213 protein-coding genes and 3 tRNA genes (1 of these 216 cut by a window edge) are annotated in these 226,318 nt (G+C 71.5%); 120 read left to right on the top strand and 96 right to left on the bottom strand.

What is annotated here, in order from left to right; genetic code table 11:
- The 4 genes in view from ACYU8V_RS01085 to ACYU8V_RS01070 are tightly spaced (each overlapping or abutting the next) and all read left to right on the top strand, a layout consistent with a single transcriptional unit that may run on beyond the window.
- Window positions 1-924, top strand: the end of a protein-coding gene (locus tag ACYU8V_RS01085) for an FAD-dependent oxidoreductase (protein WP_460844580.1). Its footprint begins 1,062 nt before the window's first position; the window shows 924 of its 1,986 coding nt (coding positions 1,063-1,986); its start codon lies beyond the left edge, outside the window; the stop codon is at window positions 922-924.
- Complete coding sequence (locus ACYU8V_RS01080; RefSeq protein ID WP_460844579.1) at window positions 921-2,159, top strand: class I SAM-dependent methyltransferase; 1,239 nt, start codon at window positions 921-923, stop codon at window positions 2,157-2,159. The genes ACYU8V_RS01085 and ACYU8V_RS01080 overlap by 4 nt, the downstream gene beginning before the upstream one ends.
- Entirely contained in the window at window positions 2,156-3,409 is a 1,254-nt protein-coding gene (locus tag ACYU8V_RS01075) for a class I SAM-dependent methyltransferase (RefSeq protein ID WP_460844578.1), read from the top strand. Before ACYU8V_RS01080 ends, ACYU8V_RS01075 begins: the two co-directional genes overlap by 4 nt.
- A complete protein-coding gene (locus ACYU8V_RS01070; protein ID WP_460844577.1) occupies window positions 3,403-4,179 on the top strand; it encodes a DUF1295 domain-containing protein in 777 nt (258 codons plus the stop codon). The genes ACYU8V_RS01075 and ACYU8V_RS01070 overlap by 7 nt, the downstream gene beginning before the upstream one ends.
- A 63-nt stretch (window positions 4,180-4,242) precedes the next feature.
- On the opposite strand, the gene ACYU8V_RS01065 is transcribed toward ACYU8V_RS01070, so the two are convergent.
- The 3 genes from ACYU8V_RS01065 to ACYU8V_RS01055 are packed head-to-tail and all read right to left on the bottom strand — an operon-like array spanning window position 4,243 to window position 7,301.
- Window positions 4,243-4,566 (bottom strand): hypothetical protein, encoded by a 324-nt coding sequence (locus ACYU8V_RS01065; RefSeq protein ID WP_460844576.1) that lies wholly within the window; start codon window positions 4,564-4,566, stop codon window positions 4,243-4,245.
- 43 nt (window positions 4,567-4,609) lie between these two features.
- Window positions 4,610-5,938 (bottom strand): TIGR01777 family oxidoreductase, encoded by a 1,329-nt coding sequence (locus ACYU8V_RS01060; RefSeq protein WP_460844575.1) that lies wholly within the window; start codon window positions 5,936-5,938, stop codon window positions 4,610-4,612.
- Between the two features lie 13 nt (window positions 5,939-5,951).
- On the bottom strand, window positions 5,952-7,301 hold the full coding sequence (locus ACYU8V_RS01055) for a cryptochrome/photolyase family protein (RefSeq protein WP_460844574.1): 1,350 nt from the start codon (window positions 7,299-7,301) through the stop codon (window positions 5,952-5,954).
- Between the two features lie 99 nt (window positions 7,302-7,400).
- Here ACYU8V_RS01055 and ACYU8V_RS01050 point away from each other — a divergent pair, with 99 nt between their 5' ends.
- Window positions 7,401-8,663 carry an MFS transporter gene (locus ACYU8V_RS01050; protein ID WP_460844573.1) on the top strand — a complete coding sequence of 421 codons (1,263 nt, stop codon included), beginning with the start codon at window positions 7,401-7,403 and terminating at the stop codon, window positions 8,661-8,663.
- Here ACYU8V_RS01050 and ACYU8V_RS01045 read toward each other — a convergent pair.
- Window positions 8,642-9,115: a DUF2505 domain-containing protein gene (locus ACYU8V_RS01045; RefSeq protein ID WP_460844572.1), complete on the bottom strand. Its 474-nt coding sequence runs from the start codon at window positions 9,113-9,115 to the stop codon at window positions 8,642-8,644. The genes ACYU8V_RS01050 and ACYU8V_RS01045 overlap by 22 nt on opposite strands.
- Window positions 9,116-9,193: 78 nt before the next feature.
- Here ACYU8V_RS01045 and ACYU8V_RS01040 point away from each other — a divergent pair, with 78 nt between their 5' ends.
- Complete coding sequence (locus ACYU8V_RS01040) at window positions 9,194-9,751, top strand: NADPH-dependent FMN reductase (RefSeq protein WP_460844571.1); 558 nt, start codon at window positions 9,194-9,196, stop codon at window positions 9,749-9,751.
- A 19-nt stretch (window positions 9,752-9,770) separates the two neighbouring features.
- Here ACYU8V_RS01040 and ACYU8V_RS01035 read toward each other — a convergent pair whose 3' ends face one another.
- Complete coding sequence (locus ACYU8V_RS01035) at window positions 9,771-10,673, bottom strand: LysR family transcriptional regulator (RefSeq protein ID WP_460844570.1); 903 nt, start codon at window positions 10,671-10,673, stop codon at window positions 9,771-9,773.
- A 76-nt stretch (window positions 10,674-10,749) separates the two neighbouring features.
- Here ACYU8V_RS01035 and ACYU8V_RS01030 point away from each other — a divergent pair, with 76 nt between their 5' ends.
- Window positions 10,750-11,832, top strand: coding sequence for a TDT family transporter (locus tag ACYU8V_RS01030; RefSeq protein ID WP_460844569.1), 1,083 nt, complete (start codon window positions 10,750-10,752; stop codon window positions 11,830-11,832).
- Here ACYU8V_RS01030 and ACYU8V_RS01025 read toward each other — a convergent pair.
- Complete coding sequence (locus ACYU8V_RS01025; RefSeq protein ID WP_460844568.1) at window positions 11,799-12,437, bottom strand: TetR/AcrR family transcriptional regulator; 639 nt, start codon at window positions 12,435-12,437, stop codon at window positions 11,799-11,801. The two genes, ACYU8V_RS01030 and ACYU8V_RS01025, sit on opposite strands and share 34 nt — an antisense overlap.
- Before the next feature lie 61 nt (window positions 12,438-12,498).
- Between ACYU8V_RS01025 and ACYU8V_RS01020 the strand changes: the two genes are divergently transcribed.
- Complete coding sequence (locus tag ACYU8V_RS01020) at window positions 12,499-12,984, top strand: VOC family protein (RefSeq protein WP_460844567.1); 486 nt, start codon at window positions 12,499-12,501, stop codon at window positions 12,982-12,984.
- Between the two features lie 7 nt (window positions 12,985-12,991).
- Here ACYU8V_RS01020 and ACYU8V_RS01015 read toward each other — a convergent pair whose 3' ends face one another.
- The gene (locus ACYU8V_RS01015) at window positions 12,992-14,752 is read right to left on the bottom strand and encodes an urease subunit alpha (RefSeq protein ID WP_460844566.1); all 1,761 of its coding nucleotides are present in this window, start codon (window positions 14,750-14,752) and stop codon (window positions 12,992-12,994) included.
- A complete protein-coding gene (ureA, locus tag ACYU8V_RS01010) occupies window positions 14,749-15,462 on the bottom strand; it encodes an urease subunit gamma (protein ID WP_460844565.1) in 714 nt (237 codons plus the stop codon). The genes ACYU8V_RS01015 and ureA overlap by 4 nt, the downstream gene beginning before the upstream one ends.
- A 57-nt stretch (window positions 15,463-15,519) precedes the next feature.
- On the opposite strand from ureA, the gene ACYU8V_RS01005 reads away from it, so the two are divergent.
- The gene (locus tag ACYU8V_RS01005; protein WP_460844564.1) at window positions 15,520-16,518 is read left to right on the top strand and encodes a LacI family DNA-binding transcriptional regulator; all 999 of its coding nucleotides are present in this window, start codon (window positions 15,520-15,522) and stop codon (window positions 16,516-16,518) included.
- 12 nt (window positions 16,519-16,530) lie between these two features.
- Here the strand turns inward: ACYU8V_RS01005 and ACYU8V_RS01000 are convergent, their stop codons facing one another.
- The gene (locus ACYU8V_RS01000; protein ID WP_460844563.1) at window positions 16,531-17,154 is read right to left on the bottom strand and encodes a TetR/AcrR family transcriptional regulator; all 624 of its coding nucleotides are present in this window, start codon (window positions 17,152-17,154) and stop codon (window positions 16,531-16,533) included.
- Window positions 17,155-17,293: 139 nt separating this feature from the next.
- Here ACYU8V_RS01000 and ACYU8V_RS00995 point away from each other — a divergent pair, with 139 nt between their 5' ends.
- Window positions 17,294-18,169, top strand: coding sequence for a lipase family alpha/beta hydrolase (locus ACYU8V_RS00995; RefSeq protein ID WP_460844562.1), 876 nt, complete (start codon window positions 17,294-17,296; stop codon window positions 18,167-18,169).
- Window positions 18,170-18,190: 21 nt separating this feature from the next.
- On the opposite strand, the gene ACYU8V_RS00990 is transcribed toward ACYU8V_RS00995, so the two are convergent.
- From ACYU8V_RS00990 to ACYU8V_RS00980, 3 genes are read right to left on the bottom strand one after another with little or no spacing between them, the layout of a single operon-like run.
- Window positions 18,191-18,958 carry a MerR family transcriptional regulator gene (locus ACYU8V_RS00990; protein WP_460844561.1) on the bottom strand — a complete coding sequence of 256 codons (768 nt, stop codon included), beginning with the start codon at window positions 18,956-18,958 and terminating at the stop codon, window positions 18,191-18,193.
- A gap of 4 nt (window positions 18,959-18,962) precedes the next feature.
- Entirely contained in the window at window positions 18,963-19,751 is a 789-nt protein-coding gene (locus tag ACYU8V_RS00985; RefSeq protein ID WP_460844560.1) for an ABC transporter permease, read from the bottom strand.
- On the bottom strand, window positions 19,751-20,506 hold the full coding sequence (locus tag ACYU8V_RS00980; RefSeq protein WP_460844559.1) for an ABC transporter ATP-binding protein: 756 nt from the start codon (window positions 20,504-20,506) through the stop codon (window positions 19,751-19,753). Before ACYU8V_RS00980 ends, ACYU8V_RS00985 begins: the two co-directional genes overlap by 1 nt.
- 79 nt (window positions 20,507-20,585) lie before the next feature.
- Here ACYU8V_RS00980 and ACYU8V_RS00975 point away from each other — a divergent pair, with 79 nt between their 5' ends.
- Window positions 20,586-20,909, top strand: a complete 324-nt coding sequence (locus ACYU8V_RS00975; RefSeq protein WP_460844558.1) for a PadR family transcriptional regulator — start codon at window positions 20,586-20,588, stop codon at window positions 20,907-20,909.
- Window positions 20,906-21,688: an HAAS signaling domain-containing protein gene (locus ACYU8V_RS00970; RefSeq protein ID WP_460844557.1), complete on the top strand. Its 783-nt coding sequence runs from the start codon at window positions 20,906-20,908 to the stop codon at window positions 21,686-21,688. Before ACYU8V_RS00975 ends, ACYU8V_RS00970 begins: the two co-directional genes overlap by 4 nt.
- Here ACYU8V_RS00970 and ACYU8V_RS00965 read toward each other — a convergent pair.
- Window positions 21,685-22,092 carry a hypothetical protein gene (locus tag ACYU8V_RS00965; RefSeq protein ID WP_460844556.1) on the bottom strand — a complete coding sequence of 136 codons (408 nt, stop codon included), beginning with the start codon at window positions 22,090-22,092 and terminating at the stop codon, window positions 21,685-21,687. The two genes, ACYU8V_RS00970 and ACYU8V_RS00965, sit on opposite strands and share 4 nt — an antisense overlap.
- Before the next feature lie 130 nt (window positions 22,093-22,222).
- The gene (locus ACYU8V_RS00960) at window positions 22,223-23,557 is read right to left on the bottom strand and encodes a cation:dicarboxylate symporter family transporter (RefSeq protein WP_460844555.1); all 1,335 of its coding nucleotides are present in this window, start codon (window positions 23,555-23,557) and stop codon (window positions 22,223-22,225) included.
- A gap of 133 nt (window positions 23,558-23,690) precedes the next feature.
- Between ACYU8V_RS00960 and ACYU8V_RS00955 the strand changes: the two genes are divergently transcribed.
- The 5 genes from ACYU8V_RS00955 to ACYU8V_RS00935 all read left to right on the top strand — a co-directional run bounded on the left by ACYU8V_RS00955 (window position 23,691) and on the right by ACYU8V_RS00935 (window position 28,979).
- Complete coding sequence (locus ACYU8V_RS00955) at window positions 23,691-25,286, top strand: sensor histidine kinase (protein WP_460844554.1); 1,596 nt, start codon at window positions 23,691-23,693, stop codon at window positions 25,284-25,286.
- Window positions 25,283-25,975 carry a response regulator gene (locus ACYU8V_RS00950; protein WP_460844553.1) on the top strand — a complete coding sequence of 231 codons (693 nt, stop codon included), beginning with the start codon at window positions 25,283-25,285 and terminating at the stop codon, window positions 25,973-25,975. Before ACYU8V_RS00955 ends, ACYU8V_RS00950 begins: the two co-directional genes overlap by 4 nt.
- An 87-nt stretch (window positions 25,976-26,062) precedes the next feature.
- On the top strand, window positions 26,063-27,283 hold the full coding sequence (locus ACYU8V_RS00945; protein ID WP_460844552.1) for an arylsulfotransferase family protein: 1,221 nt from the start codon (window positions 26,063-26,065) through the stop codon (window positions 27,281-27,283).
- Between the two features lie 48 nt (window positions 27,284-27,331).
- Complete coding sequence (mmuM, locus tag ACYU8V_RS00940; protein ID WP_460844551.1) at window positions 27,332-28,237, top strand: homocysteine S-methyltransferase; 906 nt, start codon at window positions 27,332-27,334, stop codon at window positions 28,235-28,237.
- On the top strand, window positions 28,215-28,979 hold the full coding sequence (locus ACYU8V_RS00935) for a class I SAM-dependent methyltransferase (RefSeq protein WP_460844550.1): 765 nt from the start codon (window positions 28,215-28,217) through the stop codon (window positions 28,977-28,979). The genes mmuM and ACYU8V_RS00935 overlap by 23 nt, the downstream gene beginning before the upstream one ends.
- On the opposite strand, the gene ACYU8V_RS00930 is transcribed toward ACYU8V_RS00935, so the two are convergent.
- From ACYU8V_RS00930 to ACYU8V_RS00920, 3 genes are all read right to left on the bottom strand, one after another.
- Complete coding sequence (locus ACYU8V_RS00930) at window positions 28,952-29,785, bottom strand: universal stress protein (RefSeq protein WP_460844549.1); 834 nt, start codon at window positions 29,783-29,785, stop codon at window positions 28,952-28,954. The genes ACYU8V_RS00935 and ACYU8V_RS00930 overlap by 28 nt on opposite strands.
- A gap of 215 nt (window positions 29,786-30,000) precedes the next feature.
- Window positions 30,001-30,894, bottom strand: a complete 894-nt coding sequence (locus ACYU8V_RS00925; protein ID WP_460844548.1) for a Kiwa anti-phage protein KwaB-like domain-containing protein — start codon at window positions 30,892-30,894, stop codon at window positions 30,001-30,003.
- Between the two features lie 19 nt (window positions 30,895-30,913).
- Window positions 30,914-31,417, bottom strand: coding sequence for a hypothetical protein (locus ACYU8V_RS00920; protein WP_460844547.1), 504 nt, complete (start codon window positions 31,415-31,417; stop codon window positions 30,914-30,916).
- 143 nt (window positions 31,418-31,560) lie between these two features.
- On the opposite strand from ACYU8V_RS00920, the gene ACYU8V_RS00915 reads away from it, so the two are divergent.
- Window positions 31,561-32,277 carry a DUF488 family protein, N3 subclade gene (locus ACYU8V_RS00915; RefSeq protein ID WP_460844546.1) on the top strand — a complete coding sequence of 239 codons (717 nt, stop codon included), beginning with the start codon at window positions 31,561-31,563 and terminating at the stop codon, window positions 32,275-32,277.
- Here ACYU8V_RS00915 and ACYU8V_RS00910 read toward each other — a convergent pair.
- From ACYU8V_RS00910 to ACYU8V_RS00875, 8 genes are all read right to left on the bottom strand, one after another.
- Entirely contained in the window at window positions 32,274-33,092 is an 819-nt protein-coding gene (locus ACYU8V_RS00910; protein ID WP_460844545.1) for a hypothetical protein, read from the bottom strand. The two genes, ACYU8V_RS00915 and ACYU8V_RS00910, sit on opposite strands and share 4 nt — an antisense overlap.
- A 150-nt stretch (window positions 33,093-33,242) precedes the next feature.
- Window positions 33,243-33,854, bottom strand: coding sequence for an HAD domain-containing protein (locus ACYU8V_RS00905; protein ID WP_460844544.1), 612 nt, complete (start codon window positions 33,852-33,854; stop codon window positions 33,243-33,245).
- Window positions 33,835-34,221 carry a hypothetical protein gene (locus ACYU8V_RS00900; RefSeq protein ID WP_460844543.1) on the bottom strand — a complete coding sequence of 129 codons (387 nt, stop codon included), beginning with the start codon at window positions 34,219-34,221 and terminating at the stop codon, window positions 33,835-33,837. The genes ACYU8V_RS00905 and ACYU8V_RS00900 overlap by 20 nt, the downstream gene beginning before the upstream one ends.
- Before the next feature lie 83 nt (window positions 34,222-34,304).
- Window positions 34,305-35,963 (bottom strand): TniQ family protein, encoded by a 1,659-nt coding sequence (locus ACYU8V_RS00895; RefSeq protein ID WP_460844542.1) that lies wholly within the window; start codon window positions 35,961-35,963, stop codon window positions 34,305-34,307.
- A 1-nt stretch (window position 35,964) separates the two neighbouring features.
- Window positions 35,965-37,347, bottom strand: coding sequence for a hypothetical protein (locus ACYU8V_RS00890; RefSeq protein ID WP_460844541.1), 1,383 nt, complete (start codon window positions 37,345-37,347; stop codon window positions 35,965-35,967).
- Entirely contained in the window at window positions 37,344-38,405 is a 1,062-nt protein-coding gene (locus ACYU8V_RS00885) for a TniB family NTP-binding protein (protein WP_460844540.1), read from the bottom strand. The genes ACYU8V_RS00890 and ACYU8V_RS00885 overlap by 4 nt, the downstream gene beginning before the upstream one ends.
- The gene (locus ACYU8V_RS00880; RefSeq protein ID WP_460844539.1) at window positions 38,405-40,600 is read right to left on the bottom strand and encodes a hypothetical protein; all 2,196 of its coding nucleotides are present in this window, start codon (window positions 40,598-40,600) and stop codon (window positions 38,405-38,407) included. The genes ACYU8V_RS00885 and ACYU8V_RS00880 overlap by 1 nt, the downstream gene beginning before the upstream one ends.
- Window positions 40,597-41,334 carry a TnsA-like heteromeric transposase endonuclease subunit gene (locus ACYU8V_RS00875; RefSeq protein WP_460844538.1) on the bottom strand — a complete coding sequence of 246 codons (738 nt, stop codon included), beginning with the start codon at window positions 41,332-41,334 and terminating at the stop codon, window positions 40,597-40,599. The genes ACYU8V_RS00880 and ACYU8V_RS00875 overlap by 4 nt, the downstream gene beginning before the upstream one ends.
- 680 nt (window positions 41,335-42,014) lie before the next feature.
- On the opposite strand from ACYU8V_RS00875, the gene ACYU8V_RS00870 reads away from it, so the two are divergent.
- The 5 genes from ACYU8V_RS00870 (at window position 42,015) to ACYU8V_RS00850 (ending at window position 49,516) form a co-directional block, all read left to right on the top strand.
- Window positions 42,015-42,221, top strand: a complete 207-nt coding sequence (locus ACYU8V_RS00870; protein WP_460844537.1) for a hypothetical protein — start codon at window positions 42,015-42,017, stop codon at window positions 42,219-42,221.
- An 81-nt stretch (window positions 42,222-42,302) separates the two neighbouring features.
- The gene (locus ACYU8V_RS00865) at window positions 42,303-44,060 is read left to right on the top strand and encodes a type I restriction-modification system subunit M (RefSeq protein ID WP_460844536.1); all 1,758 of its coding nucleotides are present in this window, start codon (window positions 42,303-42,305) and stop codon (window positions 44,058-44,060) included.
- The gene (locus tag ACYU8V_RS00860; RefSeq protein ID WP_460844535.1) at window positions 44,057-45,271 is read left to right on the top strand and encodes a restriction endonuclease subunit S; all 1,215 of its coding nucleotides are present in this window, start codon (window positions 44,057-44,059) and stop codon (window positions 45,269-45,271) included. Before ACYU8V_RS00865 ends, ACYU8V_RS00860 begins: the two co-directional genes overlap by 4 nt.
- A gap of 101 nt (window positions 45,272-45,372) precedes the next feature.
- Entirely contained in the window at window positions 45,373-46,407 is a 1,035-nt protein-coding gene (locus ACYU8V_RS00855; protein WP_460844534.1) for a hypothetical protein, read from the top strand.
- A gap of 10 nt (window positions 46,408-46,417) precedes the next feature.
- Window positions 46,418-49,516 (top strand): type I restriction endonuclease subunit R, encoded by a 3,099-nt coding sequence (locus tag ACYU8V_RS00850; RefSeq protein ID WP_460844533.1) that lies wholly within the window; start codon window positions 46,418-46,420, stop codon window positions 49,514-49,516.
- Between the two features lie 17 nt (window positions 49,517-49,533).
- Here the strand turns inward: ACYU8V_RS00850 and ACYU8V_RS00845 are convergent, their stop codons facing one another.
- Both ACYU8V_RS00845 and dnaB read right to left on the bottom strand, forming a co-directional pair.
- The gene (locus tag ACYU8V_RS00845; protein WP_460844532.1) at window positions 49,534-49,746 is read right to left on the bottom strand and encodes a hypothetical protein; all 213 of its coding nucleotides are present in this window, start codon (window positions 49,744-49,746) and stop codon (window positions 49,534-49,536) included.
- 294 nt (window positions 49,747-50,040) lie between these two features.
- Window positions 50,041-51,432 carry a replicative DNA helicase gene (gene dnaB, locus ACYU8V_RS00840; protein WP_460844531.1) on the bottom strand — a complete coding sequence of 464 codons (1,392 nt, stop codon included), beginning with the start codon at window positions 51,430-51,432 and terminating at the stop codon, window positions 50,041-50,043.
- Between the two features lie 390 nt (window positions 51,433-51,822).
- On the opposite strand from dnaB, the gene ACYU8V_RS00835 reads away from it, so the two are divergent.
- The 3 genes from ACYU8V_RS00835 to ACYU8V_RS00825 are packed head-to-tail and all read left to right on the top strand — an operon-like array spanning window position 51,823 to window position 53,963.
- A complete protein-coding gene (locus ACYU8V_RS00835) occupies window positions 51,823-53,151 on the top strand; it encodes an MATE family efflux transporter (protein WP_460844530.1) in 1,329 nt (442 codons plus the stop codon).
- Entirely contained in the window at window positions 53,148-53,705 is a 558-nt protein-coding gene (locus ACYU8V_RS00830) for a hypothetical protein (RefSeq protein ID WP_460844529.1), read from the top strand. The genes ACYU8V_RS00835 and ACYU8V_RS00830 overlap by 4 nt, the downstream gene beginning before the upstream one ends.
- A gap of 30 nt (window positions 53,706-53,735) precedes the next feature.
- Window positions 53,736-53,963, top strand: coding sequence for a hypothetical protein (locus ACYU8V_RS00825; protein ID WP_460844528.1), 228 nt, complete (start codon window positions 53,736-53,738; stop codon window positions 53,961-53,963).
- 79 nt (window positions 53,964-54,042) lie between these two features.
- On the opposite strand, the gene rplI is transcribed toward ACYU8V_RS00825, so the two are convergent.
- The 5 genes from rplI to ACYU8V_RS00800 all read right to left on the bottom strand — a co-directional run bounded on the left by rplI (window position 54,043) and on the right by ACYU8V_RS00800 (window position 57,973).
- Window positions 54,043-54,489, bottom strand: coding sequence for a 50S ribosomal protein L9 (gene rplI, locus ACYU8V_RS00820; RefSeq protein WP_460844527.1), 447 nt, complete (start codon window positions 54,487-54,489; stop codon window positions 54,043-54,045).
- Between the two features lie 29 nt (window positions 54,490-54,518).
- A complete protein-coding gene (gene rpsR, locus ACYU8V_RS00815) occupies window positions 54,519-54,755 on the bottom strand; it encodes a 30S ribosomal protein S18 (RefSeq protein WP_460844526.1) in 237 nt (78 codons plus the stop codon).
- A 68-nt stretch (window positions 54,756-54,823) separates the two neighbouring features.
- Window positions 54,824-55,378, bottom strand: a complete 555-nt coding sequence (locus tag ACYU8V_RS00810) for a single-stranded DNA-binding protein (RefSeq protein WP_460844525.1) — start codon at window positions 55,376-55,378, stop codon at window positions 54,824-54,826.
- Between the two features lie 101 nt (window positions 55,379-55,479).
- The gene (rpsF, locus tag ACYU8V_RS00805; RefSeq protein WP_460786944.1) at window positions 55,480-55,764 is read right to left on the bottom strand and encodes a 30S ribosomal protein S6; all 285 of its coding nucleotides are present in this window, start codon (window positions 55,762-55,764) and stop codon (window positions 55,480-55,482) included.
- Between the two features lie 157 nt (window positions 55,765-55,921).
- The gene (locus ACYU8V_RS00800) at window positions 55,922-57,973 is read right to left on the bottom strand and encodes an FHA domain-containing protein (protein WP_460844524.1); all 2,052 of its coding nucleotides are present in this window, start codon (window positions 57,971-57,973) and stop codon (window positions 55,922-55,924) included.
- A gap of 76 nt (window positions 57,974-58,049) precedes the next feature.
- Between ACYU8V_RS00800 and ACYU8V_RS00795 the strand changes: the two genes are divergently transcribed.
- Window positions 58,050-58,850, top strand: a complete 801-nt coding sequence (locus ACYU8V_RS00795) for a deoxyribonuclease IV (RefSeq protein ID WP_460844523.1) — start codon at window positions 58,050-58,052, stop codon at window positions 58,848-58,850.
- Window positions 58,851-58,856: 6 nt separating this feature from the next.
- On the opposite strand, the gene ACYU8V_RS00790 is transcribed toward ACYU8V_RS00795, so the two are convergent.
- The 8 genes from ACYU8V_RS00790 to ACYU8V_RS00755 all read right to left on the bottom strand — a co-directional run bounded on the left by ACYU8V_RS00790 (window position 58,857) and on the right by ACYU8V_RS00755 (window position 71,553).
- Complete coding sequence (locus tag ACYU8V_RS00790; RefSeq protein ID WP_460844522.1) at window positions 58,857-59,468, bottom strand: class F sortase; 612 nt, start codon at window positions 59,466-59,468, stop codon at window positions 58,857-58,859.
- Window positions 59,465-60,121, bottom strand: a complete 657-nt coding sequence (locus ACYU8V_RS00785; protein ID WP_460844521.1) for a class F sortase — start codon at window positions 60,119-60,121, stop codon at window positions 59,465-59,467. Before ACYU8V_RS00785 ends, ACYU8V_RS00790 begins: the two co-directional genes overlap by 4 nt.
- Window positions 60,122-60,123: 2 nt before the next feature.
- Window positions 60,124-61,227, bottom strand: coding sequence for a sortase domain-containing protein (locus tag ACYU8V_RS00780; protein ID WP_460844520.1), 1,104 nt, complete (start codon window positions 61,225-61,227; stop codon window positions 60,124-60,126).
- Entirely contained in the window at window positions 61,224-62,723 is a 1,500-nt protein-coding gene (locus ACYU8V_RS00775; protein ID WP_460844519.1) for a hypothetical protein, read from the bottom strand. The genes ACYU8V_RS00780 and ACYU8V_RS00775 overlap by 4 nt, the downstream gene beginning before the upstream one ends.
- Window positions 62,724-62,799: 76 nt before the next feature.
- Window positions 62,800-66,210, bottom strand: a complete 3,411-nt coding sequence (locus ACYU8V_RS00770; RefSeq protein WP_460844518.1) for a beta strand repeat-containing protein — start codon at window positions 66,208-66,210, stop codon at window positions 62,800-62,802.
- Between the two features lie 91 nt (window positions 66,211-66,301).
- A complete protein-coding gene (locus ACYU8V_RS00765) occupies window positions 66,302-69,247 on the bottom strand; it encodes a hypothetical protein (RefSeq protein ID WP_460844517.1) in 2,946 nt (981 codons plus the stop codon).
- 162 nt (window positions 69,248-69,409) lie between these two features.
- Window positions 69,410-70,510, bottom strand: coding sequence for a hypothetical protein (locus ACYU8V_RS00760; RefSeq protein ID WP_460844516.1), 1,101 nt, complete (start codon window positions 70,508-70,510; stop codon window positions 69,410-69,412).
- Between the two features lie 329 nt (window positions 70,511-70,839).
- Window positions 70,840-71,553 carry a TetR/AcrR family transcriptional regulator gene (locus ACYU8V_RS00755; RefSeq protein ID WP_460844515.1) on the bottom strand — a complete coding sequence of 238 codons (714 nt, stop codon included), beginning with the start codon at window positions 71,551-71,553 and terminating at the stop codon, window positions 70,840-70,842.
- Between the two features lie 204 nt (window positions 71,554-71,757).
- On the opposite strand from ACYU8V_RS00755, the gene ACYU8V_RS00750 reads away from it, so the two are divergent.
- Together ACYU8V_RS00750 and ACYU8V_RS00745 are read left to right on the top strand one after the other, a co-directional pair.
- On the top strand, window positions 71,758-72,870 hold the full coding sequence (locus ACYU8V_RS00750) for a lipid II:glycine glycyltransferase FemX (RefSeq protein WP_460844514.1): 1,113 nt from the start codon (window positions 71,758-71,760) through the stop codon (window positions 72,868-72,870).
- Between the two features lie 4 nt (window positions 72,871-72,874).
- A complete protein-coding gene (locus ACYU8V_RS00745) occupies window positions 72,875-73,936 on the top strand; it encodes an alanine racemase (protein ID WP_460844513.1) in 1,062 nt (353 codons plus the stop codon).
- Here the strand turns inward: ACYU8V_RS00745 and ACYU8V_RS00740 are convergent.
- Together ACYU8V_RS00740 and ACYU8V_RS00735 are read right to left on the bottom strand one after the other, a co-directional pair.
- Window positions 73,897-75,309 (bottom strand): glycosyltransferase family 87 protein, encoded by a 1,413-nt coding sequence (locus tag ACYU8V_RS00740; protein WP_460844512.1) that lies wholly within the window; start codon window positions 75,307-75,309, stop codon window positions 73,897-73,899. The genes ACYU8V_RS00745 and ACYU8V_RS00740 overlap by 40 nt on opposite strands.
- Window position 75,310: 1 nt before the next feature.
- Window positions 75,311-77,539 (bottom strand): transglycosylase domain-containing protein, encoded by a 2,229-nt coding sequence (locus tag ACYU8V_RS00735; protein WP_460844511.1) that lies wholly within the window; start codon window positions 77,537-77,539, stop codon window positions 75,311-75,313.
- A gap of 135 nt (window positions 77,540-77,674) precedes the next feature.
- On the opposite strand from ACYU8V_RS00735, the gene ACYU8V_RS00730 reads away from it, so the two are divergent.
- The 4 genes from ACYU8V_RS00730 to ACYU8V_RS00715 all read left to right on the top strand — a co-directional run bounded on the left by ACYU8V_RS00730 (window position 77,675) and on the right by ACYU8V_RS00715 (window position 82,412).
- Entirely contained in the window at window positions 77,675-78,241 is a 567-nt protein-coding gene (locus ACYU8V_RS00730; RefSeq protein WP_460844510.1) for a PadR family transcriptional regulator, read from the top strand.
- Between the two features lie 13 nt (window positions 78,242-78,254).
- Window positions 78,255-79,334, top strand: coding sequence for an inositol-3-phosphate synthase (locus ACYU8V_RS00725; RefSeq protein WP_460844509.1), 1,080 nt, complete (start codon window positions 78,255-78,257; stop codon window positions 79,332-79,334).
- Between the two features lie 141 nt (window positions 79,335-79,475).
- Window positions 79,476-79,952, top strand: a complete 477-nt coding sequence (locus tag ACYU8V_RS00720; protein ID WP_460844508.1) for a hypothetical protein — start codon at window positions 79,476-79,478, stop codon at window positions 79,950-79,952.
- Window positions 79,953-80,219: 267 nt separating this feature from the next.
- Window positions 80,220-82,412 carry a hypothetical protein gene (locus tag ACYU8V_RS00715; RefSeq protein ID WP_460844507.1) on the top strand — a complete coding sequence of 731 codons (2,193 nt, stop codon included), beginning with the start codon at window positions 80,220-80,222 and terminating at the stop codon, window positions 82,410-82,412.
- A 63-nt stretch (window positions 82,413-82,475) separates the two neighbouring features.
- On the opposite strand, the gene ACYU8V_RS00710 is transcribed toward ACYU8V_RS00715, so the two are convergent.
- The gene (locus ACYU8V_RS00710) at window positions 82,476-83,900 is read right to left on the bottom strand and encodes a CCA tRNA nucleotidyltransferase (RefSeq protein WP_460844591.1); all 1,425 of its coding nucleotides are present in this window, start codon (window positions 83,898-83,900) and stop codon (window positions 82,476-82,478) included.
- Window positions 83,901-84,004: 104 nt separating this feature from the next.
- Here ACYU8V_RS00710 and ACYU8V_RS00705 point away from each other — a divergent pair, with 104 nt between their 5' ends.
- The 8 genes from ACYU8V_RS00705 to ACYU8V_RS00670 all read left to right on the top strand — a co-directional run bounded on the left by ACYU8V_RS00705 (window position 84,005) and on the right by ACYU8V_RS00670 (window position 93,977).
- Complete coding sequence (locus ACYU8V_RS00705; RefSeq protein ID WP_460844506.1) at window positions 84,005-86,191, top strand: DUF6049 family protein; 2,187 nt, start codon at window positions 84,005-84,007, stop codon at window positions 86,189-86,191.
- Window positions 86,188-87,873 (top strand): murein biosynthesis integral membrane protein MurJ, encoded by a 1,686-nt coding sequence (murJ, locus tag ACYU8V_RS00700; protein WP_460844505.1) that lies wholly within the window; start codon window positions 86,188-86,190, stop codon window positions 87,871-87,873. Before ACYU8V_RS00705 ends, murJ begins: the two co-directional genes overlap by 4 nt.
- A gap of 136 nt (window positions 87,874-88,009) precedes the next feature.
- On the top strand, window positions 88,010-89,944 hold the full coding sequence (locus ACYU8V_RS00695) for a hypothetical protein (RefSeq protein ID WP_460844504.1): 1,935 nt from the start codon (window positions 88,010-88,012) through the stop codon (window positions 89,942-89,944).
- On the top strand, window positions 89,937-90,626 hold the full coding sequence (sigM, locus tag ACYU8V_RS00690; protein ID WP_460844503.1) for an RNA polymerase sigma factor SigM: 690 nt from the start codon (window positions 89,937-89,939) through the stop codon (window positions 90,624-90,626). The genes ACYU8V_RS00695 and sigM overlap by 8 nt, the downstream gene beginning before the upstream one ends.
- Window positions 90,627-90,653: 27 nt before the next feature.
- The gene (locus ACYU8V_RS00685) at window positions 90,654-91,388 is read left to right on the top strand and encodes a hypothetical protein (RefSeq protein WP_460844502.1); all 735 of its coding nucleotides are present in this window, start codon (window positions 90,654-90,656) and stop codon (window positions 91,386-91,388) included.
- Between the two features lie 133 nt (window positions 91,389-91,521).
- A complete protein-coding gene (gene trxB, locus ACYU8V_RS00680; protein ID WP_460844501.1) occupies window positions 91,522-92,493 on the top strand; it encodes a thioredoxin-disulfide reductase in 972 nt (323 codons plus the stop codon).
- Between the two features lie 49 nt (window positions 92,494-92,542).
- The gene (trxA, locus tag ACYU8V_RS00675; protein ID WP_460844499.1) at window positions 92,543-92,872 is read left to right on the top strand and encodes a thioredoxin; all 330 of its coding nucleotides are present in this window, start codon (window positions 92,543-92,545) and stop codon (window positions 92,870-92,872) included.
- 73 nt (window positions 92,873-92,945) lie between these two features.
- The gene (locus tag ACYU8V_RS00670; RefSeq protein WP_460844497.1) at window positions 92,946-93,977 is read left to right on the top strand and encodes a hypothetical protein; all 1,032 of its coding nucleotides are present in this window, start codon (window positions 92,946-92,948) and stop codon (window positions 93,975-93,977) included.
- A 2-nt stretch (window positions 93,978-93,979) separates the two neighbouring features.
- On the opposite strand, the gene ACYU8V_RS00665 is transcribed toward ACYU8V_RS00670, so the two are convergent.
- On the bottom strand, window positions 93,980-94,633 hold the full coding sequence (locus ACYU8V_RS00665; RefSeq protein ID WP_460844495.1) for a GNAT family N-acetyltransferase: 654 nt from the start codon (window positions 94,631-94,633) through the stop codon (window positions 93,980-93,982).
- A 41-nt stretch (window positions 94,634-94,674) separates the two neighbouring features.
- On the opposite strand from ACYU8V_RS00665, the gene ACYU8V_RS00660 reads away from it, so the two are divergent.
- The 5 genes from ACYU8V_RS00660 to ACYU8V_RS00640 all read left to right on the top strand — a co-directional run bounded on the left by ACYU8V_RS00660 (window position 94,675) and on the right by ACYU8V_RS00640 (window position 102,013).
- On the top strand, window positions 94,675-95,889 hold the full coding sequence (locus ACYU8V_RS00660) for a pyridoxal phosphate-dependent aminotransferase (protein WP_460844493.1): 1,215 nt from the start codon (window positions 94,675-94,677) through the stop codon (window positions 95,887-95,889).
- Window positions 95,890-96,028: 139 nt separating this feature from the next.
- Window positions 96,029-96,922 (top strand): ABC transporter ATP-binding protein, encoded by an 894-nt coding sequence (locus ACYU8V_RS00655; protein ID WP_460844491.1) that lies wholly within the window; start codon window positions 96,029-96,031, stop codon window positions 96,920-96,922.
- Window positions 96,919-98,214, top strand: a complete 1,296-nt coding sequence (locus ACYU8V_RS00650; RefSeq protein ID WP_460844490.1) for an ABC transporter permease — start codon at window positions 96,919-96,921, stop codon at window positions 98,212-98,214. The genes ACYU8V_RS00655 and ACYU8V_RS00650 overlap by 4 nt, the downstream gene beginning before the upstream one ends.
- 66 nt (window positions 98,215-98,280) lie before the next feature.
- A complete protein-coding gene (locus ACYU8V_RS00645; protein ID WP_460844488.1) occupies window positions 98,281-101,118 on the top strand; it encodes a bifunctional YncE family protein/alkaline phosphatase family protein in 2,838 nt (945 codons plus the stop codon).
- Between the two features lie 127 nt (window positions 101,119-101,245).
- A complete protein-coding gene (locus ACYU8V_RS00640; protein ID WP_460844485.1) occupies window positions 101,246-102,013 on the top strand; it encodes a lysophospholipid acyltransferase family protein in 768 nt (255 codons plus the stop codon).
- Between the two features lie 231 nt (window positions 102,014-102,244).
- Here the strand turns inward: ACYU8V_RS00640 and ACYU8V_RS00635 are convergent, their stop codons facing one another.
- The 8 genes from ACYU8V_RS00635 to rpmH all read right to left on the bottom strand — a co-directional run bounded on the left by ACYU8V_RS00635 (window position 102,245) and on the right by rpmH (window position 107,601).
- Complete coding sequence (locus ACYU8V_RS00635) at window positions 102,245-103,270, bottom strand: ParB/RepB/Spo0J family partition protein (protein WP_460844483.1); 1,026 nt, start codon at window positions 103,268-103,270, stop codon at window positions 102,245-102,247.
- Entirely contained in the window at window positions 103,267-104,220 is a 954-nt protein-coding gene (locus ACYU8V_RS00630; protein ID WP_460844482.1) for a ParA family protein, read from the bottom strand. The genes ACYU8V_RS00635 and ACYU8V_RS00630 overlap by 4 nt, the downstream gene beginning before the upstream one ends.
- Window positions 104,221-104,375: 155 nt before the next feature.
- A complete protein-coding gene (rsmG, locus tag ACYU8V_RS00625; RefSeq protein ID WP_460844479.1) occupies window positions 104,376-105,143 on the bottom strand; it encodes a 16S rRNA (guanine(527)-N(7))-methyltransferase RsmG in 768 nt (255 codons plus the stop codon).
- Window positions 105,144-105,166: 23 nt separating this feature from the next.
- Complete coding sequence (locus ACYU8V_RS00620) at window positions 105,167-105,718, bottom strand: Jag family protein (RefSeq protein ID WP_460844477.1); 552 nt, start codon at window positions 105,716-105,718, stop codon at window positions 105,167-105,169.
- Window positions 105,715-106,707, bottom strand: coding sequence for a membrane protein insertase YidC (gene yidC / locus ACYU8V_RS00615; RefSeq protein WP_460844590.1), 993 nt, complete (start codon window positions 106,705-106,707; stop codon window positions 105,715-105,717). Before yidC ends, ACYU8V_RS00620 begins: the two co-directional genes overlap by 4 nt.
- Window positions 106,708-106,739: 32 nt before the next feature.
- Window positions 106,740-107,027, bottom strand: coding sequence for a membrane protein insertion efficiency factor YidD (gene yidD / locus ACYU8V_RS00610; protein WP_460844474.1), 288 nt, complete (start codon window positions 107,025-107,027; stop codon window positions 106,740-106,742).
- On the bottom strand, window positions 107,024-107,401 hold the full coding sequence (gene rnpA / locus ACYU8V_RS00605; RefSeq protein ID WP_460844472.1) for a ribonuclease P protein component: 378 nt from the start codon (window positions 107,399-107,401) through the stop codon (window positions 107,024-107,026). The genes yidD and rnpA overlap by 4 nt, the downstream gene beginning before the upstream one ends.
- A 62-nt stretch (window positions 107,402-107,463) precedes the next feature.
- Entirely contained in the window at window positions 107,464-107,601 is a 138-nt protein-coding gene (gene rpmH, locus ACYU8V_RS00600) for a 50S ribosomal protein L34 (RefSeq protein WP_460844470.1), read from the bottom strand.
- 501 nt (window positions 107,602-108,102) lie between these two features.
- Between rpmH and dnaA the strand changes: the two genes are divergently transcribed.
- From dnaA to ACYU8V_RS00540, 12 genes are all read left to right on the top strand, one after another.
- The gene (dnaA, locus tag ACYU8V_RS00595) at window positions 108,103-109,620 is read left to right on the top strand and encodes a chromosomal replication initiator protein DnaA (RefSeq protein ID WP_460844468.1); all 1,518 of its coding nucleotides are present in this window, start codon (window positions 108,103-108,105) and stop codon (window positions 109,618-109,620) included.
- A gap of 387 nt (window positions 109,621-110,007) precedes the next feature.
- Window positions 110,008-111,144, top strand: coding sequence for a DNA polymerase III subunit beta (dnaN, locus tag ACYU8V_RS00590; RefSeq protein ID WP_460844465.1), 1,137 nt, complete (start codon window positions 110,008-110,010; stop codon window positions 111,142-111,144).
- 53 nt (window positions 111,145-111,197) lie between these two features.
- On the top strand, window positions 111,198-112,085 hold the full coding sequence (gene gnd, locus ACYU8V_RS00585; RefSeq protein WP_460844463.1) for a phosphogluconate dehydrogenase (NAD(+)-dependent, decarboxylating): 888 nt from the start codon (window positions 111,198-111,200) through the stop codon (window positions 112,083-112,085).
- A 7-nt stretch (window positions 112,086-112,092) separates the two neighbouring features.
- Complete coding sequence (gene recF, locus ACYU8V_RS00580; RefSeq protein ID WP_460844461.1) at window positions 112,093-113,238, top strand: DNA replication/repair protein RecF; 1,146 nt, start codon at window positions 112,093-112,095, stop codon at window positions 113,236-113,238.
- The gene (locus tag ACYU8V_RS00575) at window positions 113,231-113,788 is read left to right on the top strand and encodes a DciA family protein (protein WP_460844459.1); all 558 of its coding nucleotides are present in this window, start codon (window positions 113,231-113,233) and stop codon (window positions 113,786-113,788) included. Before recF ends, ACYU8V_RS00575 begins: the two co-directional genes overlap by 8 nt.
- A gap of 319 nt (window positions 113,789-114,107) precedes the next feature.
- Window positions 114,108-116,120, top strand: coding sequence for a DNA topoisomerase (ATP-hydrolyzing) subunit B (gene gyrB / locus ACYU8V_RS00570; protein WP_460844589.1), 2,013 nt, complete (start codon window positions 114,108-114,110; stop codon window positions 116,118-116,120).
- Window positions 116,121-116,252: 132 nt separating this feature from the next.
- Complete coding sequence (gyrA, locus tag ACYU8V_RS00565) at window positions 116,253-118,862, top strand: DNA gyrase subunit A (protein WP_460844588.1); 2,610 nt, start codon at window positions 116,253-116,255, stop codon at window positions 118,860-118,862.
- Window positions 118,862-119,338, top strand: a complete 477-nt coding sequence (locus ACYU8V_RS00560) for a DUF3566 domain-containing protein (protein WP_460844458.1) — start codon at window positions 118,862-118,864, stop codon at window positions 119,336-119,338. Before gyrA ends, ACYU8V_RS00560 begins: the two co-directional genes overlap by 1 nt.
- A gap of 99 nt (window positions 119,339-119,437) precedes the next feature.
- A tRNA-Ile gene (locus tag ACYU8V_RS00555) sits at window positions 119,438-119,511 on the top strand.
- Between the two features lie 60 nt (window positions 119,512-119,571).
- Window positions 119,572-119,694 carry a DLW-39 family protein gene (locus tag ACYU8V_RS00550; protein ID WP_460844456.1) on the top strand — a complete coding sequence of 41 codons (123 nt, stop codon included), beginning with the start codon at window positions 119,572-119,574 and terminating at the stop codon, window positions 119,692-119,694.
- Window positions 119,695-119,706: 12 nt separating this feature from the next.
- Window positions 119,707-119,779 (top strand) — tRNA-Ala (locus tag ACYU8V_RS00545).
- 45 nt (window positions 119,780-119,824) lie between these two features.
- Complete coding sequence (locus ACYU8V_RS00540; RefSeq protein WP_460844454.1) at window positions 119,825-120,340, top strand: hypothetical protein; 516 nt, start codon at window positions 119,825-119,827, stop codon at window positions 120,338-120,340.
- A 13-nt stretch (window positions 120,341-120,353) separates the two neighbouring features.
- Here ACYU8V_RS00540 and ACYU8V_RS00535 read toward each other — a convergent pair whose 3' ends face one another.
- From ACYU8V_RS00535 to ACYU8V_RS00525, 3 genes are all read right to left on the bottom strand, one after another.
- Window positions 120,354-120,830, bottom strand: a complete 477-nt coding sequence (locus ACYU8V_RS00535; RefSeq protein WP_460844452.1) for a hypothetical protein — start codon at window positions 120,828-120,830, stop codon at window positions 120,354-120,356.
- Window positions 120,831-120,946: 116 nt separating this feature from the next.
- Window positions 120,947-123,496 (bottom strand): hypothetical protein, encoded by a 2,550-nt coding sequence (locus tag ACYU8V_RS00530; RefSeq protein WP_460844450.1) that lies wholly within the window; start codon window positions 123,494-123,496, stop codon window positions 120,947-120,949.
- Between the two features lie 36 nt (window positions 123,497-123,532).
- Window positions 123,533-123,898 carry a hypothetical protein gene (locus ACYU8V_RS00525; protein WP_460844447.1) on the bottom strand — a complete coding sequence of 122 codons (366 nt, stop codon included), beginning with the start codon at window positions 123,896-123,898 and terminating at the stop codon, window positions 123,533-123,535.
- 110 nt (window positions 123,899-124,008) lie between these two features.
- On the opposite strand from ACYU8V_RS00525, the gene ACYU8V_RS00520 reads away from it, so the two are divergent.
- A complete protein-coding gene (locus tag ACYU8V_RS00520) occupies window positions 124,009-124,965 on the top strand; it encodes a hypothetical protein (protein WP_460844446.1) in 957 nt (318 codons plus the stop codon).
- Window positions 124,966-124,979: 14 nt separating this feature from the next.
- Here the strand turns inward: ACYU8V_RS00520 and ACYU8V_RS00515 are convergent, their stop codons facing one another.
- A complete protein-coding gene (locus ACYU8V_RS00515) occupies window positions 124,980-125,750 on the bottom strand; it encodes an MBL fold metallo-hydrolase (protein ID WP_460844444.1) in 771 nt (256 codons plus the stop codon).
- Between the two features lie 33 nt (window positions 125,751-125,783).
- On the opposite strand from ACYU8V_RS00515, the gene ACYU8V_RS00510 reads away from it, so the two are divergent.
- From ACYU8V_RS00510 to ACYU8V_RS00500, 3 genes are read left to right on the top strand one after another with little or no spacing between them, the layout of a single operon-like run.
- Complete coding sequence (locus ACYU8V_RS00510) at window positions 125,784-126,422, top strand: HAD hydrolase-like protein (RefSeq protein WP_460844442.1); 639 nt, start codon at window positions 125,784-125,786, stop codon at window positions 126,420-126,422.
- Between the two features lie 24 nt (window positions 126,423-126,446).
- A complete protein-coding gene (locus ACYU8V_RS00505) occupies window positions 126,447-127,226 on the top strand; it encodes an SURF1 family protein (protein ID WP_460844440.1) in 780 nt (259 codons plus the stop codon).
- Window positions 127,223-127,546 (top strand): DUF3817 domain-containing protein, encoded by a 324-nt coding sequence (locus ACYU8V_RS00500; RefSeq protein ID WP_460844439.1) that lies wholly within the window; start codon window positions 127,223-127,225, stop codon window positions 127,544-127,546. Before ACYU8V_RS00505 ends, ACYU8V_RS00500 begins: the two co-directional genes overlap by 4 nt.
- Window positions 127,547-127,622: 76 nt before the next feature.
- Here the strand turns inward: ACYU8V_RS00500 and ACYU8V_RS00495 are convergent, their stop codons facing one another.
- Entirely contained in the window at window positions 127,623-127,901 is a 279-nt protein-coding gene (locus ACYU8V_RS00495) for a hypothetical protein (RefSeq protein WP_460844437.1), read from the bottom strand.
- A 158-nt stretch (window positions 127,902-128,059) separates the two neighbouring features.
- On the opposite strand from ACYU8V_RS00495, the gene ACYU8V_RS00490 reads away from it, so the two are divergent.
- Both ACYU8V_RS00490 and ACYU8V_RS00485 read left to right on the top strand, forming a co-directional pair.
- Complete coding sequence (locus ACYU8V_RS00490; protein ID WP_460844434.1) at window positions 128,060-128,566, top strand: peptidylprolyl isomerase; 507 nt, start codon at window positions 128,060-128,062, stop codon at window positions 128,564-128,566.
- A 21-nt stretch (window positions 128,567-128,587) separates the two neighbouring features.
- Entirely contained in the window at window positions 128,588-129,490 is a 903-nt protein-coding gene (locus ACYU8V_RS00485) for a rhomboid family intramembrane serine protease (protein ID WP_460844432.1), read from the top strand.
- Window positions 129,491-129,668: 178 nt separating this feature from the next.
- Here ACYU8V_RS00485 and ACYU8V_RS00480 read toward each other — a convergent pair whose 3' ends face one another.
- Entirely contained in the window at window positions 129,669-130,181 is a 513-nt protein-coding gene (locus ACYU8V_RS00480; RefSeq protein WP_460844430.1) for a cell division protein CrgA, read from the bottom strand.
- Between the two features lie 65 nt (window positions 130,182-130,246).
- On the opposite strand from ACYU8V_RS00480, the gene ACYU8V_RS00475 reads away from it, so the two are divergent.
- On the top strand, window positions 130,247-131,014 hold the full coding sequence (locus tag ACYU8V_RS00475; protein WP_460844428.1) for a DUF881 domain-containing protein: 768 nt from the start codon (window positions 130,247-130,249) through the stop codon (window positions 131,012-131,014).
- 17 nt (window positions 131,015-131,031) lie between these two features.
- Here ACYU8V_RS00475 and pknB read toward each other — a convergent pair whose 3' ends face one another.
- From pknB to ACYU8V_RS00440, 7 genes are read right to left on the bottom strand one after another with little or no spacing between them, the layout of a single operon-like run.
- Window positions 131,032-133,032, bottom strand: a complete 2,001-nt coding sequence (pknB, locus tag ACYU8V_RS00470; RefSeq protein ID WP_460844426.1) for a Stk1 family PASTA domain-containing Ser/Thr kinase — start codon at window positions 133,030-133,032, stop codon at window positions 131,032-131,034.
- Window positions 133,029-134,528: a serine/threonine-protein kinase gene (locus ACYU8V_RS00465; RefSeq protein WP_460844424.1), complete on the bottom strand. Its 1,500-nt coding sequence runs from the start codon at window positions 134,526-134,528 to the stop codon at window positions 133,029-133,031. The genes pknB and ACYU8V_RS00465 overlap by 4 nt, the downstream gene beginning before the upstream one ends.
- Window positions 134,525-136,033 (bottom strand): peptidoglycan D,D-transpeptidase FtsI family protein, encoded by a 1,509-nt coding sequence (locus tag ACYU8V_RS00460; RefSeq protein WP_460844422.1) that lies wholly within the window; start codon window positions 136,031-136,033, stop codon window positions 134,525-134,527. Before ACYU8V_RS00460 ends, ACYU8V_RS00465 begins: the two co-directional genes overlap by 4 nt.
- Entirely contained in the window at window positions 136,030-137,439 is a 1,410-nt protein-coding gene (locus ACYU8V_RS00455; protein ID WP_460844419.1) for an FtsW/RodA/SpoVE family cell cycle protein, read from the bottom strand. Before ACYU8V_RS00455 ends, ACYU8V_RS00460 begins: the two co-directional genes overlap by 4 nt.
- Entirely contained in the window at window positions 137,439-138,749 is a 1,311-nt protein-coding gene (locus ACYU8V_RS00450) for a PP2C family protein-serine/threonine phosphatase (protein ID WP_460844417.1), read from the bottom strand. The genes ACYU8V_RS00455 and ACYU8V_RS00450 overlap by 1 nt, the downstream gene beginning before the upstream one ends.
- 15 nt (window positions 138,750-138,764) lie before the next feature.
- Window positions 138,765-139,244: an FHA domain-containing protein FhaB/FipA gene (locus ACYU8V_RS00445; protein ID WP_460844415.1), complete on the bottom strand. Its 480-nt coding sequence runs from the start codon at window positions 139,242-139,244 to the stop codon at window positions 138,765-138,767.
- Window positions 139,237-139,950, bottom strand: coding sequence for an FhaA domain-containing protein (locus ACYU8V_RS00440; RefSeq protein WP_460844412.1), 714 nt, complete (start codon window positions 139,948-139,950; stop codon window positions 139,237-139,239). The genes ACYU8V_RS00445 and ACYU8V_RS00440 overlap by 8 nt, the downstream gene beginning before the upstream one ends.
- 200 nt (window positions 139,951-140,150) lie before the next feature.
- On the opposite strand from ACYU8V_RS00440, the gene ACYU8V_RS00435 reads away from it, so the two are divergent.
- Both ACYU8V_RS00435 and ACYU8V_RS00430 read left to right on the top strand, forming a co-directional pair.
- Window positions 140,151-140,234: transfer RNA gene (locus ACYU8V_RS00435), tRNA-Leu, on the top strand.
- A gap of 105 nt (window positions 140,235-140,339) precedes the next feature.
- The gene (locus ACYU8V_RS00430) at window positions 140,340-141,401 is read left to right on the top strand and encodes a DNA adenine methylase (RefSeq protein WP_460844409.1); all 1,062 of its coding nucleotides are present in this window, start codon (window positions 140,340-140,342) and stop codon (window positions 141,399-141,401) included.
- On the opposite strand, the gene ACYU8V_RS00425 is transcribed toward ACYU8V_RS00430, so the two are convergent.
- The 3 genes from ACYU8V_RS00425 to ACYU8V_RS00415 all read right to left on the bottom strand — a co-directional run bounded on the left by ACYU8V_RS00425 (window position 141,381) and on the right by ACYU8V_RS00415 (window position 143,476).
- On the bottom strand, window positions 141,381-141,803 hold the full coding sequence (locus ACYU8V_RS00425) for a CBS domain-containing protein (protein ID WP_460844406.1): 423 nt from the start codon (window positions 141,801-141,803) through the stop codon (window positions 141,381-141,383). The genes ACYU8V_RS00430 and ACYU8V_RS00425 overlap by 21 nt on opposite strands.
- 22 nt (window positions 141,804-141,825) lie before the next feature.
- Complete coding sequence (locus tag ACYU8V_RS00420) at window positions 141,826-142,776, bottom strand: alpha/beta hydrolase (protein WP_460844404.1); 951 nt, start codon at window positions 142,774-142,776, stop codon at window positions 141,826-141,828.
- A gap of 109 nt (window positions 142,777-142,885) precedes the next feature.
- Window positions 142,886-143,476, bottom strand: a complete 591-nt coding sequence (locus ACYU8V_RS00415) for a TetR/AcrR family transcriptional regulator (protein WP_460844401.1) — start codon at window positions 143,474-143,476, stop codon at window positions 142,886-142,888.
- A gap of 61 nt (window positions 143,477-143,537) precedes the next feature.
- Here ACYU8V_RS00415 and ACYU8V_RS00410 point away from each other — a divergent pair, with 61 nt between their 5' ends.
- The 3 genes from ACYU8V_RS00410 to ACYU8V_RS00400 are packed head-to-tail and all read left to right on the top strand — an operon-like array spanning window position 143,538 to window position 146,826.
- Window positions 143,538-144,497: a patatin-like phospholipase family protein gene (locus ACYU8V_RS00410; RefSeq protein WP_460844398.1), complete on the top strand. Its 960-nt coding sequence runs from the start codon at window positions 143,538-143,540 to the stop codon at window positions 144,495-144,497.
- Window positions 144,494-145,984: a flavin-containing monooxygenase gene (locus ACYU8V_RS00405; protein ID WP_460844396.1), complete on the top strand. Its 1,491-nt coding sequence runs from the start codon at window positions 144,494-144,496 to the stop codon at window positions 145,982-145,984. Before ACYU8V_RS00410 ends, ACYU8V_RS00405 begins: the two co-directional genes overlap by 4 nt.
- Entirely contained in the window at window positions 145,981-146,826 is an 846-nt protein-coding gene (locus ACYU8V_RS00400; RefSeq protein ID WP_460844394.1) for an SDR family oxidoreductase, read from the top strand. Before ACYU8V_RS00405 ends, ACYU8V_RS00400 begins: the two co-directional genes overlap by 4 nt.
- An 11-nt stretch (window positions 146,827-146,837) precedes the next feature.
- Here ACYU8V_RS00400 and ACYU8V_RS00395 read toward each other — a convergent pair whose 3' ends face one another.
- Window positions 146,838-147,377 carry a hypothetical protein gene (locus tag ACYU8V_RS00395; RefSeq protein ID WP_460844391.1) on the bottom strand — a complete coding sequence of 180 codons (540 nt, stop codon included), beginning with the start codon at window positions 147,375-147,377 and terminating at the stop codon, window positions 146,838-146,840.
- Between the two features lie 96 nt (window positions 147,378-147,473).
- Here ACYU8V_RS00395 and ACYU8V_RS00390 point away from each other — a divergent pair, with 96 nt between their 5' ends.
- Window positions 147,474-148,130 carry a lysoplasmalogenase gene (locus tag ACYU8V_RS00390; RefSeq protein WP_460844388.1) on the top strand — a complete coding sequence of 219 codons (657 nt, stop codon included), beginning with the start codon at window positions 147,474-147,476 and terminating at the stop codon, window positions 148,128-148,130.
- Window positions 148,131-148,146: 16 nt separating this feature from the next.
- On the opposite strand, the gene ACYU8V_RS00385 is transcribed toward ACYU8V_RS00390, so the two are convergent.
- Together ACYU8V_RS00385 and ACYU8V_RS00380 are read right to left on the bottom strand one after the other, a co-directional pair.
- Complete coding sequence (locus tag ACYU8V_RS00385; protein WP_460844385.1) at window positions 148,147-148,914, bottom strand: hypothetical protein; 768 nt, start codon at window positions 148,912-148,914, stop codon at window positions 148,147-148,149.
- A complete protein-coding gene (locus ACYU8V_RS00380) occupies window positions 148,911-149,402 on the bottom strand; it encodes a SigE family RNA polymerase sigma factor (protein ID WP_460844382.1) in 492 nt (163 codons plus the stop codon). The genes ACYU8V_RS00385 and ACYU8V_RS00380 overlap by 4 nt, the downstream gene beginning before the upstream one ends.
- Window positions 149,403-149,496: 94 nt before the next feature.
- Between ACYU8V_RS00380 and ACYU8V_RS00375 the strand changes: the two genes are divergently transcribed.
- Window positions 149,497-149,760 (top strand): hypothetical protein, encoded by a 264-nt coding sequence (locus tag ACYU8V_RS00375; RefSeq protein WP_460844379.1) that lies wholly within the window; start codon window positions 149,497-149,499, stop codon window positions 149,758-149,760.
- Here the strand turns inward: ACYU8V_RS00375 and ACYU8V_RS00370 are convergent.
- Window positions 149,723-150,229, bottom strand: coding sequence for an SRPBCC family protein (locus ACYU8V_RS00370; RefSeq protein WP_460844378.1), 507 nt, complete (start codon window positions 150,227-150,229; stop codon window positions 149,723-149,725). The two genes, ACYU8V_RS00375 and ACYU8V_RS00370, sit on opposite strands and share 38 nt — an antisense overlap.
- Window positions 150,230-150,256: 27 nt before the next feature.
- On the opposite strand from ACYU8V_RS00370, the gene ACYU8V_RS00365 reads away from it, so the two are divergent.
- From ACYU8V_RS00365 to ACYU8V_RS00325, 9 genes are all read left to right on the top strand, one after another.
- A complete protein-coding gene (locus tag ACYU8V_RS00365; RefSeq protein ID WP_460844376.1) occupies window positions 150,257-150,736 on the top strand; it encodes a glutathione peroxidase in 480 nt (159 codons plus the stop codon).
- A gap of 2 nt (window positions 150,737-150,738) precedes the next feature.
- Complete coding sequence (locus ACYU8V_RS00360; protein WP_460844374.1) at window positions 150,739-151,257, top strand: hypothetical protein; 519 nt, start codon at window positions 150,739-150,741, stop codon at window positions 151,255-151,257.
- A gap of 33 nt (window positions 151,258-151,290) precedes the next feature.
- The gene (locus ACYU8V_RS00355; protein ID WP_460844371.1) at window positions 151,291-152,805 is read left to right on the top strand and encodes a flotillin family protein; all 1,515 of its coding nucleotides are present in this window, start codon (window positions 151,291-151,293) and stop codon (window positions 152,803-152,805) included.
- A gap of 84 nt (window positions 152,806-152,889) precedes the next feature.
- Window positions 152,890-154,428 carry a fatty acid desaturase gene (locus tag ACYU8V_RS00350; RefSeq protein WP_460844368.1) on the top strand — a complete coding sequence of 513 codons (1,539 nt, stop codon included), beginning with the start codon at window positions 152,890-152,892 and terminating at the stop codon, window positions 154,426-154,428.
- The gene (locus tag ACYU8V_RS00345; RefSeq protein WP_460844364.1) at window positions 154,428-154,622 is read left to right on the top strand and encodes a ferredoxin; all 195 of its coding nucleotides are present in this window, start codon (window positions 154,428-154,430) and stop codon (window positions 154,620-154,622) included. Before ACYU8V_RS00350 ends, ACYU8V_RS00345 begins: the two co-directional genes overlap by 1 nt.
- Before the next feature lie 4 nt (window positions 154,623-154,626).
- A complete protein-coding gene (locus ACYU8V_RS00340; protein ID WP_460844362.1) occupies window positions 154,627-155,223 on the top strand; it encodes a TetR family transcriptional regulator in 597 nt (198 codons plus the stop codon).
- A gap of 59 nt (window positions 155,224-155,282) precedes the next feature.
- Window positions 155,283-156,503 carry a M15 family metallopeptidase gene (locus ACYU8V_RS00335; protein ID WP_460844360.1) on the top strand — a complete coding sequence of 407 codons (1,221 nt, stop codon included), beginning with the start codon at window positions 155,283-155,285 and terminating at the stop codon, window positions 156,501-156,503.
- A 45-nt stretch (window positions 156,504-156,548) separates the two neighbouring features.
- Window positions 156,549-157,709 (top strand): CaiB/BaiF CoA transferase family protein, encoded by a 1,161-nt coding sequence (locus ACYU8V_RS00330; protein ID WP_460844358.1) that lies wholly within the window; start codon window positions 156,549-156,551, stop codon window positions 157,707-157,709.
- A gap of 191 nt (window positions 157,710-157,900) precedes the next feature.
- Window positions 157,901-159,379: a DEAD/DEAH box helicase gene (locus tag ACYU8V_RS00325; RefSeq protein ID WP_460844356.1), complete on the top strand. Its 1,479-nt coding sequence runs from the start codon at window positions 157,901-157,903 to the stop codon at window positions 159,377-159,379.
- A gap of 8 nt (window positions 159,380-159,387) precedes the next feature.
- Here the strand turns inward: ACYU8V_RS00325 and ACYU8V_RS00320 are convergent, their stop codons facing one another.
- Complete coding sequence (locus tag ACYU8V_RS00320) at window positions 159,388-160,074, bottom strand: MerR family transcriptional regulator (protein WP_460844354.1); 687 nt, start codon at window positions 160,072-160,074, stop codon at window positions 159,388-159,390.
- Between the two features lie 153 nt (window positions 160,075-160,227).
- Here ACYU8V_RS00320 and ACYU8V_RS00315 point away from each other — a divergent pair, with 153 nt between their 5' ends.
- The 3 genes from ACYU8V_RS00315 to ACYU8V_RS00305 all read left to right on the top strand — a co-directional run bounded on the left by ACYU8V_RS00315 (window position 160,228) and on the right by ACYU8V_RS00305 (window position 164,252).
- Window positions 160,228-161,439: an acetyl-CoA C-acetyltransferase gene (locus tag ACYU8V_RS00315; RefSeq protein ID WP_460844352.1), complete on the top strand. Its 1,212-nt coding sequence runs from the start codon at window positions 160,228-160,230 to the stop codon at window positions 161,437-161,439.
- 28 nt (window positions 161,440-161,467) lie between these two features.
- Window positions 161,468-163,636 carry a 3-hydroxyacyl-CoA dehydrogenase NAD-binding domain-containing protein gene (locus ACYU8V_RS00310; protein ID WP_460844350.1) on the top strand — a complete coding sequence of 723 codons (2,169 nt, stop codon included), beginning with the start codon at window positions 161,468-161,470 and terminating at the stop codon, window positions 163,634-163,636.
- A 76-nt stretch (window positions 163,637-163,712) separates the two neighbouring features.
- Entirely contained in the window at window positions 163,713-164,252 is a 540-nt protein-coding gene (locus ACYU8V_RS00305; protein ID WP_460844348.1) for a GNAT family N-acetyltransferase, read from the top strand.
- A gap of 4 nt (window positions 164,253-164,256) precedes the next feature.
- Here ACYU8V_RS00305 and ACYU8V_RS00300 read toward each other — a convergent pair whose 3' ends face one another.
- On the bottom strand, window positions 164,257-165,585 hold the full coding sequence (locus ACYU8V_RS00300) for an aminotransferase-like domain-containing protein (RefSeq protein ID WP_460844346.1): 1,329 nt from the start codon (window positions 165,583-165,585) through the stop codon (window positions 164,257-164,259).
- Between the two features lie 71 nt (window positions 165,586-165,656).
- Here ACYU8V_RS00300 and ACYU8V_RS00295 point away from each other — a divergent pair, with 71 nt between their 5' ends.
- Genes ACYU8V_RS00295 through ACYU8V_RS00265 form a run of 7 tightly spaced genes read left to right on the top strand, consistent with a single transcriptional unit; the run spans window position 165,657 to window position 173,039 of the window.
- Complete coding sequence (locus tag ACYU8V_RS00295; protein ID WP_460844345.1) at window positions 165,657-166,976, top strand: aminotransferase class III-fold pyridoxal phosphate-dependent enzyme; 1,320 nt, start codon at window positions 165,657-165,659, stop codon at window positions 166,974-166,976.
- Window positions 166,977-166,990: 14 nt separating this feature from the next.
- Window positions 166,991-168,481 carry a CoA-acylating methylmalonate-semialdehyde dehydrogenase gene (locus ACYU8V_RS00290; protein WP_460844343.1) on the top strand — a complete coding sequence of 497 codons (1,491 nt, stop codon included), beginning with the start codon at window positions 166,991-166,993 and terminating at the stop codon, window positions 168,479-168,481.
- 24 nt (window positions 168,482-168,505) lie between these two features.
- Window positions 168,506-169,273, top strand: coding sequence for an SDR family NAD(P)-dependent oxidoreductase (locus tag ACYU8V_RS00285; RefSeq protein ID WP_460844341.1), 768 nt, complete (start codon window positions 168,506-168,508; stop codon window positions 169,271-169,273).
- Complete coding sequence (locus tag ACYU8V_RS00280; RefSeq protein WP_460844339.1) at window positions 169,270-170,313, top strand: phosphotransferase family protein; 1,044 nt, start codon at window positions 169,270-169,272, stop codon at window positions 170,311-170,313. Before ACYU8V_RS00285 ends, ACYU8V_RS00280 begins: the two co-directional genes overlap by 4 nt.
- Window positions 170,313-170,969 (top strand): histidine phosphatase family protein, encoded by a 657-nt coding sequence (locus tag ACYU8V_RS00275; RefSeq protein ID WP_460844337.1) that lies wholly within the window; start codon window positions 170,313-170,315, stop codon window positions 170,967-170,969. Before ACYU8V_RS00280 ends, ACYU8V_RS00275 begins: the two co-directional genes overlap by 1 nt.
- A gap of 13 nt (window positions 170,970-170,982) precedes the next feature.
- Window positions 170,983-171,987 carry a Rossmann-fold NAD(P)-binding domain-containing protein gene (locus ACYU8V_RS00270; protein WP_460844335.1) on the top strand — a complete coding sequence of 335 codons (1,005 nt, stop codon included), beginning with the start codon at window positions 170,983-170,985 and terminating at the stop codon, window positions 171,985-171,987.
- Window positions 171,987-173,039, top strand: a complete 1,053-nt coding sequence (locus ACYU8V_RS00265; RefSeq protein WP_460844332.1) for a VanZ family protein — start codon at window positions 171,987-171,989, stop codon at window positions 173,037-173,039. Before ACYU8V_RS00270 ends, ACYU8V_RS00265 begins: the two co-directional genes overlap by 1 nt.
- On the opposite strand, the gene ACYU8V_RS00260 is transcribed toward ACYU8V_RS00265, so the two are convergent.
- Both ACYU8V_RS00260 and ACYU8V_RS00255 read right to left on the bottom strand, forming a co-directional pair.
- On the bottom strand, window positions 173,020-174,063 hold the full coding sequence (locus ACYU8V_RS00260; protein ID WP_460844330.1) for an LPXTG cell wall anchor domain-containing protein: 1,044 nt from the start codon (window positions 174,061-174,063) through the stop codon (window positions 173,020-173,022). The genes ACYU8V_RS00265 and ACYU8V_RS00260 overlap by 20 nt on opposite strands.
- A gap of 106 nt (window positions 174,064-174,169) precedes the next feature.
- Window positions 174,170-174,931 carry an SDR family oxidoreductase gene (locus ACYU8V_RS00255; protein WP_460844327.1) on the bottom strand — a complete coding sequence of 254 codons (762 nt, stop codon included), beginning with the start codon at window positions 174,929-174,931 and terminating at the stop codon, window positions 174,170-174,172.
- 93 nt (window positions 174,932-175,024) lie between these two features.
- On the opposite strand from ACYU8V_RS00255, the gene ACYU8V_RS00250 reads away from it, so the two are divergent.
- From ACYU8V_RS00250 to ACYU8V_RS00240, 3 genes are read left to right on the top strand one after another with little or no spacing between them, the layout of a single operon-like run.
- Window positions 175,025-175,600: a PadR family transcriptional regulator gene (locus ACYU8V_RS00250; RefSeq protein WP_460844324.1), complete on the top strand. Its 576-nt coding sequence runs from the start codon at window positions 175,025-175,027 to the stop codon at window positions 175,598-175,600.
- Complete coding sequence (locus ACYU8V_RS00245; protein WP_460844322.1) at window positions 175,597-176,322, top strand: ABC transporter ATP-binding protein; 726 nt, start codon at window positions 175,597-175,599, stop codon at window positions 176,320-176,322. Before ACYU8V_RS00250 ends, ACYU8V_RS00245 begins: the two co-directional genes overlap by 4 nt.
- Window positions 176,319-178,931, top strand: coding sequence for an FtsX-like permease family protein (locus ACYU8V_RS00240; protein ID WP_460844320.1), 2,613 nt, complete (start codon window positions 176,319-176,321; stop codon window positions 178,929-178,931). Before ACYU8V_RS00245 ends, ACYU8V_RS00240 begins: the two co-directional genes overlap by 4 nt.
- Here ACYU8V_RS00240 and ACYU8V_RS00235 read toward each other — a convergent pair.
- Window positions 178,928-179,497, bottom strand: a complete 570-nt coding sequence (locus ACYU8V_RS00235) for a TetR/AcrR family transcriptional regulator (RefSeq protein WP_460844317.1) — start codon at window positions 179,495-179,497, stop codon at window positions 178,928-178,930. The two genes, ACYU8V_RS00240 and ACYU8V_RS00235, sit on opposite strands and share 4 nt — an antisense overlap.
- 72 nt (window positions 179,498-179,569) lie before the next feature.
- On the opposite strand from ACYU8V_RS00235, the gene ACYU8V_RS00230 reads away from it, so the two are divergent.
- The 10 genes from ACYU8V_RS00230 (at window position 179,570) to ACYU8V_RS00185 (ending at window position 191,572) form a co-directional block, all read left to right on the top strand.
- Window positions 179,570-180,835, top strand: coding sequence for an NADH:flavin oxidoreductase/NADH oxidase family protein (locus ACYU8V_RS00230; RefSeq protein WP_460844314.1), 1,266 nt, complete (start codon window positions 179,570-179,572; stop codon window positions 180,833-180,835).
- A gap of 116 nt (window positions 180,836-180,951) precedes the next feature.
- On the top strand, window positions 180,952-181,566 hold the full coding sequence (locus ACYU8V_RS00225; RefSeq protein WP_460844311.1) for a TetR/AcrR family transcriptional regulator: 615 nt from the start codon (window positions 180,952-180,954) through the stop codon (window positions 181,564-181,566).
- Complete coding sequence (locus ACYU8V_RS00220; RefSeq protein WP_460844309.1) at window positions 181,563-182,360, top strand: TIGR03084 family metal-binding protein; 798 nt, start codon at window positions 181,563-181,565, stop codon at window positions 182,358-182,360. Before ACYU8V_RS00225 ends, ACYU8V_RS00220 begins: the two co-directional genes overlap by 4 nt.
- Complete coding sequence (locus tag ACYU8V_RS00215) at window positions 182,357-184,072, top strand: acyclic terpene utilization AtuA family protein (protein WP_460844306.1); 1,716 nt, start codon at window positions 182,357-182,359, stop codon at window positions 184,070-184,072. Before ACYU8V_RS00220 ends, ACYU8V_RS00215 begins: the two co-directional genes overlap by 4 nt.
- Window positions 184,069-185,226, top strand: coding sequence for an acyl-CoA dehydrogenase family protein (locus ACYU8V_RS00210; protein ID WP_460844303.1), 1,158 nt, complete (start codon window positions 184,069-184,071; stop codon window positions 185,224-185,226). The genes ACYU8V_RS00215 and ACYU8V_RS00210 overlap by 4 nt, the downstream gene beginning before the upstream one ends.
- Complete coding sequence (locus ACYU8V_RS00205; protein ID WP_460844299.1) at window positions 185,226-185,699, top strand: SRPBCC family protein; 474 nt, start codon at window positions 185,226-185,228, stop codon at window positions 185,697-185,699. The genes ACYU8V_RS00210 and ACYU8V_RS00205 overlap by 1 nt, the downstream gene beginning before the upstream one ends.
- Window positions 185,696-187,306 (top strand): acyl-CoA carboxylase subunit beta, encoded by a 1,611-nt coding sequence (locus ACYU8V_RS00200; RefSeq protein ID WP_460844296.1) that lies wholly within the window; start codon window positions 185,696-185,698, stop codon window positions 187,304-187,306. The genes ACYU8V_RS00205 and ACYU8V_RS00200 overlap by 4 nt, the downstream gene beginning before the upstream one ends.
- Window positions 187,303-189,213 (top strand): acetyl/propionyl/methylcrotonyl-CoA carboxylase subunit alpha, encoded by a 1,911-nt coding sequence (locus ACYU8V_RS00195; protein WP_460844294.1) that lies wholly within the window; start codon window positions 187,303-187,305, stop codon window positions 189,211-189,213. The genes ACYU8V_RS00200 and ACYU8V_RS00195 overlap by 4 nt, the downstream gene beginning before the upstream one ends.
- A complete protein-coding gene (locus tag ACYU8V_RS00190) occupies window positions 189,210-190,373 on the top strand; it encodes an acyl-CoA dehydrogenase family protein (protein ID WP_460844293.1) in 1,164 nt (387 codons plus the stop codon). The genes ACYU8V_RS00195 and ACYU8V_RS00190 overlap by 4 nt, the downstream gene beginning before the upstream one ends.
- A gap of 71 nt (window positions 190,374-190,444) precedes the next feature.
- On the top strand, window positions 190,445-191,572 hold the full coding sequence (locus tag ACYU8V_RS00185) for a YihY/virulence factor BrkB family protein (protein ID WP_460844291.1): 1,128 nt from the start codon (window positions 190,445-190,447) through the stop codon (window positions 191,570-191,572).
- Here the strand turns inward: ACYU8V_RS00185 and ACYU8V_RS00180 are convergent.
- Entirely contained in the window at window positions 191,569-192,351 is a 783-nt protein-coding gene (locus ACYU8V_RS00180) for a tyrosine-protein phosphatase (protein WP_460844289.1), read from the bottom strand. The two genes, ACYU8V_RS00185 and ACYU8V_RS00180, sit on opposite strands and share 4 nt — an antisense overlap.
- A gap of 128 nt (window positions 192,352-192,479) precedes the next feature.
- Here ACYU8V_RS00180 and ACYU8V_RS00175 point away from each other — a divergent pair, with 128 nt between their 5' ends.
- Together ACYU8V_RS00175 and ACYU8V_RS00170 are read left to right on the top strand one after the other, a co-directional pair.
- Window positions 192,480-192,986 (top strand): SigE family RNA polymerase sigma factor, encoded by a 507-nt coding sequence (locus tag ACYU8V_RS00175; protein ID WP_460844286.1) that lies wholly within the window; start codon window positions 192,480-192,482, stop codon window positions 192,984-192,986.
- Window positions 192,983-194,266: a hypothetical protein gene (locus tag ACYU8V_RS00170; protein WP_460844284.1), complete on the top strand. Its 1,284-nt coding sequence runs from the start codon at window positions 192,983-192,985 to the stop codon at window positions 194,264-194,266. Before ACYU8V_RS00175 ends, ACYU8V_RS00170 begins: the two co-directional genes overlap by 4 nt.
- On the opposite strand, the gene ACYU8V_RS00165 is transcribed toward ACYU8V_RS00170, so the two are convergent.
- Together ACYU8V_RS00165 and ACYU8V_RS00160 are read right to left on the bottom strand one after the other, a co-directional pair.
- Complete coding sequence (locus tag ACYU8V_RS00165) at window positions 194,248-195,240, bottom strand: succinylglutamate desuccinylase/aspartoacylase family protein (protein WP_460844282.1); 993 nt, start codon at window positions 195,238-195,240, stop codon at window positions 194,248-194,250. The genes ACYU8V_RS00170 and ACYU8V_RS00165 overlap by 19 nt on opposite strands.
- A complete protein-coding gene (locus ACYU8V_RS00160; protein WP_460844280.1) occupies window positions 195,230-195,751 on the bottom strand; it encodes an ATP-dependent zinc protease family protein in 522 nt (173 codons plus the stop codon). Before ACYU8V_RS00160 ends, ACYU8V_RS00165 begins: the two co-directional genes overlap by 11 nt.
- Before the next feature lie 33 nt (window positions 195,752-195,784).
- Here ACYU8V_RS00160 and ACYU8V_RS00155 point away from each other — a divergent pair, with 33 nt between their 5' ends.
- Window positions 195,785-196,975 (top strand): RimK family alpha-L-glutamate ligase, encoded by a 1,191-nt coding sequence (locus tag ACYU8V_RS00155; RefSeq protein WP_460844278.1) that lies wholly within the window; start codon window positions 195,785-195,787, stop codon window positions 196,973-196,975.
- Window positions 196,976-197,007: 32 nt separating this feature from the next.
- Window positions 197,008-197,778 (top strand): enoyl-CoA hydratase-related protein, encoded by a 771-nt coding sequence (locus ACYU8V_RS00150; RefSeq protein WP_460844276.1) that lies wholly within the window; start codon window positions 197,008-197,010, stop codon window positions 197,776-197,778.
- Here the strand turns inward: ACYU8V_RS00150 and ACYU8V_RS00145 are convergent.
- Window positions 197,759-199,282, bottom strand: coding sequence for a DHA2 family efflux MFS transporter permease subunit (locus ACYU8V_RS00145; protein WP_460844274.1), 1,524 nt, complete (start codon window positions 199,280-199,282; stop codon window positions 197,759-197,761). The two genes, ACYU8V_RS00150 and ACYU8V_RS00145, sit on opposite strands and share 20 nt — an antisense overlap.
- A 101-nt stretch (window positions 199,283-199,383) precedes the next feature.
- On the opposite strand from ACYU8V_RS00145, the gene ACYU8V_RS00140 reads away from it, so the two are divergent.
- From ACYU8V_RS00140 to ACYU8V_RS00125, 4 genes are all read left to right on the top strand, one after another.
- Window positions 199,384-199,965 carry a TetR/AcrR family transcriptional regulator gene (locus tag ACYU8V_RS00140; protein WP_460844272.1) on the top strand — a complete coding sequence of 194 codons (582 nt, stop codon included), beginning with the start codon at window positions 199,384-199,386 and terminating at the stop codon, window positions 199,963-199,965.
- Window positions 199,966-200,060: 95 nt separating this feature from the next.
- Window positions 200,061-202,283, top strand: a complete 2,223-nt coding sequence (locus ACYU8V_RS00135) for a HelD family protein (protein WP_460844270.1) — start codon at window positions 200,061-200,063, stop codon at window positions 202,281-202,283.
- A gap of 103 nt (window positions 202,284-202,386) precedes the next feature.
- Window positions 202,387-202,911, top strand: coding sequence for a SigE family RNA polymerase sigma factor (locus tag ACYU8V_RS00130; protein ID WP_460844268.1), 525 nt, complete (start codon window positions 202,387-202,389; stop codon window positions 202,909-202,911).
- Window positions 202,904-204,211, top strand: a complete 1,308-nt coding sequence (locus ACYU8V_RS00125; protein ID WP_460844266.1) for a hypothetical protein — start codon at window positions 202,904-202,906, stop codon at window positions 204,209-204,211. Before ACYU8V_RS00130 ends, ACYU8V_RS00125 begins: the two co-directional genes overlap by 8 nt.
- 3 nt (window positions 204,212-204,214) lie before the next feature.
- Here the strand turns inward: ACYU8V_RS00125 and ACYU8V_RS00120 are convergent, their stop codons facing one another.
- On the bottom strand, window positions 204,215-204,841 hold the full coding sequence (locus ACYU8V_RS00120; RefSeq protein WP_460844264.1) for a TetR/AcrR family transcriptional regulator: 627 nt from the start codon (window positions 204,839-204,841) through the stop codon (window positions 204,215-204,217).
- Between the two features lie 107 nt (window positions 204,842-204,948).
- Between ACYU8V_RS00120 and ACYU8V_RS00115 the strand changes: the two genes are divergently transcribed.
- Window positions 204,949-206,112, top strand: coding sequence for an acyl-CoA dehydrogenase family protein (locus tag ACYU8V_RS00115; protein WP_460844263.1), 1,164 nt, complete (start codon window positions 204,949-204,951; stop codon window positions 206,110-206,112).
- Window positions 206,113-206,188: 76 nt separating this feature from the next.
- Here ACYU8V_RS00115 and ACYU8V_RS00110 read toward each other — a convergent pair whose 3' ends face one another.
- Window positions 206,189-206,587, bottom strand: coding sequence for a hypothetical protein (locus tag ACYU8V_RS00110; protein WP_460844261.1), 399 nt, complete (start codon window positions 206,585-206,587; stop codon window positions 206,189-206,191).
- Between the two features lie 156 nt (window positions 206,588-206,743).
- Between ACYU8V_RS00110 and ACYU8V_RS00105 the strand changes: the two genes are divergently transcribed.
- Both ACYU8V_RS00105 and ACYU8V_RS00100 read left to right on the top strand, forming a co-directional pair.
- Window positions 206,744-207,316, top strand: coding sequence for an RNA polymerase sigma factor (locus ACYU8V_RS00105; RefSeq protein WP_460844259.1), 573 nt, complete (start codon window positions 206,744-206,746; stop codon window positions 207,314-207,316).
- Entirely contained in the window at window positions 207,313-207,771 is a 459-nt protein-coding gene (locus tag ACYU8V_RS00100; RefSeq protein ID WP_460844257.1) for a hypothetical protein, read from the top strand. Before ACYU8V_RS00105 ends, ACYU8V_RS00100 begins: the two co-directional genes overlap by 4 nt.
- A gap of 52 nt (window positions 207,772-207,823) precedes the next feature.
- Here ACYU8V_RS00100 and ACYU8V_RS00095 read toward each other — a convergent pair whose 3' ends face one another.
- Complete coding sequence (locus ACYU8V_RS00095) at window positions 207,824-209,278, bottom strand: S8 family peptidase (protein WP_460844254.1); 1,455 nt, start codon at window positions 209,276-209,278, stop codon at window positions 207,824-207,826.
- Window positions 209,279-209,388: 110 nt separating this feature from the next.
- Between ACYU8V_RS00095 and ACYU8V_RS00090 the strand changes: the two genes are divergently transcribed.
- Window positions 209,389-211,917 (top strand): CHAT domain-containing protein, encoded by a 2,529-nt coding sequence (locus ACYU8V_RS00090; protein ID WP_460844251.1) that lies wholly within the window; start codon window positions 209,389-209,391, stop codon window positions 211,915-211,917.
- A 103-nt stretch (window positions 211,918-212,020) separates the two neighbouring features.
- Here ACYU8V_RS00090 and ACYU8V_RS00085 read toward each other — a convergent pair whose 3' ends face one another.
- On the bottom strand, window positions 212,021-212,407 hold the full coding sequence (locus ACYU8V_RS00085) for a hypothetical protein (RefSeq protein WP_460844249.1): 387 nt from the start codon (window positions 212,405-212,407) through the stop codon (window positions 212,021-212,023).
- Window positions 212,408-212,584: 177 nt separating this feature from the next.
- On the opposite strand from ACYU8V_RS00085, the gene ACYU8V_RS00080 reads away from it, so the two are divergent.
- Window positions 212,585-213,154 (top strand): RNA polymerase sigma factor, encoded by a 570-nt coding sequence (locus tag ACYU8V_RS00080; RefSeq protein ID WP_460844247.1) that lies wholly within the window; start codon window positions 212,585-212,587, stop codon window positions 213,152-213,154.
- Here the strand turns inward: ACYU8V_RS00080 and ACYU8V_RS00075 are convergent.
- Window positions 213,122-213,796: a GNAT family N-acetyltransferase gene (locus ACYU8V_RS00075; RefSeq protein ID WP_460844244.1), complete on the bottom strand. Its 675-nt coding sequence runs from the start codon at window positions 213,794-213,796 to the stop codon at window positions 213,122-213,124. The two genes, ACYU8V_RS00080 and ACYU8V_RS00075, sit on opposite strands and share 33 nt — an antisense overlap.
- 49 nt (window positions 213,797-213,845) lie before the next feature.
- Here ACYU8V_RS00075 and ACYU8V_RS00070 point away from each other — a divergent pair, with 49 nt between their 5' ends.
- Genes ACYU8V_RS00070 through ACYU8V_RS00060 form a run of 3 tightly spaced genes read left to right on the top strand, consistent with a single transcriptional unit; the run spans window position 213,846 to window position 217,541 of the window.
- Window positions 213,846-215,777: an anthranilate synthase family protein gene (locus ACYU8V_RS00070; protein ID WP_460844241.1), complete on the top strand. Its 1,932-nt coding sequence runs from the start codon at window positions 213,846-213,848 to the stop codon at window positions 215,775-215,777.
- Window positions 215,778-215,787: 10 nt separating this feature from the next.
- A complete protein-coding gene (locus ACYU8V_RS00065) occupies window positions 215,788-216,339 on the top strand; it encodes an anthranilate synthase component II (protein ID WP_460844239.1) in 552 nt (183 codons plus the stop codon).
- A gap of 11 nt (window positions 216,340-216,350) precedes the next feature.
- Window positions 216,351-217,541 carry an anthranilate synthase component I family protein gene (locus ACYU8V_RS00060; protein WP_460844237.1) on the top strand — a complete coding sequence of 397 codons (1,191 nt, stop codon included), beginning with the start codon at window positions 216,351-216,353 and terminating at the stop codon, window positions 217,539-217,541.
- On the opposite strand, the gene ACYU8V_RS00055 is transcribed toward ACYU8V_RS00060, so the two are convergent.
- From ACYU8V_RS00055 to ACYU8V_RS00010, 10 genes are all read right to left on the bottom strand, one after another.
- On the bottom strand, window positions 217,528-218,106 hold the full coding sequence (locus ACYU8V_RS00055; protein ID WP_460844235.1) for a hypothetical protein: 579 nt from the start codon (window positions 218,104-218,106) through the stop codon (window positions 217,528-217,530). The two genes, ACYU8V_RS00060 and ACYU8V_RS00055, sit on opposite strands and share 14 nt — an antisense overlap.
- A complete protein-coding gene (locus ACYU8V_RS00050) occupies window positions 218,099-219,493 on the bottom strand; it encodes a sensor histidine kinase (protein WP_460844232.1) in 1,395 nt (464 codons plus the stop codon). Before ACYU8V_RS00050 ends, ACYU8V_RS00055 begins: the two co-directional genes overlap by 8 nt.
- Entirely contained in the window at window positions 219,490-220,194 is a 705-nt protein-coding gene (locus ACYU8V_RS00045) for a response regulator transcription factor (protein ID WP_460844230.1), read from the bottom strand. The genes ACYU8V_RS00050 and ACYU8V_RS00045 overlap by 4 nt, the downstream gene beginning before the upstream one ends.
- 52 nt (window positions 220,195-220,246) lie before the next feature.
- Window positions 220,247-221,104 (bottom strand): fructosamine kinase family protein, encoded by an 858-nt coding sequence (locus tag ACYU8V_RS00040; protein ID WP_460844227.1) that lies wholly within the window; start codon window positions 221,102-221,104, stop codon window positions 220,247-220,249.
- Between the two features lie 40 nt (window positions 221,105-221,144).
- A complete protein-coding gene (locus tag ACYU8V_RS00035) occupies window positions 221,145-221,549 on the bottom strand; it encodes a phage holin family protein (RefSeq protein WP_460844224.1) in 405 nt (134 codons plus the stop codon).
- A gap of 39 nt (window positions 221,550-221,588) precedes the next feature.
- Window positions 221,589-223,061: a cation:proton antiporter domain-containing protein gene (locus ACYU8V_RS00030; RefSeq protein ID WP_460844222.1), complete on the bottom strand. Its 1,473-nt coding sequence runs from the start codon at window positions 223,059-223,061 to the stop codon at window positions 221,589-221,591.
- Between the two features lie 85 nt (window positions 223,062-223,146).
- The gene (locus tag ACYU8V_RS00025; protein WP_460844219.1) at window positions 223,147-223,278 is read right to left on the bottom strand and encodes a hypothetical protein; all 132 of its coding nucleotides are present in this window, start codon (window positions 223,276-223,278) and stop codon (window positions 223,147-223,149) included.
- A gap of 100 nt (window positions 223,279-223,378) precedes the next feature.
- Window positions 223,379-224,296 (bottom strand): GNAT family N-acetyltransferase, encoded by a 918-nt coding sequence (locus ACYU8V_RS00020; RefSeq protein WP_460844217.1) that lies wholly within the window; start codon window positions 224,294-224,296, stop codon window positions 223,379-223,381.
- A gap of 42 nt (window positions 224,297-224,338) precedes the next feature.
- Window positions 224,339-225,256: an SDR family NAD(P)-dependent oxidoreductase gene (locus tag ACYU8V_RS00015; protein ID WP_460844215.1), complete on the bottom strand. Its 918-nt coding sequence runs from the start codon at window positions 225,254-225,256 to the stop codon at window positions 224,339-224,341.
- Window positions 225,249-226,318: class I SAM-dependent methyltransferase (locus ACYU8V_RS00010; protein ID WP_460844213.1), on the bottom strand; the 1,070-nt coding region annotated here is incomplete at its 5' end. The genes ACYU8V_RS00015 and ACYU8V_RS00010, both read right to left, overlap by 8 nt.

Raw genomic sequence — 226,318 nt, 5'->3', positions numbered from 1 at the left:
GACGGGCTCGTCGACCCCGCGCACGTCATCGACGTGATGGCCTACGAGCACCCGCTCTACACGCCCGCGAGCGTCGCGGCCCAGCGCCGGCTGCCCGAGCTCGACACCGACCGGATCGCCCTCGCCGGCGCCTACCACGGGTGGGGGTTCCACGAGGACGGCGCGCGCTCGGGCCTGGCGGCCGCGGAGCGGCTCGGGCACACCTGGGCTCCGGCCCCAGCCCGTGAGACCGCCCCGCGGGTCTACCGCACCACCGTCGAGCACGTACGCCGCCGGCCCTGGCCGCGGGCGTTCCGCCTGCGGTCGTGGATGTGGGTGGTCGATCTCGACGACCTGCCCGGCCGATCGGGCGGGCTCGCCCGCTTCGAGGCCCGCGACCACCTGGGCGACCCGGCGCTCGGCGTACGGGAGAACCTGGCGGCGTTCCTCGCCCTCAACGACGTCGAGCTGGGCGACGCGCGGGTCCGGCTGGCCGCGCAGCCGCGGGCGCTCGGGCACTGCTTCAACCCGATCAGCGTGTTCTGGTGCACCCGTCGTGACGGGACTCCCCTGGCCACCGTGGTCGAGGTGCACAACACCTACGGCGACCGGCACGCCTACCTGCTGGACCGCCCGACGCACGGCACGGTCACCAAGCAGCTCTACGTCTCGCCCTTCCACGGCGTCGACGGCAGCTACCGGGTCTCCGCGCCCGAGCCGGGCGACCAGCTCAGCATCTCGGTCGTCCTGCGTACCGACGACGGCGCCAGGTTCACCGCCACCCTGCGCGGCGACCGGGTCCCCGCGCGCCCGACCGTCCGGCTCCGCTCGGCGCTCGCCGGCGTCCGCGACAGCCTCCTCATCCGTGCCCACGGGGTCGCCCTGTGGCTGCGCGGACTCCCCGTGCAACCCCGCCCCACCCACCACCAGGAAGGTGTCCGATGACCCTCACCCCGACCCGCCCGAGCGCGCTGTGGGCGGACGTCCCGCTCCCGCCGGCCGGCCCCCGCACCCACGTCAGCGCCGCCATCGCCCGTGCCCTGTTCGTCGGGGCCGTCGACCGGCTGCCCGTGACCGTGCGGCTGCACGAGGCCGCGGGGGTGAGGACGCTCGGCCGCGGCGGTCCCGAGATGGACGTACGCCGCCCCGAGGAGCTGTTCGCACGGCTCGGCCGGGACGCCAACGTCGGGTTCGGCGAGGCCTACCTGACCGGGGCCTGGGACGCCGAGGACCTCGCCGGCTTCCTGGCCGTGCTCGCCGCGCGCCTGGAGCACCTGGTGCCGAAGCGGCTGCAGGCCGCCCGCGCGCTGGTGATGCCGCGGATCGGCCGCCACGACCACGGTCGTGAGGAGGACACCCAGCGCAACATCGCGCACCACTACGACCTGTCGAACGAGCTCTTCGCGACCTTCCTCGACCCGACGATGACCTACTCGTCGGCCTGGTTCGACGAGGGCGACGACCTGGAGCGGGCCCAGCTGCGCAAGATCGACGCGCTGCTCGACCTGGCCGGCGTGGGCGCGGGCACCCGGGTGCTGGAGATCGGCACCGGCTGGGGCGCGCTCGCGATCCGGGCGGCCGGGCGCGGAGCCACCGTCCGCACGATCACGCTGTCCGAGGAGCAGGCCGAGCTGGCCCGCGAGCGGATCGCCGAGGCGGGCCTGACCCACCTCGTGGACGTCGACCTGTGCGACTACCGCGCCGTCGAGGGCGAGTACGACGCCGTCCTCTCCGTGGAGATGATCGAGGCCGTGGGCTGGCGGTACTGGCCGACGTACTTCTCGACGATCGACCGGGTCCTGGCGCCGGGCGGACGGGTCGCGATCCAGGCGATCACGATGGCCGACCACCGGATGCGGGTGACCCGCGACAACCAGACCTGGATCACCAAGTACATCTTCCCCGGCGGGTTCCTGCCGTCCGTCGAGGCGCTGGACCGGGCGACCCGCGAGGCCACGACCCTGCGGCTGGCCGGGTCGACGGCGTTCGGGCAGCACTACGCGGAGACGCTGAGGCAGTGGGACCGCGCCTTCACCGCACGCGCGGACCAGGTCGAGGCGCTCGGCTTCGACGCCGGGTTCCGGCGGATGTGGCACTACTACCTGGAGTACTGCCGGGCCGGGTTCGCCGCCTCCTACATCGACGTCCACCAGCTGCTGTTCACCCGGGAGACGGCATGAGCGCGGGCACCGCCGACCTGGCTCCCCGGCTCGCGCGCGTCGTCGGTCCGCTCGTCGAGGACCTCCCGGTCCGGCTGCGGGCGTGGGACGGCTCCGAGGCGGGTCCGGTGGACGCGCCGCTGGTGGAGCTGCGCAGTCCGCAGGCCCTGCGCCGGCTGCTGTGGAGCCCCGGCGAGCTCGGCGCCGCGCAGGCCTATGTCACCGGCGACGCGGACCTCCCGGGCGACCTGGACACCACCCTGGACCTGCTGATGAGCGCGGGACGGGACGCCGCCCCCGGCGTACGTCCTCGGGTGCGGGCGCTGCTGCGAGCGGCCCGGCTGGCGCGCTCCGCGCAGCTGCTCGGCGCCCGGCCGCCGGCACCCGCGACCCAGGCGAGGATCCGCGGCCGGCTGCACTCACGGGCGCGCGACCGCGCCTCGATCAGCCACCACTACGACCTCTCCAACGAGTTCTACTCGCTGATCCTGGACGAGTCGATGGCCTACTCCTCGGGGTACCACACCTCGCCGGACGTCACCCTCGCCGAGGCGCAGGTGGCCAAGCTCGACCTGATCCTCGCCAAGCTCGGGCTGCGGCCCGGGGACACGCTGCTCGACGTCGGCTGCGGCTGGGGCTCGCTCACCGTGCACGCGGCGACGAAGGGGATCCGAGTCACCGGCGTCACCATCGCCGCCGAGCAGCGCAAGCACGTCCAGGGACGGATCGACGCACTCGGCCTCGGCGACCTCGCCCAGGTCGAGGTCTGCGACTACCGCGACGCCACCGGCCAGTACGACGCCGTCGCGTCGGTCGAGATGGGCGAGCACGTCGGCCAGGGCAACTACCCGACCTACGCCCGCGTCCTGCACGACCGCGTCCGCCCCGGCGGGCACGTGCTGGTCCAGCAGATGTCGCGCACCGGACGCCACCCCGGCGGAGGGCCGTTCATCGAGTCCTTCATCGCGCCGGACATGCACATGCGGCCGGTCGGGCAGACCGTCGGCTTCCTCGAGAACGCCGGCCTGGAGCTGCGCGACGTGCACGCGATGCGCGAGCACTACGTGCTCACGGTGGCCGGTTGGCTCGAGCGCTTCGAGGCGAACGTCGACCGGCTGACCGAGCTCGTCGGCGAGGAGATGGTCCGCGTCTGGCGGCTCTACCTCGTCGGCGGCGGCGCCGCCTTCCGCGACGGCCGGATGGGCGTCGACCAGATCCTGCTGGTGCGGCCGGGGGCCGGTCACCGCCTGCCGCCTGAGCGGCAATGGTGACGTACCTGGCGGCCGCGCTCGCCGTGGCGGCGGTGATGGTGGGGGCAGCCCTCTGGGCGCGTCGCATCCGGCGGTACGCCGTCGTCGACGCCGCCTGGGGAGCAGCGTTCGTGGCAGCGGCCGTCGTGGGGGCGGCCGCTGGCACGGGCTGGCGCCGCTGGCTGCTCGTCGTGCTGGTGGCGGCCTGGGGCGGTCGGCTCACCTGGCACCTGTGGCGTCGGGTGACGACGGCCGGGCACGACGACCCCCGCTACGAGGAGATGATGGGCGGCCCGTTCCGGGAGGTGCCCTTCCCTCGGGTGGCCGTGAAGGTGTTCGGCCTGCAGGCCGCCGCCGTGGCGGTTGTCTCAGCGCCGGTGGTCGCGGGCGAGTCGCGCGCCCCCGACGGCGCCTGGGCGTGGTTCGTCGTACCGGGCGTGATGCTGTGGGCCGCGGGGCTGATCTTCGAGGCGGTCGGCGACGCGCAGCTGGCGGCGTACAAGGCCGACCCGGATCGCGGGCCCGTCCTGGACACCGGCCTGTGGGCCTGGACCCGGCACCCGAACTACTTCGGCGATGCCTCGGTGTGGTGGGGCCTCTGGCTCGTCGGCGGCGTCGCCTCCGGCCCGTGGGTCGCGCTCGCCACCCTGCCCGGGCCGCTCGTGATGACGTGGTTCCTCACCGTCGTCTCCGGCGCCCGCCTCACCGACAAGCGGATGGAGGGCCGGCCGGGGTGGGACGAGTACGCCGCCCGGACGCCGATGTTCTTCCCCCGCCCGCCCGGCCAGTGATCCCGTCGTTGGTTGAGTAGCGCGAGCGAGGAACGAGCGAGCGCGTATCGAAACCACCGACGCTTAGACCGGCGTGGATGGCAGATCCTCGACGGAGAACCCTGCGCAGATGCAGGTCAATGTGCAGTCCTCGTCCCACAAGATCAGCTCGACCTCCCAGCTACCGTCGGCTCGTCCCTCGGCGTGCGCCTCGGTCAGCTCCGCGTAGACCCACGGGAGCCGGATGCCGTTGGTCAGCCGAAGCTCGGAGAATCCACGGAGGAGCATCACGAAGAGCGACTCTTCGCCGCAATCGATGGCTCTCAGGTGGAGGACGAGAGTCATCGTCTCCAGCTGGATCTCGAACCGGGTGACCGTTGTCGCCCAGACACTGTTGATGTCCGCCATGGCTCACCTCGGATCTCGTAGGTGATCCCGACGATCTCACGGCTCAGCTTCCCGCCGACCCCAGCACGTGCCGCAGCGCCGGCTCCAGCGTCGGGAAGCGGAACGGGTGGTCGAGGCTCTCCAGGACGGCCGGCTGCACCCGCTGGCTGGCCAGCGCGACTTCCCGCGCGCCTTCCCCGCCGAGCAGCAGCCGCGGCCCGAAGGACGGCACCGGCAGCACGGCGGGGCGGTGGACCGCGCGTCCCAGCGCCTTCGCGTACGCCGATCCGGTGACCGGCGCGGGAGCCACCGCGTTGACCGGCCCGACGAGGCGTGCGTCGACGAGCGCGCGCAGGTAGACGTCGAGCAGGTCGTCGATGCCGATCCACGACAGCCACTGGGTGCCGCCGGCGATCGGGCCGCCGAGGCCCGCGGTGTACAGCGGGCGCAGCAGGGCGAGCGCGCCACCGGCGGGGCTCTGCACGATGCCGGTGCGGACCGTCACCACGCGGCAGTCGGCCGCGGCGACGGCGGCCGCGTCCTCCCAGTCCGCCACCACGTCGGCGAGGAAGCCGTCGCCGCGCTCGCTCGACTCGGTGAGCAGCTCGTCGCCACGGTCGGCGCCGTACAGGCCGATCGCCGAAGCGCTCACGAAGGTCCCGATCCCCGAGCGCGCGGCCAGCGCGGCGAGCCGCCGGGTCGGCTCGATCCGGCTGTCCCGGATGGCCGCGCGGTGCTCGTCGGTGAACCGCCCCGCGATGCTCGCGCCGGCCAGGTGCACGACCGCGTCGACACCCTCCAGCAGGTCCGACGCGGGCGAGGCGGGGTCCCAGCGCCGCTCGTCGGGGCCGCTGACGGCGTGCCGCACCAGCCGCACCACGCGATGCCCGCCGGTCGTCAGGAAGGCGGTGAGCGCGCTGCCCACCAGTCCACTCGCGCCCGTGACCGCCACGGTCAACGGCTCCGGGCGCAGCGAGCGCGCCCACGTGTGCGCGGCCAGGTCACCGGCCAGCTGGCGGTGCCGGTAGCCGAACATGGGCTCCACGAACCGCCGCGGCGCCGTCGTCGCGACCCGGTCGGTCAGCGAGGACCCGTCCGCGGCCGGCACGACCCGGTGCTCGTGGCGCCAGCGCACCGGCGCCACGAACGGCCGCGACACGAGCTCGTCGACGAACTGCTCGCCCTCGACGTACCCGCTCGGGTCGTGCCGTGCCACCCAGCGCCGGCCCGCGGGCAGCGCGAACTCCGCCTCGCCGTCCCGCAGCGACGACGCCTCCCGCACGACCCGGATCGGCTGCCACGGCGGGCTCAGCCGGTGCACCGCGCCGGGGCGCGCGTGCCACGCGAACACCTCCTCGGCCGGGTACGGCAGGTCCTGGATCCACTCGAGCATGGCTCTCCTCTTCTCACGTCCCGGTGCTGCGCCGCAGCTCCTCGTACGCCGCCAGTGCCGACGCACGCTCCTTCGCGTGGTCGACGATGGGCGACGGGTACCCCTCCGGTGGCCCGGCACGCCACGGCTCGTGGATCTCCCGTACGCCGAGCGAGCGCAGCTCGGGCACCCAGCGCCGGATGTAGTCGCCGTCGGGGTCGAACCGCCTCGACTGGGTCACCGGGTTGAAGACCCGGAAGTACGGCGACGCGTCGGTGCCGCAGCCCGCCGTCCACTGCCAGCCGTGCTGGTTGCTGGCCAGGTCTCCGTCGACGAGGTGCCGCAGGAAGTGCCGGGCGCCGAGCTGCCACTCGATCTTGAGGTCCTTGACCAGGAACGAGGCGACCAGCATCCGCACCCGGTTGTGCATCCAGCCCTCGGCGAGCAGCTGCCGCATCCCGGCGTCGACGAGCGGGTAGCCGGTGCGGCCCTCCGCCCACGCGGACAGCCGCTGCTCCCGCAGGTCGCCGCCCACCCACGGCAGCGCGTCGAGCTGCGGGTGCAGGGACGCCCGCGCCGACTCCGGGTGGTGGTGCAGCACGTCGGCGTAGAACTCCCGCCAGGCCAGCTCCGCGCGGAAGGTGGTGTCGTCGGGGCCGAGGTCGGCGAGCAGGGTGAGGGGGTGGACCGCGCCCACCTTGAGGTACGCCGAGAGCCGCGACGTCGAGTCGAGGTCCGGGCGGTCCCGCTCCTCGGCGTACCGCCGCAGCGTGGGGAGGAACTCCTCCCACGCGCGATGGGCCGCGGCCTCGCCCGCCTCGGGCAGCGCCGTCGCGCCCAGGTCAGGGTCGTCGGGGATCGCCTCGGAGGTCAGCCCGCGCCAGGTGGTCGCCGCCGGGTCCGACCCCGCCGGCGCCCGCCATCCGTGGGCGAGCCAGGCCTTGAGGAACGGCGTGAAGACCCGGTACGGCGTCCCGCCGCCGGTCAGCACCCGCCCCGGTGTCACGGCGTACGCCGATCCGGTGCGCACCAGCGGCACCCGGTCCTCGACGCTGCGGTCGCGTTCGGCGCCGTACGGACCGGTGTCGGCCGACACGTGCACGGCGGCCGCACCGGCCTCCGCGACGACCGCGGGCACCACGTCCTCGGGGCGACCCGCGCGCACGACGAGGCCCGGTCCGTGCCGGCGCAGGTCGGCGTCGAGTGCGCGCAGCGAGCGCAGCAGGAACGCGGTGCGGGGAGCGCCGGACGGCCGCAGCAGGGCGGGATCCAGCACGAACAGCGGCACGACGCCGTCGCGCCCGGCCGCCTCCGCGGCCGCGAGCAGCGCGGGGTGGTCACCCAGCCGCAGGTCGCGCCGGAACCACAGCACCTGCGTCGCCACGCGCGCTCCTCCCGTCGCCCGATCCGTCGGTCCCGTGTGGTTCGGAGCCGCGCCGATATCGGATGGCCGCCCCTGTTCCCTCGACCGTAGCCTCTGCACGTGCCCGCCCCCGACGTCACCGCGATCCAGCGCCGGACCCTGATCGTGGTGGTGATCGGGCAGGTCCTCGGCGGTGCGGGCCTCGCCGCCGGCGTCACGGTCGGCGCCCTGCTCGCGCAGGACATGCTCGGCACCGATGGGCTCGCCGGAGTGCCGACGGCCCTGTTCACGCTCGGCTCGGCGCTGACCGCCTACCTCGTCGGGCGGGTGAGCCAGCGCGCCGGCCGCCGGATCGGACTCGGCCTGGGCTTCGCGACCGGTGGCGTCGGCGCGCTCGGCGTGGTCCTCGCGGCCGCGCTCGACAGCGTGCCGCTGCTCTTCCTCTTCCTGTTCGTGTACGGCGCCGGCACCGCCACCAACCTGCAGGCCCGGTACGCCGGCACCGACCTGGCCACGCCCGCGACCCGCGGCCGCGCGATCAGCACCGCCCTGGTCGCGACGACCATCGGAGCCGTCGCCGGGCCCAACCTGACCGAGCCGCTCGGCCACGTCGCCGAGCACCTCGGGCTGCCGCCGCTGGCCGGTCCGTTCCTGCTGGCCGGCATCGCCTACCTGGCCGCGGGCGCGGCCCTCGTCGTGCTGCTGCGTCCGGACCCGCTGCTGCTCGCCCGCGAGCTCGCCGGCACCGCCGGTGCCGCCGGCACCGCCGGTGCCGCGCAGCCGGACCGCCCCGACGGCGTACCGGCCCGACGCATCCCGGCCGGCGCCGCCGTCGGCGCGACGATCATGGTGCTCACCCAGATCGCGATGGTCGCGATCATGACGATGACGCCCGTGCACATGCGGCACTTCCACCACTCGGTGGGCGAGGTCGGCCTGGTGATCGGCCTGCACATCGCCGCGATGTACCTGCCCTCCCCACTCACCGGCGTGCTCGTCGACCGGGTCGGCCGGCAGCCCACGGCGCTGGCCGCCGGTGTCGTGCTGCTCGCGGCCGGCGTGGTCGCGGCGACCGCTCCGGGCGACTCGACGCCGCTGACGATCATCGCCCTGGTGCTGCTCGGCCTGGGCTGGAACCTCGGCCTGATCTCCGGCACCGCGATCGTGGTCGACGCGACGACGCCCGCCGAGCGACCCCGTACCCAGGGCACCATCGACGTGCTCGTCGCCCTGGCCGGCGCGGGCGGCGGACTGCTCTCCGGCGTGGTCGTCGCGGTCAGCAGCTACGCGACCCTGTCGCTGGCGTGCGGCCTGCTGGCCCTCGCCCTGGTCCCGGCCCTGGCCCTCGCCCGAGGGGCGGCTCAGCCGGCGAGCCAGGCCTGACCGACCGTGTGCTCCTTCGCGAAGCCGTCGCCGGTGAGGTCGCACACGAGCTTCTCGAGCTTGCCGCCGATCAGCGGCACGCTCGCCCTGACGTCGAGGTCGTAGGTCACGACCGCGCCCTGCCCGCGCGCCGCCACCGTGACCGTCCCGGACATCGAGGTCGGCTTGCCCGGGGTCTCCACGGCGTACGCCGCCTGCGGGCCCTTCCACGTGGCGGTGATGATCGCGCGGGTGCTGTCGCCCACGAACTTCTTCGCGAACGACGGCACGCCCACGACCGCCTGCTGCTGGTCGGTCACGACCTCCACGTCCTCGCCGGAGCCCGTCACCGTCGTCGCGCTGGACAGCGCGCCGGTCGCGTCCGCGACCCGGTCCCAGTACGCCGCGTCCTGCAGCATGGCGAGCACGTCGACGACGGGAGCGGCGTAGGCGAGGTCACGGGTCAGGCGCATGCGCCCATCATGACTGAAACACGTTCCATCCGCAGTGTGCCTACCCTCGGAGGAGAAGGACCTAGCGAAGGAGACACCATGAAGCTCGGGATCATCATCGGCTCCATCCGCGACGGGCGTAAGGGCACGGCCGTCGCCCAGTGGGTCGCGGACCGCGCCGCCCACGTCGAGGGCGTGGACTTCGAGGTCATCGACCTCAAGTCCTACGACGTCCCGCTGCTCACCTCGGCCACGGTGCCGGCGGCCGCGGACAGGGATTACGAGTCGCCCCAGGTGACCGCGTGGAGCCGGGCCATCGACGCCTGCGACGGCTTCGTGTTCGTGACCCCGGAGTACAACCACGGCGTCCCCGGCGCGTTCAAGAACGCCGTCGACGTGCTCGGCCCGGAGTGGACCGGCAAGACGGTCGGCTTCGTCTCCTACGGCGCCGACGGCGGCGTACGCGCCGTGGAGCAGTGGCGCCAGATCCTCGTCAACTTCCAGATGCTCGACGTGCGGGCGGCCGTGGCGCTGTCGGTGTTCACCGAGTTCGGCGAGGACGGCCTGCAGCTGCAGGACCGGCGCGACGACGAGCTGAAGGGGCTGCTCGAGCAGCTCGTCGAGCTCACCCGGCGGGTGTCGCGGGTCGGCGTCTGACCGGGGCGGCTCAGCGTCCTCAGCCGCGGCGGGCGATGGCGAGCAGGTCGCGCACCGGCCCCTCGGGCGGCCTCGGTCCACCGATCCAGGCGGCCCGGAACTCGCGAGTCAGGTCCAGCGCGACCGGGACCGCGACCAGGGTGCCGAGGTCCAGGTCGGCCCGCGCGGCCTCGGCCGACACGAACGCCGGCGGGCTCCCAGCGCGTACGGCGGCCAGGATCGCCGCGTTCGTCGCCAGCTCGACCTCGGGGTCGGCCAGCCGCGCGCCGGCCGCCTCCAGCGCCTCCTCGACGACGGCGCGGGTGCCGGATCCGCGCTCGCGGCAGGTCAGCGGGCGGGCCGCGATCTCGGCCGCGCGGAGCGGGCTGCGGCGCCGCGCCCAGCGGTCGTCGACGGCGCCCACCAGGACCAGCTCGTCGACGCCGACGACCACCGTGGACAGGCCGGCCACGTCGACGGGGCCCTCGACGAAGCCGAGGTCGGCCTCGCCCCGGCGTACCGCCGCGATGACGTCACCGGAGTTGGCCGCGCGCAGGCTCACCGCGACCTGACGGAGCTGGCGCAGCCGGACCAGCCAGCGCGGCAGGAGGTACTCCGCCGTGGTCATCGAGGCGTGCACGTGCAGCTCCTCGGACCGACCGCGCTGCAGGGTCGCGAGCGCCACCTCGACCTCGGCGGCGCGGGAGAGCAGGTCGTTGCTCCACTCGACCAGCAGCCGGCCCGCCGGCGTCAGCACCGACCCGCGCGGGGCGCGCTGCACCAGCACCAGCCCGGTCTGGGCCTCCATGGCCCGGATCCGCTCGGAGGCGGACTGCTGCGAGATCCCGCTCTCCCGACCCGCCGCGCCGATGCTGCCGAGCCTGGCGACGTCGACGAGCAGCCGCAGCGAGGGCAGGTCGGGCAGGGTCGGGTGGGCGGGCATGGTCACAGGCTATCCCTGTGAGGTCACAGCGCAGCGGTCCCTACCGCGCCCGGCGCGCTGCCACGACGCTGGAGGAATGAGGATCAGCTACGGACCGAACTGGTACGCCGCCGTCATGGGCACCGGCATCGTCGCCGTGGCCCTGGCCGGCCTGCCGGTGGCCGTGCCCGGCATCGCGGCGGTGGCTCTGGGGTTCTGGCTCGCCGCGGTCGCCCTGCTGGTCGCCGTCACCGCGGTCCTGGTGCGGGAGTGCCGTCGGGCGCCCGGCCTGATGCGTCGCCAGTACGACGACCTGCAGCTCTCCCACTTCTACGGCGCTCCCGCGATGGGCGTGATGACGGTGGGCGCCGGGGCGCTCGCCGTCGGGCACCGGATCATCGGGGCCGACGCGGCCCTCGCGGTCGACGCCACGCTCTGGACGATCGGCACCCTGCTGGGCCTGTGGACCGCGGTCGCGGTGCCCTTCCGCGCGATCACCGCCCACGAGGTCGCCGACGACAGCGCGACCGGCGGCTGGCTGATGCCGGTCGTGCCGCCGATGGTCTCGGCCACCGTGGGCGCCGGTCTCGTGCCGCACCTACCGCCGGGCCAGCCGCAGCAGACCCTGCTGTTGCTCTGCTACGCGATGTTCGGGCTCACCGTGCTGGCCGGGCTGCTGGTGCTCACCCAGCTGTGGCAGCGGCTGGTCCGGCACGGCGCGCTCGCGCCCGCCGCGGTCCCGACGGTCTGGATCGTGCTCGGCTTCCTCGGCCAGTCGACGACGGCGGCCCACCACCTCGGCGCGATCGCCCCCTCCGTCGTGCCCGGCTACGGGCACGCGCTGGCCATGCTCGCCGTGGTCTACGGCGTTCCGGTCTGGGGCTTCACGCTGCTCTGGACCGCGCTGGCCCTCGCCCTCACCGTGCGCCAGGTCCGGCTCGGGCTGCCGTTCGCGCCGACCTGGTGGTCCTTCACCTTCCCGGTGGGCACCGTCGTCACCGGCACCAGCGCGCTGGCCGCGGCGACCGGCCTCGACCTGTTCCGGTACGCCGCCTGCCTCGCCCTGCTCGGCCTGCTCATCGGGTGGGCGACGGCCGCGGCCGGCACCGTCCGCGCCCTCGCCCCGAGGGGGTCGCGGGAGCCGCGTCAGCGCTCGGCCAGGACCGCCGTCACGGTCTGACGCAGCCAGGCGGCGTAGCGCCGCGACGACCACCCGGTGGTGCGGCGCAGCAGCAGGTAGGTCTCGGCCTGGAACGCCATAGCGATCGTCTCCTCCTGCCACACCCGGGTGTCGCGATCGTCCGGACGGACCACCAGGCCGTCACGCCGCACGCGACCGACGAACTGCCGCAGGAGACGCCGGGTCTCGGTCCGGCCGGCGGCGAACGCCTCGGCGATCTCGGGCTCGGCCGACTGCACCCCGAGGGCGACCTCGAAGAGGTCGGCCGCCCGGCGGTGCAGCGCCGTGCTGCCGGCGACCAGGGCGTCGACCCGCTCGGTCAGCGTGGCGGCGGTGAGGGCGCGGTCGACCCAGGCGCGCTCGGCCACCGATCGGTGCTCGGTGTCGCCGGCCACCGCCACGTCGACGGTACGACGCAGCAGCGCGACCTTCGTCCCGAAGCGCACATAGACCGTGCGGTGGGCCACCCCGGCCGCATCGGCGACGGCGGTCAGGGTCGTGGCCTGGTAGCCCTCCCGCACGAACAGCTCGGCCGCGGCATCGAGGATGCGCTGCTCGGTCTCGGCCACCCGGGCGGCGCGACGATCGTTGACAGGAGTGCTCACGACGATGCAGTCTAACTGTATCGATGCAGTGTCACTGCAATCAGATCAGGAGATGGTTCGGATGGCGGATGTCCCGCTCCTCGACGGTGTGCACCACGTCAAGCTGCCCGTGGCCGATCTCGAGCGCAGTCGCGACTGGTACGTCAGCCGCCTGGGCTACGAGACGATGATCGAGTTCACCAAGGACGGTCGCCTGACCGGCATCACCCTGAGCCACCCACGGGGCGGCCCGATGCTCGGCCTGGTCCACCACCCCGAGCTCGCGGCCCGCGCCGCCGGCTTCGACTACTTCTCGATCGCGGTGCCGGACAAGGAGTCGATCGACGCGCTCGCCGCGCGCCTGGCCGACCTCGGCGAGCAGAACGCCGGCGTCCAGTTCGCCACGCTCGGCTGGATCCTGCCGATGACCCACGACCCCGACGGCCACGAGGTCCGCTTCTACACGACCTCCCAGCACACCGAGCTGCCCGCCGACGGCCCCCTCGTGGCCGAGGACCCCGCCGGGACCTCGAAGGAGCGGGAGCGGGCCTACCTCGCGGGCTCCTAGCCGGAACTCAGAGGAAGTAGAGCCGGTTCAGTGACACCGACTCGGCGGGCGGCGAGTCGACGACCTCGCCCTCGAAGCTGACCCGCCCCGTCGTCGACACGTCCACCGCGCCCAGCCGCGCGTTGCGGATCAGGTCGGCCGGGCCGATGCCGCGGGTGTGCCGCACCCCGACCCGGCGCCGCCGGGTCGGCAGCCCGTCGGCGGGCGCACCGAGCGAGGCGGCCGCGGCGGCGGCCTGGGACACGAAGGCGACCGACAGCTCGGCGGGTGCGGCGCCGTACGCACCGAACTGCCTGTCGATCACCAGCGGCTGGCTGGTGTCGGTGGAGGCGTTGGGGTCGCCGACGACGCCGTACGCCGGGAAGCCGGCCTTGAGGACCAGCTGCGGCTTCGCGCCGAAGTGGTCGGGGCGCCAGAGCACGATGTCGGCGAGCTTGCCGACCTCGATCGAGCCGACCTCGTGGGACAGCCCGTGCGCGATGGCCGGGTTGATCGTGAGCTTCGCGATGTAGCGCAGCACCCGGATGTTGTCATCGTCCCCATCGCCGTCGAGCGGGCCGCGGTCGAGCTTGTTCTTGCCGGCCATCGCGAAGGTACGCCGGACCGTCTCCCCCGCCCGCCCCATGCCCTGGGCGTCGGAGGAGGTGATGCCGATGACCCCGAGGTCGTGCAGCACGCCCTCGGCGCCCATCGTCCCGGCCCGGATCCGGTCGCGCGCCATCTCGGCGTCGCCGGGCAGGTCGACCTTCAGCGCGTGGGCGGACACGATCATCCCGAAGTGCTCGTCGAGCGCGTCCCGCCCGAACGGCAGCGTGGGGTTGGTCGAGGAGCCGATCACGTTGGGGACGCCGGCCATCTTGAGCACGTTCGGCACGTGCCCGCCGCCGCAGCCCTCGATGTGGAAGGCGTGGATGGTGCGGCCCTCGAGCACGGCCAGGGTGTCCTCGACCGAGAGGCACTCGTTGAGCCCGTCGGTGTGCAGGGCCACCTGGACGTCGTACTCCTCGGCGACGCGGAGGGCGGTGTCCAGCGCACGGGTGTGCGCGCCCATGTCCTCGTGCACCTTGAACCCGCAGGCGCCGCCCTCGACCAGCGCCTCCACCAGCGGCGCCTCGTGCGAGGACGACCCGCGCGCCAGGAAGCCGATGTTCACCGGCCAGGCGTCGAAGGCTCCGAACGCGTGCCCCAGCGCCCACGGCGAGTTCACGCCGACGCCCCACACCGGCCCGAACTCCTGGCCGATGATCGTGGTGACGCCGGACGCCAGCGAGGCCTCCATGATCCGTGGCGAGAGCAGGTGCACGTGGGTGTCGATGGCTCCGGCGGTCGCGATCATGCCCTCGCCGGACACGATCGTGGTGCCGGTCGAGGTCACGACCTCGACGCCGGGCGTGGTGTCCGGGTTTCCGGCCCGCCCGATGGAGACGATGCGGCCGTCCTTGATGCCGATCGACGTCTTGCGGATCCCCTGGACGGCGTCGATCACGACCACGTTGCTGATCACGACGTCGCAGGTCTCGCGCAGCGACGTCGCCTGCAGGTGCATGCCGTCGCGCGCGGTCTTGCCGAATCCGGCGAGGAACTCGTCGCCGGGGTGCTGCGAGTCCGACTCCACCCGGATCACCAGCCCGCTGTCGCCGAGCCGCAGCCGGTCGCCGGCGCGGGGGCCGTGTGTGGCGATGTAGTCGGCCGGGTCCTGGTCGGCCCAGGACCCCACCGGGCCGCCCTGGCCGTGGCATCCGTGGATCGACTCGCCGCTCCTGCTCATCGCTCGCCCTCCTCGGAGCCGTCGAACGTCGTCAGGTACCCGCACGCCCGCGCCTTCTCCAGCGCGGCCTCGGCCGCACCCGGCGCGTCCAGGGCGCCGTCGACCAGCCCCGCGAACCCGATCGCGACCCGGTCGCCCCCGATCGGCACCAGCTCGACGCCGACCACCGCGCCCGGATCGAAGCGGACCGAGGATCCCGCCGGCACGTGCAGCCGCATCCCGTAGGCGCGCTCGCGGTCGAACGCCAGCCGCGGGTTGGTCTCGAAGAAGTGGAAGTGGGAGGTGACCGTGATCGGGACCGCGGCCGTGTTGCGGACCGGGAGCGAGACGGCGGGCGGGGACACGGCGTACCCCTCCCCCTCGCCGGCGATCGCGGCGCCCGGCGCCTCCGTCCCGAGCGAGCCGGCACCCCGGAACGGGTCCTCGATCACGCACAGCCGGGTGCCGTCGTCGAAGACGGCCTCGACCTGCAGGCTCGGCAGGAGGTCCGGTACGCCGGGCAGCACGTCGTCCGCGGACAGCACGCTGCGCGCGGCCTCGATGGCCTCGGCCAGCCGCGCCCCGTCGCGCGCCCTCTCGCAGGCGGTGTCGGCGATGAGGGCCGTCGCCTCGGGCAGGTTGAGCCGCAGGCCGCGGGCTCGGCGGGCACGGGCGAGCTCCGCGGCGGTGAAGATCAGCAGCCGGTCGCGCTCGGTGGGGGTGAGCCGCATCGTCGTACCTCCGCGTGGGTGCCGGAACGTTCCGGCAGATCACTCTACACTCGCGCCGTGACCCGTCCGACGATCCACGACGTCGCCGGTCGCGCGGGGGTCTCCACGACCACCGCGTCCGACGCGCTGTCCGGGCGCGGCCGGGTCTCCGAGCGCACCAAGGACAAGGTCCGGAACGCCGCGGAGGAGCTCGGCTACGTGCCGAGCAGCACCGCCCAGCACCTGCGGCGCGCACGCGTCGGAGCGATCGGGCTGTACCTCCCCGAGCTCCCCACCAGCGTGAACTACTACACCCAGTTCACCTCCGGGTGCCTGCGCCGCGTGCACGCGGCGGGCTACGACCTGACGCTCCTCGCGCCGGCCACGCCCGAGCGCGCCCAGTCCCGGCCGCGGGTCGACGGCATCGTGATGATCGACCCGATCGCCGACGACCCGACCATCGCCCAGCTCGCGCGCACGGGCATCCCGATCGTCACCGGCGAGCGCAGCCGGCGCCTGGACCTGCACCCGGCCGGCGTCGTACGGGTCGACCACGAGCAGGTCATCACCGCCGTCCTGGACCACCTGCGACAGCAGGGCGCGCGCCGGCCGGTGCTGCTCGCCCCCGCCGACGGCTCGGACTGGGCCGCGTCGCTGCGCCGCGGGCACGCCCGTTGGTGCGACGCCGCCGGGGTCGAGCCCGCCATCGCGACCGTCGGCTTCTCGGCGAGCCCGGCCGAGATCACCGAGCTGGTGCGGGAGATCCTGCGCAGCGACCCCGGCGTGGACGCGATCGTGTCGGCGCCGGACGCCGCCGCGCTGGGCGTCGCGGGGGCCGCCGCCGACTGCGGCCGTACCGTCGGCACCGACCTGCTGCTCGCCTCCTGCGTCGACAGCCCCGCCATGGAGCTGGCCAGCCCCCCGATCACCGCGGTCGACCTGCACCCGCTGGAGTTCGGACGCGCCTGCGCTGACCTCGTCGTCGACCTCCTCGAGGGACGGATCGACCCGGGCGAGGAGCGCCTGCACGGGTTCGACCTGCTGCTCCGCGCCTCGACAGGCACGCAGCGCTCCTGACGCGACGGCCGATCAGGTCCGGGCGAGCGCCTCCATCCCGCCCCACACGGTGGCCATCAGGTGCTCGACGACGGTCTCGAGTGCCATCTCCGGGTGCCGGCGCCACCACTTCGCGAGCTGCTCGCAGGCCCCGGATACCGCGTGCGCCGTCGCCGATGCCGTCTCGGCGGGCAGCTCGGGCATCGCCGCCGAGATGAGGACGGCGATCCGCTCGGCGGTGTCGTAGCGCAGCTGCGCGGCCTCTGCGGCCACGCCGCCCGCGACGGCCGATCCGCCGCCGTAGAGCAGGTCCCACAGGGTGCTGCGGTCCTGGACGAACTCGTAGTAGGCCGTCACTCCGGCCCGCAGCTGGTCTCCCGGATCCTCCTGGGCCAGCGCGGCCGTCGCGAAGCGGTCCTCGAGCTCGGCACGTGCGGCGCGGACGCACGCCAGGTAGAGCTCGTCGGTGTCCCTGAAGTACTTGTAGACGAGGGTGCGCGTGACCCCGGCCGCCGCGGCCACGTCGTTGACCGAGGTGCCCTGGTAGCCCTGCTCCGCGAAGACGCGCTCGGCGACCCGCAGCAGCTGCTCACGCCGCTTCTCGGGCTCCCAGCGCGTCCGCACCCGCGGCGAGGTGACGGCGGATCGTGCAGGCATGCGCCGAGCATACGGGACCGTAAGAACTGATGACACACCTGTCACCTGTTGACAGGTGACAGGTGTGTCACTAACTTTCGTGTGGTCGCCATCACAGCCCGACCCCGACACCCGGCGGCCCATCCGAGGAGTGGATCCCATGTCCCGCACGCGTCCGTCCCGATCGATCAGGGTGGCCCTCGCCACCGCCGCCACGCTGCTCGGCGTCACCGTCGCGGGCGCCGTCGGCGTCCCTGCTCAGGCCGCCACGAGCAGCGGGATCAACGACTGGAGCTGTCAGCCGAGCGCAGCGCACCCACAGCCGGTCGTCCTCTGGCACGGCCTGGGGTCCAACGGCGACGCCGACATGGGCGCGATGGCGAACAACCTCGCGCAGAAGGGCTACTGCACCTACTACGCGACCTACGGCACGACGTACTACGGCCCGTCCACCGGCGGCCTCGCCTCGATGCGGACCAGCGCCGCCCAGCTGCAGGCGTTCGTCGCCCAGGTGCGGGCCGCGACCGGTGCGGCCAAGGTCGACATCGTCGGTCACTCCGAGGGCACCACCGTCCCGGCGTACTACCTGAAGTTCGACGGTGGAGCCGCGGTGGTCGACCAGTTCGTGGGCTACGGCTCGAACTTCAAGGGCACCAGCCTCGGCGGTCTGCAGACGCTCGCCGACCTGACCGGCTTCCGCCCGATCCTCGACGCCGGCGGTTGCACGGCGTGCAACGAGTTCGCACCCGCCTCCCCCTACATGGCCGACCTCAACAGCGGTGGCGTCACCGTCTCCGGCCCGCACTACACCAGCATCGTGACCCGGTACGACGAGGCGGTGACGCCGTACACGAGCGGGATCCTGCCAGCGGCCCCCAACGTCACGAACTACACGCTCCAGGACGTGTGCGGGCTCGACTTCAGCGGTCACATCGCCCTGACGGTCGACCCCAACGTGATGGCGCTGGTGGCGAACGCCCTGGACCCGGCGCACGCCACCCCGGTCCCGTGCGTGCCGATGCCCTGGGTCTCCTGACCGCGGCCGGCGGGCCCGGGCTCAGCCCCTGATCCGCTCCAGCCGGGTCCACCCCGTCCAGCCCCGCTCCTCCAGCAGCTGCAGCAGGCGCGGGGCCATCGGGACCAGGTCGAGGAAGAGGGAGTCGAGCAGCGCGACCAGCTCGTCGGGGATCGCCGCGCCCTGCCAGGCCTCCTCGTCGGCCGGGTCCGCCGCCTCGATGGAGGCGACGAGGGCGTCGACCAGCCCGACGATCCGCGGATCGTCGGGTGCCCACGTGATGGCATCGGCCAGCTCGGCGTACAGGGCGGCCGTCGCGGGGTCGTCGAGCTGGGTGTTCTTCAGCTCCATGAACAGCCCCATGTGCTCGGGGGTCTGGGCCGCGACCATGATCCAGGCGTCCCGCTCGCCCGCGATCAGGGTCTCGTCGATGCCCATCGCCCGGAGCCGTGCGAGGTACGCCGCCGCCTCGGGCGGCAGCGCCAGGTTGTCGCCGGCCGCCAGCTGCGCGATCCGCTCCCGGTGCCGCTGCCGTTCGCGGATCTCCGCGCGGAGCCGCCGGTCGATCTCCGCGACGGCGGCGGCGAACTCCTCCTCGCCGGCCTCGAGCAGCTCCGCGACCCTCGCCAGCGGTACGCCGGCGTCGGCCAGCGTGCGGATCTTGATCAGCTCGGCGACCGCGCGGGCGTCGTACCGCCGATAGCCGGAGTGGTCCCGCTCGGGCTCGGGAAGCAGGCCCTTGGCGTGGTAGTGCCGGACCGCGCGGATCGTGACGCCGGCGTACGACGCGAGCTCTCCGATCGTCAGCATGGGATCAGCGTGCCGCAGGGCGGGTGAAGAGCCGCAGCGCCCACGCGGAGCTCAGCGCCGTGACCAGCACACACCACCCGATCGTCCACGCGAGGTCGCTGCCCGGGTCGCGCCCGGCCAGGTAGGCCCGCAGCGTCTCGATCACCGGCGTGAACGGCTGGTGCCGCGCGACCCAGGCCAGGCCGGGCGCCATCGAGTCGGTCGGCACGAACGCACTGGACAGGAACGGGAGCAGCATGAGGAACATCGGGGTGTTGCTGGCCGTCTCCACGCTGCCTGCCGCGAGGCCGAGGGCCACGCAGAGCCAGGTGAGCGCGATGGCCAGCAGGGTCAGGACGCCGAGGGCACCGACCCAGCCGGTCACTCCGGCGTGCGGCCGGAAGCCGAGCGCCAGCGCGAGCGCGAGCACGGCACCGACGGCGATCGCGGTCTGCACGAGGGCGGCGAGCACCAACCCGGTGAGGACCGACGACCGCGCGATCGGCAGGGTCTTGAACCGGTCGATGATGCCCTCGGTGGCGTCCTTGGCCGCGTAGATGGCGATGCTCAACGCGACCGACGAGACGGTGATGATGAGGATGGCCGGCGACACGTAGGCCAGGTAGGCGCTGCGGCCACCGCCACCCGGCAGCCCGGCTCCCATGGTGCCGCCGAAGACGTAGACGAAGAGCAGCAGGAACAGCACCGGCTGGGCGATGAGCATGATCGTCAGCGACGGATAGCGGAGCATGTGCAGCAGGTTGCGGTGGAGCATGGTGCGCGAGTCGCGCACGGCGTAGGTGACGGTGGACATCACACGGCCTCCTTCTCGGCGGTCGCGTCGAGCTCGGTCAGCGCGAGGAAGACCTCGTCGAGGGTGTCGCGTCCCGCCTGTGCCTTGAGCTCGGCGGGCGTGCCCTCGGCGACGAGCCGGCCGCCGTGCAGTACCCCCACGGTGTGCGCGAGCTGGTCGGCCTCCTCGAGGTACTGGGTGGTCAGGAAGATGGTCACGCCGTCGGCCAGCAGCTCGCGGACGACCTCCCACAGGTCGCGCCGGCTGCGCGGGTCCAACCCGGTGGTCGGCTCGTCGAGGAAGATCAGCCGCGGCCGGCTCACCAGCGTCATGGCCAGGTCGAGGCGCCGCTTCATCCCGCCGGAGTACGTCGCCGCGCGCCGGTCGCCCGCGTCGACCAGCCCGAACCGCGCGAGCAGCTCCTCGGCACGGGCGCGCGCCTCCGTGCGCGGCAGGTGGGCGAGGTCGGCCATCAGCCGCAGGTTCTCCCGGCCGGTGAGCAGCTCGTCGATGGCCGAGAACTGCCCGGTGACGCCGATCCGGCGGCGTACCTGGTCGGCCTGGCGGCGTACGTCGGCGCCGGCGACCTGCACCTCCCCCGCGTCGGCGGCGAGCAGCGTGGAGCAGATGTTGACGGTGGTGGTCTTGCCGGAGCCGTTCGGCCCGAGCAGGGCGTAGACGGTGCCGGCGGGGACGGTCAGGTCGAGACCGTCGAGGACGGTCGTCGGGCCGTAGGCCTTGTGGAGTCCGGTGATCCGGAGGGCTGGAGTGGTCATGTCCGCAAGCGTCGGGGGTTGACGCTGCGTCAAGGTCAAGCCTGTTCCTATACCTAGATCGTCGATGTATCGTGGCGGGATGACGACGGACTTCATCCGCGGCCACCTCGAGGGCCTGCTGCTGGCGGTGCTCGTCGAGGGGCCGGCGCACGGCTACGCGCTCGGGCAGCGCCTCGTCGCGCGGAGCGGGGGCGACCTCTCCGTGCCGGAGGGCTCGCTCTACCCGGCGCTGCAGCGCCTCGAGCGCGGCGGCCTCGTGACCAGCTCGTGGGCGGTGGCCGAGGGCCGGCGACGCCGCGTCTACGACCTGACCGCCGCGGGCCGGCGACGGGTGGGCTCGGCGTCGCGCGACTGGCGGCGGTTCGCGACCGCCGTCGACCGGGTGATGGGAGGCCTGGCATGAGCGTGGACGCCTACCTCAGGGAGCTGTCCGCGGCGCTGCGCGTCCGTGGTCGCGCGCGACGCCGGGTCCTCGCCGAGTGCCGCGACCACCTGGAGGAGTCGGCTCTCGTGCATGGCGAGGAGGGCGCGGCGGCGCGGTTCGGCCCCGCCGCGGAGCTCGCGGCCGCGTTCGACGCGGAGGTCGCCGTACGCCGCGCACGGGTCGCGACCCCGGCCACGCTCCTCGGCGTGACCGCCATCGGTGCGTCCACGCTGGTGCTCATCCACAGCGCCGACCCGGGGGTCTCCGGCGTCCCGGTGTGGGCGGCCGTCTTCTTCCTCGCCGCGCAGGGCTCCGCCGCCACGGCAGGCCTTGCCCTGCTGACGACGATCGCGGGGCGGCGGGCGCCGGCCACGTCGTCGTACGCCGCCCGGCTGCGCCGGTGCCACCTCGCCGCCCTCGCCCTGGCGCTGCTCACGATGCTCGCGGCCGGTGCCGCCGTTCCGGGCCGGGCCCCGGCCGCGGAACTGCTGGCCGGCCCGGTGGTCGCACTGGTCGCGGTGGCGCTCGCGCTGCGCACCCGCCGGCTCACCCGGGGTGCGGCTCCGGCACCGGCGATCCGCGTGCCGGCCCCGTTGCTGGTCGCGACGGCCCTCCTGGCCGGGGCCGCCGCGACGACCTGGGACCACCTGGACCACGGCAGCATCGCGTCCTCGGCGACGGCCGGCGCGGTCGAGATGGCGGCCGCCCTCGCCGGGCTCCTCGTCCTCGGACCGGCGCTCGGGGTCCGGCGCCGCTAGAGCCGGTCGGCCAGGTAGAACCAGGTGAAGTAGGAGACCCCCGCCAGCATCCCCAGGTGCCCGAGGATCGACAGTCCCGGCCCGTGCGCCCAGTCGTCGTCGTGGGCCGGCGACGAGTGCCGGCCGCGCGCCGGGAGCCAGCGGGCCAGGATCAGCAGGCCGACGACGGTGAGGATCCACCACAGCACCATCACCAGACCGCCGACCTCTCGGCTGCCGCCCTGCAGGTAGAGCCCCCACCCCGCGATCGCGAGGACCCCCACGACCGTGTGCAGGTGCAGCAGCACCCGCGGCGTCTCCACGACACCGGCCTGCGGCCCGCTCGACGCGAGCCGCAGGTGGGTCAGCAGCACGACGACGGCCGCCACCGCGGTGATCATCCACGTCAGGGTGCCGAGAGTCATCCCGACACCCTGACGGGTGGCCCGCCGCTCGGCAACCCTCGCGGCCACGCCGCTGCCGCTTGTGCTCAGAGGGCTACAGACCTGCGGTGACGACCTGTGACGGTCGTTACTGGAAGGGCCCCGGCGCCGCTCAGGCCGGCACGGGGACCGGCGCCGCCACCGGCTCCGGCGCGGCCGGGAGGTCCTCGGCGACCTCGGCGTACGGCTCGGCGCCCGCGAGCACCCGGTCCAGCCGGGCCCGGTCCAGGCTGCCGGTCCACTGCCCGACCAGCACCGTCGCGATCGCGTTGCCCGCGAAGTTCGTGAGCGCCCGGGCCTCGGACATGAACCGGTCGATGCCGACGATCAGGCCGACCCCGTCCACGAGCTCGGGGCGGTGCGAGCTGAGGCCGCCCGCCAGCGTCGCCATGCCAGCTCCGGTCACGCCCGCCGCACCCTTGGAGGCGATCATCATGAACAGCAGCAGCGAGACCTGGGCGCCCAGCGAGAGCGGCTCGCCCATCGCCTCGGCGATGAACAGCGAGGCCATGGTCAGGTAGATCGCGGTGCCGTCGAGGTTGAAGGAGTACCCGGTCGGTACGACGACCCCGACCGTCGCGCGGTCCACCCCGGCGTGCTCCATCTTGGCCATCAGCCGCGGCAGTGCCGACTCCGAGGAGGAGGTCGACAGGATGAGCAGGAACTCCTTGCCCAGGTAGGCCAGCAGCCGCAGCACGTTGATCCGCGTGGTCAGCCACAGCAGCGCTCCGAGGACGCCGAACACGAACAGCGCGCAGGTCAGGTAGAAGCCGACCATCAGCACCGCGAGGCTCTTCAGCGCATCGACGCCGGTGCTGCCGACGACCGAGGCCATCGCGCCGAACGCACCGATGGGCGCGGCCCACATGATCATCGCCAGGATCCGGAAGACCAGCTTCTGCACGTGGCCGACCGCAGTCACCACCGGCGTACCGGCGGAGCCGAGACCCTGGACGGCGAAGCCGACGAGCAGCGCGATGAGCAGGGTCTGCAGCACCTCGCCCGAGGTGAGCGCGGAGAGCACCGAGGTGGGGATGATGCCGAGCAGGAAGTCGGCCGTGCCGCCCTCCCCGGGCGTCACCTGGGCCTGACCCGCGCCGGCGATCGCGCCGGTGATGCGCAGCCCGTCGCCGGGGTGCAGCAGGTTGCCGACCACGAGGCCGATGCCGAGGGCCACGGTGGACATGGCGGTGAAGTAGGCGAGCGCGAGGCCGCCGACCTTGCCGACCTTCGCGGCGCTCGAGACCGACCCGACGCCGAGCACGATCGTGCAGAAGATGACCGGCTGGATCATCATCTTGATCAGCGCCACGAAGCCCTTGCCCAGCGGGGCGAGCTGGACGGCGAAGTCCGGTGCCACCAGGCCGACGAGGATGCCGAGCGCGACGGCGGCCAGCACGGCCGGGTAGAGATACCTGGTGCGGTTCCTGGGAGCTGCGGTGCTCACGGGTCCTCCTTCACAGCGGGCCGGCACCGTGCCGGCGCCCTCGGAGCACCACCCTCGGTCCCGATGTGAGCGCCGTCACTCTTGTGTTCGTTGTGTTCGCGGCGCCGGACGCGGGCGGTGGAACAATCCGGACATGGCCCGCGGCTCCTCGACCCGTCGCCTGCAGCGCAGGGGCGAACCGTCCCTGGCCCGCCAGATGCTGGTGCTGCAGGTCGTGGTCGTGCTGCTGCTGGGTGCGGCGGCGATCGCCCTGGCGGCGTACGACGCACGCCACGACGCCCGCGCGGACGCGACCCACGAGGTGACCGGCGTGGCGACCACCTTCGCGTCCTCGCCGGACCTGGTCGCGGCCGTGGGGACGCGCGATCCCAGCCGCGAGGTGCAGCCGCTGGCCGAGGCCGTGCGGCACGCGAGCGGCGTCGACTTCGTGACCGTGATGTCGATGCGCCGGATCCGCTACAGCCACCCCGACCCCGCGCAGATCGGCAAGCCGTTCATCGGCGACGTCGGCGACGCCCCGCAGGGCCACGTCTTCACCGAGGAGTACGCCGGCACCCTCGGCCCGTCGGTCCGCGCGGTCGCGCCCATCCGCGACCGGCAGGGCCGGGTCGTCGCGATGGTGGCGGTCGGGATCACGGTCTCGGCCATCGACCGACGGGTGGCCCACACCCTCGCCGCGATCGTGGCCGCCGCGGCCGCCGTGCTGCTGCTCGGGCTGCTCGGCACCTGGCTGGTGTCGCGACGGGTACGCCGCCAGACCCACGGCCTCGGCGCCCACGAGCTGGGCCGGATGTACGAGTTCTACTCCGCCGTCCTCGGCGCGATGCGCGAGGGACTGGTGCTGCTCGACGACGCCGGCCGGGTGCAGCTGACCAACGACGAGGCCCGCCGGCTGCTGGACCTGCCCGAGGACGTCGTCGGGCGGCCGTTCGACGACCTGGGCCTCGCGCCCGGGCTGGTGTCCACGGTGCTCGGCACCACCGCCAGCAGCGACCATCTGTACGCCGCCGGAGAGCGACTCGTCCTGGTCAGCTCCTCGCCGGCGACCTGGGAGGGCCACGAGGTCGGCGCCGTCGTGACGCTGCGCGACCAGACCGAGCTGCGGGCCGCGACCGGCGAGCTGGAGCTGGTCCGCGGGCTGACCGACTCGCTGCACGCGCTCAACCACGAGGCGGCCAACCGGCTGCACACCGTCGTGTCGCTGATCGAGCTGGGCCGTCCTGCCGACGCCCTCGACTTCGCCACGGCCGAGCTCGCGCTCAGCCAGTCGCTCACCGAGCGGCTGGTCGCCGCGGCCGGCGATCCCGCGCTCACCGCCCTGCTGGTCGGCAAGAGCGCGGAGGCGGCCGAGCGCGGGATCGAGCTGACCATCGAGGGCGAGCTGCCCGAGCTCGACGGCATCGCCGGCCGTGACCTCGTCACCGTCGTCGGCAACCTGGTCGACAACGCCTTCGAGGCGGTGGCCTCCTCCTTGCAGCGGCAGGTGCGGGTGCGCTTCGCCGCCGAGCGCGGCGCGGTCATCGAGGTCGACGACAGCGGCCCGGGCCTCACCCCCGAGCAGGCCGAGCACGCCCTGACCCGCGGCTGGTCGACGAAGGCGGAGGCCGGCCACGGGCTGGGGCTGGCCCTGGTCGCCGGGGTCGCGCGCAGCCACGGCGGCACCGTCACGATCGAGCGCGGCGACCTCGGCGGCGCGCGCTTCCGGGTCACGCTGGCGGAGTCGCGATGAGCGCGCCGCTGCCACCGATCCGGGTCCTCGTGGTCGAGGACGAGGTGATCGCGGCCGAGGCGCATGCGGCGTACGTCCAGCGGCTGGAGCGCTTCGAGCTGGTCGGTGTCGCGCACAGCGCGGCGGACGCCGTACGACTCCTCCGGCGCGAGCCCGTCGACCTGCTGCTGCTCGACCTGCACCTGCCCGACGGCCACGGCCTGGCCCTGCTGCAGCGGCTGCGGGCCGAGGGCGTGCTCGCCGACGTCATCGCGGTCACCTCCGCGCGCGACAAGGACGTCGTACGCCGCGCGGCCACCCAGGGCGTCGCCAACTACCTCCTCAAGCCGTTCACCTACGCCGGCTTCAAGGCCAAGCTCGAGCAGTACGCCGCCTACCGTGCCCAGCTCGCCGAGTCGGCGCAGTCGGTCGTCCAGGACGAGATCGACGCGATGTTCGACGCCCTGCACCGCCCGGGCGTCACGCTCCCGAAGGGCATGAGCGCCGAGACCCTCAGCGCCGTGCTGGCGGCCCTGCGCGAGGCGGGCGGGAGTGGCCTGTCGGCCTCGGAGATCGCGGCCCGCACCGGCACCTCACGGGTCACCGCGCGCCGCTACCTCGAGCACCTCGCGGACAGCGGCGAGCTCACCCGCGGCCACCGCTACGGGTCCGGGCGCCCGGAGGTGGAGTACCGCCTGCAGCAACGCTGAGCGCAACGGCGACGGCCTCAGCCCTTCTGCTAGCGTCCTTCTAGTCTAGTAAGTCACTAGACATTGATGCTTCTCGAGGAGACCTCCATGCCCACCACCCCGCGGATCGGCCGACTGGCCACCCTCGCCACCGCTGCCGTCGCGGCGCTCGCCGTCGCCGTCCCCGCCTCCGCCACCCCGACCGCGCCGCCGGTGACCGTCACCACCGACCGCCTGGGCGCCCACGCGGGCGGCGACATCTTCGTGGCGCCGTACTCCTTCGGCGGCTCGGGCTACGCCAACGCCGCCGAGATCCTCAGCCCCGACGGCAGCAGCGTCGTCTGGTCCCACCCCGCCGACCCCGGTACGACGATCGCCGACTTCCGCACCCAGACCTACCGCGGCCGCCCGGTCCTCACCTTCTGGCAGGGCACGGGCCTCGGCGGCCTGGCCACCGGCACCGACTATATCTACGACGACCACTACCGGAAGATCGCCGAGGTCCACGCGGGCAACGGGCTGAGCGCCGACGGCCACGAGTTCCTCATCACCCGTCGCAACACCGCGCTGGTCCTGGCGTACACGCGGTCGACGGCGGACCTCACCTCGATCGGTGGCCCCGCCGACCAGGCCGTGATCAACGGCGTCGTCCAGGAGATCGACATCCGCACCGGCAAGGTCCTCCTCGAGTGGAACAGCGCCGACCACGTCCCGTTCTCCGAGAGCCACCAGCCACTGCCGGCGAGCGCGAGCACCCCGTGGGACTGGTTCCACGTGAACGCGGTCAAGGTCGACAGCACCGGCAACCTGCTCATCGACGCCCGCAACACCTGGACGGCGTACGACGTCGACCGGCGTACCGGTGCGATCGACTGGAGGCTCGGTGGCAAGAACAGCTCCTTCACGCTCCGCGCCGCCGACGGCACCCGGCTCAACGACGCGGGCGAAATCTTCGCGTGGCAGCACGACGCCGAGGACCACGGCAACGGCGTGGTCACCGTCTTCGACAACGAGTCGGCGGGCACCGCGAACACCGGTCAGAACGCCTCGAGCGAGTACCCCAGCAGCCGCGTCACCACGGTCCGGCTCGACACGCGCCGCCACACCGCGACCCTGGTGAGGGAGTACGACGAGCCCACCACCTCGCTCGCGTCCTCGCAGGGCAATGCCCAGGTGCTCGACAACGGCGACGTCTTCACCGGTTGGGGCTCGCTGAACCACCTCTCCGAGTTCAGCCCCTCCGGCGACGTGGTCTTCGACGCGTCGTACCCGACCGGCTACGTCAGCTACCGCGCGTACCGGCTGCCCTGGCACCCGACCGCGGACTGAGCGCACGGATCGACCAGCGCCGATCCACCGGGCTGACAGGATGGGCGCGTGGTCGATTCCTCAACGGTGGTGGTGCTCGACGGCGGCCTCTCGACCGCCCTCGAGCAACGGGGTGCGGATCTCAGCGGCGGCCTGTGGACCGCCCGGCTGCTGGGCGAGGAGCCGGCCCGGATCGTCGAGGCGCACCGGGCGTTCTACGCCGCCGGCGCGCAGGTCGCGACCACCTCGACGTACCAGGCGAGCATCGAGGGCCTCGTCGCCGCCGGGTACGACGAGGCGACGGCCCGGCAGCTGATCCTCAGGAGCGTGGCTCTCGCGCGGGAGGCCCGCGACGAGGTCGCCGACACCCGGCCCGGGCTGCTGGTCGCGGCCTCGGTCGGGCCGTACGGCGCGTTCCTGGCCGACGGGTCGGAGTACCGCGGCAACTACGGGGTGCCGCGGTCGCGGCTGCGGGAGTTCCACGCCTCCCGGCTCGAGCTGCTCGCCGGGACCGAGCCCGACCTGCTCGCGGTCGAGACGATCCCGGACGCCGTCGAGGCCGAGGTCCTGGTCGAGCTGCTGGACGACCTCGGCGTACCCGCCTGGTTCTGCTACTCGGTCAGCGGGACCCGGACCTGTGCCGGGCAGGGGCTGGACGAGGCGTACGGCGTCCTCGCCGGAAGCTCCTCGATCATCGCGGCCGGGGTCAACTGCTCGGCGCAGGAGGACGTCCTGGCGGCCGTCCAGAGCGCCACGCGGACCACCGGACTCCCGGCGATCACCTACCCGAACCGCGGGGGCAGCTGGGACAGCGTCACCAAGACCTGGGCGTACGGCGCCCCCCTCGATCCCGACCTCGTGGCGCCCTGGATCGCCGCCGGCGCCCGCTACGTCGGCGGCTGCTGCGGCACCGGGCCGGAGGACATCGCCCTGCTCGCCGAGCGGTTCGGGGGTGAGCCCGCTGACGAGCTATGACGCGCTCGCCGAGGTGTACGAGTGGCTCATCTCGGACGCGAAGCTGACCCCGGCCGACTTCGCCGCGTCGTTCGACGACGTCCTGGGTCTCGCGCCTCGGGATGCTCGGATCCTCGACTGCTCGTGCGGCACCGGTCAGCTGGCCGTCGGCCTCGCCGGTCGTGGCCTGCAGGTCGTCGCGACCGACGCCAGTGCGGCGATGGTGCGTCGTACGGCGGAGCTGGCCGCGGAGCACGGGGCAGCTGTCCGGACCCTCCAGGCCGACTGGCAGGCGCTGCCCGACCACTTCGAGGACGCCAGCTTCGACATGGTCTTCTGCGTCGGCAACTCGCTGCACCACGCCGCGGGCGCGAGCGGAAGACTCGCCGCGCTGGCGTCGATGTCACGACTCCTTCGCCCCGGCGGGCACCTGGTGCTCACCTCCCGCACCTGGGAGCTCGTGCGATCCAGGGGCTCCCGGCTCGACATCGGCGACCGCCTCGTCCGCCGGAACGGTCGCGACGCCGTCGTCGTCTACCGCTGGGAGATCGCACCGCACTGGGAGGACGAGCACCACATCGAGATCGCGATCGCGCAGGTCGGTGCGGCCGGGTCGGTCCTCGTCCGCTCGGAGTTGCTGTCCTGCTGGCCGTACCGGTACGACGAGCTCGAGGCCGACCTTCAGCGCGTCGGCCTCCGCGTGGAGACGAGCACCTTCAGCCTCGACGCCGAGAACTACACGGTCGTGGCGACCGCGGTGTAGCCGCGAATCGCTGACGCGGTGGCGTCGCAGCCGCGGACGAGCTCGTCGTCCGAGGTCTCCGGAACGACCGCGACGACGGTGCGGGAGCGTTCGAGCATCTGCGTCGCGCTGTGCCGGATCGTCCCCCTGCCGGCACGACCGACCACGATCATGTCCCAACGCCACGAGCTCGGGCCGTCGCACTCGTCGGCGAACACGCTGTCCGGCTCGACCGTGACGCGGACCTCGGGGAAGAGCTCGGCGAACCCGGCTGTCGCCTCGGCGATCGACAGCGCGGCCGCAGCCGCCCCGGCGTCGTTCCCGTCGCCGACGATGGTGAGCGGTACGTCGCGCAGGGACGCCTGGTGGAAGGCGAACTCGAGCACGGTGCCGCACGTCGGCGTCGCCTCCGCACCCACCAGGATGCCGCGGTGCACGCGCCCGACCGAGCCGGGTCGGCAGACCACCACGGGGCAGCCCGCGTGCCGGGCGACCGACGCGCTCACCGATCCGAGCACCGCGCTCTCCACAGGCCCACGCCCGCGGGACCCGACGACCAGGAGGTGTGCCGCCAAGGAGAGCTCGTGCAGCACCTCCCGCGGCGGGCCGTCGATCGTGGCCCCGGCCACCTCGATGCCCGGGCGCCAGTGGCGCGCCAGCTCCACCGCCGCCTCGCTCGCCTCGCTCGTGCCCTCAGGTACGGCGGTGACGACGACGAGCCGGCGCCGCTCGAGGTGTGCCTGCTCGGCGGCCCACAGCACCGCCCGCTCGGAGGCGGGCGAGCCGTCGACTGCGACGACGATGCTTCCTGGCTGGATCCTGGTCATACCTCGAGGGTGCGGCCGGGCGGTCGGCACCGCACGGGCCGAAGTGCTCCCGCCCGGGAGACCTTGGCCCTGTGGGGATCGCAGCAGCTGTCGAGATGCAGCGAAGATTGACGGATCTGACGCGAGGAACTTTGACGAAACACCTGGTTCTGGCGAGCCTCGTCAATGTAGAGCAGCAGGACCGAAGCAATCGACACTCATGGCGACCAATCGGTTCACTTGATGCGGCGCTTGCTTCCAGCCGCGAACTCATCGCCCGAGAACTCGCCCTTGAACAGGTCTTCGTTGAGAAGGTTGAGGATCTGCTTGGTGTTCTCGGGGGTGTCGAAGACAAGTTGGCCGCCCGGCATGAGAACCGCCGGGTCGAGTCCGTGCCGTCTCATGCCGTCCTCGACGTCGGCCGGCGTGAGGCTCCGGATGTGCGGCCGTTTGAGAATGGCTTGAAACTTGTTGCGATGGAACTGGTTGCGCTGCAGGGCTTCGTTTAGAAGGACATCGCTACCGGGAGCGAGAGGCAGATGGGCGGCGAGTTCGGTGACCCAGTCGGGGGTCTTCGCGAGGACCACCGCAGAGTGACGAAACAGAGAATCGAAACCGCTCTTGTTGAGGATCAGGACCTTGTCGCTGGTGACGATCAGGTCGAAGGTCTTGTCAAACGCAAAGAGCGGCTCGCTCACCTCGGTGACCTCGCCGCTGAGGAAACGACCGACCAGTGCCTTGGAGCCGAGAGCGACAGGGCTCCGCTTTCGAATGAACGTCACCTTCGATGTGCCCGAGCCGACGACGAGCGCGTAGCAGGTCAGGGAGCGGTCGGCGATGTCCTTCTCAGTCGCCAACGGCAAGTCCGCGCCCTGTTCTACCGTCTGAAGCAGCAGCGTGTCCTGGAGGTCGGCCCGCTCAGCGACGAGGTGCGTGCTGTCCTCCATGTCGACGTCGGGGCCGTAGGGGTGGCCGCTAGAGAGATCGGCGCTGGCTACCTGCGCGAACTCGAGTAGTCGGGCAGCGAGGTCGCCGCCCACCGCCAGGTGCGCTCCGCCGTAGTCGGCGCCAGTCGACCAGGCGACTACGAGTTGACCAGATCCAGTAAGCGTCACTGTGTCGGCGGACATGTATCTCCCTACCCGGCTCTTATCTTCGGCAGTTCTGCTCGACGCGGACGTCGTCGCCGAGCCGCGACGTGCACACGGTATCGCCGGTGAAGTGCGCCTTGCGGGTGATCAGAAAGACGGTTGCGCCACTGTCGGTGGTGACCTGAAGGATCCTCCAGCCAAGAAGGAACAGGAGTGGGTTGACCTGGATGGCGCTCGTTCTCGAATGCACAATCCCAGCGACAACGATGAACGCACCGTAGGCGCAGACGTCCCGCCAGCCGGGCTGGCTGACCGTCACGAACGGCAGCAGGTACCCAGCGAGGTACGACGCCGCTTCACCGCCCGCGTTGTTCACCGAAGCGATGATCATCTCCGGCCCGTTGGTCCCCGAGTGCACCCAGATGATTGCCAGCAACGCAGCGACTCCGGCTGCGGCCAGAGCGATGCATGCGTACACGAGTGCGGGGCGTTCGAAGCGAATGGCGAGGATCCCGAACAACGGCGCATACGACGAGAAGAACAACAGCGGTCGCTGCAGCATGGTGCCTCCTCTCGATCAGGGCCCAGCGTAGGAGTGGGGTCCGACACTGATGGCCACTTCGCACTGTTTCCACGCGGGGGCACGGCCCGCCGGCTCGCGCATGCGTACTCAAATAGTAAATATTTACTGCTACCCTTTAGGCCGTGCGTGTAGGGCGGCCCGCAAAGAACTCCAGGGGCCTCAATGGCCTCGGCGAGGCGCTCACCGATCGACGCAACGCGGCTGGCATCAGCCGCGCGACGCTCGCAGTCAAGGCCGGCATGTCACCCAACACTTTGATGAAGGTCGAGCAGGGACAGACCCGCGACCCTGGCGTGCTGAAGGTTGCAGCTATCTGTCGAGCGCTGTCGGTGTCGATCGATGAACTGGTTAAGGACGCCGAACACCGTCAATCACGTCGGAAGGAAGAGCGCATGACCCACGGGATCGTCTCCGTCGGATACGAGGGGCGCACGATCGACGACTTTGTCGCCGCACTCGTGCGTGCGGGCGTGCACACGGTGGCTGACGTTCGCCTCAACGCGATCAGTCGGAAGGCGGGCTTCTCCAAGACCCGGCTGCAGGAGGCGCTGGCTGCAGCGGGGATTGGCTACCGACACATGCGGAGCCTGGGCAACGCCAAAGAGAACCGCCAGCCGTTCTGGGATGGCCGCGTAGAGGAGGGGCGACGCGTCTTCCGCGAAGCTCTCCAATCGCCCGAGGCCGAGTCATCTCTACACGACCTGGCGAGCTTGGCCGCCAACGAAGTGGTGGCCGTGCTGTGCTTCGAGTCCGACCCAGAGATGTGCCACCGCAAGGTGATCATCGACGAGGTGGTCGGAGCAGCGCCGATGCCGGTCGTTGCCCTGCCTGCCAGTTAGAACAGCGGGGCGTCGAGTTCGGCCTTGGGCCAGAAGACGCCCAGCACTAGGAACGTCGTAAGCCACTGGTGGGTGTTCCCGACGAAGAAGTGGGTGTCGCGATCTGCCCCACAGAGTTGGGTGAGGAACTTGTCGCGAATGCGACCGGGAATCTCAGCCTCCGGATAGTGGCGCGGCCACTTTCTACCGGCCTCGCCGACCTCCCAGTCGATGAGAGTCTGGGTGTGGGTCTGACACCCAGGCTCCTGGCAGCGATACCGGTACTTCACGACGTAGGGGCTCGGTTCGAGCTCCTTCTTGGCGTCAGTGAAGAACGTTGCGTCAGCGGCGAGTGCAGCGAGGGCCTGGCGGTCGGCGTCGAAGCCGTGGTTCTTCTCGACCTCGACGTCCAACACATCAGGCTTGATCAGCCCCAGGGACGGCGCCGCCTTGCGTCCGCTCCGCTCGTTCTGACGTAACAATCTGCACATCGTGGTCTGGCCCACGAGGCTCCCCATCAGCTTACGGCGCTCGGTCCACCGCTGATCCGACCCGGGACCGATGGAGCGCACGACGTTGATGCTCCCTTGAGCCGGGATGAAGCTCTCGGGCCGGGTGTCCTTGCCGCGCCTGACCTCGACGTCAATGACTTCGTACTTCTTGAACCGCTGATACTCGTCGAGGTCGCGGTAAGCGACCGGATAGAGGCGGATCCACTCGGGTTCTGGCTGGTCGAGGCGTACTCCGGCAACGCAGACGACTTCGCCCGACTTCTTGCTGAGCTGCGGGTACGCCTTGACGGTCACCATGACCCGTGCACGCTCGGAGATTGCCATGACAGCAAGGTAAGCAAACCAACCGACAACGTTGGTCGTTCTACACAACCCGCCGGTGCGGCGTGCGTGGCCTCCCGGTACTACGCCACCGGCGTACCTGATCGGTACGCCCAGGGCGTACCGGGACACCGTCCGATCAACTCGCTCAGGTCACCGGACGCCGAGGATGCAGTCACCGACGATCTGGAGATCGAGGGGCCTTAGGCCAGTGTGCTTGTCCGGGGCGAGGAGTAGGGCGTCGACTCCGGCACCGGCCCGGAGGGCGGTCTCGATGGTCCACGCTCGTCGGGCGAGGCTCGCCTCGGCTTGCGCGGGAGCTTGGTGCCTCTGGAGGTGGTCATCGATCCAGACGAGTCTCTGGATCTCGGGGTGGATGCTGAGCCACTCGTCGACGACCCACCACTTCCACCACGGCAGGGCACTCCACCACTCGCCCGCCCACTGCTCTGCCCGAGCGGGGCCGGATTGTGAGTCGGCGATCTCCGGCCAGTCGCGGCCGGGCAGCAGGTCGCGGTCGCGGCGCATGCGTTGGGTCCAGTCGGTGAGCCAGTAGCAGCCGGCGTGCGCGAGGCCGTCGAGCTTGTCGACTGCCGCGCACATGGCTGGTGAGAGCACCAGGCCATGCTCCGGGTCGCCGAGCGTGACGTCATCGCCCCAGACGGTGGGGCCGCCGATCGGCGCGATCACGCCGTCGATGTCCAGGACCACCGCGATCGGCGGCAGGTCAGTCGCGGCTTGCAGCTCAGTGGGCTGGGCGTTCATCTTCAGTCCCATCAAGCTGGAGGCGTCGACTGGTCCCACACCGCGTCGCCGGTGGTGGTGGTGGGAGCTGATCGATGGCGACGATGGCGGAGGTCAGCCGGATGGTGGCGATGCCGTCGTCTCGGACCTGGACGAGGAAGCGGCCGCTAGCCCCGACGCGGGCCTCGATGAGCTGGTGCAGGTGGAGGGGCTCGTGGTCGCGGCGCATCGCACGTAGCTCGGGGACCCGGGTGAGAAGGCGCTGATCGAGGTCGAGCAGGTAGACGCTCCCAGTTGCGGTGGTGATCTGCCATAGGCCGGTGGCCCCATCGTCGATGCTCGCGGTCAAGGTCGCGGGCTCGCTGGATCTGGTCGGGTCATCGGCCATCGCGTTCTCCTCTCCAGCCGCTGGTCGTGGTGCTCCTTGGGTCTTGGGTATCAGCGGCGGCCGACAGTTCTGTCGAGGCGGTCTCAAGGCCATGCCTCGGTGCGCTCCGAGCCGCCGGCGGACTCGACGAGGACGAGGAGCGCGCCGCGCGCGTCAGGGCTGGTGCTCATGCTGACCGTGTAGCGGCGGTAGTACGCCATCTCGGTCGTGGTCGGGGGCTGGGCCCAACCAGGGCTGGATCGTGGGGTGCCGCCGGCGCGGATGACCCACAGGTAGGTGACAGCGTACGGCCGGCTCGACGGCAAGGCCCGGGGCCGGTGGTGCCGTGCCCACGTCTCGTACCAGCGCCGTTTCGTGGCCAAGGTGCGCACTGCGCCCTCGCGGGCTCGGTAGTCGACACCCTGCTCGGCCAGTGCCGCCGCAACCTGTGTGAGGTGGTCGGTGAAGGTGAGGGGACCGCAGAGAATCTCGCCGGTGCAGGCGCGTACGGCGTGCAGGCCCGTCGCGCGGTCCAGGCCGAGGAGTGCGGCTGCGTCAGGCCATGTGCATTCGGGGCGGCCGAGCTTGGCCAGACAGAGGCTGGCGAAGACGCGGCCGGTGCTGGCGTTGACCCCGAGCTGCCCGTCGAGGTGCTCGGCGTACAGGTCCGCAGGCAGACACTGCGGGATGAGACGCGCGTCGATCGGTGGCCGGTCGGTGAGCAGCGCGGCGAGTCGGCGGCGTTGGGCGGTCGCGGCCATCACGAGCCTGGTCAGCGTGGGGGTCATGGCGGTGCGGTCGGCCAGCCAGCCGAGCTGGCCGTCGTTGGTGGGCGGAGTGAGCTCGGTCCAGGGGTGCAGCGCATCGGCGGCCTCATCCAGGTCTCGCTTGCGCAGGATCGCGTCCGCGGTGGCGATGGCTTGGCCGCGGAGTTGGAGGTCAGCCGGTGGGGCGAGTCCCCAGCGCGCCCCGCGGTCACCGGCCCTGCGATCACGGTCAGCGCGTGCGGCGTCGGCCCAGTCGGCGAGCTGCTCGCCCCCGGGCTGGGTCGCGAGGTGGAGCAGCAGAGCGGTGAGCGCCTTGATCTCGGCAAGGTAGTCGGCCGCCGGGCATGGGCTGCCGAGGACGTCGACGTCGGTGCCGTGGACTGCGGCCCAGATCCGTTCGGCCGCGGCGAGCACCGACCGGGGAGGGGTGTCAGCGCTGAGCTCATCGAGTGGTTGCGAGCAGGAGCTGCCGCGCCGGCCGCCTGGGTTGCCGCACGTCCCGGGCTGGGTGTCGACGGTGCGCAGCAGGGTGCGCTGTGAGCGGAACCGCAGCCCACACTCGGGGCAGGTGGCGAGGAGCCAGGACTGGTGGGGCAGGCAGGTCGTGATCCAGGGGTGGCGCCAGGCGATGCGCCAGATGCCGTCATCGCGCAGGCAGGTCGGGCAGATGGCGGTCCCGCGGGCCGGGGCCCAACCGCGAGCAGCGACCGCCCGCCAGGTCCGGCGCTCACCTGGGTCGAGGCCGTCGAGATCGATCCCGGCCAGCCCACCGAGGGTGATCTCATGCAGCCGGTCCTGCGGCAGCTCGGTGAAGACCCGCAGACGGCGGCCGAATACCGCGGCAGGTCGCAGGGCGGCGAACGCTGCTGTCTCCTCACCAGCACAACGGCGTACGAGCTGAGGGTGGGTCAGACCATTGATGTCCGCGAGACGTTCCAGGAAGCCGTCGAGTGCCTCCCCCGGCTCGGGTGAGATCCGAACCGGCAGGCGTCGCACGTCAGGAGACACCGCCGGCCCTCGCAAACTCGTACTCCGGCGTGGCGCGGACGCTCCGGGTAGCCCTGGCGACGTCGTCCGCGACGACGCTCACGACCTGCGTGCCGTGCTCGATCAGGATGAGGCGGTCCTCAGGACGGAGTGTTTGGTCGAAATCCGCAATGTCGCGAAGCAGCCACCTTTCACGCGGCGGGTGTCCGCTCAGTTCGATCCGGATCCACGCTGCGGCGAGCTCCGGGTCGAGGCGCGTGGGACATTGGGCGAGCACCGGGTTCGGGACTCGTCGCAGCGTCGCCAGGGTCGCTGCTCGCTCGACGTAGTCGATCGCTCCCCCACTGGCCAGCTGGTGCGCCAGCCTCGTCAATGTGCCAATCCCTATCGGGGTGCTTTCGAGGTGACGGTCGAGGGTGAGGGTTTCGTGTCGCCCGTCGACCGACCCGCGGCGGCCATCGAGCACGTGCCCAGCCGGGGGTACGCCGCAATGTGCATGTGCGGCTTCACGGCGCAGCGCGCGGCTGGCGGCAAGGCCGATATCGAGGTCGTACGGCATCGCGTGGGCCAGCCGCTTGTCGGGCAGCAGATAGGTCGGGATGTGCCTGTCGGTGATGCCGGCCGCGAGGAGTTCACGGTGGAGGGCGCGCCTGGCTGCGGTGTGGTCGGCCGGCCTTGGACCTTCAGCGTCCGGCAGCCGCCGTCGCATGGTCTCGGCGATGAACGCCACGGTGGTGTCGTCGGTGGCGCTGGCCGGCCAGGCAGAGGTCGCGAACTCCGCGCCAGCGACCGGAGAGTCCAGTGCTGTAGGACCGGCCGCGCTCGGCCGGTGTGCGCGGCGCCAGAACCGCAGCAGCCGGATGACGCGCTCGAAGCGTCGCCGCAGCTCGCCGCCGTCGTCATCGGCAGCCGCTCCTCCGGCCACCTGAGACGTCAGGAGTTGGATGTACGCCGCCTGCAAGGCGAGTGCCTCAGGTGGCGCGGCAACGGGTCGGGGCCGCCGGGCGCGGTCCGGTCTGACCTGGGGAGTGAGCAGCACACGGCAGGTGCTGCAGGAGCTGACGAGCACGAGCGCCGTCCAATAGGTGCCCGTGGCGCAGGTCGGGCAGGTCAGCCACCTGCCGGCGCGCAGCATGACCGACGGCGCCGCGACAGTGAGCTGATTGCCGAGGCGACCATCGAGAGTGTGGTCCCGCAACTGCTCGGCCGCGATGCCGAGCAGGTCGACAACCTCGGGTAGCCACCATCCCGGGTTGGAGAAATACAGACCGCCGTGGCCGGCGGGGAGCAGGGACCGCTGCGTGACGCCCAGCGCCCGAGCCAGCCGCGTCACCATCGAGGGCACCGACTCCTCGGGCCGCGGTTCGATCCGCACCGCCGGCCGGCGGCTCATCCGGCTACCCGCTGCTTCTTGGGGGCACGCTTCCGCAGGAGGTCCTGCTGTCTTTGATGGTCGACAGCCCGCTCACTCGTACGGATCTGTTCTAAGACGGCTCTGTCCAACGATTGTGCATACCGGATCGCGTGGCCAGTGGCTGCGATGAGGAGCTTCGCGGTGTCGCCGACGTACCCGCCGGTCCGCTCCCACAGGTAGCCGGCGTGGCGGTTCGCGAACAGTCCCAGGTGGCCGCCGGGGACGTAGGCCATGATCTGCGCCTCGCAGGAACGCAGAAACCGTTGCCAGCACGCCCGCTGCTCGTCAGTCCCGATCCCGTAGGCGCTCAACGTGTGCTCGGACAGGCGGCCTCGGATCTGCGGGTCGCCCAGTGCTTCTCCAGCGGACAGCTCGGCACCGACGAGGACCAGCACGCCGCCGAGCTCGCCGAGCTCGGTGTTGAGGTGCTTGACCGCGTTGAGCGTGGCGCGGCCGGTTGCCGAGCTGGTGCGGAGCATGTGGGCGTCGTCCAGGATCACCATCCGTACCCCGTGCAGGCGCAGAGCTCGCACGGTCTGGATCGCCAGGTCGCGTTCGGCAATGCCTTCGGTCTTGCGGCCCAGGAACGCCAGGAGCTGGACGTAGACGTCCTTGCCCTTCGATTCCGAGAGCAGGCTGAGGTAGCAGATCGGTACGTGGTCGGCCAGGACGTTGGCCTGTGGCCGCCACTCGGGCAGGACCTTCGGGTCGACGCGGCCGAGCCATGCCCGGTACTGGTCGTGAGCCCACTGCTTGATCAGGGTCGACTTGCCGGCGGCGTACGGCGCTGAGACCGCGAGGATCGTCCTGGCGCCTGGTGGCTCGAGCAGCGCCCAGTCCAGCTGCTCGGACAGGTCGATGCCGACCGCCTCGTGAATCGGTGAGGGGATCGGGCATGCCAGCAGGGTGCTGCACACCTCGCGGGCGTAGCTGGTCCGGGCGTCGGCATCCATCGCCTGCAGCTGGGCCAGCGTGTACGGCGAGGGCGGCTCCGGCCGCGTCGCGGCAGCCTGCTGGTGCCACTGATAGGAGTCCATCACCACACCGCCTGGTCCGGGTTGTCGTAGTCGGGCCAGATCTCGTCGTCGACGTCGGGCACTACCCGCAGGTCAGGGCGAGTCAGTGTCGAGGTGTCGCCCTCCCCATCCATGAGGGCTGCGGCCTCAGCGGCCTCGTCGTGGTCGCGTTGGGCCTGGTCCCACCGCAGCCGACTTGCGTAGTCCTGGCGCCGCTCCGTGGGTGTCTTGACCTCATGCAGACGACCGAAGACCTCGATCAGCTGGTGCTCGGCCGCGCGGGGCTTGAGGGCACGGTTCCCGCCACGGCCCACGATGAGGGCGTCGGCCCGATCGACCATCGACTCCCACAGGGGTAGGTCGTAGAGGTGCTTGGCCTTCCAGGCGATCTCGTGGACCCGGCCGGTCTGGGGGTGGCGGAACCAGATCCGTGTCATGTCGCGCGGGTCGTAGTGGAACGGTGCCGCTCGGTCTTTCGCGCGGAAGGTTCCGCGGCGTACGTCGCGGAACTCCTTCAGGACCTCGGCGTCGTAGATGAGGTTCTTGTACTCCACCCCGGCGTGGCCGATGGTGAGCCAACGGATGGGGAGGAACTGGTAGATCAGGTCTGGGTGCTGGGGCACGTGGAGGCGGCCGGTGACCTGCAGCATCGCGTCCCACATCTCCAGCGGGGTCAACCGGATGTCGGGCCGCCCGGGAAGGGTCAGGCCGTCATGTCGCTCGCGGTGGTAATCCAACGCTATGAAGCGCCGAAGGTGCCGCTCCAGCTCCGCAGCGGTCAGGAGCTTCTCGCCCGAGTCGTCAACCCTGCGACCCCGTTCGGAGACGTTGCGGCCCTTGTAGCCCGGCACCGACTGGTAAGCCCGCTGCAACGTCTCATGGTACCTCTCCACGTGAGGGTTGTCGCTGGGCTTCGAACCACGCGACAGCATCAGGTCGATCCCGAAGTCCCGCAGCAACGCGGTGAACTGCTCAGAGATGAACACCGACCCGTGGTCGCACCGCAGCGACGAAGGCGTCACGCCGGGCTTCACGTGCTCACCCTGCACATCGTTGAGCGCCGAGAGACTCGCGCCGGGCGGGATCACACGCTTCCGGGATCGGTGGATCGAGACCTCGGACAGATCAAGCGTCTCCGGTACGCCGCCCCAGCGCCAGTCATCGATCGTGGTGCCCTCCACCAGCATCGACATCGGCCGGAGCGCGTCGTACAGCGCCAGCCCTGCCTCCAGCGCATTGCCTGACTGCGGCGTCAGGCGCAGCGCGACGACGACGCGCGTGGCGACGCTCATGATCGTCAGCACCTCGACGTTGCGCGGGCACTCGTGGACCTCGTCCCAGACGCGCACGTCGGCACGGGTCGCATCCATCACCAGGTGCCCCGGATGCATCGCCGCATAGCTCGTATGCGCGGACGCAGCACGCCGCACCCGCCGAGACCGATGAGAGCGCGTCGTGCGGCCCAGCGCCCGTTGCCGCTCGGAGAGATACTCCTGCATCAGCCGCTGCGGTACCGCGACATCGCCGATGCCCTGCGCCTTCATCTGCACACGCAGCTCGGCCTCGATCGCCGTGAGGTTCATCCGCGAGACATCGCCGTCGAACCGCCTGAAGATCTCATCCACGATCGCGCGGACGCGTACGTCGAGGGCCTCGAAGCCGGCAGGTTGCTTGACTGAGCGTCCGTCAACAAGGCCACGCAGCCCGTCACGGCGCCAACGTCGGATCCACTCCTGCACAGTGTTCGCACCAACTGATCCCGCGCCCGGTTCTCCGTCAGTAATGCGCCGAACCACCGTGCGGTCCACGCTGTTCTCGAAGCAGAGGAGCTCGGCCATGCGGGCACAGCGTCGGGTCTCGCTCATGCCGGAGTCCCCGAACGGTACGTACGGCTCTCCCGGAAGCGCGAGACGTGAGTGTCCGAGCCGATAGCCGGTGAGGACCTCGAGGACGACCTCGAGCTTGAACAGTGCGGCGTCGTGCACGGGCGCGGGCAGGCCGGACCACCACGGCTCGAGGGATCGGCCCACGGCGGCGACCTGGCCGTTCGCCATCTCGGAGGCCACGATCGCGCCGTAGCCGATGTCCCTACTCTCCCCGTTGCTGGTCTCTACCGTGACCGTGTGGCGCCCGAGGGCCGTGACGACCAGGTACCCGTCGTTACCGAGAACCCGAGCACCCACGCGAAGCTCCGTCGCCGCGGACCGCTCGATCATGACGCGACGGCTGTCTGTGCCGTCAGGCGGCTGGTGAGATCGAGGCGGAGGCGACCGGCCCAGATCAGGTGCCACACGACCGCGGCTCGCTGCGGATCATCCGGTGTGACCAACTCGCCAAGGACACATCCTCCCGCGGCCTGCGCAAGCACCTCTGGCTCGCACGACGCAGCCCAGGCGGGCTGACGGCGATACGAGTGCAACCACATCAAGTTGTGTTGATGAACTGGACCGAGACCGGTGAAGACCTCGTATCCCCAGCCCACTTCGACACAAGCACATTCTGTGACCGCTCGATCGACTGCGAAGTCATCCGCGGTCGCCTGCTGCGGGCGCTTCACATCCCAGACCGTCACGCGGCCCCCCGCGTCGACGGAGAGGAGATCGGGTGTGTGCGTCCGTGCCTTCTTCCGGCCGACCACCGGCCACGTCAGCCGGAGCGGTTGAGCGACAAGCCAGACGACGGCTCCGTCGCGATCGAGCAGGCGAAAGAGGTCGTGCTCAAGACCGGACTCGAGCTCGACGAAGTCGCTGGTGGTCGTGCTGAAGGCGCGCACCGGGATATGACGCGACACCGCTCCCGACGTCGGCCGGCGAACGGGCCGCAACGACTCAGGATCCGGGCTGCCAAGCGACCAATCCCATGACGACGCGTGCCCGTCGACCGCGATGGTCCAGGAGAGCTCGGGGGCTGATAGCGCGATGCGCCTCCGCGTAGAATCGGCAACGGTCATATTCCCTCGCTTCCAAGCGTCCATGGGGAGTTGACCAATACGGAGGCGCCCCGTGCCAGCGGGTGCGCCTCCGGTCTTTTGCGGAGGCGCGCGGCCTCGACAACTCGTCGCGAGCGTACGACTGCGACCGCGTCCCCGGCAAGGAATTCTGCACTTTATCCGGGGCGCCTATTAGTTCTATTAGACAGCTCGCAGGGTCAAATGTGCACTCGGGTGCACTATTTCCGGTCAACCATCTGCAAGACTCGCGTGGAGCGAACGTCCGATAGAGAGGCACGCATGGTTCCCGCGCCGAGAAATGTGCAGGCAGGCCGTGAGGCGGGGCCGACTCGTCGCTGCGACAACCCGGACTGCGACACCCGAATGGAATGGCCGGGTGGCCGCGGGCGGCCACCCGCCTACTGCTCCGATGTCTGCCGACAGCGCACGGTCGACGGCGCGAGGAAGCTACGAGAACTGATCAGGGCAATGGAGCTCGAGGTGGACCGTAGCGAAGTCACCTATCGGCAACGACGAGCGACCTCTAGCGAGCTGTCGCGCCTGCGCTGGCTGCTCAGCGCCTACCCCGCCTCGGTCCAGGAACCGTCGCGGTAAGAAGTTCCAGCCAGCCGTGTCACACGGCGCAGGTCCCGCGCACCTTCCACGGTCAAACCGCCACCTCTTGACCCTTGGGAGTTCCCATGGCCACCATCTCCGCCGTTGTCCCAGTCGCCGTCCTGACCATCGCAGGCCTCGCGGCGTACGTCGGTCTTTATCCGACCGTTCCACCACGCCACCGTCTACCGCTGGTGAAGTGGCTGATGGCGTGGCCGCTCATCGCCTTCACGATGTGTACGGCACCGAGCAGCGGCATCGCGCCGGTGATCGCACACGCTCTATCGGCGTAGGCACGGCGTTCTATCGGCCGTCTCCACCCGCTGCCGACCGAGCCGGACTACCCTCATGCGGCAACCATCTTCAGGAGATTCGTGAGCACCCTCGGCAACTTCGTCTGGTCGATCGCCGACCAGCTCCGCGGCGTCTACAAGCCCCACCAGTACGGCGACGTCATCCTCCCGATGACGATCCTGCGCCGCCTCGACTGCGTGCTCGAACCGACCCGCGACAAGGTCCGCTCGCTCGCCGAGGCCGAGCCGCGAGAGGAGCTGCGCGACGTCAAGATCAAGCGCGCCACCAGCCTGAACTTCTACAACGCCAGCCCATGGGACTTCGCCACCCTCGTCGGCGACCCCGACGGCCTGTCCGCGAACCTCACCGACTACATCGCGGGGTTCTCCAAGAACATCGACGTCTTCGACCGGTTCCGCTTCGACAACCAGATCGCGACCCTCGCCGAGAAGAACCGGCTGCTGATCGTGGTGCAGTCCTTCGCCAAGGTCGATCTGCACCCGGACAAGGTCAGCAACGCCGAGATGGGCGACCTCTTCGAGGAGCTCATCCGGAAGTTCGCCGAGGCCTCGAACGAGACAGCCGGTGAGCACTTCACCCCACGCGACGCGATCCGGCTCATGGTCGATCTGCTGTTCGCCGGCGACGACGAAGGCCTCGCGGAGCCCGGTGCCGTGCGGAGCATCTACGACCCCACAGCGGGCACGGGCGGCATGCTCTCGGTGGCAGAGGAACACTTCATCGGCACCCCCGACAAGCCGGGGCTCAACCCCAACGCACGCCTGCGCCTCTACGGCCAAGAGATCAACGACCAGTCCTACGCCATCTGCAAATCCGACATGATCGCCAAGGGCCAGGATGCCAGCAACATCCAGCTCGGCGACACCCTCGCCGAGGACAAGTTCGCCGGTACGACGTTCGACTACTGCCTCTCCAATCCGCCCTACGGCGTGGACTGGAAGGCGTCGGAGAAGGCGGTCAAGGACGAGGTCGCCCGGGCCGGCGAGCGATCCCGCTTCCCTGGCGGGCTGCCCTCGATCAGCGACGGCCAGATGCTCTTCCTCCAGCACCTCGCGACCAAGATGCGGCCGGTCCACGACGGCGGCGGCCGAGCCGGCATCGTCCTCAATGGATCGCCGTTGTTCACCGGCGCTGCCGAGTCCGGACCCTCCCAGATCCGGCGCTGGCTGCTGGAGAACGACCTGGTCGATGCGATTGTGGCGCTGCCGACCAACATGTTCTACAACACCGGGATCGCCACCTACGTCTGGATCCTCGACAATGCCAAGCCCGCCGGACGCATCGGCAAGGTCCAGCTCATCGACGGCACCGGCTTCTACTCGAAGATGCGCAAGAACCTCGGCGCCAAGTCGCGCGAGCTCTCCGCTTCCGACCGTGAGGCTGTCGTGAAGCTGTACGCCGCCTACGACGAGACCGAGCACTCGAAGGCCTTCCCGACTGACGCCTTCGGCTACTGGACGATCACCGTCGAGCGCCCGCTCCTCGACGAGCACGGTCAGGTCGTCCGCGACCGCAGGGGCAACGCCAAGCCAGACCCCAAGCTCCGCGACACCGAGAACATCCCCTTCACCTTCGCCGGCAACGACCTCGGCGACGCCGGACGGGAGACGACCATCAAGGCGTACGTCGACGCCGAGGTTCTCCCGCACGTCCCCGACGCCTGGATCGACGAGAAGAAGACCAAGATCGGCTACGAGATCCCCTTCACCCGGCACTTCTACACCTACGTCCCGCCCCGGCCATTGAACGAGATCGACGCCGACCTCAACAAGCTGGTCGAAGAGATCCTCGACCTCTTGCGCGAGGTTGAGAGGTGAACACGGCTGCCCCTGATCACTGGACCCCTACGCGCCTCGGCTGGCTCTTCAAGCCCGTCTCCGAGAAGAACCACTCGGACGAGACGGTCCTCAGCGTCTTCCGGGACCACGGAGTCGTGCCGAAGGACAGCCGATCGGACAACTTCAACCGCACCCCCGAGAACCTGAGCGCTTACCAGCTGGTGCAACCAGGTGACCTGGTCGTCAACAGGATGAAGGCCTGGCAGGGGTCGCTAGGGATCTCCCCCTACCGCGGGATCGTCAGCCCTGACTACGAGGTGCTCCGGCCGGTTGCCTCCGAAGCCGAGCCTCGGTACCTGCACCAACTTCTGCGATCGCGGCCGCTCATCGATCACTACGGCATGCGCTCAACCGGGATCCGTCCCTCCCAATGGCGCCTCTATTGGGAGCAGATGAAGACGATCGGAGTCGCATTGCCGCCACTCGCAGAGCAGCGCTCCATTGCCGACTACCTCGACCACGAGACCACCCAGATCGACACCCTCATCGCCAAGCAGGAGCAGTTGATCGCGACCCTCCGCGAGCGGCGTCGTTCTCTCGTGGCGAGAGCAGTGACGCTCGGGATTGATCCGTCGGCTCAGCTTCGTGACAGCGGGGATCCGACTCTGGGATTGGTTCCCGCTGGGTGGACAGTCAAGGCCACCCGTCATTGGTTCTCGAGCTTGGACGGCCGGCGCATTCCACTGAGCTCAGAGGAGAGGGCTGATCGCCAAGGTCCATACGAGTACTACGGGGCGTCGGGAGTAATCGATCATGTCGACGGCTACATCTTCGACGAAGAACTTGTGCTCGTGTCGGAAGACGGTGCGAACCTTCTGCTTCGGTCGACGCCAATTTCGTTCGCTGCGACTGGCAGATATTGGGTGAACAACCACGCCCATGTACTCCGCCCCCGCGTTGGGCTGGCCCGGTACTGGGCACACCGGCTGGAGGCGATCGATGTGGCGCCGCTCGTCTCAGGATCCGCCCAGCCGAAGCTCACCGCGGGCGCTCTTATGGGTATCCGTATAGCGGCTCCTAGCTCGGACAGCGAGCAGCGCGAGATCGTCGCCTACGTCGACGAGCAGACCGCGACGATCGACACCCTGATCGCCAAGGCGGAGCGCTTCATCGAGCTCTCCACGGAGCGCCGCGCGGCTCTGATCACCGCGGCGGCGACCGGCCAGATCGACGTTCGGGCGTCGGCATGACCGAGGCACGCGAGCCGGACCTGAGCTACGTGATCCCCGGGTGGAGCGAGAACCGTTGGATTGACCTGCTGGCGTCGTTGATCAAGACCGATCCTGAACCCATGGGGCAACTGATCGGGGTCGTGCCTGAGGACGTCCGGCGCGAGGTCGCCGTCCCTGGTGGAACATCGCGGAAGTCGGACCGGCTCGACCTCCTGCTGACCGTCGGCGAGCGACAGGTCGCGGCGATCGAAGCGAAGGTGCTCTCCGACCTGGGCCTGGATCAACTCGCGCGGTACACCAAGGCTTTTCCCGAAGCGGAGCGCCGCTACGTCCTGCACCTCGCCGCCCTGCCGGTCAACCCGACCGCCACGCCCGGCTGGGATGAGCTCTCGTGGGAGGCGGTGCTGACGGCGTACTCCCGCAGCGAGCATCCCTGGGTCGCGGCCACCGCCGCGGCGTGGCTCCGACAGCTGGACACCCTCATCCCGGCCGTGGATGCCGACACGGTCTGGAACGACGTGCCGGACGATCCGCCCGCCTTCGAGCTCGCGCTGCGCGCCCGGATCGCCTGGCTCTCCCACCATCTCGACGACATGACCCTGGAGCGGGACCTCATCCAGTCCTCCGGCGGCGGCATCTGGGTGCTGCGCTTCTGGTCCGCCACGGCCGTGCCGAACCTGCGGGTGCAGGTCGAGGTGCAGGAGGGCATGACGGCGTACGAGTGGCGACATGACCCGGATCGCCGCTACCGCGACCGCCTCAAGGGTCCGGCGCCGGTGGTGTCGCTGCGGTTGAGCGACGTCGACACTTCGGAGGCGTTCGACTGGGACCTGCTGCGCCAGGTCTTCGCCGAGAACGTCCTCGACGCGAACGGTGACCCGTTGCCTGACTGGCCCTGGCAGCTCACCCCCGCCAACCCGCGCCACCCCGTAGACCGAGCCGCCTGGACGGCCATGGTCGGCGCGGGCGGCCCGAAGTGGCTCGGCAAGGGCTTCGGGATGGCGGTCGCGACCAAGGCCTATCGCGAGTGTCTGTTCGGGGCGCGGATGCAGTTCGCACCGTCCTTGACCCTTGGGGAGATCCGGGACGAGCTGCTGCGTCTGGAGCCGCTGGTTCTCGCGATGTCCGCCACGGTGGATGCCTCTGCGCATTAGCGTGGCCGCTGTGAGTGTCGAGCACGAGCGCGCCTTCGAGGACGAAATCTGCGACTACCTGGCCGCACACGGCTGGCTCTACTCACCCACAGCCGAGGGCTACGACAAGGCCCGGGCACTCTTCCCCGCCGACGTGTTTGCCTGGTTGCAGGAGACCCAGCCCGGCGAGTGGGCGAAGGTCGTCAAGCCGTCGGTGTCCAGCGGGGAGCAGGAGCGTGCCAAGGAGCAACTCCTCGACCGGCTGGTGAAGGCGCTCGACCTGCCGCTCGAATCCGGCGGCGGGACCCTCGCTGTACTCCGCAAGGGGTTCAAGAAGACGCCGGCGAAGTTCTCGATGTGCGAGTTCAAGCCGGCCACCACGCTCAACACCGCCGCGCTGGAGCGGTACGCCGCTGTGCGGATGCGGGTGATGCGGCAGGTGTACTACTCCGGGGAGCACAAGGGGTCGATCGACCTGGTGCTCTTCGTCAACGGCCTGCCGGTCGCGACGCTCGAGCTGAAGACGGACAACACCCAGTCGGTCGAGCACGCGAAGGCGCAGTACCGCCTCGACCGCGACCCGAAGGGCGAACCGCTGCTCGGGTTCGCCAACCGGTGCCTCGTGCACTTCGCTGTCTCCAACGACGAGGTCGCCATGACCACCCGGCTGGCCGGGAAGGCCACGCCTTTCCTGCCCTTCAACATGGGCAACGACGGTGCCGCGGGCAACCGCGTCAACCCGCACGGCGCGGCGACGTCGTACCTGTGGGAGCGGGTTCTGCAGCGGGACTCCTGGCTGCACGTCATCGGCAAGCTCTTGCACCTCGAGACCCGCACCGACATCGACCCGATCACCGGGGAGGCGTCGAAGAAGACCACGCTGCTGTTCCCGCGCTTCCACCAGTGGGAGCTGGTCACGAGCCTGCTCGCCACCGTCGCGCAGGAGGGCCCGGGGCACCGCTACCTGGCGATGCACTCCGCCGGCTCCGGCAAGACCAACTCCATCGCCTGGACCGCCCACGGCCTGGCCACCCTCTTCGACGAACACAACCGCAAGGTCTTCGACACCGTCATCGTCGTCACCGACCGCACCGTGCTCGACGACCAGCTGCAGAAGGCCATCAAGCAGATCGAAGGCGTCGACGGCACCGTCGCCACCATCAACGCCGAGCAGGTCCGCAACGCAGAAACCGGCTCGAAGTCGGGCCTGCTCGCGGCCGAACTGCTCGCCGGGAAGCTGATCGTGATCGTCACGATGCAGACTTTCCCGTTCGCGCTGCAGGCGATCCGCGACAACGCCGGCCTGGCGGGAAAGCGGTTCGCGATCATCGCCGACGAGGCCCACTCCTCTCAGACCGGCCGCACCTCCCAGCAGCTGCGCGCCGTCCTGACCGCGGAGGAGCTCGCCGACCTCGAGGACGGCGGCGAGATCGACACCGAGGCGATCCTGGCCGCTGAGATGGAGGCACGCGCCGAGTCGCCGAACCTGTCGTTCTTCGCTTTCACCGCGACCCCGAAGAACAAGACGCTCGAGCTGTTCGGACGGCCCGACGGCGATGGAGTGCCGCGGCCGTTCCACGCGTACTCGATGCAGCAGGCCATCGAGGAGGGCTACATCCTCGACGTACTGCGCAACTACACCACGTACGCCACCGCCTTCCAGATCGCCGAGCGCTCCAAGCAGCGTCTCGAGGAGGTGAAGCTGGTCGACGAGTCCGAGGCCACCAAGGGGCTGATGCGCTGGGTCTCCCTGCACCCGACGAACATCGCGCAGAAGGTGCAGATCATCGTCGAGCACTACCGCGCCAACGTACGGCACCTGCTCGATGGGCACGCCAAGGCGATGGTGGTGACCAGCTCCCGCGAGCACGCGGTGCGCTACAAGGAGGCGATCGACGCCTACATCATCACGCGCGGCTACCGACTCGCCACCCTCGTAGCCTTCTCCGGCTCGATCACCGTCGACGGCGTCGCCTTCGCGGGTGCAGAGCCGCCGTACACCGAGGCGAACCTCAACAACGGCCTGCGGGGACGGACACTGCCGGTCGCCTTCGGCACGGACGACTTCCAGATCCTTATCGTGGCCAACAAGTACCAGACCGGCTTCGACCAGCCGCTGCTGTGCGCGATGTATGTCGACAAGCGGCTCTCCGGGGTCACCGCCGTCCAGACGCTGTCCCGGCTCAACCGGACCTATCCGGCAGGAGGCAAGGACACGACGTATGTCTTGGACTTCGTCAACGACCCCGCCGAGATCCTCGGCTCGTTCAAGCCCTACTACCGCGAAGCCTCGATCGAGGGCGCGACCGATCCCGACATCGTCCACGACCTCCAGGCCAAGCTCGACGCTGCCGGGATCTACACCGACGCCGAGGTCGAGGCGTTCGTAACCGCCTACCTGGCCGACAAGCACGGCGCGATCTCCGCGCCGCTCAAGGCCGCCGCCGACCGGTTCAACGGCCGCTACACCGCTGCGGTCGCCGAAGGCGACGCCGCCACGGTCGAGGAGCTCGACCTGTTCCGCAAGGACGTCGGCTCCTTCGTGCGGCTCTACGACTTCCTCTCCCAGATCGTGAACTACGCCGACACCGACCTGGAGAAGCGCTCACTCTTCCTCCGACTGCTCGCCGGCCGGCTGACCGGACGTGCCGGCGCCGAGGCCGTCGACTTCTCCACCGTCGAGCTCACTCATATAAAGCAGGCGCGCTCCGGCGACCACGCACTCGACTTGGACGGCGGCGAGCCAGTGGCGTTGCGGCCGGTGTCCGCCACCGGGACCGGCGCGGCGCGTGACCCGCGTATGGTCCGGCTCGCCGAGGTGCTCGCGAAGATCAATGACATCTTTGCCAGCGAGGACTTCACGCCGGCCGAGCAGCAGTCATGGGTCGAGGGGCTGGTCACCGTGCTGATGGACGACGACACCATCCGCGCCCAGGCCGGCGCGAACACCCGCAAGCAGTTCGTCGAGTCTCCCGACCTCTCCGATGCAGTCACCGAAGCGGTGTTGGGGAACCAGACGAGCCACCACAAGATGGCCGACTACTTCTTTACCGACGACCGGGTGAAGGTCCAACTCGTGAAGCTCCTCGGGGAGCTGGTGCACGAAAATCTGAAGGCTGAGGTCCCGTAGGCGCGCTAGCCAGCGGACTACGACCGTGCCCGCTTGAACGCCGCCCGCAGTTCCAGCGCGAGGTCCTCGATCTCCCGCCGCACGCCGTTGCGCTCCTCGGCAGTCATCAGGTGAACACTCGCTGCGATGGTGCCCAGGTCTCCCGGATCAGGGCGCTCCGTCATCATCACGCGCAGCATCTCGATGCGTCTCGCGAGCCGCGGCGGAACGGTCGGCCCGAGCGGGAACACGTGCACAACGTAGTCCCGTAGGCACGGATCAAGCGCTCTCCGAGCGGAGCGCTTGACGTGACCAGTGCGTGCGCGGCGTGGCTGAACTTCTCGTATGCGTAACCCAAGTCGCCCATGTCGATCTACTCCTGTCCTCGCTGGCCACGGATCTCGATGGCCGTCAGCGACTACTTCGGCTCGCGCGCGGGCCAGATCGAATTCAGCGGCCCGCCGGGATCAAAGTCGACTGGATGAGTAGATCTTGAGCGACTTTACGTTTGCTCAAGATTGGCTGCATCTCGACAGCAGCGAGGCTCAGTGAGCCATGTCGACGAAGCGGCTGTAGTGACCCTGGAAGGCCACGGTGATGTCCCGGGTCGCGCCGTTGCGGTGCTTGGCCACGATCAGGTCCGCCTCGCCGGGGCGGGTCGACTCCTTCTCGTAGACGTCCTCGCGGTGCAGCAGGATCACCATGTCGGCGTCCTGCTCGATCGAGCCGGACTCACGCAGGTCCGACATCATCGGGCGCTTGTCGGCGCGCTGCTCCGGACCACGGTTGAGCTGCGAGAGCGCGATGATCGGGACCTCGAGCTCCTTGGCCAGCAGCTTGATCTGCCGGGAGAACTCCGAGACCTCGAGCTGACGGGACTCGACCTTCTTGCCCGAGCTCATCAGCTGCAGGTAGTCGATCACGATCAGCTTGAGGTCGTGCTTCTGCTTGAGCCGCCGCGCCTTCGCGCGGATCTCGGTCATCGTCATGTTCGGGGAGTCGTCGATGAACATCGGCGACGCGGACACCCGCGCGACGTGCCGCGCCATCCGCTCCCACTCCTCGGTCTGCATCTTGCCGGTGCGGATGTGGTTGAGCGACACCCGAGCCTCGGCCGAGAGCAGGCGCATCACGATCTCGGCGCGCGTCATCTCCAGGCTGAAGAAGACGCTGGTCAGGCCGTTGCCGATGGACGCCGCACGGCAGAAGTCCAGGGCGAGCGTCGACTTGCCCATGGCGGGACGCGCCGCGACGACGATCATCTGGCCGGAGTGGAGACCGTTGGTGAGCTCGTCGAAGTCGGCGAACCCGGTGGGCACGCCGTACACCCCCGCCTCACGGTTCTCGATGGCCTCGATCTCGTCGAGGACGCCGTCCATGATGTCGCTCAGCGGCGCGTAGTCCTCGGCCTTGCGCCGGTCGGTGACCGAGTAGATCTCCGCCTGGGCCTGGTTGACGATCGCGTCGACCTCGCCCTCCTCGGCGTACCCGATCTGGACGATCTTGGTGCCGGCGTCGACCAGCCGGCGCAGGATCGCCTTCTCCTTGACGATCTCGGCGTAGAAGCCGGCGTTCGCCGCGATCGGGACGTTCGCCGCCAGCGTGTGCAGGTACGCCGCCCCGCCGATCTTCTGCAGCTCGCCGCGCCGGGTGAGCTCGGCGCCGACGGTCAGCATGTCGACCGGCTCATTGCGCCCGTAGAGGTCGAGGATCACGTCGTGGATCGACTCGTGCGCGGGGCGGTAGTAGTCGACGCCGCGCACGGCCTCGATGACGTCGGCGATGGCGTCCTTGGAGATCATCATCGCGCCGAGCACCGACTGCTCGGCCGCGAGGTCCTGCGGAGGCGTGCGACCACCCGACGGGGCGTCACCCGGCTCGTAGGGCGCCGGCCCGTCGGTCCACTCCTGCGGCTCCCACGTCTCGGTGGTGCTCACTCAGCTTCTCCCCCTTCCGCCCTCCGGGCGGGCCGATTGAACTCCATCGCAGCATTACTCTCAGGGTCCGACACAATGCGCGACAACCCCGTCATCCACAGGGGCTGTGCATAACCGTGGATAGTCCGTGGAGGACACGCTGCAACGGTGTGCAGGCACTGGGGAGGAGGCTGTGGACAGACCTGTGTTCCTCCCGAGTAACTACCTCCTGACCTGCGCAAACAGGAATCCACACCTGTGGAAGGAAAGATTTGTCGCTGTGATCCCGTTCACTTTGCCGCCATGTCGGCGATGCCGGGCGGTCCCCGCACCGGCTACCACAAGCCATCGCGCGGCGCATCATTTTCCACAGGATTCCCCCAGTCATCCGCACCGGACCGAGGCGGCGGCGTGCGCCTGAGGCAGTCCGACCGGGAGATGCTGGGCCTGGCCGTGCCCGCCTTCCTCGCCCTGATCGCCGAGCCGCTGTTCCTCCTCGGCGACGCCGCGGTCGTCGGGCATCTCGGCACCCGGCAGCTGGCCGGCTTCGGCATCGCCGGGACCGTCCTGCAGACGGTCGTCGGGCTGTGCATCTTCCTGGCCTACGGGACCACCGCGAGCGTCGCGCGGCGCCTGGGCGCCGGCGAGCGGGACGCGGCCCTGCGCCAGGGCGTCGACGGGCTGTGGCTCGCGGTCCTGATCGGCATCCCCAGCAGCCTGGTCGTGGCGCTCGGCGCCCCCGCGCTGATCGCCGTCTTCGGCGCCGGCGCCGACATCGCCGGACCCGGCACGACCTACCTCCGCGTCGCGGCCGCCGGGATCACCCCGCTGCTGGTCTCCCTGGCCGCGACCGGCGTGCTGCGCGGCCTGCAGGACACCCGTACGCCGCTCGCCGTGGCCGTCGCCGCCAACGCCGCCAACCTGCTGCTGAACGTCGCCCTGGTCTTCGGCCTCGGACCGCTGCCGCACCTCGGGGTCGCCGGGTCCGCGCTCGGCTCGGTCCTCGCCCAGCTCGGGTCCGCCGCGGTGCTTGCCGGTGTCGTCGCCCGCGCCGCCCGACGCGAGGGCGCGGGGCTCCGCCCCGACCTGCCCGGCATCCGCGCCGCGGGCCGCGCCGGCGTACCGCTGCTGGTGCGGACGCTGACCCTGCGGGCCTCGCTGCTGGTCACGACGTACGCCGTCGTCCGCACCGCCGCCGGCTCCCCCGCGCCGGTCGCGACCCACCAGCTGGCCATGACGATCTGGGGCTTCCTCGCCTTCGCCCTCGACGCCATCGCGATCGCCGCGCAGGCCATCGTCGGCCGGTCCCTCGGCGCCGGCGACACGGCCGCGACCCGCTCCTCCACGGCGCGGATGGTCCGCTGGGGCGTGGGCTCCGGCGTCGCGACCGGGGTCGGCCTGGCCCTCGCCTCGCCCTGGTTGGGCGCGCTGTTCACCCCCGACCCCGTCGTACGCCGCTCGCTCGTGCCGGTCCTCCTCGTCGCCGCCCTGCTGCAGCCCGTGGCCGGGGTGGTGTTCGTGCTCGACGGCGTCCTGATCGGGGCCGGCGACGGCCGCTACCTGGCCGGGGCCGGCCTGGTCGTCCTCGGCGGCTACGCTCCGCTCGTGCTGGTGACCGGAGCGACGTCCGCGGCCCTGCCGTGGATCTGGGCGGTCTTCGGCGTGGTCTTCATGGGCGGCCGGCTGCTCACCCTGCTGCACCGCGCCCGCGGCGACGCCTGGCTCGTGGTGGGCGCGTGAGGCCGCTCGGGCTGATCGGCTACGGCCTGCTGTTCGTGGCCGTCAAGGTCCTCTTCGGGCGGTACGACGTGCTCGCCGACCCCGTCGGGTGGGTGCTGGTCCTGCTCGGCCTGCGCCGGCTGGCTCGCACCGTCGCCCTGCCCGCCACCCTGGTGCTGACCTACCTCGGCATCCTCGCGCTGCTCTGCTCGGGTCCGCTGTGGTGGCCCGACACGGCCCGCGCCCTGCACGACGGCGACCCGTCGGTCCTGTGGTCGGTGGGCCTCGGCGAGCTGCTGTTCCAGGCCGTGCTCTGCCACGCGCTGGCGACCCTCGCGAACGACGCCCGGGAGGGTGCGGCGGTGATCTGGTTCCGGATCTGCGAGGCGGGGCTGGTCATCGGCGCCCTCGCGCCGCCGCTGTACTTCGGCGCGCACCTGGACTGGCTGCAGGGCATCGGGAACCTCGGCGAGGTCCTGCAGCTGGTCGTCCTGGTCCTGTGCTTCGTCTACTCCGGGCGCACCTGGGCCGGTGCTCCGGTGAAGCCGGACCCGGCCGGCGATACCGACGAGTAACCAACTGGTCCACGCGCTCGTTGATGGTCCATGGAGCGCGAGACACCCACCGACTGGACGCCGCAGCAGCGTGATGTCGTGATCGGCATCCTCACCGACGTGATCGCCATGGCCCCGGACCTGCCCGGCCACCGCGGCCAGGCCTCCCGGTCCGCCGCCCTGCTCCTGCTCGACCACACCTGCCCGTGGCTCACCGCGGCCGAGCGGGCCGACCTGGCCCGCACCTGCGAGCTCGCCGCGGCGCGGCACTCCGCCTGAGGCGGCCCCACCGACCCGGGAAACGCAAGAGCGGCCGGCCCCTCTCGGGGACCGGCCGCTCTTGCAGTTGTGCCGGGTGTCAGCCGGCGACGACGGTGAGCGCCACCGAGGCCGAGACCTCGTCGTGGAGCTTGACCGACACGGCGTGGTTGCCCAGCGCCTTGATCGGGCTGCCGATCACGATGGTGCGCTTGTCGATCGACTCGCCGGCGGCCTCGCCGAGCGCGGACGCGATGTCCGCGGGCGTGACGGCACCGAAGAGGCGACCGCCCTGGCCGGCCTTGACCGAGACCTTGACGGCGTTGCCCTCGAGCTTGGCCTTGATCTGCTCGGCGTGGGCGACGTCGCGCACCGCGCGGGCCGAACGGGCGGCCTTGATCGCGTCGGCCTGCGACTGCGCACCCCGGGTCCAGCGGATCGCGAGACCCTGCGGGACCAGGTAGTTGCGGCCGTAGCCGTCCTTGACCTCGACCACGTCACCGGCGGAGCCGAGACCGTCGACCTCGTGGGTCAGGATGATCTTCATGTCTGCTCTCTCCTTCTCTCAGGCCCGGATCAGCGGCCGGCGGAGGTGTAGGGCAGCAGGGCGACCTCGCGGGCGTTCTTCACAGCCATCGCGATGTCGCGCTGGTGCTGGACGCAGTTGCCGGTCACCCGACGCGCACGGATCTTGCCGCGGTCGGAGATGAACTTGCGGAGCAGCGCGGTGTCCTTGTAGTCGACACCGGTCGCCTTCTCCTTGCAGAACTGGCAAACCTTCTTCTTCGGCTTGCGAACGACTGCCTTAGCCATTGTGGTGCTCCTCCTTCAGAGCCCGGCGGCCCCAGTCACGGATCGCCGGAATGGTTGATGAATGTTGGTTAGAACGGGGGCTCGGAGTTGCCGACCCCGGGCGTCGCCCACGGGTCGTTGCTGGCAGGCGCGCTGCCACCGAAGTCCGAGCCACCCGAGGACTGCGGGCCGCCGCCCCAGGCGTCGTTGCCGCCCTGGGGACGACCGCCACCCTGCTGGCCACCGCCGTAGCTGCTGTTGCCGCCCTGGCCGCCGGAGCGGCTCGCCCGGGTGACCTTCGCGGTCGCCCAGGTCAACGACGGGCCGATCTCCTCGACCTGCAGCTCGTTGACGGTGCGCTTCTCACCCTCACGGGTCTCATAGGAACGAGACACCAGCCGGCCCTGCGCGATGACGCGCATGCCCTTCTGGAGGGACTCGGCCACGTTCTCCGCAGCCTGCCGCCAGATCGAGCAACGCAGGAAGAGGGTCTCCCCGTCCTTCCAGTCGTTGGTCTGCCGGTCGAACGTCCGCGGGGTCGAGGCCACCGTGAAGTTCGCGACGGCGGCGCCGGACGGGGTGAACCGCAGCTCCGGGTCGTCGGTCAGGTTGCCGATGACGGTGATGACGGTGTCGCCTGCCATGGATGTCTCCTCGAATGTGACGATCGGGTGAGCGGGACCTTCATCGTGTCCGACGCCACCGACAAGCGGTAGCGGCTGTCCACAGGCCCCGTCGGGACGCGTCAGTCGGCGCGCAGCACCTTGGTGCGGAGGATGGCCTCGTTGAGGCCGAGCTGGCGGTCGAACTCGTCGACGGTCGCGGGCTCCGCGGTCAGGTTGAGCACGGCGTAGATGCCCTCGGCGTGCTTGTTGATCTCGTAGGCCAGGCGACGACGGCCCCAGATGTCCACGTTGTCGACGGTGCCACCATCGCCGCGAACGACGTTGAGGTACTTGTCGAGGGACGGCTGAACGGTCCGCTCGTCGAGACTGGGGTCGAGGATGACCATTACTTCATACTTGCGCAAAGCGGTCTCCACCTCCTCTGGACTTGGCGGCCACGGACTCTCCGTGGCAGGAGGGCTCTGCAGTACGCCGACCTCCGCACCTGGTGCGCGGCGGCCGAGCGACGTGTCAGGTTAACAGCGGCCCCGGCGGCGTACCGAATCGTGGCCGGAGGCCGTCTCAGCCCAGCCGGACCGGGTTGCGCGCGAGGTCCTGGCCCGCGACCGACAGCGCGCCGGTGAGCGACGGGACGCTGCTCTTGAGCTGGTAGGGCACCCCGACACAGGTGCTGGACGCCCCGTAGCTCCACGGCTGGCTGGCCGAGTCGACGGCCTGCCCGCTCGCGTCGTACACGGTGAACGTCACCGAGGTGCCGTCGGAGATGCCGGACACCTGGAACCAGGCGTAGATCGTGTCGCCGCCACCCACACCGCTCAGCGTGGCCGTGCCCGAGCAGTTCGCCGAGCTCGTCGTGCTCCAGCCCTCGCTGGTGGCCGTGATGCCCTGGGTCTGCTGGCTGGGGTCGGGCATCGACTGCAAATACGGCGAGGTGTACGACGGGTCGCCGCCCTTCTTCGCGATGTCGATGATGTCCTGGGCGAGCGCCACCGGCCGGATCAGCGCCGAGCCGCCGGTGAACTCACCGGCGTTGCCCTGCGCGGTGGTCGCGGTGATGACCGCGTCGTTGACGCCGATCAGCTCGCCCTGGTCGTTGATCGAGGCGCCGCCGGAGTTGCCCGAGCCGATCCGTACGTCGCTGTCGATCCAGGCGCGCTGGGTGTTCAGGTCGCTGTTCGCCTCGAACGTCGCCACCACGCCCTTCGTCACCGTCAGCGATGGCGAGAGCTGGTCGCTGGTCTCCAGGCTGGCCAGCGCCGGGAACCCGAGCGCGGTGATCTCGTCGCCGGTGCTGAGGTCGTCGCTGTTGCCGAGCGGGATCGGGGTGGGCAGCTGGTCGGCGAGGTCGGAGGGGTCGATGGAGTTGCCCTCGGCGTCCGCGGTGATCTGCAGGACCGACAGGTCGAGCACGCCGTCGGTGACGATCGGCTTCGCCTCGAACGCCGCCTTGACCGGCTTGTCGTCCTGAGGCGAGGTGAGCGCGATCAGGAGTGTCGCGGGGTTGTCGACCTCGACGCTCTCACCGGGCGCCTCCGGCTCACCGACGTGGCCCGCGGTCAGGATCAGGCCGGTGTCGGTGATGATGCTGCCCGAGCCCGTGTAGACCGGCTGGCCGCTGGAGTCCTCGGCGATGATGAAGACGCTGGCCCGCTTGGCGCGCTCGAGGGCGTCCTTGGAGAGGCTCGTCGAGCCGCCGCCACCGCCGTCGTGCCCCAGCACGATGCCGAGCACGACGCCGCCGATGATGAGCAGCAGCGCGAGTGCCGCGGAGCTGCCGACCAGCAGGCCCTTGCGCCGGCGCTTGCGGGCGATGCCGCGCTGCGCCGTACGGGCGTCGACCGCGGGCACGATCTCGATCTCGCAGCCCGCCGTCGGGTGGCCGAGCATCACCGTGGTCGGCTCGGTGATGCGCCGCTGGGTGATCCGGTCGCCGTCGGCGTCGTACGAGCCCCCGGTGGAGCGGTCGACGAACCACCAGCCGTCCGGTCGCGGCTCGAGGATGGCGTGCTGGCGCGACACGGCGCTGTCGTCGATGCTCAGCTCCAGGCCGGGCTCGCGGCCGATGCGGATCGCACGTCCCGGGGCGAACCGCTCCGTGCCGGTGTTCGTGCGCACGACCAGGCCGGGACCGCCCATGCCGGGCGCGGACGACGCGACCGGCACCCGGGTGACGTCCAGGTCGGCCGGCGGGAGCTGTCCGGGGGTCCCGACGGGTCGCGCCGCCGGCGTACCGCCGGGCGCGAAGCGGTTGCCGGCAGGCGCCGGTGGAGCGGGAGGGGCCGGCGGAGCCGGGGGCGCCGGGGGCGCGGCGGGTACGGCGACTTCGGGGGTGATCTCCACGACGACACCGGTGGTCTCGTCGCCGACCCGCAGCGCGACCGGACCGGTGAGCGGGAAGCCGGAGACCCGCTGGGCGCCGACCCACGTGCCCGCAGTGCTGCCCACATCGGCCAGCTGCCACCCGCGTCCGTCCGAGCGCAACTCCAGGTGACGCCGGGACACCGAGGCGCGGTCCAGCACGACGTCGGCGCCCACCCCGCGCCCGATGGTGACGACCCGAGGCTCGTCGAAGGTCCACGTCTGGCCACCAGCGGCGATCCGAAGTCTGGTCATGGTTGAGCACTCCCCATTCCGGCGCCGGTGAAAACCGGCCCGAGTGACCGTCGGCAGCGGCTCGTAGCCTAGAGCCATGACGACCTTGCGCATCGGTGCCCACGTCGACCAGGCCGACCCCGTCGCCGAGGCGGCGGCCCGCAACGCGCCACTGGTCCAGTTCTTCCTGGGCAACCCGCAGTCCTACAAGGGCCCCGTGGTCGAGTACGCCGAGGGCCCGGCCGCCCTCCGCGCGGCCGCCGTGGCGGCCGGCGTCGACCTCTACGTCCACGCGCCGTACCTGATCAACGTCGCGACCACGAACAACCGCCAGCGCATCCCCAGCCGCAAGCTGCTGCAGCAGCACGTCGACGCCGCGGCCGAGCTCGGCGCGAAGGGGCTGATCGTGCACGGCGGCCACGTCCAGGACGAGGACGACCCCGCCAAGGGCTTCGACAACTGGCGCAAGGCCATCGAGGCGACCGACCTCAAGCTCCCCCTGCTCATCGAGAACACGGCCGGCGGCACGAACGCGATGACGCGCTACCTCGACCGCATCAAGGGCGTCTGGGACGCGATCTCGTCGGCCGAGGGCGCGGACATGGTCGGCTTCTGCCTCGACACCTGCCACGCGCACGCCGGCGGCAACAAGCTCGAGACCATCGTCGACGACGTCCTCGCCATCACCGGCCGGATCGACCTGGTGCACGCCAACGACAGCCGCGACGACTTCGACTCCGGGGCCGACCGGCACGCCAACTTCGGCGCCGGCCGGATCGATCCCGACCTCCTCGCGCACGTCGTCCGGCAGGCCGGCGCCCCGGTGGTCTGCGAGACGCCGGGCGGGGCCGACGAGCACGTCGCCGACTTCAGCTGGTTGCGGGAGCGGCTGGGCTGATCGGGGTCAGCCGGCGAGCCGGGCGAAGACCACGGCGTTGCCGATCGGATCGCCGCGGTGCAGCGGTCCACCGAGGCTCACCAGCCGCAGCTCTGGCCCGGGGGTCGGCGCGAAGACCTTCGCCGCGGGCAGGTGGCCCTTGGCGTAGAACGCGATCCGGGTGACGAGGTAGCGCGCCCGGGCGCCGTCACGACGCCGCAGGACGACCACATCGCCCCGATGCAGCCGGCGCAGATGGGCCAGTGCGCCCGGGCTCCCAGCCGAGCGCTCGATGAACCCGGCGATGACGGTGATGCCGCGCTGGCCGGGCGTCACCGAGCTGACGTCCCACCCGGCGGCGCGCAGCGGCGGCAGCGCCAGGTTCCGCCCACCGGCGTCGGGCCCGAGGCGCACGACGCGGGCGTCCAGGCCGAGACCCGGGATCCGCAGCCGCGTCGGCGGCGACGCCGACGTCAGCACGAGATCGGCCGGCGAGGGATGGGCGGCGGCGGGCTCGGTCCGGGCGCCGGGGGTCCGGTGACCTGCGCTGACGAGCCCGGCGGTCACCATCAGGGCCAGGCAGCCGAGGAATCCGTAGGCGACGATCCGGTGTGCGTGCGAGTACGACGAGGTGCTCATCTGTCCTCCCGAGGGGTCTTCATCAAGCGATCGAGGTGCGCGAAGACGACGACGTTCGACTGGTAGCCGCCCTGCGTGGGGTCGTAGGTCCCGCCGCACGTGATGAGCCGCAGCTCGGCGTCGTGCGTCTCGCCGTACACGGCACGGGTGGGGAACCTGCTCTTGGCGAACGCGGTCACGCGGTCCACCGAGAACACGGCGGTCCGGTGGTCGCTGCGGTCCACGGTGAGCCGGTCGCCGGGTCGGAGGGCGGACAGCCCGTAGAAGACGGCCGGCCCGTCCTCGGAGTCGACGTGTCCGGCGAGGACCGCCGGGCCGGCGTCCCCGGGCACCGGGCCCAGGTCGTACCAGCCGGCGACGCCCGCGTGGGACAGCGGCGGGACCTCCAGCTCGCGGTCGGCCGTCAGGCCGAGCCTGATCAGCGGCGTGGCGACGTCGATCCGCGGGATGTCCAGCCGCACCGGGCGCACGGACCTCGACGGCGCGGGAGCCGCCGCCGCGACACGCTGCGTCACCGGGCCCGGCCGCGGCGACGCGGCGACGACCGCGTGGCCCGGGCGCAGCAGGACGACACCGGCCAGGACGAAGGCGAGCAACGCGACACCGGCCCAGCCGGCGACGCCCCCGCCCTGCCTGGTGACCCGAGACGACATCGTCAGCTCCGAACGGCCGGCATCGTGACGGCGACGGCGTGGGCGAACACGATCACGTTGCGACCCGTCGCCGTGTCGTAGCCGATCAGCCGCGCCAGCGGCCGGAGCGACGGACCGTAGACCCGGTGCGTGGGGAACTGCGCAGCGTCGACGCGTACGACGTCGTCGACCACGAAGCGGACGACGCTGCTGTCGGAGCGGGCGATGGCGAACCGCTGGCCCTTGCGCACCTCGCCGAGTCGCGCGAAGACGTTGGCCGAGTCGCCGATGATGACGGCCGGCCCGCGCTGCCCCGGGGCGGCACCCTGGGCGAACCAGGCGGCCCGCCCCGAGCTCGGCGTACCCAGGCTTCCCGACGACGTCATCCTGACCTTGTCGAGTACGGCGCCCACACCGGCCGCGGGGAACCGCAGTGCGTGGGGACCGATGCGGTGCGTGGTGTCCCACGTCGTCCGGCGGATGTCGACCATCTGCTGCTGCGACCCGTCGGCCCGGTCCGCCGCGCCCGCCGCGCCCGCCTTGTGCGCCATGGCGGTCGGCATCGGCGCGTGCGTGCGCGACCCGACCAGCGGCGCGAGCAGCAGGACGGCGACGGCCATCGCGGCCACACCGCCGAGGACGACGAGCTGTTGGCGGGTCGGCCGGAACCGGGGGAGCGCCACGCTGCGCGGGGTCCGCGAGCGGGACGCGGAACGCGGGGCGACGACCCGTGCGCCCCGGTACCGCCACTGCGGGAGGAACACCGACACCGGCCCCTGCGCGACCGCCCACAGGGCGACCCACACCGCAGCCAGGAGTCCCATCAGGGCTCCGAACCGCGGAGCGGCGCCGAGCAGCCCGAGCACCGGGTAGACGACCAGCGCCTCGATGACGCCGACGCCCAGCGCGATCGAGCTGGGCCAGTCACCGTCCCAGCGCTGCTGCTGGACCAGGTGGTAGACGCACTCCCAGCCCAGTCCCAGCGCCGTGAGCACGGCGAGGGCGAGCAGGGCGCCGCCCGCGGTGAGGCCGCCGGGCAGCAACCCGATCAGCAGCGCGACCGGAAGCCCGATGACGACGGCGAGGAGCAGGCGGGTCTGCAGCCTGCCGGCCAGGGTCGGGGTCACAGCGACCTCCCCCCGATCCAGCGCAGCCATCCGGTGAAGGAGTGCCACGGATCCAGGCGGCGACCGATCCCGGACGAGGCAAGCTCGTCGGCGATCGTGAGGGCGGCGTACTGCATCCCGGAGAAGGAGTCGACCGGGCCGTAGTGGCCTCCGCGGGCGGTGGCGCCGCTGGCGAAGATCCGTCCGTCGCCGCTGGCGCCCCCGATCACCTCGAACCGCTCGTCGACCCGCAGCCCGCCGAGGCGGTTGAGGCCGACCGGGCTGAAGGCGAGCAGGTCGGCGACGAGGCCGTGGTGGTCCGCCTCGGTCCGCAGGCCGGTCGCGTCGAGGACGTGGTCGGCGGCCAGCGCCATCTCCTTGCCGTTCTGCAGCCGCACCGAGGCGACCACCTTGCTGCCGCGCGCCATGAACGAGTCGACGGTGCCGACGACGGCCTCGTACCAGCCCTCGAAGCGGCCGCGGCGCAGCAGATCGGCGGAGTCGGCCCGGTACGGCGTCGACGTCGCGCCCCACTTCTCGATGAGCCGGAGTCGCGCCTCCTCGTCGCTCGTGCCGAGCAGGACCTCCCGCAGCTCTCCGCCGTACGCCGCCTTGGGGAAGTCGAAGGACTGGTGCGTGAAGCCCAGCCCGATCCGGCGGGAGGGTCGGGTCCCCTCGTCGGTGGGCCACTGCCGTACGACGTGCCAGACGTGGATGTCGGCCCCGTTGACCTCCCGGGCGCGGGCCAGCCGCGCCAGGAGCTGGGCGGCGGCCATCCCCGCGCCGCGGACGATCACCGAGCCCCCGTCGCGCTCGAGGCCCTCGAGGATGTCCTCGTGGCTCTCGTAGACATGCCGGAGGCGCTCGGGGTGCGCGCCGGCCCGGAAGGACTCCGCCTCAGGCGACAGCGCGGGCCCCGGGGCACCCAGCGCGAGGTGGACGTGGTCGCACTGGATCGCCCGGAGGCGCTCACCCTTGCGCAGGACGACGAAGTAGCCGCCCTCCGCACGCTTGAACAGGTACTCCGCCTGGGCCACGGTCGTCATCCGGGACCACCCGATCCGGCGGGCCTCGCGCGTGACGCCGCGCTGCATCAGGCCCACCGTCGGTGTGTAGACGTCGGTCAGGACGGGCTCACCGAAGACGCGCGCCAGCGGCTTGACCGAGCGACTCGTCCAGGCCTCCTCGGCGGCGTACCCCGGGAAGCCCCAGAGGTTGTCCACGCGCGCACCGGAGTCGGAGCGGAGTCGGTCCTCGAGGGTCATGCCGGCCGCGACGCAGCGCTCGACGAGCGCGGCGGTGGGCTGGCGGTGCGCGGTGACGACGGCGATGTCGTCGTCGGCGACTCCGCCGATGCGGAGCCGGTCGACCAGGGCGAAGGAGCCGAGCCCGCCGCCGATGCTGACGACCTTGGCCCGCGTGATCGGGATCTTCTGCGCGGCCAGCTGCTCGGCCCGGACCAGGCGTTCGGGCTGATCCGCGTCGACCGTGCTGGGGGGTGAAGCGGTGGTGCTCATGAGACTGCCTTTCGGTGGCAGGAGAGGGAGGGTGTGGTGCGGCCGCGCGGAGCAGCCGCACCACACCGTGCGCAGGTCAGCGACCGCGCTGACGCGAGCGCGCGATCACGACGGCACCGCCGCCGGCGAGCAGCAGGCTCCAGGCCCAGTACGACGTACCGTCGTCCACGCCCTGGTCTGCCGCCGCCCCGGCCATGCCGCCTCCGCCCGCTGCGACCGGACCGGCCGGCATCGGGAAGGCGCCCTGCTGGGGGTTGACGAACTGCTGCACCGGACCAGGTACGCCGGTGAAGACGTTCCCCGAGCTCACGCTCTGTCCGATCCCCACGCCCGCCCCGACGTTGTCGCCGAGGTTGACGGTCGAGGGCTGGCCGCCGCCGGTCGCGGTCGAGGCCACGCCGGTCAGGAACAGCGGCCGACGCGTCGCGGTGCGCGAGCCGTCCGCCTGGATCGCGGAGACCTGGATCGGCGCCGCCTGGGCACCGAGCGCGGTCGTGACACGACCCGTGCAGCGCGTGGTCTCACCCGGCGCCAGGTCCGTGCTGGCGCAGTGCATCGCACTGCCGCCAGCCGTGCCCTGGATCCCGGTGAGCCTGCCGTCACTGGTGTTGGTGATCGGGACGGAGACCGTCCGGCTCGTCCCTGCCGGCACCACCACCGCCCCCGGGGCCGCCGCGGACTTGCCGTTGACCTCCGGAGCACCGATGGCCAGCGGGTGGCTGGTCTGCCCGGTGCCGGTCGAGCCGCCAGGGGCGTTGTCGCCACCGCCCGGGGTCGTCGAGCCGGGGGCGGGGGTCACGGGGTAGCTGACGCCACCGATGGTGACCGTGCCGTCCGGGTTCACCGGGTACGACGTCCCACCCACGTTCACCGCACCACCGCTCACGGGGTACTTCACCCCGTTGACAGTGATCGAACCGGGAGTAGTGGAACCCGGGGTGGAGGACGTGACCGGGTAGCTGACGCCACCGATCGTGACCGACCCATCCGGGTTCACCGGGTACGACGTCCCACCCACGTTCACCGCACCACCGCTCACGGGGTACTTGACCCCGTTGACAGTGATCGAGCCCGGAGCCGTGGAACCAGGCGTGGTCGAACCCGGAGGCGTGGAGGACGTGACCGGGTAGCTGACGCCACCGATCGTGACCGACCCATCCGGGTTCACCGGGTAGGACATCCCACCGACCGTCACCGACCCACCGTTGACCGGGTACTTGACCCCGTCGACGGTGATGGAACCCGACGGCGACTGCGAAGACCCACCAGGAGTAGTCGAACCACCAGGGGTGCTCGAACCCGGCGTCGTGGACGTGACCGGGTAGCTGACGCCACCGATGGTCACCGACCCATCCGGGTTCACCGGATAGGACATCCCGCCCACGTTCACAGCACCACCACTGACGGGGTACTTCACCCCGTTCACCGTGATGGAACCCGACGGCGACTGCGAAGACCCACCAGGAGTAGTCGAACCACCAGGGGTGCTCGAACTCGGAGTCGAGGACGTGACCGGGTAGCTGACGCCACCGATGGTCACCGACCCATCCGGGTTCACCGGGTACGACGTCCCACCCACGTTCACCGCACCACCGCTCACGGGGTACTTCACCCCGTTCACCGTGATGGAACCCGACGGCGACTGCGAAGACCCACCAGGAGTAGTCGAACCCCCCGGAGTAGTCGAACCCGGGGTCGTGGAGGACGTGACCGGGTAGCTGACGCCACCGATCGTGACCGAGCCATCCGAGTTCACCGGGTACGACGTCCCACCCACGTTCACCACACCACCGCTCACGGGGTACTTCACCCCGTTGACAGTGATCGAGCCCGGAGCCGTGGAACCAGGCGTGGTCGAACCCGGAGGCGTGGAGGACGTGACCGGGTAGCTGACGCCACCGATCGTGACCGACCCATCCGGGTTCACCGGGTAGGACATCCCACCGACGCTCACCGCACCATCACTGACCGGGTACTTGACCCCATCGACGGTGATGGAACCCGACGGCGACTGCGAAGACCCACCAGGAGTAGTCGAACCACCAGGGGTGCTCGAACTCGGAGTCGAGGACGTGACCGGGTAGCTGACGCCACCGATGGCCACCGACCCATCCGGATTCACCGGATAGGTCACCCCGTTGACGATCGCGGACCCAGCGCAGACCGGGTACTTGACCCCGTTCACCGTGATCGAACCCGAAGCCGGCGACGAACTACCGGGAGTGGTCGAACCTGGCGTGGTCGAACCCGGCGTCGTCGAACCCGGCGTCGTCGAACCCGGCGTCGTCGAACCCGGCGTCGTCGAACCCGGCGTCGTCGAACCCGGCGTCGTCGAACCCGGCGTCGTCGAACCCGGCGTCGTCGAACCCGGCGTGGTCGAACCCGGCGTGGTCGAACCCGAGGTACCGGTCACGTAGCCGTAGCCCGTGGTCGACCGGGTCCCGTCGATCGTCGTGCCCGACACCGTGATCGGGACGACCTCGTTCCCAGCCGTCGGCGCGACCGGCCCGGAGCAGGTCGTCGACCCGCCCGGTGCCAGCGTCGTGTCGGCGCAGGTCAGGGACCCTTGGCTGGTGTGCGCGGTCAGACCCGAGACCGGCTCGGACCCGGTGTTGGACACCGGGACGGACAGCGTGCCCGCGTGCCCGACCTGCGTCTGCGCCGTCCCGGAGTCCCCGGCGGCCATGCCGTCGAAGCTGGGGGTCCCGGTGGTCAGTGCGCAGTCGCAGCCGCCCGGCGACGTACCGCCACCGTCGGAGCCCGACGGGTCAGGACCACCTGCGGCGACGGGCGTCGTACCGGTCAGGTACGCCGTTCCGGTCGTCCGCGTGGTGCCTGCCGCCGTCGTGCCCGACACGGTCACGGGAACCGACTGGGTCCCTCCGACGGGCGTGTAGCTGCCGCTGCACGACGTGCCACCCCCCACCGGAAGCTCGGTCGCACCGCAGCTCAGCTGGCCCTGCGGCGTCGCCGCCGAGAGCTGGCTGATGGTGCCGTCCGAGCTGTTGTAGACCGGGATCGACAGGTCCGCCGGTGACCCGGCGGGCGCCGCCGCCACACCGGGCTCACCGGCCGCGGCGTGGTTGACCGTCGGTGTCTGGGTCGTGATCGCGCACGAGCACCCTGCGTCGTTCGACGTGCTCGACGAGGATCCTCCCGACGACGGCACCAGCGAACGCCCCGGGTTCACGCCCTCGACGTGGGCGAGGGCAGCGCTCGTGGTGCTCGGCTGACCTCCGCCGTTCCCGGCAGCCTGCGCGGCCGGGGGCGGTGTGGTCGTCGCCGTCGTACCCGTGGGGGCAACGACCGAGACGCTGTACGTCGACGTCTGCCGGCCGGTCAGGCCGTTGGCGATGCCGGTCACGGTGTCGGTCAGGCCCGATCCGTGCGACCCGTTGCCACCCAGCAGCTGGGTGACGGGTTGGAGCAGGCCGGACGCTGGGTCCGTGGGGGATGGGCCCCCGCTGTCGGCGTGGGCTGCACCCACGCCGACAGCGAGGAATCCGCCCACGAACAAGCCGGCCTCGAGGGACCGTCTCATCCAGGGATTCATGTCATTCCACCCTTTCCTGGGAGCCTCAGCCGACCGGCGTCGAGGGGACGTCACCGCACGTGCAGAGCGTGTAGTCCATCGACTTCGTGCTGGTCGTCGTGCGGCCGTTGACGTCGACACCGGCGAAGTCGACCTTCACCTGGTTGAGGCCTGATTGCGGAGAGATGCTGACCGAGCAGGTCGTCGACTCACCGGGCTGGAGCGAGGTCTTCGCGCAGGTGACGTGGCCGTTCGGCGACGTCGCGGTGAGGGTCCGGATCGGCGCGTCACCGGTGTTGGTGACCTGGAAGCCGACCTTCGCCGGCGAGGTCGACCCGAAGGTGTAGCGCACCCCCGAGCTCACCGGCTGGTTGTTCACGGTGACGCCGTTGCCGGCCACCACCTGACCGGCGGTCGGAGCCACACCCGTGTACGACGCCCCGCAGGTCTTGGCCATCTGCTGACCGTTCGCGTTGGAGCCGACGATGTTGAAACCGACCGCGTGCATCCCCGTCTGAGCAGGGACGGTGTAGGTCAGGTACGCCGTCCGACCGGGCTGCAGCGCGCCGGCCGGAGCCACCATCGTCGTGCCGTCGGACGTCGTGCCCGACAGCCGGGTCAGCGGCAGGGTGCCGGTGTTGGTCACCGGGACCTTGAACGTGACCGACGAGCCCTTCGTGACCATCAGTCCCGAGCCGGCGCCGTTGACGGTCGGCTTCCCGACGGTGAACGCCACGGTCGACTGCTGGTTGGAGCCCGGCGTCGTGGAACCCGGAGTCGTGGAACCCGGCGTCGTGGAACCCGGAGTCGTGGAACCCGGAGTGGTCGAACCCGGAGTGGTCGAACCCGGAGTGGTCGAACCCGGAGTGGTCGAACCCGGAGTGGTCGAACCCGGAGTGGTCGAACCCGACGTGGCCGAACCCGAGAGGATGCCGCCCACGACGGGGATCTGGCCGAGGACGTCGAGGCCCGGAAGCGAGCCAGACGGCGCGGTGGAACCCGGCGTCGTGGAACCCGGCGTCGTGGAACCCGGCGTCGTGGAACCCGGAGTGGTCGAACCCGGCGTCGTGGAACCCGGCGTGGTCGAACCCGGCGTCGTCGAACCCGGCGTCGTGGAACCCGGCGTCGTCGAACCCGGCGTCGTCGAACCCGGCGTCGTCGAACCCGGCGTCGTCGAACCCGGCGTCGTCGAACCCGGCGTCGTCGAACCCGGCGTCGTCGAACCCGGCGTCGTCGAACCCGGCGTGGTCGAACCCGGCGTGGTCGAACCCGGCGTGGTCGAACCCGGCGTGGTCGAACCCGGCGTGGTCGAACCCGGAGTCGTACCGGTCCCGCTGGGCGTGCCCGCCACACCGGAGAGGCTGCCTCCCAGAACCGGGATCGAGCTGAGCAGGTCCAGCCCACCGGAGGGAACCAGGCCGCCGGCCTGCGCACCGCCGCCGAGCAGCGGGATCGAGCTGGTCAGGTCACCGAGCGGCAGCGAACCCGTGTCCGAGGTGCCCGGCGTCGTCGAACCCGGAGTCGTCGAACCCGGAGTCGTCGAACCAGGGGTGGTCGAACCGGGAGTGGTCGAACCCGGCGTCGTGGAACCCGGAGTCGTGGAACCCGTGTCGACGCTGGTGCTGGTCCCCGGGATCCCCTCCCCCGCCGGCGGGGTCGCCTTGCCGCCGAGAGCATCGGCCAGCAGCTGGCCGACGACCGGAACGCTCGAGGTGGGCAGGCTGTTGGTCAGGCCGGCCGTCGGCAGGCCCGCGGTCAGGCCGCCCGACGGAAGGCTGCCGGTCAGCGTGCTCCCGCCCGCACCGGGCACCCCGGGCAGACCCGGCAGACCGAGCGACTGGAAGGTCTTGATGTTGTCGGTGACCTTCAGGACGTCGAGGATGCTGACCGGGTTGCTCATCTTCTCGAGGGCCGTCTGCCACAGCAGCCGCATCGCGTCGATGTTCTTGCCCGCGAACGCGACGTACTCGTCCGGGGTCATCACGGTGTTGAAGCCGAGGCGGTTCGTGATCTCGTCGACCCGCAGCGTGTTGTAGAGGTAGTCCGGACCGAGCATCTTCGGCAGCGACGGGACGTTCGGCATGATCCGGGTCGCGAGGTTCAGCGCCTTCGCCGGCGTGGGCAGCCGGTCGAGGTTGATGCTGCCGGTCTTGGTGTCGATCGGCAGGCCCATGCCTCCGCACCCGGTCAGCAGCGTGACGTAGTCGGTGCCGTGACCGCGGACGTGCGTCGGGTTGAAGATCGGGATCCAGCCGAGCGGACCCTGGTAGATGTTCACGATCGGCATCTCCGAGTTCCCGATCGCACCGCTGAACAGCGACAGGATCAGGTTCTTGTACGCCGGATCGGTGTGATAGGTCAGGAAGTGCGAGTTGCTGCCGAGGACCGGGATGCCGTCCTCGTTCTTCCACATGTGCTGCAGGAAGAAGTCGCACATGTCGCCACCGCCGGGCGCGGTGGTGTCGCCGGTGGAGTGGCCGGTCTGGTGGGGGTCGACCGAGGTCTGCACCGCCGGCGTACCGCCCAGGAGTCCGGCGCTGAAGATGCTCGGCGCGTTGGCGACGAACTTGCCGACGACGGGGAGGTTGGCGCCGGGCAGACTGCCCCCGATGCCCGAGAGGCCCGAGAGGCCGCCCGCGGCGGAGGTCGGCATGGGGACGCCGGGCGTGGTCGCCGTGGTCCCGGTCGACATCCCCGTGGACGTGGTCGTGGTGGAGGAGGTGGGTGTGCCCGTCGTGCTGGCGGACGTGGTCACCGTCGGCATGGCACCGGTCGCAGCGGCGTACGACGTGACGCCGAGCGTTGCGGCGAGCACGACGCCCGGGGCGATGACGGACCGTGCGGCCCGGCGGGCCCGCGCCACGGCGAGGTCGTGGACGAGCGTGCGCCCGTCCTTCGGAGAGAGGATGGTGACGGGTGTGGCGAGGCCGATCGGCTGCCAGTCCGCTGGCGCGTCGCCGCGCACGTGCGTTTTCCGAGACGTGATGGACATCTGCGTACTCCTGTTTCAGGTATCGCTTCGAGGAAGTGGTTCTGCGATGGGAGGGATGACTCCCTGCGAACGCCGTCGACAGGGTCGGCGAGCGGGCCGCGACGCGGCCGTCGTCGGGTCGGCGGCTCCCGCGTCAGGACGTACGACGCGGGAACCTCGAGCTCAGTCCGGCGAGAACCCCGGGTCGACCAGCGGGGTCCCCGGCAGCGGCCGGACGACCGGGGCGGCAGGACGCCCGATCGCCATGACCGTGCGGAAGTCGAAGCCGCGCGGCACCTCGGTCTGCTCGTGCCCGCCGGCGGACGCACCGGCGGCAGGTCCCGGCAGGGTGCCGGTGGCGGTACCGACTGCACCGATCGCCGGAGCCGCGTAGGCGACGAAGACCGGAGCGGACTGCACCGCGGTGGCGGGGCCCACCGAGCGCGGCGGCGCCGGCATGACGTCGGGGGCCGTTCCGTGCAGCGCGGGGGTGAGGGCGGGAACGGGGAGCCGGATGCCACCGAGGACCGGCATCACGGCCGTACCGGGTACGCCGGCGGCGGACGTCGGGGCGGACGGGCCGCCCGCGGACGCGGCCGGCGGGCCAGCGGCCGAGACCTTGGAGCCGCCGCCGGTCAGCGGGGCGACCAGACCACCGGTCGTCGCGACGACCAGGGCCAGCTGGGTGTCCAGCTGGGCGTCGAGGTGGGTGGTCAGCGAGTCGACGGTGGAGACGACCGCACCGGTCGTCGCCGTGCCGGCGTCGCGCAGCAGGCTGGTCGCCAGGCCGAGGACCGGGAGCGACGAGGTGCTGTCGGAGAGGACGTCGACGGTGCTGGTGACTCCGTGGGCGGCGGCCGCGATCACCGGGGTCAGCGCGTCATGCAGGGGCAGCGCGACCGGGGCGGCCGGAGCCGACGGGGCGGCCGGAGCCGAGGCGACGGCGGCGAGGATCGGCAGGACGCCGTGCGCGGCCGGGACGCCGGAGGTCGAGGCGTGGTGAGCGGCAGTGGTCTCCGCGGGAGCGACCGGGGCGACCGGCGAGCTCGGCGTACCTCCCGCGACGGTGGGCGCCGAGACCGACGCCGTGGCCGGGTGGAGCAGGGTCTTCGCGGTCGTGAGCAGACCCGGCACCAGGCCCGGCCTGGAGGCCGGGGTCGGGCTCGACGCGGTGCCGGTGGGGCCGGTGGAGCCGCTGTCCGCGTTGGCCGCGGTGCTGAACAGGATGACCGCTGCGCAGGCGAAGCCGAGCAGCGCGAGGAACCGCAGCGCGGAGCGGGCCACAAGCCCTCCGCGTGCGGTTCGACCGCGCTGAGCGGTCGCCGCGAGTGCGCCCATCTGCGTCACCGTCCTGACCCGCGACGCTCCCGCGCCGCTTCGAATCCCCGAGGAAACTGGTCGGCAGGATCGGCGCGGGCTGCGAAATGGGCGGCCCTCCCACCACCGCCACCGGCAACCGGTGATCCCCCAGATCACCCGGTGAACCCGTGGCAAGAACGTGGCTGGTCGATCGACTATCCGCGCTCCCTGTGACGATTCTTAACTCGCCCGATTACCGATGTCTAGACCACAGGCCGTATTGCCCCGAATGATTTTCTTTTCGGAAAGCCCGGTCACACCGCGAGTTCAGCGTCCAGCACCGAGGCCAGCCGAGCGGTGTCGCGCTGGAGGCCGAGGCGCGGCAACCAGTCCAGGACGGTCTCGCGGAAGAGGGCGCCGTTGGCGACCATCTCGTCGGGCACGTAGCCGGTCACCTCGAGGGCGATGATCCCGTTGTGCGACGCCGAGACGCGTTGGTGCAGCCAGGCCAGCCCGGCCGGCCACTGGGCCGTGCGCCCCGACCGGGTACCGGCCTCGAGCTGCTCCGCTGGCGCCACGACCGGCTCCGGAACCTCGAAGCCCTGGTGCCGCCACAGGTCGTGCAGCAGCGTGCCCAGGTAGCCGTCGGACGCCTCCCGCAGGCTGGAGGGGCACTCGCCACCGCTGCGGGGATGCCCGATCACGAGCCGGAACTCCCCGCGGTGGCGTAGCGCCCACTGCCGGTAGCCGGCCCATCCCGAGACCCAGCGCGCGGCGGGGTCGCCCTCGGGATAGCGCTCGACGTCGGCCTCGACCGCGCGCACCGCGTCGGCGTCGATGGTCTCGGTCACCAGGTCGACGAGCTGGCTGCGACTCGCCACGTAGCGGTACAGCGCCGGCGAGCTCATCCCGATCGCGTCGGCGATTCCGCGCAGCGCGAGCTCCTTGCCGTCGGCCAGCTGGGCCCGTGCGGCCGCCACGATCTCCTGGTACGTCGCCGCCCGCCGTCGGTCGCGCCTGGTCGCCACATCGAACGCCTCCCCCGAGAAAAACCGTTGATCCACGCTCAATTGCGAGCGGTATTAACGAAAGTTATCAGGTGCCCATATCGACAATTGCGCCCCTTTCCCCGGTTTCCGGGGTATTCCGGAAAGGCATATCCCGTACGCCGCGCACATCGCCCACGCCGTAGGGCGCGACCGGGCCGAGCCGGCGCTCGGTAGCCTGACCCCATGCCGAGCGTGCGCCCGATCTCCCCGACCGAGCACCACGACTACCTCGCGAGCCTGCCGTCCGCCAGCTTCCTGCAGACGCCGGCGTGGGCGAAGGTGAAGAGCGAGTGGAGGGCGGAGTCGCTGGGCTGGTTCGACGCCGGCGGCTCCCAGGTCGGCGCGGCGCTGGTGCTGTACCGCCAGCTGCCGAAGCTCAAGAGGTCCCTGGCCTATCTGCCCGAGGGTCCGGTCATCGACTGGGAGAGCGACGACCTCGGCGCCTGGCTGGACCCGCTCACCGCGCACCTGAGGAAGCAGGGTGCCTTCGCCGTGCGGATCGGGCCGCCGGTCGTCACGGCCCGCTGGACCACGGCCCAGGTCAAGGACGGCATCGCCGATCCCGACGTACGCCTGCTGTCCCAGATCCCTCCCGCCGAGCGACCCGCCGCCGGCGCCCGCGCCGTGAGCCAGCTGACCCGGCTCGGCTGGCGCCACCAGGGCGTCGAGGGCGGGTTCGCCGCCGGCCAGCCGCAGTTCGTGTTCCAGGTCCCGCTCGCCGGCCGGACCGAGGACGACGTGCTCAAGGGCATGAACCAGCTGTGGCGCCGCAACATCAAGAAGGCCGCCAAGGAGGGCGTCGAGACGAGCGTCGGAACCCACGAGGACCTCGCGGCCTTCCACGAGCTCTACGTGCACACCGCCCAGCGCGACCACTTCACCCCGCGGCCGCTCTCCTACTTCCAGACGATGTACGACGCCCTCACCGCCGAGGACCCGGAGCGCTTCCGGCTCCACCTCGCCCACCACGAGGGCGACCTGGTCGCCAGCACGATCGCGATCCGCGTCGGCCAGCACGCCTGGTACTCCTACGGCGCCTCCTCCACGATCAAGCGCGAGGTCCGCGGCTCGAATGCGATCCAGTGGGCGATGATCCGCGAGGCGATCGCGGCGGGCGCCACGGTCTACGACCTGCGCGGCATCACCGAGACCCTCGACTCCGAGGACCCGCACGTGGGACTGATCCAGTTCAAGGTCGGCACCGGCGGCGAGGCCGTGGAGTACGCCGGGGAGTGGGACCTCCCGATCAACCGCCCGCTGTACAAGGCGTTCCAGGTCTACATGGAACGGCGCTGATCAGATGAGCCTCACCCTCCACGTCGACGGCCCCCGCTGGCGCGCGCACCTCGAGCAGGTCGCCGATGCCAACCCGGGCCTGGTGCCGGTCGCCAAGGGCAACGGCTACGGCTTCACCCTGGGCCGGCTGGCGCGCAAGGCCCGCTGGCTGCGCGACCGCGGCCACGACGTCTCCGCGATCGCGGCGGGCACCTACGACGAGGTGCCCGAGCTCTCGGCCCGCTGGGACGGCGACCTGCTGGTCCTCACCCCCTGGCGGCCGTGGATCCCCCAGCAGGGCGTGAACCTGATCCACACGGTCAGCCGCCTGGAGGACCTGCGCGACCTCCTCGCCCAGGAGCCGCGCGCCCGGGTCGTGCTCGAGCGGATGACCAGCATGCGCCGCCACGGCATGAGCGCACCCGAGCTCTGGCAGGCGGGCGACCTGCTGCGCAAGCATCCGGGCGCCCGGGTCGAGGGCCTGGCGCTGCACCTGCCGCTCGCGGCCGGCGGCCACTACTCCGAGGTCAAGCGCCTGGTCACCGACTACATCGGCGCCGACGTCCCCGGCCCCCGGGCGACCACGATCTGGGTCAGCCACCTGACCCCGGTCGAGCTCACCCGGCTCCGCGAGGAGTACGCCGACTTCACGATCCGCCCGCGGATCGGCACCGGGCTGTGGCTCGGTGACCGCGGCGCGCTCACCGTCACCTCGACCGTCCTGGACGTGCACCCGATCGACCGGGGCGAGCACTACGGCTACCGCGGCCGCAGCGCGCCCAAGCCCGGCCACCTGCTCGTGGTCAGCGGCGGAACCGCCCACGGCATCGGTCTCGAGGCGCCCACCGGCGAGGCATCCCTCAAGGCGCGCGCCTCGACCCTGGCCCGCGGCGGTCTGGACGCCGCCGGGTTCGTGCGATCGCCGTACTCCGTCGACGGCAAGCTCCGCCTCTTCGCCGAGCCGCCTCACATGCAGGCCTCGATGCTGTTCCTGCCCGCGGGCGCGCACGTGCCCGCGGTGGGCGAGACCGTCGAGGTCCGTGTCCGCTACACCGCGACGGCGTTCGACGAGGTCGACATCTCCTGAGGGCGGCTGGCGCGCATCGGCTCGCGCCGGTACATCTCCCGCACCACCATCGCCATCAGGTAGAGCTCGCCGAGCACCCGGACCCCGATGCCGAGCCAGTAGAAGCCGGCGTTGCCCCCGGCCGCGGGGGCCAGCTCGCCGGCGAGGTACCACCAGATCGTGCAGAAGTAGAAGACCTCGCAGGCCTGCCAGACGATCTGGTCACGCCAGCGCGGGCGGGCCAGGGCGGCGAGCGGCAGCAGCCACAGGACGTACTGCGGGGAGTAGACCTTGTTGACGATCAGGAAGCCGGCCACGATCAGGAAGCCGAGCTGGGCCATCGTCGCGCGACGTGCCTTCCAGCCGATCAGCGCCACCGCCGCGCACCAGGCGCCGAACAGGGCCCACGACCACAGGTTGATGGTGTGCGGCGCGATGTCGTGCCCGCTGGCCTGGACGATGACCTGCCACAGCGACCCGAGGTCGGCGGGCCGTCCGGAGTTGAAGGTCCAGAAGTTGCGCCACTGCGCCTCGTCGAACACCAGCGGCGGCCCGTTGAGCACGGCCCAGCCGACGAGGGCTCCGACGCTGGCGAACCACAGGTCGAAGTAGCGCCGCTCACGGATCACGATCACCGCGACCGCGCCGAGGAGGAACAGCGGGTACAGCTTGATGGCGGTGCCGAGCCCGATCATCAGCCCGGCCACGAGCGGCCGGTCGCGCGACCACGCCCAGAGCGCCCCGGCGACCGTCGCGACCGCGAGGAGGTCCCAGTTGACCAGGCCTGCGAGCGCCAGCGCGGGTGACAGCGCGAACACCGCCGCGTCCCAGGGCCGGCGCGGGTTCACCTTCGCGAGCAGCCAGGTCGCGAGCAGGGCGAGCACGCCGAACCCGACCGCGTTGACCAGCGTGAAGATCGTCATCTCCTTGACGACCGACGGTTCGCTGCCCAGCTGGTCGACCGGCTCGGCCGCCCGCTTCGCCATGTCGGGCGAGCCGTTGAGCAGGTGGGTGACCCAGGCCGTGCCCCACGCCCAATAGGTGATCCCGACCGGGTACTCCATGGTCTCGTAGCGCGCCCGCACCTCGGCGTTGCCGCTGTAGGGCCAGTGCTCCTCGGCGAACCCCCGCGGCACGTACAGCGGCCGCAGGTCGGTGTAGCACATGTGGGTGTAGGTCCAGTTCTGGTCGTGCCCGGAGCTGAGCGCGCACGGCGCCTTCTGGACCAGGCCCAGGCTGAACACGACCGCGGTCAGCAGCAGCAGGACCCGGGTGGGCGTCCACCACCGGTGGCGGCCCGCGTGCGAGCCGATCGGCCCGCCGACCGCTTCGCTCAGCGACGCGACGACCCCGTCCTCACGGGTCGGGTGGACGCGCTCGTCGGGGGTGTCCATGTCAGGGGGTACCACCCGCAGGCAGGCTCTTCTTGGGTGGCCCATGGGTCGCGGCGGTGGCCGTCGCGGTCGCGGTCGTGACCGGGGTGCTCGGCGTCGTCGGCGTCGGCGGGCCACCGCCGTTGCCGTGCCCGTGCGTCTGCCCGGTGGTGGCCGTCGTCGCCGCGGAGGACGACGCGGGCGGGGCCGAGGAGGACTGCGGCGCCTTGGTGTGGTGGGTGTGCGGCGCCCGGGTCGGCAGCGGGCTGTGCCCGCCGGTCGGCGCGGTGCCGTCGACGTACGCCGGCGGCGGGAAGTCCTCCACCGGGAGCCCAGCCATCTCGATCTTCATGATCTCGGTCCAGGTCTCGGCCGGGTAGTGACCGCCGAAGTACGACGGCAGCCAGCCGTCGAGCTGGCCGTTGCCCTGGCCGCGGACGTACATGACGGCCGTCGACATCTGCGGGGTGAAGCCCGCGAACCAGGCCGAGGAGACCTGGTCGAGGGCGTTGGTGGCCGTCCCGGTCTTGCCGGCCGCGGGCCGGCCGAGCGCCAGTGCCGCCGTGCCGGTGCCCTGCTGGACCACCTGCTGCATGGCGTAGGTGTCGTCGGCGGCGATGTCGGCCGACATGGCCCGGTGCGTGGTCACCTCGTGCTGGTAGCGGGTCACGCCGTCGGCGTCCACGACCTTCTCGATGATGTAGGCGTCGGCCGCCACGCCCTTGTTCGCGATCGTGGCGTAGGCGTTGGCCATGTTGATCGGGCTCACGGTCTCCGAGCCGAGCGCCACGCCCGAGTCGGCCACCTGTCCCGGCGAGTGGTCGGGGAAGCCGTAGGGCGGGTTCGCGGCGGTCGCGGGCGGGATGCCGGCCGCGTTGACCATGTCCACGATCCGCTGCGGGCCGTCGGGGATGGACATCGTCAGGTCGGCGAACGCGGTGTTGACCGACTCCTCGAGCGCCTTGAGCAGGGTGATGTGGGCACCGTAGGGGGTGTTCCCCTCGTTGTTGACCTCATGGCCGTCGGGGTAGGTGTAGGGACCGTTGCCCTGGAAGGTGTCCTTGAGCGAGAAGCCGGCCTTGAGACCCGCCGCCAGCGCGAACGGCTTGATCGTCGAGCCCGCCGAGCCGCCGAGCAGGGCCCAGTTGAGCTGGGAGAGCAGGTAGTCCTGGCCGGCGTACAGGCCGCGGACGGCGCCGGTGCCGGGCTGGACGGAGGCGGCGGCGATGTGCAGCCGGCGCGGGCCGAACCCGGAGGGGCGGATCTTCTTCACGCCCCGGGCGGTGGCGTTCATGGCCTTCTTGGTGAAGGTCGTGGTCACCTGCAGGCCGCCGCCGGCGATCTCGGCCTCGCTGAAGCCGAGCGAGAGCAGCTGCTGCTTGACCATGGACAGGATGTGGCCGCGCTGCCCGCCGTACCGGTCCTCGCTCTTGATGGTCGGGAACTTGGGGAGGTGACCGACGTACTTGGCGACCTTGGTGGGGTCGGCGGTGCCCATCGACGCCATCCCGTTCAGCACGTAGTCGTAGCGCTCGAGCAGTGCCGCCTTCGAGGCCTTCCCGTTGGCCGGGTCCAGGCCGCTGGGGTTGTTGACCAGCGACGCGAGGACGGCGGACTGGCGCAGGGTGAGGTCCTTGGCGTCGACGTCGAAGTAGGAGCGGGCGGCGGCCTGGACGCCGTACGCGCCCCGACCGAAGTAGACGGTGTTGAGGTAGCCCTCGAGGATCGTCTGCTTGGACAGCTGCTGCTGGATCTTCAGCGACAGGATCGCTTCCTTGATCTTGCGCTTGATGCTGCGCTCCTGGGTCAGGTACAGCAGCTTCACGTACTGCTGGGTGATCGTGGAGCCGCCCTGGGTCGCGTTGCCCTGGGCGTTGCTGAACGCGGCGCGCAGGATGCCCTTGGGGTCGATGCCGTGGTCGGTCCAGAAGCTCCGGTTCTCGGCCGCGACCACGGCGTCCTTGATGGTCTGCGGCATCTCGGCGAACGGGATCGCGGTGCGGTCCTGGACCGCGAAGTCACCCAGGTCGGTCTTGCCGTCGGCGTAGAAGACGTGGGTCGTCTGCGTCAGGTACTCGGCGTTCGGGTCCGGGATGTTGATCGACTTGTAGGCGATGATGAAGCCGACGATCCCGATCAGTGAGCAGATCAGGAAGGCGACCAGCGCCCACAGCGTGAGGCGCTTGAGCCGCGACTTCCAGTCCTTGGGTCGAGCGGAGCGCCCGGCGCGAGCTCCGCTCGATCGGGGCATCCGGCGGTTTCCTTGCGCTGCAGCCACGCGGATCAGGGTACGCAGGGCCCGTCGTACGGCTCCAACGGCACGCGTCCGACACTCGCGATCCATCGGAAGTTCACGTTCCACGGATATATCGGTACGATAGGTCGCATGGCACGGCGCGGAGACACCATCGAGCTCGCAGTCCTCGGACTGCTGCACGAGGGTCCGATGCACGGCTACGAGCTGCGCAAGCGGCTCAACCTGATGCTCGGGTGGGGGCGGCTGCTGTCCTACGGCTCGCTCTACCCGGCGCTGAAGAAGATGCTGCGCGGCAACCTGATCTCCGAGGTCGTGCCGGGGGGAGTCCCCTCCCGTCGCCAACGGATCACCTACCAGCTGACCGAGGAGGGCCGGGCCGAGTTCGCCCGGCTGATGTCCGAGGTCGGACCCGCTGCGTGGGAGGACGACAACTTCGACATCCGGTTCCGGTTCTTCTCCTCCACGGACATGGAGATCCGGCTGCGGGTGCTCGAGGGCCGGCGTTCCCGGCTGCAAGAACGTCTCGACCGGGTCCAGCGTGACCTGGCGATGACGCAGAAGGAGGTCGACCGGTACGCCACCGAGCTGCAGCGGCACGGTGTCGAGTCGGTCGAGCGGGAAGTCCGCTGGCTCTCCGAGCTCATCAACGCCGAGCGTGGTGCGGCCACCACGCCCACCACCACTCAAGAAAAGTAAGGAAGGACCTCCTATGGGTTCGGTTCGCGTAGCGATCGCCGGCGTGGGCAACTGCGCCACGTCTCTCATCCAGGGCGTGCACTACTACCGGGACGCCGACCCGGCGGGCTCCGTCCCCGGTCTGATGCACGTCAAGTTCGGCGACTACCACGTCTCTGACGTCGAGTTCGTCGCCGCCTTCGACGTCGACGACCTCAAGGTCGGCAAGGACCTCTCCGAGGCCATCAACGCCTCGCAGAACAACACCATCTCCATCTGCGACGTGCCGACCCTCGGTGTCGAGGTCCAGCGCGGCCCGACCCTCGACGGTCTGGGCAAGTACTACCGGATGACGATCGACGAGTCGCCCGCCGAGGCCGTGGACGTCGTCCAGGCGCTCAAGGACGCCAAGGTCGACGTGCTCGTCTCCTACCTCCCGGTGGGCTCGGAGGAGGCCGACAAGTTCTACGCCCAGTGCGCGATCGACGCCGGCGTGGCCTTCGTCAACGCCCTCCCCGTCTTCATCGCCTCCGACCCCGCGTGGGCCAAGAAGTTCGAGGACGCCGGCGTCCCGATCGTCGGCGACGACATCAAGTCCCAGGTCGGCGCGACCATCACCCACCGCGTGATGGCCAAGCTGTTCGAGGACCGCGGCGTGGTGCTGGACCGCACCTACCAGCTCAACGTCGGCGGCAACATGGACTTCAAGAACATGCTCGAGCGTGAGCGCCTGGAGTCCAAGAAGGTCTCCAAGACCCAGGCCGTGACCTCGAACCTGACCGGCCCGCTGGCCGGCCTGATCGACTCCAAGAACGTCCACATCGGTCCGTCGGACTACGTGGCGTGGCTCGACGACCGCAAGTGGGCCTACGTGCGCCTCGAGGGTCGCGCGTTCGGCGACGTCCCGCTGAACCTGGAGTACAAGCTCGAGGTCTGGGACTCCCCGAACTCCGCGGGCATCATCATCGACGCGGTCCGCGCGGCGAAGATCGCCCTGGACCGCGGCATCGGCGGCCCGATCCTGCCCGCGTCGGCGTACCTCATGAAGAGCCCGCCGGTCCAGATCGAGGACACCGAGGGTCGCCTGCAGCTCGAGGCGTTCATCAAGGGCTGATCCTCACCTCAGTACGGCGAAGGGCCGGTCTCCCGCGGGAGACCGGCCCTTAGGCGTTCCTGGGCTGCTTGACACCGGGTTTGATCCCCAGTTGTCTGACGCAAGATCCGCTCGACGACGCGGACCGACCCAGGAGACCTCATGCCCCCATCCAACGCACTGTCCGTCCCGAAGCTGGTCCTGCCCGGAGCGGCCCTGCTCCTGCTGATCAGCAGCTTCCTGCCGTGGTACCACATCTCGATGTTCGGCGTCTCCGCGAGCGCGTCCGGCTGGCACCAGATCGGTGTCGTCGCGTGGCTGCTGACCATCGTGCTGGTCGCCTACGAGGGTGCCCGGCTGGCGGGCGTCGTACCGCTCGATGCGGCGAAGGCCGACCTGGCGAGCGTCGCGCTCGCGGCGCTCACCCTGCTGTTCGGCGTCATCTTCGTGATCGTCCGGCTCTCCGACGGCGCCCTCGGCTTCGGCCTGTGGATCGGCGTCCTCGCGATGATCGGCGTGGGTGTCGGCGCGTTCCTCACCCTGCAGAGCGGGGGCGCGAAGAGCGCGTTCGAGGACCTGCGGAACCAGGCGCAGCAGAACCAGGGCGGCACGCCGCCGCCCCCGCCGCCGCCTGCCTGACCCGACGCGAGGCGGCACCTCTGCACCCTCGCGACGTCACGGACGCCCCGGCCCGCGGTCTCTCCAGACCGCCGGCCGGGGCGTTCGTACGTCCCGAGGGTGTGAGCGACGCCCCGCACCTCGGTGGGCTGGACCAGTCGGACAATTCTGGGCCGCCGGCGGTAAAGAGTTCCGCACTCCGGCCCCGCAGCGCCCTCCGATGCCTAACGTCGCCGATGAGGACTTCCCGCCTCATCTCATCTCTATCGGCTCCTGGGGGGAACTGGTATGGCTCTTCACGCGCGCCATCGGCGCAAGACCCACCGCACCGCGCGATGGATCGGTACGGCGGGGGCGGCGCTCCTCGCCTCCGTCGCGCTCACCGCGACGTCCGCGCCCGCGAACGCGGCCCTGGTCGCACCCGTCACCCACGACGGCAATGCGCAGGTCACCGACTGCCCGACGGGCACGATCGGCTACGAGGCGGCCGGCTGGACGACGAGCTTCGCCGACCAGTCCTTCGGCGACGGCACCTTCATGGTGCACATCCACACCTACGACGACGGCAACGGCAACGCCTTCGACTTCTCCCAGGCGAGCAGCCCGGTCCAGGCCGTGTTCGTCAAGGGCTCGGCCGCCTACAACGTCTACGACTACGCGGGCGTGGGCGCGGTGACCAGCGACACCGACCTGCACCCGCCGCTCAACGCCAGCGGCATGTGGGCCGGCTTCAGCCACGTCATCTTCTGCTACGAGCCGACCCTGTCGGTGTCCAAGACCGTGAGCACCACCTACACCCGCGCATGGAACTGGACGATCGACAAGTCCGTCACCCCGGCGTCGTGGGACCTGTTCCAGGGCGACAGCGGTACGTCGACGTACACCGTCAAGGTGACCAGGACGGGCAGCACCGACAGCGCCTGGGCGATGTCGGGCTCCATCCACGTGAGCAACCCGAACGCCGTGGCCGCCACGGTCACCGGCGTCACCGACTCGCTCACCGGCAATGTGTCCTGCCCGGTCACGTTCCCGTACCAGCTCGCGGCCGGCGGGTCCTTCGACTGCAGCTACTCCGGCACCCTCTCCGACGGCAGCGACCGGACGAACCGGGCGACCGTCACGACCGCGGCGGGCACCCCCGTCCACGGCGGGTACGGCGAGGCCGCGGTGCACTTCGGTGACCCGACGACGGTCGTGAACAGCACGATCCACGTGACCGACTCCCAGCACGGCTCCCTCGGCTCGTTCAGCGACACCGGCTCCACGTCGTACGACCGGAAGTTCACCTGCGCGGACAAGGGCGTCAACCCCAACACCGCGACCATCACCGAGACCGGGCAGAGCGACGACGCGTCGGTCACGGTGGCCTGCGACAAGCTCGTGGTGGCGAAGGACGCGTCCACGTCGCTGACCCGCACCTGGACCTGGAACATCGACAAGTCCGCGGACAGGTCCTCGCTGCTCCTGGCCGAGGGGGAGACGTTCCCCGTGAACTACTCGGTCAAGGTCTCGGCCAGCTCCGCCGACACCCGGCAGTCGGTCACGGGCGACATCATCGTCACCAACAACAACCCGGTGCAGACGGCCCACCTCACCGCGGTGACCGATGTCGTCTCCGGTGGGATCACGGTCCCGGTCAGCTGCCCGCAGCTGACCATCGCCCCCGGCGACTCGCTGACCTGCAGCTACGCGGGTCCGCTGCCGGACAGCACCGACCGCACCAATACCGGCACGGCGACGCTGCAGAACCACGACTTCGGATCCGACGGGTCGGCGACGGTCAACGGCAGCACGCAGGACTACTCCGGCACCGCCCCGGTGTCCTTCGCCAACGCCACGGTCACCAAGGTCGACGAGTGCGTCGCGGTCAGCGACACCAAGGTGGGCGCCCTCGGCACGGTGTGTGCCGCCCAGGCGCCGAAGACGTTCACCTACGCCCTGACCTTCGGTACGCCGGCCACCGCCGACGTGCAGCTGGCCTGCGGCACGAACGCCTTCACCAACACCGCGTCGTTCCTCGCCGGCTCCGGCGCGCACGGCTCCGACTCCTGGACGGTGAACGCGAACGTCGCCTGCGCGACCGGCTGCACGCTGACCCAGGGCTACTGGAAGACCCACTCGCTGGCCGGCCCGGCGCCGTACGACGACACCTGGGCGCAGGTCGGCGGCTCGGGGGCCATGTTCTTCCTGAGCGGCCAGACCTGGCTGCAGATGTTCAACGCCTCGCCGGCGGGCAACGCCTACTACAACCTGGCCCACCAGTGGGCCGCCGCGGATCTCAACCAGCTCGACGGTGCGAGCATCCCGGCGACCGTGCTGTCGGCGTTCAACCAGGGCAAGTCCCTGCTGACCACCTACACCCCGGCCCAGGTGGCGGCGATGAAGTCCAGCAGCAGCGTGCGTCAGCAGTTCGTCTCGCTGGCCACGACGCTGGGCAGCTACAACATCGGGCTCACCGGACCGGGTCACTGCACCGAGTGACCTCCCGCTGAGCACGACCCTCGGCCGAGCCGTCCCGCATCCGCGGGGCGGCTCGGTCCGTTCTCAGCTGCGGGTGGCCCACCACTCCCGCAGCGCGGCCGCGGCGTCGTCCTCGCTCATCGGGCCGTTGTCGAGGCGCAGCTCGAGCAGGAACCGGTAGGCCTCGCCGACCTCGCGACCCGGGCCGATGCCGAGGATCTCCATGATCCGGTTGCCGTCGAGGTCGGGCCGGATCGAGGCCAGCTCCTCCTCCTCGGCCAGCCGGGCGATCCGGGCCTCGAGGTCGTCATAGGTACGCCGGAGCCGGTCTGCCTTGCGCTGGTTGCGGGTCGTGCAGTCGGCGCGGGTCAGGATGTGGAGCCGCTCCAGCTCGGAGCCGGCGTCACGGACGTAGCGACGTACGGCCGCGTCGGTCCACTCGCCCGAGCCGTAGCCGTGGAAGCGCAGGTGCAGCTCGACGAGCCGGCCCACCTGGTCGATCTGGTCGTTGCTGAACTTCAGCGCCTTCATCCGCTTGCGGGTGATCTTGGCGCCGACCACGTCGTGGTGGTGGAAGGTGACCGTGCCGTCCTCGACGAAGCGGCGGGTCCTCGGCTTGCCGACGTCGTGCATCAGGGCGGCGAAGCGGGAGACGAAGTCGGGCTCGCCACCGAGGCGGTCCTCCTGCGCCATCGCCTGCTCCAGCACGGTCAGGGTGTGCTCGTAGACGTCCTTGTGCCGGTGGTGCTCGTCGCGCTCCAGCCGCAGGGCCGGCAGCTCGGGCAGCACCCGGTCGGCGAGGCCGGTGTCGACGAGCAGGGTCAGGCCGAGGCGGGGGTACGGCGCGCAGATCAGCTTCACCAGCTCGTCGCGCACCCGCTCCGCCGACACGATCTCGATCCGGTCGGCCATCTCGGTCATCGCCTGGACCACCTCGGGCGCGACCGTGAAGCCGAGCTGGGCGGCGAAGCGCGCGGCCCGCATCATCCGCAGGGGGTCGTCGGAGAAGGAGTCCTCGGGGGTGCCCGGGGTGCGCAGGACGCGGCTCGCCAGGTCGAGGACGCCGCCGTAGGGGTCCTCGAGCTCGCGGCCGGGCAGCCGCACGGCCATCGCGTTGACGGTGAAGTCGCGGCGGCCGAGGTCGCCGGCGAGGTTGTCGCCGTACTTGACCTCGGGCTTGCGGCTGTCGGCGTCGTACGCCTCGGAGCGGTACGTCGTCACCTCGACGATCCAGTCGCCCTTGCGGCAGCCGATCGTGCCGAAGTCGCGGCCCATGTCCCACCAGGCGTCGCCCCAGGCCTTGAGGATCTTGTCGGTCTGCTCGGGACGCGCGGAGGTCGTGAGGTCGAGGTCGTTGGAGCGGCGGCCCAGCATGGCGTCGCGGACCGGGCCGCCGACCAGGGCCAGCTCGTGTCCCGCCGCGGCGAAGAGGCCGCCGAGCTCGTCGATGACCGGGGCGATCCGGTCCAGCTCGGCGGTCACCGCCGCCTGGACGTCGACCAGCCGCAGCGGCTCTGCGGGTGCGGGCGGTACGGCGTCGGTCACGGGCCGTGATTCTAGGAGGTCGGCCTGCCGTTCAGTGCATCGCGCAAGAGCCCCACTACGCTCGGGGGGTGTCTGTGGGCAGGTGGTTGTCGCGTGCCGCGACCGGCCTGCTCGGATGCCTCGCGCTGTCCGTGGCCACGCTGCCGGCCGCGCACTCCGACGACGCCGACCACTCCGGCGATGCGCCGCTGCGGATCTCGCTGAGCCGGATCACGCCCGGCGTGCTGCCGCGTCACGGGCCCCTCGTCGTCAGCGGCACCGTGCACAACACCGACACCGTGGCCTGGACCCAGGTCAACCTCTACCCCTACCTCGACGACGACGAGTGCACGGGCAACGGCAGCTGCCCGCCGCCCATGACGACCTCGGCGGCCCTGGCCGACGGCGCCGCGACCGACGAGGCGAGCCCGGTGGGCACGCGCATCGTCGAGGAGTCGAGCAAGCAGGAGATCGCCTCGATCGCACCGGGCGCGACGGTGCCGTTCACGCTCACGATCTCCCAGCAGGTGCTCCGGGCCAACCTCGCCGACCCCCAGGCCGGCGTCTACTGGTTCGGCGTCCAGGCGATCGGCCAGAGCGAGACGACCGCGCGCGACTCCATCGCCGACGGCCGAGCCCGCACCTTCCTTCCCTACGTCCCCACCTCCACCAAGCCGGGCAGCCCGGTGCTCGACACCGCCGTCGTGGTGCCCGTACGGACCACGGTCCAGCACGAGCGCGACGGCCGGCTCAGCGACACCGACACCTGGCTGACCCGCCTGTCGTCCGGCGGGGCCCTGACCGACGCGCTGACCATCGGCCGGGCGGCCGCCGGGCGGCCGATGACCTGGCTGGTCGACCCCGCTGTCATCGACGCGGCCCAGCAGCTCGCCGACGGCAACCCGCCCCGCCTGGTCCCGACGCCGGGGGCCGGCACCAGCTCCTCGTCCTCCTCCCCGACCGGCCTCGGCACCGGGACCAGCGGCTCCGGCAGCGCCGGCCCGCTCGCGACCGCGTCGACGGCCTGGCTGGAGCAGGCGCGCTCCGGCTTCGTCTCCGGGCAGCTCCTCGCGCTCCCGTACGGCGACCCCGCCCTGCTCGACTCCGGGTTCACCGCGCAGCTCTACACCTGGGCGCGGGCCGAGACCGGCGTCCTCTCCGGCTGGAGGATCCCCACCCGTCGCGCGATCGCCAGCCCCGACGGCTACCTCGACCCGGCCGGCATCACCGCGGCTCGGGACCACGCCATCGCGCTGGTCGGTGACCAGATGCTGCGCCGTCCGGTCGTGGGCGGCACCGTCGGGCAGCACCCGTTCGTGGCGACCTCGGCGGGCGCGGCTGCCGGCGGGCCCGACCCCGAGCAGCCGCTCAGCAGCCTCGCCGTCCGGCAGCGCATCCTGGCCGAGGCCGCGGTGCGGCTGCTGTCCGGGGACGAGCGCCCGCTCGTCGTACAGCTGCCGGCGGGGATGGGCGCGGGCGGGGCGGACCGGTTCTGGAGCGGCCTGGACCAGCCGTGGCTCAACCTCACCACCGTCTCCGACGTGCTGGCGCGAGGGACGGCCGCCATCGAGCCGGACTCCCTGAGGCTCCCCGCGTCGCACGCCGCGGACCAGACCCAGCTCGACGCGCAGGGCGAGGCCCAGCAGCTGGTCCAGCAGGGTCAGCTCCTGCAGTCGATCCTCACCGCCCCGAAGGCCAAGGACGGCACGGACACCACGGCGACCGCCAACGCCAAGATGGGCTCCGAGGTCACCGGCGAGGCGCTGGCCGGCATGTCGTACTCGGTGGCCGCCGACACCGATGCCGACGCGCCGAGCCGGCTGACCGCCTCGCGCGACTGGATCGAGGCCCAGCTGGCCGGCGTCACCATCGGCGCGCCACCCAGCGTCACGCTCTCCTCCTCCGAGGGCAGCTTCGCGGTGACCCTCACCAACAGCCTCGACGTCCCCGTGACCGTCGAGATCACCGCCGATGCCAACGGGGCGCGCATCGACCGCACCGACCCGGTCGAGCTCGCCGCACACTCGCGCGCCTCGGTCCGGCTCGACGCCCACACCAGCCGGGCGGGCGTGCACAACCTGCGCCTGGTGGTCACCAACTCCTCCGGTACGCCGATCGGCGCGACCGTCACGGTCCCGATCCGGTCCGGCTCGGTCGGCATCGTGATCTGGGTGATCCTCGGCACCGGCGCCGGGATCCTGTTCTTCGCCATCGCGGTCCGGCTCGTGCGCCGGCTGCGGCGGCACCGGCAGCGCCGAGCCGAGGCCACCGCGTGAGCGCTGCCGCCGACAGCCCCAGCCCCACCGGCGCCGACACCCAGTCCGGGATCCTCGCCAGCAGCGCGATCATGGCCGCCGGTACGGCGTTCTCCCGGGTCAGCGGCCTGCTGCGCTCCACGCTGCTCGCGATGGCGCTCGGCGCCAGCGTCCACGCCGACATCTTCACCGTGGCCAACACGGTGCCGAACATGCTCTACATCCTGCTGGCCGGCGGCGTCTTCAACGCCGTGCTGGTGCCGCAGCTGGTGCGGGCGATGCGCAACGACGCCGACGGCGGGCAGGCGTACGTCGACCGCGTGGTCACCCTCGCCTGCTGCTTCCTGGCCGTGGTGACCGTGCTGCTGGTCGTGGCCGCACCGCTGGTGATGCGGGTGCTGCTCTCGCACCAGTACTTCGCCCCCGGCATGGGTGCCGAGCGCGACTCGGCGATCGCGTTCGCGCGCTACTGCCTGCCGCAGGTGTTCTTCTACGGGATGTTCGTGCTGGTCGGCCAGATCCTCAATGCCCGCGGCCGGTTCGGGCCGATGATGTGGGCGCCGATCGCCAACAACGTGATCGCGATCGCGGTGCTGGTCGTCTACCTGTGGCACTTCGGCACGGCCGGTACGGCGGCCCAGCACGGCGGGTTCAGCTCCGGGCAGGAGCTGCTGCTGGGCGTGGGGTCCACCCTCGGCATCGCGGCCCAGTTCGTGATCCTGGTGCCCTACCTGCGCCGCGCCGGGGTCCGGATCCGGCCACGCTTCGACTGGCGCGGCACCGGCCTGGGCCACACCCTGCGGCTCGGCGTGTGGACGGTCCTGTTCGTGATCGTCAACCAGGCGGCGTACGTCGTGGTGACGCGGCTGGCCACCAGCGGCACGGCCGCCGGCCCGGACGGCACCGGCATCACGGTCTACTCCAACGCCTTCCTGATCACCCAGGTCCCGCACTCGATCATCACCGTCTCGCTGGCGACCGCCGTCCTGCCGCGGCTCTCCCGCGCGGCCGCGGACCACGACACCGCGGCGCTGGCCCGCACGCTGTCGAGCACGATGCGCTCGGCGCTGGCCGTCGTCGTACCGTTCGCCGCGGTGCTGCCGGTGATCGCGCTCCCGCTCGCGCACGTGATGTGGGGCCACGGCGCCACCGCGACGTCGTACCCCCGCTACGCGCCGACTGTCGCGCTGTTCGGCATCGGCGTCCTCTTCTTCACCATCCACTACCTGACCCTGCGCGGCTTCTACGCCCTGGAGCGCAACCGCACCGTGTTCTACATCCAGTGCGTGGTCGCCGCCGTCAACGTCGCCGCGGCCGTGACGCTGGTCGGCCTGGCGGACCCGCGGCAGACCTCACCGATGCTGGTGGTGGCCTATGCGGCGGCGTACGGCGTCGGCGCGGTGCTGTCCACGACGGTGCTGGTCCGCACGCTGGGCGTCCTGCGGGTGCGGGAGTGGGCCGGCTTCGTGGTCCGGCTGCTCGCCGCCACGGGCCTCGCCGTCGGCGTGACCTGGGTGATGGACCGGATCGGGCACGACACCGTGCTCGAGCTGACCTCGCGTCCGGGCTGGGAGTGGGCGGCGGTCCAGCTCGGCGTCGACGGGGTGGTCCTCGGCGTGCTGCTGCTCTGGCTCGCGGGGCCGTTCCGGCTCACCGAGCTCACCGACGTGGCCGACACCCTCGCCCGCCGGCTCCGGCGATAGTCCTCGGGATCGCGGCCGGCAGCGTGGCGGGAGCCGGCGTCGGCGGAATCCCGTCTGCACCTCGAAGCGGTTCTGTAGTAACCGCCGACGCTGGTGGAGACACGCTCGGCCCATCGAAGTGCATAGGATGGGGATCGTGGCGCTGTCGACCCGGCCCGGAGATCTTCTCGCCGGTCGCTATCGCTTGATCGATCTGCTCAGCGAGAGCGGCGGTGGGCGGTTCTGGCGAGCGCACGACCGCATCCTGGAGCGGTACGTCGCCCTGCACGTCATCGCCGAGGACGATGCCCGCGCCCCGGGGCTGATCGCCGCCGCCCAGGCGTCGGCGACCGTGCTGGACCCCCGGATCCTGCGGGTGCTGGACGCCGAGACCCGCGACGGCCTCTGCTACGTGGTCAACGAGTGGGGCACCGGCACCTCGCTGGACCTGCTGCTCGCGAACAACGGCCCGATCGGGCCGCGGCGGTCGGCCTGGCTGGTCGCGGACATCGCCGGCGCCATCGAGCGCGCGCACGGGGCCGGCGTCGCCCACGGCCGGCTCAACCCCGAGAACGTGCTCATCGACCGGTTCGGCGCGGTCCGGCTGATCGGGTTCTGCGTCGACGCCGCCCTGCACGGCCTGCCCGGGGATCGGTTCACCACCGACCTCGGCGACCTCGGCGGTCTGCTCTACAGCGCCCTCACCGGCTCCTGGCCCGGCCCGTCCAGCTCGCTGGTGCCGGCGGCGCCCCGCACCGCGGACGAGGTGCTCTCGCCGCGGCAGGTGCGCGCCGGCGTACCCAAGCCACTGGACGAGCTCTGGCGCGCGACGGCCGAGGCCGCCGACCCCCAGCTGCGGCGCCGGCACTGGGTACGCCGCGCGCCCGTCGCCACCACCTCGCTCGACGTCGCGACCGCGGGCGCGATCGCCTCCGCCCTGCTCGACTTCGTCGGCGACCCGACCGGTCTCACCGAGGCGCTCGCCGCCACCGTGCTGCCGATCAACCAGATCCGGCCGCTGGACCTGCCCTCGATCTGCGACCCGATGGTCGACGACGTCGACCCGGACCCGCCCGCGGAGGAGGACCCGCCGGCCGAGGAGGTCGTGGACGACGAGGCGCAGGCCGACGAGCCGGAGCCCGGCCGCGAGCCCGACGACTCCATCCCCCTGGTCAGCGAGTTGCCCACCGAGCCCGGCATGCCGGTCTTCGGCGACGACGACGAGGTGGAGTGGCTGCGCACGCGCAGCAACCCGCCCCCGCCGCCGCCCCCCTTCGAGGAGCCGCCCGAGCGGCCGCTGTTCGCCCCGGACCCGCCCGACGGGCAGCCCGCGCGACGGCCGCGCGACGACGTACCTCCGCCGCCGGAGGCGCACCACCCGCTCGACCGGCCGGTCCCGACCGGCGAGACCATCGGCTACTGGCCGTGGGACCACGACGCCGAGCTGGCGCTGGCCACGACCGGCGAGCAGGACGCGATGCCGGGCCGCAGCTGGCTGCGGCTCGGGCTGGGCGTGCTGGTGGCGCTGCTGCTGCTGTTCGCGATCGCGGTCGCCTTCAACCTGGGCAGCGGCCGGACCATGCTCGGCAACAAGCCGTCCTCGGACAAGAGCACCACCAGCAGCACCGCGATCACCAACCCGGAGGTCGCGCTCACCGGCCTGCGCGCGGCCGGCTTCGACCCGATCCGGCACACCGACGCGAACAACGCCGAGGCCCCGAGGGCCGTCGACGGCGACCCGGCGACCACGTGGTCGACGGCGACGTACTTCGACCAGCTCGGGGGGAAGCGGGCGCTCACCAGCGGCGTCGGGCTGGTCGTCGACCTCGGCGCCGAGCACACCGTCAGCGACGTCTCGGTCCGGCTCGCGGGCGAGCCCACCACCGTGCAGCTGTACGTCGATGCGGTGCGACCCACGGCTGCCCCCACCGGACGGCCGGCGGCGAGCGGGACCGCGACCGGATCCACGCTCGACCTGACCCCGATCTCGTCCCCGACCGGGCAGTACGTCGTGCTCTGGCTGACCCACCTGCCCGCGGTCAGCGGCGGATACCGCGGCACGATCGCCGAAGTGGTCGTCCGGGGTGAGTGAGCCCGGACGCACCGACGCCGAGCTGCTCGCCGCCCACGTCGCGGGCGAGCCCGACGCGTTCGGCGAGCTCTTCGGCCGGCACCGGGACCGGCTCTGGGCCGTCGCCGTGCGCACCACGGGCGACGCGGAGCTGGCGGCCGACGGGCTGCAGGAGGGGATGATCGCGGCCTTCCGGCGCGCCGACTCCTTCCGCGGGGACGCCCAGGTGACGACCTGGCTGCACCGGATCGTGGTCAACGCCTGCCTGGACCTGCTGCGCCGCCGGGCCGTCCGGCGGACCGAGCAGCTGCCCGACGAGCTCGACGACCTGGGCGACCGCGGCTCGCTGCAGACCGTCGCCGACACCCTCGACCCCGCCGAGACGGCGGTGCGCCGCGAGCGCGCCGAGCTCGTGCACGCCGCGCTGCGGCTGCTCCCCGACGAGCAGCGCGCCGCCGTCGTACTCGTCGACATGGAGGGCTACCCGGTCGCCGAGGTGGCCGCGATGCTCGACTGCGCGGTCGGGACCGTGAAGAGCCGGTGCAGCCGGGCGAGGGCGCGGCTGAGCGGGCTGCTCACCGAGCTGCTCGACACCGACCCGGGGACCGAGAGCAGCCTCACACCCGCCCCCGGGAACCCCCCGGCCTCGTCGTACGTCGGATCCGAGACGCCGCGCGGGCCACCGACCCCACCTGCCGACTGACCCACCGACCCACCACCAGGAAGCGCCATGACCCACGAAGCCGAGCTCACCCCCGAGCGGGAGGCAGCCGTACGCCGCCTGCTCGGCTCGGTCGGCGCCGAGGTGCCCGCGCTGCCGGCCGACGTCGCCGAGCGGCTGGACGCGGCGCTGACCGACCTGGTCGCCGAGCGGTCGGGCGAGGAGCCGGCCGGGCCGGCGGAGCACCTGGCTCCCGTCGTACCGCTCTCGAGCCGCAGGCGTCGGACCTTCGCCGCGCTCTTCGTGGCGGCGGCGGCCGTGGTCGTGGCCGGCATCGGCGTACCCCTGCTGCACGACGACACCCCGGCGCAGCCGGCGGCCTCCAGCGACACCGGGGTCAGCCGCACCCCCGCCGACGGCGTCCCGAACGCCGCGGGACCCCTGGACGACGCCGAGCACAACCAGGTCGGCGGCAGCGCGGACGGCCGCACGGCGGCGGAGCCCCAGTCCTACCGGGCCCAGATGGACAGCCTCCTGCACCGGCCCTCCCTGCGCACCGACCTGCTGCGGCTGCGCCGCCAGATCCCGCCGGACACGACGTACCGCTCGACGAGGGTCCACAGCGCGCCCGGCTTCACCTGCGCGCGCGCCGACTTCGGGCGCGGCTACCTCCTGGGGGCCACGTACGCCGGCGCCCCCGCCGTCGTCGCCTTCCGCCGGCCCGTCGGGTCGACCCAGGTCGCCGAGGTCCTCCAGTGCGGCACCGGCACCGTGCTGCGCTCGATCACGCTGACCCGATCCTGACCCGCTCGCGACCGGCTCGCGACCTGTCCAGGTGGCCGAGCCTGTCGTGCCCGCGGGAATGCGCGGCCTACGATCGTCGTTGTTGCAGCAGCCCCACGCCGAGTCCTCTCGGCGTACCTGACACGGAGGATCCATGACCGACGAGACCCGCGAGCTGATCGTGATCGGCTCGGGCCCGGCGGGCTACACAGCCGCCATCTACGCCGCCCGCGCCCAGCTCCAGCCGCTGGTGTTCGAGGGGTCGGTGACCGCCGGCGGTGCGCTGATGAACACCACCGAGGTCGAGAACTTCCCGGGCTTCCGCGACGGCATCCAGGGCCCGGCCCTGATGGACGAGATGCGCGCGCAGGCCGAGCGCTTCGGCGCCGAGCTGGTCGCCGACGACGTGGTCGAGGTCGACCTGACCGGCCCGGTCAAGGTCGTGAAGACCGCCGACGGCACCTTCACCGCGAAGGCGGTGATCCTCGCCACCGGCTCGGGCTACAAGAAGCTCGAGCTCCCCAACGAGGAGCGGCTGTCCGGGCGCGGCGTCTCCTACTGCGCGACCTGCGACGGCTTCTTCTTCCGCGAGCAGCACATCGCGGTCGTCGGCGGCGGCGACTCCGCGGTCGAGGAGGCGACCTTCCTGTCCCGCTTCGGCACCAAGGTCTCCCTGATCGTGCGCCGCGACGAGCTGCGCGCCTCCAAGATCATGGCCGAGCGCGCGTTCGCCGACCCGAAGATCGAGATCGAGTGGAACTCCGTCGTCGAGTCGATCAACGGCGAGGACTCCCTCGAGGGCATCACGCTCAAGGACACCGTCACCGGCGAGACCCGTGAGGTCCCGGCGACCGGCCTGTTCATCGCGATCGGCCACGAGCCGCGCTCGGAGCTCCTGGTCGGCCAGGTCGACCTCGACGACGACGGCTACGTGCTCGTCGCGAACGGCTCCACGGCGACCAACATCGAGGGCGTCTTCGCCTGTGGTGACCTCGTCGACCACCGCTACCGCCAAGCCATCACCGCGGCCGGCAGCGGCTGCGCGGCGGCCCTGGACGCCGAGCGGTTCCTGGGCGAGCTCGCCCACACCCAGGCGTCCGCCGGGAATGTCCCGGCCTCCGCCTGAGTTCTACTCACCAGACCTTTGCGTTCACCCAAACTGGAAGGAAGCCATCGTGGCTGACAACATCTCCGCCGTCACCGACGCCGAGTTCGACACCTCCGTGCTCAAGTCCGAGAAGCCCGTTCTCGTCGACTTCTGGGCCGAGTGGTGCGGCCCGTGCCGCCAGGTCGCCCCGATCCTCGACGAGATCGCCGGCCAGCACGGCGACAAGGTCACCTTCTACAAGATGAACGTCGACGAGAACCCGGTCACCCCGGCGTCGTACCGCGTCACCGGCATCCCGACCATCAACGTCTACTCCGGTGGCGAGGTCGTCAAGACCATCGTCGGTGCCCGCCCGAAGGCCGCGATCCTCAAGGAGCTCGAGGAGTTCATCGCCTGATGGCGTGAACCGAGCTCTCGAGGCCCCCGATTCGTGAAGAATCGGGGGCCTCGCCCTTTTTCTCAGGAGTTCGATGTCCCTCGCCGGTCCGCTGCCGCCCCCACCCCCGTACCGCCCACCGACGGGTCCGCCGCCCTCCCGTGGCCCGCGGCTCGGCGTGGTCCTCGCGGCCATCGTCACCCTTGTCCTCGTCGTGGCGGGCGCGGTGACCGCGCTGGTGCTGGTGCTGCCCGACGACGGCCCGGGCGACGCCGCGACCCACGGCCCCTCCGCGACGTCACCCGCCACCTCGACGACCTCCACTCCCTCGGCAGGCGCCACGACGGTGACCGATGCCGACCGCGCATCGGCGACATCCTTCGTCGCGAGCTCCCTGCCCACGGTCCTCGGCTACACGCCCACCGGCTACGACGCCCACGTGCAGGCCTCGCTCGCCCTGATGACGCCGGCGTACGCCGCGACCTTCCGCACCACCGCGTCCCGGATCCGTTCCACCGTGATCAAGCAGGGCGCCACCGTCACCGCCCGGACCACCGACACCGGCCTGAGCGGCATCGCCCCCGACACCGCCGCCGTGCTGGCGTTCGTGCAGCAGACCAGCCGGCGGGCCGGCACGGCCCGGAGCACCGTCACCCCGTGGGCGGTCGGCGTCACGCTGAAGCGCTCCGGCGGGTCATGGCTCATCGACGGCCTGATCACGACGGCGGCACCCGCCGTGCCGACCGAGCCGGACCCCGATCGGCGGTCTGCGACGCGCACGGCCCGCCGGCTCATCAGCGCGATGTTCGACTTCGACTACCGGCATCCCGATCGCGGCGCCTCCCGCGTCCGCGCGGTCTCCACTGCCCGCTTCGCTCAGCAGTACCAGAGCACCGTGGCGCGCTTCGTCTCCCTCCTGGCGAAGACCCACTCGGTCCAGACCGCGACGATCCTGGGGGCCGGGGTGTCGCAGCTGTCCGGCAGCACCGCGACCGTGCTCGTGACCGCGACGACCACGTCGAGCTCTCAGACCGGCGGGCGCCAGCAGCGCAGCTACCGGATCCGCGTCCTGCTCACACGCGCCGGCGGGACGTGGCGTGCAGCGGGGAGCGAGTACGTGACCTGAGGTCAGTGCTCCCGGTGCGCCGGGGTCGGCGCCTTCGCGGGTGCCGGGCGTACGACGTGCACCAGCCGCTCCCACGCAGCCCCGAACTCGTCGCGCCAGGTGACCGTGGAGCGCAGGTCCATCCGCATCCGCGGCGTGGTGGGATGCGGACGGTGCGTCTTGAAGCCGACCCGGGCGAGGAAGTCGGCCGGCAGCGTGCAGCTGTGCCCGCGGCCGGGTCCGCCCCCGCGCAGCCGCGCGAACGCCTCGACCGCGCGGATCTCGCCGCAGTCGCGGGTGACCAGGTCGCGGGCCATGCCCTGGATCAGCAGCCGGCCCATCCCCACGCCGTCGTACGACGCGTCGATCCACGCCGTGGCGAGCAGCACGGCGTCCGGTGAGACCGGTGCGGTCGGGAACGACGCCGCGCCCGGCAGGTACGCCTCGGGCGCGTAGAGGATGTAGCCGCGTGGCTCGCCGTCGATCATCAGCACCCGTCCGCACGAGCCCCACTCACGCAGGATCTCGGAGACCCAGGCTTCCTTCTCGGCGAGCGCCTCGTCGGCGGAGAGCCGCTCCCGGCTGACAGGATCGAGCTGCCAGAAGACGCACGAGCGACAGGGCGCATCGAGCTGCTCCAGCAGGTCGAGCGTCAGCGGGACCGTCGTACGGGCCATAACTCGATCGTAGGACCGAAACGCGGATGCGAGAATGCACCGTGCGCAAGATCCGCCAGAGCAAGAAGCTCCGCAACGTCCGCTACGACGTCCGAGGTCCCATCCTCGAGGAGGCTCAGCGGCTCGAGGCCGAGGGCCACAAGATCCTCAAGCTCAACATCGGCAACACGGCGCCGTTCGGCTTCGAGGCACCCGAGGCGGTGCTCGCCGACATGATCCACCACCTGCCCAACGCCCAGGGCTACTCCGACTCGCGCGGCATCTACTCCGCCCGCACCGCCGTCGCGCAGTACTACCAGTCCCGCGGCCTGATCACGACCGAGGTCGAGGACGTCTTCATCGGCAACGGCGTGTCCGAGCTGATCTCGATGGTGCTGCAGGCGTTCGTGGACGACGGCAACGAGATCCTGGTCCCGGCGCCGGACTACCCGCTGTGGACGGGCGCGGTCTCGCTGTCGGGCGGTACGCCGGTGCACTACCGCTGTGACGAGTCGAACGGCTGGATGCCCGACCTCGAGGACATCGAGTCCAAGATCACCGAGAACACCCACGCGATCGTCATCATCAACCCGAACAACCCGACCGGGGCCGTCTACAGCCGCCAGATGGTCGAGTCGCTGGTCGACATCGCGCGCCGCCACGACCTGGTCGTGATGGCCGACGAGATCTACGAGAAGATCCTGTTCGACGACGCGGTCCACCACCACGCGGCGACGGCCGCGCGTGAGGACGTGCTCTGCCTGACGTTCTCGGGCCTCTCCAAGGCCTACCGCGTGTGCGGCTACCGCGCCGGCTGGGTGATGATCTCGGGCCCCAAGGAGCTCGCGGGCGACTTCCTCGAGGGCCTCACCCTGATCGCGAACATGCGGATGTGCTCCAACGTGCCTGCCCAGCACGCGATCCAGACCGCGCTCGGCGGCTACCAGTCGATCAACGAGCTGATCGTGCCGGGCGGCCGGTTCTACGAGCAGATCATGCTCGCCGACAAGCTCCTCAACGAGATCCCCGGCGTCTCCTCGGTCAAGCCCCAGGGCGCGCTGTACTGCTTCCCGCGGCTGGACCCCGAGGTCTACGCGATCGAGGACGACCAGCAGTTCGTCATCGACCTGCTGCGGGCCAAGAAGATCCTGGTCACCCACGGCACCGGCTTCAACTGGTTCGCCCCCGACCACTTCCGCCTCGTGACCCTGCCGGACGTCGACGTGCTCGAGGAGGGCATCGGCCGCATCGCCGACTTCCTCGCGACGCGCCGATAGTCGCACTTCGCAACTTTCGGTACGGCGGTCGTTCGCCGACCGTTCTCCTTCGCGCACCCTCCACGGCACCGCCGGCTCCTAGCGTCACGGCGGCGGCAGGGCGCGTGTACCTTCCGCGACATTTCTCGGAAGGACCCCCATGGCTGCCGCCCCCGCAGTCCGGGCGCGTGGCGTCGTCCGCATCTTCGGCGACGTCCTCGCGCTGGACGGCGTCGACCTGGACATCCCCGCCGGCGAGGTGCACGGCCTGGTGGGGCCGAACGGGGCCGGCAAGACCACGCTGCTGGGCCTGGTGCTCGGCCTGGCCCGGCCCGACGCCGGGACCCTGGAGGTCTCCGGGGAGGTCGCCGGGTTCCTGGACGGCCCCAGCCTCTACCCGTCACTGACCGCACGGCAGAACCTCGCCGCGCTCGAGCGGCTGCGGGGGAGGCGCGGACCGGCGGGCCGGGTGGCCGAGGCCCTGGACCGGGTCGGGCTGATCGAGGTGGCCGACGACCGGGTGCGCGGCTTCTCGCTGGGCATGCGCCAGCGGCTGGCGCTGGCCGCCGCGATCCTGGTCGAGCCCCGGCTGCTGGTCCTCGACGAGCCCAGCAACGGCCTGGACCCCGCCGGCAAGCGCCAGATCCACGGCGTCATCGCCGACCTGGCGGCCGCCGGCGCCACGGTGCTGCTCTCCAGCCACCGGATGGACGACCTGGCCAGCCTGTGCCAGGAGGTCACCCTGCTCGCGACCGGCCGGGTCGTGTTCTCGGGCCCGGTGGCGAAGCTCGCCGCCGAGAGCGGCGACCTCGACTACCGGCTGGTGACCACCGACCCGGCCACGACGGCCCGGGTCGCCCAGGCGATCTGCGGGATCACCCTCCTGGACCGGCAGTACGCCGGCGGCGTACTCCTCCGGGCAGGGGCCCCTGCCCTCGACACCCTGGTGGCCGGCCTGGTCCGCCAAGGCGTGGCGATCCGGGAGCTGGCGCCGGTGACCTCGCCGCTGGAGGCCGCGTTCCTGGCCCTCACCGAGCGGGGTGCCCGGTCGTGATCCGCTTCGAGCTGGTCAAGCTGCTGGCCCAGTGGCGGGTCCGGGCGGTGCTGCTGGTCTGCGCCGTCGTACCGGCCCTGTTCGTGCTGGTCATCAGCCGGCAGAGCTCGCTGCCCGCCGACACCGTGTTCGGCCGGCAGCTGCCGATGACCGGGTGGGCCGGCTCCCTGGTGGTGCTGTCGTTCGCGTGCAGCTGGGGCCTGCCGCTGCTCACCGCGCTGATCGCCGGCGACGTGTTCGCCGCCGAGGACCGGCTCGGCACCTGGCGCCACCTGGTCGTGGCGGTGCGCTCGCCGCGCCGGATCTACCTGGCCAAGGCGCTGGCCGCGGCCACCGTCCTGGTCCTCCTGCTCGTCCTGCTCGGCGTCTCGAGCGTGGCCGGCGGCCTGGCCGGCGCCGGTGCCCACCCGCTGATCGGCCTGGACGGCCACCAGCTGTCCTCGGCCACCGCGGGGCGCACCGTCCTGCTCGCCTGGCTGTGCGTCCTCGCACCGACCGCTGCGTTCGGCGCGGTCGGCCTGCTCGGATCGGTCCTGTTCGGCCGCTCGCCGGTCGGCCTGGCACTGCCGGCGCTGCTCGCCCTCGGCCTGGCGCTGGCGCAGCTGCTCCCCCTCCCCGTGGCGGTCCGGCTCGCGCTGCCCAGCCAGGCCCTGCTCGGCTGGCGCGGTCTGTTCACCGACCCCGCGAGCACCGGCGGCCTGTGGGCGGGCGTCGTGGTCTGCCTGGTCTGGGCGGTGGTCGCCATGGTCGCCGGCTACCTGGTCTTCCTGCGCCGCGACTTCACCGACACGGCGTACGACGGATCCGCGCGGCGCACCCTCCTGGCCGCCGCCCTCCCGCTCGGCGCCCTCCTCGTGCTGGCCGGGGCGGGCCTCGCGGCGGCCGGTGCCGGCACCGGTCCGGGCATCGATCGCGCCGGGCTGCAGGACTCGGTGGCCACCAGCTTCGCGCACCTGTACCGGCTGCAGACCGAGCAGCTGCACCGCCCGGCCGTGACCGAGGCGCAGCTGCGCACCCGCGCGTGGTGCACCAAGGGCACCCAGGGCGGCACGGCCCCCGCGCAGACCGGCCCGGGCTCGGACTGGCGCTGCATCGTCTCCTGGCGCCTGCCCGGCTCCGCCGCGGTCGGCCGGGCGACGTACCAGCTCGACGTGACAGCCGACGGCAAGTACGTCGCGGACGGCGACGGCCCGAAGGAGGTGAACGGCAGCTTCACCGTGCGTACGCCGACGGGCGACTCGCCCAACCCGCTCTGGCAGTTCGACGGCCTCGTCGACCTCCTCTCCCGCTGAATCTCCCGCTGAATCTCCCGCTGAATCTCCCGCTGAACCCCGCTGAATCAACGAAGGGATCCACCCATGAACGTCACACGACGACGCGTCCCCGCGCTCGAACGCCGCGGTGTCACGTCCCGGCGCTCGCGCCTGGTCCTCGCCGGACTGGCTTCGCTGGCCCTGGCCTCCACCGGTGTCGCCTACGGGTCGACGGCCGGCTTCGGGACCAACCACGTCGGCGACCAGACCGCCGCCGGGCTGCAGATCTCCGACGACCAGGTGATCGCGCCGCTCGGCGACCGGCTGATGACGCCGTTCGGCAAGATGATGGGGTCCTCGGTGAGCCCGGACGGCCGGTTCCTGGCCGCCTCCAGCACCGACCGGTCCTTCGACGTGCAGGTCTTCGACCTCGCCACCTACAAGCCGATCGCCACGGCCGGCACCGCCTCGGTCTCCAGCGCGACGGCCGCGATCGCCACGGCCGGCTTCACCGGCGTGCAGTACCAGAAGATCGCCAACGGCACCGTCGGCCAGGAGGGTCCCGTCTACTCCCCCGACGGCACCTCGCTGTGGCTGTCGCAGAAGGACGCGATGACCCGCTTCCCGGTCAACGCCGACGGCACGCTCGGTACGCCGACGTCGTACCCGCTCCCGAAGGTGGGCGCCCGCTCGGCCCTGCCCGGCAAGCCGGCGTTCTCCGCCGACGGCTCGACGATGTACGTGCCGCTCAACGGGCAGAACACCGTCGTCGCGATGGATCCCGCCACCGGCGCCGTGTCGACCACGTGGAGCGTCGGGGTGGCGCCGCGCCAGGTCGCCCTGATCGGCTCGAAGCTCTACGTCTCGAACGAGGGCGGGCGGACGGCCCGGGCGGGCGACAGCACCATGACGTCGTACGGCACCGACGTGGTCGCCGACGGCTACAAGGGCACCTCCACCACGGGCACCGTCAGCGTCATCGACACCACCAGCCCCAGCGCCACCGCGGGCTCGATCGCCGTGGGCCTGCACCCCACCGACCTGTACGCCGACGGCACGACCCTCTACGTCGCCAACACCGACAGCGACACGGTCTCGGTCATCGACACCGGCTCGGACGCGGTCGTGCAGACGATCGCGACCCAGCCCTGGCCGTCCTCCCACGTCGGCTACGCCCCCACCGGCCTGACGGTGGACGGCGGCCGGCTGCTGGTCACGCTCGGCCGCGCGAACGCGGTCGCGGTCTACCGGACGGGCACCGACCCGAAGGCGCCGGTGCGCTACGTCGGGCTGCTGCCGACCGACTACTACCCCGCCGCGATCGCGAACGTCGGCGGCGAGCTCTATGTCACCAACACCCGCGGCATCGACGCGCGCGGCCCGCTGCTGACCTTCAGCCAGGGCTACGGCACCACGCCCGCCACCGGCCACGGCACGCACGGCACCACCGCGTCGCTGACCCGCTTCCAGCTGCCGAGCGACGACCAGGTCGAGGCCTCGACCAGCACCGTCTTCGCCCAGAACGGCTGGACCGGCAGCGACGTCAAGCAGGCCTCCGGCACCCCGGCCAAGCCGGTCCCGGTACCGCACCGGATCGGCGACCCGTCGACCATCAAGCACGTCTTCCTGCTGGTCAAGGAGAACCGCACCTACGACCAGGTCTACGGCGACATGGCGCAGGGCAACGGGGACGCCTCGCTGGCGCAGTTCGGCGCCACGGTGACGCCCAACCAGCACAAGCTGGCCGCCCAGTTCGGCCTCTACGACAACGTCTACGACGTCGGCACCAACTCCGCCGAGGGCCACAACTGGCTGATGCAGGGCGACAACCCGGAGTACACCGAGTCCTCGGCCGGTGAGTACGAGCGCTCCTACGACACCGAGGAGGACGTCCTGGGCCACCAGCGCTCCGGCTTCCTGTGGACCGCGGTGCAGGACGCCGGCCGGACGGCCCGCAACTACGGGGAGTTCGAGTACACCGAGGGCAAGCCCGCCGGGTCGACCTGGCAGCAGTACTACTGCGCCGCCACCAGCGTCGAGAACGGCGGCGACCCCGCCCAGCTCACCACCCCCCAGCTCAAGGGGAACTACGGCTCGGTGATCCCCTCGCTCGACGCGATCTCCGACCCGCTGTCGCCTCCGTTCGACACCGCCATCCCCGACATCTACCGCGAGCAGATCTGGAAGCAGGACTTCGAGGCCAACGGCCCGGCCGACTTCAACATGATGTGGCTGTCCAGCGACCACACCGGCGGTACGGCGGACCCGCGGGCCCAGGTCGCCGACAACGACCTCGCCGTCGGCCGGATCGTCGACGAGATCTCGCACAGCAAGTACTGGAAGGACTCGGTCATCTTCGTGGCCGAGGACGACAGCCAGGCGGGTGCCGACCACGTCGACGGCCACCGCGCCCCGGTGCAGGTCATCAGCCCCTGGGCCCAGCACGGCAAGGTCGTCTCGACCTACTACTCGCAGATCTCGATGGTCCGCACCATCGAGCAGATCCTCGGCGCGCAGCCGCTGAACCAGAAGGTCGCCGCGGCCACGCCGATGTACGACGCCTTCACCAACCACCCCGACACCACCCCGTACACGGCCGTGCGCAACCAGATCCCGCTTACCGAGGGGGTCGCCACCGCGCCGGCGTGCGGCACCGACACCCTCGGCACGACCGGCACCCAGGCGGCGGCCGTCAACCGGCAGGCGGCGGCCCGCACCGCCGTACCCTCCTCGATGACCGCGGTCGCTGCCGCCTGGCAGCGGTGGATCAGCAGCCAGCGACTCACCGGCAACGGGGCGGTGGCCGACTCGGCGCACCCCGAGCTGATGAACCGGTGGACCTGGTACGTCGCCCACGACTGGTCGCGCCCGTACCCGGGCGACGCCCGGATCCTGTTCCCCGGACAGGTGCCCGGAGGGGCGATTCCGTCCTCCGACGAGTAGTTCTGTGAGGACGGGCCGCCGGGAGACCGGCGGCCCGTCCTTCTTTTGTCCGTCCTGAACAATCCAGCCCGCGGAATCTGCCGGTGGCGCGCTCGCGTTTCCGGCGGCGTACTGGCAGTTTTGAGCCGTGCGAGACATCACCTACCCGCCGGTCATCGTCCTGGCCAAGGTCCTCTTCCGTCTGATGCGCCAGAACGTGGTGGTCTCCGGCTCGGAGAACGTGCCGCAGACGGGCGGCGCGCTGATGGCCATCAACCACACCGGCTACATCGACTTCATCTACGCCGGGGCCGGCGCCGAGCCGCGCAAGCGCCTGGTCCGGTTCATGATCAAGAAGGAGATGATGGACAAGGGCGGTGTGGGTCACCTGCTGCGTAGCTTCCACCACATCCGCGTCGACCGGGCCGCCGGCGAGCAGGCCCTGGTGGACGCCAAGGCCTACCTCGACCAGGGCGAGATCGTCGGCATCTACCCCGAGGCCACCATCTCCCGCTCCTTCGAGATCAAGGAGCTCAAGACCGGCGCCGTGCGGATCGCCGCCGAGGCCGGGGTGCCGATCCTCCCGGTCATCGTCTGGGGCGCCCAGCGCCTGATGACCAAGGACCACCCCAAGGACTTCTCGCGCTCCCCCAAGACGATCATCGTCAAGGTCGGCGAGCCGATCGACGTCACCGGCCAGGACGTCGCGGCCGAGACCGCGGTCCTCCGCGAGCGGATGCAGAAGATACTCGACGAGGTCCTCGCCGAGTACCCCGCCGAGGAGAAGAAGCCCGGCTCCTGGTGGATGCCCGCCCGCCTCGGCGGCAGCGCCCCCACCCCGGAGAAGGCCCTCGAGATGGACGCCGAGGAGCTGGCCCGCCGGGCGGCGAAGAAAGCCGCCGAGGGGAACAAGTAGTCCTATCGACTTGGCGATATATCGATAGGTCGCTTTGTCGACATTTTGAGTCGCTGCAGGTCAGCGGCCCACAACAGCGAAGGGGCACCGGTTCTCACCGGTCCCCCTTCGGCATTTCTCCAGCAGCCTCGTCCGCTCCATCACCCCGAGCGCTCAGGCTTGCCGCCATGCCAACGCGGGGCCTACGGAAGCCAACCGCGCCAGCGGCAGCGGCGACGCGCTCGCGGAGAGTCAGATCACGCGGTCGTGGCGGTTGCGCGGGTCGATCAGGTCGACGATCCGCTGGAGGTCGCCGGTGTTGGCGAACTCGATGGTGACCCTGCCCTTGGCCCGCCCCAGGTCGATCTTGACCCGGGTCTCGAGCCGGTCGGCCAGCCGCTCGGAGAGCTCACCGAGCCCGGGCGCCTTCGGCTTGGCCGTGCGGCTCCGCTGCGGCTTCTGCTCGCCCTCCCCGATGGAGACGATCTCCTCGAGCCCACGCACGCTGATGCCCTCGGCCACGACCCGCTGGGCGAGCTTGTCCTGGGCGTCCGGGTCGGCCACGCCGAGTAGCGCCCGGGCGTGACCGGCGGACAGCACGCCGGCGGCGACCCGGCGCTGGACGGCCGGGGTCAGCTTGAGCAGGCGCAGGGTGTTGCTGATCTGGGGGCGCGAGCGGCCGATGCGCTGGGCGAGCTCCTCGTGGGTGCAGGCGAAGTCCTCGAGCAGCTGGTTGTACGCCGCCGCCTCCTCCAGCGGGTTGAGCTGGCTGCGGTGCAGGTTCTCCAGCAGCGCGTCGCGCAGCATGTCGGTGTCGTCGGTCTCGCGCACGATCGCGGGGATCGTGGCCAGGCCGGCCTGCTGGGTGGCACGCCAACGACGCTCACCCATGACCAGCTCGTACGCCGCCGGGCCGGTCTGGCGGACCACGACCGGCTGCAGCAGGCCGATCTCCTTGATGGAGTGGACCAGCTCAGCCATCGCCTCCTCGTCGAAGACCGTCCGCGGGTTGGCCGCGTTGGGCTTGATCGCCTCGACGGGCAGCTCGGCGAAGTAGGCCCCCTCGACCGCTGTCAGACCCGAAATCGCGCTCTCCGGGCCTGAGCCGGACCCGGTGGACCCCAGGTCCGCCGACCCGCTGGAAGGCGCTGTGGCGGGAATGTCCGAATTCCGGTCATCCGAGTTGACAACCGAGGCCTCGGGCGCGGCCGGAGGGGCGCTGGGGATCAGCGAGCCCAGACCCCGGCCCAGGCCCCGCCGCTGCGCGTTCGCACTCATGCCGAAACCTCCGTCACGGCCCGCTCGACCATCTCGCGGGCGGCCTCCAGATAGCTCAACGCACCCGGCGACGCCGGGTCGTAGGTGATGACCGTCTGCCCGTACGACGGTGCCTCCGAGACCCGCACCGAGCGCGGGATCGCGGTCTTGAGGACCTGGTCACCGAAGTGCTCGCGCACGTCCGCGGCCACGCCGGCGGCGAGCCGGGTGCGGGCGTCGTACATGGTCAGCAGGATGGTCGAGACGACCAGCTCCTGGTTGAGGTGCGCCTTGACCATCTCGACGGTGTTGAGCAGCTGACCGAGACCCTCGAGCGCGTAGTACTCCGCCTGGATCGGGATCAGCATCTCCTCGGCCGCGCAGAGCGCGTTGAGGGTCAGCAGGCCCAGCGACGGCGGGCAGTCGATGAGGACGTAGTCGAACCGGTCCTCCCCCGCACGAGCCGCATCGCCGACCAGCGGGTGGGCCAGGATCGCCTTCTTCAGACGCCCCTCCCGGGCCACCACGCTGACCAGCTCGATCTCGGCGCCGGCAAGGTCGATGGTCGCCGGCACGACGTGCATGCCCGCCACATCGGGGCAGGGCTGGGCGATGTCGGCCAGCGGAGTGCCGTCGACCAGAGCGTCGTACGTCGAGGCCACTCCGCGGTGGTGCTCGATGTTGAGGGCCGTCGATGCGTTGCCCTGCGGGTCCAGGTCGATCACCAGGACGCGCTGGCCGAGCTGGGTCAGCGCGGCGGCGAGGTTCACCGTGGAGGTGGTCTTGCCGACGCCGCCCTTCTGGTTGGCGACGACGAAGACCCGGGTGCGGACCGGGCGGTCCAGCTGGACCGCCGGGATGCCCTGACGCACCATCACCGACTGTTGGGCCGCCCGCGCCAACGGCGTCTGGTCGTCGTCGAAGTCGGTGGCTGCGTCGATGAGATCCGCCGCGGTCGTGATCCGCGGCATGCCCCCGCCGGTGCTTGTTTCACGTGAAACAGCCTCGTTCGGCGTCACGGCGTGATCGACCCCTTCCTGTGGATAACCAGCATCGAACTGTGGATTGTCACGCTCAGGGGTACCCCCACCACCGGTGGAAAACTCCGGGGAGACCGGCGGATCGATCACTTCATCCTCCTCGCATAGCCACGCTGGGACCCACCCCGTCCGGGGCCGCCGGCAGCCGGCTTGCGTCCACCCGAGGGCGGCCACGATACCCGTGCCGGATCGGCGGCCGTAACCCTGACCACCCGTGCGGGGACGACCGAGTCGTCCTCGTCGGCGTACACCTCGACGACCGGGGGAGCGCAGCCCCAGCGCCTCAGCAGCGGCTCCGCGGCCGCGATCTCGTCGGTCGCGCTCTCGCCCTTCAGAAGTGCGAGCGCGCCGGACGGCTCGGTGATCGGCAGGCACCACTCGAGGAGCGTGCCGAGCGCCGAGACGGCCCGCGCCGTCACCACGTCGAACCGCTCCTTGCCGTGCAGCGCATCGGCCCGCCCGCGCACCACCCGGACGTTGTCCAGGCCGAGGTCGGCCGCCACCTCCTCCAGGAAGGTCGTACGCCGCAGCAGCGGCTCGACCAGCGTCATGGAGATGTCCGGCCGGGCGATCGCCAGCACCAGACCGGGCAGGCCGGCTCCGCTGCCGATGTCGGCCACCGTGGCACCCTGCGGCACCGCGGGCGCCATCAGCACCGAGTTGAGCAGGTGGCGGTCCCAGATCCGGGGTGACTCCCGCGGGCCGATCAGCCCGCGCACCACTCCCTCGGTGCAGAGCAGCTCGGCGTAGCGGTCGATGAGCGGCAGTCGGTCCTCACCGAAATGCCGAACGGCGGCGGGGTGCCGCTGGGGCACACCCGCCGCCGTCTCGTTCTCGTGGTCGTCCTGTTTCACGTGAAACGTCGGCCGATCGATGATCAGTCGTTCGGGAGCACGACGACGTACCGCCGCGGCTCCACGCCCTCCGACTCCGAGCGGAGACCGGCGGCGGCGACCGCGTCGTGCACGATCTTGCGCTCGAACGGGGACATCGGGTCCAGCGAGACAGGCTCGCCCGAGGCGATGACCTGGGCGGCGGTCTCGGCGCCGAGCTTGGTCAGGCGCGCACGCTTGTCGGCACGGAAGCCGGAGATGTCGAGCATCAGCCGCGACCGCTCGCCAGTCTCCCGGTAGACCGCCAGGCGGGTCAGCTCCTGGAGGGCCTCGAGCACCTTGCCGTCGCGGCCCACGAGCTGGCTGAGGTCGGCGCCGACGATCGACACCGACGCCCGGTCCGCCTCGACGTCCATGTCCAGGTCGCCGTCGAGGTCGGCGATGTCGAGCAGCTCCTCGAGGTAGTCGGCCGCGATGTCGCCCTCGCGCTCGAGCGCGTCCACCCGCGAGGTCGTCAGCTCGCTCTCGGCCGCATCCGACTGCTCGACCAGCTCGGCCTGCTCTGCTGCGTCGGAGGTCTCGATCTCGGTGCTCACTGGGCGTCTCCCTTGCTCTTGTTCTGGTTCGTGCGGGGAGAGCCCGCGGCGCTCTTCCGCTGTGCCTTGGTCTGCCGCTTGGGCTGCTGGCGCTGCGCGGGCCGGCGATCGCCCGCCTCCGCGACCTGCTCGCCCTCGGCGGGCGCCTCGTAGCCGGCGTACTTCTCGGGGTGCTTGGCGTGCTTGGCCTTGTCCCGGTCCTGCTTGGCCTTGTACGCCGGGGTGCCCGGCGCCGGGTTGTTGCGGATCACGTAGAACTGCTGGCCCATGGTCCACAGGTTCGACGTGGTCCAGTAGAGGACGACGCCGATCGGGAACGCGACACCGGTGATGGCGAAGACGAAGGGCAGGACGTAGAGCAGCATCTTCTGCTGCTGGGCGTACGGACCGCTCATCGCCTCCGGCGGCATGTTCTTGGTCATCAGCTGGCGCTGGGTGGTGAACGTGGTCGCGATCATGCAGACGAACAGGATCAGCGCGACGACCATGACCAGGCTGTTCGGCGTCGGACCCCAGGTCCGCGCTCCCCAGAACGACTCGGTGACCGGGATCTTCCCGAAGATCTCCGAGCCCTTGAACTGGGTGGCCAGCGCGTCGGTCAGGAAGCCGTTGCCGGTGCCGGACTTCGCGGCGTGGTCGACCAGGCGGAACAGCGCGAAGAAGACCGGCATCTGCAGCAGCAGCGGCAGGCAGGAGGCGAACGGGTTGGTGCCCGTCTCCTTGTACAGCTTCATCGACTCCTCAGCGAGACGCTGGCGGTCGTGGCCGTACTTCTTCTGCAGCTCCTTCATCTTGGGCTGCAGCATCTGCATGTTCCGGCTGGACTTGATCTGCTTCACGAAGATCGGGATCAGGGCCGCACGGATCGTGACCGTGAGGCCGATGATCGCCAGTGCCCACGAGATGCCGCTGGCCGGTCCGAAGACCAGGCCGAACAGCCAGTGCCACGCGACCAGCACCGCGGACACGATGTAGTAGAGCGGCACCATGATGAAGTGGCCGATGTCGCCGATGACGCCCACTAAAGGCTCCTAGGTTGTGTCGGGCGGCCGGAGCCGCTCGGAGAGCGACGTCGGTCCGACGCCTGCTCGGGCTTGCGCGGCGGGACGTGGTCGACCCCGCCGGGGGTCCAGGGATGGCAGCGCGCGACGCGCTTGGCCGCGAGCCAGCTCCCGCGGAGGGATCCGTGCACGGTGATCGCCTCGATGGCGTACGCCGAGCACGAGGGGTAGTAGCGGCACGTCTGCCCGAACATCGGGCTGATCGCGAAGCGATACCCGCGCAGCAGCGCGATCAGGACGTGCTTCACGGCGTACGCGCTCCGGGCTCGGCGATCAGGATCCGATCCAGGCAACGGTCGAGGTCGCTGCCGAGTTCCGCGTACGTCGCCTGAGCGGCTGGTGGGTTCGCCCGTACGACGAGGTCCCCTCCGGCCGGGAGACGGTCCAGCCGCTCGGCGACGAGATGCCGCAGCCGGCGCTTGACACGCGAGCGCACCACCGAGATGCCGACCGCACGGCTGACGACGAAGCCGGCCCGTGCCGGGCGCGCGCCCGAGTGCTCGCCGACGGTGTCGTCGACGAGCAGGTGGGTGACCAGGGTCGTTGACCCCGCGCGCCGACCGCGCCGGGTGGTCGCCCGGAACGCGTCGGCGTCGACGAGTCGGTGCGTAGCAGGCAGCACCGTCAGCCCCGGCCCAGCGGTGTCAGCCGTGGGCAGCGCATCAGTCGAGGCCGGTTTCGGCCTCAGACCGCGAGGCTCTTGCGGCCCTTCCGGCGGCGGTTCGCCAGGATGGAGCGACCCGCGCGGGTCCGCATCCGAAGGCGGAAGCCGTGCGTCTTGTTACGACGGCGGTTGTTCGGCTGGTACGTCCGCTTGCTCACGTCTGACCTCTCGAAGGTGTGTCGGGAAGGGCCATCCGGGAGGCACGTCGTACTGTTCGTCGACGCGTCCGGTCGGCCGCCACCGCGCAGCCACGCCGAGCCCTCGAACTGCGAGAGAATCCTCGTGGACATGCGGCAGCGGTCGACACCGAATGACCGGCCAACGGTACGCGCGGAGCGGAGACCGGGTCAAACCGACGACGCCGTCGGACGATACCCGCGACACAGCGTCGCGCACGGATGCCGTCGAACCTGTGGATAGCGGGTTGATCCGTCCTGTCGTTGTGGCTAGGTTCGTCCAATCCGGGTTTCCCCTCCGGACCGAGCAGAACCCGATCCCGAACCGGTCGCAAGACCCGGCGATCAGACCAGAAAACAGGGTCTGACCTGCAAGAACAGGTGGATGGGGAGATGGTCGGCCGGTCTCGGGTCGCGCCGATCCAACGGGGGGTACGGCGCAGTCCACAACCTGTGGACAAACTTGTGGACCAGGGCGAGAGGTTGGATGTGACCGGGACCGGCGACGAGTCGAATCAGCAGGCGGACCAGACTCCCGGGGCAACCCAGGCAGAGGATCGACTCGCGATCGAGTGGCGTGCGGTGGTGGCCGACCTGCAGGTCAGTCAGCGCGCCTGGCTGCGGTCGAGCAAGGCCGTGCACCTGCACGGCACCACCGCGATCGTCGCGGTGCCCGACGACTTCACCCGCAAGCGCCTCGAGGGCCGGCACCGCACCGAGCTCGAGGGAGCCCTCAGCGAGCGGTTCGGCCACGAGATCCAGCTCGCGGTCACCGTCGACACCTCCCTGGAGCACCCCGACGACCGCGAGGTCGCCGCCGGCGTACCCGAGGCGGCCCCGGTCGCCGACGAGCCGCTCACTCCCCTCGAGGATCGACTTGGCGACTTGTCGACAAATCGACCTGTCGACCTGTCGACACTGACGCAGAACATCGTCAGCCCGCCCGCCGCCGCCCCGACCGGCGAGTCGCGGCTGAACCCGAAGTACACCTTCGACACCTTCGTCATCGGCTCCTCCAACCGCTTCCCGCACGCGGCCGCGGTCGCCGTGTCCGAGGCGCCCGGGCGCAGCTACAACCCGCTGCTGGTCTACGGCGAGTCCGGGCTCGGCAAGACCCACCTGCTGCATGCCATCGGCCACTATGTGCGCACCATCTACGCCGGGTCGAAGGTCCGCTACGTGAGCTCGGAGGAGTTCACCAACGAGTTCATCAACTCCATCCGCGACGACCGGCCGGACCGCTTCAAGCGCAAGTACCGCGACGTCGACGTCCTGCTCATCGACGACATCCAGTTCCTCGAGGGCAAGGAGCAGACGCAGGAGGAGTTCTTCCACACCTTCAACGCGCTGCACAACGCCAACAAGCAGATCGTGCTCACCTCCGACCGCAGCCCCAAGCGTCTGGAGGCGCTGGAGGACCGGCTGCGCAACCGGTTCGAGTGGGGCCTGATCACCGACGTGCAGCCGCCCGACCTCGAGACCCGCATCGCGATCCTGCGCAAGAAGGCCGCCATGGACCGGCTGACCGCGCCCTCGGACGTGCTCGAGTTCATCGCGAGCAAGATCCAGACCAACATCCGCGAGCTCGAGGGCGCCCTGATCCGGGTCACGGCCTTCGCCAACCTCAACCGGCAGGACGTCGACATGACGCTCGCCGAGATCGTCCTCAAGGACCTGATCCCCGAGGGCGGCGAGCCGGAGATCACCGCCGGCCTGATCATCGCCCAGACCGCCAACTACTTCGGGCTGACCATCGACGAGATCACCGGCCCCAGCCGCGGCCGCCACCTGGTGATGGCCCGTCAGATCGCCATGCACCTGTGCCGCGAGCTCACCAACGACTCACTCCCCCGCATCGGCAAGCACTTCGGCGGGCGCGACCACACCACCGTCATGTACGCCGAGCGCAAGATCAACCAGCTCCTCGGCGAGCGCCGGGCCGTGTTCAACCAGGTCAGCGAGCTCACCAACCGGATCAAGATGACCGCGCGCCAGGCCTGATCACCGGCCTCACTGCGATTCCTCTGCCCTGTGGACAACTCCGCGATCCTGCTACGAACTACACGGGGAGGATTCGGTGGAGGCACCGGGCGGACCGTCCCCAGGCCGGGCCGGGTCCACATGACGCGCTGGGCGTCGTACCGCTCCTCCACAACCGAATCCACCGGTGAATATCGCGCTGACCTGCAGAAACATGGGTTCTCCACAGTTTCCACCGGCCCTATGACAACTACCTACCCAGCTATGTCATCGATTCCTCGTGGAACTCCTCCGGGCCCCTTGCCTGTGGATCACGGGGTTCTGGTGCTCCCGCTGGCGACCACCACGCTCACAACCGGGGAGTGACGTGACAGGATGCAATCCCACTTCTAGCGGAGGTAGACCCACGTGAAGTTCCGAGTCGATCGCGACGTCCTCGCCGACGCCGTCGCCTGGGCCGCGCGCACGCTGCCGGTCAAGCCCAGCATGCCGGTGCTCGCCGGTCTGCTCATCGAGGCCAGCGACGACGGCCTGGTGCTGTCCACCTTCGACTACGAGACCTCCGCGCGTGCGACGCTGACCGCCGAGGTGAGCGACGAGGGTCGGGTGCTGGTCAGCGGCCGGCTGCTCGCCGACATCTGCCGCAGCCTCCCGGCCAAGCCGGTCGACATCGCGCTGGACGGCGCGCGCGTGTCGCTGACCTGCGGCTCCTCGCGCTTCTCGCTGCAGACCCTTCCGGTCGAGGACTACCCGACGATCCCGGAGATGCCCACCGCGAGCGGCACCGTGCCGAGCGACACCTTCGCCCACGCCGTGGCCCAGGCGGTCACGGCCGCCGGCCGCGACGAGATGCTGCCGGTGCTGACCGGCGTACGTCTCGAGATCGAGGGCGACACGATCTCGCTCCTCGCGACCGACCGGTTCCGGCTCTCACTGCGCGAGCTCACCTGGAATCCGGGCACCCCCGACGCGTCCCTGGCTGCGCTGGTCCCGGCGAAGGTCCTGGCCGACACCGCCAAGTCGCTCACCGCCGGGGCCGAGATCACCATCGCGCTCGCGGGCAGCGGCTCGGGCGACGGCTTGATCGGGTTCGAGGGCACGGGCGCCGGCGGCACCCGCAGCACCACGACCCGCCTGCTCGACGGTGAGTTCCCCAAGGTGCGCGGGCTGTTCCCCAGCGAGCGGCTGACGACGGCGAAGATCGACAAGGCCGCCCTGGTCGAGTCGGTCAAGCGGGTCTCGCTCGTGGCCGAGCGCAACGCGGCCGTCCAGCTCGCCTTCCAGGACGGATCGCTGACCCTCGACGCCGGCAGCGGCGACCAGGCCCAGGCCTCGGAGTCGGTGCCCGCCGACATCGAGGGCGACGACCTCACCACCGGCTTCAGCCCGCAGTACCTGCTCGACGGCCTCACCGCCATCGACGCCCCGGTCGTCGAGCTCGCCTTCACCCAGTCCTCGAAGCCGGTGGTCATCAGCGGCACCGACGAGGACGACGACGGTGGCAGCTTCCGCTACCTGCTGATGCCGCGCCGACTCCTCTCCTGAGCGCGAGTAACGTCGGAACCGACCTCCACGTACCAACCCAAGGGAGCTTGCGGATGCCCACTCTCGGTCTCATCGGTCTCGGCAAGATGGGTGGCAACATGCGCACCCGGATGCGCAACGCGGGTCTGGAGGTCGTCGGCTACGACCGCAACCCCGACCTCAGCGACGTCGCGAGCCTCGAGGAGCTCGTCGAGAAGCTGCCGAGCCCGAAGGTCGTCTGGGTGATGGTGCCCGCGGGCGATCCCACCCGGTCGACGATCGCCGAGCTCAAGGAGCTGCTCGGTGAGGGCGACCTGGTGGTCGACGGCGGCAACTCCAAGTACACCGACGACGCGGTCAACGCCGCCTCGCTCGCCGAGAAGGGCATCGGCTTCGTCGACTGCGGCGTCTCCGGCGGCGTGTGGGGCCTGGAGAACGGCTACGCCCTGATGTACGGCGGAGCCACGGCCGACACCGAGAAGGTGATGCCGTTCTTCGAGGCGCTCAAGCCCAGTGGCACCGACGACGGCCTGGTGCACTGCGGCGAGACGCCCGGCGCCGGCCACTTCGCGAAGATGGTCCACAACGGCATCGAGTACGCGATGATGCAGGCCTACGCCGAGGGCTGGGAGCTGCTCGACAAGGTCGACATCGTCGACAACGTGCCCGAGATCTTCGCCTCCTGGCGCACCGGCACCGTCGTGCGCAGCTGGCTGCTGGACCTGCTGGTCGACCAGCTCCGCGCCGACGAGCACCTGGAGAAGATCAAGGGCTGGGCGGAGGACTCCGGCGAGGGCCGGTGGACCGTCGAGGCGGCGATCGAGAACGCCGTACCGATGCCGGCCATCTCGGCGAGCCTGTTCGCGCGGTTCGTCTCCCGGCAGGAGGACGACTACGCGATGAAGGCGATCGCGGCCATGCGCAACGGCTTCGGCGGCCACGCGGTCCAGAAGGAGTCATAGTGGGCTCGTGCACGTCTCGCACCTGACCCTCCACCAGTTCCGCTCGTACGCCGAGCTGGAGTTGGCCCTCGAACCCGGGGTCACCGCGTTCGTGGGCCGCAACGGCCAGGGCAAGACGAACCTCGTCGAGGCGATCGACTACCTCTCCCGGCTGGGCTCGCACCGCGTCGCCAGCGATGCACCGCTGATCCGGATGGGTGCCGAGCAGGCGATCGTCCGCGCGGCGGTCGTCAAGGACGGGCGCACCGCGATCCTCGAGGTCGAGCTCAACCCGGGCCGTGCCAACCGCGCCCGGATCAACCGCGCGACCCTCCCCCGGGCCCGTGAGCTGGTCGGGATCGTGCGCACGGTCGTCTTCAGCCCCGAGGACCTCGCGCTGGTCAAGGGCGATCCGTCGGAGCGCCGACGGTTCCTCGACGACCTGCTCGTGCTGCGCGCTCCCCGGCTGGCCGGGGTGAAGGCCGACTTCGAGCGGGTGCTCAAGCAGCGCAACAGCCTGCTCAAGACCCTGTACGCCGCCCGCGGCTCGGCCCGTGATGCGGCCCTCGCGACGCTGTCGGTCTGGGACGACCAGCTGGTCGCGGTCGGCAGCGAGCTGCTGGACGCCCGGATGCGGCTGGCGGCCGACCTGGCGCCGTACCTCGGCAAGGCCTATGAGGCCGTGGCGCGCGGCGCCTCCCGCGACGACGCCCGGATCGCCTATCGCGCGAGCGTGCCGGTGACCGCCTGGATCCCCGAGCTGGGTGACATCCGCAGCGCGTACGCCGAGGAGCTCGCCCGCCGGCAACGCGACGAGATCGACCGCGGCCTGACCCTGGTGGGTCCGCACCGCGACGAGCTGGAGCTGACCCTGGGGCCCGGCGACGACGCGCGGATGCCGGTCAAGGGCTACGCCTCGCACGGGGAGTCGTGGTCGTTCGCGCTCGCGCTGCGGCTGGCGTCCTACGACCTGCTGCGTGCCGACGGCGACGACCCGATCCTGATCCTGGACGACGTGTTCGCCGAGCTCGACAGCGAGCGCCGCAGCCAGCTCGCGACGCTCGTCGCCGGCGCCGAGCAGGTGCTCGTGACGGCGGCCGTCGACGGCGACGTACCGGAGGAGCTGAGCGGGGCGACGTACCGGGTGGCCGGCGGGGAGGTCACCCGTGACTGATGAGCCGCGCGAGCCGGCGGACACCGACGACGAGCCGCACCGGGCCGACGGCCTGGACCTGGCCCGATCCCTGCTCCGCGGCGCGATGGGTGCGGGGGCCGATGCGCCGAGGCGGCCACGGCGTACTTCCGACGGCTGGAAGCCGCGCCACCTGCGCGCCGGCGAGGCCCAGCTCAGCGGCGCGCACCCGGACGGCCGCGACCCGCAGATGCTCTCCTCGGAGGTCGACCGGATCATCGGTGACCGCGGCTGGGCGCTGGACCTGCGGATCCGCGGGGTGTTCGCGCGGTGGCCCGAGCTGGTCGGGGAGGAGATCGGCGCGAACTCCACGCCGGAGACCCTGGTCGACGGGGTCCTCGTCGTGCGCGCCCACTCCACGGCGTGGGCCGTGCAGCTCAAGCTGCTCGTGACCACCCTGGTGCGACGGCTGAACGAGGAGCTCGGCGACGGCACGGTGACGGTCGTGGAGGTGCTGGCACCGAACGCGCCGAGCTGGAAGCACGGGCTCAAGAGCGTCAAGGGCCGGGGGCCGCGCGACACCTACGGGTGACGGCCGCGCTGAGGCGAGATCTGGGGCCCGAACGACCCCCGCGCCCATATCGGGGCCTGTCGGCCCCCCTGCTCGGGCCTGTTGAGGCCGGTTCTGGGCCTCTGAGGCCCTCCCGATATCCACAGGGGATCCCCCTTGCGGGGTGTGCGGCGTGTCCAGAGGCGCTGTGGCCGGTATCATGGACGCAAGGCCGGGCCAGCGCCGCCCTGGGGAAGTCCAGGCGCTCAGCTCTCGGCCTTCGTCATGCCACAGCGAAGGGGTCGTAGTGTCCGAAGAGCAGCCGAAGCCGACTCCGGTCGAGGGCGCGTACGACGCCTCGATGATCCAGGTGCTCGAGGGCCTCGAGGCGGTGCGCAAGCGCCCCGGCATGTACATCGGGTCCACCGGCGAGCGCGGCCTGCACCACCTGATCTGGGAGATCGTCGACAACGCGGTCGACGAGGCCCTGGCGGGCTACTGCGACACCATCCTCGTCACCCTCAACGCCGACGGCTCGGTGAGCGTCGTCGACAACGGCCGCGGCATCCCGACCGACACCGCACCCGGCCAGGAGCTGCCGGCGGCGACGCTGGCGCTGACAGTGCTCCACGCGGGCGGCAAGTTCGGCGGGGGCGGCTACAAGGTCTCCGGCGGCCTGCACGGGGTCGGCTCCTCGGTCGTCAACGCGCTCTCCACCACGCTCAAGCTCGAGATCAAGAACCGCGGCCACCTCTGGGAGCAGGAGTTCGACCTCGGCGTCCCGCGCTACCCGCTGCGGCAGGTGCGCCCGCTCGAGGAGGGCGAGGGCACCGGCACGACCGTCACCTGGGTCGCCTCCTCGGAGATCTTCGAGACCACGACGTACTCCCTGGAGACCATCACCGCCCGCTTCCGGGAGATGGCGTTCCTCAACAAGGGCCTCAAGATCGTGCTGCGCGACGAGCGCCCGCACGCCGGCGAGCTCGCCGAGGCCATCGAGGACAGCACCATCGAGCACGACACCGATGGTGCCGACGAGCTGCACGCCGCCGGTGCGGGCGCCGTCGAGCAGGTCTTCTGCTACGAGCGCGGCCTGGCCGACTACGTCGACTTCCTCAACCGCCGCAAGCAGGCGGTCAGCGCGGTCATCTCCTTCGAGGCCGAGACCGGCGACGCGGCCCCGAACCCGATGAGCCTCGAGATCGCGATGCAGTGGCAGGTCTCGTCGTACAACGAGAGCGTCCACACCTTCGCCAACACCATCAACACCCCCGAGGGCGGCACGCACGAGGAGGGGTTCCGGGCGGCGCTGACCACCCTGATGAACCGGTGGGGCGAGGAGTGGGGCCTGATCAAGAAGAAGGAGGACCGGCTCACGGGTGACGACATCCGTGAGGGTCTGACCGCGATCATCAGCCTCAAGATCTCCAACCCCCAGTTCGAGGGGCAGACCAAGGCCAAGCTGGGCAACACCGAGGCCAAGGGCTTCGTGCAGTCGGTGGTCAACGACCAGCTCGGCGCCTGGCTGGAGCAGAACCCGGGCGAGGGCAAGGAGATCATCCGCAAGGCGCAGGCCGCGGCGACCGCACGCATCGCGGCCCGCAAGGCGCGCGACCTGGCCCGCAACCGCAAGGGGCTGCTGGGCGGGGGTGGTCTCCCGGGCAAGCTGAGCGACTGCCAGTCGACCAACCCCGAGGAGTGCGAGGTCTTCATCGTCGAGGGCGACTCCGCCGGCGGCTCGGCCCGTCAGGGCCGCGACCCGCGCGTCCAGGCGATCCTCCCGATCCGCGGCAAGATCCTCAACGTCGAGAAGGCGCGCATCGACAAGGTCCTGGGCAACCAGGAGGTCCAGTCGATCATCTCCGCGCTCGGCACGGGCATCCACGAGGAGTTCGACGAGGCCAAGCTGCGCTACCACAAGGTGGTGCTGATGGCCGACGCCGATGTCGACGGCCACCACATCAACACGCTCCTGCTGACGCTGCTGTTCCGCTTCATGCGCCCGCTCATCGAGCACGGCTACGTCTACATGGCCCAGCCCCCGCTCTACCGGCTGCGCTGGAACAAGCCCCACGAGCACGAGTTCGTCTACTCCGACGCCGAGCGCGACGCCCTGATGCGCGACGGTCTCGAGCAGGGCAAGAAGCTGCCCAAGGAGAACCCGGTCCAGCGCTACAAGGGTCTGGGCGAGATGAACGCCAAGGAGCTGTGGGAGACCACGATGGACCCCGAGCAGCGGCTGATGCTGCAGGTCACCCTCGAGGACGCCGCGCAGGCCGACGAGATCTTCTCCATCCTGATGGGCGAGGACGTCGAGCAGCGCCGCTCCTTCATCCAGCGCAACGCCAAGGACGTCCGCTTCCTCGATATCTAGATCTCTAACGTATTTCCTAGATATCGATAGAACGAGCCAGAGAGAGCAATCGTGACGGAGACAACCTCGAACCTCGGCGGCGACGGACCGGGTCCCGGCGGCCGCATCGAGCCGATCGAGCTGCAGACGTCGATGCAGCGCGCCTACATCGACTACGCGATGGCCGTCATCGTCGGTCGCGCGCTCCCCGACGTGCGTGACGGACTCAAGCCGGTCCACCGGCGCGTCCTCTACGCCATGTACGACGGCGGCTACCGCCCCGACCGTGGCTTCTCGAAGTGCTCCCGCGTCGTCGGCGACGTCATGGGTCAGTACCACCCGCACGGCGACACCGCCATCTACGACACCCTGGTCCGGCTCGCCCAGCCGTGGGTCATGCGGGCCCCGCTGGTGCAGGGTCAGGGCAACTTCGGGTCGCCGGGCAACGACTCCGCCGCGGCGATGCGGTACACCGAGTGCCGGATGGCGCCGCTCGCGCTGGAGATGGTCCGCGACATCGAGAAGGAGACCGTCGACTTCCAGCCGAACTACGACGGCCGCTCCGAGGAGCCGGTCGTCCTGCCGGCCCGGTTCCCGAACCTGCTGGTCAACGGCTCCGCCGGCATCGCGGTCGGCATGGCCACCTCGATCCCGCCGCACAACCTGCGTGAGGTGGCCGCAGGCGCCCAGTGGGCGCTCGAGCACCCCGACGCCACCCGTGAGGAGCTCCAGGACGCCCTGATCGAGCGGATCAAGGGCCCGGACTTCCCCAACGGCGCGCTCATCGTCGGCCACAACGGCATCGAGCAGGCCTACCGCACCGGTCGCGGCTCGATCACCCAGCGCGCGGTCATCGAGGTCGACGAGGACGCCAAGGGCCGCACCTGCCTGGTGGTCACCGAGCTGCCCTACATGGTCAACCCGGACAACCTCGCCCTGAAGATCGCCGAGCTCGCTGACTCGGGCAAGGTGCAGGGCATCGCCGACGTACGCGACGACACCTCGGACCGCACCGGCCAGCGGCTGGTGGTCGTCCTCAAGCGCGACGCGGTCGCGCGCGTGGTGCTCAACAACCTGCTCAAGCACACCGAGCTGCAGACCAACTTCAGCGCCAACATGCTGGCGCTGGTCGACGGGGTGCCCCGCACGCTGAGCGTCGACCAGTTCATCAGCAACTGGGTCGAGCACCAGGTCGAGGTCATCCGGCGTCGTACCGAGTACCTCCTCCGCGAGGCCGAGAAGCGCGCCCACATCCTGCGCGGGCTCGTCAAGGCGCTCGACATGCTCGACGAGGTCATCGCCCTCATCCGGCGCTCGCCGGACGCCAACGAGGCGCGCGAGGGCCTGATCGCGCTGCTCGACATCGACGAGATCCAGGCGACCGCGATCCTCGACATGCAGCTGCGCTCGCTCGCCGCGCTGCAGCGTCAGCAGATCATCGACAACCTGGCCAAGATCGAGCTCGAGATCGCGGACTACAAGGACATCCTCGCCAACGTCACGCGCCAGCGCTCGATCGTGGCCGAGGAGCTCACCGAGATCGTCGAGAAGTACGGCGACGACCGGCGTACCCAGATCATCGCGGCTGACGGCGACCTGTCGATGGAGGACCTGATCCCCGATGAGGAGCTCGTCGTCTCCATCACCCGCGGCGGCTACGCCAAGCGGACCCTCGCCAGCCAGTACCGCACCCAGAAGCGGGGCGGCAAGGGCGTGCGCGGCGCCTCGCTGCGCGGCGACGACGTGGTCGAGCACTTCATCTCCACGACCAACCACCACTGGCTGCTGTTCTTCACCACGGCCGGCCGGGTCTACCGCACCAAGGCCTACAACCTGCCCGAGGCGTCGCGCGACGCCAAGGGCGGCCACGTGGCCGGGCTGCTGTCCTTCCAGCCCGACGAGCAGATCGCGCAGGTGCTGGCGATCCGCGACTACGAGCAGGCGCCGTACCTGGTGCTCGCGACCCGCACCGGCCTGGTCAAGAAGACCAAGCTGGGCGACTACAACAGCCCCCGCCAGGCGGGCGTCATCGCGATCAACTTCAAGCGCGACGACGACGAGCTGATCGGTGCCGAGCTGGTCAACGACGAGGACCACATCCTGCTGGTGTCGCGGAAGGGCCAGTCGATCCGGTTCCCGGCGAGCGACGACCAGCTGCGTCCGATGGGTCGCGCGACCTCCGGTGTCACCGGCATGAAGTTCAAGATCGCCGACGACTCCGTGCTGTCGATGTCGGTCATCAAGGCCTCGGAAGCAGCAGTGGAGGGGACCAACGAGAACGTCCAGTACGTCTTCACGATCACCGACCAGGGCAAGGCCAAGCGCACCCGCATCTCCGAGTACCGCATCCAGTCCCGCAGCGGCATGGGCATCAAGGCCATGCAGCTCGAGAACGAGGATCGCGGCGCGCTGGTCGGCGGCTTCATCGTCGTCGAGTCCGACGAGGTCCTGTCGATCACCTCCAGCGGCCAGGTCGTGCGGAGCAAGGTCGACGAGGTCAAGCCGACCGGGCGCAACACCCAGGGCGTCAACTTCGTCAACCTGAAGAAGGGCGACAGCGTCGCTGTCGTCGCCCGCTCGGTCGAGGCCAAGATCGATGACGAGGACGGCGCGGAGGACGGCGCCACGGGCGACTCCGAGGCGGCCGCCCCGGCCCCCGCCGAGTCGGTTGAATCGTCGGAACTGGTGTCGGATGACACAATCGAGGGAGCCGTGACCCCCGACGGCGCCACCGACAGTGACTCTGTGGAGGATGGAGACTGATGACCGAGCGCGTCGAGGACACCGCGATCCGGCCCGCGGGCGCGGGGTCCCTGCCCGGCATCACCCCGCCGGCCGGCGCTCCGACCTCCGCCGCGGCGCGGGCGCCCCGACGGGCCCGTCTGCGGCTCACTCGGATCGATCCGTGGACGGTCATGAAGACCTCCTTCCTGCTCTCCATCGCCTTCGCCGTCACCACGGTCGTGGCGGTGGCGATGGTCTGGGAGGTCCTCGGAGCAGCCGGCGTCTGGGACTCCATCAACAGCACCGTCGACACCGGCCTGCAGGGCGGCGACTCGACCAGCTTCCAGGTCCAGGACTACCTCGGCACCGGCCGGGTGCTCGGCTTCACGGTCCTGGTGGCGGCCCTCGACGTGGTGCTGCTGACCGCGGCCGCGACGCTCGGCGCGTTCCTCTACAACATGGCTGCCGCGCTCGTCGGCGGCATCGAGGTCACCCTCGCCGAGGACCAGGCCTGAGCCTGAGGACAGCCCGATTTCGGCGTACGACGCCGGGTCCGGTAATCTTCACTCTCGGCTTGGGCGGACGGGGCTTCCACCCTGAACCCCAAGCCACCCGGGCCTATAGCTCAGACGGTTAGAGCACCACACTGATAATGTGGGGGTCAGAGGTTCAAGTCCTCTTAGGCCCACGGGACAAGCCCTGGACGCAGTCACTGCGGCCGGGGCTTTTCAACAGCAGGAGGCACGCAATGGTCAAGAAGGTCACGCTCGCGGTGCTGGCCGCGGCCGGCGCGGTGTTCGCCCGCAAGAAGCTCCAGGAGAGCAAGGCGGAGAAGGCCCTCTGGGCCGAGGCCACCGACCAGCTCCCCTGAGCACCTCCCTCCGGGGCCTTGGCGCAATTGGTAGCGCACCTGCTTTGCAAGCAGGGGGTTAGGGGTTCGAGTCCCCTAGGCTCCACTCGATCCTCCGGGTCCAAGGTTTCTCCAACCTCGCCGGCGCAGGGTGGTGCGCGTGACGGCAAGGGGTTGTTCGTTCCACGAGGGTCATTCGCGCAGGGGTCTCGTCCCGGCCCTGGTGCTGACGGCTGCGCTCGTCTCGTCGTGCGGCACCGGTGGGTCGTCCGCCCGTCCGCCCGGCGCCGCCGCGTCGCCGCCCGGATCCCCGCCGGCCACTGCCTCCGCGCAGCACGCGATCCCCGACGCGGACATCAGACCGTGCGCCAACGTGCAGGCGATCCTGTCGCACATCGCCGCTGACACGTCGGGCTGGTCGCCGACGAAGCACCCCTTCGACGATGCCATCGCCACGCGGCTGGCGACCGAGACGTCGTACATGAACCAGCAGGCGATGCCTGCCGACTATCCGCTCCGCCGAGCCGTGGCGGACACGGCGAAGGCATTCGCCCAGGTGTCGCGCGCGATCGCGGGCCACAGCCAGAAACGGCTGGACAAGGCGGTCAAGCGGTCACAGGTGGCGTACGCCGTCCTGAAGAGGTTCTGCCACTACTCCTCGAACTGATCCTCCGCGAGCGTCAGCCCTGGCCGGCGTCGTACGCCGTCACGTTCTTGTCGACGTCACGGGCGATGTCCTCGGCGAGGGCCAGGCGCTGCGCGGGGGTGGCGTCGACCCACTGCATGATGGTGACGCGGATCAGGCGGTCGCCACGCAGGACGTTCACGCCCGCACCGTCGACCCGCACGCCGCTGTCGTAGGTGCAGCCGTAGCCGTCGCCCGGGTCCCCGGTGTAGCTGGTGCACGCCTTGCCGGCGTCCTTCTCCTCCGTCGCGAGCGTCCGGCGCCAGTGGGCCGGGTCGGCGACCTCGCCGACGCTGACGGTGAGCAGGGTGACCGTGCGGTCGGCGTCGAGGATGTCGCAGGTGGACGGCTCCAGGGCCCGCTGGGACCGCGGGGTGATGCCCCTGCCGCGGGTGCCGATCGCGTGGTCGCCCACCAGTCGGCGTACCAGATCGGTGCTGACCAGACCGCACACGAGGTCGTTGGAGGACATGGGGCTGCTGCTTTCGGTCGAGGGCGTGGGCGAGGGCGTGCTGCCGCAGGCAGTCGCGGTCGTCAGGACGGCCGCGAGCGACGCGGCGACGAGGGTGGCGCGGATGGGATGGGGCATCAGCCGTTGTTCACCGCCCGGTCGAAGCCGTCCTGGGCCTGGCTCGAAACGCCGTGCGCGATGTTCTGCGCCTGGCTGTTCATCCAGGTGTTCCAGTCGTCGCGCATCTGCTGGATCTGGGCCGGGGTGTACTGCCCGTCCTTGCCGATCTTCTCGGTCCCGTCGGCGTCGTACAGGTCCGGGTTGACGACCTTCGTGCCGTTCGGTCCGTCCACGAGCAGCGAGTCCGGGATCGCCGGGGTGTGGCTGACGCCCGCGTGGTGGTCGCCCGGGTGCTGGTCGCCCAGGTAGCCGTTGGCGATGAGCTGGTTGAGCACGTTGTACTCGAGGCCGCGCTCGGTGGTGTCGCGGTTCTGCTTGATGTACTCGTCCGAGGTCGCCTCCGGCGCCTCCCCGACGTGCTCCTTGAGGATGTCGAGGCCCTGGTCCTTGGTGATGTCGTACGCCGACTTCACCAGCTCGCTCTTGCCCTCACCGAGCACCGTGTCCGCGCCCGGGATGAAGCCGCCGGCGATGTCGATCGCCTTCGAGACGTACGCCGCTCGGGTCTCCGCGATCTTGTCGTCGTCGACGTCGACCAGTACCGACTTGTTGAGGATGTGGCCGAGCACGGTGCCGGTCGTGTCGCCGCGTCCCTGGAGCGCCAGGCCGAGGCCGCTGCTCGCCAGCGAGTCCATGGTCACGGGCTGGCCCGGGTGGTCGTGCTTCCACTGGGTGATGGCGTCGTCGATGCGGTGGTTGCCCTCGATCATGACGGCCGCGCTCAACGTCTCGACCCCGGACTTGTCGCCGCCACGGCCGATCTCGCCGAGCAGCTTGTCGAAGTTGTCCAGGGAGACGTCGAGGTGACCCGGGCCGCCCTTCGGCGCACCGTCGATGAGGTCGTAGACGTCGTTGCTGTAGCTGGCCGCGATGTCGCCCAGGTTGTGCGACATCCCGGACCAGATGTGCCACTTGTCGTCCGGGACGTCGATGCCCAGGAAGTGGTCGTCGCCGGTGCCGGACTTGTCGGCGATCGTGTTGAACACGTCGCTGGTGAAGTCGGCGCTCCAGTTCGGGTCGGTGGACTTGGTGCCCACCGCGGCCGCCTCCAGGGCGGCACCCAGGCCCCTGCCCTCGTCGCTGAACGCCGGACCGGTGTGGTCGGGCGTCGCGGCGAACGTGCGCTCGGTCAGCAGGTAGTGGAGGCGGTCGTTCTCCTTGGAGGTGTCGCCGTCGGGGTAGCCGGCGTTGAAGAACTCCTGCGCCGCCTTGGGCGAGTGCTCCATCGAGCCGAGCAGGTTGGCGAGGGTGTCGCTGGCGTAGCCGTAGTGGTCGTTGTTGGTCAGGAAGGGGTTGACGGTGAGGTCGTCGTCGCGGGGGCCCCAGACCGGGGAGTCGCTCTTGCGCTCGAAGTCGTAGACCCGGCCGGTGAGGTCGGAGAGGAAGTGGTCGTCGTACGACGTCGCCTGGCCGCCGGCCCGGATGAGCAGCGACAGGGCGGCGCTCTGGCCGTCCTTGTCCGAGGTGAGCGCCTTGTAGTAGGTGTCGACGATGTTGCTCGGCGGCGCGTACTGGCCGGTGCCCTTGGTGTACGTCGCCAGGCTGATCCCGGCCGCGGTCAGGAAGTCGCGGTAGAACTGCTCCTTCTTGTCGTCGGCGTGGTCGGACTGGTAGCCGTTGGGGTAGACCTCGCCGTTGATGTCCTTGATCTCGGCCGCGATGTCCTCGGGCGAGACCTTCGTGTAGAGCTCGTGGGCGTAGGCCTGCTGGCTCTGGAAGAACTGCATCATCTTGAGGGTGTCGGCGTCGACGATCCCGGGCGCCTTGATCGCGGCGGCGATCTCGTCGGCGAAGTGCTGCTGCACCTCCGGGCTCAGGCCCCCCGCCGCGTCGGGCGGCAGCTTGTCCTTGTTCTGGTTGACCCAGGCGATCTGCTCCTCGGTGGTCATCCGGCTGAACATGGCCTTGTAGTAGGCCTGCCGGTCGTCCGCCGTCAGCTTCAGTCCCGGCCAGTCGCTCGCCGCGGTGAGGGGGATGAACCCCTCGCGGATCAGCCTCTTGATGTTGTCCAGGTTGTCCGGGCCCGCCTTGAGGATCCCGGCCACGGCATCGGCCTGGTGATCGAGGGTGGTCACGTAGCCGTTGTAGGTCGGACGCAGCTCCGCGGCCTTGGCCGCGCGCAGCTGCCCGACGTTGATCTTGACCTTGCCGGACTTGACGTCCGGGTCGTGCTGGTCGGCGTAGGCCGCGTTGAGGACCTGGGAGTTGAGCGCCGCCACCTTGGTGTCGAAGGTGGTGCCGTCGTTGCCGAACTTCAGCAGGCAGCCGGACGCGAGCTGACCGGAGGCCGCCAGCTTCTGCGCGTGCCCGGCGGCGTCCTTGCCGACCCCGCTGATCTGCTTCAGGTCGCCGATCGTGGCGGCGTCGCTCTTGTGGGAGTCCTGCAGCAGGTCGGTGCCGAGCTGCCGGAGCTGCTCGGCGTGCACGCCCGGCGTGTGGGCGGCATCGATGATCGCCTTCGGCGTGCTGCCGTACAGGTCCTTGAAGTCGTCGAAGGGGTTGCCCATGGTCGTCTCCCGAGATCGATAGCGTGCTGCTGGGCGTCAGCCCGGGTTGTTGATGCTGCGGTTCAGGGTGGTGGCGTGCGCCTCGGTCGCGTCGACGTGCGCCTTCACGTCCCGTGCGCCCTCCTCGTCGGAGTTGCGACCCGTGGCCGCCAGGTTGGCGACGTGCTCGCCGCCCCCGCTGATCAGGGCCGGCAGCTTGCCCGACGGGTCGAGGATGTGGTCGTCGAGGAGCGTGTTGAGGGCGGACTTCACCAAGGGGTGGCCCGCGATCCCCGCTGCTTCGTGCACGCTGTTCTTCACGCCGGTGGCGTGCACCTGCGCGGTGCCGCTGCGTCCGGCCATGGTGGTGCCTGCGGAGTGCAGGCCGGTCACATCCATGCCGACTGCGCCGTTGCTGCCCATGATCTCTCCTTCTCCGCCCGAGGTCCGGGATGCGCCTCGCGGATCCCGCCGACATCGAAACTCTTCTCCAGGACGGGGCCAGGTCAAACTGTCATGGCAAGATCTGCGGGGTGAGGGTCGCGGGGCTGGGAGCGGGGTTGCTCGCTGCATGCCTGCTGAGCGCGTGCACGACCCACCCGCCGGTCTACCAGGCCGAGCCCAACACCGACACCGTCATCGAGTCGTACGACGCGACGCTGGACCCCTCCTCCGCGGTGATGCCCCTGGTCCCGGCGGCGGCCACGCGCCTGGAGCTGACCGACTTCTCCCAGGTGCGACTGACCCTGGGCCTCGGCGAGCTGACCGGCCGCTCGCCGGCCGCCGACCGCGCGCGGTTCTGGCGCGAGCTGCCCACCACTGCGGCGCTCTCGCCCGGGCTGCTGCATCCCGTCGACGCCGAGCTGCGCCGTCGCTTCGGCTTCGGGGCCGACGACGTGGTGTGGGAGGCGACCTACTCCGGCGGCGGGCAGAGCGGCTGGGTCATGTCGTTCCGGGAGAGCCTGTCGATGGCGCAGGTGGCGCGGGCCGTGCAGGCCGGGGTCGGCGTGCTCAAGGGTGCCGTCGTCGACCAGGCCGACCACCTGGTCACCTCCGCGACGCCGCCGTCCGGTGCCGAGTCCTGGGGCCACGACCCCGCGCTGGTCGCGCTGGTGGGGCGGCCCGCTGACGCGACGTACGTCGCACGCGGGTGCCTGGCGCTCGACGGCGTCTTCGGCCAGGGCACGACCGCGAAGCTCGCCACCGGCCCGAAGCAGATGGTGGGCGAGCTCGACCCGCTGGACGGCTTCGCCATCGCCTTCGGAGGCGACCTCGCCACGGCGACACTCGGCGCGGAGCGCACCGACCTGTTCGTCCGACTGCGGCTCGCGGGCGTGCTGCCGGCAGTGCAGCCTGACTTCGGCGTCGGGTTCGCGCGCGGGGTGGCCGACCCGTCGACAGGACGGCTGGGCTACGAGGTGACCCGTCCGGCGCTCGCCGTCCGGCTCACCGAGCAGCAGAAGCTGCCGTTCGCGATCTGCTCGCAGTAGTCGCGGGCCGCGGCTCAGCCGGCGAGGGCGTCGTACATCGCCTTGTCGTGGGCGCACACCACGGTCATCTCGGGATGCCCGTTGGCCAGCTCGTGCAGCCGTTCGACGTTGGCCACCCGCGCGGCGTTGTCCATCGCCAGCAGCCGCTGGAAGGCGGTGAGCGAGGCCGGGCACGACGGCTTCGGATCCATCTGGTGGATGTTGAAGAACGCGTCGCCGGCGTGCAGCAGCCACGACCCGTCGTCGCGGCGTACGGCGATCCCGCTGTGGCCGCGGGTGTGGCCGTGCAGCGGGATCAGCACCACGTCGTCGCCGAGGACGCTCGTCGAGGCGAACCCGAACCAGTCGTCGCCACCCTCGCGGTGCTCGACCCACTGCGGGCCGTGCGCCCACTGGGCCTTGATGTAGCGCGCCTTCTCGCGGGCGCTGGGGTTGCGGGCGGCCGCCAGCTCGCTCGCGTGCAGGTGCACCCGTGCGTTCGGGAAGTCGCCCAGGCCGCCGGCGTGGTCGAGGTCGAGGTGGGTGACGGCGATGTCGGTGACGTCCTCGGGCCGGTGCCCGAGCCGCTGCACCTGCGCGAGCGCCGTCTCGGCGGTGTCCAGGACGGCACGGGTGGCCATCCGGAACGGGGCGCCGAGGCGCTGGGGGTTCGCGATGTCGCCGGTCCCGAAACCGGTGTCGACCAGGAGGAGTCCCTCGGCCCGCTCGACGAGGAACACGTGGGCCACCATCGGCGGCGCGATGGGCGGGTTCATCGTCCCGCAATTCAGGTGGTGGATCGGCACGGGCCGATCCTCCCACGATGGGAGGATCCAGGGGTGCGACCGACGTACGTCCTCTTCGACCTGGACGGCACCCTCACCGACTCGGCGGGGCCGATCCTCGGCTCGCTGGCCCACGCGCTGGAGGTGCACGGCATCCCGCCGCTCGCCCCGGCCGCGGCTCGGGCGCTGCTCGGGCCGCCGTTCTACGAGTCGCTGCCGCCGCTGGTCGGCGAGGAGCTGGTGCTGCCGGTCATCGCCACCTACCGCGAGCGCTACACGACGACGATGCTCGATGCGCCGCTGTACGACGGGATGGCCGACCTGCTGGCGCAGCTGGCCGACGCCGGCGTGGTCCTCGCGGTCGCCTCGAGCAAGCCCGAGGTCCATGTCCGGGCGATCGTGGAGCACCACGGCCTGGCCGGGCTGTTCGCGACCATCGGCGGCGACGAGCTGGACGGCTCGCTCGGCACCAAGGCGCTCGTCATCGACCGGGTCCTCGAGCGGTTCGGCCGGCCCGACCCCGCCACCGTTGCCATGGTGGGCGACCGGCAGCACGACGTGCACGGCGCGCGCACGCACGGCATCGGCTGCGTCGGGGTGCGCTGGGGCTACGCGCTGCCGGGCGAGCTCGAGGACGCGGGAGCCACGGGCATCGTCGCCACCGCCTCGGAGCTGGCCGCCGCGCTCGCCTGAGGTCGTCCCGCCTACCCTGGACCCGTGGTCAGGTGGTGGAGTCCGAGGCTGTGGGGCGCCCACCTGCTGATGCTGGTCGTCGTGGCGGCCGCCGGCGGCCTGGGCTACTGGCAGTACGACGTGTGGCACGCGCACCGGGTGGCGGAGCAGCGCGACCTCACCAACGCCGTACCGGTGCCGATCGACCAGGTGCTGACCCACGACGCGCCGTTCGGGGGCGATGCCGTCGGGCAGCCGGTCGACGTGAAGGGGACCTGGCTCACCGCGGCGACCGTGCTGGTCGAGGACCGGCGTGACGATCGCGGCCGCGAGGGCCTGTGGGTGGTCACGCCGCTCACCAACGGCGGTGCGGACGCGCCGGCCGTGCCGATCGTGCGGGGGTGGGTGCCGGCGGGGACCCGCCCGTCCGACGTACCGGCTCCGCCGGAGGCGACCGCGGAGGTCACCGGCTGGCTGCAGCCGCCGGAGGGCGCGGACGCCCCGGACCCCGATCCGAAGGACGCGATCCTGCCCCAGCTGCAGACCTCGTCCATCGCCCAGCGCGTCCACCAGGACCTGTACGGCGGCTACGTGGTCTCCAAGCACCCCGACTCCGGCCTCGAGGCGGCCACGCTCAGCCAGCTGCCGTCGGTGGGGGCGTCGACGGCCCTGCGGAACGTGCTCTACGCCTTCGAGTGGTGGTTCTTCGCCGGCTTCGCGATCTACATCTGGGTCCGGCATGTGCGCGAGGCCACGGCCGAGCCGGGTGCCGAGGACGCCGAGGGGGAGCCGGTGACCGAGGACCCCGTAGCCTCAGGGTCGTGACGAAGCTCTTCCCCGCCTACCGGATCCTCGCGATCACGGTCGGCGTCTTCCTCCTGCTCGCAACCATCGACTACGTCGCGCACAAGGTCGACGACGGCGTGCCGGACCTGTGGTGGCTGTGGATGATCCACGGCTACTTCTACATGGCCTACCTGGTGGTGGCCGTGCCGTTCACGCGCAAGGCCGGCTGGTCGCTGGGCTACATCGCGACGGTCATCGTGGCCGGGGTGATCCCGGGCCTGATGTTCGTCGTGGAGCACAAGGTGACGCAGCGCTACAAGGCCGAGAACCCCGAGCTGTTCGCCGCAGCGGCTGCCTGATCCAGGCTGATCCGACTGACCGGTCTCACCCGGCCCCACGCGAGCGTGGGGCCGAGAGGCACCGTTCAGGCCCGGATCAGGCCTCGTCCTCCGGAAGGGGGTCGGTCAGCGGGTCGACCTCGGTCCGGGCCGGGGGGATGTCGACCGGCGGCGGCGGGACGTCGTCGGGCAGCTCGGCGGCCGCCTTGGCGTCGGTGTCCTGCGGCGGGGAGGCGGGCGCGGCGGGAGCCGGCGCCGGGTCGTAGGACGACTGCCACCCACCTCCGTCCGCGGCGGTCGATCCGGCCTGCAGCTTCTTGGCCACGGCCGCAGCGATCCCACCGAGCACGGCGAGGAACAGCAGCTTCTTCAACATCCGGACGTCCTTTCCAAAGGTGGCCGGCGCCCCCGAGTGGGGCCGGCCGCGAAGTCGTCGTACGGCCTTATCCCATCACGCCGGCCCAACCCGGGCCACCGTAGGATCGATCCAACCCGGATCCGGGTCACACCAGACGCACGTGAGGACCACTCGACATGGCTGAGCCGCAGGCGATCCTGCACACGAACAAGGGCGACATCACGATCAACCTGTTCCCGAACCACGCGCCGGAGACGGTGGCGAACTTCGTCGGTCTCGCCAAGGGCGAGAAGGCGAACTCGGCCAAGGCGCCGGGCGAGCCCTTCTACGACGGGCTGATCTTCCACCGCGTCATCGACGGCTTCATGCTCCAGGGCGGCTGCCCGCAGGGCACCGGCACCGGCGGCCCGGGCTACCAGTTCAAGGACGAGCCGCACCCCGAGCTCACCTTCGACAAGCCCTACCTGCTCGCGATGGCCAACGCCGGCCCGGGCACCAACGGCTCGCAGTTCTTCATCACCGTCGCGCCGACGACGTGGCTGAACTTCAAGCACACCATCTTCGGCGAGGTCGCCGACCAGGCCTCGCGCGACGTCGTCGACGCGATCGGCAAGGTCCCGACGGCCCGCGGCGACCGCCCGGTCGAGGACGTCGTCATCGACTCCGTCGAGATCACCGACTGATCCCGACAGGCTCGATCTCCGATGAACGACCCGGCCGGGGTGCCCACCTGCTACCGGCACCCCGGCCGTGAGACCTACATCCGCTGCCAGCGCTGCGACCGGCCGATCTGCCCGGACTGCATGCGCGACGCGGCGGTCGGCTACCAGTGCCCGAGCTGCGTGAGCGAGGGCCACAAGAGCACCCGCAGCGGGCGTACGGCGTACGGCGGCCTGGTGCCCGACAAGCCCGGCGCGGTCACGATGGTGCTGATCGGCATCAACGCCGTGGTGTGGCTGGTCATCCAGGCCACGGGAGGCTACGGCAGCAAGCTCTACGAGCACTTCGCCCTGATCCGCAACGGCTTCTGCGCGAACGCCGGTTTCTGGGCGCCGAGCGAGCAAACCTGTCGACAGTCGCCGGCCGGGCAGTGGATCGTGGGCGTGCACGACGCGCCCTGGCAGCTGATCACCAGCGCCTTCACCCACGTCGACATCCTTCACATCGCGTTCAACATGTACGCCCTCCTGATCCTGGGGCCGATGCTGGAGCGCAAGCTTGGCGCGGCACGTTTCATCGCCGTCTACCTGATCTCCGCTCTGTCCGGGTCGGTCTGCGTGCTCTGGCTCGACCAGACGTCGGCATCGGTGGTCGGCGCATCCGGAGCGGTGTTCGGCATGATGGCGGCGTTGATCGTCGGTGGCCGGAAGTCGGGCGAGGACATCAGCTCGCTGTGGCTGCTGCTGGGCATCAACGTCGTGCTGAGCTTCCAATCGCACGTGTCGTGGCAGGGACATCTCGGCGGCTTCGTGGCGGGCGGGCTCGCGATGGCGGTCCTCGCCTACGCGCCCCGGGAGCGGCGAACGCTGATCCAGGGCGCTGGACTGACCAGCCTCGCCGCGCTGCTCCTGGTTGCAGCGGTGCTCCGAATGAGCGCGCTCAGCTGATTCATCCACAGGGTTCTCCACCGATGTGGAGGAATCACACCGATGTAACTCATCCACAGCTGTGGAAATGGCTGGGGACAACGAAGAGGGCGACCACCCACACGGGTGGTCGCCCTCTCGGCGTTGGTTTCGATACGCCGCTCGCTGGCGCTCGCGGTTACTCAACCACGGGTGACTGTCATTCCCAGCGGGTGGCGAAGGTGAAGCCGACGGCCATGAAGGCGATGCCGACGAAAAGGTTCTTCTGCGCGAGGTCGTTGAAGATCGGCACGTCCTTCGGCTGGTTGCCGGTGAGGAAGATGTAGTAGCAGCAGATCCAGACCAGGCCGATCAGGAAGCAGCCGAGCATGCCGACGACGACGCCGCGGCCCCGGCCCAGCGGGGTCTTCGGGTGGGCGGAGACGACCAGTCCGGCGAAGAACAGCCCGAAGCCGATCAGGTAGTTCCAGTTCTCCAGGTCGCCCATGAAGGACGGGCCACCGGGGTTGACCGGCTTGCCGGTCTTGAGGTCGAGCGCGCCCCAGCCGTCGCTCGGCCGCACACCCCAGTAGGTGTAGACGACCCACGCGATGCCGATCAGGATCAGCGCCAGCGCGATGATGAAGCGGACGGTCAGGACGGGCCCGCGGTCGGGGTCGGCGAAGGGGTTGGGACCCTTGCTCAACTTCGGCAGGCGGGACTGCTTGGCCACGTCGGTGCTCCTGTGTCGGGGATCTGGTCGCAGGGTACTGGTCGCGGCGACCTAACCTAGTCAGTATGACGGGTGCCCACACGACCGGCCGCGGCCGGGCCTGGAGGGTCGGTACGCCGCTGGTGGTCATCCTGTCCGGAGCGCTGTTCGCGACCTCGGCGGTCGACAGCGATGGGACCGACCTGCGACCGGGCCGCTACTCCGACCTGGCCAGCGTGGTGAACGCGGAGGCCAAGGAGTACCAGGCCCTCGAGGTACGCCGCCACCAGCTCGCCGCCGAGGTCGACGCCCTCACCAAGGACGTGTCCGGGCACCGGGTGGACGCCGCGCAGCGCAAGATCGCCCGGCTCGAGGACCCGGCCGGTCTGGTGGCACGCAGTGGCCGCGGGCTGTCGATCACGCTCTCCGACGCGCCCACCGAGGTCCTCGACGCGGCGGTCAGCGCCGACGACCCCGATCTCAACCTCAACCGGCTGGTCGTGCACCAGCAGGACATCCAGGCCGTGGTCAACGCGCTGTGGAGCGGCGGCGCGACCGCGGTGACGATCGCCGGCCAGCGGGTCGTGTCGACCACCGGCATCAAGTGCGAGGGCAACGCCGTCCAGCTCCAGGGCGTGCCCTACCCGCAGCCCTACGTGATCCAGGCGGTCGGCGACCCGACCCGATTGCTGGCCGCGATCGACGGCGACGCGCTGGTGTCCGGCTTTCGCGCGGACGCGGCCAACCCGACGATCGACGTCGGGTGGGACCTGCAGCTCGAGGACCGGGTCACCGCACCGGCGTACGACGGGCTCATCGACATGCACTACGCGAAGGTGCTGTCGAGCCAGTAGCCCGGCGAGGGCCGGGGTCAGTGGCCGGTGGTCCCGACCGTCAGCGGGGTGCTCGTCGCGTCGTTCGGGTCGCTGCCGGCCTTGACCTCGTCGCCGTCGGAGAAGGTGTCACCGTCGGAGTCGGCGACCAGCGGGTCGGTGTGGTACTTGTTCACCTCGTCGCCGTCGCTGAGTCCGTCGCCGTCGGTGTCGGCCTTGTTCGGGTCGGTTCCGTACTGCGCCTCCTGCGCGTCCGAGAGACCGTCCCCGTCGGCGTCCGGCGGAGGGACGTAGGTCGAGACGTAGATGTAGACGTTGGAGTGCTGGGTGGCGGTGTGGCCCTTGCCGCCGCTGGGCGACTGGTCGACCACGGTGCCCTTGGGCTTGGTGGTGGTCCCGGTGTAGTCGCGGACGATCGGGTTGAAGCCCGCGGCGATGAGCATCTTGGTCGCCTTGTCCTCCTGCAGGCCGATCACGTTCGGGACCGTGTTCGGGCCCGCGGACAGGCACAGCGTCACCGTGTCGTCCTTCGTGATCGAGGTGCCGGGGGCCGGGATCTGGCTGACGACGGTGCCCTTCGGCTGGTCCGAGGTGCACGGGTCGGGCTTGACCTTGATGTTCTGCCGCGGCACGCCCTGGCCGATCAGGGTGTTGATCGCCAGCTTCCGCGGGTCCTGCCGGACGTCGTCGATGGTGAACGAGCACGCGCCCCGCGACTGCTTGAGCACGATGCTGGAGTCGGTGGGGACGTACGCGTCCTGCGCCGGGTCCTGCTGCACGATGGTGCCCTCGACGGGGTACTTGTCGGAGCAGACCTGCTGGGTGTCGTCGATGCCCGTGGCGGCGAACCCCGCCTGGACGATCGCGTCGCGCGCGCCCTGCTGGCTCATGCCGACCACGTTCGGCATCTTCACGTCGGTCGGACCGGAGGGGAACAGCTTCGGCCACACCACGAACGCCGTGATCAGGATGAGGGCCAGGAGCAGCAGCAGCACCAGGATCAGCGGCAGCTTGCCCGACTTCTGCGGCCGCTGCGGCGGTACGGGGGTGCCGCGCACGGAGGTCTCGCCGACCCCGGCCGCCGCCGACGTCACCGACGTCGCCGTGGTCAACCGGGTCGCGGTGCTCTCCACCGCCGGGACGGGTACGACGGCCTGCACCGGCCGGCCCGCGAGGTAGCGCTCGATGTCGGTGCGCATGGCCGCGGCCGACTGGTAGCGGTCCTCGACCCGCTTGGCGAGCGCCTTCATCACGATGGTGTCGATCTCGGGGGTGAGGTCGGCGTCGAAGTGCGACGGCGGGGTCGCCGGCTCGCGGACGTGCTGGTAGGCCACCGCCACCGGGGAGTCGCCGACGAACGGCGGGCGGCCGGTGAGCAGCTCGTAGAGCAGGCAGCCGGCGGAGTAGACGTCGGAGCGGGAGTCGACGGTCTCGCCGCGGGCCTGCTCGGGGGAGAGGTACTGCGCGGTGCCGACGACCGCCGCGGTCTGGGTCATCGAGGACGCCGCGTCGCTGATCGCGCGGGCGATGCCGAAGTCCATCACCTTGATGTCGCCGCCGGGCGTGAGCATCACGTTGCCCGGCTTGATGTCGCGGTGGATGATGCCGGCGCGGTGGCTGTAGTCCAGCGCGCTGAGCACGCCCGAGGTGATCTCCAGGGCCCGCTCGGGCAGGATCTTGCGCCCCTCGCGCAGGATGTCGCGCAGGGTGCGGCCGGCGACGTGCTCCATCACGATGTATGGCTGCAGGGCGCCGTCGGCGGTCGGCTCCTCGCCGGTGTCGTAGACCGCGACGATGGCCGGGTGGTTCAGCGAGGCCGAGGACTGGGCCTCGCGGCGGAACCGCGCCTGGAACGTGGGGTCGCTGGCCAGGTCGGTGCGCAGCCGCTTGATCGCGACGACCCGGCCGAGCCGGGTGTCGGTGCCCTTGCGGACCTCGGCCATGCCGCCGCGGCCCAGCAGCTCGCCGAGCTCGTAGCGGTCGCCGATGAGCGTGCGCTGCCCGCCGTGGCCGGGCTGGTCGGTGCGTCCCGTGGTCATTGGCCCGGGCCCTCCGGCTTCTGGTCGAGGAGCGGGGGTGCGTCGAGCGCCGAGGCCGAGCCGCCGGTGGCCGCCGTCGTGGGCGTGGTCGGCGCCGTCGTCGGCGTGGTGGGGGCCGAGCTGGTCGGCGGGTTGTCCCAGTAGGAGACGGTGATGATCTGGCCCTCGGTGACGGCGCCGGACGGGCTGATCTGCGTGACGATGCCGGCGGTGTGGGTGCCGTCGTTCGGCTGCGGCTGCAGCTGCACGTTGAGCCCCTGGGAGCTGAGCTCGGTGTCGACGACGTGGAAGTCGCGGCCGACGTAGTCGGCGGCGTTGAGCTGGATGACTTCGGTGGTCGTGGCCGACGAGGTGGGGGTCGTGGGGGTGCTCGACCGCGTCGTGGCGTGGGTCGCCGGCGTGGTCCGGTCCGTCGTCGGCGTACCGCCGCCGTTGCCGTGCAGCAGCAGGTAGGCGAGGAGCAGGGCGATCAGGACGAAGGCGGCCACCAGGCCGAGTGCGAGCCACGGACCGCGGTCACGGCGCTCCTCCTCCCTGCCGGCGTACGCCGCCGCGGTGTCCAGCCGCGGGATCGGGGCCACCGCGGGGGTCGCGGAGGTCCGGGGGAGCACCGCGGTCGCGGGATCCGGCGAGGGCTGGGCCGCGGCCGCCGGCAGCGGCGCGACGGCGTCGGGGTTGCGCAGGGCCGCGGCCAGGGCGGCACCGTCGGCGAACCGCTGCGCGGGGTCCTTGGCCATGGCCCGGGTGACGACCTTGGCGAGGTCTCCCGGCACGCTCGGCGGCAGCTGCGGCACCGGCTGCTGCAGGTGGGCGAGCAGGGTGGCGACCGGCGTCTCGGCCTCGAACGGCCGGTTGCCGGTCAGGCACTCGTAGGCCACGCAGCCGAGCGAGTAGACGTCGGAGGAGAAGGTGGCGGCGTCGCCGCGGGCCTGCTCGGGGGAGAGGTACTGCGGGGTGCCCATCACCGCGCCGGTGCGGGTGATCGCGGTCGCGTCGCCGGCACGGGCGATGCCGAAGTCGGTCACCTTGACCCTGCGGTCGGGGGTGATGATCAGGTTGGCGGGCTTGACGTCGCGGTGCACGATGCCGGCCTGGTGGGCGACGGCGAGCGCCGCCGCGGTCTGGGTCATCAGGTCCCGCACGATCTCTGGATCCATGGTGCGACCGGCCTCCTTGCCCTGCGCGAGCAGGGCCGAGAGCGGCTGGCCGTCGACGTACTCCATCACCAGGTACGGCGCCCCGCCCGCCGGGGCGTCGGTGCTGTAGTCGTAGACCCCGCAGATGCCGGGGTGGTGCAGGGACGCGGCGTGCCGCGCCTCGGTGTCGAAGCGCGCGCGGAACATCTCGTCGTCGGCGTACTCGTGCTTGAGGACCTTGACGGCCACCGTCCGGCCGAGCCGGGTGTCGGTGGCCTTCCACACCACGCCCATCCCGCCGGTCGCGATCCGCTCGTCGAGGCGGTAGCGGTGCGCCATGTCGGCGTACTGCTCGCTCACTTGTTCATCACCGCTTCCATGACGGCCTTCGCGATCGGACCGCCGAGCCTGCCGCCGGCGATCTCATCGCTGGTCTTACCCGGGATGTGCTGGATCATCACCGCGACCGCCACCTGGGCGTCGGTGGAGGGGGCGAACGACACGAACCAGGCGTACGGCGGGGCGTCGGTGCCGGTCTGGGCGGTGCCCGTCTTGCCGGCCACCTCCACGCCCGGGATCGCCGCGGGGGAGGCGGTGCCGTACTTCACGGTGTCGACCATCAGCTCGGTGACCTCGTCGGCGGTCTGCTGGGACACCGCCTGGCCGAGGACGTCGGTGGGCGTGACGTCGAGCGTCTGGTAGTCGGCGGTCTGGATCCGGTCGACCAGGTAGGGCCGCATGACCTTGCCGTGGTTGCCGATGCCCGCGGCCACCATCGCCATCTGCAGCGGCGTCGCCTGGACCTCGAACTGACCGAAGCCGGAGCGCGCGGTCTCGGCGGAGTTGAGCTCGCGCGAGTCCTTGGCCCCGGGGTCGGTCACGCTCTTGGGGAAGGTCGAGGGGAGCACCGGGGAGTAGTCGGTCAGCGGGACGCTGTTGAACCCGAACGCCTCGGCCTGCGCGCGCAGCTTGGCCGGGCCGAGGGCCACCGCCATCCGCGCGAACGCGGTGTTGCAGGAGTTCTCCATCGCGGTCGAGAAGGAGATGATCTGCGGGCTGCACGGCGCGACGATCTCGTTGCCGACGACGTTCCCGGAGCCGTGCGTGCCGGGCAGCTGGTAGCCGCTGCCGGACGGGACCTGGTCGTCGACGTGGTGCAGGCCGTTCTCGATCGTGGCGGCCGCCGTGACGACCTTGAACGTCGAGCCGGGGAACAGCGCGAGGTAGGTGGCCCGGTTCAGCAGCGGCTTCAGCGGCGACTTGTCGAGGCTGTCGAAGGTGCTGGTGCGGGTCGCGGAGTCGTGGCTGGCCAGCTTGTTCGGGTCGTACGACGGCAGCGAGACCATCGCGAGGATCTTGCCCGTCTTCGGCTGGATCGCGACCACGGCGCCCTCGCCGTGCGGACCGACCGTGGACAGCAGGCCGTTGTAGGCGGCCTCCTGCGCCTTCGGGTCGATCGTGGTGATGACGTTGCCGCCCTGGTTGGTGTCGCCCTGCAGCATGTCGACCAGCCGGTTGACGAACAGCCGCGGGTCCTCGCCGGAGAGGATGTCGTTCTGCGAGCGCTCCAGGCCGGTCTGCACGCCGAGCTGCAGGTAGCCGGTGACGGGGGCGTACATGAACGGCTTGGGGTAGACGCGCAGGTACTTGTACCGGTCGTCGACCGGCTTGCTCCTCGCGATCGTCTGCCGGCCGGCGAGGATCAGCCCGCGCTCACGGCTGTAGGCCGCCTCGGCGGGCCGGGTGTTGCCGGACTTGTTGTCGTAGCTGTCGGCCTTGAAGAACTGCAGGTAGGTCACGTTGACCATCAGCGCCAGGAACAGCACCAGGCAGAAGATGGAGACGGCGCGGATCGGCTTGTTCACTCCGGCACCACCTTCACCAGTTGCGTCGACTCCATGTCGGGGTCGGCGTCGGGCTCGGTCAGGTCCGGCAGCGGGCGCCGCGCCTGGTCCGAGATCCGCAGCAGGATGGCGATGATCACCCAGTTGGCGATCAGCGAGGACCCGCCGTACGACATGAACGGTGTGGTGAGGCCGGTCAGCGGGATCAGCCGGGTGACGCCGCCGATCACGACGAACACCTGGATCGCGAGCACGCAGCCCAGACCGGTCGCGACCAGCTTGCCGAAGCCGTCGCGGGCGATCAGCGCCGCGCGCAGGGCCCGCTCCACGATGAGGCCGTAGAGCAGCAGGACCGCGATGACCGCGGTCAGCCCGAGCTCCTCACCGACCAGCGCCATGATGAAGTCGTTGTGCTCCTCGGGCACCCGCAGGTGGGTCGAGTCGCCCGAGCCGAGGGTGATCATGCCCTGGCCCAGGCCGCGGCCGAGCAGGCCGCCCCAGGCGAACGCGTAGAGGCTCTGCACCAGCTGGTAGCCGCTGCCCGAGGCGTCCTGGAACGGGTGCAGCCAGATGTCGACGCGCTCGGTGACGTGCGGGACCAGGCGGGAGGCGGAGAACGCGCCCGCGAGGAACATCGCGCCGCCGACGTACAGCCAGCCGGAGCGCTCGGTGGCGACGTACAGCATCACCAGGAAGAGGCCGAAGAACAGCAGGCTGGAGCCGAGGTCCTTCTGCAGCACCAGGATGCACATGCTGACGGCCCACATCGCCAGGATCGGGCCGAGGTCGCGGCCGCGGGGCAGGTCGACGAAGAGGACGCGGCGGCCGGCCAGGGCCAGGGCGTCGCGGTGGCCGACGAGGTAGCCGGCGAATGCGAGGACCAGCAGCACCTTGGCGACCTCGCCGGGCTGCAGGGTGAAGCCGCCGACGCCGATCCAGATCCGGGCGCCGTTCACCTCCTTGCCGATCACCGGCAGCATCGGGAGCAGCAGCAGCACGATCGCCGCGAGCCCGAAGGTGTAGGTGTAGCGGCCCAGCACGCGGTGGTCGCGCACCAGGTAGAGGGTCGCGATGAACAGCGCGACGCCGAGGGTCATCCACATCAGCTGCTTGCTGGCGTCGCTGGTGCCGATGGCCAGGTCGATGCGGTGGATGAGCGCGAGGCCGAGCCCGTTGAGGGCCGCCACGACGGGCAGCAGCACCGGATCGGCGTACGGCGCGACCAGGCGGACCGTCACGTGGGCGGCGATGATCAGCGCGGCCAGCCAGCCGCCGTACGCGATCAGGTTGGTGGGGACGGCTCCGTCGACGCCGAGACCGACGCTGACGTAGGCGCCGATGCCGACCGCGAGTGCCAGGATCAGCAGGAACAGCTCCGCACCGCGCCGCTGGCGGTGGACGAAGCTCATCAGCGGAGAGCCCGGCATCAGGGCGTCCCCGTCTCGGCGAGGGGGAGGTCATCCACGATCTGCTGGGCCTTCTGCGGGTCGTCGGCCGTGATGCCGTCCTTGACCGCCTTGGGGTTCACCAGGTCGTCGACGACCAGGTCGCTCTCGAGGTAGACCGAGCTGATCCCGGGGATGTCCTTGATGCCGCGGAAGATCGTCACGTGCCCGTCGTGCTCACCGATGTAGTACTGCTTCTGGCTCCAGGAGTACGCCGCCGCGCCGGCCATCCAGAGCAGGCCGAGCGCGATGAGCAGCAGCATCAGGCGGCGCGCCCAGGCGAAGCGGCGCGGGGCCAGTGGCGCGTAGCGGTAGGCCTCGGGGTCGACCGGGTCCGCGCGCACGGCGCTGGGGAAGCCGGTCTGGATCGGCGCGAGCTCCTCGTCGATGGGCTCCAGCTCGCCGGTGTCGCCGGACCGGTGCCCGCGGAACAGCGCCCGCGGCAGGCGGCGGCGCAGCTCGGCGGCCGCGCCCACCACCTGGGGCGCCTGCGGCGGCACGGCAGGGTCGACGGGGACGACGTCGGCCACGATGCAGGTGACGTTGTCGGAGCTGCCCGCGTCGAGGGCGGCGCGCACCAGCTCGATCGAGGCGAACTCCGGGGTGCCCTCGGCCAGCAGCGTCGTGAGCCGGTCGTTGTCGAGGACCCCGCACGCACCGTCGCTGCACAGGAACAGCCGGTCGCCCGGCTCGACCTCGATCTGGAACAGGTCCGGGTCGACGTCGTGCATGCCGTCGAGGGCCTTGAGGATCAGGTTGCGGTGCGGGTGGACCCGCGCCTCCTCCTCGGTGATCCGGCCCTCGTCGATCAGGCTCTGCACGAAGGTGTGGTCGGTGGTGAGCTGGGAGAGCCGGCCCTCGCGCAGCAGGTAGGCGCGGGAGTCGCCGACATGGCCGAACCCGAACCGCTGGCCGTCGAAGAGGGCGAGAACGACGGTCGTGCTGGTGCCGTTGATCGACGGGTCGTGGTCGACCTGACTGCCGATCGACTCGTGCGCCTCGTGCAGGCCGTCGTTGATCCGCACGACCAGGTCCGCGGTCGGCTCGGCCTTCTCCGGTGCGATGTCCAGGTTGCGCAGCTCGTTGATCGCCGTGCTCGAGGCGATGTCGCCGCGCGCCGCGCCGCCGACACCGTCACAGACGGCGAGCAGCCACGGACCGGCGTACCCGCTGTCCTGGTTGTCCTTGCGGACCCGGCCCACGTCGGAGACCGCGTGGAAGCGCAGGGTGAGGTCGGGGTGCTCCGGCTCCGGGTCGGGAACCAGGGTGGGCTCGTCGAGCCGGTCGCTCATCTCGGCGGGCTCCACTTACTTCCTCAGCTCCAAGATCGTCTTCCCGATCCGGACCTGGGAGCCGAGGCCGATGGCGGTCGGCGCGGTGATGCGCTGGGCGCCCAGGTAGGTGCCGTTGGTCGACCCGAGGTCCTCGACGAACCACTGGTCGCCCGACGACACGATCCGCGCGTGCCGGGTCGAGACGTAGTCGTCGTCGAGCCGGATCGCCGCGTCGTTGCCGCGGCCGATGAGCACCGGGGCGGAGGCGAGGTCGGCGCTGATGCCGGTGTTCGAGCCCTGGATGACGGTGACGTGGGTGGGCGTCCCGCGCTTCTTCGGCTGCTTGGGCTGCTTGGCCTGCTTGGCCGGGCGGGGCGCACGGCCCGGGGTCGCGGCGGTCGGGACCCGGGCGCCGAACATGTCGGAGCGGATGACCGAGATCGCCGAGAGCACGAAGATCCACAGGATCGCCAGGTAGCCGATCCGGACCAGGAACAGGGTGAGCTCAGACATCGGTGCCTCCCTGCTGCAGCCGCAGGACCAGCGAGGTGTGGCCGACCTGGACGCGTGAGCCGTCGCGGAGCTGGGCGCGGGCGACCTTCTGGCCGTCGACCCTGATGCCGTTGGTGGATCCCATGTCGTGCACCTCGATCTGGGGCGCACCGCCAGCGGCGGTGGTGATCAGGAACTGGGCGTGCCGGCGGCTGACGCCCGGGTCGTTGATGCGGATGTCGGCCTCGCTGCCGCGGCCGACCACGATGCCGGGAGACACGAGCGGGTGCTCGGTCCCGTTGACCTCGATGACGGCGCGGCTGGGCTGGGCGTTGGTCCGGATGGTGCCGACCACCGACGCCTCGGCCCTGCTCAGCACGGTGAACCGGCCGGTGCCGAGCTCGTCGTCGGCGTGGAACTCGATGCGGATCGGGCCCGGGAACACGTAGCCCTGGTTGTCGGCGTGCTCCTGGAGCTGGTCGGCGAGCTCCTGGGACAGCGACGTCGTGTACGGCGCCATCCGCTCCAGGTCGCCGGGCGACAGATCCACCTGGAACGCGTTCGGCACCAGCCGGCGCTGTCGCGACAGCACCTGGGCCTTGTTGTCGAGCTCGCGCTGCAGGGCAGCGGCGATCTCGACCGGCTGCACGGCCGAGCGGAAGGTGCGGGCGAAGGCGCCGGAGATCGCCCGCTCGAGACGTTGCTCGAAACGCTGCAGTCCACCCACGCGGGCCTCCTCTCCTGGTTCTTCTCCTGCACAGATCCTGCACTCGTACCGCACTCGGCAGCGGTCATGCCCGAGGGGCAGGAACAGCACACCGGGCGTCGTCGATCGTATCGGTGGCCCGGCGGAGAGGCCCGGATGCCGCGCTCGGGCCGCCGGTTTGGGGCGCGCGGAGCTGGTGGGATAACCTTGGCCCGCTTCACGCGCGAGTGGCGGAATAGGCAGACGCGCACGGTTCAGGTCCGTGTGTCCGAAAGGACGTGGGGGTTCAACTCCCCCCTCGCGCACGTGAGCAGAGGCCCCGGTCAGCAGACCGGGGCCTCTTGCATTCCCGTTGCCCGCGGCGGGGGAGCTTCCCTCCGGGACCGCCGCCGTCGCCCTAATCTCGGGGCGTGATCAAGTACCTCGGCTCCAAGCGGACCCTGGTCGGCGTGCTCGCCGACATGGCCGTGGCGACCGGGGCCCGGGAGGCCGTGGACCTGTTCACCGGGACGACCCGGGTGGCGCAGGAGCTGAAGCGGCGCGGGCTGCAGGTGACGGCATCCGACGTGGCGACGTACTCGGCCGTGCTGAGCGACTGCTTCATCGCGACCGACCTCGACGCCGTCGACGTCGACGAGCTGGACGACGAGCTCGCGCGGCTGCAGGCCCTCCCGGGGCGGCGCGGCTACTTCACCGCGACCTTCTGCGAGCGGTCGCGGTTCTTCCAGCCCAAGAACGGGCTCCGCGTGGACGCGATCCGTGACGAGCTCGAGACGATGCGCGACCACCCGCTGTTCCCGGTGCTGCTCACCAGCCTGATGCTGGCCGCGGACCGCGTGGACTCGACCACCGGGCTGCAGATGGCCTACCTCAAGCAGTGGGCGCCGCGCAGCCACCAGGACCTGGAGCTGCGCCGGCCCGCGCTGCTCGCCGGTCCGGGCCGGACCGTGCTGGGCGATGCGATGGAGACCGTCGGGACGCTGCCGCGCACCGGGCTGATGTACCTGGACCCGCCGTACAACCAGCACCGCTACTTCACGAACTACCACATCTGGGAGACCCTCGTCCGCTGGGACGCCCCGGCCCACTACGGCGTCGCGTGCAAGCGGATCGACAGCCGCGAGCCCGCCACCCGCAGCGTGTTCAACAGCAAGCCGGCCATGCCGGGCGCCTTCCGCAGCCTCCTCGAGCGCGCCGACGCGGAGGTCCTGATGGTCTCCTACAACGACGAGTCGTGGATCAGTGCCGAGGAGATGGTCCGCTCGCTGCGCGAGGTGGGGTACGACGAGGTGCGGATGGTCGCCTTCGACTCCAAGCGGTACGTCGGCGCGCAGATCGGCATCCACAACCCGGCCGGGCAGCGGGTCGGCGAGGTCTCCCACCTGCGCAACACCGAGCAGGTCTTCGTGGCCGGGCCCCGCGAGCGGGTGGAGGCTGCCGTCGCGGCAGCGTCAGGAGCCGTGCACGGCTGAGCGCTCGGCCCGCCAGGCCGCGATCCCCTCGACGGTGCAGAAGCCGGTGCGGCAGCGCTTCACGCAGACCAGACCGAGCAGGTCGCCGGCGTCGTCGACGACCGCCAGTCGCCGGGCCCCGGCGTGGTCCAGCCGCTCCCACAGGTCGGCGACGGTGTCGGTGGGGCGGGCGGTGCGGTCCTCGAGACGGGCGTGGTCGCGGGCCGGCTCGTCGTCGCCGACGGTGTCCGGCAGGTCCTCGGCCGCGAGGGTCCCGACCAGGTGCGCCCCGTCGACGAGCAGGACGAGGTGCTGCTTGGGCCGGGCGAGCGACGTACGCGCGACGCCGACGGTGATGGCGGCGTCGAAGGTCGTGGGGGCGGTGATCATCACCTCCGCCACGGTCGTCGCGCCCTCGTTCACCCGCCCAGTGTGACGGATCGGGTCAGGCGTGGGCGGCGACCGGGACGCTGCCGGCGCCGACCATCTCGTCGATGAACTCGACGATCGCGTCGAACGCGGCGCGCGCCTCGGGCAGGAACAGCGCCGCGTGGAAGACGTGGATGTCGGTCGGGTACAGCTGCAGCGCGTGCGGGACGCCCTGCTCGGCGAGGATCCCCGCGAACGCCACGGCCTGGCGGCGCAGGGTCTCCCGGGCGCCGGCCTGGATCAGGATCGGCGGCAGGGTCGGTCGGGCCGAGTGCATCGGCTGCGGCCGGCTCGTCGCGGTCCGCGACCACCGCGCCAGCGCTCGGATCGCGCGCGGGCTGAGGATCGCGCAGCCGGCGCGGCCGGGCTCCTCGGGGTCCAGCTCGAGCAGCGGCGAGAGCGCGACGACGGCCGCGGGGGCAGGGAGGCGCTCCTCCTGCAGCCGGGCGGCGAGCTGGATGCTCAGGTAGCCGCCGGCCGAGTCGCCCATCACGACGATGTCGGCGGGGGAGACACCCTCCCCCAGCAGGTGGCGGTACGCCGCCAGGGCGTCCTCGCCGGCCAGGTCGATCGAGTGCCGCGGGGCCTTGCGGTACTCGACCGCGAAGATCCGGGCGCCCGTGCGGCGGCCGAGGTCGGTGAGCAGGTGGCGGTGCAGGTGCCACCCGCCGACGATGAACGCGCCGCCGTGCAGGTAGAGGATCACGCGGCCGTTGTCCTCGCTGCCGGTGACCCACTGCGCGCGACAGTCCGGCAGCGCCACCTCGTCGAAGCGCGTGTCGGGGTGACGCGAGGTCAGCCGGCCGGCGTGGTCGGCGAGGCCGTAGGGCCACGGCAGGTCGGGGACGGTCGCCCATGCCTCGACGACCGGCTTGACCGTGCAGCGCAGCGCGAGACCGAGGGCGCGGGCCTGGAGGCTGGGTCGATCTCCGCGGATCACGGGAGAGCCCGGGTCGAGCGGATGCATCACATACCCCCAGTTATGTTCGGACGAGCGGATGTCAGTCTGCGGCCGCGAGACCCCGTCGTCAATCACCCGAACGGAGGGTCTTGGAGTCCGAACGGACGGATCCGGTTCACGCGCTGTTCAGCAGCGCGCGCAGCTGATCGACCAGCGAGGTGACCGGCAGGTCCGGGTCGAAGGCGCGCTGCACGCCGAGCCCGATGCCCAGCGCGAGCAGGTGGACGGCGGCGTCCGCTGCGGGCACCGGGAGGGTGATCCCGAGCTCGGCCGCCTGGAACTCCAGCAGTGCCGCCAGCCCCTCGGTGACGGTACGCCGCCGGGCGGCGAGCTCCCCGCTGATGCCGGGCACGCGGCGGGTGCTCGTCGCGAACTCGACCTCGAGCGCGGTCCAGCCGACGTCGCCGATGTTGCGCTCGGCCCAGTCGGCGAACGCGTCCACGCGTGCATCGGCCGTGGGCGCGGTCGCCACCGCCTCGGCGAGCGTCTGCGCCCGGGTGGCGTGCACGGCGTCGAGGACGGCCAGCCCGAGCTCGTGCTTGGTGGCGAAGTTCGAGTAGACGGCGCCCTTGGAGTAGCCCGCCTCGGCGGCGACCTTCTCCAGCGAGGTGGCGTTGTAGCCGTCGGCGAGGAAGAGCCGGAGCGCGGTCTCGACGAGCAGGGCGCGGGTCTGGGCGTGCGTCTCCTTGCGCGTCAGCCGGGCCATGGGGGCAAGAGTATCGGCATTGGCCTACCGTTGGAATCCAGATATCGCTAGTATCCGAGTTGTGACGACACGACGCGCCCTCGCCATCGGCTGTGGAGGCACCCTCGGCTTCGCCTGGACCGCGGTCGCCCTCCGCGAGATCGAGCGCCGCCTGGACTGGGACGCCCGCACCGCGTCGGTCCTGGTCGGGACCTCGGCCGGGGCGGAGATCGTGGCCGCCCTCGGCTCCGGCCGTACGCCGCAGGACCTGCTCGACGCGCTCGACGGCGTGCCCGGGGCCGACCCGGTCCTCGCCCGGCATGTCGCCGCCCACCCCGGCCACCTCCCGCCGGTGCCGTTCCCGGCGCTGCCCGCGCTCGGGCTGGTCCGCGCAGGCCTGGCCCGCCGCTCGGCGTACAGCACGGTGGCGGGGTTGCTGCCGCGCGGCCGGGGCGACGCCACCTGGCTTCGGGAGTACGGCGCTGCGCTGGCCGGCCCCGACGGGTGGACGACCCACCCGGCGACCTGGCTGGTCGCGGCCGACGCGGCGAGCGGGCAGCGGGTCGCGTTCGGGTCGCCCGACGCACCCCCTGCCGCCCTCGGCGACGCCGTCGCCGCGTCGTGGGGCATCCCGGGCTGGTTCCCGCCGGTCGCGATCGGGGGCCGGCGCTACGTCGACGGTGGCTCGGTCTCGTCGGTGTCGGCGGACCTACTGCTCGCGCACCCGATCGGGAGGGACCTCGACGAGGTGGTCGTGGTCGCCCCGATGACCACCGCGGGCGGAGTGCCCGCGCGCGGCGCCGACCGCCTCGAGCGCATCCTCCGGACCCGGATGACCGCGGGGCTGGACCGGGAGGTCGCCCGGCTCCGCGCCGCGGGGATCCGGGTGATCCGGGTCGAGCCGGGGCCCGAGGAGCTCGCCGCGATGGGCCCGAACTTCATGGACCTGCGCCGGCGCGAGGCCACCCTCGCCGCCGCCCGCACGGCGCTGCCCGCCCGGGTGGCCGCCGCCCTCGACGTACCCACAGGAGCACCGGCATGAGCCAGCCCGACATCCACCACGACGTGATCGTGATCGGCGCCGGCATCTCCGGCATCGCCGCGGCCATCAAGCTCCGCGAGGCGGGCGTCGACGACGTCGTGATCCTGGAGAGGGCCGACACCTACGGCGGCACCTGGCGCGCCAACACCTACCCGGGCTGCGCGTGCGACGTGCCCTCCGGCCTCTACTCCTTCTCCTTCGCGCCGAAGGCGGACTGGTCGCGGCTCTACGGCACCCAGCCCGAGATCCTGGAGTACGTCGACGGGGTGGCCCGCGCGCACGGCCTGGCCGAGATCACCCGGTTCGGGGTCGAGATGACCGGCGCGGCCTGGGACCCGGCCGCAGAGCGATGGGTCCTCGAGACCACCGCCGGCGAGTTGACCGCGCGCTTCGTGGTCGCGGCCGCCGGGCCCTGGAACGAGCCGAGGATCCCGGACGTGCCGGGCCTCACCGGCTTCCCCGGCGAGATCTTCCACTCGGCCCGCTGGAACCACGACTACGACCTGACCGGCAAGCGGGTCGCGGTGATCGGCACCGGCGCCTCCGCGGTGCAGTTCGTGCCTGAGATCCAGCCGCAGGTCGCCGAGCTGCACCTCTTCCAGCGCACCGCGCACTGGGTGCTGCCCAAGGTCGACCACGTCGTGCCCGGGGTCGAGAAGTGGGCGCTGGACCGGCTCCCGCTGGCGATGCGCGGCCTCAAGGGCGTCGAGTACGCCGCCATGGAGGCCGTCGGCGCCGCGTTCCACCGGCCCAAGCCGCTGATGCACGCGCTGCAGGCGGTCGGCCGCGCCTACCTGCGCGCGGCGGTGCGCGACGCGGAGCTGCGGGCCAAGCTGACGCCGACGTACCTGCTGGGGTGCAAGCGGATCCTGTTCTCCAACTCCTACCTGCAGTCGCTGACCCGGCCCAACGTCGCGGTGCACGCGACGGGGGTGTCGTCGGTCCGCGGGTCGACCGTGGTCGGCGCCGACGGCAGCGAGGCCGAGGTCGACGCGATCATCCTCGGCACCGGCTTCCACATCCTCGACATGCCCGTCGCCGACCTGGTCCGGGGCGCCGACGGCCGGACCCTGGCCGAGCACTGGGGCGGCTCGCCCGAGGCCTACCTGGGCACGACCGTCGCGGGGTTCCCGAACGCCTTCGTGGTGCTCGGCCCGAGCCTGGGCACCGGCCACAGCTCGGCCTTCACCATCGCCGAGGCGCAGGTGGCCCGCATCGTCGACGCGGTCGTCGCGGCCCGGCGGGAGGGCTGGTCGACCCTGGACACCCGCGTCGAGGCGCAGGCGGCGTACGTCGAGCAGGTGCAGGCCGCGCTCGCCGGTACGGCGTACAACGCCACCAGCTGCCACAGCTACTACATCGACGCCAACGGCCGGAACAGCTTCAGCTGGCCGTGGTCGACCGGGGAGCTGGTCCGCCGGGTCAGCCGCTTCGACCCCGCCGACTTCGAGATCACCGCCATCGAGCCGCAGGAGACCCACGCATGAGCCGCTTCGCCCCCCTGGACCTGGACGGCGCCCTGGTCGCGATCACCGGCGCCGCCCGTGGGATCGGGCTCGCCACCGCGCGGGCGTTCGTCGCCGCCGGCGCCCGGGTCGCGCTCGGCGACCTGGACGAGTCGCTGGCCGTCACCGCAGCCGCGTCCCTCGGCGGCGCGGCCTCCGGTCACGCCCTCGACGTCACCGACAAGCAGTCGTTCGCGAGCTTCCTCGCGGCGGCCGCGGCCCACCACGACGCGCCCCTCGCGGTGCTGGTCAACAACGCCGGGATCATGCCGAACGCGGCCTTCCTGGACCAGGCCGACGAGGTCGACCGGATGACCATGGACGTCAACGTCTTCGGCGTCATCCACGGCATGCGGCTCGCGCTGCCGCCGATGATCGAGCGCGGCCGCGGACACGTCGTCAACGTGGCCTCGCTCGCCGGGAAGTTCCCGCTCAAGGGCCTGGCCGTCTACAACGCCAGCAAGTACGCCGTCGTGGGCCTCACCGCCGCCACCCGGCTCGAGCTCGAGGGCACCGGGGTCTCGGTGTCCGCCGTGCTGCCGAGCGCGGTCCGCACCGAGCTCTCCTCGGGCATCGACCTCGGCGTGCTGCCGACCGTGGACCCCGAGGACATCGCGGCCGCGGTGGTCCGCTCGGTCGCCTCCCGCAAGGCCGAGATCGCCGTCCCGTCGTACGTCGGAATCGCGGCCAACGCCGCCCCGCTGGTGCCCGAGCGGCTGCTGGGCGTCGTCCGCCGGCTCGCCCACGACGACGCCGCCATCAGCCGCGTCGATGACAGCGTCCGCGACGCCTACCTGAAGCGGATCGGGGCCGAGCGCCGCTGATCGGGCGCCGCTCAGGCACCGCCGCTGACGTCGATGCCGCGGGGGTTCATCATCGGCCAGCTGTAGGTGCGGTCGACGAGGGTGTGCGAGCGGATCGTGTCCATCCGGAACCGGTCCAGGGGATACCCGCGGAAGGTGCACGAGTTCGGCACCGAGATGGCGACGGTCCCGCGTGGGCCGAGCCGCCACCGCGTCGACATGCCCGGGCAGCTCACGACCTGCCACGACCCGACGTTGTAGGAGATGAACAGGCGCTGCTGCTTGGCGCCGTCCTTCCACCACGTGCGGGCGCGCACGACGTATCCCTCGCCGTAGTGGCGCGCGGTCAGTTGGACGACCACGCCCCGGCGCACCACGTCGCGGATCGTGGTGACGGCGGCGAGCTGGGTACGGGTGTAGCTGAACGTCGTCGCGACGAGGTCGTACGCCGCCGCCACGTCGCCGGGCGGGTCGGTGACCGTCCGCGTGCCGGCCTGGGCCGCGGGCGCGATCGTGAGGACCAGTGCGGCGGCAGCGGTGGCGGCTCCGCGGGCGAGATGGCGCATCGTCACGTCGACCATGATCGCGGCCGCGGCGCCGCTGCGTGGCGAAATGGGTCGACGTCGAACCGCGTGCGCAGGGATGCGGGGTGTGGCACGCTGCGGTCCGTGTCCACCCCGACCGCCGTACTGGCCGCCCTCACCGCGGTCGTGGCGGTGGCGGACTGGACCGCGGTGGCCCGGGGCCGCAAGGACCTCGAGACCTGGCTCAAGCCCGCCACTCTCGCGCTGATGATCGCCGCCGTGGTCGCGGCCGGGGCGCTGCACCACACCGCGGGCGTCTGGCTCGTGGTCGCGCTGGTGCTCGGGATGATCGGTGACATCGCGCTGCTCGAGGACGCCGTCGAGTGGCGGTTCGTCGCCGGGCTGGCGGCCTTCCTGGTCGGTCACCTGGCGTATGTCGTCTGCTTCACCCGCGTGGGTCTCGAGAGCGGCGGCTGGTGGGTGGTCGGCGCCGTCGTCGTACTGGTCGCCTTCGTGGTCGCCCGTGGCGTGCTGCCGGCGGCGGTGCGCGAGGGCGGCCCGGGGCTGGGGGTGGCGGTGGCGGCGTACATGGGGGTGATCGGCGCGATGACCATCACCGGCTGGGCCACGGCGTCGCTGTGGATCGCGGGCGGGACGGCCGTGTTCGTCTGCAGCGACACCACCCTCGCGCTGAACAAGTTCGTTCGGCCGCTGTCGTGGGCCCGCCCGGCGATCATGGTGACCTACCACGTCGGTCAGGGGCTGATCGCGGCCGGCGTACTGATGCGCGTGACCACCTGATCCCGCTGATCCGGACTCAGAACAGCGTGCCGGTCGGCATGCCCTGGGGTGCGGGGACCAGGCGCTGCATCCGCGGGTCGGAGGCCGCGGCCAGCAGCTGCTTCTCGGAGAGGGGGCCGAGCGACGCGGAGGTGCCGTTGTTGCCGAAGGCCGTGCTGGCGAGCAGCGCGACGACGGTGCCGTCGCTGCGCTTCAGCTCGACGAGGATCCGATCGGTCGTCACCTCGATGAGGGCCGGCATGCCGGCGTGGGTGGTGTTCGGCCGCATCGGGACGTCGGCCACCCCGGCGAGGTCGGCGAACGAGCTGCCGACGCTGAACTGCAGCATCCCGCCGCCGTTCCAGTCGAGCTTGCTGCCGAACGCCGTGTCGCTGCCGGTGAAGCCGCTGAGCCGCCCCAGCAGCGTGCCGCTGGGATCGACGTGCTCGGCGATGACGGCCCGCCAGTCGGTCAGGGCGGTGCGCAGCCGCTGCTCGTCCGCGGCGCTCATCGTCGGGAACCCGAGGGGGGTGCGGTGGGCGGTGGGGTGGCGCGGCGCGGTGGCGGCCGACGTCGGACCCGCCGGCCCGCCGCCGGCGAAGCCGCTGGGGTCGGTGACGGTGTGCGCACCGGGTCGGGCGCCGACCCACACCGCACCGCCGATCACGGAGAGGGTCGCGACCGATCCTGCCGCCGCCACCAGCGCGGTACGCCGCCGCAGGGCGCGCCGGCCGCGGCGTACGTCGTCGGCGATGTCGACGACGGGGATGTCGATGAGATCGGTGAGGCGGTCGAGTTCGTTCACGGCTGGAGCTCCTGTTCGGCCAGCAGCTGCCGGAGTCGCCGCAGCGCCTCGGAGGTCTGGCTCTTGACGGTGCCCGGGGAGATCCCGAGCTCGATGGCGGTCTCCTCTGTCGACAGGCCCCACCAGTGCCGCAGGGCGACGACCCGGCGCTGCCCGGGGGCGAGGTCGCGCAGAGCGGTGAGGAGCGCGTTGCGCAGGTCGGTGTCCGGGAGGGTCACGGCGGGCTCGTACGCCGGGCTGCCGAGCACCTCGCGCCGCCGGGAGGGCCTGCGCGCGGCGTCGGTCGCGGCATTGACGAGCATGCGCCGCACGTAGGCGTCCACGCTCTGCGCGCGGGCCACCCGCGGCCAGTGCACATAGAGCTTGACCAGGACGTTCTGCACGAGGTCCTCGGCCTGGTGCGGGTCGCCGGTGAGCACGACGGCGGTCCGGTGCAGCAGCGGTCGCCGCGCGGCGACGTACTCACCGAACTCCGACCTGTCCGCCATCGCTACGCCTCTCCTCGGCAGGGTCCCGGGCATGGCCCCTCGACACTAGGACGCTCGCGAGCCGCGATCGGTTGGGTACGGCGATACTTCCGCCATGGCCCAGGTCCCGATCACCGACGACGACGCACCCCCGGGTGGCGGCTGCGGGCCGCGGCTGGCGGGGCTGATCATCGTCTTCTTCGTCAACGTCCCCCTGGTCAACGTGGGCTGGTCGCGGCTCTGGGACGTCGCGCCGGTGCTGCTCGTGGTCGCCCTGGTCGTGGACGCGTTCCTGGTGCTGCTGGTCGTGCTGTGGTGGCTGCGCCGCCGGGGTCACCCGGTCAGCGCGCAGGATCCTCCGGAGCCTCCGCGGGACTGACCGCCGCGAGGATCACCGGGTCCTCGCACGCCCGCGCCCACGCGGCGATCCGCGCCCGGATCTCGCGCCCGAGCAGCCAGGTCCCGATCCGGTCGGCGATCGGGCTCAGCCAGGCCGGCCGGGTGCGGAAGGTGTACTTCCACACCGCACGCGTGCCCGCGACCCCACCCCGGGACTCGGCCGTGAACCGCCAGCCGCCGCCGAAGGAGGCGAAGAACCACGGCCCCTCGAGCATGGTCATGCCGACGCTGGTGGGCGGGCGGTAGGCGGCGTACTGGCTCACCATCCGGGGCCCGATCCGCGACCGGGTCAGCACCCGCACCCCCTTGCCGGGGGCGTCGGCGTCGAGCAGCCGCTGGCTGCGGATGAAGGGGTCCCAGCGCAGCCGCAGCTCGCCGGTCGTCTGGGACACGGCGTAGGCGGTGTCGGTCGGGACCGGGACCCACACCTCGGCGACCACCTGGGGCATGACACCGAGGGTGCCAGACTGGCAGGCATGACCTCCCTCCATGACTTCTCCGCGGCCGGCATCGACGGGCAGCAGGTCGACCTCTCGGCGTACAAGGGCGACGTGGTGCTCGTGGTGAACACGGCCTCCAAGTGCGGCTTCACCCCGCAGTACGAGGGCCTGCAGAAGCTGCAGGAGACGTACGCCGACCAGGGGTTCACCGTTCTCGGCTTCCCGTGCGACCAGTTCGGCCACCAGGAGCCCGGGGACGAGGCGGAGATCGCCACCTTCTGCTCCACGAACTACGACGTCACCTTCCCGATGTTCGCCAAGATCGATGTGAACGGCTCGGACGCGCACCCGGTCTACGCGTGGCTGAAGAAGGAGCAGGGCGGCCTGCTCGGCGGCTCGATCAAGTGGAACTTCACCAAGTTCCTGGTCGGCCGCGACGGGCAGGTCATCGACCGCTTCGCGCCGACCACCACGCCCGAGAAGATCGCCGGCGACATCGAGAAGGCGCTCGGCTGACCGTGACCCCGTTCCTCGTCCTGGGCGTGGCGGGCCTGCTCGTCCTCCTCGCCTCGTTCGTCATCGGCGACCACGTCGACTCCGCGTTCAGCGCGCTGGAGGCCGATTGGCTCTCGACGGCAGCGCTCGGCGGGTTCGTCTCGGCCTTCGGCTTCGGCGGCGCGATCGCCGACGGCGCCGGCGCGCCGGGCGTGGTCTCGGTGGCCGTCGGCGTGGTCGCCGGCGGGCTGGTCGGCTGGCTCGCGTGGTGGCTGACCCGGCTGCTCAAGAACGGTCCCAGCGACGGGACGGTGTCAGTCAGCGACAGTGTGGGTATGACCGCTCGCGTGATCACCGCCATCCCCGCCCAGGGGTACGGCGTGGTGCGCGTCGTGGTCGGTGGGCATCCGCTCCAGCTCAACGCCAGCGCGCTCGCGCCGATCGAGTCCGGCACCGAGGTGCACGTCACCGGGGTGCTGTCGCCGACGGCGGTCAGCGTCACCGAGGTCTGGCAGCCGCCGGCCCTTCCCGAGCAGTCCTGAGCCCCTTCCGCCCGAACCGAGAGTCGCATGCCCATGACCACCGTCCTGCTGCCGATCGCCGGCATCGTCGTCCTGCTGGTCCTCCTCGTGCTGCTGGTCACCAGCCGCTACAAGGTGGCCGGTCCCAACCAGGCGTTCATCGTCACCGGCCGCAAGGGCAAGGCCGTGATCAACCCGGAGACCGGCGAGCTCACCACCGACCTGTCCGGCCAGAAGGTCGTGCTCGGCGGCGGCGTCTTCGTGATCCCGTTCGTCCAGAAGCTCGCCACGATGGACCTCTCGAGCCGGCGGATCTCGGTCCAGATCCGGGGCGCGGTCTCCGGACAGGGCATCAAGCTCAACCTCGACGGCGTCGCGATCGTCAAGGTCGGCGGCAACGCCGACCAGATCCGCCTGTCCGCGCAGCGCTTCCTGTCCCAGCAGGGCGACATGGAGACCTTCACCCAGGAGGTCCTCGCGGGTGCGCTCCGCTCGATCGTGGGCGGCCTGACCGTGGAGCAGATCATCCGCGACCGCGCGGCCTTCGCCCAGCGCGTGGCCGACGAGTCGGAGAGCTCGCTGACCGGGCAGGGCCTGATCCTGGACGCCTTCCAGATCCAGGACGTCACCGATGACGGCAGCTACCTGGCCGACCTCGGCCGCCCCGAGGCCGCCCGCGCCAGCCAGGCCGCGCGGATCGCCGAGGCCAACGCCCGTCAGGCGGCCGAGCAGGCCCAGATCGCCGCGGAGCAGGAGATCGCCATCTCCCAGCGCACGCTCGCGCTCAAGCAGGCCGAGATCAAGGCCGAGACCGACGCGGCGTCCGCGCAGGCCGCCGCCGCGGGTCCGCTCGCCCAGGCCGAGCGGGACCAGGCGATCCTGGCCGAGCAGGAGAAGGTCGCCGTCCAGCAGGCCGCGCTGACCGAGCGTCAGCTCGAGACGCAGGTCCGCAAGCCCGCCGACGCCGAGCGCTACCGCGTGGAGCAGGAGGCCGAGGGCCGGCGTACCGCCGAGATCGCCGCCGCCGACGCCCGCAAGGCCGCCACCATCGCCGCCGCGCAGGCCAAGGCCGAGGAGACCCGGCTCAGCGGTGAGGCGGAGAAGGCCCGCCGTGCCGCGCTCGCCGAGGCGGAGGCCATCGAGGGTGCCAAGAAGGGTGAGGCCGAGAAGGCGCGTCGTGTCGCGGAGGCGGAGGCGACCGAGGCGGAGGGCGCCGCGCAGGCGTCGTCCACTCTCGCCGTCGGCCAGGCCGAGGCCGAGGCGATGGACAAGCGCGCGGCGGCGTTCGCCCACTACAACGAGGCCGCGGTGCTGCAGATGCTGATCGAGGTGCTCCCGCAGATCGCGCGCGAGGTCGCCTCGCCCATCGCGGCGATCGACCAGCTCACGGTCCTGTCCACCGACGGCGCCGGGGCGCTGCCGCAGCAGGTGACCACCAACGTCGCGCAGACGCTGCAGATGATGAAGACCGCGACCGGGCTGGACCTCGAGGCGATGATCAAGCAGTCCGTGGGGCGGGTGACCGAGGGTGGGAAGCCGGCTGCGGTGGCGCCCGCGGGCGACGCCTGACCGACTTTACAAATACAAGCCTCTTGTCAAAGGGCTTTACAACTCCTATCGTTCTGTCAATCCGCACGGAAGGCAGAGGGTTCGATGGAGAACGCGAGCGCCGGGTTCAGCCCGGAAGGTTTCGGACAGACGGTCGACGAGAGCACCACCGGTGCGTGGAAGGACAAGAAGCGCTATCTGTGGCTGTGGGGCCTGATGGTTCCCGGCTTCGGGATCATGTTCGCCCTGGCGTACGTCGCCTCGGGAGGGTGGTGGGGCTTCACGCTGGTGGCGCCCTTCCTGATCAACTTCGCCATCCCGCTGCTCGACCTGAGCTTCGGCCTCGACGGCAGCAATCCGCCGGACGAGGTGATCGAGGCGCTCGAGAACGACAAGTACTACCGGTACGTCGTCTTCGCCTTCATCCCGCTGATGTTCCTGATCTTCTTCGCCGGCTACGCGATCATCGACGGCGTCAACCCGTTCGCCTGGATCCTGACCCACGTCGGTCTGGGTGACTGGGGACAGGCGCACCTGAGCGCGAACCTGATGGCCGCGCACCTCGACCTGCCCTGGTGGCACAAGGCGCTGTGGGCCCTGTCGATCGCCGGCGTCGTCGGCATCGGCATCAACACCGCGCACGAGCTCGGCCACAAGCGCGAGTCGGTCGAGCGCTGGCTCGCGCGGATCACCCTCGCGCCGACGTTCTACGGCCACTTCTACATCGAGCACAACCGTGGCCACCACGTGCGCGTCGCGACCCCGGAGGACCCGGCGTCCTCGCGCCTGGGCGAGAACATCTACCAGTTCTGGCCGCGCACCGTCTTCGGCTCCCTGAAGAGCTCGTGGGAGGTCGAGGCCAAGCGCTACCGGCGCAAGGGCACCCACCCGTTCCACGTGGGCAACGACGTCCTCAACGCCTGGGCGATGTCGGTCGTCCTGTACGCCGTGGTCGTCGCGATCTACGGCTGGGACGTCGCGCCGTACTTCCCGATCACGATCGTCTTCGGCTTCTCCCTGCTCGAGATCATCAACTACCTCGAGCACTACGGGCTCAAGCGGCAGAAGGTCGGCGAGAAGCAGCGCTACGAGCGGGTGCTGCCGATGCACAGCTGGAACAGCAACAACCTCGTCACCAACATCTTCCTCTACCACCTGCAGCGCCACAGCGACCACCACGCGAACCCGACCCGGCGCTACCAGGCGCTGCGCGACTTCAAGGAGTCGCCCGCGCTGCCGACGGGGTACGCCGGCATGCTGACCCTCGCGCTCATCCCGCCGCTGTGGCGCAAGGTCATGGACCACCGCGTCGTCGAGCACTTCGACGGTGACGTCACCCTGGCCAACATCAAGCCGGGCAAGGAGGCGAAGTACCTCGCCAAGTTCCCGCCGCCCAGCGAGCACCACCTCAGGACCGAGGACCTGTTCGCGCAGAAGTTCACCGGCGAGGTGCTGGCGGCACGGTGCCCCGGCTGTGGTTATGTCTACGAGGTCGCCGCGGGCGACGAGCACCAGGGCTTCGCGGCCGGCACCGCCTGGGCCGACATCCCCGAGGACTGGTTCTGTCCCGACTGCGGCGTCCGCGACAAGATCGACTTCGTCCCGTTCGACCCCGACCAGATCGGCAACAAGGTGGGTGCCTGATGAAGATCACCGCGGACCTCGACAAGTGCGAGGGGCTCGGCATGTGCGAGTCGATGGCCAACGACTTCTTCGAGGTCGACGAGGACACCGACCAGGTCCACATCCTCAACGACAGCCCGGATGAGGCCGACCGCGCCCACGTGTACGCCGCGGTGCAGGCCTGCCCGGTACTGGCGCTGACCCTGTCGGACTGAGTCCGTGACGCACGTGGACCCCGCGCCGACGTACCTCGCACAGCCGGCCCCCCTGCGGGACCGGCTGTGCGAGGCCGCCGTGCAGCTGCTCACCACCCAGGGCTGGGGCCGCGTCACCATGGGCCGACTGGCCGACCTGGTCGGGGTGAGCCGGCAGACGGTCTACAACGAGATCGGCACCAAGAACGACCTGGCCGAAGTGCTGGTCCTCCGCGAGCTCGACCTGTTCCTGGCGGGTGTGACGCGCTCGTTCGACGAGAACCCCGACGACGTGGTCGAGGCGGTGCGGGCCGCGGTGCGCCGGGTCCTGAAGTACGCCACCGACAACGCGCTGCTGCACGCGGTCGTCTCGGCCAACCACGGCGCCGACACCGAGCTGCTGCCGCTGCTGACCACGAACAGCGCCAGCCTGCTCGACGGCGCCACGTTCGCGGTCAAGACCCGGGTCAAGGAGTACGACCTGGCCCTCACCGAGGCCCAGGTCGACGCGTGCGTGGACCTGATCGTGCGGCTCGTGCTCAGCCATGTCATGCAGCCCGGCGGCGACCCGGCGGACGTCGCGGACCAGATCGCCTGGGTCACGTCGAGGGTCATCGGCTGATCGGTCGTTCCTCCGCGGCGTTAGAGTGCAGCGTTTATCCTGGCGGGGGAGGGAATCACATGTTCGACGCGCGTCGCCGCGTGGGGGCAGCGTGCTTGGTCGCGCTGGCCTGCGCCAGCCTGCTCGCAGGCTGTGGTGGCGCGTCCGGCGACGCCGCGGACCCGAGCAACGCCTCCCAGACCACCCCGATCAAGAACGCCGTCGACCCGACCCACGCCGTCGGTGCGCCCGGGAAGTGGAACGGCAAGCTGTACGGCGCCGACCTGCTGGTCGTCGGCGAGCAGTCGCTCCCGCCGGACCTGGTGCGGCGGATCAAGAGGATCCGCGTCGGCACGGGCAAGCAGAAGGTGCGCGGGGTCGCGGTCGACGTACCGCTCTCCATCGGGCAGTTCGCGATGGAGAACCACCTCTACAACGTGGCCGCGGTCGACCCGGCGGCGTACCGCGACTTCACCGGGCAGCGCAGCGCCGCCTGGCAGGACCAGTGGAACCGGGTCGCCGGCGGTGAGATCGCGGTGGCCGACAAGCTCGACGGCACGATCCCGGTCGACAAGTCCGGGTACGTCGCCATCGGCTCGGGCCGCGACACCCAGAACATCCACGTGGGCGCCTGGTCGCCCTCGACGGTGCTCGGTGTCGACGCGATCGTGAACGAGAAGTGGGGTCAGGCCCTCGGCCTGCAGCAGGACAACGCGCTGCTCATCAACACCGGGTTCGCCTCCCCGCAGCAGGTCCGCAAGCAGATCGAGAAGATCAACGGCGACCTGTCGGTCACGGCCATGGACGCCGTGGCGCGCTTCGGCATCGACCCGAAGGCGGTGCAGAACGTCCAGTTCGTCGGCTCCTACAGCCAGGCCGTCGGGCTCTACCGCTACACCGCGATCGGCGGCGGCCGGGTGGCGCCGGACCCGGCCTGGGTCGCCTCGCACATCGAGACCCGGGTGATGCCGATCATCGGTGCGATGACCTGCAACAAGTACATCTTCCCCCAGCTCCAGGCGGCGCTGCGCGAGATCCAGGCGCGCGGTCTCGCGGCCAAGATCACCAACTACGCCGGCTGCTACGTCCCCCGCTTCATCGCCGGCACGACCACGCTGTCCAACCACGCGTTCGGGCTCGCCTTCGACATCGACCCCGCGGACAACGCGCGGGGGACCGTCGGCCAGATGGACCGCGGCGTGGTCCAGGTCTTCGAGCGGTGGGGGTTCACCTGGGGTGGGACCTGGCGCTACACCGATCCCATGCACTTCGAGCTGAACCGGATCGTGGCGCCCAGCTGAGAACCCTGACAGTGTCACTGTCACGGTTGTGCCATGATCGGCCCCATGACGTATGAGCTGGGTCGTGGGACGGGTCCGCTGGCGGGCATCAAGGTGGTCGAGATCGCGGGGATCGGGCCGAGCCCGCACGCGTGCATGATCCTGGCCGACCTCGGCGCCGACGTGATCCGCGTCGAGCGTCCGGGCGGCCAGCTGCTGACCGGCGGCTCGCACGACCTGCTCAACCGCGGCCGTCCCAGCGTCGCGCTCAACCTGAAGGACCCCAAGGCCGTGGCGACCGTCCTGGACCTGGTCGCGACCGCCGACGTCCTGGTCGAGGGCATGCGTCCCGGTGTGGCCGAGCGCCTCGGCTTCGGCCCGGAGGCCTGCCACGAGCGCAACCCGGGCCTGGTCTTCGCCCGGATGACCGGGTGGGGCCAGGACGGCCCCTGGGCGCAGGCGGCCGGCCACGACATGAACTACATCGCCATCACCGGCACCCTGCACGGGCTGGGCCAGGTCAAGGAGAAGCCGCAGTTCCCGGCCAACCTGGTGGGCGACTTCGGCGGCGGATCGACGTACCTGGTCATCGGGATCCTGGCCGCGCTTCTGGAGTCCAAGATCTCCGGCAAGGGCCAGGTGGTGGACGCGGCGATCGTCGACGGCACCGCCAACCTCAACGCCATGACCGCGGCCTTCCTGGCCGGTGGGGGGTTCAAGGAGGAGCGGGTCAGCAACCTGCTCGACGGCGGGGCGCCGTACTACGACATCTACGAGACCGCCGACGGCGAGCACATGTCCGTGGGCGCGCTGGAGCCGCAGTTCTACGACCTGTTCATCGAGCTGCTCGGCATCAAGGACACCGCTCCGGACCGCTTCGACGCCTCGAAGGGCGACGAGCTGCGCGACCTGATCGCGACCACCTTCCGGCAGCGGACGCGGGACGAGTGGGCGGCGATCTTCGACGGCACCGACGCCTGCGTGGTGCCGATCCTCAAGCTGAGCGAGGCGCCCGAGCACCCGCACATGAAGGCGCGCGAGGTCTTCGTCGAGCACGAGGGCATCCTCCAGCCGCAGCCCGCTCCGCGCTTCTCCCGTACGACGGCCACGCTCTCCCTGCCGCCCGCCGCCGGTCCCGGCGTCCACACCCGTGAGGCGCTGACCGCCTGGGGCATCGAGGACGTCGACGGGCTGATCGCCTCGGGTGCTGCGGTCCAGCTGGACTGATGTGACCGGGGTCGCCCGCTCGAGGATTCGGGCGGGCGACCTCGGTACTCGTAGACTCGTCAACTGTCCGGCCAGTCTTGCCCCGGACCTGCGCGGCCCCTGTGGTCGCGCCCCTCAGACACTTGAGGCCGCTTCACTCGATCCCGTCGCCGACGGGACAGCACGGCGAGACGCCGACCGAGAGAAACCTCGTGCCCAACACCTTCGCCGAACTCGGCGTGCCCTCGATGCTGCTCACCGTCCTGGACGCTGACGGCATCACCATCCCCACCCCGATCCAGTCCGCGACCCTGCCGGACTCCCTGGCCGGCCGCGACGTCCTCGGCCGCGGCCGCACCGGATCGGGCAAGACCTATGCCTTCGGCATCCCGCTGGTGGCCCGGCTCGCCGGCGGCCGCAAGGCGGTCTCCACCAAGCCGCGTGCGCTGGTGCTGGCCCCGACCCGTGAGCTCGCCTCGCAGATCGCGGCCACCATCACCCCGCTGGCCAAGGCCGCCGGGCTGAAGACCACCACCGTCTTCGGCGGCGTCGGCCAGAACCCGCAGGTCGTCGCGCTGCGCGGCGGCGTCGACATCCTCATCGCCTGCCCCGGCCGGCTCGAGGACCTCATCGGCCAGGGCCACTGCAGCCTCGCCGACGTCGAGGTCACCGTCCTGGACGAGGCCGACCACATGGCCGACCTGGGCTTCCTGCCCGCCGTGCGCCGGCTGCTCGACAAGACCCCGGCCGACGGGCAGCGGATGCTGTTCTCCGCGACGCTGGACGGCGCCATCGACGTACTGGTCAAGCGGTTCCTGTCCAACCCGGCCATCCACGAGGCTGACTCGGCCCAGTCGCCGGTCGCCAAGATGGACCACCACGTGCTGCACGTCAGCCGTGACGGCCGGCTGCCGGTGCTGCTCGACCTGGTCAGCGCCCCCGGGCGCACGGTCGTCTTCACCCGCACCAAGCGCGGCGCGAAGACGCTGGCCCGCCAGCTCAACAGCAACGGGGTCCCGGCGGTCGACCTGCACGGCAACCTGAGCCAGGGCGCGCGCACCCGCAACATGGACGCGTTCCACTCCGGTCAGGCCACCACGCTGGTCGCCACCGACATCGCCGCGCGCGGCATCCACGTCGACGACGTGGCCCTCGTGGTCCACGCCGACCCGCCGGCCGAGCACAAGGCCTATCTGCACCGCTCGGGCCGTACGGCGCGCGCCGGTGCCGCGGGCACCGTCATCACGCTGATGACCCAGGACCAGATCGGCGACGTCCGCGCGCTCACCCGCGCCGCGGGCATCAAGGCCACCACGACCAAGGTCGACGGCCCGGCCCACCCGCTGCTGCAGGAGCTCGCCCCCGGCGAGCGCTCCCGCCCCGGCGGCCTCGCGGTGACCGAGCCCCAGCCGCAGACGCCGTCGCAGCGGTCGGGTGGCGGTCGCTCCAAGCCGCGCGTCAAGAAGCCCGCGCAGCAGCAGCGCTCGCAGGGCGGTCGTCCCGCGCAGTCGCAGCAGGGTGGCAAGGGCGGTGGCCAGGGTGGCCAGGCCAAGTCCTCCACCGGCGGTACGCCGAAGGCCGGCTCGGGCCGCAACCGCAACCGTCGCGGCGGTTCCGGTGGTGGTTCGGCCAGCAGCTCGAGCAGCGGCGGCAGCCGCCACAGCGCTGCGTCCTTCAGCGGCCGTCGCTAGCCCGGGCGTCAGCGCCGCGGGGACCTCGCGGCGCGCGCCACGGCCGACTCGTAGGCGGTCACCAGACCGCCCACGGACAGCGGCTTGAGCCGCTCCATGACCTCGCGCAGGTGCTCGGAGCTGTGGTCGTCGTACAGCGGGAGCAGCTTCTCCTGCAGCATGTCGAACAGCTCCTTGGCCATCTGCTCGCCGTGCTCGCGGTAGATGGCCGCGGCGTCCGCGGCGACCTCGCGCGGGAAGCCGAGCTCGAGAAGCCGTACGCCGATGGCCAGCTGGTTGCTCGCGACGAGGTACGACGAGCCGCGGGTCCGCAGCACGCCGAGGGAGTAGAGCGTGGCGAGGTCCTCGTCGTCCAGCGCCCGGCCGGCCTTGGCCTCCAGCTGGCTGCGTGACATCTCGACGGGGAGGTCGGACTGCCAGGGCGCGAGCATGGTGCGGGCCAGGGCGATGTCGTCGGGCGTGGCGTCGTCGGCGATGCCGGCGACGTACTTCTCGATCGCGGCCAGGGTGAAGCCGTGGCTCTGCAGCTCCAGGACGAGCTCGAGCCGCGCCACGTGCCCCTCGTCGTAGTAGCCGGCCCGGCCCTTGCGGATCGGCGGCGGGATCAGCCCGCGGGAGGCGTAGAAGCGCACGGTCCGCACGCTGAGGCCGAGCCGCTCGGTGAGCTCCGGGAGCGTGAGCAGGGTGTTGTCCATGTCTCGTTCACCACCTTCCGCCTTGACCATGACAGTAATAGTGTCACAATCATCGGTGGGGGTCTTCTCCCCCCACGCGGCCTCGGGCCGCGGGATCAGTGACGGACCAGCCGGCACCGTGCCGGCGACCAGCCATTCCAGACAAGGACGGTCATGGCAGAAGCATTCATCTACGACCACGTGCGGACACCGCGCGGTCGCGGCAAGAAGAACGGTTCGCTGCACGAGGTCAAGTCCATCGACCTCGTCGTGACGCTCATGAACGCGATCGAGGACCGCAACCCGGGTCTCGACACCGCCGGCATCGACGACGTCATCCTCGGCTGCGTCACGCCGATCGGCGAGCAGGGCTCCGACATCGCGCGGGTCGCCGCCATCAAGGCCGGGCTGGCCGAGACCGTCGCGGGCGTCCAGCTGGACCGCTTCTGCGCGTCGGGCCTGGAGGCCGTCAACCAGGCTGCCGCCCGCGTCCGCTCCGGCTGGGAGGACCTGATCCTCGCCGGTGGCGTCGAGGCGATGAGCCGCGTGCCGATGGGCTCCAACGGTGGCGCCTGGGCGCAGGACCCGAAGACCAGCCTGGACACGGGCTTCGTCCCGCAGGGCATCGGCGCGGACCTGATCGCCACGATCGAGGGCTTCACCCGTGAGGACGTCGACGCCCTCGCCGCCCAGTCGCACGCGCGCGCCGCCAAGGCGTGGGCCAACGGCTACTACGACGAGTGCGTCATCCCGGTCAAGGACCAGAACGGCCTCGTCGTGCTGGACAAGGACGAGACCGTCCGTCCCGACACCAGCGTCGAGTCCCTCTCGGCCCTGCGACCCTCCTTCATCCAGCAGGGCGGCGAGGTCGGCTTCGACGACGTCGCGCTGGCGAAGTACACGACCGTCGAGAAGATCGAGCACGTCCACCACGCCGGCAACTCCTCCGGCATCGTCGACGGCGCCGCGCTGGTGCTCATCGGCAGCGAGGAGGCCGGCAAGAAGCACGGCCTGACCCCGAAGGCGAAGATCGTCGGGACGGCCGTCATCGGCTCCGAGCCGACCATCATGCTGACCGGTCCCGCCCCGGCCGCCCGCAAGGCGCTGGCGAAGGCCGGCCTCAAGCCCGAGGACATCGACCTGTGGGAGATCAACGAGGCGTTCGCCTCGGTTGCGCTGCGGTTCATGAAGGACATGGGCATCAGCCAGGACGTCACCAACGTCAACGGCGGCGCCATGGCGATGGGTCACCCGCTCGGTGCGACCGGCGCGATCATCCTCGGCACGCTCGTCGACGAGCTCATCCGCCAGGGCAAGAAGCGCGGCCTCGCCACGCTGTGTGTCGGCGCGGGCATGGGCATCGCCACGATCGTCGAGATCGTCTGAGACGCGGAAAGAGCAGAGGAACCAAGAAATGACTGAGCAGACTGCTGTCCGCTACGACATCGACGGTGACGGCATCGTCACGCTGACCCTCGACGACCCGAACCAGTCGGCCAACACCATGAACGAGCTCTACAAGAGCTCGATGGCGGCCGCCGTGGAGCGCCTGTACGCCGAGCAGGACCAGGTCACCGGCGTCGTCATCGCCTCGGCGAAGAAGACCTTCTTCGCCGGCGGCGACCTGAAGAACATGATGCCGGTGCGCAAGGAGCACTCCGAGCAGATCTTCGCCGAGGTCGAGAGCATCAAGGCGACCCTGCGCAAGCTCGAGCTGTTCCCGAAGCCGGTCGTGGCCGCCATCAACGGCGCCGCGCTCGGCGGCGGGCTCGAGATCACCCTGGTCGCGAACCACCGCATCGCCGTCGACGGCCGCTACCCCCTCGGCCTGCCCGAGGTGAAGCTGGGCCTGCTGCCCGGCGGTGGCGGTGTCACCCGCATCGCCCGCAAGTTCGGCCTGATGGTCGCGATGACCGAGATCGTCGCGACCGGTGCCGAGTTCAAGCCCGCCGCGGCGAAGGACAAGGGCCTGGTCGACGAGCTGGTCGCCACCCAGGAGGAGCTGATCCCGGCCGCCAAGGCGTGGATCAAGGCCAACCCGGACCAGATCGCGGCGCCGTGGGACACCCCCGGCTACAAGATCCCCGGCGGTACGCCGTCCAGCCCGTCGCTCGCTGCCTTCCTGCCGGCCTTCGCGCCGATGCTGCGCAAGCAGCTCAAGCAGGCCGACATGCACGCGCCCAAGGCGATCCTGGCGGCCACCGTCGAGGGTCTGCAGGTCGACTTCGACACCGCCTCGCGGATCGAGTCGCGCTACTTCACCGACCTGGTCACCAGCCAGCAGGCGAAGAACATGATCCAGGCCTTCTTCTTCGACCTGGGCTCGATCAACGCGGGCAAGGAGCGCCCCGAGGGCGTCGAGAAGTTCAAGCCGACCAAGGCCGTCGTCCTCGGCGCCGGGATGATGGGCGCGGGCATCGCCTACGTCCTGGCCCGCGCCGGCGTCGAGGTCGTCCTCAAGGACGTCTCGATCGAGGCGGCCGAGAAGGGCAAGGCGTACTCCGAGGCCATCAACGAGAAGGCCGTCTCGCGCGGCAAGCTCACCCAGGAGGCCTCCGACGAGCTGCTCGCCCGGATCACCCCGACCATCGAGGCGTCCGACGCCCAGGGCTGCGACCTGGTCGTGGAGGCGGTCTTCGAGAACGTCGAGCTCAAGCAGAAGGTCTTCAACGAGGTCATCCCGTTCCTCGCCGACGGTGCGCTGCTGTGCTCGAACACCTCGACCCTGCCGATCACCGAGCTGGCCAAGGGCATCGAGGGTGACGCGTCGCGCTTCATCGGCCTGCACTTCTTCAGCCCGGTCGACAAGATGCCTCTGGTGGAGATCATCCGCGGCGGCGAGACCTCGGACGAGTCGCTCGCCCAGGCCTACGACATCACCCTGGCCATCAAGAAGACCCCGATGATCGCCCACGACTCGCGCGGCTTCTACACCTCGCGCGTCATCGGCTTCATGGTCAACGAGGGCATGCAGATGGTCGCCGAGGGCGTCCACCCGCTGACCGTCGAGCGGGCCACCACCCAGGCCGGCTACCCGGCCGCGGTGCTGCAGCTCTCCGACGAGCTCAACCTGGAGCTGATGGCGAAGATCGCGAAGTCCGCCGAGGACGACCCGAGCTTCGTCAAGCACCCGGGCAGCGACGTCGTCACGAAGATGCTGGAGGCGGGTCGCGCGGGCAAGCTCCGCGGTGCCGGCTTCTACGACTACGTCGACGGCAAGCGCACCGGCATCTGGCCCGGCCTGGCCGAGCTGTTCCCGGTCGCCGAGGAGCAGATCCCGCTCGCCGACGTCAAGGACCGGATGCTGTTCTCCGAGGCCCTCGAGACCGCCAAGTGCTTCGAGGAGGGCGTCGTCACCTCGGCGGCCCACGCCAACATCGGCTCCATCTTCGGCATCGGCTTCCCGCCGGCCACGGGTGGTGCGGCGCAGTTCATCACGGGCTACGACGCGGCCGACGGCAGCTACGGCATCGACGCGTTCCTCAAGCGCGCCGACGAGCTGGCCGACAAGTACGGCGAGCGGTTCCGGCCGACGCAGTACCTGCGCGACATGGCGGCGAAGGGCGAGACCTTCCCCGCCTGATGTGCTGATCGAACCGCCGGGCCGGCGCTCCAGAAATGGGGCGCCGGCCCGGCGGCCGTTTTGGCAGGCTGGTGCCATGACGACGGAGGTGGCGATCGAGGTGCGGGCGGCGCGGGCCGAGGAGTGGCGCGAGCTGCGGGAGCTGCGGCTGCGGGCGCTGCAGGACCCGGCCGCGTCGGTGGCGTTCGTGCGCTCCTACGACGAGGAGGCCGCCGAGCCCGACGAGTTCTGGATCGAGCGCGCGACGCGCAACGCGGCCGGCGAGGCGGCGTACCAGGCCGTGGCGGTCGACGACGGCCGGATGGTCGGCACCGTCGTCGGGCTGCTCGAGCGGGCCGGCGACACCGACTGGGCCGGGGCGCGCATCGAGCACGACGGCGTCCTGGTCGTCGGTGTGTACGTCGACCCCGCGACCCGCGGGGCGGGGCTGCTCGGCCGGTTGGTCGACGACGTGCTCGCGTGGGCCGCCGGGCTCGGCCTCGAGCGCGCCCGGCTCCAGGTGCACGAGCACAACCCGCGCGCCGAGGCGGCGTACCGCAAGCTCGGCTTCACGCTCACCGGCAACAGCGTCGAGATCGAGGCCGGGGTCGAGCGCGAGATGGCGCGGCTCGTCTGACCGGTCAGGCGCGGGCCGCGGAGGCCAGGGCGGCCGCGACCTCCGTGGCGTCGTCGACGGACACCAGGCCCGAGGTGACCCGGACGGCGGGGTGGTCGGTGCCGGGGGTGGCGAGGAAGGTCGTCCCGCCGGCCACGCGGATGCCGGCGGCGTCGAGCTCGAGGAGGGCGGCGCGCTCGTCGCGGACCGGCAGCCACAGGTTGATGCCGTCGGGCACCTCCAGGGCCACGCCGTGCGCGCCGAGGGCGGCGACGAGGGCACCCTGCCGCGCGGCGTACGTCGCCCGCGCGTGCTCGACCTCGGCCACCGACGAGGCGGCGGTGAGCAGCTCGAGCAGGATCGTCTGCACCATCCGCGAGGTCCACGCCGGGCCCAGCATCCGACGGGCGACGACGCGGTCGAGCAGGGCGCCCGGCCCACCCATCGCGGCGATCCGCAGGTCGGGGCCGTGCGACTTGGAGAACGAGCGCACGTGTACGACGCGCTCGGGCAGCCAGCGCGCCAGGCTGACGGGGGCGGCCGTACTGATGCCGTGCGAGTGGTCGTCCTCGAGGACCCAGGGCGTGGCGACGCCGCGCCGCGTCATCACCGGCACCAGGCGCTCGGCCCGCTCCTCGCTCATGACCCTTCCGGTCGGGTTCTGGGCCCGCGGCTGCAGCACCACGGCCGTCGGCCGTGCGCCCATGGCGTGCTCCAGGGAGCGCGGCAGGATCCCCTCGGCGTCGTGGCGCACCGGCACCACCTCGGCGCCGAGCGACTCGACGAGGTCGAAGAGCGGCGGGTAGCCGGGCGACTCGAGCACGATGCGGTCGCCGTACCCGGCGACCTCCTCGAGCACCCGGGCGATCCCGTCGGTGGCCCCGTCGACGACGGTCAACGTCTCCACGGCCGCCGGCCACGCCGACACCAGCACCTCCCGCAGCGCCGGGAGCACCGGCTCGGCCTGGTAGGCGAACGCCTCGGCCCGCTCGGAGACCCGGCGCAGCGCCGGGCCGAGCGAGGGCAGCAGCGAGGGGTCGGCGATGCCGCGGGACAGGTCCAGCCGCGCGCCGTCCAGCCCGGCGCCGACCAGGTCGCGGTGGCGCGGGCTGAGCCAGGCCGTCGGGGCGTCCTGCACGAACGACCCGGACCGTCCGCGCGCCACGATCAGGCCCTTGCGGCGCAGCGCCTGCCACGCCGCGCTCACCGTGCCCGGCGAGACCCCGAGCTCGTCGGCCACCTCGCGGACCGTGGGCAGCCGGTCGCCCGGCGCGAGCTCGCCGGCGCGGATCGCGCGACTCACGGCGCCCGCGATGCCGCGGGGGGAGCGGTCGACGAGCGAGCTCAGATCCATCCGCGTGGCCTCCCTCGAGCGCTCCAGCGCCGTACTTTGCAAATAAATGTTCAAGTCTTAACGTAACAAATATGCATGACGACCTCGACCTGGACCGCCGCACCTCCGAGCTGGACCGTGCCCACGTCTTCCACTCCTGGTCCGCCCAGGGCGCCCTGAACCTGCTGCCGATCGCCGGCGGCAAGGGCAGCCGGGTCTGGGACCACAGCGGCCGCACCTACCTGGACTTCTCCAGCCAGTTGGTCAACGTCAACATCGGCTACGGCCACCCCGGTGTCGTCAGCGCCATCCAGGAGCAGGCCGCGGAGCTGGCCACCATCGGGCCGGCCACCGCCAACCTGACCCGCGGCGAGGCGGCCCGGCGGATCGCCGGCCACGCGCCGGCCGGGATGGAGAAGGTCTTCTTCACCAACGGCGGCGCGGACGCGGTCGAGAACGCGATCCGGATGGCGCGCCTGCACACCGGCCGGGACAAGGTGATCTCGCGCTACCGCAGCTACCACGGCAACACCGGTGCCGCGATCAATGCGACCGGCGACTGGCGGCGGCTGCCCAACGAGTACGCCCGCGGCCACGTGCACGCGTTCGGCCCCTACCTGTACCGCTCGGAGTTCTGGGCGACCAGCCCCGAGGAGGAGTGCGCACGCGCCTTGCAGCACCTGCGCCGGATCGTCGAGTGCGAGGGCCCGAGCACGATCGCGGCCATCCTGCTCGAGACGATCCCCGGCACGGCGGGCGTCCTGATGCCGCCGGAGGGCTACCTGCCCGGCGTACGGGCGCTGGCCGACGAGTTCGGCATCCTGCTCATCCTCGACGAGGTCATGGCGGGCTTCGGCCGGACCGGGGAGTGGCTCGCGCTCGATGCGTACGACGTGAAGCCCGACCTGATCACCTTCGCCAAGGGCGTCAACTCCGGGTACGTCCCGGTCGGCGGCGTGATCATCGACGACGCGGTCGCCGCGTGCTTCGACGAGCGCGTCTTCCCCGGCGGCCTCACCTACAGCGGCCATCCGCTGGCGGCCGCGTCGATCGTCGCGGCCCTCGACGCCATGGAGACCGAGGGCGTCGTGGCCAACGCGAAGGCGATCGGCGAGGACGTGCTGGGCCCGGGCCTGCGCGAGCTCGCCGAGAGGCACCCCGTCATCGGCGAGGTGCGCGGCAAGGGCGTCTTCTGGGCGCTCGAGCTGGTCGCCGACCGCGCCACCCGGGCCCCGCTGCCCGCCGCCGCCATGGCCTCCGCCAAGGCGGAGCTGATCTCCCGCGACGTGCTCCCGTTCGTCGCGGACAACCGCATCCACGTCGTCCCCCCGTGCGTGGTCACCTCCGACGAGGTGGCCGAGGCGCTCGCGGCGTACGACGACGTGCTGACCATCCTCGACCACCAGATCTGAATCGGAGCCATCACATGACCACCCTCGACCACTGGATCAACGGGGCCGCCGTCTCCGGCGCGTCCACCCGCACCGGCGACGTCTTCGACCCCGCGCTGGGCACCGTGACCAAGCAGGTGCGCTACGGCTCCGCGGCCGACGTCGCGACCGCCGTCGCCGCCGCGAAGCAGGCGTTCGGCAGCTGGGGCACGGCATCGATCGCCAAGCGCACGCAGGTGATGTTCGCCTTCCGCGAGCTGCTCAACAGCCGCAAGGACGAGCTCGCCGCGATCATCACCTCCGAGCACGGCAAGGTGCTCTCCGACGCCGCCGGCGAGGTGGCCCGCGGGCTCGACGTCGTCGAGTTCGCGTGCGGCATCGCGCACCTGTCGAAGGGCGACTTCTCCAACAACGCCTCGACCGACATCGACGTCTACTCGATCCGCGAGCCGCTCGGCGTCGTGGGCATCATCAGCCCGTTCAACTTCCCGGCGATGGTGCCGCTGTGGTTCCTGCCGATTGCGGTCGCGGCCGGCAACACCGTCGTGGTCAAGCCCAGCGAGAAGGACCCGAGCGCCGCGGTCTGGCTGGCGCAGCTGCTCACCGAGGCCGGCCTGCCCGACGGCGTCGTCAACGTCGTCCACGGCGACAAGGAGGCGGTCGACGCGCTGCTGACCCACGAGGACGTCGCGGCGATCTCGTTCGTGGGCTCGACCCCGATCGCGCGCTACGTCTACGAGACCGCGACCGCGCACGGCAAGCGGGTCCAGGCCCTCGGCGGCGCCAAGAACCACATGCTGGTGCTCCCCGACGCCGACCTCGACCTGGTCGCCGACTCCGCCATCAACGCCGGCTTCGGCTCGGCCGGCGAGCGCTGCATGGCCGTCTCGGTCGTCGTGGCGGTCGAGCCCGTCGCCGACGAGCTGATCGAGAAGATCACCGACCGGATGGGCAAGCTGGTCGTCGGCGACGGCCGCCGCAGCTGCGACATGGGCCCGCTGATCACCGCCCAGCACCGCGACAAGGTCGCGGGCTACCTCGACGTCGCCGTCGAGGACGGCATCGACGTCGTCGTCGACGGGCGTGGCATCGAGGTCGACGGCGAGGCCGACGGCTTCTGGCTCGGCCCGAGCCTGCTCGACCGCGTCCCGACCAGCTCCGCGGTCTACACCGACGAGATCTTCGGCCCGGTGCTGTCGGTGGTCCGGGTGTCGTCGTACGACGAGGGGGTGACGCTCATCAACGCCGGCCCGTACGGCAACGGCACGGCGATCTTCACCAACGACGGCGGTGCCGCGCGGCGGTTCGTGCGCGAGATCGAGGTCGGCATGGTCGGCGTCAACGTGCCGATCCCGGTGCCGGTCGCCTACCACTCCTTCGGCGGCTGGAAGCAGTCCGCGTTCGGCGACGCCAAGGCCTACGGCCCGCAGGGCGTGGAGTTCTTCACCCGGGAGAAGGCGGTCACCTCGCGCTGGCTCGACCCCTCCCATGCGGGTGTGAACCTGGGCTTCCCCCAGAACGACTGATCGACGGATGGATATCGTTCCGGCGTGACCACCACACCGCAACGAGTCCTGATCACGGGGGCCGCACAGGGGTTGGGTGCGGCCCTCGCGGCCGCCTACGAGGAGCGCGGGGCCGAGGTCCTGCGCACCGACCGGGCCGCCGGGGCGGATGTCGTCGGGCTCGACATCACCAGCGACGCCGACTGGGCCGCGATCGCCGAGGAGGTCGACCGGCGCTGGGGCGGCCTCGACGTCCTGGTCAACAACGCGGGCATCGCCGGCGGCGGGCGCCTCGACGTCTCCACGATGGACGAGTGGCAGCGGCTGGTCGACATCAACCTGTTCGGCGCGGTCCGCGGGACCTTCACGTTCACGCCGGTCTTCAAGCGGCAGGGGAGCGGCCGGATCATCAACATCGCCTCGCTCGCGGGCCTCGTGCACCCGGCCGGGATGGCGGGGTACAACACCACCAAGGCCGCGGTCGTGGCGCTCACCGAGACGGCCGGCCACGAGCTCGCGGCGTACGGCGTCACGGCGCACGCCGTGTGTCCCTCCTTCTTCCGCACGGCGCTGCTGGACAACGTGCAGGGCCGTGACGAGACGCTGACCCAGGTGGTCGGCCGGCTGGTCGCCAACGCGCCGCGCGGTCCGGAGGCGATCGCGGCCGAGGTGCTGGCGGCGGTCGACCGCGGCGAGCAGCTGATCCTGCCCGATCCGGAGGGGCGATCGGCGTACGACCTGAAGCGGAGCGACCCGGCGGCGTACGACCAGGTGATGCGGGCGCAGGCTGCCAAGCTGGTGGGCCAGGCGTGAGCGACGAGAGCAGGCCGGTCCGGGACGAGGACGCCTTCGACATCGCTGCTGTCGCGGCATGGCTGGACCGCCCGATCGCCGAGGTGCGGCAGTTCCCGGGCGGCGCGTCGAACCTGACCTACCTGCTGCGGATGGAGGACGGCGAGGAGCTGATCCTGCGCCGCCCGCCCGCCGGCACCAAGGCCAAGGGCGCGCACGACATGGGCCGCGAGTTCCGCATCCAGGCGGGTCTTGCGCAGGTCTTCCCCCAGGTCGCGCCCATGGTGGCGTACGCGACCGCGGAGGAGAGCCCGATCGGGGCCGAGCTCTACGTGATGGAGCGGGTCGTCGGGCGCATCCCGCGGCGCGACTTCGGCTTCGACATCACCGAGGAGCAGACCTCCGAGCTCTGCCGGTCGGCGGCCGACACCCTGGTCGCGCTGCACGAGGCGGACGTGATGTCGGTGCCCGACCTGGCCGCGCTGGCGAAGGGCGACGGCTACGTACGCCGCCAGGTGGACGGCTGGACGACCCGGCTCGCGAACGCGGCGACCGACGACATGGGCGACTGGAGCGACATCACCGGCTGGCTCGCCGAGCACCAGCCCGCCGACGTCGGCCGGTGCATGATCCACAACGACTACCGCTTCGACAACATGGTCCTGGCCGAGGACGACCCGACCCGGATCGTGGCGCTGCTGGACTGGGAGCTGGCGACGGTGGGCGACCCGCTGATGGACCTCGGCGGCGCGCTGGCCTACTGGGTGCAGCCCGACGACGACGAGTTCTTCCAGCTCTTCCGGCGCCAGCCGACGACCGCGCCGGGGATGTGGACGCGGGTGCAGCTCCGCGACCACTACCTCGCCGCCCGCGGGCTCTCCGTGAGCGACGCGGGGTGGCGCTTCTACGAGGCGTTCGGGGTGTTCCGGCTCGCCGTGATCATCCAGCAGATCTGGTACCGCTACGTCCACCGGCAGACCACCAACGAGGCGTACGCCGGGTTCGGGCAGGCCGTCGGCTACCTCGAGTCACGCTGCCGCTCGATCATCGAGGAGTCCTGATGGGCATCATCCTGCTGGTCCGTCACGGCCAGGCCTCCTTCGGCTCCGACGACTACGACGTGCTGTCCGAGACCGGCCACGAGCAGGCCCGCGTGCTGGGCCGGTGGCTCGCCGACCAGGGCACCGTGCCGGCGGCCGCGTTCCACGGCGGGCTGCGCCGGCAGCGCGAGACCTGGGAGGGTCTCGGCTTCGCGGACCTCGCCGCCACGGTCGACCCGGCATGGGACGAGTTCGACCACCTCGCGGTGCTCGCCCACTACGCCGCCACGACCGGCGCGAACATCGACCACGGCGTCGACCGCAAGGTCTTCCAGCGGGTCTTCGAGGAGTCGACCGAGCACTGGACGGCCGGCCACGACGGCTACCCCGATCCCTACGCCGACTTCCTCGGCCGCACCCGCGGGGCCCTCGAGCGCGCGGCCGCCGCACCGGGACCGGTCATCGCGGTGACCTCGGGCGGCGTGATCGCCGCGATCGCCGCGGCGCTCGTCGCTCCCGACCTGCCGCCCGCCGAGCTGGGACCGATCTGGTCCCGCTTCAACACCGTCCTCGCGAACAGCTCGGTCACGCGGGTCATCGTCGGCTCGACCGGCGCGCGGCTGCTCACCTACAACGAGCACCCGCACCTGTCCCGGGACCTCCTCACCTACCGCTGAGCCGCCCGAGTCCATGGAGATCCTCGTCCTCGGTGGCACCGCGTGGCTCGGCCGCACCATCGCCACGATCGCCCGCGAGCGCGGCCACGCCGTCACCTGCCTGGCCCGCGGTGAGTCCGGTGGGGTGGCCGACGGGGTGCGGCTCGTCGTCGCGGACCGGTCCGCCGGTGCAGCGGCGTACGACGAGGTGCGGGACCGCGCCTGGGACGCGGTCGTCGAGGTGTCCTGGCAGCCGGGCTTCGTCCGCGACGCGCTCGAGGCGCTCGGCCCCCGCGCCCGGCACTGGACCTACGTCTCCTCGATCAACGTGTACGCCGCGCACGACCAGCCGTACGCCGACGAGACCGCCCCGCTGCTGGCCGCCCTGGAGTCGGACACCGCCGGCCGTGAGGAGTACGGCGAGGCCAAGGTCGCCTGCGAGCGCGCGTCCGAGGAGGCGGTCGGTGACCGGCTGCTCGTCGCGCGGGCCGGCCTGCTCGGCGGGCCGGGCGACGCCAGCGGTCGCAGCGGCGCGTGGGTCGCCCGCGCGGCCCGCGCGCCCGAGGAGCCGATGCTGGTGCCCGACACCCCGGAGCTGCCCACCTCGGTGCTCGACGCCCGCGACCTCGCGGCCTGGCTGCTCGACAGCGCCGGGGCGGGGACCACCGGGACCTACGACACGATCGGCCCGGTCGTGCCCTTCGCCGACTGGATCGGGCTGTGCCGGGAGGTCGGCGGCCACGTCGGCCCGGTCGAGCACGTCGACGCGGCCTGGCTCGTCGAGCAGGGCGTGGAGCAGTACATGGGTCCCGACTCGCTGGCGATGTGGCTCGTCGAGCGGGGCTACGAGGGGTGGGCCTGCCGCAGCGGCGCGGCCGCCCGGGCCGCCGGGCTGCGGGACCGCCCGCGCGCCGACCTCCTGACCGACCTGCTGGCCTGGGAGCGCGGCGAGGGACCGGCGCGTCCGCGGACGGCCGGCCTGAGCGACGTACGGGAGAGGGAGCTGCTGGCGCGGTGGCGGGCGAGGGCCGGGTCGTAGTGTCCGACCACGTCACCAACGCGCTCATCGCCTCGGCCGCCGGCACGGTGGTGGCCGTGCTGCTGCTGATCCCCACGGCGGCGTACCAGTACCGGCTGGACGGCAGGCTGCAGCCGCGCGACCTGGCCATCCTGCTGTCCGGCGCGATCTACGGGCTGGCGCTGTGGACCTACACGCTGCTGCCGATGCCGGCCGCGCACCACTACCGGTGCAAGGGCCGCCAGCTCGACCCGCTCGCGACCATCCGCGGGATCACCGACCGGCCCGGCGCCGGACTGGCGGGCCTGGTCCACGACCCCGCCTTCCTGCAGGTGGCGCTGAACGTGCTGCTGTTCGTGCCCCTCGGCTTCTACGTGCGCTGGATCCTGCACCGCGGGTTCGTGGTCACCACCCTGCTCGGCTTCGGTACGTCGCTGCTCATCGAGACCACCCAGGGCACCGGCGTCTGGCACCTCTACCCGTGTGCGTACCGGCTCTTCGACGTCGACGACCTCATCGTCAACACCCTCGGTGCGCTGCTCGGTGCGCTCCTCGCCGCCCTGTTCGTACGACGCGACCGCGGCCCGATCGTGCTGCCGACCTCGATCACCCTCGGCCGGCGGCTGGTCGGCATGGTCTGCGACCTGCTCTTCGTCGGGCTCACGGGGGCCGCGGCGGCGGTGGGCTACCGGGGGTGGGTGCTCTACGGGCCCGGCGGGCACCTCGACCGGGACGCCCAGCACCTGCTCCAGGTGCTGGTGCCCGGTGTGGTCGAGGTCGGGCTGGTGCTGCTGGCCGGCCGGACCTTCGGGGAGTGGGTGATCTCGGTCCGCGCGGTGTCCCCGCGGCCGGGGCTCGCGCCGCTCGCGCGGGTCGCGAAGCTCGCCGTCGGCATCGGCCCGCTGCTCGTGCTCGTCGCGGTCACGGACCCGTGGACGACCTGGGCGCTGCTGGTCTGGGGCGTGGTGACGGTCGCGGCCGTCGTACCGACCCAGCAGCACAGGGGTCTCGCGCACGTGCTGTCCGGGATGCGCCTCGAGATCAGTGGGGAGATCAGCGGCGAGCGCGGATGACCACACCGGTGCCGGCGAGCACCAGCGCGCCGCCCAGGGCGAGCAGCCACGGGTCCATCGGGTTGCCCGTGTTGGGCAGGGTCCCGGAGGTGACCGACGCGGCCGGCGCGGCGCTCGGGGTGTGCCCGGCCAGCACGACCGTGGCGTGCGCGGGGTCGACCGCGCTCGGCGGGGCCGCCAGCACCTCGTGGGTGTGACCGGCCGGGTGCGAGGTGACCTCGGCCGGCGCGGCGGTGACGATGCCCGGGTCCGGGGTCGCGACCGGGTCGGTGGGATCGGGGTCGGTGGGTCCGGGGTCGGTGCACGCCGGCGTCGCGGGGATCGCCGGCGACACCAGCACGTCCTCGTCCCAGGCCGGCGTGACGACCACGACGGTGTCCGGCGTCGTGGTGGTCTCGTCCGAGCCCGCGACCTGCGTCCAGCCGTCGCCGGCCGGCGCGGTGGCCGAGCGGTCCGCGGTCTCGGTGACCGGCGTGCCCGGGCGGGTCGCACCGGTGGCGTCGTACCCGGCCGGCGCGCTGTCGCCGTCGGCGAGCCAGAGGTACTCCAGGTGCGAGACCTCGGGCACCGCGGGCACGGCCGGTGTGTCGACGACCCAGGTCGTGGTCTCGGTGGTGTCGCAGGGCCCGACCAGCGTCCAGCCCTTGGCGTTGTCGGGGCCGTTCCAGTGGTCGGAGTCGACGCAGCGCGTCGCGCCGGTCGTCTGCTGCTGGTAGGTCCAGGTCAGGACCGTGGTCGTGGTGACCGAGTGGCCCTGCTCCGGTACGGCGTCCTGCGCGGGCTGGTCGACCACCACCGTGCTGAGCTCCCGCTCGGTCGTGGCGACGGAGCGGGTCCACAGCCAGGTCGTGGTCGTCGTACCGGGGACGACCTCGGTGACCGCGTCGTGGTGGACGGTCTGGTGGACCGCGGGCACGGCCGGCTGGCCGCACACCTCGGCGGCGGACGCGGCGCCGCCGGAGAGGCCGAGCACGGCGGCGACGGCGAGGGAGGCAGGGGCGAGCAGCAGGCTGTGACGTGACATGGGGTGTCCTCTTCGGTCGGTTCGGCGACGTCCGAGCACGTCGCAGGACCAACGAGGCGGGTCACCGCGGGTCAGGGAGAACAGCCGGAAACAGGACGAAGTCCCGTCAGAGCAGCCGCTTCACCACGGCCAGCGGAGCGTGCTTCATGACCGGCGCCATCGCCGCCCACGGCAGCGGCGGCACGCACGCGTCGGCGACCTCCTTCTCGATGGCCGACACCATCGCGCGCACGCCCTTCTCGGTCGAGGTCATCAGCGGCGTCTGCTGCTCGACGTGCTCGTTCATCTCCGAGGCGATGTAGCCCGGGTAGAGCACGGTCACCTTGATCCGGGAGGCGAGCGGGGTGCCGTGCAGCTCGGTGCGCAGGCCCTCGGCGAGGTGCGCGACGCCGGCCTTGGTGGCGGCGTACGTCGTCATCGCGCCGGGCATGCCACGCATGGCCGACATCGACGACACCATCACCAGGTGCCCCTGCTGCTGGCGGCGGAACACCTCCATGGCGGCCTCGGTCTGGGCGAGCGCCCCGACGAAGTTCGTCATCGCGGTCTGCCGGTTGGCCTCGAACCGGCCGGTGCCGAGCTTGGCGCCCTTGCCGAGGCCGGCGTTCACGACGACCCGGTCGAGGTGGCCGAGCTCGTCGGCGAACTCGCCGAACACCCGGAACACGGCCTCGTGGTCGTTGACGTCGAGCTCGCGCAGCACGATCCGGCGGGCGCCGTGCTCCTGGCGGATCTCGTGCTCGAGCTGCTCGAGCCGGTCGGTACGCCGCGCGCACAGCGCCAGGTCGTAGCCCTGTGCCGCGAACTGGCGCGCCATCTCGGCGCCGAGCCCGCTGGAGGCGCCGCTGATCACGATGGTCTGGGTCATGGGGTCAGTCTGGCGCAGGTCGCGGCGGAGGTGTGGACACGCTCGACACATACCGGGTATACATGACCATACCCGGTATGTAGAGGAGTCAGGATGTCCGTCAAGCACGCCCTGCTGGCGCTGCTCGAGCAGCAGCCCATGTACGGCTACCAGCTGCGCGTCGAGTTCGAGCAGCGCACCGGCACCACCTGGCCGCTCAACGTCGGGCAGGTCTACACGACCCTCACCCGGCTCGAGCGCGACGGACTCGCCAGCGCCGAGGGGGAGGACGCCGAGGGCCACGTGATCTACCGGATCACCGACGCCGGGCGGGACGAGGTCGCGGCCTGGTTCACCACGCCGGTCGCCCGCACCCAGCCGCCGCGCGACGAGCTCGCCATCAAGCTCGCCCTGGCCGTCACCGTGCCCGGTGTCGACGTCGGGTCGGTGATCCAGCAGCAGCGCAGCGCCACCATGACCGCGCTGCAGGACTACACCCGGCTCAAGCGCCGTGCGGCGGACGGCGACCAGCCCGCCGACCTGGCCTGGAGCCTCGTCCTCGACTCGCTGGTCTTCGCGGCCGAGGCCGAGGTCCGCTGGCTCGACCACTGCGAGGCCCGGCTGCGACGGGCCGCGACCGAGAGGCCGGCCACCGTCACGGCACCCACCACCGAGCGGAGCACCCGATGAGTCCGATCAACCCCGTCCTCCGGCTGACCGACGTGACCCGGGTCCACGGCGCCGCCCCGAACCAGGTCCAGGCCCTGCGCGGCATCTCCTTCAGCGCGTACGCCGGCGAGCTGGTCGCCGTCATGGGCCCGTCCGGCTCGGGCAAGTCGACGCTGCTCACCATCGCGGGCGGCCTGGACCAGCCGACCTCCGGCGTGGTCGCCGTGGAGGGCACCGACCTGGCCGGTCTCGGGCAGAAGGGGCGGGCGCGGATGCGGCGTACGTCCATCGGCTACGTCTTCCAGGGCTTCAACCTGATCCCGGCCCTCACCGCCGCCGAGAACGTCGCGCTGCCGCGGGAGCTCGACGGCGTCGCCGCGCGGGTCGCTCGCCGCGAGGCACGGGCAGCGCTCGAGGAGGTCGGCATCGGCGACCTCGCCGACCGGTTCCCCGACGACATGTCCGGCGGCCAGCAGCAGCGGGTCGCGATCGCGCGCGCGGTCGTGGGGGAGCGGCGGCTGATCCTGGCCGACGAGCCGACCGGCGCCCTCGACACCGAGACAGGTGAGGAGATCCTGCGGCTGCTGCGGGCGCGCTGCGACGCGGGCGCCGCCGGCGTACTGGTCACGCACGAGGCGCGGCACGCCGCCTGGGCCGACCGGGTGGTCTTCCTGCGCGACGGCGTGGTGGTCGACGAGACCGGCGCCGACCGTGCCGAGGTGCTCACCGAGTCCGTGCGATGACCGCGACGAGCGGGTACGCCGGCTGGCGCGTCGCGCTGCGTCTCGCCCGTCGCGAGGCCTGGCGGCGCAAGGGCCAGACCGCGCTGATGCTGGTGCTGATCGCGCTGCCGGTGCTGGCGGTGACGACGGCCGCGGTGGTGTGGAAGACCGCCACGGTGTCGGGCGCGGAGGGCGTGACACGGCGGATGGGGGCCGCAGACGCGCTCGTCACCGCGCCCGGTGGCGGAGGACGGGCGATCCAGTGCTTCGACCCCGATGTCTGCTCGATCCTGATGGGTGGCCAGGGCCGGCCGACGAGCACGGCACGCGTCGAGGCGCTGATGGGCGACCGTCCCGTCGTAGCCCTCGGCACCGACACGCTGAGCTACCCGACGTCGGAGGGCATCGGCGACCTGTCCGTCACGCAGACAGACTTCAGCAACCCCCTGACGGGCGGGCTCTTCCGGCTTCACGAGGGCCGGATGCCCTTGAACACGGGGGAGATCGCGATCAATCCTGCTGCTGTCGCACGTGGCCCGCGGCTCGGTCAGACCCTGGAACTGATCCGCAAGGTCCGTTCGACGACGACGGTCTACCGGCTCAAGGTCGTCGGCATCGCCGACTACGCGAACAACCGGAGCTCGCCGTTCGGCGCCGTGCTGCCCGGGGCCGTGGGGTCGCTGCCGGCGTACGAGCTGAGCTGGCTGGTCGGCGGCGGACCGGTGAGCTGGGCACAGGTGCAGCAGTGGAACCACCGTGGGCTGATCGTGGCCTCACGGGCGGTTCTCACCGACCCGCCGCCGGAGTCGGAGCTTCCCGAGGAGGTGCAGGTCTACCAGCAGCAGAGCGGGGTCGAGCAGACGACGATCACGATCATCGCCCTGATCGCCTCCATGGTGCTGCTCGAGGTGGTGTTGCTGGCCGGCCCCGCGTTCGCCGTCCGCGCCAAGGCCCAGGCGCACACCCTCGCGCTCGTCGCGGCGACGGGAGGTACGCCCGCCCAGGCCCGCCGTACGATCCTCGCCTCCGGTGTCGTGGTCGGTGCCGTCGGCGGGGTCGTGGGCGCGGGGCTCGGGGTGCTGCTCTCGTACGCCGCGGTGCCGATCGCCCAGGACCACAGCTCGAGCTGGTTCGGCCCTCGGGAGGTCCCGTGGCTGCTGGTGCTCGCCGTCGCGGGCTTCGGCTTCGTGTCGGCGTTCCTCGCGGCGGTCGTGCCGGCGTACTCAGCCTCGCGCCAGAACGTGGTCGCCGTGCTCGCGGGTCGGCGAGGGGAGGGCCGGCCGTCGCGGCGCTCGCCGTTCGTCGGTCTGGTGCTGATCGGTCTCGGCATCGCCGGCGCCGTGCTCGGCGGACGCGAGAGCGCCGTCGGCACCACCGCGGCGGTGATGGTGGGCGGATCCGCCATCGTCTCGGTGATCGGGATGATCTTCTTCGTGCCGGCGGCGGTCGTGATCGTGGCCCGGCTGGCCCGTCGTCTGCCGCTCTCCCTGCGTTTCGCCGCGCGCGACGCCGCCCGGCACCGAACCCGCACCGTGCCTGCCGTCGCTGCTGTGGGCGCGACGGTCGCCGGGGTCGTCGCCTTGAGTATCGCGCTGAGCAGCCAGGCGGCACGGGACGCGAGCGCCTATGCCCCGCAGCTCGCGGACGGCTACGCGGTCGTCAACCTGAGTGGACCGAAGCACGAGGCCGACGTCGCCGCGGTCGTCCGCAAGCAGCTGCCGGCGGTCGCCCTCGAGCGCGTCACCGGCGTCCCGGGCGGCTACGACGTCGAGTTCCGCTATCCCGGCCATCCGGCGAGCTACAGCTACGGCAGCTATCTCGGCACAGCCGATGTCGTGGCGTCCAGGCTGCCCGACTACCTCGGGGTCGACGATGCCTCTGCTGCCCGCGCCGACGCCGTCCTCCGTGACGGCGGGGTGGTCACATTCTCCAGCTCGTTCGATCACGCGGACGGGACGACGGTCACGGCGGTGGTCCACCGCGCCGACACCGGTCGTGTGCTCCGCCGGGTCGGGCTCCGCGCCACACCGGTTGCGATTCCCCACTCCTCGACCCCCGTCGCCGCCGTGCTGTCGCCTCAGGCGGCTGCCCGGCTGGAGGTGCCGACGGCGGTGACCTCGCTGGTCATGCCGCCCACGTTGTCGAACGCCCAGCAGCAGGATCTCAAGGAGGCGCTGGCCGCGGCCGCCCCGAACGCGATCCTCTACGTCGAGCGCGGGTTCGAGCTCGACCCGGTGACGCGGATCATTCAGTGGGTGCTGGCCCTGCTCGGCGGTGTGCTGATGCTGGGCGGCACCCTGACCGCTACCTTCCTCGCGCTCTCGGACGCGAAGCCGGATCTCGCCACCATGGCCGCGGTCGGGGCTCGGCCGCGGACCAGGCGAGGCGTGGCAGCGGCGTACGCACTCGTCGTGGGGGCGGTGGGCGCGGTCCTGGGTGCTCCGATCGGCTTCATCCCAGGCCTCGCGATCAGCCGCACCATCACGCGCAACTGGCAGACCGACGGACACCTCGTCGACGTCCCCTGGCTGCTGATCGGCGCCATCGTGGTCGTCCTGCCGCTGCTCACCGCCGCTGTGGTCGGGCTGTTCGCGCGGAGCCGGCTGCCGCTGGTGGCGCGGATCGACTAGCCCGGGAGCGCGTCCGCCACGAGCTGTCGCAGCATCACACCGACCCGGTCCAGCGGCTCGGTGGAGCGCTGGGCGATGGCCATGGCGGTCGCACCCTCGGCACTGCTGAGGATCAGCGCGGCCAGTCCGGCGGCCCGCTCGGTGGCGACGCCCGACACCTCGAGCGCGGCGCTCAGGAGCGACTGCCACTGCTCGAAGATCCGCCCGGCAGCCTCCCGGGCGAGGGGGACCTCGGTGCCGCCGAGAGCGGCCGCGACGATCGGGCAGCCGGCCGTGTAGTCGCTGGCGACCAGGTCGGCGGTCGTGATCGCCAGGTAGGCATCCATCGCGCTGAGGATGTCGGGCACCTCGGCGAAGAGCTGCTGGAGCGCCTCGGTCATCTCCGAGCCGGTCTGCTCGGTCGCGGCGGCGATGACCTCGTCGCGGCCACCGGGGAAGTTCAGGTAGAGCGAGCGGCGGGCGACGCCGGCCTCGGCGAGCAGCTCGGCCACGGTGGTGCCGCCGACCCCGCGCGACCGCGTCAGGGTCGCCGCGCCGGCGAGCAGCCTGTCGCGAGCGGTGCTCATGCGGCGTACCTCCTCGAAAGTGTGACGGCGACCATCTTGCCGTTAGACCAAACAGTCTACTACAGTCGCCGCATGTCCACGACCACGGCCCTCACGCCCACCGACCAGCGCGCGATCCTGGCGGCGCCCTTCACCCTCCCGAACGGCTTCGTCATCCCGAACCGGCTCGCCAAGGCCGCGCTGAGCGAGAGCCTCGCGACCCGCGACTTCGCCCCGGGCGACCGGATCAAGAGCCTCTACCGGCGCTGGTCCGCCAGCGGTGCGGGCCTGACGATCACCGGCAACGTGATGATCGACCGGCGCGCGATCGGCGAGCCCGGCAATGTCGTGGTCGAGGACGAGCGGCACCTCGCCGACCTCACCGAGTGGGCCGAGGTCATCAAGGCCGGCGGCTCGCGGGCCTGGGTGCAGATCAACCACCCCGGCCGGCAGACCCCGCGCAACCTGACGCCGCACCCGGTCGCCCCCTCGGCCATCGGCCTGCAGGGCGCCGGCGGCATGTTCGCCACCCCGCGCGAGCTCACCGGCGCGGAGATCGAGGACCTGATCAAGCGGTACGCCGAGACCGCGCGCATCGTCGTCAAGGCCGGCTTCGAGGGCGTGCAGATCCACGGCGCCCACGGCTACCTGGTCTCCCAGTTCCTCTCGCCGCTGGCCAACCAGCGCACCGACGCCTGGGGCGGTACGCCGGAGAGGCGCCGCCGCTTCGTGCTCGAGATCGTGGCCGCGATGCGCGCCGAGGTCGGCGCCGACGTACCGGTCACCATCAAGCTCAACTCCGCCGACTTCCAGCGCGGTGGCTTCGGCGAGGACGAGTCGATCGAGGTCGTCCACGCGCTCTCCGAGGCCGGCATCGACCTGCTCGAGATCTCCGGCGGCACCTACACCTCCGCGGCGATGCTCGGCGTCGACGAGACCGTGCGGGAGAGCACCCGCAAGCGCGAGGCCTACTTCCTGTCCTACGCCGAGCGCGTCCGCGCCGAGCTCCCCGCGCTGCCGCTGATGCTGACCGGCGGCTTCCGGACCCTGGCCGGGATGGCCGAGACCCTGGACAGCGGCGCGATCGACCTGGTCGGCCTGGGCCGGCCGCTTACCGTCGAGCCGTCCGCGCCCGCGGACCTGCTCGCCGGCGTCGTCGACCACAGCGTCGTGCGGCCCCGCCGCAGCGGCATCAAGCTGATCGACAGCCTGACCGAGCTGACGGCGTACACCGTGCAGATGTGGCGGATGGGCGACGGCAAGGAGCCGGCCCCCGACCGCCACCCCGCGTTCAACGTGGCGACGTACCTCCTCGCCAACGGGCGCGACAGCCTGAAGGGTGTCCGCAGCGCCAAGTAGGCGCGAGTTCTGGCTTCTGGTCAGCCGAATCCAGCGCTTCGGTCGACCAGGAGCCAGAACTCGGCATATTTACAGACAGGCTTGACTGTTTGTTTGTACGACGGCAGGCTGGCCCCGTGACCACCGCCGCCCGCGTCCCGCAGGAGGAGCGCACCCGCGCCATGCGGGCACGGCTGCTGGAGGCGACCGTCGAGCTGCTCATCGAGAGGGGCTTCGCCGGCACCACGACTACCCTGGTCTCGGAGCGGGCGGGCGTGAGCCGCGGCGCGCAGCTGCACCACTTCCCGACCAAGAACGACCTCGTCGTGGGCGCGGTCGCGCACCTGACGCAGGTCCGCGGGTCCGACCTCGAGGCGGCGGCCGCCCGCCTGCCGAGGGGCTCCGCGCGCACCGTCGCCGTGCTCGAGATGCTCGGCGAGCACTTCGCCTCCCCGGTCTTCACCGCCGCCCTCGAGCTGTGGGTGGCCGCCCGCACCGACCCGGTGCTGCACGAGGCCGTCGCCCCTCTCGAGCAGCGGGTGGGCCGCGAGACCCACCGGCTCACGGTCGAGCTGCTGGGCGTGGACGAGTCGCTGCCCGGCGTACGCGAGCTGGTGCAGGCGACCCTGGACCTGGTCCGCGGCCTCGGCCTGGCCGGCACCCTCGGCGACGACGCCCGTCGTCGCCACCGGATCCTCAAGGAGTGGGCGCGCACCCTCGACGACGCGCTCGCGGCGAAGGAGAGCAAGTGAACGTGCTGGACGAGGTCGCGACCGACCTCCGCGCCGAGGGCGACGCGCTGCGCGCCGCCGTCGCACCGCTGACCGAGGAGCAGTGGGCGCTGATGACGCCCGCCGAGGGCTGGTCGATCGCGACCACGATCGCCCACCTGCTCTGGACCGACGAGGTCGCGGTCCTCGCCGCGCGCGCGGACACGCCCGAGGGCAAGGAGGCCTGGGACGCGGTCGTGCTCGACGCGATCGCCGACCCCACCGGCTTCGTGGACACCGAGGCGCTGCGGATCGGCGCGACACCGCCGGTCGAGCTGCTCGCGCGCTGGGACGAGGCGCGGCCCGCCCTCCTCGAGGCCCTGCGAGAGGTGCCCGACGGGCAGAAGCTGCCGTGGTTCGGCCCGCCGATGTCGCCCACCTCGATGGCGACCGCCCGGTTCATGGAGACCTGGGCACACAGCCTCGACGTGTACGACGCCCTGGGGCTCTCCCCGGAGCCGACCGACCGGATCAAGCACGTCGCCCACATCGGCGTACGCACCCGGAACTTCTCCTTCGCCAACAACGGCCTTGAGGCCCCGGCCGAGGAGTTCCGGATCGAGCTGACCGCGCCCAGCGGCGAGCAGTGGAGCTGGGGCCCCGACGACGCGGCCCAGAGGGTCACCGGGAGCGCGTACGACTTCTGCCGGCTGGCCACCCAGCGGCTGCACCGCGACGACACCGACCTGGTCGCCGTCGGCGACGACGCCGAGAAGTGGCTGACCATCGCCCAGGCCTTCGCGGGCCCGGCCGGCGGCGGGAGGGCCAAGAAGTGATCCGGATCGCGAACTGCAGCGGCTTCTACGGCGACCGCCTCTCCGCGCTGCGCGAGCAACTGGAGGGCGGAGAGGTCGACGTCATCACCGGCGACTACCTCGCCGAGCTGACCATGCTGATCCTCGGCATGGACACCCTGCGCGACCCGAGCCTGGGCTATGCGCGCACCTTCGTCCGCCAGGTCGAGGAGTGCCTCGGCACCGCGCTCGAGCGGGGCGTCAAGATCGTCAGCAACGCGGGCGGCCTCAACCCGAAGGGCCTCGCCGACAAGCTGCAGGAGGTCGCCGAGGGTCTCGGCCTCACCCCGAAGATCGCGTACGTCGAGGGCGACGACCTCCGTGCCGCGGGGCTCTTCGACGGCGCGCTCACGGCCAACGCCTACCTGGGCGCCTTCGGCATCGCCAGCGCGCTCACCCACGGTGCGGACATCGTCGTGACCGGCCGCACCACCGACGCCTCCGTCGTGGTCGGCCCGGCGATCGCCCACCACGGCTGGACGCCCACCGACTACGACCAGCTCGCGGGCGCGGTCGTCGCGGGCCACGTCATCGAGTGCGGCACCCAGGCCACCGGCGGCAACTTCTCCGGCTTCCGCGACCTGTTCCGCGAGGGCAGGGACATGCGGAAGCTGGGCTTCCCGATCGCCGAGATCGCGGCCGACGGCAGCAGCGTGATCACCAAGCACGAGGGCACCGGCGGTGCAGTCACGGTCGACACCGTCACCGCGCAGCTGCTCTACGAGATCCAGTCGACGCGCTACCTCAACCCCGACGTCACCGCCCACCTGGACTCCATCCGCCTGACCCAGGAGGCCACCGACCGGGTGCGGATCCACCCGGTCACGGGCTCGGCGCCGCCCGAGCGGCTCAAGGTCGCGGTCAACACCCTGGGCGGCTACCGCAACCAGATGGAGCTCGTCCTCACCGGCCTCGACATCGACGAGAAGGCCGCCTGGATCCGCAGCCAGCTCGACGACGCCTTCACCGCCGAGGAGGTGGTCTGGACCCAGACGCCCGCGCGCGGCGGCGACGCCGACACCGAGGAGGGCGCGTCGGTCCTGCTGCGCTGCATCGCCAAGGACTCCAAGCCCGAGCCGCTCGGCAAGCCCTTCACCGGCCCGCTGGTCGAGCTCGCGCTGGCGACGTACCCGGGCTTCACGATGACGGCCCCGCCCGGCAAGCCCAGCCCGTACGGCGTCTACACCCCCGAGTACGTCGACCGCTCCGCCGTCGAGCACACGGTGGTCCACCACGACGGCACCCGCGAGGTCATCGCCGACCCGACCGACTTCGCCGACCCCGCGGAGCTCGACCCGGAGCTGGGCAAGCGGCCCTCGCCGTACCCGGCACCGGCCGACACCATCACCCGCCGGATGCCGCTCGGCACCTTCGTGCACGCCCGCTCCGGGGACAAGGGCGGCAACGCCAACCTCGGCCTGTGGGTGAAGAACGACGGCGCGCCCAACCGGGACGAGCGGGTCCAGTGGCTCGCGAAGGTCGTCAAGGACCGCAAGGTGCGCGAGCTGGTCCCCGAGGCCGCCGACCTCGCCATCGACGTCTACCCGCTGCCCAACCTGGGCGCGGTCAACATCGTGATCCACGGGCTGCTCGGCGACGGCGTCGCCGCCTCCACCCGCTTCGACCCGCAGGCCAAGGGCCTCGGCGAGTGGGTCCGCAGCCGCATCGTCCACATCCAGGAGGACCTCGTATGACCAGCGTGAACTTCGACCACGGCTGGACGCCGGAGCAGCTCGCACTCAAGCAGTCCGCGCGTGCCTTCGCCGAGCGCGAGCTGATGCCGCACATGGAGGAGTGGGAGCGCGCCGGCGAGATCCCCCGCGAGGTCCAGAAGAAGCTGGCACACGCCGGCCTCCTCGGCGTCGGGGTCAAGGAGGAGGTCGGCGGCGACGGCGGCGACCTGCTCGACGCGACCGCGATGCAGGAGGGCCTGATGGCGGCCGGCGTGTCCGGCGGCTTCATGGCGAGTGCCTTCACCCACGGCATCTCGATCCCGCACATCGTCCAGGCGGGCTCGAAGGAGCTGATCGACACCTACGTGCGGCCGACCCTGGCCGGCGACATGATCGGCAGCCTCGGCATCACCGAGCCCGGCACCGGCTCCGACGTCGCCGGCATCACCACCCGCGCGGTCCGCGACGGCGACCACTGGGTCATCAACGGCGCCAAGATGTTCATCACCTCCAGCGTCCGCGGCGACTTCGTCACCACGGCCTGCCGCACCGGCGAGGCGGGTGCCCACGGCATCTCGCTGATCGTCGTACCCAAGGGGACGCCGGGCTTCACCGTCTCCCGCAAGCTCGACAAGATGGGCTGGCTCGCCTCCGACACCGGTGAGCTGTCGTACGACGACGTCCGCGTCCCGGTCACCAACCTGGTCGGCGAGGAGAACCACGGGTTCTACTACATCGCCGACCAGTTCGTGACCGAGCGGATCTGGCTGGCGCTGATGGGCTACGGCCACGCGATGCGCTGCCTGCAGCTCACCGTCGACTACTGCCAGCAGCGCGACACCTTCGGCAAGCCGCTGGTGAAGAACCAGGTGGTGCGGGCCAAGCTCACCGAGATGCACCGCCAGGTCGCGGTCGCGCGGTCCTACACCCACGAGGTCGCGCGGCGGTACGTCGCCGGGGAGAGCGTCATCGCCGAGGCCTGCCTGGCCAAGCAGACGGCCGTCGACACCGCGGTCTGGGTCGCCGACCAGGCGGTCCAGCTGCACGGGGGGATGGGCTACATGCGCGAGTCCGAGGTCGAGCGGCACTACCGCGACGTCCGCCTGCTGCCGATCGGCGGCGGTGCCACCGAGGTCCTCACCGACCTCGCCGCCCGACTGCTGGGGTACGCGTGATGGAGCTGCTCAAGCCGCTGACCGGCGAGGTCTCGCTGCACATGAGGGCAGCGCCGGAGAAGATCTGGGACCTCGTCAGCGACGTCACCCGGATCGGCGAGTTCAGCCCCGAGACCTTCGAGGCCCAGTGGACCCGCGGATCGACCGGGCCCGTGGCCGGCGCCACCTTCAAGGGCCACGTCAAGCGCAACGGCGTGGGGCCGACGTACTGGACGCCGTGCACCGTCACCCGGTGCGTTCCCGGTGAGGTGTTCGAGTTCGCGGTCGGGATGTCGGCCGAGCACGCCATCAACACCTGGGGCTACCGGATCCAGGCCGAGAACGAGGGCACCCGCGTGACGGAGTACTTCCGGCTCACGCCCGCCTGGTACATCCGCGGCTACTGGCTCCTGCTGGGGCGGCTGCGCGGCAAGACCAACGAGCGCGGGATGCGCACGACCCTGGAGAGGATGAAGGCGGTGGTGGAGTCATGACCGAGACGATCGAGCAGGCACCCGAGCTCGCACCCGAGCTCACCCGGCGCGACTCGATGCTGGCCAAGATCGAGGACCTGCACGCCGAGCAGACCAAGGCCGTCGAGGCGGGCGGCAAGTACATCCAGCGCCACCGCGACCGCGGCAAGCTCACCGCCCGCGAGCGGATCGAGCTGCTCGTCGACGAGGGCTCGGCGTTCCTGGAGCTGATGCCGCTGGCCGGCTGGGGCTCCGACTTCGCCGTCGGCGCGAGCATGGTCACCGGCATCGGCGTCGTCGAGGGCGTCGAGTGCATGATCATCGCCAACGACCCCACGGTGAAGGGCGGCGCCCTCAACCCCTGGTCGCTGAAGAAGTCGATGCGGGCCTCGGACATCGCCGAGCAGAACGGCCTGCCGTCGATCAACCTCACCGAGTCCGGCGGCGCCGACCTGCCCACGCAGAAGGAGATCTTCATCCCGGGCGGTCGCGGCTTCCGCAACCTCACCCGCTCCTCGCAGCGCAAGCAGCCCACCATCTCGGTGGTGTTCGGCAACTCGACCGCGGGCGGCGCGTACGTCCCCGGCATGAGCGACTACGTGATCATGGTCAAGGAGCGGGCCAAGGTGTTCCTGGCCGGCCCGCCGCTGGTGAAGATGGCGACCGGTGAGGAGTCCGACGACGAGAGCCTCGGCGGCGCCGAGATGCACTCCCGGATCTCCGGCTCCTCGGACTTCCTGGCGCTCGACGAGCACGACGCGATCCGGCTCGCCCGCCGGGCCGTCGCCCGGCTCAACTGGCGCAAGAAGGGGCCTGCCCCGCGTCCGTCGTACGCCGAGCCCGACCTGGACCCCGACGACCTGCTGGACCTGATCCCGACCGACCTCAAGGAGCCCTTCGACCCGCGCGAGGCGATCCTGCGGATCGTCGACGGGACGTCGGTCGACAACGAGGTGGCGTTCGACGAGTTCAAGCCGCTGTACGGCACGGCGCTGTGCGTCGGCTGGGCGCAGCTGCACGGCCACCCGATCGGCGTCATCGCCAACTCCCGCGGCGTGCTGATGCGCGAGGAGGCCGAGAAGGCCGCGCACTTCATCCAGCTGGCCAACCAGAAGGACACGCCGCTGCTGTTCCTGCACAACACCACCGGCTACATGGTCGGCAAGGAGTACGAGCAGGGCGGCATCATCAAGGCCGGCGCGCAGATGATCAACGCCGTCTCCAACTCCTCCGTGCCGCACCTGACGGTGATCATGGGGGCGTCGTACGGCGCCGGCAACTACGGCATGAACGGCCGCGCCTACGACCCGCGGTTCCTGTTCACCTGGCCCTCCGCGAAGTCCTCGGTCATGGGCCCCGCGCAGCTCGCCGGCGTGCTCGAGATCGTGGCGCGCGAGTCGGCCGAGAAGAAGGGCGAGGTCTTCGACGCCGAGGGCTTCGCCGGCATCAAGGCGATGGTGGAGCAGCAGATCGAGGAGCAGTCGCTGCCCTACGTCCTGTCCGGGATGGTGTACGACGACGGCGTCATCGACCCGCGCGACACCCGCACCGTCCTCGGCATCTGCCTGTCCGTCATCGCCAACCAGCCCATCGAGGGCCAGATGAGCTTCGGGGTGTTCCGACTGTGACCAGAGTCCTTGTCGCCAACCGGGCGGAGATCGCGTCCCGGGTCTTCCGCACCTGCCGCCGCCTCGGCATCGACACCGTCGCGGTGTTCTCCGACGCCGACGCCGACCTGCCCTATGTGGCCGAGGCCGACGTCGCGGTGCATCTGCCGGGCAACGTGCCGACCGACACCTACCTGCGGACCGACCTGATCCTGGAGGCCGCTCAGCGCACGGGCGCGACCGCGATCCACCCCGGCTACGGCTTCCTGTCCGAGAACGCCGCCTTCGCTCGTGCGGTCGTGGAGGCGGGTCTGACCTGGATCGGCCCGGCGCCGGAGTCGATCGAGCAGATGGGCTCCAAGATCGAGTCCAAGAAGCTGATGGAGGCCGCCGGCGTACCGGTCCTCACGGCGCCCGCCTCGCCGACCGACGCCGACCTCCCGCTGCTGGTCAAGGCCAGCGCGGGCGGTGGCGGTCGCGGCATGCGCGTGGTGCGTTCGCTCGCGGCACTGCCCGGCGAGATCGAGGCGGCCGAGTCCGAGGCGCTCTCGGCCTTCGGCGACGGCACCGTCTTCGTCGAGCCGTACGTCGAGAACGGCCGCCACGTCGAGGTGCAGGTCGTCGGCCATCCCACCGGCGTGCTGGTCTTCGGCGAGCGCGACTGCTCGGTGCAGCGGCGCCACCAGAAGGTGGTCGAGGAGGCACCCGCGCCGAACCTGCCCGAGGCGACCCGGACCGCCCTGCACGCGGCGGCGAAGGCGGCCGCCGAGGCTATCGACTACCGCGGCGCGGGCACGGTCGAGTTCCTCTACGACCCCGCGCGCGACGGCTTCTTCTTCCTGGAGATGAACACCCGGCTCCAGGTCGAGCACCCGGTCACCGAGGAGATCTTCGGCGTCGACCTGGTCGAGCTGCAGCTGGAGTCGGCGGGCGTGATCCCGGCGGGCGTCCCGGTCGTGGGCGAGCCGCAGGGCCACGCCATCGAGGTGCGGCTCTACGCCGAGGACCCGGCCGCGGACTACGCCCCGCAGGTCGGCACCCTGACCCGCTTCGACTTCCCTGAGGTCGAGGGGCTGCGGGTCGAGGCCGGCTTCCGGTCCGGCTCGGTGGTCTCGCCGTTCTACGACGCGATGCTGGCCAAGGTCATCGTCGCCGCACCCACCCGCGACGCGGCCGCCCGGCGGCTGGTCTCGGTGCTGCGGCGGGCCCGGCTGCACGGCCTCACCACGAACCGCGAGCAGCTGATCGACGTACTCACCCGCGAGGACTTCCTCTCCGGCGACGTCTCCACCGCGATGCTGGCGCGTAGTTGGGAGAGTGACCCGGAGGTCACTCTGACAACGACGGGACCGCGGATCGCCGCGGGCATCGCGTGGGTCGAGGCGCAGCGGGCTCGGGCGGGGGTCCAGCAGCGGATCCCGGCGGGCTTCCGCAACGTGGTCAGCCAGCCCCAGCGGGTCGAGTTCGCCGACGACACGGTCGCCGAGTGGTGGGGCGAGCGCACCGGCTACCGGGTGGAGGGGGCCACGGTCGTCTCCGCGAGCCCGACCGAGGTGGTGCTCGACGTCGAGGGCGTACGCCGCCGCTACCAGGTCGCCATCGTCGGCAACCGGATCGACGTGGACGGCCCCGACGGCCACACCGCGCTGGAGCGCAAGCCCCGCTTCGTCGACCCGTCGACCCAGGTCGCCGCCGGCTCGCTGCTGGCGCCGATGCCCGGCAGCGTGATCTCGGTCCGCGCCGCCGTCGGCGACGTGGTCGAGGAGGGCCAGATCATCCTCGTGATGGAGGCCATGAAGATGCAGCACACCGTGGCAGCGCCGTACGCCGGCACGGTCAGCGAACTGGCCGCCACCGAGGGCCAGCAGGTCGAGGCGGGCGCCGTACTGGCCGTCGTCGAGGCCACCGAGACAGGAGAAGACGCATGACCGTTCCGTTCACCGAGTCCGAGGAGCGCCTCGCGCTGCGGGAGTCCGTCAAGGCGCTGGCCAGCAAGTACGGCCACGCCTACCTCGCCGAGCAGGCCCGCAAGGGCGAGAAGACGACCGCGCTGTGGGACGACTTCGGCAAGCACGGCTTCATCGGCGTCAACATCCCCGAGGAGTACGGCGGCGGTGGGGGCGGCATGGGCGACCTCGCGGCCGTCCTCGAGGAGGCCTCCGCCGCCGGGGCGCCGCTGCTGATGATGGTGGTGAGCCCGGCGATCGTCGGCTCCATCCTCACCCGCTGCGGGACCGAGGAGCAGAAGAAGCAGTGGCTGCCGGGCATCGCCAGCGGCGAGACGGTGGCCGCCTTCGCGATCACCGAGCCGGACGCCGGGTCCAACAGCCACCAGATCACCACCACCGCCACCCGGGACGGCGACTCGTGGGTGATCAAGGGCCAGAAGACGTTCATCTCCGGTGTCGACGAGGCCGACGTGATCCTGGTCGTGGCGCGCACCGCCGACGCCAAGACCGGCAAGCTCAAGCCGGCGCTGTTCCTGATGCCGACCGACGCGCCGGGTCTGTCCAAGACCCACATCCCGATGGAGTTCGTGGCGCCGGAGAAGCAGTGGACGCTGTTCTTCGACGACGTCCGGCTGCCCACCGAGGCGCTGGTCGGCGACGAGGACGGCGGCCTGTGGCAGCTGTTCGCGGGCCTCAACCCGGAGCGGATCATGGGTGCGGCGATGACCTGCGGCCAGGCGCGCTACGCGCTGGAGAAGGCCGTCGACTACGCCAAGACCCGCAAGGTCTGGAAGGACGTCATCGGCACCCACCAGGCCATCGCGCACCCGCTGGCGAAGGTGAAGATCGAGCTGGAGCAGGCGCGCCTGCTCATGCAGAAGGCCGCCGCCCTGTACGACGCGGGCGACGACTTCACCGCAGGGGAGTACGCCAACATGGCCAAGTACGCCGGCGGCGAGATCGCCTGCAACGCCCTCGACGTCGCGGTGCAGACCCACGGCGGCAGCGGGCTGACCACCGAGCTCGGCCTGGGCAACCAGCTGGTCGCCGCGCGGCTGGGCCGGATCGCACCGGTGAGCCGGGAGATGATCCTCAACTTCGTCGCCATGCACTCCCTGGGCCTGCCGAAGTCGTATTAGTCACAGCTCGTTGGTCACCGCTCGGGCCGGGCCTTCCGGGGCCCGGCCCGGCGGCGGGATAGGTTGCGGCCGTGGGCTTCGTCGAGGATCTGGACCAGGGACAGCGCAAGCGTCCCTGGGCGGGGTTCCCGCTGGCCGTCATCTACAAGTTCTTCGACGACCAGGGCAACTACCTCGCGGCGATCCTGACGTTCTACGCGTTCCTCTCGATCTTCCCGCTGCTGCTGCTGGCCACGTCGATCCTGGGCTTCATCCTGCAGGGCAACCAGCGGCTGCAGGAGGAGGTCCTCGACTCCGCGCTCGGGCAGTTCCCGATCATCGGCGACGCCCTCGGCCGCCCGGAGGGCCTGCAGGGCTCGACCGGCGGCATCGTCGTGGGCGCGCTGGCCGCCATCTACGGTGCGGTCGGCCTCGGCCTGGCGCTGCAGAACGTGCAGTCGGCCGCATGGGCGGTGCCGCGCAACAGCCGCCCGCACCCGGTCATGACCCGGGTCAACAGCCTGGTCATCCTGGTCGTCGCCGGTACGGCGATCCTCGGCATCTCCATCGGCTCCGCGGTCCTCACCTCGACGCGCCTGGTGGGTGCGCTGGCGGCGCACGACTGGTTCTCCTGGCTGGTGCGGCTGATCACCGTGCTGATCCTCGGCGGGATGCTGACGGTGCTGCTGCGGATGGCGGCGGCCCGCAGCCTCAAGGCCGGCGTCACGCGCGCGGCCCCGGGCGCCTTCACCATCGCCGTCCTGTGGCAGTTCCTGCAGCACATCGGGACCATCTACGTCACCAACGTGATCAACGGCGCCCGGCACAACAACATGACGGGCACCTTCGCGGTGGTCCTCGGGCTGATGGGTCTGCTCTACATCGGCGCGATCATGGCGCTGCTGGGCATCGAGGTGAACGTCGTCCTGGCGCGGCGGCTCTGGCCGCGGGCCCTGCTCACGCCGTTCACCGACCGGGTCGACCTCACCGACGCCGACCGGCGCGCCTACGCCATGTACACCCAGATGCAGCGGCACAAGGGCTTCCAGACCGTCACGGTGCGCTTCGACGGCCGCGACGGGAACACCCACGAGATCGAGCTCAACCCGCGGACCGAAGAGGTCATCAAGCAGTACATCCCCGGCTCCCCACCCCGGCCCGAGGCCGAGCACGAGGAGACCCAGCCGATCGATCTGAGCGACCTCCCGCCCTCGATCTAGCCGAGCAGCCGCTCGCGGAGCCGGTCCAGGGTGGCGTCGTCGAGGCCGAGCCCGTCGCGCAGGTAGGCGTCGAGGTCGCCGTACGTCTCCTCGACGGCCTGGTACGCCGCGTGCAGGTACTCCAGGTCGGCGACCAGCGTCGGCTCGAAGATCTCCACGCCCGCCTCGCCGAGGTGGGTGCGGATCTGCTCCTCGGTGCTGGCCCGGCTCTGCGTGGAGCGGATGTTGGTGAGCAGGTAGTCGGCCTCGATCGTCGCCCGGTCGACGCCGGCGAGGTGGTGCAGCAGCGCCGACACCCAGCCGGTCCGGTCCTTGCCCGCGGTGCAGTGGAAGACGTGCGGGCCGTCCTCGGCGAGGGCGCGGAGGACGCCCGCGAACCCGACGCGCGACTTCTCGGAGGTGACGAATCCGCGGTAGGTGCGGTCCATCAGGTCGACCGCGGCAGCGCGGGTGCGCAGGCCCGCGACCTCCTCCATCGGGATGCCCATCACGTCGAAGTGCAGCAGGGTGGTGCCGGGGATCTCCGGGTCCGGGTGCGCGGCGATCTCGCCGGTCGTGCGCAGGTCGATGATGGAGGTGGGGGCGAGCGCCGCGAGCGACGCCAGGTCCGCGCCGGACAGCCGCAGATCGTTGGAGCGGAAGAACACGCCGGTGGCGAGCGGGCGGCCGTCGGCCCCGACGTACCCGTCCCCGGCGACGTCGCGGAAGTTGTCGGCGGTCGCGAGCCGCAGCAGCTCGGAGCCGGCGTTGGTCTCGGCGGTGTCGGCGGTCTCGCTCATGGCCTCACCCTAGGAGTGCGGTCGGTGCGGGCGATGAACGGCCGTGCAACCATTCGGCCCACCCAGCCGGTGATACGGGTATGACCGCAACGATCGACTCCCGCACCGGGAGAGCCTCGGGAGGCCGTGTGGACAGGGAGAGCAGGTCGGACCGGGTCGACTTCGACTCGTTCGTCGCGGCCCGCTCGACGGCTCTGCTGCGTACGGCGTACCTGCTGACCCGCGACCACGCGCAGGCCGAGGACCTCCTGCAGACCGCACTGACCAAGGCCTGGTTCTCGTGGCGCCGGATCTCGGGCGAGCCCGAGCCGTACGTCCGCAAGATCCTGGTCAACACCTACGCGAGCTGGTGGGGCCGCAAGTGGAACGGCGAGCTCGCCACCGACGAGCTGCCCGACCGCAGCGTCTCGGACACCAGCGCCGACGCCGGCAGCACGCACGACCTCTGGCAGGCGCTGGGGCGGCTGCCGCGGCGGCAGCGCGCGGTCGTGGTGCTGCGCTACTTCGAGGATCTCACCGAGGCCGAGACGGCCCACGTCCTCGGCTGCAGCGTCGGCAACGTCAAGAGCCAGTGCAGCCGGGCCCTGACCAAGCTGCGCATCGATCCCGCACTCGTCACCGAGGAGGAGCTGTGAACACCATCCACGACCTGCGGGACACGCTGGCCGAGCACGCCGAGATCCACGACGTCGAGATCGGCACGCGGTCCTCGTCGATCGCCCGCCGGGTCCGCGTCGTACGCCGCCGCCGGGCCGCCGGTGTCGCCGGAGCCGCCGCCGCGGCGGTCGTCGCGGCGACCGTCGGGCTCTCGAACCTCGGGACCGGCACCCACGCGGCTCCCGTCGCGAGCGTCCTCGGCATCGACCTGCCGGCCACGCTGACCTCGACCGGCTACACCTACGACTACGCGAGCTCGGTCACCGCGCCCGCTGGCAGCGACGTCGCCAGCGTCACCGTCGACCCCGCGGACGGTCCGATCCTGGTGTCGTGGGCGACCGAGGGCGCCGACCAGGACGTCCACGTCACGACCCCGGCGACGGACTTCCACTCCGCGCTGCCGGACTTCACCGACTTCGTGCGCGTGGAGCCGGGCGCCGGGAGGACGAAGGTCGAGGTCAGCGGATCGAGCCGTACGGCGCTCGCGGTCTACCACCTGGGCACCACGCCGCCCGCCGGCGTGACGACCGACGGCATCACCTACCGCCGCGACGTCGCCGGACGGCACCTGATCGCGGCGAAGGTCGCGCCCGAGGGCGCCGACCAGCTCTCGCTCAGCCTCACGATGCCCCCGTTCGCCGATCACCTCACGATCTCGAGCCTGTGCGACGCCACGAAGGGCTGGATCGAGGGCACGGTCGACGGCCGGTCGTTCTTCGCCGGGGACTGCGGGTCGAACGGGACCTTCGACCCGGCGGGTGCCGGCTGGCTGGGTATCGGCCAGACGTTCGTGCCCGGACAGCGGGTGACCATCAGGATGCGGCTGCTCGACCGCGAGGGAGGACAGCCGCTCGTCGATCCCCAGGCGCGGCTCGGGCTCGGTGCCTACGAGCCGAGCGAGCAGCAACGGATCGCGGGAATCGGTCTGGAGGGCGTGATCGAGGCCGGTGGGCACACCTGGACCCTGGTGTCGACCGACGAGCAGCTGGTGCGGCAGGGACACCCCGTCCAGGTCGCGCTTCCGCACACCACCGAGCGGGTGATGGCAGTGGTCGCCGCATACGGCGTCAGTCACCGGACGATGATCATCCCGCTCGTCGACGGCCATGACCACGATGCCTGGCTCGGGCTCGAACGCTCGACCAGCCCGGCCTCGGAGCAGGTAGGACCGATCGACGCGACCAGCACGACGATCGGTGCGCGCGTTCGCGGCGCGGCGGCCCACGCTGTGATCGGCGTCTACGAGCTGGCCGACTGATCCTCGGCCGGCTCCGGCCGGTCGGCGCGGGCGATGTGCACGAGCGCATCGCCCGCGTTGACGATCGGTGCTTTCGTCAGGCCGATCACGATGCCGGTGCGGTCGGCGTACACCAGGCGGACCCGGCGCCCGAAGGTGTCGGAGAGCCCGCCGATCCGGCGTCCCGCCTCGACCCAGTCGCCGAGGTGGACGTCGGTGTGCCAGATGCCGGTGCTGCGGGCCCGCACCCAGCCGCTCTCGCGCGACTCGGCCACCAGGGGCGCCGGGCCTGGATCGGTGGCCGGCTCCAGCATGCCCATCGCCTCGAGGACGCGTCGTACGCCGGCGACACCGACCGCGACCGGCTCCTCGTCGAAGCGCAGGATCTCGCCGGCCTCGTAGAGCAGGACGCGGGCCCCGACGTCGAGGGCGGCCTGGCGCAGCGAGCCGTCGCGCAGCCGGGCGTGCAGCATGACCGGGGCGCCGAACGCCTCGGCGAGCTCCCGGGTGCGCGGGTCGTCGAGGTCGCCCCGGATCTGAGGCAGGTTGGTACGCCGGTCCGCGGCCGTGTGCAGGTCGATCCCGAGCTCGCACTTGGTGACGACCTCGGTCATGAACAGGTGGGCGATCCGGCTGGCGAGCGATCCCCGCGCCGACCCGGGGAAGGAGCGGTTCAGGTCGCGCCGGTCGGGCAGGTAGCGGTCGCCGACCAGGAAGCCGAAGACGTTCACGACCGGCACCGCGAGCAGGGTGCCGCGGAAGGTCTTGGCCGAGATCCCGGCGAGCGCCTGGCGGATGATCTCGACGCCGAGCACCTCGTCGCCGTGGATGACGCCGCTCAGCCAGACGACCGGCCCCGGCTCGCGGCCGTGGATGACCCGGACCGGGAGGCTGACGTCGCCGCCGGTGACCAGCCGGGTGATCGGCAGCTCCACGTCCTGCGACGAGCCGGCGCGGACCCGCACGTTGCCGATCGCGAAGGACTCACGCGCCATCGGCCACCCCGCGGTTGCGGCGGCGTACCTGCTTGGGCGGGCGGCCGCCGAGGTAGCTGCGCCCGGAGTCGACCTGGAAGCCCTGGCGCAGCGCCTCGCGGCCGATCAGCAGCCGGAACCCCATCGCGTCGCGGCGGGTCAGCGTCACCTCCGCGGTCACGGTCCGGCCCAGCAGCTCCAGTCGCATCCGTACGACGTACCGCTGCTGCACGTGGCCGGTGCTGCTGCGCACGGGACGCCGGTCGTGGACCGGCAGCTCCACGGTGCGCGCGTCGTCGGCGGTCTTCTGCCAGGGGTGGATCGAGAAGCGGACCCAGGAGGCGCCGTCGCGCTCGAACTCGACCAGGTCGAAGGCGTGCAGCGCGGAGGTGCGGGCGCCGGTGTCGAGCTTGGCCTTGACGTGCTCGACGCCGAGGTCGGGGAGGCCCACCCACTCTCGCCATCCCGCCGCGAGGGCGGTGCTGCTTGAATGGGACGGCGCTCTCCTCGCGCGTCCTGCCTCCTTCGCCACGTCGCTATCCAATCAGGTCGGTCTACAACCGTTATGAAACTCGCGATCCTGTCTCGGGCCCCGCGGTCCTACAGCACCCAGCGCCTGCGCACCGCCGCCCTCGAGCGCGGCCACGACGTGAAGGTGCTGAACACGCTGCGGTTCGGCATCGACCTGACCAATGACCTGCCCGACCTGCAGTTCCGCGGCAAGCAGCTCTCGGACTACGACGCGGTGCTGCCGCGGATCGGCAACTCGATCACCTACTTCGGCACCGCGGTGGTGCGCCAGTTCGAGCAGATGGACGTCTACACGCCCAACACCGCGAGCGGCATCACGAACTCCCGCGACAAGCTGCGCTGCTTCCAGATCCTGTCGCGGCACAACATCGACATGCCGCAGACGATGTTCGTCCAGGACCGCGCCGGCGTGATCCCCGCGATCGAGCAGGTCGGCGGCGCACCGGTCGTGATCAAGCTGCTCGAGGGCACCCAGGGCATCGGCGTGATCCTCGCGCCCGGCCTGAAGGTGGCCGAGGCGATCGTGGAGACGCTGCAGTCGACCCGGCAGAACGTCCTGATCCAGAGCTTCATCAAGGAGAGCAAGGGCCGCGACGTGCGGGCCCTGGTCGTGGGTGACCGGGTGGTCGCGGCCATGCGGCGTACGGCGCAGGGCGACGAGTTCCGCTCCAACGTGCACCGCGGCGGCTCGGTCGAGCGGGTCGAGCTGGACCCGGAGTTCGAGCGCACCGCGGTGCGGGCCGCCCAGATCATGGGCCTCAAGGTCGCTGGTGTCGACATGCTCGAGGGCAACGACGGCCCGCTCGTCATGGAGGTCAACTCCTCGCCCGGCCTGCAGGGCATCGAGGCCGCGACCAACCTCGACGTCGCCGGCGCGATCATCGACTACATCGACAACCAGGTCGCCTTCCCGCAGATCGACGTGCGCGAGCGGCTCGCGGTGTCGACCGGGTACGGCGTGGCCGAGATCGTCGTTCACGGCGACGGCTCGTTCATCGGCAAGACGCTGGGCGAGTCGGGTCTGCGCGACCGCGACATCACCGTGCTGACCCTGCACCGCGGCACCCAGGTGATCCCGAACCCGTTCCCGCACCACGTGCTGGCGGCCGAGGACCGGCTGCTGTGCTTCGGCAAGCTCGAGGAGATGCGCTCGATGATCCCGTCGCGGCCCAAGCGGCGCGCGCGGGTGAAGAAGCTGCCGAAGCAGCCGATCCTGGAGGACTGAGGTCCTGCAGGGTCCTCGACCGGTGGTGCAGGATGGGCGCCGTGACTGAGACCGCCACCGAACTGGTCCACCTCGACATCGCCGACGAGATCGCGACCATCACGCTGGACAGCCCGCACAACCGCAACGCGCTGTCGAAGCAGCTGGTCACCGAGCTGGTCGGCCACCTGTCGACGGTGGGCGCGAGCGCCGACGCCAAGGTCGTCGTGCTGAGGTCGTCGGGGCGGGTGTTCTGCTCCGGCGCCGACCTGTCCGAGGCCTCGACCGTGCCGCTGGAGGACGGGCTGCGCGCCATCGCCGCGCTGCAGCGCCAGCTCCTCGAGCTGCCGCAGCCGGTCGTCACCGTCGTCGAGGGCGCGGCCCGCGCGGGCGGGATCGGGATCGTGGCCGCCTCCGACATCGCGATCGTCGCCGAGGACGCCACTTTCGCGCTCACCGAGGTCAAGCTCGGCCTGACGCCCGCCATCATCTCGCTCACCGTGCTGCCGCGGCTGACCCAGCGGGCCGCGTCACTGACCGCGCTCGGCGGGGAGGTCTTCAGCGGCACCGAGGCGGCGGCGTACGGGCTGGTGACGCGGGCCGTGCCCGCTGCCGAGCTCGACGCCGCCGTGGACGTGATGGTCGCCTCGCTGGCGACCGGCGCCGCTCAGGGCCTGCGCGAGACCAAGGCCCTGCTCAACGCGCCGCTGATCGCCGACATCGCCGCCCGCACCGACGAGCTGGCCGCCCTGTCGGGCCGGCTGTTCGCCTCCGACGAGGCGCGGGAGGCGATGATCGCCTTCCTCAACCGAAAGAAGGGCTGAGGGCGGCCTCGGCCGCCTCGGCGTCCCGCTGGAAGTGGCGCCCCGGGAGGGCGAACAGCCCAACGAGGGCCGCGAGGAAGCAGACCGCGGACACCACGAGGCAGCCCACGGTGAGGCCGGCGAGGAACGAGTCCTGGGCCGCGGACACCAGCGCCGGGTGGTGCCCCGCGATGGCGAACGCCACCGGCACCGATTCCTTCGCGGCGGCGGCCTGGCCGGTGCCCGCGAACGCGCTGCTCAGCAGGTGCGAGCCGAACACCGAGGAGAACACCGAGCCGACGACGGCGACGCCCAGCGTCGAGCCGAGCTCGCGGGTCGCGTCGTTGACCGCCGATCCGACGCCGGCCCGTGAGGGTGGCAGGACGAGCATGATCGACTCGGTCGCCGGGGTGGAGACGAGGCCCATCCCGAGGCCCATCAGCACCATCTGCGGCACGATCACCGTCCAGTACGGCGTGGACGCGTCCACGCTGAGGGCGATCCACGCCATCGCCGTACCGAAGAACGCCAGGCCGGTCACCACCACGACGCGGGTGCCGATGCGCGGCGCCAGCACGCCGCCGAGGACGGAGGCGACCGCGATGGACAGCGCCACGGGCAGGATCCGCGAGCCGGTCGAGAGCGGACCGAAGCCCCGGACGACCTGGAAGTACTGGGTGATCAGGAAGATGAAGCCGGCCAGGGCGAAGAAGTTCGCGGTCACGGCGCCGCTGGCCGCGCTGAAGCGCCGGTCGGTGAAGAGGCGTACGTCGAGCATGGGGTGCTCGGAGGCGCGCTCGGACAGCACGAAGACGGTCACGAGCAGCGCCGTCAGCGCGAAGCCGCCGATGGTCGCGGCGCTGGACCAGCCCCGCTCGGGCGCCTCGATCACCGTGTAGACCAGCGTGCCCAGCATCAGCACCGAGATCGCGAGGCCGCGCAGGTCGAGCGCGGGCACGTCGGGGTCGCGGGACTCGGGGACCAGCCAGAAGGCGAGCACGGCCGCGATGAGGGCGACCGGGGCGAGGGCGAGGAACACGCTGCCCCAGTAGAAGTGCTCGAGCAGGAGACCGCCGGTGACGGGTCCGGAGGCGACACCGACGCCGACGACCGCACCCCAGCCGCCGAGGGCCGCCGCACGCTGCTTCCGGTCGGTGAACGCGTTGGAGATGATCGACAGGGTCGCGGGGAAGATCATCGCCGCGAACGCGCCCATCCCGAATCGGGCCGCGATCAGCGTCGCCGTGGAGTGGACGAGCGCGCCGAGGACGCTGGTGGCGGCGAAGCCGACCAGACCGACGATCAGGGCCGGGCGCCGGCCGAAGCGGTCGGAGAGGCTGCCGAACGCCAGCACCAGCGCGGTGAAGGCGAGGTTGTAGCCGTCCACCACCCACTGCAGGCCGCGGGTCCCGGCGCCGAGCTCGCGGGCGATGCTCGGCAGCGCCACGTTGACGATCGTGACGTCGAGGTTGATCGCCAGCACGGCGACGTACACCGCGGCGAGGATGCCGGCCTTGCGCTTCATGGTGTCTCCTGACGAGATGTTCCCACTGTCAACATCGCCACCCTGACACGCGGATGTTCCCACTGTCAACACTTCGGGCCCGGACGCCCTACGATGCAGGCGTGAGCTCGTACCACCACGGCAACCTGCGCGAGGCCCTCGTCGAGAAGGCCGTCGAGCTGGCGCGCGAGAAGGGGCCGGCCGGCATCTCGCTGCGGGAGGTCGCACGGCGCGCGGGGGTGTCGCACAACGCGGCGTACCGCCACTTCGCCGACCTCGACCAGTTGCTGCAGGAGGTCGCCACGGTCGCGATGCAGGAGCTGGCGAGCGCGATGCAGGCGAAGGTGCGCCGGCTGCGCAGGACCGACCAGGCGGAGCACGCGCGTCGGCGGCTGCGCGCGACCGGTCAGGCCTACGTCGAGTACGCGCTGGCCGAGCCCGGCCTGTTCCGGGTCGCGTTCGACCGCGTCCAGACCGGCGAGCTCACCGGCCCCTACGACCTCCTCGGCGCCGCCCTGGACGGCTGCCTCGAGGCCGGGGTCATGGCGCCTGCGAAGCGCCCGGGCGCCGAGCTGAGCTGCTGGGCGGGCGTCCACGGGTTCGCCATGCTCTACGGCTCCGGTCCGCTGAAGGACACGCCCCGCCGCGAGCGCGACGCCGACCTCGGCCGCCTCCTGGACCGGATCACCGACTCCCTCGCGTGACCCCTCACCCGACCACGGACGCCGCCTAGTAATCTTGAGGACTTGCCACCTCCCGATCGGGAGGGGCTGTGGGACGTGCTCAAGGGGAAGCGTCGATGTCGGATCAGCCTGAGGCTGAGGTGGGCCGCGAGGTCGCCACCGAGCAGGAGTTCGTGGACCGCGTCTACGGACAGCTCGACCATGCCGGGCTGGCGGCCCAGGAGCTCGCCAAGGAGGGTCACGCCCGCGGCAGGCTGGGGCACGAGGGAGGCCTCGTCGAGCGCGACGCCATGGTCTTCCAGGCCGCGAAGCGACTGGCCCAGCTCGACGCGGCCCACGAGGGCCTGGTCTTCGGCCGGCTCGACCTGGTCGACGAGGTCGACCCCGAGCCGCGCTACGTCGGCCGGATCGGCCTGCGTGACGACGACCGCGAGTCCCTGCTCATCGACTGGCGCGCCCCGGCGGCCGCCGTGTTCTACCAGGCCACCGCCGCCGAGCCCAACGGCGTGATCCGGCGCCGCGTCCTGCGCAGCTCCGGCCGCAAGGTGGTCGGTGTCGAGGACGAGCTGCTCGACAGCGAGGCGCTGGAGGCCGCCGAGGCCGCGGGCCGCAGCCTGCCGATCATCGGCGAGGGCGCGCTGATGGCGCAGCTCTCCCGCGCCCGCGACCGGTCGATGCACTCCATCGTCGCGACCATCCAGGCCGAGCAGGACAAGGCCATCCGCGCGCCCGCGAAGGGCGTCGTCGCGATCTCCGGCGGCCCGGGCACCGGCAAGACCGTGGTCGCGCTGCACCGCGCGGCGTACCTGCTCTACAACGACCGCCGCCGCTACGAGCGCGGAGGCGTGCTCGTGGTCGGCCCGTCGGGCGTTTTCATGCGCTACATCGAGCGGGTGCTGCCCAGCCTCGGCGAGACCGCCGTCGCGCTGCGCAGCCTCGGCGAGGTCGTCAGCGACGTGCGCGCCACGCGCCACGACGAGCCGGCGGTCGCCGACCTCAAGGGCTCGGAGCGGATGGCCGAGCTGATCCGGCGGACGGCACGCCAGCAGGCGCCCGGGTCGCCCACCGAGTTCCGGATGTTCTACCGCGACGACCGGCTGGTCCTGGACCGCGGCCGCCTCGGTCAGGTACGCCGGCAGCTGATGTCGCAGGGCCTGCGCAACAAGCAGCTCCCGCGCGTCAACCACGCGCTGCTCGACGCGCTGTGGCGCCAGGTCCGCTCCGAGCGCGGCCGCGAGCGCGGTCGCGAGGAGTTCAACGACGACCTGCTGGGCAGCGACGAGTTCCTCGACTTCGCGCTGGCTTGGTGGCCGCCGCTGGACGCCGCGACGGTGCTGTGCTGGCTGCGCGACCCGGAGCTCCTCTCCCGCGTCGCGGACGGCCTGCTGTCCCGCGAGGAGCAGGCCCTGCTGGCCAAGTCCTGGGCGCACCTGGACCCCGCCCGCCCGATCAGCGGGCAGATCTCGATCGAGGACGTGCCGCTGCTCGACGAGCTGCGCTACCTGCTCGGCGACCAGCCGCAGCGCAAGGTCGACGACGACGGCTACGCGGAGGTCCTCAAGGCGAGCGACCGCGAGGAGCTCCTCACCGCCTCGGACCGTGAGTTCGGCGGCGCACGTGGGTGGGTGGCTCCGACGTACGGCATCGACGACGACCCCTATGCGCACGTCCTGGTCGACGAGGCGCAGGACCTCAGCCCGATGCAGTGGCGGATGGTCGGCCGCCGCGGCCGGACGGCGTCCTGGACCATCGTGGGCGACCCGGCGCAGTCCTCGTGGCCGGTGCGCGCCGAGTCCGAGGCCGCCCGCGCGGCCGCGCTCGAGGGCAAGGCGGTCCACTCCTTCCACCTCTCGACGAACTACCGCAACAGCGCCGAGATCTACGCCTACGCCGCGGCGTACGCCGAGCGGGTCGGCCTCGACGCCGACCTGCCCGACGCCGTACGCCGCACCGGCGCTGAGCCGGTCGAGCTGCAGGCGGGCGACGACCTCGAGGCGACCACCCGGGCAGCGGTCGCCGAGCTGGCCCAGCAGGTGTCCGGGACGGTCGGCGTCGTCGTACCCGTCGCCCGGCGCAGCGAGGTCAACGCCTGGCTGGCCTCCTGGCCCGAGCTCGCCGCCGACGCACCGTCGGCCGCGGCCTCGGCCCGCGACGCCTCCGCCCCGCCGTCGGGCACCGACCGGGTCGTGGTGCTGACCGGCCTCGACACCAAGGGCCTGGAGTTCGACGGCATCGTGGTCGTGCGGCCCCAGGAGATCGAGGCGGAGTCGGCCACCGGCCGCGCGACGCTGTACGTCGTCCTCACCCGCGCGACCCAGCTGCTCACCACGATCAGCTGAGCAGCTGAGCAGCTGAGCCGACGCGGCCGGATGCGACCGGTCGTGCAACCGATGATGATGGTCGTGCGTGTTGGGTGCATGACGAGGAGATCGGGAGCACGGCATGAGCGCTGATGCTGACTTCGCGGCGTTCTACGACGCCACCTGGAACCGCACCGTCGCCTGCGCCTACGCCGTCTCGGGAGACTTCGGGGCCGCGGAGGAGATCGCGCAGGAGGCGTACACCAGGGCCTGGCCACGCTGGTCGAAGCTGCGCGCGTACGACGAGCCCGGAGCCTGGGTCCGCCAGGTCGCGACCCGACTCGCCGTGTCGCGCTGGCGGCGGCACCGGACCGCGCTGAGGCATCTGGCCACCACCCGCGGACCGGAGCCGGTGCGGGGGCCGGACGGCTCGACCGTGGCGCTGGTCGCCGCGCTGCGCGAGCTGCCCGAGGCCCAGCGCCGGGCGTTGGTGCTGCACCACCTGGCCGGCTTCCCCGTCGCGGAGGTCGCGTCGATCGAGAGGTGCCCCCAGGGCACCGTGAAGGCCCGCCTCTCGCGCGGCCGCGCGGCGCTCGCCCAGCTGCTGGGCGAGGGCCAGGACCACACCCAGGATCACACCCGAAGCGGGGACACCGCCCATGCCTGAGCTCTTCGATCTCGACAGCGCCTTCGACGCGCTCACCGACCAGGTCGCCACCCACACCACCGCCCCCGGCGCGGAGCGCGCCACGACGGCCGCTCGTCGACGTCGTACGACGAGGCTGGTCGGCGGCGTCGCCGCCCTCGCCCTGGTCGCGGGCGGTGGGGTGGGGCTGCTCGCCCACCACTCGACCCGCACCGTTGTGGACCCTGCCGACGACATGCCGGCACCGGCGCCGCTCAGCGTCGCCGTCCTGGACGACGTCACCGCCGGCTGGATCTCGGACTGGACCGAGCCGACCAGCATCAAGGACATTCCGAGCGACCTGAACGCCGCGGGCGACGACTGCATGGGCTCGCTGCTGAGCGACGAGCAGGACGGCGACGTGGCGAGCTACGGCGCGTCGGCCTTCCTGTCCGGGCACTCGGTCGCGTTCTCGCGCGGCATGGCGATGAAGACCGAGGCCGCGGCGCAGCAACTGATGGCGGGAGCAGCGCCGTCGAGCGCCTGCAGCGACGTGCACACGTCGGCGCCCGCCCCCGACACCGAGCTGATCACCGCGACCGCTGCCGATGCGAACGGCCACGCCGTCTTCGCGGTGGCCCGCTGGCACGAGCGCCTCGCGTTCGTGGGCGTCTCGGACCCGGCGAGCGCCGACCCCGAGGCCGTCCGCGCCGCGCTGGGCTCGGCGTTGCTCGCCGCGATCCAGGACGACAGCACGGTGAGCGTGATGTCGGGGATCGCCGGCGCGGCCTTTGCCCCCGCCGGGACCGCCAGCGGGACCGCATCGGAGCACCAGTCGTCGTCGATGACCGCCCCGACCGGTGCCCAGCTGCAGCAGGCCCTCGGCTCCTGGGCGAGCGGCTTCGACCCGAACGGGAGCACGACGCGAGCGGTGTCGCCGCCCTCCTGCCTGATGGACGAGGCGGCGAGCGGATCGAGCGAGTCCGTCGGCAACACGGCGGTGGTCGGCCTGAGCAGCTACCCCACCGCCGACGAGGCGAGCCTCGGCCTGAACCTCGCCGCGAAGAGCCTGGCGGGCTGCGGCTTCCGGGTCGAGGGGTCCTGGACCGCAGGCCCGGTGATGGCCACGCGCGGGGGCGACCAGCCGATGACGCTGTGGTTCGTCCTGGCCGGCCAGAACGTCGCCTCGGTCCAGCTCGATGGTGCCACTGCCCCGCCGCAGGGCGTGACCGACGCCGTCGACCAGGTGCTGACCGCCGCCGTCGCGACGGCCCGGGTCGACACGAGCGTCGACGTGGTGAGCCCTCCGGCCGCGGTGATGAGCGCGAGCACCGCCGGCTAGACGTCAGCTCACGCCGTCGAGGATGGCCGGGTCCAGCCCGCGCGAGGTGAGCAGGTCCTCGAGGATGAGCAGCACCTGCCGCGCCAGCCGGTCGACGACCTGGTCCTGGGTCTCGTCGTGGTGGTCGAGCCACCACAGCGTGCCGGCGTCGACCATGCCCATCAGGCTCGCCAGCACGGCGTCGGAGGCCGCGATGGCCCGGTCGGCCTCGTCGCCCACCGCCCGTCGGGCGTGGTCGATCGTCGCGTCGACGATCTCGGAGAGGAACTGCGGTCGGCTCCGGCGGTCGGCCTGCAGGTTGGCCGCCTGTCGCTGGGCGGTGACGAACCGGTAGAGGTGCGGGTGCCGCGCGGCCCAGCCGAACTGCTGGTCGATCATCCGCCGGATCACGTCGTACCGCTGGCCGGTGCTGACCAGCTGCGGCCGCACGTGGGAGAGCAGCTCCTTGCTCGCCTGCCGGGCGACCTCGCGGTCGAGGTGCTCCTTGCTCGCGAACGAGCGGTAGACGTTGGGCCGCGGGATGCCGGCCCGCTCGGCGATCTGGGCCATGCCGACGCCCGGCCCGAGCTCCTCGATCGCGTCGCGGGCGGCGTTCACCAGCGCGGTACGCCGCTCGTCCACATCGATCACAGCAGCACCCTAGCGGTTCTGATACACCTTGTATCAAGCGCTGCGGAGTGGTTCAATCGAGGGCTGATACAGGCTGTATCACCGTCCTTCCCGAAAGGTTCCACATCGTGCCCACCCGCCGCTCGCCCTGGATGGACTCCTCGGAGTCCCTCGACGACTTCCGCGACCTCTGCCGCACCTTCATGGAGAAGGAGGTCAAGCCGAACGTCGAGAGGTTCATCGCGAACAAGGAGGTCGACCGCGACCTGTGGAACCGCGCCGGCGAGGTCGGCCTGCTGTGCTGCTCCATCCCCGAGGAGTACGGCGGTGGCGGCGGCACCTTCGCGCACGAGGCGATCCTCATCGAGGAGCAGGCCAAGGTCGGCGACAGCAGCTGGGGCGTCTCGCTGCACAACGGCATCGTCGCCCACTACATCCTGGCCTACGGCTCGGAGGAGATGAAGCAGGAGTGGCTGCCGAAGCTGGCCTCCGGCGAGGTCGTCGGCGCCATCGCGATGACCGAGCCCGGCACCGGCTCGGACCTGCAGAGCGTCAAGACCAAGGCGATCCGCGAGGGTGACGAGTACGTCATCAACGGCTCCAAGATCTTCATCACCAACGGCCGTCAGGCCGACCTGGTGATCACCGTCGCGAAGACCAACCCGGAGGAGGCGGCCGCCGGCATCTCGCTGATCCTGGTGCCGACCAACAGCCCCGGCTTCTCCCGCGGCCGCGCGCTGGACAAGGTCGGCATGAAGGGCCAGGACACCGCCGAGCTGGTCTACGAGGACGTCCGCGTCCCGGTCACCAACCTGCTCGGCGCCGAGGAGGGCCAGGGCTTCGTCCAGCTGATGATGCAGCTGCCCCAGGAGCGCCTGATCATCGCCGTGTCCAACACCATCGCGATGGAGTACATGGTCGACGAGACCCTGCGCTACGTCCACGAGCGCGAGGCGTTCGGCCGCCCGATCTGGGCCTTCCAGAACACCAAGTTCAAGCTCGCCGAGTGCGCGACCGAGGCGCGGGTGGCCCGGTCCTTCGTCGACGAGTGCATGACGCTGCACCTCAAGGGTGAGCTCGACATCCCGACCGTGGCGATGGCCAAGCTGTGGTGCTCGGAGAAGGCCCAGGAGGTCGCCGACAAGTGCCTGCAGCTGCACGGCGGCTACGGCTACATGAACGAGTACCCGATCGCCCGTGCCTGGGCCGACCTGCGCATCTCGCAGATCTACGGCGGCACCAGCGAGATCATGAAGGAGATCATCAGCCGGACGATGGCGGCGCCGGCCTGATCGACGTACCGAAGCAGACAGCAGCCGCGCGGTCCCCACAGATCCGCGCGGCTGCTGCCTTTTTCCGGCCGGTCCGTCAGCGACGGGACTCGGCGGTGGGGAGGACCGGACCTCCGTGGAAGGCGAAGATCCGGCGCTTGACGATCTTGGGGAGCGGCGACGCGGCACCGGTGAGGGGCATGACCCGGCCGACGGCCTGGTCGCGGGCGGCCTCGAGGATCTTCACGACGGCGGCCTCGGAGCGGCGCAGCCGCGCGTAGGTCTCGTCGACGTCGTCGTGGCTGGCCTGCGTGTCCAGCTGGGCCACGCACATCCGCTCCCAGCGGCTGCGCAGCGCGGCCACCAGGCCGGCGGGGCCGTCGAAGTACGCCGACCACTCCTCGCGCCACGGGACGGCGCCGGTCATGTCGGCGGCGGCTGCGTCGATCGCCTCGCGGATGATGCGGGTGCGCTCGTGGGTCTCGGTCCAGGTCATCGTCGTGTTCCTTCCGGGGAGCTTCGGCGGCGGGTCGCCGCGGTTCACGGGAGGAGGAGTGGCGGGGGTGCCGGGTTGATACAGGGAATTCGGAAAAGTTCTCCGATGTATCAGGAGCACTGGTAACGCGCTCTGAATGTGCGGGACCATGCACCCGTGGACGCTTCGCACCCACTCGCCACGCTGGTCCCCGCAGCCGTGGGAGGAGACCAGCATGCGTGGGACGCCATCGTCGACCGCTTCCTGCCGCTGGTGGGCGCCATCATCCGCGCACACCGGCTCTCCGAGGCTGACGGCGACGACGTCAGCCAGACCGTCTGGCTGCGCCTGGTCGAGCACCTCGGAGCGCTGCGCGAGCCCGACGCGCTGCCCGGATGGATCCGTACGACGACCCGCAACGAGTGCCTGCGCCTGCTCGGTGCGCGGGGCAAGGTCCGCGCGGTCGACCCGCAGGCCGAGCACGGGCTGGACGCCGTCGTACCTGATGCGGCGGGGGAGGAGCTGCTGGCCGCCGAGCGGCGCCAGCTGCTGCGGGAGGCGCTCGCCGAGCTGCCGGCCGGCCGGCGCGAGCTGCTGCTCCTGCTGCTGGCCGATCCTCCCGTGGGCTACGAGCAGATCAGCGCACGGCTGGGCATCCCGATCGGGAGCATCGGGCCGACCCGGGCACGCGCGTTGGAGCAGCTGCGCCGCACACGCGCGCTGCGGGAGCTGGAGGGGGAGAGAGCATGAGTGACCTGAACTGGGACGCGATGTCCGACGACGAGCTGATCGCCGCGCTCGGCGAGGCGGTCGCGGAGGACGCGTCGGTGAGCACGCAGCGCCGCGACGCCGCCCGCGCGGCCTTCACCTGGCGCACCATCGACGACGAGCTCGCCGAGCTGCTGCACGACTCCGCCTTCGACGCGGGGGCCGCGGTACGGTCCTCGGCCGGTACGCCGCGCGCCCTCACCTTCGGCCGCAGCGGCATCACCGTCGAGGTGGAGGTCGACGGCGACCAGGTCCTGGGCGAGGTCGTCGACGGTGCCGGCGCCGCCGTGACGCTGCAGCGTCCCGAGCTCGACGACGTGGCGGTCGAGGCCGACGCTGCCGGCTTCTTCCGGTTCTCCGGGGTCGGTGCCGGCCTGGTGCGCTTCGTGGTGGAGCTGGACGGCTGGTCCCTCACCACGCCGTGGGTGACCCTGTAGCTCGCGTAGTTGTGAGAGTGACCCCTGGGTCACTCTCACAACTACGGGACGGTCAGATGAGGGGCCCGACGATGGTGATCGCGTTGCCGTCGGGGTCGGTCCCGGGGGATCCGGCCTTGACGACCTTGGCGAAGGCATCGGTCGCCTTCGCGCCCGGATTCCGGCTCATCTCGGCGGCCACCAGGCCGGTGACGATCGGTGTCGCGAACGAGGTGCCGCTCCACTGGGCCAGGCCCTTGAAGGTCCGCACCTGGCCGGCGTTGGCCGGCTCGTAGCAGGGGTAGGTACCGACCGGGAACGCGTTGACGTGGTCGGTTCCGCGGGCGTAGACGTCGACCCAGTCGGCGCCGTAGTTCGAGTAGTCGGCGACCTTGGCGTCCGGGTCGACCGCACCGACCCCGCGGGCCCACTCGAATGCTGCCGGCCAGAACGGTGAGCTGCTGCCGTCGTTGCCGGCCGCCGCGATGACGAGGGGCTCGATATCCCGCTCCAGCAGATCGGCCATCAGGGCGTCGAACGCGATGAGGCGGAAGTCGCTGCGGCTGTGGGTGCCGGCCGAGATCGAGATCAGCTGGGGATGCTGCCGCTCGGTGTAGGCCTGGTGCAGCTGTGCGACGATCTTCGACTCGAGGACGGCGCCGCCGTGCGTCAGGGCGCCCTCGACCTGGATGTGCGCCTTCGGCGCCGGGCCCCTCAGGACGCCCGCGACGAAGGTGCCGTGGCCGCCGTACTCGTGGATGGCCGTCTGGTTGATGACCTCCTCGTCGGCGGGCTCGGACACGACGCCGTGCGCCAGCCACGTGTGCTGGCCCGCCGCAGCCGGCCACCAGCCGGTGTCCACGACGGACACCCGGATCTCGGCTCCGTCGTCCGGGTCGGGGTCGAAGCGCGGCACCGGTACGTCGGTCGGGGGCTCCTCCGGCTCGCCGTGCGGGCAGAAGTGTGGACCGACACTGGTGACGTAGAGAACGTGGTCCGGCGAAACGACGGGTCGTCCGTCGGCGTCGGGCGGGAACGCGGCCTCGAGCTCGTCGAGAGTGCGCAGGACCTCGTCCTCGCCGTCGCGGCGGCGAGGGAGACTGATCGTGACCAGACCGGGGACCGGCGGCCTCTCGTCGTCGTCGACCACCTTCTCCGCGGTGCCGAGGAAGTCCCTCGTGTTCTCGCTGAAGAACGCGAGCACCTCCTCGGCGCGGTCCTCGCGGACGAGTGCATGCCCGGGTCGGAAGAAGTACGCCGCCTGCGCGTCGTCCTCCGTCCGACCTGAGCCGTCGCGCGCCGCCGCTGCCACGTCGTTCCCGAACGCGCGACGGATGACCCGACCCTGCGCACGGGCGGTCTCCGCGTCGAGGTCGTCCGGCCGGTCGTGCCCGCCGCGGCCGCGATCGGTGTCGTCGTCCCGGTCGATCAGGCGCCACCAGTCCCAGGGCCGCAGCAGGCGCGGGAGCCGCGAGGCGAGCGACGTGAGTGAGGCCAGGGAGAACGGTGGACGGGCAGACTGCGGCATGGTGACTCCTGGAGCTCTGAATGAGGACAGCCCGAGATCCCCCGTGCCGCTAACGTAGTGGCGCTCGGGAGCGGCGGTAAAGAGCGTTCTCCCTCGTGCTCAGGATGGCCATGGAAGACCTGTTGGACCTTGCGATCGAGCGACCCCAGGAGGCTCTGGCGCGCGCCGAACGACTTCTTGCCGCCGAACCGGGCGATAGGGCGCGATCGTTCGCCGAGCAGGCCCTGGCCATCGTGCGGCGCGACGCGGGGGAGACCGACAGAGCGCTCGCGCACGCGCGGGCTGCGCTCGCCGCGGCCGTGGCGTCGATGGACGCGAACCGCGAGGCGGATGTCCGGGCCACGCTTGCCGGGACGCTGCTGTACGCCGGCCGCTCCCACGCCGCGCTGCGCGAGCTCGAGCACGCCAGCTCTCTGGCGGAGGGAGCGGTGCTGGCCAAGGTCCTCCTGCGCCGAGCCGTGCTCCTGCACCTGGTGGATCGTCACCGCGAGGCCCTTCCCGTCGCACAGGAGGCCCGAGATCTGCTTGCCGACGAGGACAACGCCCTCTGGGAGGCGCGTGCCTGCATCTGCTTGGCGGCAGTGGAGGAGCACCTCGGGCGGGTAGGTTCATCAGCGGATCACCTGCACGAGGCGGTCGACCTACTTGAAGGCGTCGGTGCGATCGGCGAGATGGCGTCCGCGTTCTCCAATCTCGCTGAGGTCGCCATGGTTCGGGGCGAGGTCGCGCACGCTCTCGGCTACTACGCCGATGCGGCACGCCTCTACCGGGAAGCGGGCGCACCGGTCCGGGTCGACCTGCTGTGCGCCCATGCCAACGCCTACCTCACGGCCGGCCTGCCGGCAGAGGCGGCAGCCGTCCTCGCAGAGCCGCAGGGCGTCACCGAGTTCGACATCCCGCGCATCGGGCTGGTGCAGGCACGCGCCCTGCGAGCATCCGGGAATCCGGCGGAAGCACTCGTCACGGCACGCAAGGCGGCGCTCGCCGCTCGTCGGCGACACCGGCCCTGGGTGGAGCTGCGCGCCCGGCTCGTCGAGGTCGCGGCGCGGGCCGAGATCGGTGATCGTCGCGGCCTCGCGGGGAGTGCGGCCCGCGTTGCGGAGCAGCTGCACGCGGAGAATGCGGACGAGGCGCCGCTCGCGCTGGGGTTGGCTGCGCGCGCGTCCCGCACCGCGGAGGAGCGGCTGCGCTGGTGGTCCGTTGCGGCGACGTACCGGAACCGCGCCAACCCGATCGTGCGCGCAGCCGGCTGGACTGCGCTCGCCCTGGCGAGGGAGGAGTCCGAAGGCTCCGCGGCGGCCCTGCGGGCGTGCGGTGCGGGCTTGGACGCGATCGACGAGCACCGGCGAACCTTCGGCAGCTCGGAGCTCCGCGCCCAGGCGACCACCCACGGCCGCGAGCTGACCGAGGTCGCGCTGCGGGCGGCGGCCACCGACCCCCGGCGCCTGCTGGGCTGGGCCGAGCGGACCCGGGCCACCACCCTCGCGCAGCCGCGGATGACGTCGGATGCGGCGACCATCCCCGAGTCGCTCGCGGCGCTGCGCGACAACGGGCGCCAGCTCGCGGAGGCCCGGGCGGCCGGAGAGCCGACCGAGCGGCTCGAGCGCGAGCGGCTGCGGCTCGAGCGGGCGGTCCGGGCCGAGAGCCACACGGTCTCGGCGGCCGGCACCGACGCGGACAGGCCCGCCACGGCGGAGGAGGTCGTCGCCGGGGTCGGCGACGGGTGCCTGGTCGAGCTCGTCGACGTGGACGGGACGCTGCACGTCCTCGTCGTCCACGCCGGGAAGGTACGCCGCCGCGTCGCCGGCCCCACCGCCGACGCGCTCGCCCTGCTCGACCCGGTCGCGATGCTCCTGCGACGGAGCGCCCGCGGCCGGCCGGCCGCCACCGAGCAGATCGGCCGCCGCCTGCAGGACGCGATCCTCGGCGACGCGGCCCGGCTGATCCCGGAAGGTCCCGTCGTCCTGGCGCCCACCACGCGGCTGCACGGGCTTCCCTGGGCGGTGCTGCCGGCGCTCGCCGACCGGCCGTTCAGCGTGGTCCCGTCGGCGGGTCAGTGGCTCCGCGCCCGTGCGGTACGCCGCCCGACGGATCGGCGTACCGTCCTGGTCTGCGGGCCCGGGCTGGAGTCCGGCGGCGCGGAGGTGCCGCTGCTGGCCGAGCAGCACCCGGCCGCCCACTTGCTTGCCGGCAAGCGAGCCACGCTCGAGCCGGTCCTGGCCGGCATCGACGGCGCCGACCTGGTCCACCTCGCGGCCCACGGCCACTTCCGCGCCGACAGCCCGCTGTTCTCCAGCCTCGACCTCGCCGACGGGCCGCTGACGGTGCACGACATCGAGCGGATCGGGCGGGCGCCGTACCGCGTCGTGCTGTCGGCCTGCGAGTCCGGCGTGCTCGCCCCCGTCGGCGCGCAGGAGCTGCTCGGCCTCGCGGCCGCCCTGTTCGGGCTCGGCACCGCCGGGCTGGTCTGCAGCGTCGCCGAGGTCAACGACGCCGCGACCGCGGACCTGATGGTCCGGCTGCACGCCGGGCTGGCGGCGGGCAAGGACCCGGCCACCGCCCTGCACCAGGTACGCCGGGACACCACCGACCCGGTCGCCTCCGCGACCGCGTCCGCGTTCCTGGCCCTCGGCGTCTGAGCCGGGTCACCCGGCACGCCGGGGCCGGGGGCTGGGGGCGGCAGCGACCGCGCGTCCCCCACAGACCGCACGGTCGCTGCCTGTCTGGCCGGCGCCGGGGAGCTCAGCGCCAGGACACGCTCGGCAGCACCGCGCCGCCGCGGCCCTGCCAGAAGTGCAGGTTCTCGACGATCCGCTCCGGTGCCGCGGGCGCCGGGATCGTGCGCAGCGCGGCCGCGGCCGAGGCCGCCCGCAGGATCGCGATGACACCGGCCTGGGTCTCGCGGATCCGGTGCTGGGTGTCCTCGAAGTCCTCGGGGGAGTGGTCGTCCACCTGGGCGGCGTACAGCGCCTCGACCCGGCCGCGCAGGGCGCAGACGAGGCCGGCGGGGCCGGCGAAGTACTGGCTCCACTCCTCGCGCCACGGCACGGCGCCGGACATGTCGGCGGCGGCCACAGCGGCGACGTGGCGCAGGATGCGGGTGCGTTCGTGGGTCTCGTTCCAGGTCATGATGATCAGTCCTTCGGGGAGCTCGGGAGCGACGGGTGTCGCGATCTGCAAGGAGGACCCGTCAGCCCGGTGCGCAGATACGTGATCCACGTGACGCCCCGTCGACCTGTCTCGTCGGTCACGAGCGCTGGCCCCGGACCGACCGCGGCGGGAGCATGCGAGAAGGAGGTGCAGACCATGGACGCAGCAGTCAGCCTGGCGATGTTGGTCCCGGCCGCACGGGCCGGCGACGGCTCCGCGTGGGACGCGCTCGTCGAGCGGTTCCGCCCGTTGGTCGAGGCGGTCGTGGGCGCTCACCGGCTCACCGCCTCGGACCGCGACGACGTCAGCCAGAACGTCTGGCTGCACCTGTTCGAGCACCTCGGCGACCTCCGCGAGCCGGCCGCCCTGCCCGGCTGGATCCGCACCACCACCGCGCACGAGTGCGTCCGGCTGATCGGTCGTGGGCTCCGACTGCGCTCGGTCGACCCCGCCGACGAGCGGCACCTCGACGCGGCCGTCGACGACGAGGCCGAGGCCGGCGCGATCGCGGCCGAGGAGCGCCGGCTGCTGCGTGCCGCGCTCGCCGAGCTGCCCCCGGTCGCCCGCGACCTGATGCTGCTCATGGTCGCCGAGCCGTCACTGTCGTACGGCGACCTCAGCGCCCGCCTGGGCATCCCGGTCGGCAGCATCGGCCCCACCCGGGCCCGCGCGCTCGAGCAGCTGCGCCGCTCCTCAGCCCTCCGCGGCTGCCGCTGCGCCGCCTGAGTCCCCGCCTGAATCCCCGGTGGCACCGGGTTTCCGGGCCATCAGCTCGATCGGCGGCATGGTCGAGCGCCGCTTCCGGTCGAAGGAGGTCAGGGTGCGCTTGGTGACGAAGCCGTGCCGGCTGTAGAGGCGCGCGCTCTCCGGGCTGGTGGCCTCGAGGTACGCCGGCAGCCCCTCCGCGTCGCAGCGCGCGCACAGCTGCTCCAGCAGCGCGCTGCCGACACCGGTGCCCTGCGCGGTGGTGGCGACGCCGATCATCGGGACGTAGTAGTGCGGCTCGCGCGGGTGCAGCCGCTGCAGCCGGCTCTGCAGCGCGTTGGCCCGGCCCAGCCGGAACCGGAAGATCGAGGCGTACGCCGCCCCATGCCGCGCCTGGCTGAGGAACGAGGTCTTCCAGCGTCCCGGCGGGAGCACCAGCAGCACGCCGCGCGCCGTGCCACGGCGGGACGCGAGCAGGCTGTCGGGGTGCCCCAGCACGTGCTCGGTCTCGAGGGCGAAGAACCTCTCGAGCGCCTCCTTGCGGCGCTGCTCGGCCGGCAGCAGCCACGCCATCACCGGGTCGCGGAAGAACGCGTCGGCGAGCAGCGCGGTCGCCGTCGCCTGCTGCTCCGGCGCGAGCGGCTCGGTCGTGATCTCGTCCATCGGCCCTCCTGGGTCCTTGCTGGCCACGGCCGAGAATAGGCTTCCGCCCATGACGGACACACACCTCGACGCCCGGGACGCCATCGCCGCGATCCAGGGGCACGAGGCGTGGGCCATCATCCGGCGCTCCACGAGGGCCGGGGACATGCCCACGGTGGGCGTGATCGGCGGCCGGCGCAGCGAGGTCGCCTCGATCATGGACATCCCGCTGGAGTCGGGGATCCCGCAGCCGGGGCACCAGGCCGACCGCCTGGTCGCCGTACCTTTCCGGCAGGTGCGGGAGCGCGGCTTCGAGGCACACGACGACGGCACCCCGCTGGTGGTCGTCGACATCGTCGAGGAGCACGAGTTCTCGGTGGCCGAGGTCATCGGCGCGATCGACGACGACGGGGTGGAGTTCACCGATCGCGGCGGCTTCGACACCGACGACGCGGCGTACGCCGAGATCGTCCGCACCATCATCGAGCAGGAGATCGGCCAGGGGGAGGGCGCGAACCTCGTCGTCGGTCGCACCTACCGGGCCGAGGTCGCCGACTGGAGCGCGGCGAAGGCGCTGACGGTGTTCCGGCGGCTGCTGGAGCACGAGCGCGGCTCGTACTGGACCTACGTCTTCTTCACCGGCGACCGCTTCCTCATCGGCGCATCGCCGGAGCGGCACGTGTCCGTCCACGGCGGCGACGTGCGGATGAACCCGATCTCCGGCACCTTCCACCTCCGCCCGCCCGCCGGCGAGACGCGCGGCATCGAGGCGCGGATGCGCGACTTCCTCAAGGACGAGAAGGAGATCTACGAGCTCTTCATGGTCGTCGACGAGGAGCTCAAGATGATGTGCGACATCTGCACCGAGGGCGGCCAGGTGCTCGGCCCGTTCCTCAAGCCGATGACGCACCTGATCCACACCGAGTACCTCCTCGCCGGCCGCACGTCCAAGGACGTCCGCGAGGTCCTCCGCGACACCATGTACGCCGCCACGGTGACCGGGTCGCCCGTGGAGAACGCCTGCCGGCTGATCAAGGCCTACGAGCCCGAGGGGCGCGGCTACTACGCCTCGGCGCTGGCGCTGTTCGGCCGCGACGAGGAGGGCCAGCAGGTGCTGGACAGCCCGATCGTGATCCGGACCGCGGACGTGTCGACCGACGGCAGGCTCAAGGTCACCGCGGGCGCCACACTGGTCCGCGACTCCGACCCGGACTACGAGGTCGCCGAGACCCATGCCAAGGCCGGCGGCATCCTCTCCGCCTTCGGCCTGGTCGACCGCGCGCCGGCCCCCGACGTCGACATCGCCACCCTGGTGGCCGACGAGGACGTCCTGATCGCCCTCAACGCGCGCAACCGGCGGCTGTCCGGCTTCTGGCTCGCCGACCAGGCCGGCTCGCCGGTCGACCCGCGGCTGATCGGCAAGCGGGCGATCATCCTCGACGGCGAGGACGACTTCGTGAACATGCTGCGGCACATGCTGATGCGCATGGGCATCAGCTCCACCGTCGTACGGCACGAGGACTACGCGACCGGGGCCTTCGACGGGGCCGACCTGGTGATCGTCGGCCCCGGCCCCGGCGACCCGCGCGACGACGCCGACCCGAAGATGGGCCAGCTGCGCGCCGCGGTGAAGGACCTCCTCGCCGAGCAGAAGCCGTTCCTGGCCGTCTGTCTCGGACACCAGGCGCTGTGCCACTCCCTCGGCATCCCGCTGGCCTACAAGGACATCGTCTTCCAGGGCACCCAGGCCGAGGTCGAGCTCGCCGGGCGCCTGGAGCGGGTCGGGTTCTACAACACGTTCGTGGGTCGCCCGGGTGCGACGACGGTGCTGCCGGACGGCGTCTCGGTCGACGCCGACCCCGACACCGGCGACGTCAACGCGCTGAGCGGGCCGCACTATCGCGGCGTGCAGTTCCACGCCGAGTCGATCCTGACCGAGCGCGGCTTCGACATCGTGCACGACCTGGTCGTCGGGGTGCTGCTGGATGGCTCCCCGACCTGACCGTGTCGACGTGGTGGTGGTGGACCACCACGACTCGTACACCTGGAACCTGGTCCACCTGGTCGCCGGCGTGACCGGCGTGCTGCCGACGGTCGTGGAGTCCGACGAGGTGGCCGCGGCCGACCTGGCGGCGTACTCGCACCTGGTGCTGTCGCCCGGCCCCGGCCATCCCGACGAGTACGACTGGTCCCTGCTCGACCTCGGGCTGCCGGTGCTCGGCGTCTGCCTGGGCCTGCAGGGCATCGTGACGCGGTACGCCGGCGTGGTGGATCGCGTCGCGCCGGCCCACGGCCAGGTCGCCCACGTCCGGCACGACGGCCGCGGCGTGTTCACCGGCCTGCCGCAGGACCTGGCCGCCGTCCGCTACCACTCGCTGGCCGCCGTCGCCCTGCCCGACGAGCTGGTCGCGACGGCCTGGGCCGACGGGCCGGACGGGCTGGACCCGGTGGTGATGGGGGTGCGCCACCGCACCCTGCCGATCGAGGGCGTCCAGTTCCACCCCGAGTCGATCCTCAGCGAGCACGGCGCCGCGATGGTCCGCAGCTTCCTGGGGTCCCGATGAGGTTCGAGGAGGTGACGGCCTCCTCCCCGCGGTGCGCCTGGATCGGGGACACGCTGGCGTGGCTGGAGCCCGACGACGTCTCGCTCACCTTCTCCGCAGCGACGGGCGAGGTCACCCGGCACGCGGGCGGGCGGGCCGAGGTCGTGGGCGACGACCCGTTCGTCGTACTGGAGCGCGAGCTGGCCGACGGGCCGGCCGACGCCCGCTGGTACGGCTACTTCGGGTACGCCGCCCGCCCCGACCTCCCCGCCGCCCCCGACCCCCACCAGCCCGACGCGGTGTGGATGCGCCCCTCCCGCACCCTCCGCCGCGAGTTCGGCCTTGTGGTCGACCGAATCACGGGTTTCGGTCGACCACAAGACGGGATTCGGCAGACCACAAGACCGAACTCGCGGTATCGGGAGGCGTTCGCCCGGGTCCAGGAGCAGCTCCACGCGGGCAACTCCTACGAGGTCAACCTGACCCACCGCATCGAGGTGTCCAGCGAGCTCGACCCCGCGACGGCGTACCGGCGGCTGCGGGAGCTGAACCCGGCGCCGTACGCGGGATTCCTGCAGCACGACCTCCCCGGCGCCCGCGCCTGGCTGCTCAGCTCCAGCCCCGAGCGCTACGCGCTCATCGACGAGACGCGCACCATCGAGACCAAGCCGATCAAGGGCACCACGCCGCGCGGCAGCACGCCGGAGGAGGACGAGGCGGCGCGCCACCACCTGGCGACCGATCCCAAGTTCCGCGCCGAGAACCTGATGATCGTCGACCTGCTCCGCAACGACCTCGCGACGGTCTGCGAGGTGGGCAGCGTGAGCGTGCCCGGCCTCATGCAGGTGGAGTCGTACGCCGCGGTGCACCAGCTCGTCTCCACGGTCCGGGGCCGGCTGCGGGGTGACGTGAGCACGGTCCACGCCCTGCGCAACCTGTTCCCGGCCGGCTCGATGACGGGCGCCCCGAAGCTGCGGACCATGCAGATCATCGACAGCGTCGAGGCCACCCCGCGCGGCACGTACGCCGGAGCCTTCGGCTGGATCGACGCCGACGGGCGGGCCGACCTCGGCGTGGTCATCCGCAGCCTGACCACCGGCGGGGACGGCACCTACCGGCTCGGCACCGGCGGCGGCATCACCGTCGCGAGCGACGCGGCCGAGGAGTGGGCCGAGACCCGCTGGAAGGCCGAGCGGGTCCTGGCGGCCCTCAGTTCACCGTGACGGTGGCGGTCGGGCTGGCACTCGCGCCGGCCCCGGTCTCGTCGGCGTGCTTGGACAGCGCGGTCAGCACGGCCTCGGTGCCGGCCACGTCGCGCTGCACGGCGTACGGCGCCGGGTCGACCACGTTGACGATCTGGAACAGGTCGCCGTTCTTCACGAACCCGGTGATGGTCATCAGCTTGGTCGTGTAGTGCACGACCATCCGGGCGTCGTCGGCGAGCGGGACCTGCGGGCGGCGTACGTCGGCCTTCTTGCTGAGGTTCATCGCCTTGAAGTAGGCCTGCAGGTCGATCGGCGTGAGCTGGTAGTTCGCGCTCAGCGCGAACTTGTCGGACTTGCGGTCCACCGGCGTGAACGCGCAGTTCGGCTGGGTCGGCGAGCCGTCGTCCTCCTTGGTCTGCACGCCGAAGGAGCGGTGGATCAGCGCGGAGTCCAGGGCGTCGCAGGGGTTCCACAGCGCCGGGCTCTGCGAGGAGAAGGCCGGCTTGGCCGATCCGCCGCTGCCGCAGGCGGCGAGCAGGACCGCGAGGGGCAGCAGGGCGAGGGCGGATCCAGGCTTAGGCATCGATGTTTTCCCGTCCGGGTAGGCGGAGGACCAGGCGGGCGCCTCCGGTGGAGTTGTCGGTGGCGACGACGTTGCCGCCATGGCGTTCGGCGACCTGCCGCACGATCGACAGGCCGAGCCCGGAGCCGGGCATGGTGCGGGCGTCGGGGGAGCGCCAGAACCGGTCGAAGACGCGGGTCCGGTCGGCCTCGGCGATGCCGGTGCCCTGGTCGTCGACGGTGAGCACGCCGTCGCTGAGCCGCACCGTCACCTGGCCGCCCTCGGGGCTCCACTTCGCCGCGTTGTCGAGCAGGTTGGTGACCGCGCGCTCCAGCTCGGCGGCTTCGCCCTCGACCCACCACGGCCGGGTGAACACCTCGAAGGTGATGCCGGGGGCGCGGCGGCGTACGCGCTGGACGGCGTGGTCCACGACGTCGGTGAGGTCCACCGGCTCCACCTGCACGGTCACCGGCTCCTCGCGCGCGAGCTCGGTGAGGTCGCCGATGAGCGTGGTGAGCTCCTCGATCTGGGCCCGTACGTCGTCCATCAGCTCGTCGCGCGCCTGCGCGGGCAGCGCGGCGGGGTCGGCCGCGACCATCGTGAGCAGGTCGATGTTGGTGCGCAGCGCGGTGAGCGGGGTGCGCAGCTCGTGGCTCGCGTCGGCGACCAGCTGGCGCTGCCGGGTGCTGGAGGCGTCCAGCGAGGTGAGCAGGTGGTTGAAGGCCGTCGCGAGGCGGGCGACCTCGTCGTCGCCCTCGACCTCGAGCGGGGTGAAGTCCTCGGTCCGCGCGACGCGCTCCACTGAGGCTGTCAAGCGCCGGACGGGCCGCAGGCCGTTCGTGGCGACCAGCCAGCCCGCGAACGCAGCGCCCACCACACCGATCAGGCCGAACGCCAGCGTCACCCACCCCAGTCGGGACAGCACGTGGTCCTGGGTCGCGAGCGGCTGGGCCAGGATCACCGCGACGCCCGCGGTGTCGGTCGGCACGGTGACCATCCGGTAGCGCTCGTCGGCGATGAGGACGGTGCGCACCTCCTGCCGGCGGGTGCCGGCGGCCACCGCGAGCTCGGCCGGGCTGAGCGGGATGGTGCTGCCGTTGTCGAGGATCGCCTCGGTGCCGTCGGAGTCCACCAGCGCGATGCGTACGTCGGCCGCGCCGATCTCCCACGGCGACAGGCTCGCGCCCTGGGTGCTGAGCAGCGCGTCGAGGTTGGCGGCGTAGTGGGCGCGCTGGATCAGCGAGCGGTCCAGGTCGTCCTGCATCTGCACCCGCGCCGTCAGGTAGGCGCCCGCCGCCACGAGGGCGACCGCCAGCGCCACCGCCATCGTGGTGAGCACGATGACCCGGCTCGCGAGCGAACGGCGGTAGTGCCACCGCCCGGCCGGGAAGGTCCCGGGGCCGATCAATCGCCCGCCTTGAGCACGTAGCCGATGCCGCGGACGGTGTGGATCAGCCGCGACTCGCCCTCGGCCTCGGTCTTGCGGCGCAGGTAGCCGACGTACACCTCGAGGGAGTTGGCGGTCGTGGGGAAGTCATAGCCCCACACCTCCTCGAGGATGAAGTTGCGGTCCAGCACGCGCCGCGGCCGGCGCAGGAACATCTCCAGCAGCGTGAACTCGGTCCGGGTGAGCTCGATCGGCCGGCCGGCGCGGGTGACGTCGCGGGTCGTGACGTTCATGGCGAGGTCGCCGAAGGTCAGCACCTCCTCGCCGTCGTCGGTGCTCGGCGTGACCCGGCGCAGCAGCGCCCGCAGCCGGGCCAGCAGCTCCTGCAGCGCGAACGGCTTGGTCAGGTAGTCGTCGGCGCCGGCGTCCAGGCCCTCGACCCGCTCGCCGACCGCGTCGCGCGCCGTGAGCACGAGGATGGGTACGTCGTTGCCCGCCGCCCGCAGCGCGCGCGTGGTCTCCAGCCCGTCCAGCCGGGGCATCATCACGTCCATCACCACGACGTCGGGCGCGATCGCCCCGATGCCGGCCAGCGCCTCGGCGCCGTCGCCGGCCAGGTGCACGTCGTACCCGTTGAACTCCAGGGACCGGCGCAGCGACTCGCGCACGGCGCGGTCGTCGTCGACGACGAGCACCTTGGAGGACGGGACGGGGGTGACCACGGTCCCATTGTGTCCGATCCGGCTGAAGACGCGCTGAGAGCGCTCGCAGCCGTCAGAGGTAGCGCCCGGCCAGCCGGGCCGCGCGGGCGCCGTACTGACCCCCGAACAGGCAGGCGTGGACCAGCAGCGGGAACAGCTGGTGGAACGCGACGCGGTCCTCCCAGCCGTCGGCGAGCGGGGTGATCTCCTGGTACGCCGAGAGCATCTGCGGCAGCTGCGGCAGCCCGAAGAGGGACAGCATGGCGAGGTCGACCTCGCGGTGTCCGGCGTACGCCGCCGGGTCGATGACCACGACGTGGTCGGTCGTCCACAGCACGTTGCCGTTCCACAGGTCGCCGTGCAGGCGGGCGGGCGGCTCGGCGGGCACGATCTCGGCCGTCCGGGCGGCGGCGCGCTCGACGGTGGCGGCGTCCTCGGCGGTGATCTGGCCGCGGTCCTGGGCGATCTTGAGGTACGGCGCGATCCGCCGCTCCGCCCAGAACTCCGCCCAGGTCGGGAGCGGGCGGTTGGCCATCGGCAGCTTGCCGATCCACCCGTCGGCGGTGCCGCCGAAGGCGTCGGCCCCGGCGGCATGGGTGCGGGCCAGGGCCCGGCCGAAGCCCGCGGCGGCGTCCGCGGACGGCCGGTGCGGCTCGATCCACTCCAGGATCAGGCAGTCGGCGTCGACCGCGAGCACCTCCGGCGTGGCCACGCCGTCGGCGACCTCGGCGAGCCAGGTCAGCCCGGCCGCCTCGCGCTCGAAGAACCGCGGTGGCGCGGGGTGCAGCGTCTTGAGCAGCGCGGAGCGGCCGCTGGACAGTCGCAGCTTCACCGCCGTCGAGATGTCACCGCCCGCGACGGGCGCGGTCGCGACGACCGCCGAGCCGAGCAGCTGCTCGGCACGCTGGGCGACCACAGGTTGGCGTGCCACCCGCGTTCACCCCCTCGTGTGCCGTGTGGATGGGCCCCCGTCAGGCCTTGCCCTTGAGCGCCTTCGGGATCTCGCGGCCCTGCTCGATCGCCCGCTCCGGCGCCTTGACCTTCTTCTTGAAGATACGGATCGCGACCAACACCAGGATCGCGGCGATCAGCGTGTAGCCGCCGAACACGATGAGGAAGGCCCAGTGCAGCGCGAGGCCGTGGCCGTTCCAGTTGATGAAGTAGGCGATCGCCACCGAGAGCATGATGACCCCGAGCAGCAGCAGGAACAGCGCCGCGCCGATCAGCCCGCTGCCGACGATGCTGGCGTTGACGCTCACCTTGAGCTCGGACTTGGCGAGCTCGATCTCCTTGCGGATCAGCAGGGAGAGGTCGGTCTGCGCGTCCTTGATCAGACGCCCGATGGTGGGCTCGTCCTGGAGCGGTTCGATGGCCATACGAAGACCTTAGCGAAAACGCTGCGGCACCCGCGTGGGCTACCCAGCAGCCGGTTGCTCGAACAGCCGCCGCAGGACGCCCGCATCCTCCGGGTGCCCGAGGATGAGCGCCTCGTCGCCGGCCTGCAGCGCGGTGGTCCCGCCCACGGGGACCAGGTGCCCGGCCCGGACCACGAAGCTGACCCACGAGCCCTCCGGGAGCGCGTCGAGCTCCTCGATCGTGCTCCCGTCGGCCGCGGCCCCGGCCGCCACGGTCAGGCGCAGAACGCCGTTCGGCTCGTCGCGCAGCCGGACGCCCAGGCTCCACGGCTCGGGCTCGACCTCCCGCATGGGGATGCGCAGCCAGCGGGCCACGAACGGCACCAGCCCGGCCTGGACGAGCACCGAGAACAGCACGACCACAACGACGATGCCGTAGAGCCGCTCCGCGTCGTCGACGCCGGAGACCAGCAGGAAGTTGCCCAGCAGGATCGGCACCGCGCCCTTGAGGCCGGCGAAGAGCACGAACTGCTTCTCCCGGGGGTTCAGCCCCGACCGGGCCAGCATCGGCCACACCACCGCAGGTCGTACGACGAACGCCAGCACCGCGCCCACCAGCAGCCCGGGCACCCACACGTCGGGCTTCACCAGGTCGCCGAGCTTCACGGTCAGGCCGAGGATGACGAACACGACGACCTCGGCGAGACTGGCGAGCCCGGAGTGGAAGTTCTCGACCTCGCGCTTGTACGGCGCCCGCGCGTCGCCGATCAGGATGCCGGCCACGAACACCGCCAGGAACCCCGAGCCGTGCGCGACCGACGCGATGCCGAAGAGCGCGAAGACGCCCGCGAGCGTGCGCAGCGGGTAGAGGCCCTCCCCGGGCAGCGGCACGTGCCGCATCGACCACCGCAGCAGCCGGCCGCCGAGCAGGCCGACGCCGGCACCGACCGCGAGCTGGAGGGTGAACTCGCCCGCGACCCTGCCCGCGACCGGGAGCGAGAGGGCGCCGGCCGCCACCAGGCTCGCCATCAGCGCGATCCCGACCGGGTCGTTGGCGCCGGACTCGCCTTCGAGGATGGTGCCGCTGCGGCCGGAGATCTCACGCTGGCCGAGCACCGAGAAGACCACCGCCGGATCGGTCGGCGCCACCGCGGTCGCGACGAGGACCGACGGGAACCAGTCCACGCCGATCCCGAAGTGCACGAAGCTCGCCAGGGCGGCGGTGGTGAGGAAGGTGCCGAGGACCCCCACCACGCCGATCGGCACGGCGGCCGCACGGAAGCGGTGCCAGCCGATCCCCATGCCGCCGTCGAACAGGATGAGGATCAGCGCCGCGGACACCAGGCGCTCGACCGTCCGCTCCGAGGGCGTGTGCACCTGCGGAACCGCGGCCAGGGCGATCGCGGACCCGGCCAGGACCAGCAACGGGGCCGGCACGCTCAGCCGCGTCGCCACCCGGGTGGCGAGGACGGCGCCGAGGCCGACGGCGGCGATCACCGTCATCAGCCAGCCGAAGTCGATGGCGTCGTGCATGGGGCTCCCGGGGGTCGTGGGTCGGCGAAGTCGTTGCCGACCAGACTTCCCGGCGCACCGGGGCCGAGCCTATCGCCGTACCGGCTCAGCGCTGCTGGACGACCCGCGGGGCGGGGTGCTGGGCGGGAGGCTGGGGGTGCGGCTGGAGGCGGGCGCGGGCCGGGCCCACGGTCACGACGCTCAGCACCGCCAAGGTGATCGCGATGAGCAGGATCAACCGCCGGACCTTCTCCTTGGGGATGGGTGTGGCGGGGTGCACACCCTCCGATCGGCCGTCGCCCGGCCCTCCTGAGCGGTCCGGCGTCCCGCGGGCGCTGTCATCGCTCGTCGTCCCAGGCGACCGCGCTGATCCGCCAGCCGTCGGCGGTCCGGGCGAGCTGGACCGACTTCATGCCGCGGCCCGCGTAGGGCGCGCCGTCGAGGACGCCGCTCTTGGCGTAGCCGCCGAACCACTGCGCGATGTCGCCGAAGACCTCGGTGCGGCCGCCGGTCGCGTGCTCGCTGAAGTCGGTCAGGCGGCCCTGGGTGAGCAGGTCGCGGCGCGGGGCGAGGAACCCCTCGACGTCGTACGTCGTCGGCTCCTCGCCGCAGGTCCGGACGATGATCGCGCCGGGCAGCATCGCGGCCCGCAGCGCGTCCATGCGCTCATCGAGGTCGGGGCCGGTGCGGAAGGCGTCGAAGAAGCAGGCGACGAGGCGCTCGACCTCCGTCCGGTCCGCTGCCGTCGTCGTGATCCAGTAGCGGCGCTTGCCGTCGCGGACGTCCTCCAGCACCCCGCCCTGCGCCTCGATGGTCCCCGCGGAGGCCAGGTTGTCGTCGTCGCAGGTGACCAGCGCCCGTTCGATCCCGAGCTCGGCCGCGCGTTGCAGCGCCAGCCCGAGCGCGCGCGTCGCGTGCCCCTGCCGCCGGCGTGACGCCCGGATCGAGTAGCCGATGTGGCCGCCCTCGGCGAGCAGATGGTCGTTGAGCCGGTGCCGGATCGCGAGGAACCCGATCACCTCGTCGCCGTCGGTGATCCACCAGTAGTCGCTGGGCACCTTCGTGGGATCCCACTCGCGCCCCTGCCGGCGCAGCAGCGCCACCAGCGCCGCGCAGGTGTCGCGGTCGGTGTCGTGCTCCAGCGCCGCCGGCAGGTTCCAGTTGCCCGAGCCGTGCAGTTCGCCGGGGGCGTAGTCGGCCACGCACGCCGCCCAGCTGTCGTAGAGGTCCAGGGTCGGCAGCACGAGCGCGGTCACCGGCCCATCGGATCAGCGAGCGCGCCCCGGGGGCAAGCGGATTCAGCTGCGGCTCTCGATCCGGCGGCGGCCCCGGCGTACCTCCGTCCCTGCTTCGTCGGTGTCGCGCGGACGGGACCGCACGCCGAAGTCCCAGGTGGGCGGGGCCAGGTCCGCCTCGATCGCGGCCCAGCGCAGGCGGGCGGCGGCGAGGGTGGACTCGCGGTGGGTGAGCACCCAGAACCGGTCGTTGCGGACCGCGTCGGCGACCTCGCCGGCCAGCTCGTCGGGGTCGGTGCCGCTGTTGACCAGCGAGCGCAGCATGCCGTCGACCAGGGGCGCTCCGGAGCGGTCGGCCTCGGGGTCGGGGAGGTTGCGCTCGGCGTCGTGGATGCGGGTCCCGCGCACCCACTCCGGGCAGAGCACCGAGACGCCCACCGAGGAGCGCGCGTTGCGCAGGTCCAGGTGCAGCGACTCCGACATCGCCACCACGGCGTGCTTGGTGGCGAAGTACGGCGCCATCCCGGCCCCGCTGAGCAGCCCGGCCGCCGACGCGGTGTTGACCACGTGGCCGCGGTCCTGCGCGAGCAGGTGGGGCACGAACGCGCTGATCCCGTACGCGACGCCCATCAGGTTGACGTCGACCACCCAGCGCCAGCGGGCCGGCGTGACCTCCCACGCCTTGCCGCCGCTGCCCACGCCGGCGTTGTTGCACAGCAGGTGGACACCGCCGAAGTGGTCGACGGTGGTGGCGGCGAGGTCCTCGACGGCGTACGGGTCGCTCACGTCGGTGGGGACCACGAGCACCCGGTCCTTGCCGTGGTCCGCGCCGATGACGGCGGCCACTCCGGCGAGGGCGACCTGGTCGACGTCGGCGAGCACCACGGACATGCCCTCCCGGGCGAACCGGCAGGCCAGGGCCCTGCCGATGCCCGACCCGGCGCCGGTGACGACGGCGACGCCGCCCTCCAGGTCATGCATCGCCGCCCCCGTCGACGTCGTCGCGGCGGGCGATCACCCGGTACGCGCTGGCCGCGCCGCCGTGCGCCAGCACCGGCGCCAGCAGCCGGTCGAGCAGGAAGCCGGCCAGCACCATCGGGAACAGCGCGGCGACGACCACCGGCCGCGCCATCCGGCGCAACCGTCCCGGCGGGTCGGCCCACGGCACGTCGCCGGCGGGCGCCCACCGGTTCAGCAGCAGGTACGCCGCCCCACCCAGGTCGACGGGCTGGTGGGCCTCGGCGAGCTGGGCAGCGACCGGCGAGAAGCCGTGCTCGCGCAGCATCGTGCGCAGCCGGCCGAGCGGGATCAGCTGCTGGTGCTGCGGCTGCAGCAGCGGCAGCCAGTGGCCGCCGAGCCTGCGCCCCAGCCACGTGTCGGGGTTGGGCACCTCGATCTCCAGGTAGCCGCCCGGCGTCACCACGAGGGCCGCGGCGGCCAGCTCGGCGGCGGGGTCGCGGGTGTGCTCGAGGTAGTGGTGCATGGTGACGACGTCGTACGTGTCCTCGAGCTTGGGCGCCAGCTCGGGGAAGAGCCCGTTGAATGCGTGGTCGATGCGGCCGCGGCGCTCGGCCAGGTCGACGTTCGGGGTGAAGTCCAGGCCGTCGAGGACCGTCTCCGGCCACGTCTCGCGGGCGACCAGGCAGAAGTGGCCCTGCCCGGTGCCGACGTCGAGGAGCCGCTGCGGGGTGGTGTGGGCGCCGATCAGGTCGACCCGTCCCTGGTAGGACTCCCGGCTGCCGCTGAACACCTCGGCCATCCACTCGCCGGACAGGCCGTCGTAGAAGTCGCGGTAGTAGAAGTCGAGCCCGCCCAGGGTCAGCCGCGGGTTCTGGAACAGGGTGTGGCAGCGCCGGCAGCGGTCGACGGCGAACCGGCCGGGCTTGCCCTGCAGCAGGTCGGGCACCTCGGTATGCCGCTCGAGGGACGTCCCGCCGCAGATCGGGCAGTCCTCGCGGCGCTCCTCGAGCAACCGGTCCACGCCCCCCTCGACCTCCGGGTACGCCGCCCGGCGGGCCTCGATCTCGGCGCCGGGATCGGCCG

The organism is Nocardioides ultimimeridianus, from assembly GCF_054777895.1.
This window is presented reverse-complemented; position numbering and strand designations above follow the sequence as displayed.

Excerpts from the sequence above, each read along its gene's own strand:
- ACYU8V_RS01080 (WP_460844579.1), top strand. The coding sequence starts at position 921 with ATGACCCTCACCCCGACCCGCCCGAGCGCGCTGTGGGCGGACGTCCCG.
- ACYU8V_RS01075 (WP_460844578.1), top strand. The coding sequence starts at position 2,156 with ATGAGCGCGGGCACCGCCGACCTGGCTCCCCGGCTCGCGCGCGTCGTC.
- ACYU8V_RS01070 (WP_460844577.1), top strand. The coding sequence starts at position 3,403 with ATGGTGACGTACCTGGCGGCCGCGCTCGCCGTGGCGGCGGTGATGGTG.
- ACYU8V_RS01065 (WP_460844576.1), bottom strand. The coding sequence starts at position 4,566 with ATGGCGGACATCAACAGTGTCTGGGCGACAACGGTCACCCGGTTCGAG.
- ACYU8V_RS01060 (WP_460844575.1), bottom strand. The coding sequence starts at position 5,938 with ATGCTCGAGTGGATCCAGGACCTGCCGTACCCGGCCGAGGAGGTGTTC.
- ACYU8V_RS01045 (WP_460844572.1), bottom strand. The coding sequence starts at position 9,115 with ATGCGCCTGACCCGTGACCTCGCCTACGCCGCTCCCGTCGTCGACGTG.
- ACYU8V_RS01040 (WP_460844571.1), top strand. The coding sequence starts at position 9,194 with ATGAAGCTCGGGATCATCATCGGCTCCATCCGCGACGGGCGTAAGGGC.
- ACYU8V_RS01035 (WP_460844570.1), bottom strand. The coding sequence starts at position 10,673 with ATGCCCGCCCACCCGACCCTGCCCGACCTGCCCTCGCTGCGGCTGCTC.
- ACYU8V_RS01030 (WP_460844569.1), top strand. The coding sequence starts at position 10,750 with ATGAGGATCAGCTACGGACCGAACTGGTACGCCGCCGTCATGGGCACC.
- ACYU8V_RS01020 (WP_460844567.1), top strand. The coding sequence starts at position 12,499 with ATGGCGGATGTCCCGCTCCTCGACGGTGTGCACCACGTCAAGCTGCCC.
- ACYU8V_RS01015 (WP_460844566.1), bottom strand. The coding sequence starts at position 14,752 with ATGAGCAGGAGCGGCGAGTCGATCCACGGATGCCACGGCCAGGGCGGC.
- ureA (WP_460844565.1), bottom strand. The coding sequence starts at position 15,462 with ATGCGGCTCACCCCCACCGAGCGCGACCGGCTGCTGATCTTCACCGCC.
- ACYU8V_RS01000 (WP_460844563.1), bottom strand. The coding sequence starts at position 17,154 with ATGCCTGCACGATCCGCCGTCACCTCGCCGCGGGTGCGGACGCGCTGG.
- ACYU8V_RS00995 (WP_460844562.1), top strand. The coding sequence starts at position 17,294 with ATGTCCCGCACGCGTCCGTCCCGATCGATCAGGGTGGCCCTCGCCACC.
- ACYU8V_RS00990 (WP_460844561.1), bottom strand. The coding sequence starts at position 18,958 with ATGCTGACGATCGGAGAGCTCGCGTCGTACGCCGGCGTCACGATCCGC.
- ACYU8V_RS00985 (WP_460844560.1), bottom strand. The coding sequence starts at position 19,751 with ATGTCCACCGTCACCTACGCCGTGCGCGACTCGCGCACCATGCTCCAC.
- ACYU8V_RS00980 (WP_460844559.1), bottom strand. The coding sequence starts at position 20,506 with ATGACCACTCCAGCCCTCCGGATCACCGGACTCCACAAGGCCTACGGC.
- ACYU8V_RS00975 (WP_460844558.1), top strand. The coding sequence starts at position 20,586 with ATGACGACGGACTTCATCCGCGGCCACCTCGAGGGCCTGCTGCTGGCG.
- ACYU8V_RS00970 (WP_460844557.1), top strand. The coding sequence starts at position 20,906 with ATGAGCGTGGACGCCTACCTCAGGGAGCTGTCCGCGGCGCTGCGCGTC.
- ACYU8V_RS00965 (WP_460844556.1), bottom strand. The coding sequence starts at position 22,092 with ATGACTCTCGGCACCCTGACGTGGATGATCACCGCGGTGGCGGCCGTC.
- ACYU8V_RS00955 (WP_460844554.1), top strand. The coding sequence starts at position 23,691 with ATGGCCCGCGGCTCCTCGACCCGTCGCCTGCAGCGCAGGGGCGAACCG.
- ACYU8V_RS00950 (WP_460844553.1), top strand. The coding sequence starts at position 25,283 with ATGAGCGCGCCGCTGCCACCGATCCGGGTCCTCGTGGTCGAGGACGAG.
- ACYU8V_RS00945 (WP_460844552.1), top strand. The coding sequence starts at position 26,063 with ATGCCCACCACCCCGCGGATCGGCCGACTGGCCACCCTCGCCACCGCT.
- ACYU8V_RS00930 (WP_460844549.1), bottom strand. The coding sequence starts at position 29,785 with ATGACCAGGATCCAGCCAGGAAGCATCGTCGTCGCAGTCGACGGCTCG.
- ACYU8V_RS00925 (WP_460844548.1), bottom strand. The coding sequence starts at position 30,894 with ATGTCCGCCGACACAGTGACGCTTACTGGATCTGGTCAACTCGTAGTC.
- ACYU8V_RS00920 (WP_460844547.1), bottom strand. The coding sequence starts at position 31,417 with ATGCTGCAGCGACCGCTGTTGTTCTTCTCGTCGTATGCGCCGTTGTTC.
- ACYU8V_RS00910 (WP_460844545.1), bottom strand. The coding sequence starts at position 33,092 with ATGGCAATCTCCGAGCGTGCACGGGTCATGGTGACCGTCAAGGCGTAC.
- ACYU8V_RS00905 (WP_460844544.1), bottom strand. The coding sequence starts at position 33,854 with ATGAACGCCCAGCCCACTGAGCTGCAAGCCGCGACTGACCTGCCGCCG.
- ACYU8V_RS00900 (WP_460844543.1), bottom strand. The coding sequence starts at position 34,221 with ATGGCCGATGACCCGACCAGATCCAGCGAGCCCGCGACCTTGACCGCG.
- ACYU8V_RS00890 (WP_460844541.1), bottom strand. The coding sequence starts at position 37,347 with ATGAGCCGCCGGCCGGCGGTGCGGATCGAACCGCGGCCCGAGGAGTCG.
- ACYU8V_RS00885 (WP_460844540.1), bottom strand. The coding sequence starts at position 38,405 with ATGGACTCCTATCAGTGGCACCAGCAGGCTGCCGCGACGCGGCCGGAG.
- ACYU8V_RS00880 (WP_460844539.1), bottom strand. The coding sequence starts at position 40,600 with ATGATCGAGCGGTCCGCGGCGACGGAGCTTCGCGTGGGTGCTCGGGTT.
- ACYU8V_RS00875 (WP_460844538.1), bottom strand. The coding sequence starts at position 41,334 with ATGACCGTTGCCGATTCTACGCGGAGGCGCATCGCGCTATCAGCCCCC.
- ACYU8V_RS00870 (WP_460844537.1), top strand. The coding sequence starts at position 42,015 with ATGGCCACCATCTCCGCCGTTGTCCCAGTCGCCGTCCTGACCATCGCA.
- ACYU8V_RS00855 (WP_460844534.1), top strand. The coding sequence starts at position 45,373 with ATGGGGCAACTGATCGGGGTCGTGCCTGAGGACGTCCGGCGCGAGGTC.
- ACYU8V_RS00825 (WP_460844528.1), top strand. The coding sequence starts at position 53,736 with ATGGAGCGCGAGACACCCACCGACTGGACGCCGCAGCAGCGTGATGTC.
- rplI (WP_460844527.1), bottom strand. The coding sequence starts at position 54,489 with ATGAAGATCATCCTGACCCACGAGGTCGACGGTCTCGGCTCCGCCGGT.
- rpsR (WP_460844526.1), bottom strand. The coding sequence starts at position 54,755 with ATGGCTAAGGCAGTCGTTCGCAAGCCGAAGAAGAAGGTTTGCCAGTTC.
- ACYU8V_RS00810 (WP_460844525.1), bottom strand. The coding sequence starts at position 55,378 with ATGGCAGGCGACACCGTCATCACCGTCATCGGCAACCTGACCGACGAC.
- ACYU8V_RS00800 (WP_460844524.1), bottom strand. The coding sequence starts at position 57,973 with ATGACCAGACTTCGGATCGCCGCTGGTGGCCAGACGTGGACCTTCGAC.
- ACYU8V_RS00795 (WP_460844523.1), top strand. The coding sequence starts at position 58,050 with ATGACGACCTTGCGCATCGGTGCCCACGTCGACCAGGCCGACCCCGTC.
- ACYU8V_RS00790 (WP_460844522.1), bottom strand. The coding sequence starts at position 59,468 with ATGAGCACCTCGTCGTACTCGCACGCACACCGGATCGTCGCCTACGGA.
- ACYU8V_RS00785 (WP_460844521.1), bottom strand. The coding sequence starts at position 60,121 with ATGTCGTCTCGGGTCACCAGGCAGGGCGGGGGCGTCGCCGGCTGGGCC.
- ACYU8V_RS00775 (WP_460844519.1), bottom strand. The coding sequence starts at position 62,723 with ATGAGCACCACCGCTTCACCCCCCAGCACGGTCGACGCGGATCAGCCC.
- ACYU8V_RS00765 (WP_460844517.1), bottom strand. The coding sequence starts at position 69,247 with ATGTCCATCACGTCTCGGAAAACGCACGTGCGCGGCGACGCGCCAGCG.
- ACYU8V_RS00750 (WP_460844514.1), top strand. The coding sequence starts at position 71,758 with ATGCCGAGCGTGCGCCCGATCTCCCCGACCGAGCACCACGACTACCTC.
- ACYU8V_RS00745 (WP_460844513.1), top strand. The coding sequence starts at position 72,875 with ATGAGCCTCACCCTCCACGTCGACGGCCCCCGCTGGCGCGCGCACCTC.
- ACYU8V_RS00740 (WP_460844512.1), bottom strand. The coding sequence starts at position 75,309 with ATGGACACCCCCGACGAGCGCGTCCACCCGACCCGTGAGGACGGGGTC.
- ACYU8V_RS00735 (WP_460844511.1), bottom strand. The coding sequence starts at position 77,539 with ATGCCCCGATCGAGCGGAGCTCGCGCCGGGCGCTCCGCTCGACCCAAG.
- ACYU8V_RS00730 (WP_460844510.1), top strand. The coding sequence starts at position 77,675 with ATGGCACGGCGCGGAGACACCATCGAGCTCGCAGTCCTCGGACTGCTG.
- ACYU8V_RS00725 (WP_460844509.1), top strand. The coding sequence starts at position 78,255 with ATGGGTTCGGTTCGCGTAGCGATCGCCGGCGTGGGCAACTGCGCCACG.
- ACYU8V_RS00720 (WP_460844508.1), top strand. The coding sequence starts at position 79,476 with ATGCCCCCATCCAACGCACTGTCCGTCCCGAAGCTGGTCCTGCCCGGA.
- ACYU8V_RS00715 (WP_460844507.1), top strand. The coding sequence starts at position 80,220 with ATGGCTCTTCACGCGCGCCATCGGCGCAAGACCCACCGCACCGCGCGA.
- ACYU8V_RS00685 (WP_460844502.1), top strand. The coding sequence starts at position 90,654 with ATGACCCACGAAGCCGAGCTCACCCCCGAGCGGGAGGCAGCCGTACGC.
- trxB (WP_460844501.1), top strand. The coding sequence starts at position 91,522 with ATGACCGACGAGACCCGCGAGCTGATCGTGATCGGCTCGGGCCCGGCG.
- ACYU8V_RS00670 (WP_460844497.1), top strand. The coding sequence starts at position 92,946 with ATGTCCCTCGCCGGTCCGCTGCCGCCCCCACCCCCGTACCGCCCACCG.
- ACYU8V_RS00665 (WP_460844495.1), bottom strand. The coding sequence starts at position 94,633 with ATGGCCCGTACGACGGTCCCGCTGACGCTCGACCTGCTGGAGCAGCTC.
- ACYU8V_RS00655 (WP_460844491.1), top strand. The coding sequence starts at position 96,029 with ATGGCTGCCGCCCCCGCAGTCCGGGCGCGTGGCGTCGTCCGCATCTTC.
- ACYU8V_RS00645 (WP_460844488.1), top strand. The coding sequence starts at position 98,281 with ATGAACGTCACACGACGACGCGTCCCCGCGCTCGAACGCCGCGGTGTC.
- ACYU8V_RS00635 (WP_460844483.1), bottom strand. The coding sequence starts at position 103,270 with ATGAGTGCGAACGCGCAGCGGCGGGGCCTGGGCCGGGGTCTGGGCTCG.
- ACYU8V_RS00630 (WP_460844482.1), bottom strand. The coding sequence starts at position 104,220 with ATGCCGCGGATCACGACCGCGGCGGATCTCATCGACGCAGCCACCGAC.
- yidC (WP_460844590.1), bottom strand. The coding sequence starts at position 106,707 with ATGGTGCCGCTCTACTACATCGTGTCCGCGGTGCTGGTCGCGTGGCAC.
- gnd (WP_460844463.1), top strand. The coding sequence starts at position 111,198 with ATGCCCACTCTCGGTCTCATCGGTCTCGGCAAGATGGGTGGCAACATG.
- gyrB (WP_460844589.1), top strand. The coding sequence starts at position 114,108 with ATGATCCAGGTGCTCGAGGGCCTCGAGGCGGTGCGCAAGCGCCCCGGC.
- gyrA (WP_460844588.1), top strand. The coding sequence starts at position 116,253 with ATGCAGCGCGCCTACATCGACTACGCGATGGCCGTCATCGTCGGTCGC.
- ACYU8V_RS00560 (WP_460844458.1), top strand. The coding sequence starts at position 118,862 with ATGACCGAGCGCGTCGAGGACACCGCGATCCGGCCCGCGGGCGCGGGG.
- ACYU8V_RS00550 (WP_460844456.1), top strand. The coding sequence starts at position 119,572 with ATGGTCAAGAAGGTCACGCTCGCGGTGCTGGCCGCGGCCGGCGCGGTG.
- ACYU8V_RS00535 (WP_460844452.1), bottom strand. The coding sequence starts at position 120,830 with ATGTCCTCCAACGACCTCGTGTGCGGTCTGGTCAGCACCGATCTGGTA.
- ACYU8V_RS00530 (WP_460844450.1), bottom strand. The coding sequence starts at position 123,496 with ATGGGCAACCCCTTCGACGACTTCAAGGACCTGTACGGCAGCACGCCG.
- ACYU8V_RS00525 (WP_460844447.1), bottom strand. The coding sequence starts at position 123,898 with ATGGGCAGCAACGGCGCAGTCGGCATGGATGTGACCGGCCTGCACTCC.
- ACYU8V_RS00495 (WP_460844437.1), bottom strand. The coding sequence starts at position 127,901 with ATGTTGAAGAAGCTGCTGTTCCTCGCCGTGCTCGGTGGGATCGCTGCG.
- ACYU8V_RS00490 (WP_460844434.1), top strand. The coding sequence starts at position 128,060 with ATGGCTGAGCCGCAGGCGATCCTGCACACGAACAAGGGCGACATCACG.
- ACYU8V_RS00485 (WP_460844432.1), top strand. The coding sequence starts at position 128,588 with ATGAACGACCCGGCCGGGGTGCCCACCTGCTACCGGCACCCCGGCCGT.
- ACYU8V_RS00475 (WP_460844428.1), top strand. The coding sequence starts at position 130,247 with ATGACGGGTGCCCACACGACCGGCCGCGGCCGGGCCTGGAGGGTCGGT.
- pknB (WP_460844426.1), bottom strand. The coding sequence starts at position 133,032 with ATGACCACGGGACGCACCGACCAGCCCGGCCACGGCGGGCAGCGCACG.
- ACYU8V_RS00455 (WP_460844419.1), bottom strand. The coding sequence starts at position 137,439 with ATGCCGGGCTCTCCGCTGATGAGCTTCGTCCACCGCCAGCGGCGCGGT.
- ACYU8V_RS00450 (WP_460844417.1), bottom strand. The coding sequence starts at position 138,749 with ATGAGCGACCGGCTCGACGAGCCCACCCTGGTTCCCGACCCGGAGCCG.
- ACYU8V_RS00445 (WP_460844415.1), bottom strand. The coding sequence starts at position 139,244 with ATGTCTGAGCTCACCCTGTTCCTGGTCCGGATCGGCTACCTGGCGATC.
- ACYU8V_RS00420 (WP_460844404.1), bottom strand. The coding sequence starts at position 142,776 with ATGCATCCGCTCGACCCGGGCTCTCCCGTGATCCGCGGAGATCGACCC.
- ACYU8V_RS00415 (WP_460844401.1), bottom strand. The coding sequence starts at position 143,476 with ATGGCCCGGCTGACGCGCAAGGAGACGCACGCCCAGACCCGCGCCCTG.
- ACYU8V_RS00405 (WP_460844396.1), top strand. The coding sequence starts at position 144,494 with ATGAGCCAGCCCGACATCCACCACGACGTGATCGTGATCGGCGCCGGC.
- ACYU8V_RS00400 (WP_460844394.1), top strand. The coding sequence starts at position 145,981 with ATGAGCCGCTTCGCCCCCCTGGACCTGGACGGCGCCCTGGTCGCGATC.
- ACYU8V_RS00380 (WP_460844382.1), bottom strand. The coding sequence starts at position 149,402 with ATGGCGGACAGGTCGGAGTTCGGTGAGTACGTCGCCGCGCGGCGACCG.
- ACYU8V_RS00375 (WP_460844379.1), top strand. The coding sequence starts at position 149,497 with ATGGCCCAGGTCCCGATCACCGACGACGACGCACCCCCGGGTGGCGGC.
- ACYU8V_RS00370 (WP_460844378.1), bottom strand. The coding sequence starts at position 150,229 with ATGCCCCAGGTGGTCGCCGAGGTGTGGGTCCCGGTCCCGACCGACACC.
- ACYU8V_RS00365 (WP_460844376.1), top strand. The coding sequence starts at position 150,257 with ATGACCTCCCTCCATGACTTCTCCGCGGCCGGCATCGACGGGCAGCAG.
- ACYU8V_RS00355 (WP_460844371.1), top strand. The coding sequence starts at position 151,291 with ATGACCACCGTCCTGCTGCCGATCGCCGGCATCGTCGTCCTGCTGGTC.
- ACYU8V_RS00350 (WP_460844368.1), top strand. The coding sequence starts at position 152,890 with ATGGAGAACGCGAGCGCCGGGTTCAGCCCGGAAGGTTTCGGACAGACG.
- ACYU8V_RS00345 (WP_460844364.1), top strand. The coding sequence starts at position 154,428 with ATGAAGATCACCGCGGACCTCGACAAGTGCGAGGGGCTCGGCATGTGC.
- ACYU8V_RS00335 (WP_460844360.1), top strand. The coding sequence starts at position 155,283 with ATGTTCGACGCGCGTCGCCGCGTGGGGGCAGCGTGCTTGGTCGCGCTG.
- ACYU8V_RS00330 (WP_460844358.1), top strand. The coding sequence starts at position 156,549 with ATGACGTATGAGCTGGGTCGTGGGACGGGTCCGCTGGCGGGCATCAAG.
- ACYU8V_RS00320 (WP_460844354.1), bottom strand. The coding sequence starts at position 160,074 with ATGGACAACACCCTGCTCACGCTCCCGGAGCTCACCGAGCGGCTCGGC.
- ACYU8V_RS00315 (WP_460844352.1), top strand. The coding sequence starts at position 160,228 with ATGGCAGAAGCATTCATCTACGACCACGTGCGGACACCGCGCGGTCGC.
- ACYU8V_RS00310 (WP_460844350.1), top strand. The coding sequence starts at position 161,468 with ATGACTGAGCAGACTGCTGTCCGCTACGACATCGACGGTGACGGCATC.
- ACYU8V_RS00305 (WP_460844348.1), top strand. The coding sequence starts at position 163,713 with ATGACGACGGAGGTGGCGATCGAGGTGCGGGCGGCGCGGGCCGAGGAG.
- ACYU8V_RS00300 (WP_460844346.1), bottom strand. The coding sequence starts at position 165,585 with ATGGATCTGAGCTCGCTCGTCGACCGCTCCCCCCGCGGCATCGCGGGC.
- ACYU8V_RS00295 (WP_460844345.1), top strand. The coding sequence starts at position 165,657 with ATGCATGACGACCTCGACCTGGACCGCCGCACCTCCGAGCTGGACCGT.
- ACYU8V_RS00290 (WP_460844343.1), top strand. The coding sequence starts at position 166,991 with ATGACCACCCTCGACCACTGGATCAACGGGGCCGCCGTCTCCGGCGCG.
- ACYU8V_RS00275 (WP_460844337.1), top strand. The coding sequence starts at position 170,313 with ATGGGCATCATCCTGCTGGTCCGTCACGGCCAGGCCTCCTTCGGCTCC.
- ACYU8V_RS00270 (WP_460844335.1), top strand. The coding sequence starts at position 170,983 with ATGGAGATCCTCGTCCTCGGTGGCACCGCGTGGCTCGGCCGCACCATC.
- ACYU8V_RS00260 (WP_460844330.1), bottom strand. The coding sequence starts at position 174,063 with ATGTCACGTCACAGCCTGCTGCTCGCCCCTGCCTCCCTCGCCGTCGCC.
- ACYU8V_RS00255 (WP_460844327.1), bottom strand. The coding sequence starts at position 174,931 with ATGACCCAGACCATCGTGATCAGCGGCGCCTCCAGCGGGCTCGGCGCC.
- ACYU8V_RS00250 (WP_460844324.1), top strand. The coding sequence starts at position 175,025 with ATGTCCGTCAAGCACGCCCTGCTGGCGCTGCTCGAGCAGCAGCCCATG.
- ACYU8V_RS00245 (WP_460844322.1), top strand. The coding sequence starts at position 175,597 with ATGAGTCCGATCAACCCCGTCCTCCGGCTGACCGACGTGACCCGGGTC.
- ACYU8V_RS00240 (WP_460844320.1), top strand. The coding sequence starts at position 176,319 with ATGACCGCGACGAGCGGGTACGCCGGCTGGCGCGTCGCGCTGCGTCTC.
- ACYU8V_RS00235 (WP_460844317.1), bottom strand. The coding sequence starts at position 179,497 with ATGAGCACCGCTCGCGACAGGCTGCTCGCCGGCGCGGCGACCCTGACG.
- ACYU8V_RS00230 (WP_460844314.1), top strand. The coding sequence starts at position 179,570 with ATGTCCACGACCACGGCCCTCACGCCCACCGACCAGCGCGCGATCCTG.
- ACYU8V_RS00210 (WP_460844303.1), top strand. The coding sequence starts at position 184,069 with ATGACCAGCGTGAACTTCGACCACGGCTGGACGCCGGAGCAGCTCGCA.
- ACYU8V_RS00205 (WP_460844299.1), top strand. The coding sequence starts at position 185,226 with ATGGAGCTGCTCAAGCCGCTGACCGGCGAGGTCTCGCTGCACATGAGG.
- ACYU8V_RS00200 (WP_460844296.1), top strand. The coding sequence starts at position 185,696 with ATGACCGAGACGATCGAGCAGGCACCCGAGCTCGCACCCGAGCTCACC.
- ACYU8V_RS00190 (WP_460844293.1), top strand. The coding sequence starts at position 189,210 with ATGACCGTTCCGTTCACCGAGTCCGAGGAGCGCCTCGCGCTGCGGGAG.
- ACYU8V_RS00180 (WP_460844289.1), bottom strand. The coding sequence starts at position 192,351 with ATGAGCGAGACCGCCGACACCGCCGAGACCAACGCCGGCTCCGAGCTG.
- ACYU8V_RS00165 (WP_460844282.1), bottom strand. The coding sequence starts at position 195,240 with ATGGCGCGTGAGTCCTTCGCGATCGGCAACGTGCGGGTCCGCGCCGGC.
- ACYU8V_RS00155 (WP_460844278.1), top strand. The coding sequence starts at position 195,785 with ATGAAACTCGCGATCCTGTCTCGGGCCCCGCGGTCCTACAGCACCCAG.
- ACYU8V_RS00150 (WP_460844276.1), top strand. The coding sequence starts at position 197,008 with ATGGGCGCCGTGACTGAGACCGCCACCGAACTGGTCCACCTCGACATC.
- ACYU8V_RS00145 (WP_460844274.1), bottom strand. The coding sequence starts at position 199,282 with ATGAAGCGCAAGGCCGGCATCCTCGCCGCGGTGTACGTCGCCGTGCTG.
- ACYU8V_RS00135 (WP_460844270.1), top strand. The coding sequence starts at position 200,061 with ATGTCGGATCAGCCTGAGGCTGAGGTGGGCCGCGAGGTCGCCACCGAG.
- ACYU8V_RS00130 (WP_460844268.1), top strand. The coding sequence starts at position 202,387 with ATGAGCGCTGATGCTGACTTCGCGGCGTTCTACGACGCCACCTGGAAC.
- ACYU8V_RS00125 (WP_460844266.1), top strand. The coding sequence starts at position 202,904 with ATGCCTGAGCTCTTCGATCTCGACAGCGCCTTCGACGCGCTCACCGAC.
- ACYU8V_RS00110 (WP_460844261.1), bottom strand. The coding sequence starts at position 206,587 with ATGACCTGGACCGAGACCCACGAGCGCACCCGCATCATCCGCGAGGCG.
- ACYU8V_RS00100 (WP_460844257.1), top strand. The coding sequence starts at position 207,313 with ATGAGTGACCTGAACTGGGACGCGATGTCCGACGACGAGCTGATCGCC.
- ACYU8V_RS00095 (WP_460844254.1), bottom strand. The coding sequence starts at position 209,278 with ATGCCGCAGTCTGCCCGTCCACCGTTCTCCCTGGCCTCACTCACGTCG.
- ACYU8V_RS00090 (WP_460844251.1), top strand. The coding sequence starts at position 209,389 with ATGGAAGACCTGTTGGACCTTGCGATCGAGCGACCCCAGGAGGCTCTG.
- ACYU8V_RS00085 (WP_460844249.1), bottom strand. The coding sequence starts at position 212,407 with ATGACCTGGAACGAGACCCACGAACGCACCCGCATCCTGCGCCACGTC.
- ACYU8V_RS00080 (WP_460844247.1), top strand. The coding sequence starts at position 212,585 with ATGGACGCAGCAGTCAGCCTGGCGATGTTGGTCCCGGCCGCACGGGCC.
- ACYU8V_RS00075 (WP_460844244.1), bottom strand. The coding sequence starts at position 213,796 with ATGGACGAGATCACGACCGAGCCGCTCGCGCCGGAGCAGCAGGCGACG.
- ACYU8V_RS00070 (WP_460844241.1), top strand. The coding sequence starts at position 213,846 with ATGACGGACACACACCTCGACGCCCGGGACGCCATCGCCGCGATCCAG.
- ACYU8V_RS00055 (WP_460844235.1), bottom strand. The coding sequence starts at position 218,106 with ATGCCTAAGCCTGGATCCGCCCTCGCCCTGCTGCCCCTCGCGGTCCTG.
- ACYU8V_RS00035 (WP_460844224.1), bottom strand. The coding sequence starts at position 221,549 with ATGGCCATCGAACCGCTCCAGGACGAGCCCACCATCGGGCGTCTGATC.
- ACYU8V_RS00030 (WP_460844222.1), bottom strand. The coding sequence starts at position 223,061 with ATGCACGACGCCATCGACTTCGGCTGGCTGATGACGGTGATCGCCGCC.
- ACYU8V_RS00015 (WP_460844215.1), bottom strand. The coding sequence starts at position 225,256 with ATGCATGACCTGGAGGGCGGCGTCGCCGTCGTCACCGGCGCCGGGTCG.